Annotated in this window: 201 protein-coding genes and 10 pseudogenes (2 of these 211 cut by a window edge); 96 read left to right on the top strand and 115 right to left on the bottom strand. The window is 67.3% G+C overall.

Annotation, left to right across the window (positions count from 1 at the left end; translation table 11 throughout):
- Nucleotides 1-1781 carry the 5' portion of a PAS domain S-box protein gene (locus tag ACM6JT_RS09760; RefSeq protein WP_407972307.1) on the bottom strand. It extends 334 nt beyond the left edge of the window, so 1781 of the gene's 2115 nt are visible here — the first part of the coding sequence; the start codon lies at nucleotides 1779-1781; its stop codon lies off the left edge, out of view.
- A gap of 320 nt (nucleotides 1782-2101) precedes the next feature.
- On the opposite strand from ACM6JT_RS09760, the gene ACM6JT_RS09755 reads away from it, so the two are divergent.
- From ACM6JT_RS09755 to ACM6JT_RS09740, 4 genes are all read left to right on the top strand, one after another.
- On the top strand, nucleotides 2102-2581 hold the full coding sequence (locus ACM6JT_RS09755) for a universal stress protein (RefSeq protein ID WP_034179557.1): 480 nt from the start codon (nucleotides 2102-2104) through the stop codon (nucleotides 2579-2581).
- Nucleotides 2582-2944: 363 nt separating this feature from the next.
- A complete protein-coding gene (locus ACM6JT_RS09750) occupies nucleotides 2945-3451 on the top strand; it encodes a cupin domain-containing protein (RefSeq protein WP_072436775.1) in 507 nt (168 codons plus the stop codon).
- Nucleotides 3452-3638: 187 nt separating this feature from the next.
- Nucleotides 3639-4664, top strand: coding sequence for a DedA family protein/thiosulfate sulfurtransferase GlpE (locus ACM6JT_RS09745; RefSeq protein ID WP_034179555.1), 1026 nt, complete (start codon nucleotides 3639-3641; stop codon nucleotides 4662-4664).
- Nucleotides 4665-4911: 247 nt separating this feature from the next.
- Nucleotides 4912-5847, top strand: coding sequence for a universal stress protein (locus ACM6JT_RS09740; RefSeq protein ID WP_034179554.1), 936 nt, complete (start codon nucleotides 4912-4914; stop codon nucleotides 5845-5847).
- A 528-nt stretch (nucleotides 5848-6375) separates the two neighbouring features.
- Here ACM6JT_RS09740 and ACM6JT_RS09735 read toward each other — a convergent pair.
- Entirely contained in the window at nucleotides 6376-6810 is a 435-nt protein-coding gene (locus tag ACM6JT_RS09735) for a hypothetical protein (RefSeq protein WP_105389990.1), read from the bottom strand.
- A 566-nt stretch (nucleotides 6811-7376) separates the two neighbouring features.
- Between ACM6JT_RS09735 and ACM6JT_RS09730 the strand changes: the two genes are divergently transcribed.
- Nucleotides 7377-7631, top strand: a complete 255-nt coding sequence (locus ACM6JT_RS09730) for a DUF3562 domain-containing protein (protein WP_034179552.1) — start codon at nucleotides 7377-7379, stop codon at nucleotides 7629-7631.
- Between the two features lie 344 nt (nucleotides 7632-7975).
- Nucleotides 7976-9775 carry a methyl-accepting chemotaxis protein gene (locus ACM6JT_RS09725; RefSeq protein ID WP_131948395.1) on the top strand — a complete coding sequence of 600 codons (1800 nt, stop codon included), beginning with the start codon at nucleotides 7976-7978 and terminating at the stop codon, nucleotides 9773-9775.
- 30 nt (nucleotides 9776-9805) lie between these two features.
- On the opposite strand, the gene ACM6JT_RS09720 is transcribed toward ACM6JT_RS09725, so the two are convergent.
- Entirely contained in the window at nucleotides 9806-10843 is a 1038-nt protein-coding gene (locus tag ACM6JT_RS09720; protein ID WP_105390016.1) for a sigma-54 interaction domain-containing protein, read from the bottom strand.
- A 388-nt stretch (nucleotides 10844-11231) separates the two neighbouring features.
- On the opposite strand from ACM6JT_RS09720, the gene ACM6JT_RS09715 reads away from it, so the two are divergent.
- Both ACM6JT_RS09715 and ACM6JT_RS09710 read left to right on the top strand, forming a co-directional pair.
- Nucleotides 11232-13223, top strand: coding sequence for an ATP-binding protein (locus ACM6JT_RS09715; protein WP_414856367.1), 1992 nt, complete (start codon nucleotides 11232-11234; stop codon nucleotides 13221-13223).
- A gap of 129 nt (nucleotides 13224-13352) precedes the next feature.
- Entirely contained in the window at nucleotides 13353-13973 is a 621-nt protein-coding gene (locus tag ACM6JT_RS09710) for a DUF4142 domain-containing protein (protein ID WP_414856366.1), read from the top strand.
- 22 nt (nucleotides 13974-13995) lie between these two features.
- Here the strand turns inward: ACM6JT_RS09710 and ACM6JT_RS09705 are convergent, their stop codons facing one another.
- The 3 genes from ACM6JT_RS09705 to ACM6JT_RS09695 all read right to left on the bottom strand — a co-directional run bounded on the left by ACM6JT_RS09705 (nucleotide 13996) and on the right by ACM6JT_RS09695 (nucleotide 15641).
- Nucleotides 13996-14502, bottom strand: a complete 507-nt coding sequence (locus ACM6JT_RS09705; protein ID WP_034179548.1) for a PRC-barrel domain-containing protein — start codon at nucleotides 14500-14502, stop codon at nucleotides 13996-13998.
- 117 nt (nucleotides 14503-14619) lie between these two features.
- On the bottom strand, nucleotides 14620-15051 hold the full coding sequence (locus ACM6JT_RS09700; protein WP_034179547.1) for a CBS domain-containing protein: 432 nt from the start codon (nucleotides 15049-15051) through the stop codon (nucleotides 14620-14622).
- 338 nt (nucleotides 15052-15389) lie between these two features.
- Complete coding sequence (locus ACM6JT_RS09695; protein WP_034179546.1) at nucleotides 15390-15641, bottom strand: hypothetical protein; 252 nt, start codon at nucleotides 15639-15641, stop codon at nucleotides 15390-15392.
- A gap of 142 nt (nucleotides 15642-15783) precedes the next feature.
- Between ACM6JT_RS09695 and ACM6JT_RS09690 the strand changes: the two genes are divergently transcribed.
- From ACM6JT_RS09690 to ACM6JT_RS09670, 5 genes are all read left to right on the top strand, one after another.
- Complete coding sequence (locus ACM6JT_RS09690; protein ID WP_414856365.1) at nucleotides 15784-16083, top strand: hypothetical protein; 300 nt, start codon at nucleotides 15784-15786, stop codon at nucleotides 16081-16083.
- 303 nt (nucleotides 16084-16386) lie between these two features.
- On the top strand, nucleotides 16387-16698 hold the full coding sequence (locus tag ACM6JT_RS09685) for a hypothetical protein (RefSeq protein ID WP_034179544.1): 312 nt from the start codon (nucleotides 16387-16389) through the stop codon (nucleotides 16696-16698).
- Between the two features lie 209 nt (nucleotides 16699-16907).
- Nucleotides 16908-17786, top strand: coding sequence for a MipA/OmpV family protein (locus ACM6JT_RS09680; RefSeq protein WP_034179543.1), 879 nt, complete (start codon nucleotides 16908-16910; stop codon nucleotides 17784-17786).
- Nucleotides 17787-17877: 91 nt separating this feature from the next.
- A complete protein-coding gene (locus ACM6JT_RS09675) occupies nucleotides 17878-19572 on the top strand; it encodes a VRR-NUC domain-containing protein (RefSeq protein WP_414856364.1) in 1695 nt (564 codons plus the stop codon).
- Entirely contained in the window at nucleotides 19569-21869 is a 2301-nt protein-coding gene (locus tag ACM6JT_RS09670; protein ID WP_414856363.1) for an ATP-dependent DNA helicase, read from the top strand. Before ACM6JT_RS09675 ends, ACM6JT_RS09670 begins: the two co-directional genes overlap by 4 nt.
- A 96-nt stretch (nucleotides 21870-21965) precedes the next feature.
- Here the strand turns inward: ACM6JT_RS09670 and ACM6JT_RS09665 are convergent, their stop codons facing one another.
- Nucleotides 21966-22736, bottom strand: coding sequence for an IclR family transcriptional regulator domain-containing protein (locus ACM6JT_RS09665; protein ID WP_072436791.1), 771 nt, complete (start codon nucleotides 22734-22736; stop codon nucleotides 21966-21968).
- A gap of 161 nt (nucleotides 22737-22897) precedes the next feature.
- Between ACM6JT_RS09665 and ACM6JT_RS09660 the strand changes: the two genes are divergently transcribed.
- The 3 genes from ACM6JT_RS09660 to ACM6JT_RS09650 all read left to right on the top strand — a co-directional run bounded on the left by ACM6JT_RS09660 (nucleotide 22898) and on the right by ACM6JT_RS09650 (nucleotide 24308).
- Nucleotides 22898-23131, top strand: a complete 234-nt coding sequence (locus ACM6JT_RS09660; RefSeq protein ID WP_034179540.1) for an AbrB/MazE/SpoVT family DNA-binding domain-containing protein — start codon at nucleotides 22898-22900, stop codon at nucleotides 23129-23131.
- The gene (locus ACM6JT_RS09655) at nucleotides 23118-23531 is read left to right on the top strand and encodes a PIN domain-containing protein (RefSeq protein ID WP_034179539.1); all 414 of its coding nucleotides are present in this window, start codon (nucleotides 23118-23120) and stop codon (nucleotides 23529-23531) included. Before ACM6JT_RS09660 ends, ACM6JT_RS09655 begins: the two co-directional genes overlap by 14 nt.
- A 165-nt stretch (nucleotides 23532-23696) precedes the next feature.
- Nucleotides 23697-24308 carry a hypothetical protein gene (locus ACM6JT_RS09650; protein ID WP_243566480.1) on the top strand — a complete coding sequence of 204 codons (612 nt, stop codon included), beginning with the start codon at nucleotides 23697-23699 and terminating at the stop codon, nucleotides 24306-24308.
- Between the two features lie 128 nt (nucleotides 24309-24436).
- Here ACM6JT_RS09650 and ACM6JT_RS09645 read toward each other — a convergent pair whose 3' ends face one another.
- Both ACM6JT_RS09645 and shiA read right to left on the bottom strand, forming a co-directional pair.
- Complete coding sequence (locus ACM6JT_RS09645; protein WP_034179537.1) at nucleotides 24437-25738, bottom strand: UDP-N-acetylglucosamine 1-carboxyvinyltransferase; 1302 nt, start codon at nucleotides 25736-25738, stop codon at nucleotides 24437-24439.
- 204 nt (nucleotides 25739-25942) lie between these two features.
- The gene (gene shiA / locus ACM6JT_RS09640) at nucleotides 25943-27250 is read right to left on the bottom strand and encodes a shikimate transporter (protein WP_175748412.1); all 1308 of its coding nucleotides are present in this window, start codon (nucleotides 27248-27250) and stop codon (nucleotides 25943-25945) included.
- Between the two features lie 357 nt (nucleotides 27251-27607).
- On the opposite strand from shiA, the gene ACM6JT_RS09635 reads away from it, so the two are divergent.
- On the top strand, nucleotides 27608-28735 hold the full coding sequence (locus ACM6JT_RS09635) for a 4-hydroxyphenylpyruvate dioxygenase family protein (RefSeq protein ID WP_217587128.1): 1128 nt from the start codon (nucleotides 27608-27610) through the stop codon (nucleotides 28733-28735).
- A gap of 24 nt (nucleotides 28736-28759) precedes the next feature.
- Here the strand turns inward: ACM6JT_RS09635 and ACM6JT_RS09630 are convergent, their stop codons facing one another.
- Together ACM6JT_RS09630 and ACM6JT_RS09625 are read right to left on the bottom strand one after the other, a co-directional pair.
- A complete protein-coding gene (locus ACM6JT_RS09630) occupies nucleotides 28760-30100 on the bottom strand; it encodes a type II toxin-antitoxin system HipA family toxin (RefSeq protein ID WP_414856362.1) in 1341 nt (446 codons plus the stop codon).
- Between the two features lie 2 nt (nucleotides 30101-30102).
- Entirely contained in the window at nucleotides 30103-30525 is a 423-nt protein-coding gene (locus ACM6JT_RS09625; RefSeq protein ID WP_414856361.1) for a helix-turn-helix domain-containing protein, read from the bottom strand.
- 190 nt (nucleotides 30526-30715) lie between these two features.
- Here ACM6JT_RS09625 and ACM6JT_RS09620 point away from each other — a divergent pair.
- Nucleotides 30716-30893: pseudogene (locus tag ACM6JT_RS09620) on the top strand (helix-turn-helix transcriptional regulator); the annotation flags it as partial.
- Nucleotides 30894-31108: 215 nt separating this feature from the next.
- Here ACM6JT_RS09620 and ACM6JT_RS09615 read toward each other — a convergent pair.
- From ACM6JT_RS09615 to ACM6JT_RS09595, 5 genes are all read right to left on the bottom strand, one after another.
- Nucleotides 31109-31774 carry a cation diffusion facilitator family transporter gene (locus ACM6JT_RS09615; protein WP_175748408.1) on the bottom strand — a complete coding sequence of 222 codons (666 nt, stop codon included), beginning with the start codon at nucleotides 31772-31774 and terminating at the stop codon, nucleotides 31109-31111.
- A 198-nt stretch (nucleotides 31775-31972) separates the two neighbouring features.
- A complete protein-coding gene (locus ACM6JT_RS09610) occupies nucleotides 31973-32548 on the bottom strand; it encodes a DinB family protein (RefSeq protein ID WP_034179531.1) in 576 nt (191 codons plus the stop codon).
- 177 nt (nucleotides 32549-32725) lie between these two features.
- Entirely contained in the window at nucleotides 32726-33571 is an 846-nt protein-coding gene (locus ACM6JT_RS09605; protein ID WP_414856360.1) for a PhzF family phenazine biosynthesis protein, read from the bottom strand.
- A 54-nt stretch (nucleotides 33572-33625) separates the two neighbouring features.
- Nucleotides 33626-34294, bottom strand: coding sequence for a LysE family translocator (locus ACM6JT_RS09600; RefSeq protein ID WP_235212441.1), 669 nt, complete (start codon nucleotides 34292-34294; stop codon nucleotides 33626-33628).
- Nucleotides 34291-34695, bottom strand: coding sequence for a VOC family protein (locus ACM6JT_RS09595; RefSeq protein ID WP_414856359.1), 405 nt, complete (start codon nucleotides 34693-34695; stop codon nucleotides 34291-34293). The genes ACM6JT_RS09600 and ACM6JT_RS09595 overlap by 4 nt, the downstream gene beginning before the upstream one ends.
- A gap of 133 nt (nucleotides 34696-34828) precedes the next feature.
- On the opposite strand from ACM6JT_RS09595, the gene ACM6JT_RS09590 reads away from it, so the two are divergent.
- The 9 genes from ACM6JT_RS09590 (at nucleotide 34829) to ACM6JT_RS09550 (ending at nucleotide 45539) form a co-directional block, all read left to right on the top strand.
- On the top strand, nucleotides 34829-36175 hold the full coding sequence (locus ACM6JT_RS09590; RefSeq protein ID WP_414856358.1) for a PLP-dependent aminotransferase family protein: 1347 nt from the start codon (nucleotides 34829-34831) through the stop codon (nucleotides 36173-36175).
- Nucleotides 36176-36363: 188 nt separating this feature from the next.
- Complete coding sequence (locus ACM6JT_RS09585) at nucleotides 36364-37383, top strand: DNA-binding protein (RefSeq protein ID WP_414856357.1); 1020 nt, start codon at nucleotides 36364-36366, stop codon at nucleotides 37381-37383.
- A gap of 100 nt (nucleotides 37384-37483) precedes the next feature.
- Nucleotides 37484-38104: a TetR/AcrR family transcriptional regulator gene (locus tag ACM6JT_RS09580; protein WP_034179527.1), complete on the top strand. Its 621-nt coding sequence runs from the start codon at nucleotides 37484-37486 to the stop codon at nucleotides 38102-38104.
- A 234-nt stretch (nucleotides 38105-38338) separates the two neighbouring features.
- The gene (locus tag ACM6JT_RS09575) at nucleotides 38339-39397 is read left to right on the top strand and encodes an NADP-dependent oxidoreductase (protein WP_034179526.1); all 1059 of its coding nucleotides are present in this window, start codon (nucleotides 38339-38341) and stop codon (nucleotides 39395-39397) included.
- Nucleotides 39398-39496: 99 nt separating this feature from the next.
- A complete protein-coding gene (locus tag ACM6JT_RS09570; protein WP_034179525.1) occupies nucleotides 39497-39796 on the top strand; it encodes a putative quinol monooxygenase in 300 nt (99 codons plus the stop codon).
- Between the two features lie 140 nt (nucleotides 39797-39936).
- A complete protein-coding gene (locus tag ACM6JT_RS09565; RefSeq protein ID WP_034179524.1) occupies nucleotides 39937-40392 on the top strand; it encodes a (2Fe-2S)-binding protein in 456 nt (151 codons plus the stop codon).
- Between the two features lies 1 nt (nucleotide 40393).
- The gene (locus ACM6JT_RS09560) at nucleotides 40394-42628 is read left to right on the top strand and encodes a xanthine dehydrogenase family protein molybdopterin-binding subunit (protein ID WP_034179523.1); all 2235 of its coding nucleotides are present in this window, start codon (nucleotides 40394-40396) and stop codon (nucleotides 42626-42628) included.
- 13 nt (nucleotides 42629-42641) lie between these two features.
- The gene (locus ACM6JT_RS09555; RefSeq protein WP_414856356.1) at nucleotides 42642-43940 is read left to right on the top strand and encodes a c-type cytochrome; all 1299 of its coding nucleotides are present in this window, start codon (nucleotides 42642-42644) and stop codon (nucleotides 43938-43940) included.
- Nucleotides 43941-44093: 153 nt separating this feature from the next.
- Nucleotides 44094-45539 (top strand): NAD-dependent succinate-semialdehyde dehydrogenase, encoded by a 1446-nt coding sequence (locus tag ACM6JT_RS09550; RefSeq protein ID WP_414856355.1) that lies wholly within the window; start codon nucleotides 44094-44096, stop codon nucleotides 45537-45539.
- A gap of 81 nt (nucleotides 45540-45620) precedes the next feature.
- Here ACM6JT_RS09550 and ACM6JT_RS09545 read toward each other — a convergent pair whose 3' ends face one another.
- Nucleotides 45621-46670 (bottom strand): hypothetical protein, encoded by a 1050-nt coding sequence (locus ACM6JT_RS09545; protein ID WP_414856354.1) that lies wholly within the window; start codon nucleotides 46668-46670, stop codon nucleotides 45621-45623.
- Nucleotides 46671-47456: 786 nt separating this feature from the next.
- Between ACM6JT_RS09545 and ACM6JT_RS09540 the strand changes: the two genes are divergently transcribed.
- Nucleotides 47457-47723 (top strand): hypothetical protein, encoded by a 267-nt coding sequence (locus ACM6JT_RS09540; protein WP_414856353.1) that lies wholly within the window; start codon nucleotides 47457-47459, stop codon nucleotides 47721-47723.
- Nucleotides 47724-47869: 146 nt separating this feature from the next.
- Nucleotides 47870-48241 carry a DUF4430 domain-containing protein gene (locus ACM6JT_RS09535; protein ID WP_105393402.1) on the top strand — a complete coding sequence of 124 codons (372 nt, stop codon included), beginning with the start codon at nucleotides 47870-47872 and terminating at the stop codon, nucleotides 48239-48241.
- A gap of 43 nt (nucleotides 48242-48284) precedes the next feature.
- Here ACM6JT_RS09535 and tagH read toward each other — a convergent pair whose 3' ends face one another.
- Nucleotides 48285-49748, bottom strand: a complete 1464-nt coding sequence (gene tagH, locus ACM6JT_RS09530) for a type VI secretion system-associated FHA domain protein TagH (protein WP_414856352.1) — start codon at nucleotides 49746-49748, stop codon at nucleotides 48285-48287.
- Nucleotides 49749-49796: 48 nt separating this feature from the next.
- On the bottom strand, nucleotides 49797-50183 hold the full coding sequence (locus ACM6JT_RS09525; RefSeq protein ID WP_034179517.1) for a TssQ family T6SS-associated lipoprotein: 387 nt from the start codon (nucleotides 50181-50183) through the stop codon (nucleotides 49797-49799).
- 637 nt (nucleotides 50184-50820) lie between these two features.
- Between ACM6JT_RS09525 and tssJ the strand changes: the two genes are divergently transcribed.
- The 19 genes from tssJ to ACM6JT_RS09430 all read left to right on the top strand — a co-directional run bounded on the left by tssJ (nucleotide 50821) and on the right by ACM6JT_RS09430 (nucleotide 79923).
- Entirely contained in the window at nucleotides 50821-51336 is a 516-nt protein-coding gene (gene tssJ, locus ACM6JT_RS09520) for a type VI secretion system lipoprotein TssJ (RefSeq protein WP_034179516.1), read from the top strand.
- Complete coding sequence (gene tssK / locus ACM6JT_RS09515; protein WP_414856351.1) at nucleotides 51333-52730, top strand: type VI secretion system baseplate subunit TssK; 1398 nt, start codon at nucleotides 51333-51335, stop codon at nucleotides 52728-52730. Before tssJ ends, tssK begins: the two co-directional genes overlap by 4 nt.
- Nucleotides 52731-52744: 14 nt before the next feature.
- Nucleotides 52745-54079, top strand: coding sequence for a DotU family type VI secretion system protein (locus ACM6JT_RS09510; RefSeq protein ID WP_414856350.1), 1335 nt, complete (start codon nucleotides 52745-52747; stop codon nucleotides 54077-54079).
- A 1-nt stretch (nucleotide 54080) separates the two neighbouring features.
- Nucleotides 54081-57707, top strand: a complete 3627-nt coding sequence (gene tssM, locus ACM6JT_RS09505; RefSeq protein ID WP_414856349.1) for a type VI secretion system membrane subunit TssM — start codon at nucleotides 54081-54083, stop codon at nucleotides 57705-57707.
- Entirely contained in the window at nucleotides 57704-58384 is a 681-nt protein-coding gene (gene tagF / locus ACM6JT_RS09500; RefSeq protein WP_034179512.1) for a type VI secretion system-associated protein TagF, read from the top strand. Before tssM ends, tagF begins: the two co-directional genes overlap by 4 nt.
- 72 nt (nucleotides 58385-58456) lie before the next feature.
- Nucleotides 58457-60814: a serine/threonine protein kinase gene (locus tag ACM6JT_RS09495; protein WP_414856348.1), complete on the top strand. Its 2358-nt coding sequence runs from the start codon at nucleotides 58457-58459 to the stop codon at nucleotides 60812-60814.
- Nucleotides 60801-61916 carry a type VI secretion system protein TssA gene (tssA, locus tag ACM6JT_RS09490; protein WP_414856347.1) on the top strand — a complete coding sequence of 372 codons (1116 nt, stop codon included), beginning with the start codon at nucleotides 60801-60803 and terminating at the stop codon, nucleotides 61914-61916. Before ACM6JT_RS09495 ends, tssA begins: the two co-directional genes overlap by 14 nt.
- Nucleotides 61917-61993: 77 nt before the next feature.
- Nucleotides 61994-62548: a type VI secretion system contractile sheath small subunit gene (gene tssB / locus ACM6JT_RS09485; RefSeq protein WP_034179510.1), complete on the top strand. Its 555-nt coding sequence runs from the start codon at nucleotides 61994-61996 to the stop codon at nucleotides 62546-62548.
- Nucleotides 62541-64049 (top strand): type VI secretion system contractile sheath large subunit, encoded by a 1509-nt coding sequence (tssC, locus tag ACM6JT_RS09480; RefSeq protein WP_414856346.1) that lies wholly within the window; start codon nucleotides 62541-62543, stop codon nucleotides 64047-64049. Before tssB ends, tssC begins: the two co-directional genes overlap by 8 nt.
- A gap of 48 nt (nucleotides 64050-64097) precedes the next feature.
- Entirely contained in the window at nucleotides 64098-64589 is a 492-nt protein-coding gene (locus ACM6JT_RS09475; protein WP_072436815.1) for an Hcp family type VI secretion system effector, read from the top strand.
- Nucleotides 64590-64615: 26 nt separating this feature from the next.
- Nucleotides 64616-65173 (top strand): type VI secretion system baseplate subunit TssE, encoded by a 558-nt coding sequence (tssE, locus tag ACM6JT_RS09470; protein ID WP_414856345.1) that lies wholly within the window; start codon nucleotides 64616-64618, stop codon nucleotides 65171-65173.
- A gap of 4 nt (nucleotides 65174-65177) precedes the next feature.
- Entirely contained in the window at nucleotides 65178-67049 is a 1872-nt protein-coding gene (tssF, locus tag ACM6JT_RS09465; RefSeq protein WP_217587201.1) for a type VI secretion system baseplate subunit TssF, read from the top strand.
- Nucleotides 66974-68152: a type VI secretion system baseplate subunit TssG gene (gene tssG / locus ACM6JT_RS09460; protein WP_414856344.1), complete on the top strand. Its 1179-nt coding sequence runs from the start codon at nucleotides 66974-66976 to the stop codon at nucleotides 68150-68152. The genes tssF and tssG overlap by 76 nt, the downstream gene beginning before the upstream one ends.
- A 12-nt stretch (nucleotides 68153-68164) precedes the next feature.
- Nucleotides 68165-70816 (top strand): type VI secretion system ATPase TssH, encoded by a 2652-nt coding sequence (tssH, locus tag ACM6JT_RS09455; RefSeq protein ID WP_414856343.1) that lies wholly within the window; start codon nucleotides 68165-68167, stop codon nucleotides 70814-70816.
- On the top strand, nucleotides 70813-73017 hold the full coding sequence (gene tssI, locus ACM6JT_RS09450; RefSeq protein WP_414856342.1) for a type VI secretion system tip protein TssI/VgrG: 2205 nt from the start codon (nucleotides 70813-70815) through the stop codon (nucleotides 73015-73017). Before tssH ends, tssI begins: the two co-directional genes overlap by 4 nt.
- A 15-nt stretch (nucleotides 73018-73032) precedes the next feature.
- Nucleotides 73033-74298, top strand: coding sequence for a hypothetical protein (locus ACM6JT_RS09445; RefSeq protein WP_414856341.1), 1266 nt, complete (start codon nucleotides 73033-73035; stop codon nucleotides 74296-74298).
- A gap of 14 nt (nucleotides 74299-74312) precedes the next feature.
- On the top strand, nucleotides 74313-78872 hold the full coding sequence (locus ACM6JT_RS09440; protein WP_414856340.1) for an RHS repeat-associated core domain-containing protein: 4560 nt from the start codon (nucleotides 74313-74315) through the stop codon (nucleotides 78870-78872).
- A gap of 174 nt (nucleotides 78873-79046) precedes the next feature.
- Nucleotides 79047-79409: a hypothetical protein gene (locus ACM6JT_RS09435; protein WP_414856339.1), complete on the top strand. Its 363-nt coding sequence runs from the start codon at nucleotides 79047-79049 to the stop codon at nucleotides 79407-79409.
- A 34-nt stretch (nucleotides 79410-79443) separates the two neighbouring features.
- Nucleotides 79444-79923 carry a hypothetical protein gene (locus tag ACM6JT_RS09430; RefSeq protein WP_414856338.1) on the top strand — a complete coding sequence of 160 codons (480 nt, stop codon included), beginning with the start codon at nucleotides 79444-79446 and terminating at the stop codon, nucleotides 79921-79923.
- A 73-nt stretch (nucleotides 79924-79996) separates the two neighbouring features.
- On the opposite strand, the gene ACM6JT_RS09425 is transcribed toward ACM6JT_RS09430, so the two are convergent.
- The 20 genes from ACM6JT_RS09425 to ACM6JT_RS09330 form a co-directional block, all read right to left on the bottom strand.
- Nucleotides 79997-80203, bottom strand: coding sequence for a hypothetical protein (locus tag ACM6JT_RS09425; RefSeq protein ID WP_034179503.1), 207 nt, complete (start codon nucleotides 80201-80203; stop codon nucleotides 79997-79999).
- Nucleotides 80203-80376, bottom strand: coding sequence for a hypothetical protein (locus ACM6JT_RS09420; protein ID WP_175887923.1), 174 nt, complete (start codon nucleotides 80374-80376; stop codon nucleotides 80203-80205). Before ACM6JT_RS09420 ends, ACM6JT_RS09425 begins: the two co-directional genes overlap by 1 nt.
- 84 nt (nucleotides 80377-80460) lie before the next feature.
- Nucleotides 80461-80844 carry a hypothetical protein gene (locus ACM6JT_RS09415; RefSeq protein WP_414856337.1) on the bottom strand — a complete coding sequence of 128 codons (384 nt, stop codon included), beginning with the start codon at nucleotides 80842-80844 and terminating at the stop codon, nucleotides 80461-80463.
- 4 nt (nucleotides 80845-80848) lie between these two features.
- Nucleotides 80849-81307, bottom strand: coding sequence for a hypothetical protein (locus tag ACM6JT_RS09410; protein WP_414856336.1), 459 nt, complete (start codon nucleotides 81305-81307; stop codon nucleotides 80849-80851).
- Nucleotides 81304-81948, bottom strand: a complete 645-nt coding sequence (locus ACM6JT_RS09405) for a glycoside hydrolase family 104 protein (RefSeq protein ID WP_414856335.1) — start codon at nucleotides 81946-81948, stop codon at nucleotides 81304-81306. Before ACM6JT_RS09405 ends, ACM6JT_RS09410 begins: the two co-directional genes overlap by 4 nt.
- Nucleotides 81948-82694, bottom strand: coding sequence for a hypothetical protein (locus ACM6JT_RS09400; RefSeq protein WP_414856334.1), 747 nt, complete (start codon nucleotides 82692-82694; stop codon nucleotides 81948-81950). The genes ACM6JT_RS09405 and ACM6JT_RS09400 overlap by 1 nt, the downstream gene beginning before the upstream one ends.
- Nucleotides 82691-83200 (bottom strand): hypothetical protein, encoded by a 510-nt coding sequence (locus ACM6JT_RS09395; RefSeq protein ID WP_034179499.1) that lies wholly within the window; start codon nucleotides 83198-83200, stop codon nucleotides 82691-82693. The genes ACM6JT_RS09400 and ACM6JT_RS09395 overlap by 4 nt, the downstream gene beginning before the upstream one ends.
- Entirely contained in the window at nucleotides 83197-83544 is a 348-nt protein-coding gene (locus tag ACM6JT_RS09390) for a hypothetical protein (RefSeq protein WP_235212439.1), read from the bottom strand. The genes ACM6JT_RS09395 and ACM6JT_RS09390 overlap by 4 nt, the downstream gene beginning before the upstream one ends.
- A gap of 56 nt (nucleotides 83545-83600) precedes the next feature.
- Entirely contained in the window at nucleotides 83601-84026 is a 426-nt protein-coding gene (locus tag ACM6JT_RS09385) for a hypothetical protein (protein WP_034179498.1), read from the bottom strand.
- Nucleotides 84026-84379, bottom strand: coding sequence for a hypothetical protein (locus ACM6JT_RS09380; protein WP_034179497.1), 354 nt, complete (start codon nucleotides 84377-84379; stop codon nucleotides 84026-84028). The genes ACM6JT_RS09385 and ACM6JT_RS09380 overlap by 1 nt, the downstream gene beginning before the upstream one ends.
- A 9-nt stretch (nucleotides 84380-84388) precedes the next feature.
- Nucleotides 84389-85210: a major capsid protein P2 gene (locus ACM6JT_RS09375; RefSeq protein WP_414856333.1), complete on the bottom strand. Its 822-nt coding sequence runs from the start codon at nucleotides 85208-85210 to the stop codon at nucleotides 84389-84391.
- A 13-nt stretch (nucleotides 85211-85223) separates the two neighbouring features.
- On the bottom strand, nucleotides 85224-85352 hold the full coding sequence (locus ACM6JT_RS09370) for a hypothetical protein (RefSeq protein WP_263088956.1): 129 nt from the start codon (nucleotides 85350-85352) through the stop codon (nucleotides 85224-85226).
- A 225-nt stretch (nucleotides 85353-85577) separates the two neighbouring features.
- Entirely contained in the window at nucleotides 85578-86219 is a 642-nt protein-coding gene (locus ACM6JT_RS09365) for a hypothetical protein (protein ID WP_175751534.1), read from the bottom strand.
- The gene (locus tag ACM6JT_RS09360) at nucleotides 86219-86704 is read right to left on the bottom strand and encodes a hypothetical protein (RefSeq protein WP_414856332.1); all 486 of its coding nucleotides are present in this window, start codon (nucleotides 86702-86704) and stop codon (nucleotides 86219-86221) included. The genes ACM6JT_RS09365 and ACM6JT_RS09360 overlap by 1 nt, the downstream gene beginning before the upstream one ends.
- Nucleotides 86692-86964 (bottom strand): hypothetical protein, encoded by a 273-nt coding sequence (locus ACM6JT_RS09355; protein ID WP_034179493.1) that lies wholly within the window; start codon nucleotides 86962-86964, stop codon nucleotides 86692-86694. Before ACM6JT_RS09355 ends, ACM6JT_RS09360 begins: the two co-directional genes overlap by 13 nt.
- Before the next feature lie 2 nt (nucleotides 86965-86966).
- Entirely contained in the window at nucleotides 86967-87311 is a 345-nt protein-coding gene (locus tag ACM6JT_RS09350) for a hypothetical protein (protein WP_034179492.1), read from the bottom strand.
- A 47-nt stretch (nucleotides 87312-87358) separates the two neighbouring features.
- On the bottom strand, nucleotides 87359-87529 hold the full coding sequence (locus ACM6JT_RS09345; RefSeq protein ID WP_414856331.1) for a hypothetical protein: 171 nt from the start codon (nucleotides 87527-87529) through the stop codon (nucleotides 87359-87361).
- Complete coding sequence (locus ACM6JT_RS09340) at nucleotides 87507-88601, bottom strand: protein rep (RefSeq protein WP_034179491.1); 1095 nt, start codon at nucleotides 88599-88601, stop codon at nucleotides 87507-87509. The genes ACM6JT_RS09345 and ACM6JT_RS09340 overlap by 23 nt, the downstream gene beginning before the upstream one ends.
- Nucleotides 88602-88831: 230 nt before the next feature.
- Nucleotides 88832-88972, bottom strand: coding sequence for a hypothetical protein (locus ACM6JT_RS09335; protein WP_414856330.1), 141 nt, complete (start codon nucleotides 88970-88972; stop codon nucleotides 88832-88834).
- Complete coding sequence (locus tag ACM6JT_RS09330; RefSeq protein ID WP_175899083.1) at nucleotides 88969-89181, bottom strand: hypothetical protein; 213 nt, start codon at nucleotides 89179-89181, stop codon at nucleotides 88969-88971. Before ACM6JT_RS09330 ends, ACM6JT_RS09335 begins: the two co-directional genes overlap by 4 nt.
- Before the next feature lie 500 nt (nucleotides 89182-89681).
- Between ACM6JT_RS09330 and ACM6JT_RS09325 the strand changes: the two genes are divergently transcribed.
- Nucleotides 89682-90011, top strand: coding sequence for a helix-turn-helix domain-containing protein (locus ACM6JT_RS09325; RefSeq protein WP_175899081.1), 330 nt, complete (start codon nucleotides 89682-89684; stop codon nucleotides 90009-90011).
- A gap of 155 nt (nucleotides 90012-90166) precedes the next feature.
- A pseudogene (locus ACM6JT_RS09320) lies at nucleotides 90167-90817 on the top strand (ISNCY family transposase); the annotation flags it as partial.
- Between the two features lie 500 nt (nucleotides 90818-91317).
- On the opposite strand, the gene ACM6JT_RS09315 reads toward ACM6JT_RS09320, so the two are convergent.
- The 7 genes and pseudogenes from ACM6JT_RS09315 to ACM6JT_RS09285 all read right to left on the bottom strand — a co-directional run.
- Entirely contained in the window at nucleotides 91318-91767 is a 450-nt protein-coding gene (locus ACM6JT_RS09315) for a CBS domain-containing protein (RefSeq protein ID WP_034179488.1), read from the bottom strand.
- Nucleotides 91768-91858: 91 nt separating this feature from the next.
- Nucleotides 91859-92008 (bottom strand): BON domain-containing protein, encoded by a 150-nt coding sequence (locus tag ACM6JT_RS09310; protein WP_235212438.1) that lies wholly within the window; start codon nucleotides 92006-92008, stop codon nucleotides 91859-91861.
- Nucleotides 92009-92021: 13 nt separating this feature from the next.
- A complete protein-coding gene (locus ACM6JT_RS09305; RefSeq protein ID WP_414856329.1) occupies nucleotides 92022-92486 on the bottom strand; it encodes a hypothetical protein in 465 nt (154 codons plus the stop codon).
- Nucleotides 92487-92822: 336 nt separating this feature from the next.
- A pseudogene (locus tag ACM6JT_RS09300) lies at nucleotides 92823-95034 on the bottom strand (exo-beta-N-acetylmuramidase NamZ domain-containing protein).
- Nucleotides 94980-96227 (bottom strand): putative glycoside hydrolase, encoded by a 1248-nt coding sequence (locus tag ACM6JT_RS09295; protein ID WP_414856328.1) that lies wholly within the window; start codon nucleotides 96225-96227, stop codon nucleotides 94980-94982. Before ACM6JT_RS09295 ends, ACM6JT_RS09300 begins: the two are co-directional and overlap by 55 nt.
- Nucleotides 96220-97008: a polysaccharide deacetylase family protein gene (locus tag ACM6JT_RS09290; protein WP_414856327.1), complete on the bottom strand. Its 789-nt coding sequence runs from the start codon at nucleotides 97006-97008 to the stop codon at nucleotides 96220-96222. The genes ACM6JT_RS09295 and ACM6JT_RS09290 overlap by 8 nt, the downstream gene beginning before the upstream one ends.
- A 117-nt stretch (nucleotides 97009-97125) precedes the next feature.
- A pseudogene (locus ACM6JT_RS09285) lies at nucleotides 97126-97230 on the bottom strand (1-phosphofructokinase family hexose kinase); the annotation flags it as partial.
- 115 nt (nucleotides 97231-97345) lie between these two features.
- On the opposite strand from ACM6JT_RS09285, the gene ACM6JT_RS09280 reads away from it, so the two are divergent.
- Complete coding sequence (locus ACM6JT_RS09280; RefSeq protein WP_414856326.1) at nucleotides 97346-99139, top strand: adenosylcobalamin-dependent ribonucleoside-diphosphate reductase; 1794 nt, start codon at nucleotides 97346-97348, stop codon at nucleotides 99137-99139.
- Between the two features lie 56 nt (nucleotides 99140-99195).
- On the opposite strand, the gene ftsH (ACM6JT_RS09275) is transcribed toward ACM6JT_RS09280, so the two are convergent.
- The 4 genes from ftsH (ACM6JT_RS09275) to ACM6JT_RS09260 form a co-directional block, all read right to left on the bottom strand.
- Nucleotides 99196-101103 (bottom strand): ATP-dependent zinc metalloprotease FtsH, encoded by a 1908-nt coding sequence (gene ftsH, locus ACM6JT_RS09275; RefSeq protein WP_414856325.1) that lies wholly within the window; start codon nucleotides 101101-101103, stop codon nucleotides 99196-99198.
- 33 nt (nucleotides 101104-101136) lie between these two features.
- The gene (locus tag ACM6JT_RS09270; RefSeq protein ID WP_414856324.1) at nucleotides 101137-101646 is read right to left on the bottom strand and encodes a BCAM0308 family protein; all 510 of its coding nucleotides are present in this window, start codon (nucleotides 101644-101646) and stop codon (nucleotides 101137-101139) included.
- A gap of 39 nt (nucleotides 101647-101685) precedes the next feature.
- Nucleotides 101686-102333, bottom strand: coding sequence for a BON domain-containing protein (locus ACM6JT_RS09265; protein ID WP_034179482.1), 648 nt, complete (start codon nucleotides 102331-102333; stop codon nucleotides 101686-101688).
- 324 nt (nucleotides 102334-102657) lie between these two features.
- Nucleotides 102658-103080 (bottom strand): hypothetical protein, encoded by a 423-nt coding sequence (locus ACM6JT_RS09260; protein ID WP_243712273.1) that lies wholly within the window; start codon nucleotides 103078-103080, stop codon nucleotides 102658-102660.
- Here ACM6JT_RS09260 and fnr point away from each other — a divergent pair.
- Nucleotides 102965-103720: a fumarate/nitrate reduction transcriptional regulator Fnr gene (gene fnr / locus ACM6JT_RS09255; RefSeq protein WP_414856730.1), complete on the top strand. Its 756-nt coding sequence runs from the start codon at nucleotides 102965-102967 to the stop codon at nucleotides 103718-103720. The two genes, ACM6JT_RS09260 and fnr, sit on opposite strands and share 116 nt — an antisense overlap.
- Before the next feature lie 270 nt (nucleotides 103721-103990).
- Here the strand turns inward: fnr and ACM6JT_RS09250 are convergent, their stop codons facing one another.
- From ACM6JT_RS09250 to ACM6JT_RS09185, 14 genes are all read right to left on the bottom strand, one after another.
- Nucleotides 103991-104998, bottom strand: coding sequence for a GNAT family N-acetyltransferase (locus tag ACM6JT_RS09250; RefSeq protein WP_175750355.1), 1008 nt, complete (start codon nucleotides 104996-104998; stop codon nucleotides 103991-103993).
- A 47-nt stretch (nucleotides 104999-105045) separates the two neighbouring features.
- Nucleotides 105046-105588 carry a glycoside hydrolase family 19 protein gene (locus ACM6JT_RS09245; RefSeq protein ID WP_034179480.1) on the bottom strand — a complete coding sequence of 181 codons (543 nt, stop codon included), beginning with the start codon at nucleotides 105586-105588 and terminating at the stop codon, nucleotides 105046-105048.
- The gene (locus ACM6JT_RS09240) at nucleotides 105575-106534 is read right to left on the bottom strand and encodes a hypothetical protein (protein ID WP_414856323.1); all 960 of its coding nucleotides are present in this window, start codon (nucleotides 106532-106534) and stop codon (nucleotides 105575-105577) included. Before ACM6JT_RS09240 ends, ACM6JT_RS09245 begins: the two co-directional genes overlap by 14 nt.
- Nucleotides 106531-107469 (bottom strand): hypothetical protein, encoded by a 939-nt coding sequence (locus tag ACM6JT_RS09235; RefSeq protein ID WP_243566518.1) that lies wholly within the window; start codon nucleotides 107467-107469, stop codon nucleotides 106531-106533. The genes ACM6JT_RS09240 and ACM6JT_RS09235 overlap by 4 nt, the downstream gene beginning before the upstream one ends.
- A 154-nt stretch (nucleotides 107470-107623) precedes the next feature.
- A complete protein-coding gene (locus tag ACM6JT_RS09230) occupies nucleotides 107624-108283 on the bottom strand; it encodes a hypothetical protein (protein WP_217587287.1) in 660 nt (219 codons plus the stop codon).
- Nucleotides 108284-108384: 101 nt separating this feature from the next.
- Entirely contained in the window at nucleotides 108385-110088 is a 1704-nt protein-coding gene (locus ACM6JT_RS09225; RefSeq protein ID WP_414856322.1) for a S8 family serine peptidase, read from the bottom strand.
- A gap of 163 nt (nucleotides 110089-110251) precedes the next feature.
- On the bottom strand, nucleotides 110252-111493 hold the full coding sequence (locus ACM6JT_RS09220; RefSeq protein ID WP_414856321.1) for a hypothetical protein: 1242 nt from the start codon (nucleotides 111491-111493) through the stop codon (nucleotides 110252-110254).
- Between the two features lie 199 nt (nucleotides 111494-111692).
- Entirely contained in the window at nucleotides 111693-111869 is a 177-nt protein-coding gene (locus ACM6JT_RS09215) for a hypothetical protein (protein ID WP_243712198.1), read from the bottom strand.
- Nucleotides 111870-111886: 17 nt separating this feature from the next.
- Nucleotides 111887-112141, bottom strand: coding sequence for a response regulator transcription factor (locus tag ACM6JT_RS09210; protein WP_414856320.1), 255 nt, complete (start codon nucleotides 112139-112141; stop codon nucleotides 111887-111889).
- 848 nt (nucleotides 112142-112989) lie between these two features.
- Nucleotides 112990-114531, bottom strand: coding sequence for a UxaA family hydrolase (locus tag ACM6JT_RS09205; RefSeq protein ID WP_034179478.1), 1542 nt, complete (start codon nucleotides 114529-114531; stop codon nucleotides 112990-112992).
- A gap of 43 nt (nucleotides 114532-114574) precedes the next feature.
- Nucleotides 114575-115912, bottom strand: coding sequence for an MFS transporter (locus ACM6JT_RS09200; RefSeq protein WP_414856319.1), 1338 nt, complete (start codon nucleotides 115910-115912; stop codon nucleotides 114575-114577).
- A gap of 39 nt (nucleotides 115913-115951) precedes the next feature.
- A complete protein-coding gene (locus ACM6JT_RS09195; protein ID WP_034179476.1) occupies nucleotides 115952-117259 on the bottom strand; it encodes an enolase C-terminal domain-like protein in 1308 nt (435 codons plus the stop codon).
- Between the two features lie 88 nt (nucleotides 117260-117347).
- The gene (locus ACM6JT_RS09190; RefSeq protein ID WP_414856318.1) at nucleotides 117348-118460 is read right to left on the bottom strand and encodes a mannitol dehydrogenase family protein; all 1113 of its coding nucleotides are present in this window, start codon (nucleotides 118458-118460) and stop codon (nucleotides 117348-117350) included.
- Nucleotides 118461-118477: 17 nt separating this feature from the next.
- Nucleotides 118478-119500, bottom strand: coding sequence for a zinc-binding alcohol dehydrogenase family protein (locus ACM6JT_RS09185; RefSeq protein ID WP_414856317.1), 1023 nt, complete (start codon nucleotides 119498-119500; stop codon nucleotides 118478-118480).
- Nucleotides 119501-119867: 367 nt separating this feature from the next.
- Between ACM6JT_RS09185 and ACM6JT_RS09180 the strand changes: the two genes are divergently transcribed.
- Together ACM6JT_RS09180 and ACM6JT_RS09175 are read left to right on the top strand one after the other, a co-directional pair.
- A complete protein-coding gene (locus ACM6JT_RS09180; protein WP_034179474.1) occupies nucleotides 119868-120569 on the top strand; it encodes a FadR/GntR family transcriptional regulator in 702 nt (233 codons plus the stop codon).
- Between the two features lie 171 nt (nucleotides 120570-120740).
- On the top strand, nucleotides 120741-121025 hold the full coding sequence (locus tag ACM6JT_RS09175; RefSeq protein WP_414856316.1) for a helix-turn-helix domain-containing protein: 285 nt from the start codon (nucleotides 120741-120743) through the stop codon (nucleotides 121023-121025).
- 115 nt (nucleotides 121026-121140) lie between these two features.
- Here the strand turns inward: ACM6JT_RS09175 and ACM6JT_RS09170 are convergent, their stop codons facing one another.
- Both ACM6JT_RS09170 and ACM6JT_RS09165 read right to left on the bottom strand, forming a co-directional pair.
- Nucleotides 121141-133494, bottom strand: a complete 12354-nt coding sequence (locus tag ACM6JT_RS09170) for an LWXIA domain-containing protein (protein WP_414856315.1) — start codon at nucleotides 133492-133494, stop codon at nucleotides 121141-121143.
- A 120-nt stretch (nucleotides 133495-133614) separates the two neighbouring features.
- Complete coding sequence (locus ACM6JT_RS09165; RefSeq protein ID WP_131946117.1) at nucleotides 133615-133827, bottom strand: hypothetical protein; 213 nt, start codon at nucleotides 133825-133827, stop codon at nucleotides 133615-133617.
- Nucleotides 133828-133991: 164 nt separating this feature from the next.
- Here ACM6JT_RS09165 and ACM6JT_RS09160 point away from each other — a divergent pair, with 164 nt between their 5' ends.
- Complete coding sequence (locus ACM6JT_RS09160; RefSeq protein ID WP_175750346.1) at nucleotides 133992-135203, top strand: porin; 1212 nt, start codon at nucleotides 133992-133994, stop codon at nucleotides 135201-135203.
- Nucleotides 135204-135610: 407 nt separating this feature from the next.
- The gene (gene pal / locus ACM6JT_RS09155) at nucleotides 135611-136102 is read left to right on the top strand and encodes a peptidoglycan-associated lipoprotein Pal (protein ID WP_131948965.1); all 492 of its coding nucleotides are present in this window, start codon (nucleotides 135611-135613) and stop codon (nucleotides 136100-136102) included.
- 153 nt (nucleotides 136103-136255) lie between these two features.
- On the opposite strand, the gene ACM6JT_RS09150 is transcribed toward pal, so the two are convergent.
- Nucleotides 136256-136729 (bottom strand): hypothetical protein, encoded by a 474-nt coding sequence (locus ACM6JT_RS09150; protein ID WP_414856314.1) that lies wholly within the window; start codon nucleotides 136727-136729, stop codon nucleotides 136256-136258.
- 203 nt (nucleotides 136730-136932) lie between these two features.
- Here ACM6JT_RS09150 and ACM6JT_RS09145 point away from each other — a divergent pair, with 203 nt between their 5' ends.
- A complete protein-coding gene (locus ACM6JT_RS09145) occupies nucleotides 136933-137109 on the top strand; it encodes a hypothetical protein (RefSeq protein ID WP_165948151.1) in 177 nt (58 codons plus the stop codon).
- A gap of 95 nt (nucleotides 137110-137204) precedes the next feature.
- Here ACM6JT_RS09145 and ACM6JT_RS09140 read toward each other — a convergent pair whose 3' ends face one another.
- From ACM6JT_RS09140 to ACM6JT_RS09130, 3 genes are read right to left on the bottom strand one after another with little or no spacing between them, the layout of a single operon-like run.
- Entirely contained in the window at nucleotides 137205-138464 is a 1260-nt protein-coding gene (locus ACM6JT_RS09140; protein WP_414856313.1) for a c-type cytochrome, read from the bottom strand.
- Nucleotides 138461-139147, bottom strand: a complete 687-nt coding sequence (locus ACM6JT_RS09135) for a (2Fe-2S)-binding protein (RefSeq protein WP_175747747.1) — start codon at nucleotides 139145-139147, stop codon at nucleotides 138461-138463. The genes ACM6JT_RS09140 and ACM6JT_RS09135 overlap by 4 nt, the downstream gene beginning before the upstream one ends.
- Nucleotides 139144-142023: a xanthine dehydrogenase family protein molybdopterin-binding subunit gene (locus ACM6JT_RS09130; RefSeq protein WP_414856312.1), complete on the bottom strand. Its 2880-nt coding sequence runs from the start codon at nucleotides 142021-142023 to the stop codon at nucleotides 139144-139146. Before ACM6JT_RS09130 ends, ACM6JT_RS09135 begins: the two co-directional genes overlap by 4 nt.
- A gap of 511 nt (nucleotides 142024-142534) precedes the next feature.
- On the opposite strand from ACM6JT_RS09130, the gene ACM6JT_RS09125 reads away from it, so the two are divergent.
- The 11 genes from ACM6JT_RS09125 to ACM6JT_RS09075 all read left to right on the top strand — a co-directional run bounded on the left by ACM6JT_RS09125 (nucleotide 142535) and on the right by ACM6JT_RS09075 (nucleotide 153903).
- Nucleotides 142535-144085, top strand: coding sequence for a sensor domain-containing diguanylate cyclase (locus ACM6JT_RS09125; RefSeq protein ID WP_034180141.1), 1551 nt, complete (start codon nucleotides 142535-142537; stop codon nucleotides 144083-144085).
- A 257-nt stretch (nucleotides 144086-144342) separates the two neighbouring features.
- A complete protein-coding gene (locus ACM6JT_RS09120) occupies nucleotides 144343-144615 on the top strand; it encodes a hypothetical protein (RefSeq protein WP_034180142.1) in 273 nt (90 codons plus the stop codon).
- A gap of 265 nt (nucleotides 144616-144880) precedes the next feature.
- Nucleotides 144881-145915 carry a succinylglutamate desuccinylase/aspartoacylase family protein gene (locus ACM6JT_RS09115; protein ID WP_034180143.1) on the top strand — a complete coding sequence of 345 codons (1035 nt, stop codon included), beginning with the start codon at nucleotides 144881-144883 and terminating at the stop codon, nucleotides 145913-145915.
- A 108-nt stretch (nucleotides 145916-146023) separates the two neighbouring features.
- Nucleotides 146024-146320 carry a type II toxin-antitoxin system MqsR family toxin gene (locus ACM6JT_RS09110; RefSeq protein WP_034180144.1) on the top strand — a complete coding sequence of 99 codons (297 nt, stop codon included), beginning with the start codon at nucleotides 146024-146026 and terminating at the stop codon, nucleotides 146318-146320.
- Between the two features lie 2 nt (nucleotides 146321-146322).
- A complete protein-coding gene (locus ACM6JT_RS09105; protein ID WP_034180145.1) occupies nucleotides 146323-146724 on the top strand; it encodes a type II toxin-antitoxin system MqsA family antitoxin in 402 nt (133 codons plus the stop codon).
- Nucleotides 146725-147032: 308 nt separating this feature from the next.
- Nucleotides 147033-147593 (top strand): GNAT family N-acetyltransferase, encoded by a 561-nt coding sequence (locus ACM6JT_RS09100; protein WP_175747741.1) that lies wholly within the window; start codon nucleotides 147033-147035, stop codon nucleotides 147591-147593.
- Between the two features lie 53 nt (nucleotides 147594-147646).
- Nucleotides 147647-148588: an ABC transporter substrate-binding protein gene (locus ACM6JT_RS09095; protein WP_349686715.1), complete on the top strand. Its 942-nt coding sequence runs from the start codon at nucleotides 147647-147649 to the stop codon at nucleotides 148586-148588.
- A gap of 53 nt (nucleotides 148589-148641) precedes the next feature.
- A complete protein-coding gene (locus ACM6JT_RS09090; protein WP_414856311.1) occupies nucleotides 148642-149691 on the top strand; it encodes an LLM class flavin-dependent oxidoreductase in 1050 nt (349 codons plus the stop codon).
- 7 nt (nucleotides 149692-149698) lie between these two features.
- Nucleotides 149699-151051 carry an LLM class flavin-dependent oxidoreductase gene (locus ACM6JT_RS09085; RefSeq protein ID WP_414856310.1) on the top strand — a complete coding sequence of 451 codons (1353 nt, stop codon included), beginning with the start codon at nucleotides 149699-149701 and terminating at the stop codon, nucleotides 151049-151051.
- A gap of 88 nt (nucleotides 151052-151139) precedes the next feature.
- A complete protein-coding gene (locus ACM6JT_RS09080; RefSeq protein ID WP_131948951.1) occupies nucleotides 151140-152933 on the top strand; it encodes an amino acid ABC transporter permease/ATP-binding protein in 1794 nt (597 codons plus the stop codon).
- Nucleotides 152934-152967: 34 nt separating this feature from the next.
- Nucleotides 152968-153903 (top strand): ABC transporter substrate-binding protein, encoded by a 936-nt coding sequence (locus ACM6JT_RS09075; protein ID WP_131948949.1) that lies wholly within the window; start codon nucleotides 152968-152970, stop codon nucleotides 153901-153903.
- Between the two features lie 100 nt (nucleotides 153904-154003).
- Here ACM6JT_RS09075 and ACM6JT_RS09070 read toward each other — a convergent pair whose 3' ends face one another.
- Together ACM6JT_RS09070 and ACM6JT_RS09065 are read right to left on the bottom strand one after the other, a co-directional pair.
- Nucleotides 154004-155098, bottom strand: a complete 1095-nt coding sequence (locus ACM6JT_RS09070) for an LLM class flavin-dependent oxidoreductase (protein ID WP_034180151.1) — start codon at nucleotides 155096-155098, stop codon at nucleotides 154004-154006.
- Between the two features lie 52 nt (nucleotides 155099-155150).
- Nucleotides 155151-156119: an ABC transporter substrate-binding protein gene (locus tag ACM6JT_RS09065; protein WP_131948947.1), complete on the bottom strand. Its 969-nt coding sequence runs from the start codon at nucleotides 156117-156119 to the stop codon at nucleotides 155151-155153.
- A gap of 297 nt (nucleotides 156120-156416) precedes the next feature.
- Between ACM6JT_RS09065 and ACM6JT_RS09060 the strand changes: the two genes are divergently transcribed.
- From ACM6JT_RS09060 to ACM6JT_RS09050, 3 genes are all read left to right on the top strand, one after another.
- Nucleotides 156417-157334 carry a serine aminopeptidase domain-containing protein gene (locus tag ACM6JT_RS09060; RefSeq protein ID WP_414856309.1) on the top strand — a complete coding sequence of 306 codons (918 nt, stop codon included), beginning with the start codon at nucleotides 156417-156419 and terminating at the stop codon, nucleotides 157332-157334.
- Nucleotides 157331-157762, top strand: a complete 432-nt coding sequence (locus ACM6JT_RS09055) for a MarR family winged helix-turn-helix transcriptional regulator (RefSeq protein ID WP_034180154.1) — start codon at nucleotides 157331-157333, stop codon at nucleotides 157760-157762. The genes ACM6JT_RS09060 and ACM6JT_RS09055 overlap by 4 nt, the downstream gene beginning before the upstream one ends.
- Before the next feature lie 522 nt (nucleotides 157763-158284).
- A complete protein-coding gene (locus tag ACM6JT_RS09050) occupies nucleotides 158285-159727 on the top strand; it encodes a sialidase family protein (RefSeq protein WP_414856308.1) in 1443 nt (480 codons plus the stop codon).
- A gap of 60 nt (nucleotides 159728-159787) precedes the next feature.
- Here ACM6JT_RS09050 and adhP read toward each other — a convergent pair whose 3' ends face one another.
- A complete protein-coding gene (adhP, locus tag ACM6JT_RS09045; RefSeq protein ID WP_034180156.1) occupies nucleotides 159788-160816 on the bottom strand; it encodes an alcohol dehydrogenase AdhP in 1029 nt (342 codons plus the stop codon).
- A gap of 453 nt (nucleotides 160817-161269) precedes the next feature.
- Here adhP and ACM6JT_RS09040 point away from each other — a divergent pair, with 453 nt between their 5' ends.
- Complete coding sequence (locus ACM6JT_RS09040; RefSeq protein WP_243712444.1) at nucleotides 161270-163348, top strand: TonB-dependent receptor; 2079 nt, start codon at nucleotides 161270-161272, stop codon at nucleotides 163346-163348.
- 309 nt (nucleotides 163349-163657) lie between these two features.
- Nucleotides 163658-165064 (top strand): alpha,alpha-trehalose-phosphate synthase (UDP-forming), encoded by a 1407-nt coding sequence (gene otsA / locus ACM6JT_RS09035; RefSeq protein ID WP_034180159.1) that lies wholly within the window; start codon nucleotides 163658-163660, stop codon nucleotides 165062-165064.
- Between the two features lie 7 nt (nucleotides 165065-165071).
- Here the strand turns inward: otsA and ACM6JT_RS09030 are convergent, their stop codons facing one another.
- Together ACM6JT_RS09030 and ftsH (ACM6JT_RS09025) are read right to left on the bottom strand one after the other, a co-directional pair.
- Nucleotides 165072-165539 (bottom strand): OsmC family protein, encoded by a 468-nt coding sequence (locus ACM6JT_RS09030; protein ID WP_034180160.1) that lies wholly within the window; start codon nucleotides 165537-165539, stop codon nucleotides 165072-165074.
- Nucleotides 165540-165622: 83 nt separating this feature from the next.
- A complete protein-coding gene (gene ftsH, locus ACM6JT_RS09025) occupies nucleotides 165623-167596 on the bottom strand; it encodes an ATP-dependent zinc metalloprotease FtsH (protein ID WP_131948945.1) in 1974 nt (657 codons plus the stop codon).
- A gap of 472 nt (nucleotides 167597-168068) precedes the next feature.
- Here ftsH (ACM6JT_RS09025) and ACM6JT_RS09020 point away from each other — a divergent pair, with 472 nt between their 5' ends.
- Nucleotides 168069-169733 (top strand): acid phosphatase, encoded by a 1665-nt coding sequence (locus tag ACM6JT_RS09020; RefSeq protein WP_414856307.1) that lies wholly within the window; start codon nucleotides 168069-168071, stop codon nucleotides 169731-169733.
- A gap of 292 nt (nucleotides 169734-170025) precedes the next feature.
- On the opposite strand, the gene ACM6JT_RS09015 is transcribed toward ACM6JT_RS09020, so the two are convergent.
- Both ACM6JT_RS09015 and ACM6JT_RS09010 read right to left on the bottom strand, forming a co-directional pair.
- Nucleotides 170026-171888, bottom strand: coding sequence for a phosphoenolpyruvate carboxykinase (GTP) (locus ACM6JT_RS09015; RefSeq protein WP_414856306.1), 1863 nt, complete (start codon nucleotides 171886-171888; stop codon nucleotides 170026-170028).
- A 528-nt stretch (nucleotides 171889-172416) separates the two neighbouring features.
- Nucleotides 172417-172677 (bottom strand): annotated as a pseudogene (locus ACM6JT_RS09010) (SDR family oxidoreductase); the annotation flags it as partial.
- 205 nt (nucleotides 172678-172882) lie between these two features.
- On the opposite strand from ACM6JT_RS09010, the pseudogene ACM6JT_RS09005 reads away from it, so the two are divergent.
- Nucleotides 172883-173206 (top strand): annotated as a pseudogene (locus ACM6JT_RS09005) (hypothetical protein); the annotation flags it as partial.
- 148 nt (nucleotides 173207-173354) lie between these two features.
- Here ACM6JT_RS09005 and ACM6JT_RS09000 read toward each other — a convergent pair.
- Nucleotides 173355-173753: a nuclear transport factor 2 family protein gene (locus ACM6JT_RS09000; protein WP_034180925.1), complete on the bottom strand. Its 399-nt coding sequence runs from the start codon at nucleotides 173751-173753 to the stop codon at nucleotides 173355-173357.
- 81 nt (nucleotides 173754-173834) lie between these two features.
- Here ACM6JT_RS09000 and ACM6JT_RS08995 point away from each other — a divergent pair, with 81 nt between their 5' ends.
- Nucleotides 173835-174776 carry a LysR substrate-binding domain-containing protein gene (locus ACM6JT_RS08995; protein WP_414856305.1) on the top strand — a complete coding sequence of 314 codons (942 nt, stop codon included), beginning with the start codon at nucleotides 173835-173837 and terminating at the stop codon, nucleotides 174774-174776.
- A 284-nt stretch (nucleotides 174777-175060) separates the two neighbouring features.
- Here the strand turns inward: ACM6JT_RS08995 and ACM6JT_RS08990 are convergent, their stop codons facing one another.
- Nucleotides 175061-175249, bottom strand: a complete 189-nt coding sequence (locus tag ACM6JT_RS08990) for a hypothetical protein (RefSeq protein ID WP_034180926.1) — start codon at nucleotides 175247-175249, stop codon at nucleotides 175061-175063.
- Between the two features lie 246 nt (nucleotides 175250-175495).
- Here ACM6JT_RS08990 and ACM6JT_RS08985 point away from each other — a divergent pair, with 246 nt between their 5' ends.
- The 4 genes from ACM6JT_RS08985 (at nucleotide 175496) to ACM6JT_RS08970 (ending at nucleotide 178092) form a co-directional block, all read left to right on the top strand.
- Entirely contained in the window at nucleotides 175496-176011 is a 516-nt protein-coding gene (locus ACM6JT_RS08985) for a YbaK/prolyl-tRNA synthetase associated domain-containing protein (RefSeq protein WP_175747783.1), read from the top strand.
- 50 nt (nucleotides 176012-176061) lie between these two features.
- Entirely contained in the window at nucleotides 176062-176700 is a 639-nt protein-coding gene (locus ACM6JT_RS08980) for a transcriptional regulator (RefSeq protein ID WP_034180166.1), read from the top strand.
- Between the two features lie 51 nt (nucleotides 176701-176751).
- Nucleotides 176752-177726 carry a threo-3-hydroxy-L-aspartate ammonia-lyase gene (locus ACM6JT_RS08975; protein WP_105391926.1) on the top strand — a complete coding sequence of 325 codons (975 nt, stop codon included), beginning with the start codon at nucleotides 176752-176754 and terminating at the stop codon, nucleotides 177724-177726.
- A gap of 117 nt (nucleotides 177727-177843) precedes the next feature.
- A complete protein-coding gene (locus ACM6JT_RS08970) occupies nucleotides 177844-178092 on the top strand; it encodes a hypothetical protein (RefSeq protein ID WP_414856304.1) in 249 nt (82 codons plus the stop codon).
- A gap of 71 nt (nucleotides 178093-178163) precedes the next feature.
- Here the strand turns inward: ACM6JT_RS08970 and ACM6JT_RS08965 are convergent, their stop codons facing one another.
- The gene (locus tag ACM6JT_RS08965) at nucleotides 178164-178796 is read right to left on the bottom strand and encodes a LysE family translocator (protein ID WP_034180169.1); all 633 of its coding nucleotides are present in this window, start codon (nucleotides 178794-178796) and stop codon (nucleotides 178164-178166) included.
- A 115-nt stretch (nucleotides 178797-178911) separates the two neighbouring features.
- Between ACM6JT_RS08965 and ACM6JT_RS08960 the strand changes: the two genes are divergently transcribed.
- Nucleotides 178912-179373 carry an Lrp/AsnC family transcriptional regulator gene (locus ACM6JT_RS08960; protein ID WP_034180170.1) on the top strand — a complete coding sequence of 154 codons (462 nt, stop codon included), beginning with the start codon at nucleotides 178912-178914 and terminating at the stop codon, nucleotides 179371-179373.
- Between the two features lie 370 nt (nucleotides 179374-179743).
- Complete coding sequence (locus tag ACM6JT_RS08955) at nucleotides 179744-180406, top strand: DUF4410 domain-containing protein (RefSeq protein ID WP_034180171.1); 663 nt, start codon at nucleotides 179744-179746, stop codon at nucleotides 180404-180406.
- A 20-nt stretch (nucleotides 180407-180426) separates the two neighbouring features.
- Here the strand turns inward: ACM6JT_RS08955 and ACM6JT_RS08950 are convergent.
- The 7 genes and pseudogenes from ACM6JT_RS08950 to ACM6JT_RS08920 form a co-directional block, all read right to left on the bottom strand.
- Nucleotides 180427-180670: pseudogene (locus ACM6JT_RS08950) on the bottom strand (transposase); the annotation flags it as partial.
- A gap of 9 nt (nucleotides 180671-180679) precedes the next feature.
- A complete protein-coding gene (locus tag ACM6JT_RS08945; protein ID WP_414856303.1) occupies nucleotides 180680-182044 on the bottom strand; it encodes a collagen-like triple helix repeat-containing protein in 1365 nt (454 codons plus the stop codon).
- A 374-nt stretch (nucleotides 182045-182418) separates the two neighbouring features.
- Nucleotides 182419-183210: a DUF2182 domain-containing protein gene (locus tag ACM6JT_RS08940; RefSeq protein ID WP_414856302.1), complete on the bottom strand. Its 792-nt coding sequence runs from the start codon at nucleotides 183208-183210 to the stop codon at nucleotides 182419-182421.
- The gene (locus ACM6JT_RS08935) at nucleotides 183207-183851 is read right to left on the bottom strand and encodes a DUF1326 domain-containing protein (protein WP_034180174.1); all 645 of its coding nucleotides are present in this window, start codon (nucleotides 183849-183851) and stop codon (nucleotides 183207-183209) included. Before ACM6JT_RS08935 ends, ACM6JT_RS08940 begins: the two co-directional genes overlap by 4 nt.
- Before the next feature lie 434 nt (nucleotides 183852-184285).
- The gene (locus ACM6JT_RS08930) at nucleotides 184286-184534 is read right to left on the bottom strand and encodes a hypothetical protein (RefSeq protein ID WP_034180175.1); all 249 of its coding nucleotides are present in this window, start codon (nucleotides 184532-184534) and stop codon (nucleotides 184286-184288) included.
- A 77-nt stretch (nucleotides 184535-184611) separates the two neighbouring features.
- Nucleotides 184612-184902, bottom strand: a pseudogene (locus ACM6JT_RS08925) (phenylacetic acid degradation protein PaaY); the annotation flags it as partial.
- Nucleotides 184903-184904: 2 nt separating this feature from the next.
- Nucleotides 184905-185090: pseudogene (locus ACM6JT_RS08920) on the bottom strand (FAD-binding protein); the annotation flags it as partial.
- A gap of 185 nt (nucleotides 185091-185275) precedes the next feature.
- On the opposite strand from ACM6JT_RS08920, the gene ACM6JT_RS08915 reads away from it, so the two are divergent.
- The gene (locus ACM6JT_RS08915) at nucleotides 185276-186664 is read left to right on the top strand and encodes an MFS transporter (protein ID WP_414856301.1); all 1389 of its coding nucleotides are present in this window, start codon (nucleotides 185276-185278) and stop codon (nucleotides 186662-186664) included.
- Between the two features lie 66 nt (nucleotides 186665-186730).
- Here the strand turns inward: ACM6JT_RS08915 and ACM6JT_RS08910 are convergent, their stop codons facing one another.
- From ACM6JT_RS08910 to ACM6JT_RS08885, 6 genes are all read right to left on the bottom strand, one after another.
- Nucleotides 186731-186979 carry a hypothetical protein gene (locus ACM6JT_RS08910; RefSeq protein WP_105391932.1) on the bottom strand — a complete coding sequence of 83 codons (249 nt, stop codon included), beginning with the start codon at nucleotides 186977-186979 and terminating at the stop codon, nucleotides 186731-186733.
- Nucleotides 186976-188223 (bottom strand): alkaline phosphatase family protein, encoded by a 1248-nt coding sequence (locus ACM6JT_RS08905; RefSeq protein ID WP_034180177.1) that lies wholly within the window; start codon nucleotides 188221-188223, stop codon nucleotides 186976-186978. The genes ACM6JT_RS08910 and ACM6JT_RS08905 overlap by 4 nt, the downstream gene beginning before the upstream one ends.
- A 402-nt stretch (nucleotides 188224-188625) precedes the next feature.
- Nucleotides 188626-188889 (bottom strand): translation initiation factor IF-1, encoded by a 264-nt coding sequence (gene infA, locus ACM6JT_RS08900; protein WP_034180178.1) that lies wholly within the window; start codon nucleotides 188887-188889, stop codon nucleotides 188626-188628.
- Nucleotides 188890-189362: 473 nt separating this feature from the next.
- The gene (locus ACM6JT_RS08895) at nucleotides 189363-189566 is read right to left on the bottom strand and encodes a cold-shock protein (RefSeq protein WP_006483056.1); all 204 of its coding nucleotides are present in this window, start codon (nucleotides 189564-189566) and stop codon (nucleotides 189363-189365) included.
- A gap of 446 nt (nucleotides 189567-190012) precedes the next feature.
- Complete coding sequence (locus ACM6JT_RS08890; RefSeq protein WP_034180179.1) at nucleotides 190013-190594, bottom strand: hemerythrin domain-containing protein; 582 nt, start codon at nucleotides 190592-190594, stop codon at nucleotides 190013-190015.
- Nucleotides 190595-190711: 117 nt separating this feature from the next.
- Nucleotides 190712-191143 carry an SDR family oxidoreductase gene (locus tag ACM6JT_RS08885; RefSeq protein ID WP_254640302.1) on the bottom strand — a complete coding sequence of 144 codons (432 nt, stop codon included), beginning with the start codon at nucleotides 191141-191143 and terminating at the stop codon, nucleotides 190712-190714.
- A gap of 307 nt (nucleotides 191144-191450) precedes the next feature.
- On the opposite strand from ACM6JT_RS08885, the gene ACM6JT_RS08880 reads away from it, so the two are divergent.
- The gene (locus tag ACM6JT_RS08880; RefSeq protein WP_414856300.1) at nucleotides 191451-192839 is read left to right on the top strand and encodes a DHA2 family efflux MFS transporter permease subunit; all 1389 of its coding nucleotides are present in this window, start codon (nucleotides 191451-191453) and stop codon (nucleotides 192837-192839) included.
- A 9-nt stretch (nucleotides 192840-192848) separates the two neighbouring features.
- Here ACM6JT_RS08880 and ACM6JT_RS08875 read toward each other — a convergent pair whose 3' ends face one another.
- The 3 genes from ACM6JT_RS08875 to ACM6JT_RS08865 form a co-directional block, all read right to left on the bottom strand.
- A complete protein-coding gene (locus ACM6JT_RS08875; RefSeq protein WP_414856299.1) occupies nucleotides 192849-193229 on the bottom strand; it encodes a DUF4377 domain-containing protein in 381 nt (126 codons plus the stop codon).
- Nucleotides 193230-193415: 186 nt separating this feature from the next.
- Nucleotides 193416-194027, bottom strand: coding sequence for an OmpA family protein (locus ACM6JT_RS08870; RefSeq protein ID WP_414856729.1), 612 nt, complete (start codon nucleotides 194025-194027; stop codon nucleotides 193416-193418).
- 2 nt (nucleotides 194028-194029) lie between these two features.
- Nucleotides 194030-194530: a hypothetical protein gene (locus tag ACM6JT_RS08865; protein WP_235212459.1), complete on the bottom strand. Its 501-nt coding sequence runs from the start codon at nucleotides 194528-194530 to the stop codon at nucleotides 194030-194032.
- Between the two features lie 533 nt (nucleotides 194531-195063).
- On the opposite strand from ACM6JT_RS08865, the gene ACM6JT_RS08860 reads away from it, so the two are divergent.
- The gene (locus ACM6JT_RS08860) at nucleotides 195064-196257 is read left to right on the top strand and encodes a tyrosine-type recombinase/integrase (RefSeq protein ID WP_243566552.1); all 1194 of its coding nucleotides are present in this window, start codon (nucleotides 195064-195066) and stop codon (nucleotides 196255-196257) included.
- 227 nt (nucleotides 196258-196484) lie between these two features.
- Here ACM6JT_RS08860 and ACM6JT_RS08855 read toward each other — a convergent pair whose 3' ends face one another.
- The 7 genes from ACM6JT_RS08855 to ACM6JT_RS08825 all read right to left on the bottom strand — a co-directional run bounded on the left by ACM6JT_RS08855 (nucleotide 196485) and on the right by ACM6JT_RS08825 (nucleotide 201791).
- A complete protein-coding gene (locus ACM6JT_RS08855; RefSeq protein WP_034180184.1) occupies nucleotides 196485-196703 on the bottom strand; it encodes a YXWGXW repeat-containing protein in 219 nt (72 codons plus the stop codon).
- A 58-nt stretch (nucleotides 196704-196761) separates the two neighbouring features.
- Nucleotides 196762-197919, bottom strand: a complete 1158-nt coding sequence (locus ACM6JT_RS08850) for a DUF1501 domain-containing protein (protein ID WP_414856298.1) — start codon at nucleotides 197917-197919, stop codon at nucleotides 196762-196764.
- 2 nt (nucleotides 197920-197921) lie between these two features.
- Nucleotides 197922-199325: a DUF1800 domain-containing protein gene (locus ACM6JT_RS08845; protein ID WP_414856297.1), complete on the bottom strand. Its 1404-nt coding sequence runs from the start codon at nucleotides 199323-199325 to the stop codon at nucleotides 197922-197924.
- Nucleotides 199326-199568: 243 nt separating this feature from the next.
- Nucleotides 199569-200072: a periplasmic heavy metal sensor gene (locus ACM6JT_RS08840; protein WP_034180187.1), complete on the bottom strand. Its 504-nt coding sequence runs from the start codon at nucleotides 200070-200072 to the stop codon at nucleotides 199569-199571.
- Complete coding sequence (locus tag ACM6JT_RS08835) at nucleotides 200069-200488, bottom strand: hypothetical protein (RefSeq protein WP_131948924.1); 420 nt, start codon at nucleotides 200486-200488, stop codon at nucleotides 200069-200071. The genes ACM6JT_RS08840 and ACM6JT_RS08835 overlap by 4 nt, the downstream gene beginning before the upstream one ends.
- Nucleotides 200485-201270, bottom strand: a complete 786-nt coding sequence (locus tag ACM6JT_RS08830) for an RNA polymerase sigma factor (protein ID WP_414856296.1) — start codon at nucleotides 201268-201270, stop codon at nucleotides 200485-200487. Before ACM6JT_RS08830 ends, ACM6JT_RS08835 begins: the two co-directional genes overlap by 4 nt.
- Nucleotides 201271-201491: 221 nt before the next feature.
- Nucleotides 201492-201791: a YXWGXW repeat-containing protein gene (locus ACM6JT_RS08825; RefSeq protein ID WP_414856295.1), complete on the bottom strand. Its 300-nt coding sequence runs from the start codon at nucleotides 201789-201791 to the stop codon at nucleotides 201492-201494.
- Between the two features lie 323 nt (nucleotides 201792-202114).
- Here ACM6JT_RS08825 and ACM6JT_RS08820 point away from each other — a divergent pair, with 323 nt between their 5' ends.
- From ACM6JT_RS08820 to yddG, 3 genes are all read left to right on the top strand, one after another.
- Nucleotides 202115-203800, top strand: a complete 1686-nt coding sequence (locus tag ACM6JT_RS08820) for a purple acid phosphatase family protein (protein ID WP_414856294.1) — start codon at nucleotides 202115-202117, stop codon at nucleotides 203798-203800.
- 98 nt (nucleotides 203801-203898) lie between these two features.
- Nucleotides 203899-204180: a hypothetical protein gene (locus ACM6JT_RS08815; protein ID WP_414856293.1), complete on the top strand. Its 282-nt coding sequence runs from the start codon at nucleotides 203899-203901 to the stop codon at nucleotides 204178-204180.
- A gap of 240 nt (nucleotides 204181-204420) precedes the next feature.
- Entirely contained in the window at nucleotides 204421-205377 is a 957-nt protein-coding gene (gene yddG, locus ACM6JT_RS08810; RefSeq protein WP_414856292.1) for an aromatic amino acid DMT transporter YddG, read from the top strand.
- A gap of 69 nt (nucleotides 205378-205446) precedes the next feature.
- Here the strand turns inward: yddG and ACM6JT_RS08805 are convergent, their stop codons facing one another.
- Nucleotides 205447-206079 carry a LysE family translocator gene (locus ACM6JT_RS08805; protein ID WP_034180193.1) on the bottom strand — a complete coding sequence of 211 codons (633 nt, stop codon included), beginning with the start codon at nucleotides 206077-206079 and terminating at the stop codon, nucleotides 205447-205449.
- Between the two features lie 126 nt (nucleotides 206080-206205).
- A complete protein-coding gene (locus ACM6JT_RS08800) occupies nucleotides 206206-207102 on the bottom strand; it encodes a LysR family transcriptional regulator (protein WP_131948916.1) in 897 nt (298 codons plus the stop codon).
- A gap of 773 nt (nucleotides 207103-207875) precedes the next feature.
- Between ACM6JT_RS08800 and ACM6JT_RS08795 the strand changes: the two genes are divergently transcribed.
- Nucleotides 207876-208133 carry a hypothetical protein gene (locus tag ACM6JT_RS08795; protein ID WP_006478949.1) on the top strand — a complete coding sequence of 86 codons (258 nt, stop codon included), beginning with the start codon at nucleotides 207876-207878 and terminating at the stop codon, nucleotides 208131-208133.
- A 270-nt stretch (nucleotides 208134-208403) separates the two neighbouring features.
- The gene (locus ACM6JT_RS08790; protein WP_131948915.1) at nucleotides 208404-208706 is read left to right on the top strand and encodes a DUF4148 domain-containing protein; all 303 of its coding nucleotides are present in this window, start codon (nucleotides 208404-208406) and stop codon (nucleotides 208704-208706) included.
- 97 nt (nucleotides 208707-208803) lie between these two features.
- Here the strand turns inward: ACM6JT_RS08790 and ACM6JT_RS08785 are convergent, their stop codons facing one another.
- Together ACM6JT_RS08785 and ACM6JT_RS08780 are read right to left on the bottom strand one after the other, a co-directional pair.
- Entirely contained in the window at nucleotides 208804-210585 is a 1782-nt protein-coding gene (locus ACM6JT_RS08785) for a sensor domain-containing diguanylate cyclase (protein ID WP_034180196.1), read from the bottom strand.
- On the bottom strand, nucleotides 210582-211712 hold the full coding sequence (locus tag ACM6JT_RS08780; protein WP_414856291.1) for an ABC transporter substrate-binding protein: 1131 nt from the start codon (nucleotides 211710-211712) through the stop codon (nucleotides 210582-210584). Before ACM6JT_RS08780 ends, ACM6JT_RS08785 begins: the two co-directional genes overlap by 4 nt.
- A 540-nt stretch (nucleotides 211713-212252) precedes the next feature.
- On the opposite strand from ACM6JT_RS08780, the gene ACM6JT_RS08775 reads away from it, so the two are divergent.
- The 4 genes from ACM6JT_RS08775 to ACM6JT_RS08760 all read left to right on the top strand — a co-directional run bounded on the left by ACM6JT_RS08775 (nucleotide 212253) and on the right by ACM6JT_RS08760 (nucleotide 216618).
- On the top strand, nucleotides 212253-213686 hold the full coding sequence (locus ACM6JT_RS08775; RefSeq protein WP_105391945.1) for a PLP-dependent aminotransferase family protein: 1434 nt from the start codon (nucleotides 212253-212255) through the stop codon (nucleotides 213684-213686).
- A gap of 101 nt (nucleotides 213687-213787) precedes the next feature.
- Nucleotides 213788-214183 carry a hypothetical protein gene (locus tag ACM6JT_RS08770; RefSeq protein WP_414856290.1) on the top strand — a complete coding sequence of 132 codons (396 nt, stop codon included), beginning with the start codon at nucleotides 213788-213790 and terminating at the stop codon, nucleotides 214181-214183.
- A 210-nt stretch (nucleotides 214184-214393) separates the two neighbouring features.
- On the top strand, nucleotides 214394-216178 hold the full coding sequence (locus tag ACM6JT_RS08765; RefSeq protein WP_407972237.1) for a nitrite/sulfite reductase: 1785 nt from the start codon (nucleotides 214394-214396) through the stop codon (nucleotides 216176-216178).
- Nucleotides 216175-216618, top strand: coding sequence for a DUF934 domain-containing protein (locus tag ACM6JT_RS08760; RefSeq protein WP_105391948.1), 444 nt, complete (start codon nucleotides 216175-216177; stop codon nucleotides 216616-216618). Before ACM6JT_RS08765 ends, ACM6JT_RS08760 begins: the two co-directional genes overlap by 4 nt.
- A gap of 79 nt (nucleotides 216619-216697) precedes the next feature.
- Here the strand turns inward: ACM6JT_RS08760 and ACM6JT_RS08755 are convergent, their stop codons facing one another.
- The 7 genes and pseudogenes from ACM6JT_RS08755 to ACM6JT_RS08725 all read right to left on the bottom strand — a co-directional run bounded on the left by ACM6JT_RS08755 (nucleotide 216698) and on the right by ACM6JT_RS08725 (nucleotide 225919).
- Nucleotides 216698-217981, bottom strand: coding sequence for a virulence factor family protein (locus ACM6JT_RS08755; protein ID WP_414856289.1), 1284 nt, complete (start codon nucleotides 217979-217981; stop codon nucleotides 216698-216700).
- Nucleotides 217978-220572: a bifunctional lysylphosphatidylglycerol flippase/synthetase MprF gene (mprF, locus tag ACM6JT_RS08750; RefSeq protein ID WP_105391950.1), complete on the bottom strand. Its 2595-nt coding sequence runs from the start codon at nucleotides 220570-220572 to the stop codon at nucleotides 217978-217980. Before mprF ends, ACM6JT_RS08755 begins: the two co-directional genes overlap by 4 nt.
- Nucleotides 220573-221049: 477 nt before the next feature.
- Nucleotides 221050-221388: a small multidrug resistance protein gene (locus ACM6JT_RS08745; RefSeq protein ID WP_414856288.1), complete on the bottom strand. Its 339-nt coding sequence runs from the start codon at nucleotides 221386-221388 to the stop codon at nucleotides 221050-221052.
- The gene (locus ACM6JT_RS08740; RefSeq protein WP_034180205.1) at nucleotides 221385-222575 is read right to left on the bottom strand and encodes a membrane protein; all 1191 of its coding nucleotides are present in this window, start codon (nucleotides 222573-222575) and stop codon (nucleotides 221385-221387) included. The genes ACM6JT_RS08745 and ACM6JT_RS08740 overlap by 4 nt, the downstream gene beginning before the upstream one ends.
- 14 nt (nucleotides 222576-222589) lie before the next feature.
- Nucleotides 222590-224029: a UbiA family prenyltransferase gene (locus tag ACM6JT_RS08735; protein ID WP_034180206.1), complete on the bottom strand. Its 1440-nt coding sequence runs from the start codon at nucleotides 224027-224029 to the stop codon at nucleotides 222590-222592.
- 520 nt (nucleotides 224030-224549) lie between these two features.
- Nucleotides 224550-224924, bottom strand: a pseudogene (locus ACM6JT_RS08730) (hypothetical protein).
- Between the two features lie 80 nt (nucleotides 224925-225004).
- Nucleotides 225005-225919 carry a LysR family transcriptional regulator gene (locus tag ACM6JT_RS08725; protein ID WP_034180207.1) on the bottom strand — a complete coding sequence of 305 codons (915 nt, stop codon included), beginning with the start codon at nucleotides 225917-225919 and terminating at the stop codon, nucleotides 225005-225007.
- A gap of 95 nt (nucleotides 225920-226014) precedes the next feature.
- Here ACM6JT_RS08725 and ACM6JT_RS08720 point away from each other — a divergent pair, with 95 nt between their 5' ends.
- On the top strand, nucleotides 226015-226452 hold the full coding sequence (locus ACM6JT_RS08720; RefSeq protein ID WP_034180208.1) for a GlcG/HbpS family heme-binding protein: 438 nt from the start codon (nucleotides 226015-226017) through the stop codon (nucleotides 226450-226452).
- Between the two features lie 4 nt (nucleotides 226453-226456).
- Complete coding sequence (locus ACM6JT_RS08715; RefSeq protein ID WP_414856287.1) at nucleotides 226457-227233, top strand: SDR family oxidoreductase; 777 nt, start codon at nucleotides 226457-226459, stop codon at nucleotides 227231-227233.
- Between the two features lie 139 nt (nucleotides 227234-227372).
- On the opposite strand, the gene ACM6JT_RS08710 is transcribed toward ACM6JT_RS08715, so the two are convergent.
- Nucleotides 227373-227444, bottom strand: partial view of a molybdopterin-dependent oxidoreductase gene (locus ACM6JT_RS08710; protein WP_414856286.1) — the final stretch only. It continues 4116 nt past the right edge of the window; only the last 72 of its 4188 coding nucleotides appear in the window; the start codon falls outside the window, past its right edge; it ends in the stop codon at nucleotides 227373-227375.

Genomic DNA, 227444 nt, shown 5'->3' with positions numbered 1-227444 from the left:
CCCGTTTCGATGTGACGCTCGACATCGATCCCGTAGCGGTTCGTGAAATCGTTTGCGAGCCATTCGATCGCGGGCACGAGGCCGAGATCGTCGAGCATCACCGGCCGCAGGTCGGCCGCGATGCGTCGCACCGACGCGACCGTCGCGTCGATCAGCCGCCGCATGCCCTGCAGGTGCGACAGCATGCCTTCGTCCGGCTGCGCGCGGCCGGGTACGCGCAACTGCTGCTCGACCACCGACAGGTCCATCTTCAGCGCGGTGAGCTGCTGGCCGAGGTCGTCGTGCAGCTCGCGCGCGATGCGCGTCTTTTCTTCTTCACGCACGTTCTGCAGGTTCGCCGACAGTTCGCGCAATTCCTCGCGCGATTGCTTCAGCGCATTCTCGGCGCGCAGCCGCTCGGTGATGTCGCGCAGCATCACCGTATAGAGCTTGCCCGACGCGTCGCGAATCTGCGAGATCGACGCCTCGATCGGAAATTCCTCGCCGCTGGCGCGCAGCCCGAACAGCACGCGCTGGCGGCCCATCTGCCGCTCGGAAACGCCCGTCACGCCGAACTGGTCGACATGCCGCGCGTGCGCGGCGCGGAACCGCTCGGGGATGAAGCGCGACAGCGGCGCGCCGATCGCCTCCATCGCGGACACGCCGAACACCTGCTCGGCCATCGGATTGAAGATCACGACCGTCTGCTTTTCGTCGATCGTGATGATCGCTTCCATCGACGAACGGATAATGCCCATCATCCGCGCCTCGTTGAGGATGCCGCGGCTGCTCGCGCCGGAATCGGCCGTGGCGCCGGACCGGCCGCGCATCAGCGCATGGACGAGCGCCGCGAACGCGAACGACGCGATCAGTCCGGCGGCAAGCACGGTGCCGGCCGCGCGCTGCGCGCCGGTTGCGCTCGGGCGGCCGTCAGCGGAATAGGCGAGCGTCAGCACGGTGCCGCCGAAATTCAGCACGTCGGTGCGCCGCAGCAGGTCGGGCGAAGCCGATGCCTCGTCGGTCGTCGCCTCGACGCTGACGATCGCGCGCGGATCGCCGCCGGCGGTCATCCACAGGTCGATCCCGCGTTCCGCGTCGAGCGCGCGCTCGATCAGGCGCCGCGGGCTCAGCGCCGCGAACAGCATCCCGTCGGCGCCGGCTTCGCGCGTGCCGGACGGCGTGGCGGCCGCATGCGGCGAGGTACTCACGGGCAGGAACAGGGTGAGGGTGCGCGCGTCGCGGGACGTGTCGTCGTCGGCCGGGTGAACGCCGAGCGCGATGTCGCCGGTCTGCAGCGCGCGCGCCAGCGGCGCCGCGTCGGACGCGCCGAAGCGCACGACGGGCGAACTCGACGGGGGCGCGCTGAGCGCCGCGGCCGCGAGCGCGCCGCCCGGCATCGGTTTCGAGCCGGCGAGGGCGCCGCGTGTCGCGGGCGGCAGCGGCACATAGCCGATCTGCCGGACCGGCGAGCGGCCGCTGTCGAGATCGAGCGTCTCCGCATACCGGCGCCATTGCTCGGGCGTCATTTCCGGGACGAGGCTGAATGCGCCGCGCGCGCCTTCGAGCACGGCGACGCCGGACTGCAGCTCGTGGCGCAGCATCGCGCTCACGTGCGTCGTGCGGCGCTCGAAGCGCGTACGGACGGCGCCTTGCCACTGCTCGCGCACCAGCAGCGCGACGCCGAGCGACAGCACCGCGCCGGCGCACAGCGCGACGATGCCAGCCGCAAGCGGCTGGCGTAACATGCTCTGGAGGCGCGTGGGCCCTCGGGAATCACGCGTTGGGGTTCCACTGGCGGTCATTCGATGGCCATTCTGTTGTCGGGGCGGCCCGCAGCACTCGGGCAGCGCGGCAAAACCGGGCAAAACTCGCACCGGCTGCGTACAGCGTCTATTTTGAAGATGAAATTGTGCGCGTTTTACACGTTTTATGTAATAGGGTCAGCTGAAAATGCGGCAAACGGCGTGGAGCAGCGGGCGCGCCGGCCGCGCTTGACGCGCGTCAACGAGCGCGTCGGCACGTGGGGCAGACTGTTCGGCAGGCAAGCCGGCACCGGGTTGGCTTGCGGTAACGGGCCGTCGTCGTACAACGCGCGACGCGTGCCCGGTCGGAGGGACGGACCATGTACAAGCGGATTTTCGTCGGGCTCGACGGCGGCCCGAGCGCGCGTCTCGCGCTGAGCGAGGCGATCAGGATCGCGGCGGCGTCCGGCGGCGAGGTCACCTGCGCGTATGTCGTCGAGCATCGGCCGCAGCTCGTCGACGTCGACGCGGGCTTCGCAGCCGAGCGCGACGGCGATGCGGCGGCCACCGCTGCCGCGACGCCGGTGCTCGACGCTGCGAAAGCGGAACTCGCTCAGCAGCACGTGCCGGGCACCGTGCGCGCGCTCGACGCGTACGGCGAGGATGTCGCCACGGTGCTGATGCGCACGGCGGCCGAAACCGACGCCGACCTGATCGTGATGGGCACGAGCGGGCGGCACGGGCTGCGCCGGCTGCTGCTCGGCAGCGTCGCGGAATCGCTGCTGCGCACGGCCGACCGGCCCGTGCTGCTGGTACGGCACAGCGAGCCGGGCACGCGGGGCGCGCCGGCGACCGCGTGACATGCGGTGCGTTGCTGACGCATGAGCGGTTGCGGGCAGGAGACTGCCGCGCGCCTTTGCCGGATGTCGGTTTGATGGAACGCGCGACGCGCAGATCGGCGCAGCGCGCGTGAGTGCGCCTGTCACGTTCGGCTCATGCGTCGTCCGGACGAGGGTGCCCCGGATGTGCGCGCATGGCCGCCGTTCCATGCCCGCGGGTTGCATCCCGACCCGCAGTTCTGGCAGCATCGACCACGTCCGTTTCCTCGCCGCGCGCATGGCTGCGGCGATCGACGCAGCGGTATCCGGCGGCACCCGGTCGCATCCGCGACGAACCGGGCCCTAGCCGGATGCCGGGTTCTCACGTTACCGACGTCATCCGCCATGCCGATTTCCGCCACCGACCTGATCCGCCAGTTCGACCTGCAGCCGCACCCCGAGGGCGGCTATTTCCGCGAAACCTACCGCGCGGCCGATTCGGTCGTGCGTCCGGCCGACGGCGCGCCGCGCGCCGCATCGACCGCGATCTACTACCTGCTGTGCGACGGCGCTTATTCGTCGTGGCACCGGATCCGCTCCGACGAGGTCTGGCATTTCTACGCAGGCGATCCGCTCGAAGTGTGGGTGCTCGACGAGCGCGACGGGCTGACGATCCACCGGCTCGGCAACCCGCTCACGCATCCGGGCACCGTGTTCCAGACGGTTGTGCCGGCCGGGCGCTGGTTCGGCGCGCGCTGCGCGTCGCCGGAGCACGTCGCGCTGGTCGGCTGCACGGTTGCGCCGGGGTTCGAGTTCGCGGAATTCGAGCTGGCCGACGCAGCCGCGCTGGCTGCCGCGTTTCCCGACTACGCGGAGCACGTCGCAAGGCTCGCGCAGCGCCCGGACGCGTGATTGTCAGAGCGGTGCAACCATCGGCCCGAAGCCCGCGCCGATGGCGTGTGTTCCGCGCGATCCCGGCCAAACCCGTTTAGAATGCCCGTGATGCACAAGGTCTGCTGCGGACGTGCCGCGGCGGCCGTTGCGCAGCCGGTCCGACGGCCCCCGTCGCGCGGCCCGCATGTCTTCCAGGAGCGCCGCCGTGTGGCACTTTCCCATTGCAATTCCATCGTCGCTCGGCCCGTGGGCCGTGTTCGCGAGCGTGTTGATCACGCAGCTCGGCGTGCCGGTGCCGGCCGTGCCGATGCTGATTCTCGGCGGCACGATGGCGGCGATGGGGCAGGCGTCCTGGGCCAGCATGTTCGCGGCGGCGATCGGCGCGACGATGCTCGCCGATTCGCTGTGGTTCTTCATGGGCCGCACGCGCGGCCGGCGCCTGCTGAACGGCCTCGTGCGCTTCTCGCTGTCGCTCGACACGACGCTGCGCTTCGCGCGTAACGTATTCGAACGATACGGCGCGCCGCTGCTCGTGCTGTCCAAGTTCCTGCCGGGCCTCGGCCTCGTGTCGGCGCCGCTGCTCGGCACGACCGCGATCGGCGTCGGCGTGTTCCTGTTCTGGGATCTGGCCGGCGCGTCGTTGTGGGCCGCGTTCTGGCTGGTCGGCGGCGCGGCCATTCATGACCAGATCGTCCAGTTCGTGCTGTGGGTGCGCGCGAGCGGCGGCACGATCCTCGACGCGTTCCTCGCGATCTTCATCACGTTCCTGTTGTACCGCTGGGTGCGCCGCGTGCAGTTCCGCCGCTATCTCGCGCAGGTGCGCATCTCGCCGCCGCAGCTCGTCGAGATGATGACGTCGGACGAGCCGCCGCTGATCTTCGACGCGCGGCCGAAAGCGATTCGCGAACGCGAGCCGTACCGGATCGCCGGCGCGGTGCCGGTCGATCTCGATTCGCCGGACCTGCTCGATCCGGAAATGCTGAAACGGCCGATCGTCGTTTATTGCGTGTGCCCGAACGAGGCGACCGCGAAGCGCCTGATCGCGAAGATGCAGCGCAAGAAGATGATCCACAACATCCGGGCGCTGAAGGGCGGCCTCGATGCGTGGGAGAAGCACGGCTATCCGGTCGAGCCACTGCCGGCCGATCTCGATTCGTCGCGCTATTTCGTGCGTCCCGAACACGGCGCGCTCGAAGGCGAATATACGGTGCGCGCGACGTTGTCCAAATAAGTCGCGGCATCGGTGCCGACGAAGTCGCAAGCGGCACGGGCATGGCCTGCGCGATCGTTGATCGCGATCATGCGCGCGTGGGCCGGACGGCCTATGCTGAACGCATTGCTTGTCCGCGCTTCGCGCGGTCACCCGGCGATCCCCGCGACCGCGCCAGCCGTTCGGCCGCCCCGGCCGCTGCACGCCGCTTCCACGCGAAGCTCCCGTCGTCGTTCCGCGACGACGCACACGCACGGAGGCCTTCGCCATGCAGCCTGCTCAGCCTATCCCGACGCTCGCGCGAATCGCGCTGGCCGTCGATCCGACGCCCGAATCGCTGGCCGCCGCGCGCTACGCGCGCACGCTGCTGCGCCCCGGCATGCGACTGCGCATCGTCTGCACGATCGACAACCCGCGCCTCGTATTGCCCGACATCCCGCGCATCGACGCGCTGCTGACGTCGGCGCGCGAGGACATGATCCGCGAGGCGCAAGCCACCAACGCGCGGATCGCGGCGCTGTTCGACGACAGCGGCATCGAGGTCGAGCAGGTCGTCGTCGATACGTCGGTCACGGGCGGCACGGTCGCCGATGCGCTGGTGAACGACACGCTGGCGTGGCGCGCTGACGTGCTCGTGGTCGGCGCGAATCCGCATCACGGGCTGCTGCGGCTCGTCGAAGGCGCGATGTCGGACACGCTGACGACACGCGCGCGCTGCGCGCTGCTGATCGTGCCGGCCGGCTATGCACGTCCGTCGGACGGCACGCTGCAGCGGCTGATGTTCGCGGTCGACGGCAGCGAGCCGTCGCTGCACGCGGTGCGTGTCGGGCTCGGCTTCGCGGCGCCGACGACGTTGCTGTATGCGGCGTACGTGATCGATCGCGCGGTTCGTCTGACGGATTTCGTGCCGGTGCGCGCGCTCGAGGATGCGTACCGTGCGGAGGGCGAGGATGCACTCGCGAAGGTCGGTCCGCTGTTCCATGCGACCGGTAACCCGACCAAGCGCGGTATCGTCGAAACGCGTCCGACCAGCGACGATGTGGCCCATGCGCTGATGCGCGACGCCGTGCACTGGCGCGCGGAACTGCTGGTGGTCGGCTCGCACGGCCGGCGCGGCATCGCCGCCTGGCTGATCGGCAGCGTCGCGCGCCGCGTTGCGCACCTCGCGCAAGTGCCTGTCTTGCTCGTGCGTGGCGCGGAGTGACTGGCGCGGTGTCGCGCACGAAGCGGGTTTCGGTTGATCTGCGTCAGAAACGTCGTGCGCATCGCGTGAGATATTTATGGAGTATCCGCCGACGCAGCAGGTCTGTCGTGCAAATGTAATGACCGTCGCGCATGAACGCGGGCATCGATCGACGGCACGTTGGTCGCCGACCCATCCTTTTCAGGAGCCGCGCCTCGCATTGCATGGCGCATCGTCCGACCAGGGACTCTCTGGCACGAGGGTAGGCAGCCGACCGCTGCCTTGGAGGACGGGCGGGGTGCGAGTCACCCCGTCCGCTTTCCGCATTGCTGGCCCCGTCAGATTTCTTTTCCCCGCAGGAATTGTCGTGAATGCCGCCGTGTGGAACGGCACGCCATCGCACCTAATGGCGCGCAGTCGATGCGGTCCGGCGGACGCTCGCGGCATGCATGGCATCGCCTTACATGGGCGGCATGCCGCAGGCCTCGTAGAAGTTTCTGTCGCGCCAGGCCATCGCACGGCCCCGTGCCGTGCCTGCTGCATGCGCGCTCAGAGGGTGCGAAGCGTCGACCGCAGAGTGTGCCGGCGGCCGGCGCTGCGGCGTACATGCGGGCGTCGGCGCACGGCATGCAGCGGTGCGCACACGCCGCATGTGCGATTGCGCAGCCGGTTCGCATGCGGCCAGCCGGGGCGAGCCTTGCGGCGCGACTCCGAAACGGCCGGCGCGTCGTCCGCGGCCCGCGCGCAGAGTGCCGCGGCGAACCGTTGCAGCGCGAGTACCGACCCCGCGACGCTCTGGTACTTTTCGCGGCCGATCTGCCCGTCGAGCGTGACGAGCAGCCCGGCTTCGCGTGCGAGCGCGAGCAAGGTGTCGAGATCGTCGGACGGACGGATGCCGGCCGACCCGGCCCGGGCGGGCAGGGCGCGCGCATTGCCCGACGCGTGCCGCTGGCCGTCCCGGCCTGCAAAGTTGCGATGTGTCATGGTTGGTCTCCTGCGCCGGACCCCGCATGCCGGCTCGATGGCCGGCTGGGCGATGACCCGGTATGAACGCTTTGTTCATGCCATCAGTATCGGGCGGCGGCAACGCGCTGCCAAGCAGCGGGCGCTGAAGTCGCTGTCAGGCATTGCGCGGTGCGTATCGGAATCCGCTGACACGCGTGGCGGCCGATCGGCGGGTGCGGTGCTATCTGCCGTGATCCGGCGCGTTCGTTCCGACGAATGAGCGGGGGGCCGCAGACGCCGCTTGACGCATGATTTCGGCCGGTCTAAGTTCCCCAACTGCATCGGTATCGCGCGGCGTTCCATCGTCAGCCCGTCGACCGGTGCCGCGCCCCGGGGTGGCGTGGCAGGGCTTCCAGTTTCGTTCGCGGGCGGTTTGCGCCGCGAACCAGGCGCAGCCGGTCCGGAGACGGATCGGCACGGCGGCACGCAACGTGCCGTTGATCGCGCGCAAATATGCTCCGGCGCACCGCACGCCGCGCAGCCGTCCAGTCTCTAAACTTCCAGTACCGTCTTCTTTTCGTTCCTCGACCGTCAGGAGTTCGTCGATGTCCAAGGACAATTTGCTCGATTCACTCAAGGAAGCCGCCCAACAGCGTGCGATCGGCGCAGACCAGTTGCGCGCGATGCTCGACGACGAAGTGCGCGTGCTGTCGTCCGGCGCGCGTGTGCACGACTACATCCACGTGTTTGCGATCCGGCACCTGCGCGAACGGATGCGCCAGCAGGACGATCTCGACCGCGACACGCGGGCCGATACGCCGCCCACTGAATCCGATCCGCGCCCGAGCCATCGGCTATGACGGGCGCTCGCCGCGGCTGACGCCGCGGGCGTGACCCGATCCGTCGCCGGGCCGCGGCCCAATCCCGCTCGACCTTTACGCATGCGGTCGACGGCGAGCCGGCCAACCCGAAACGCCCGGTGATTTCCGCGCACGAGGCCGTCGGCACCGTCGCCGCGTCCGGCGACCTGCGCGCGGGCACCGGTCAGGCACGGCAGTCTCCTGACGATCCGCCGACAGCCGGCGGCGTCTTTCGTCGTACATTTCCCTGAATCGTCACAACGGCCTCAAGTAAGCGGCGCGTTTGCCGTTTACACGGTGAACTGGTCCACCGCGCGTTCGCGCTCCCTTACCGAGTCGTTGCCATGTTCTCGTCCATCCGCGCCCGCATCCTTGCCGCGTGCGTCGCCATCGTCGTATTCGCGCTCGTCGCCACCACGCTGATCAACTACTTCATCGCACGCTCGTACAACGACGACGCGATCGACCGCAACCTGACCTCCGTCGCGAGCGGCCACGTGGTCGGGATCGCCGACTGGGTCGCCACCCGCAGCCGGATGATCGCGTCGCTGCAGGATGCCGCGCTGGCACCCGATCCGCTGCCTGTGTTCAAGCAGATGGCCGCGGCCGGCGGCTTCACGAACGTCTACGCGGGTTATGCCGACAAGACGTTCCGCTTCTCCGATCCGACCGGCATCCCGCCCGACTACGACCCGACCGGCCGCCCGTGGTACAAGCAGGCCGCGCAGGCCGGCAAGCCGGTCGTCACGCCGCCTTACGTCGACGCCGGCACCGGCAACCTGGTCGTCACGTTCGCGGTGCCGATCCTGCGCGACGGTGCGCTGAAGGGCGTGGTCGCCGCGGACGTCGCAATGGACAGCGTGATCGCGAACGTGAAGTCGATCCACCCGACGCCCGCGAGCTTCGGGATGTTGATCGACAGCAGCGGCCACGTCGTCGCGCACCCGAACCCGAAGCTCACGCTGAAGCCGGTCGCCGACGTGTCGCCCGAGCTCGGCGCGACGAGCGCCGCGTCGATCGCGGCCGCGACCGCGCCCGTCGAGGTCGGTGTCGGCGGCGATGCGAAGCTGGTGCGCGCGCGGCCCGTGCCGGGCACCGACTGGTACGCGCTGGTGCTGCTCGACAAGACCGAGGCGACGGCCGGGATGCGCTCGCTGCTGACCGCGTCGCTGATCACGCTGATCGTGATCGTCGGCGTCGCATCGCTGATCATCGGCGCGATCACCGCGACCGCGTTCCGCCGCCTGTCGCTGGTGCGTCAGGCGATGGCCGCGATCGGCTCGGGCGCGGGCGACCTGACGCAGCGCCTGCCGGCCGACGGCCGCGACGAAGTCGCCGACATCGCGCGCTCGTTCAACAGCTTCATCGACAAGCTGAACGACGTGATGCGCCAGATCCGCGACGCGAGCGAATCGGTGCGCACGGCTGCGAACGAAATCGCGGCGGGCAACCAGGACCTGTCGTCGCGCACCGAATCGGCGGCGGCGAGCCTCGAGGAAACGGCCGCTTCGATGGAAGAAATCACGGCCACCGTCGGCCAGTCGGCGGCAGCCGCCGGCCAGGCCGACGAACGCGCGGCAGCCGCGTCGCGGATCGCGTCGCACGGCGGCGTGGTCGTGTCGGACGTCGTCGCGACGATGGGGAAGATCGAGGAAGCGTCGGGCCGGATCGGCGACATCATCGGCGTGATCGACGGGATCGCATTCCAGACCAACATCCTCGCGCTGAACGCGGCCGTCGAAGCGGCGCGCGCGGGCGAGCAGGGCCGCGGCTTCGCGGTCGTCGCGCAGGAAGTGCGCAGCCTCGCGCAACGCAGCGCACAGGCCGCGCGCGAAGTGAAGGTGCTGGTCGAATCGACGGTCGCGAGCGTGTCGGCCGGGTCCGGGCAGGTGCGTCAGGCCGGCGACACGATGCGCGAGATCGTGTCCAACGTGTCGAACGTGACGACGATCATTTCCGAGATCACGCATGCGGCGAACGAGCAGACGCGCGGCATCCAGGAAGTGAATCGCGCGGTCACGCAGCTCGACGAAATGGTGCAGCAGAACGCGGCGCTCGTCGAACAGTCGACGGCGGCTGCAACCGCGCTGCAGTCGCAGGCGAACGCGCTGGCGACGACGGTCGGGCAGTTCAAGGTCGCATGACGCGGCACGCCGGATGCGCGGCCGTGCCGCTCAGGAGCGGCCACGGTCGCGCATCAGCGCGAGCCGGTTGTAGAGCGTCTTCAGGCTGATCCCGAGCGCTTTCGCCGCGCGCGGCTTGTTGCCGTCGAAATGACGCAGTGTCGCCGCGATGAAGCGCTGCTGCGCGTGGTGCAGCGTCGCGCCGAGCGGCAGCGCCATTGCGCTCTCCGACGTGCGGTCGGGCGGCATCGCCTGCTTCGGCAGTGCGACGTCGATGCCGTCGTCCGCCAGGATGTATGCGCGCTCGAGCGTGTTGTGCAGCTCGCGCACGTTGCCGGGCCACGAATACGCGCGCAGCGCCGCGATCGCCGCGTCGGTCAGCCGCTTGTGCGAGCGGTGCCGCGCGTTCAGCGTATCGACGAATTCCAGCGCGATCGTCTCGATGTCGCCGTCGCGCTGGCGCAGCGGCGGCACGTATAACGCGAACGCGGCGAGGCGATAGAACAGGTCCTCGCGCAGCCGGCCGTCGCGCACGGCGTCGGCCGGATTGTGGCGGGTGGCCGACACGATCCGCACGTCGAGCGGAATCGGCTCGGTGCCGCCCACCCGCACGATCGCGTTCGACTCGATTGCCCGCAGCAGCTTCACCTGCAGCGCCGCGGGCATTTCCGCGATCTCGTCGAGCAGCAGCGTGCCGCCGCGTGCGGCTTCGAAAAACCCTTCCCGCTGCGCGATCGCGCCGGTAAAGCTGCCTTTCTCGTGCCCGAACAGTTGCGACTCGGCAATATCGGGCGGAATCGCGCCGCAGTTCACGGGCACGAACGGCCCATCCCGCTGCGCGCTGAGATCGTGCAGCCGGCGCGCGACGATATCCTTGCCGACCCCGCTTTCGCCGGCAATCATCACGCTGGCGCGCGTCGGCGCGATTTTCTCGATGCGGCCGAGCAGCGTGCGCATCGCGGAGGACCGGCCCGACAGCCGGCGGCCGTCTGCGCGCTGCTTCGACCGGTTTGCGGTTTCGACCATCGGCGTTAGCGGGCCGTTTTGAAAATCGGCATCACGTGTTCCGTTCATTGCAATATTTATCATCGACAGCGAAACGGCCGCGAAGGTGCCGCTGAATAGAAATTTCCAATGTGCGCGGCGTGGGCGGAAGGAATCGCCCATCGGTCTTTCCGCGAACCCGTGGAACGATCCACCGGCGCCTTTTTACAGAAACCCGATGAAAAAGCCGGTTGCGATTGCATTCCTCCCGGGCGGACCGCGACTTCGACCGGTGCCGGACCGGCTGCGGCCGAACAGACGGCCGGCATGACGCCGGTCCGACCATCCTCGGTCCGGACACCGCCCCAGGCCCGCATCGGGCATGTTGCTTGCTGATACCACCATGCTCGCTCGGCACGCTCGACGACAATGCCGGATGGCCGACAAGCGGCACGATGCCGCGCGACGGGGGCCGGCGCGATGCAAGGATGCAATGAGGACCCTGAACCGTGAGCTGTTACGGCAGGGTGCATGGATCGTGCTGGCCGTCGGGCTGGCGTCCGCGCTGCAGGCGTGGGCGATTCGCGTCGTCGGCGAGCACGCGCCATTTGCGCCGCTGCCTTTCTATGCGGCCGTTGCGGCTGCCGCGTGGCTGACGTCATTCGGCGGCGGCCTGGCCGCGACCATGACGAGCGTGGCCGTGATCGGCACGCTGTGGTGGCGCGATATGCCGCTGGCCACGTTGCTCGCGCAGGCGGGCACGTTCGTCGCGATCGGCTTCGTCGAGTGCGTGCTCGTGATGGCCGTGAAGCCATTGCTCGCGAACGATCGTCTGCGCGAAATCGATGACGACGGCAGCGGCGACGGCGACGTGCGTTCGCCGCGCCGCGAGCCGGCACCCGCCGCGCGCGCGCCTGACGACAGCCAACTGCGCCATGTGGTCGACGCGTCGCCCGATGCGATCGTCGGGGTCGATGCCGCGCGGCGGATCACGAGCTGGAATCCGGCCGCGTGGCGAATCTTCGGGATCGACGCGGCGCAGGCGAGCGGGCGCGACATCGCTTCGATGATCGCGCCGCGCTGGTTGCAGCGGCATCCGTTGCCCGCATCGTTCGCGAACCTGCATGCGCCTGTCGGGCCGCTCGACGTGCTGTGCGTGCGCCGCGACGGCGGCCGCTTTCGTGCGACCTTTGCCGCGTCGCCGATCGTCGATGCGCAGGGCAACTGCACGGGCCTGTCGATGACGCTGCGCGAAGCGCGCGAACGCCGCCGCGACGAGCGGCGCGACCTGCGTTCGCTGCGCGGCGCGCGCGACGCGCGTGCGCAGGCCGACTCGGCGAACCGGCTGAAGGACGAACTGCTGGCTACGGTGTCGCACGAGCTGCGCACGCCGGTGAACGTGATCTACGGCTGGGTCGAGGTGCTGCGCAGCGTCGACGGGCAGGGCTTCGCGCAACAGGCGATCGACGCGATCGATCGCAGCGCGCGATCGCTGTCGCACATGGTCGGCGATCTGCTCGACGCATCGTCGCTCGCGACGGGCCGGCTGCGCCTCGAACACGTGCCGGTCGATCTCGTGCGGGTCGTGCGCGACGCCACGCGCGAACTGGACGCGACGGCACGGGCGAACGGGCTCGTGCTGTCGACCGAGTACACGATGCCGACCTGCGTGATTCAGGCGGACGGCGAGCGCGTGCGCCAGATCCTGTCGAACCTGCTGTCGAACGCGATCAAGTTCACGCCGCCGGGCGGCCACATCACCGTATCGCTGACGCGAGCGGGCGAGTTCGTGCGGCTGTCGGTCGCCGATACCGGGCAAGGCATTGCGGCGGAATACCTGCCGCACCTGTTCGAGACGTTCAACCGGCCAGAAGGCGTGTCCGCTTCGCCGAAACGCGGCCTCGGGCTCGGCCTGTCGATCGTGCGCGACATCGCGCAACTGCACGGCGGCGGCGTCGTCGCAACGAGTGCGGGCACCGGACAAGGGACGACCGTGACGGTCACGCTGCCGGCCGGCTGGGACGCAGACGATCCGGTCGCACAACCGGTGCGCACGACGGGCCAGCCGGCCGCGGCCGCGCTCGGCGGCCGGCGCGTGCTCGTCGTCGACGACGACGCGACGTCGCGCGCCAGCCTCGCCGCGGCACTCGAAACGATGGGCGCGCAGGTATCGACCGCGCAGTCGGGGCACGATGCGCTCGACGCGGTGGAACGGCATCCGCCGAGCGTCGTGTTGTCGGATCTCGCGATGCCCGACGGCGACGGCTTCTGGCTGCTCGATCACATCCGGCATTTGCCGGGCGGCGGCGGACACTTGCCGGTCGTCGCGGTCACCGCGCACGCCGGCAACGCCGACCGCCACCGCGTGCTGGCCGCCGGCTTCGACGCGTATCTGTGCAAACCGGTCGACATGTCGACGCTGGCGGGCGTGATCGTCGACGTCGCGCCGGACGATTCGCACGACGGGAAAGTGCGCGACCGGTAGCAGCGGACACAGCGGGCGCGTGGAGTGGAGCAACGGCGCATGGACCGGTTTCCTTATGTCGGCCGAGCGTCCCGTGTGACGGAAAACCGCGCGGCCGGCCCGCTCCGTCTCGCATACGGAGGTCCCCGGATGAAAACGAATCGGATGAACCGGGACGAACGCCGGACGGCGGTAGGCGCACTGGCCGCCGCCGGCGCACTGGCGTTCGCGCTCTCGCACGCGCAGGCGCCGCCTGCTTCGTCGGTGCAGGTCGCGCCGGGTGTCGTCAGCCCCGGCCCGACCGCCGACGAGGCCGCCATGACGCAGCGGCCGACCGGCATCGATGCCGAATTCGTCGACAAGGCCGCGATGCTCTGCAAGGTCGAACGACAGGCCAGCCAGCTCGCGCTCGACCGCTCGTCGAACCCGGACGTGAAGGCATTCGCGCGCCGGATGCTCGACGATCTCACGCGCATCGCCGGCGAATTGCGGCAGCTTGGCGCGCAAAAGGGCGTACCGGTCCAGACGCGGATGCTTGTCGATCCGGCGGTGACGGCATTGCGAACCAAGGATGGCCACGCGTTCGACACGGCCTATGTCGCGCTGGCGGGCCCGCGCACGCACGAGGCGGCGATCCGGCTCTACGAAGCCGAGGCGCGCAACGGCCGCGACCCGCAGCTTCGCGCATTCGCGGCCCGTGCGCTGCCGACGCTGAACGCGCATCTGGCCGCCGCGCGGAAGCTCGCGCAGACGGTGGCGGCCGCACACTGAATCGCGTGGCAGCCGGCCGATTTCAACGCTTGCGCCGGCCCTCGTCTTCGGGGCCGCCCGGCGACGCCTCGTACGGCGGCGAGTCGAGCGCCGTTTCGCCTTCCTCGATCAGCCAGTACGGCGCACTGCCGTAGTACGCGTGCAGCGCCTCGGCCCAGGCCGGATCGGCCATGGCCGGCCAGCGGTTCCTGTCGAAGCCGGGTGCTTCGCGCACCTGTTCGGCAGCAACCGGCAGCACGAAGCATTTGCGCTCGACGTCGAGTATCAGCGCGTTCCACGGCACCGCGAGCAGCTTGTCGCCGCTTCCGCTCCCGCCGCGCGACGCGACGACGGCATATGCGATCCGGCCGGAACGCACGTCGAGCATGATGTCGGTGATCTTGCCGATGTCGTCGCCGTCCACCGTCAGCACGCGATCGCCTTCGAGCGTGCGGGCAGCCATCACGTCGGGCCCCGGCCCGCCCGCGTGCGTGCGGCGGCCGGCGCCGACAATGCGCGCGGCGTCGCGCGACGGTTTGTCCGTTGTCATCGAAAACCTCCTGGTCGAAACGGCAACGCGGCGCACGCGCGAAACGCGTGCGTGTGCGTGCGTGTGCGCGTCGCACCCGGGCAGCGGGCCGTCGTGCGGAACGAGGGAGCGTGTGTGTCAGCGCCGACGCGGCAGCGACACGTCCTCGAGCGTATTGGCGAGCTCGTCGCGCTCAGGGCCGCCCGCGCGCGTCGCGATGTCGCCGAGCGACACGATGCCGACGAGCCGCAGGCTGCGGTCGAGCACCGGCAGCCGATGCAACTGCACGTCGGCCATCCGCTGCTGGACGTCGCCGACGCCGTCGTCCTCGACGCACCACTGCACGGGTGCGGATGCGACCGCCAGCACGGGCGTATCGGACGAATGGCCGTGCGACAGCGCCCGCACCGCGAGGTCGCGGTCGGTCACGATCGCGACGAGTTCGGTGCCGTCGCAAACGGGCAGTACGCCGATATCGAAGCGCTGCATCAGTTCGGCCGCATGGCGAATCGTATCGGTCGGCGCGACGCATACCACGTCGCGCGACATGATCTCGTTGACGCGATACATGAAGCCTCCTTCGTGAGCGAATCGATTCGGGAGCAGATACCGTGCCGCGCGCGTTCCGCGCCCGCCGGCCCTGGTCGGCCGGACGACGGAGAAATTTGCCAGCCCGCTTGTACATCTTCCACGGCGGCAGTCGCGAACGGGCGGCAAGCGATGTCAGTGGCCGATGCCGGTCATCGCGACGATCGCGAGCACCACGGCGCTTTCGATCGCCGCCAGCGTCGCGACGCCGGCGGCGCCGCTGATTTCATGCCATCGGCGTTCAAGGATCTTCATCAGATCGCTCCGGATTTCGCCGGCCCGCCGATGCGCCGCAGCGCATCGCGAGCCGGGTGCCGCCGTCAGCCGTGATCGCGGGGCGGGGAAGGGACGTGCGGCGCACGACGTTCGTGCTTGCCGGACGGCTTGGCGGGGTCGATACGCGTCGCACCGCCGACGGCGGGCGGATCGCTGGCCGGGAACGTCTCCTCGAGCCCTTCGTCGATGCGCTCCTCCGTCTTCTTGTCTTCCGACGGCGGGCGGGACGTGGCGAGCCTGAGCAGGCCGGCAGCCGGTGACACGGCGTCGCGGCGGCCGGGGGCGTGAACGTTCATGGTCGAACCTCCTTGTTCGTTGATGCAGGCGCAAGCGCCGTGCCCGCGCGGCATCGGCGGCACGACGCTTGCACGCCGGCGGAAGCCGGCCGTGCGACGGGCATGACCCGCGCGCCGTCGGCGTGGACGAGAGGACATCGTGATGAATGCAACCAAGGAAAGGATACGTTACGACGCGAACGTATGCGGCGGCGATTTCCGCCACGTACGCGAGCGGTTCGCCGCGTGGAAGCGCGAATCGCTGGTCTATCGGCCCGAACGGCGCATGTTCGACGGCAAGGACGAGGTGCGCGAGCTGAACGACATCGTCTACGACGGTCCCGAACGCGCGCAGCGGGCGCTCGTCGCGCAATGCTCGCCGTCCGATCCGTTCGCGCTCGCGGCGCGGCTGATCGCGGAAGGGCGCACGATGTGGCTGGTGATGGCGGCCTACGACGACTGACCGCACGGCAGCGTCCGTCCGGATCGGGCAACGGGCACGCCGCTTGCGCACGGCCGCAGCGCCATCGAGATGCGCGCCGTCGCGCAGGAGTGACATGAAGACGCCATTCACGCTGCATCGCCCCGAACCGACACCCGACGTCGACCCCGATCCGACGCAGCCCGGGCGCGACGATCCCGTCGATCCGCCCGTGCCCGACGGGCTGCCGCACGGCGATCCGCCGTCGCACCCGCCGCCGATGCGGATGCCGGGCGGGCACGGTGCGCCGCAACCGGCCGCACGACCACTGAAAGGAGGACCATCATGGACATTCACGTGCAATCGCCAGACAAGCGCGCGATCGCTCAGGTGCTGGGCCGCTATTTCGAATCGCGCTCGTTGCGTTATCACATCGAGGAGTTGCCCGGCGGCGTGCTGCATATCGGCTTTCGCGCCAGCGGCCGCCCGGTCGCCGTCACCGTATCGTTCGACGATGCTGCATACGATACCTATACGCACTGGGATGCCAGCCAGAAACAGCTCGCGCTCGGGCGGCTCGCGGACGGCTTCTCGAGGATGATGTCGACGCGCAGCCCGGCCGCGCTGGCCGGCGACTATCACGTCGAGCGTTTCTGATCCGGCAACGCTTCCCCCATCCATTCCGGAAGGCAAAGTGCCCGCGTGCAGCGGGCGCTTTGCGTCTGCGCGCGCGTCGCGTAGGATGTCCGTTAATTCAGCGCACGCTACGTTCGCGCCGCCGGCTGCCCTGCCAGCCGCTGCAGCCGAAGAGGCTGCGATGCGCTTTCCCCAAGGTTCGTTTCGCGCAACCGACGGAGACCGCCTTGATGACTGTTGCCCGCCCGTTACTGTCACCCGGCGCACGCCGGTTCGTATCCGGCTTGTCGGCATGCGCGGCGCTCGCCGCGGCCGGCGCCCGCGACGCGTCGGCCCAGACACCTTCGCCGCTCGGCGAGTGGCAATACTCGGCAGGCGTGCCGCTCGAGAAACTGTTCGATCCGACCGTCTCCACCTGGCAGGTCAGCGTCGGCGCCGCGATGACGCTGCAGCCGCGCTATGCGGGCTCCGACCGCTACCGCGTGATGGGTGGCCCGAATCTCGACATCCGCTATCGCGACCTGTTCTTCCTGTCGACGGGCGAGGGCCTGGGCGCGAACGTGCTGCGCGGGCCGAACTGGCGCGTGAGCCTGTCGGTCGGTTATGACCTCGGGCGCCGCTCGGCCGACGATCTCGGCCACCTGAACGGCCTCGACAACATCAACGCGGCGCCGGTGATGAAGCTGTCGGCCGATTACGTGATCTCGAAGGAATTCCCGCTCGTGCTGCGCGCGGATGTCCGCCGCAGCATCGGCGGCTCGAACGGCTGGACCGGCGATTTCTCCGCGTACATGCCGATGCCGGGCAGCAACGAAAACTTCTTCTGGTTCGCGGGGCCGACCGTCTCGTTCGCCGACTCGCGCTACATGAACAGCTGGTTCGGCGTGAGCCAGGGCGCCGCCGCGCGCTCGGGGCTGCCGGCTTATTCGTCGGGCGCGGGGATCAAGTCGGCTGGCCTGGGCGTGACGATGGTCTGGTTCGTGAACAAGCACTGGTTCGTGACGATGGACGGCGCGATCGAGCAGCTCGTCGGCCGCGCGGCGCGCAGCCCGATCACGCAGCAGTCGACCAACGGCGTGTTCGACATGTCGGTGAATTACCAGTTCTGATCCCTGCGTCCTGGCCGGGCGGTGGCGTGCGGCAATTCCCGTCACATTTGATATGATTCCGACCTGTACAAACGTACAGTGATCGATTCCCGTGACGCCTGCTTCGCCGACGCCCCCGGCGTTTTACTACCTGACCAATTTCGAACGCGCGCTGGCCTGGCTCGGCGAGCGTTACGACGACCTGCTCGACCACCAGGAGCAGGCGTTCGTTCGCGATTTCGCGTCGCTGCCGCAGGCGTCGCGCGCGCTGCTCGTGCGGATGCTGATGCGCAGCGGGTCCGACTTCCGCGCAAGCAAGCTCGCGTACGACGAAATCGGCTGCACGCTCGATGCGGCCGCGCCGCTCGTCGAACTCGGCTGGGTCGATCCGGCGCCCGCGCTGACGCTCGACGAGCTGTTCGCGCTGTCGACCAAGGCCGACCTGCTGCGCATCTTCCCGTCGCTCGCCGCGCATGCGGGCGAGCGCAAGCCCGAATGGCTCGAACGGCTGCGGCCCGCGCACGACGCCGCGCAGTCGCTCGACGCGTGGTGCGCGCAGGCCGATGATCGCGTGCTGCGCGTGACGGTCGGTGCGCTGTGCGACCGGCTGCGCCTGATGTTCTTCGGCAATCTGCATCAGGACTGGAGCGAATTCGTGCTCGCCGATCTCGGCGTGTTCCAGTACGAAAGCGTGCCGATCGCACCGTCGTCGCGCGCGTTCCAGCAGCGCGACGACGTCGACGCGTATCTCGCGCTGCAGATGTGTCGCGACGCGCTCGACGCATGGCCCGACGATCTGCCGTTCGACGACCTGCTGCGCGCGATCGACGCGGTGGGCTGTGCGCAGCCGTGGCTCGCGACGCGTCGAGCGAAGCTGCTGTTCGCGCTCGGGCAGACTTGCGAGCGCCGCACCGACTGGGCCGCCGCGCTCGACGCTTACACGCGCAGCGCATGGCCCGGCAGCCGCCATCGGCGCATCCGCGTGCTCGAGCGCTGCGGGCGCGACGACGACGCGCTCGCGCTGGCGCTCGATGCGCGCGGCGGTTTCGAGAGCGACGAGGAGCGCCAGCGCGTCGAGCGCATGCTGCCGCGCCTGCAGCGCCGCGTCGGCCAGCGCGTCGAACGTGCGGCCGCCGCGCCGGACGTGCCGCGCGAGACGCTCGTGCTGGCGCGCCCCGACGCGTTCGTCAGTGTCGAATTCGCGGTGCGCGACCATCTCGCGCAGCCGGCGTCGACGGTCCATTACGTCGAAAACACGCTGATCAATTCGCTGTTCGGGCTGCTGTGCTGGGAGCCCGTGTTCGCCGCCGTGCCCGGCGCATTCTTCCACCCGTTCCAGCGCGGCCCGGCCGACCTGCACGCGCCCGATTTCGCCGCGCGCCGCGCGGACGCGTTCGCTGCCTGTTTCGCGCAGCTCGATTCGGGCGCGTATCGCGACACGATCCGCCGGCATTACTCGACGAAGGCGGGGCTGCAGTCGCCGTTCGTGTTCTGGGGCGTGCTGACGGACGAACTGCTCGACGAGGCGCTCGCGTGCCTGCCGCCCGAGCACCTGCGGCTGTGGTTCGCGCGCCTGCTCGCGGATATCCGCAGCAACCGCTCGGGGCTGCCCGATCTCGTCCGCTTCTGGCCCGGCGAGCGCCGCTACGAGCTGATCGAGGTGAAGGGCCCGGGAGACCGGCTGCAGGACAACCAGACGCGCTGGCTCGCATACTGCGTCGCGCACGGCATGCCGGTGCGCGTCGTCGATGTCGAGTGGGGCGGCGCGGGCGGCGCGCAAGCCGAAGCGGCGAGGCTGTCCGCGTGAGCTACGTCGTCGCGGTGCGGGCAATGTGCGAATTCACCGCGCGGCGCGGCGATCTCGACCTGCGCTTCACGCCCGCGCCGACCGCGCTCGAAGGCATCGCCGGCCACGGCGCGGTCACGTCGAACCGCGGCGCGCGCTACGAAACCGAGATCGCGCTGACGGGCACGTGGGGCACGCTCACCGTGCGCGGCCGCGCGGACGGCTACGATCCCGTGGCGAACCGCATCGAGGAAATCAAGACCTATCGCGGCAGCCTCGACGCGATGCCGGCGAACCACCGCGCGCTGCACTGGGCGCAGGCGAAGGTCTATGCGCACCTGATCTGCGACGCGCGCGGCCTTGAGGAAATCGACGTCGCGCTCGTGTATTTCGACATCGTGTCCGAGCGCGAGACCGTGCTGACGGAAACGCTGGACGCGACCACGCTCGCAGCGTTCTTTGCCGAGCAGTGCGCATGCTTCGTCGGCTGGGCCGAGCGCGAGACGGCCCATCGCGCGGCGCGCGATGCGGCGCTGCGCGCGCTCGCGTTTCCGCATGGGCAGTTCCGCAGCGGCCAGCGCGAGCTGGCGGTCGCCGTCTATCGCGCGGCTCGCGACGAGCGCTGCCTGATGGCGCAGGCGCCGACCGGCATCGGTAAGACGCTCGGTACCGTGTTCCCGCTGCTGAAGGCGTGCGGCGAGGGCGAGCTCGACCATGTGTTCTTCCTCACCGCGAAAACGCCCGGACGCGCGCTCGCGCTCGAAGCGGCGACGACGCTCGGCGCCGGCACGCCGGCGCTGCCGCTGCGCGTGCTGGAGCTCGTCGCGCGCGACAAGGCGTGCGAGCATCCGGACAAGGCGTGTCATGGTGAATCGTGCCCGCTCGCGCAAGGCTTCTACGATCGGCTGCCGGCCGCGCGCGACGCGGCGATCGGCGCCGGGCTGCTGGATCGCGATACCGTGCGCGCGGCCGCGCTCGCGCACGACGTCTGCCCGTACTACCTCGCGCAGGAGCTCGCGCGCTGGTCGGACATGATGATCGGCGACTACAACTACTACTACGACGGCAGCGCGATGCTGCACACGCTCGCGCAGCAGAACCAGTGGCGCGTCGGCGTGCTCGTCGACGAAGCGCACAACCTGCTCGACCGCGCGCGCAAGATGTACAGCGCGTCGCTCGATCCGTTCGCGTTCGCGGCCGCGCGCGAAGCCGCGCCCGCGGCGCTGCGCAAGGCGTTCGACCGGCTCGCCCGCGCATGGGGCACGGTCAATCGCGCGCAGGCCGAACGCTATGCGGCGTATCCGGACATTCCGGGCCCGATCGTATCGGCCGTGCAGAACCTCGTCGCGGCGATCGGCGAACACCTGACCGACGCGCCGCGCGCGAACGGCGACGCGCTGCTGCGCTTTCATTTCGACGCGATCCAGTTCGGCGTGCTCGCCGAAGCCTTCGACAGCGCGTCGATCTTCGACGCGACGCTGCACGGCGAGCCGATGCCGCGCCAGCCGGCGCTCGACGGCGTCGCGTCGGCCGGCCGCCGACGCCGCGTCCAGTCGACGCTGTGCGTGCGCAACGTGATCCCGGCCGGATTTCTCGCGCCGCGCTACGAAGCCGCGCGCGCGACCGTGCTGTTCTCGGGCACGCTGAGCCCGTTCCATTTCTACCGCGACACGCTCGGACTGCCCGGCGATACGGGCTGGCTCGACGTCGACGGGCCGTTCCGCGCCGAGCAACTGACGGTGCGCGTCGCGAGCCATGTATCGACGCGCTGGCGCGACCGCGACCGTTCGCTCGAACCGATCGCCGACCTGATCGCCGCGCAATACGCGGCGAGGCCCGGCAACTACCTCGGCTTCCTGAGCAGCTTCGACTACCTGGGGCGCGTGGTCGCGCTGATGCAGACGCGCCATCCGGACGTGCCGGTGTGGGCGCAGGCGCCCGGCATGGCCGAAAGCGAGCGCGATGCGTTTCTCGCGCGCTTCGATGCGGGCGGGCGCGGCGTCGGCTTCGCGGTGCTGGGCGGTGCGTTCTCGGAAGGCGTGGACCTGGTCGGCGAACGGCTGATCGGTGCGTTCATCGCGACGCTCGGGTTGCCGCAGGTCAACGATGTCAACGAGCAGATGCGGCGCGCGATGGACGCGCGCTTCGGCAACGGCTACGACTACATGTACCTGTATCCGGGCTTGCAGAAGGTCGTGCAGGCGGCCGGGCGCGTGATCCGCACCGAACACGACGAAGGCGTCGTGCATCTGATCGACGATCGTTATCGGCGGCGGGAAGTGCGCGATCTGCTGCCGCGGTGGTGGCGGATCGGGTGAAGGGGAAGATGCCCGGCCGGCAGACTGCCGGTTGCGGCGCGGGAGCACTATCCGTTGCGTAGCGGTGCAGCAGGCGTACCCTGGGCCCGGCGGGCGCTACAGCACGTTCAGCATCGCCAGCGCGGCTTCCTGCAGGTGCGGCAGCACGCGCCGCACGGCGGCGTCGGTCGTCTCCGTGCCGATCGGCATGTTCGTGCTCAGCGCGGCGACGACTTCGCCGTGACGATTCTTCAGCGGCACCGCGATCCCGCGCACGCCGACCTGCAATTGCTGCTCGATCGCCGCAAAACCTGCGTCGCGCGCGTGGTCGACCTGTTCGAGCAGGCGCGCCTTGTTGGTGATCGTGTGCGGCGTGAACGGCGGCAGTTCGGTGTCGTCGAGCCACGCGCGCACGGCCTCGCGATCCGGATGGTGCGCGAGCAGCACGACGCCCGGCGACGTCAGCGGCGCCGGCACGCGCGCGCCGAGCACGAAGCCGGTCGTCATCACGCGCGACACGCCGTTGCGCGCGATGAACACGAGTTCCCAGCCGTCGAGCACGCTCACGTAAGCCGATTCGTTCAACGACGCGCTCAGTTGCTGCAGATACGGCTGGACCGTGCGCGGCAGCCGCGCCGAGTCGAAGTACGACCAGCCGACCCGCAGCACGCGCGGCGTCAGGCCGTACAGCTTGCCGTCGGTGTAGACGTAGCCGAGCGATTCGAGCGTCAGCAGGTAGCGCCGCGCGGCCGTGCGCGTGAGGCCGGTGCGCGCGGCGGCCTGCGTGGGCGTCATGCGCGCGTGCTGGCTGTCGAATGCTTCCAGGATCATCAGGCCTTTTTCGAGGCCGGCAATCCAGTCGCGTCGGTCGAGTTCGGGCTTTTTCATCGTCGGGAAGCGGTGCCGTCATGCGCGGTGATCGCGCGGGAGTGGGCGATTATCGCGCGATTCGACTGGCGGCAGCTTCCAATATGCATGCGTTGTGCGCCGTCTTTGCAGGCAAGATACGGAAGATATACAATCGTCAATGTATATCCAAGGAGGTACGTATGCAGGTCGCAAAGTGGGGCAATAGCCTGGCCGTCCGCCTTCCCGCCACTGTGGTCGAAGCCCTGGAGCTCCGCGAAGGGGACGACATCGAGATCGTGGTCGATAGCCCGCGCGTGTTTGCCGTCAGCCGCAAGCCGAGGGCCGATGAACTGCTGCAACGGTTGCGGCGTTTCAGGGGCAAGCTGCCCGCCGATTTCAAGTTCAGCCGGGACGATGCGAATGAGCGGGATTGAGTCGGCGAAATCATTCGTCGACAGCAATGTCGTGCTTTATCTGCTGTCCGGGGACGAAACCAAGGCGAATCGGGCGGAGGCGCTGTTCCTTCGGCGGCCTACCGTCAGTGTCCAGGTACTGAACGAAGTCGCCAGCGTCTGCAGCCGAAAATTGCGGATGTCGTGGAGCGACGTGGCGCAGTTTCTGGAACCGATCAGGAGCTTGTGCCATGTCGTACCGGTCACGATCGATACGCACGACCTGGCGCGAAGGCTCGCGGAGCGGCATGGCTTGTCCTTCTATGACGCGTGCATCGTCGCCGCCGCGTCGCTCGAGGGCTGTGAGTATCTGTACACCGAGGACATGCACGACGGCCTGCGTGTGGATGGTGGACCGGTGCTGCGAAATCCGTTCGCCTGAACGTCGGGAATTTCGGGCGCGCTGCCGACATGCCCATTGATGGAGCGCTGCGATCAGGCCGGGCGATGCGCGTCGATTTGCTTGTGCTCGTAGCACAGTGCCGCGTCGTTGACGCACCACAGCTCCAGAAAATCGAAGACGCGGTCATCGTTTTTGGAACCCAACATGAAATTTCGTGAATTCGCGGTGGCCTTGCTCGCTGCGGCTGTGCCGGCGCTCGCCGGCGCCAGTCCTGCAAGCGACACCGGGCTGACTCGTCCAACCGTCGACGTGCGTGCATGGCCGCGCATGACGTCGCCGAAATTCGGCTGCTACGTCGAAACGACCTTCGCCTACCGCGACAAGCGCTTCAATTGCGCGCTGAAGAAGTACCGGAACACCGGCGACGCATGCAAGAACACGACCGCGTATTACGAAGGCCCCGCATTCCCCGACCGGCTCGCGGCCCGCGTGCATCCGCTCGCGACGAAAGTCGAGCTCGACTGGGAGCATGGCGACCTGCAGATGGTCACCGTCACGCTGAAGGGAACGTGGAACGAGGCGGACGTGCGCAAGGCGTTCGGATTGCCGCGCGCGGAAGGGCGCAAGCTGACCGAAGTGGAACTGCGCAAGCAGCCGGACAACCTGATGGACACGAGCATCCAGTATCCGTCGAGCCCGACCGACGACAGCCTCGGCAGGCGGCCGAGCGATCCCGCGCACGGGACGACCGCCGTGATGCTTTACGGCTTCGACCACATGGGAGCGGGCGACGTCGAGTGCGGGGAGGGAGAGTAACGCCTGGAAGCGAAGCGGCGATCCTTCAATGCGCGCCGCTTGCCGGGCAGTCTGCCGACGCCGGCCGGGGAAGGAGGGGAGACGGATGCGGCGCCGATTTCACGCGAGCCGCACCCGCCGGAGCGGCATTATTCGCTGCTCGTCCACTCGACGTTCGCGCCGACCGAGCGCAGGTTCTCGACGAAATGCGGATGCGCGCGGCGGATCGGCAGCGCGTTCATGATTTCCGAGCGGCCTTCGATGCTCGCGGCCACCATCAGCAGCGCGATCGCGACGCGGATGATGTACGGGCTCTCGACGCGCGCCGGCGTCAGTTGCAGCCCGCCGAACGTGATCAGCCGATGCGGATCCGACAGCAGCACGTGCGCGCCGAACTTCGACAGTTCGCCGGACCAGCCGAGCGCACCGTCGTAGACCTTGTTCCAGAACATCGCGCTGCCTTCCGCGCGCACGCCGAGCGCGATGAAGATCGGCAGCAGGTCGACCGGCAGGTACGGCCACGGCGCGGCTTCGACCTTGGTCAGGATGTTCTGCGTGAACGGCCGGCGCACGCGCAGCGGGCCGTCGCGTTCCGCGCGCGACCAGCCGTCGCGGTGCGTGACGTTGACGCCGAACTTCGCGAACGTGCGGTCGATCAGCGGGAAATGCTCGGGCGACGAGTTGCGCACGGTGATGTCGCCGCCCGTGATCGCGCCGAGCGCGAGGAACGTCGCGATCTCGTGGAAATCCTCGGCGAAGCGGAATTCGCCGCCGCCGAGCTTGCCGCCGCCCGTCACGCAGAGTCGCGACGTGCCGATGCCTTCGATCGTGACGCCGATCATCGCGAGGAACTGGCAGAACTCCTGCACGTGCGGCTCGGACGCCGCGTTCATCAGCGTCGACGTGCCGTTCGCGGCCGTCGCGCACAGCGCGAAGTTCTCGGTGGTCGTCACCGACGCATAGTCGAACCAGTGATCGTTGGCCGTCAGCGGGCCGTCGGTGCGGACGATCAGCGAATCGGGCGTGCGCTCGATGTGCGCGCCGAAGCGCTCGAACACCTCGACGTGCGGATCGATCTCGCGCACGCCGAGCGTGCAGCCTTTCACGTCGTTCTCGAGGCGCGCGACGCCGAAACGCGCGAGCAGCGGCGGAATCAGCATGATCGACGAGCGCATCGCCTCGGGCAGCCGGTGGACGGCGGGATCGAACTTCGTGTTGCGATGGTGGAGTTCGAGCAGGCCCGTCGTGAAGTCGACCGACACGTCGCTGCCGAGCGTGCGGAAGATGTCGAGGATCTTGCGCACGTCGGTGATGTCCGGCACGCCGACCAGGCGCAGCGGCTGATCGGTCAACAGGGTGGCGCACAGGATCGGCAGGACGGCGTTCTTGTTCGCGGACGGCTTGATGTCCCCGCGCAGCGGAGTGCCGCCGTGGACGATGAGATTCGACATGATATGGGGGCGTATCGGTAACTGACGTAGGCCCATATGATGCCATTGGTCGGTGGGCGGCGTGGAATGTTCGGAAGGGAAAAGGGGGATCGGCGCGCGTGATTGACGGTGTTTGACGTTGGGCGGAGACGTGCCGCCGTTCGGCTGGCGGCCGACGCGGAGAAATGGCCGGCCGCTGGTCGGGCCGGCCACGCGCTCACTTCGTCACTGCGCTGCCCGCATCCGCGCGGCCACCACCAGCGAGATCAGGCAGCCCACCGCGAGATAGCCGGCGACGAGGTGCCACGAGCCGCCGGCCAGGGTGACCAGGCCGACCGCGATGAACGGCGTGAACCCGCCGCCGACGACGCTCGCGAACTGGTAGCCGACACCCGCGCCGCTGTAGCGGTATTCGGCGCCGAACAGCTCGGTGAACAGCGGCTGCTGGACGCTCACGACCATGTCGTGCGCGGCGTTCGCGAGCAGGATCGAGAAGATCACGATCCACACGATCGACCGCGCCTCCAGCGCGATGAAGAACGGCACCGCGGATGCAAGGCCGATCAGCGCGCCGATCAGGTAGATGCGGCGCAGGCCGTAGCGGTCGGCCAGCCACGCGAAGCACGGGATCGTCACGCAGCTCACCGCGCCGACCAGCAGGCCGACGTTCAGGAACAGGTCGCGCGACATGCCGAGGTTCGTCGTCGAATAGCTGAGCGCGAACGCGGTGACGATATACATCGTGAACAGTTCGGCGAGCCGCAGCGCGATGATCAGCAGGAACGCCTTCGGATGGCGCGTCAGCGCTTCCAGCACCGGCAGGCGCAGCTTGCGGTTGCCGTGTTCGACCTTCTCGACGAACTCCTGCGATTCGTCCATGTTCTTGCGCACCCACAGCCCGATCAGCACGAGCACGATGCTGAACACGAACGGCAGGCGCCAGCCCCACGACTTGAACGCGACCTCGCCGAGCGTGTGGCTCAGGATCGACACGATGCCCGTGGCCAGCACGAGCCCGACGCCGTAGCCGACCTGCACGCCGCTGCTGTAGAACGCCTTCTTTTGCTTCGGCGCGCTCTCGACGGCCATCAGCGCCGCGCCGCCCCATTCGCCGCCGACCGCGAAACCCTGGATCGCACGCATCAGCACCAGCAGCACCGGCGCCCACCAGCCGATGGTTGCGAAGGTCGGCAGCAGGCCGATCGCGACCGTCGACAGCCCCATCAGCATCACCGTCAGCACGAGCATCCGCTTGCGGCCGAGCCGGTCGCCGTAGTGGCCGAACACGACGCCGCCGAGCGGCCGGAACAGGAAGCCGACGCCGAACGTCGCGAACGCCGCGAGCGTGCCCATCGTCGGGCTGACTTTCGGGAAGAACTCGGAATTGAATACCAGCGCGGCGACGATCCCGTACAGCAGGAAGTCGTACCAGTCGACGACGGCGCCGACGAAGCTGCCGATCGCGGCCTTGCGCGCCTGGCTGCGCGCGCGGGTGCCTGCGGCGGCGTCGAGGGTGTCGAAGGTTGGGGTCATGGCGGTGTCTCCTGGTACGGCGCATCGTGGAATCGTGGCGGCGCCGCGTCCGATGCTGCATTGAAGTCGATGAGTGAACGGAGAATAGGGTGCGCGCCGCACGGCGGCAATTGGCCAATCGGGCAAAGTGCGCGATTATCGTTCAATATCGTGCGATTATCGAACGCTTTTCGGGTTTGCACTAGGCGGCGCGACGATATCCCGTTCGGCCAGGGTATGCCGCCGTGAACGATCTGGTTAAAATCTGCAGCATGAAAACTCGCCCGCTCGGAGCGGATGCCCGGTCGCCACATCGGCCGCGCATGCCGCCCGCGCCGGGCGCCATCCCCCATCGACCGCATGCCCCCGGAGACTGGAATGCCCGGCAATTCCCACCCCCTGTCCAGCGATACGCCGCCCGTCGTCGATCCGGCCGCCAATCCGCTCGGGATGGCCGGCCTCGAATTCGTCGAATTCGCGGCGCCCGTGCCGGAAGCGCTCGCGCAACGCTTCGAGCAGCTCGGGTTCAAGGCGATCGCGCGGCATGTCAGCAAGAACGTCACGCTGTACCGGCAAGGGCAGATGCATTTCCTGATCAACGCCGAGCCCGATTCGTTCGCCGCGCGCTACGCGGAGGAATACGGGATGGGCGTCTGCGCGATCGGGCTGCGCGTGGCCAGCGCACGGCGTGCGTTCGAGCGTGCGATCGAGCTCGGCGCATGGGCGTTCGAGGGCGAGCGGGTCGGCGTCGGCGAGCTGAAGATCCCGGCGATCCAGGGCATCGGCGATTCGCACCTGTATTTCGTCGATCGCTGGCGCGGGCGAGACGGCCAGCGCGGCGGGGTCGGCGACATCTCGATCTTCGACATCGATTTCCGCCCGATCGACATCGCGACCGCACACACCGATCTCGATTGCGCGGGCGTCGGCCTGCAGCAGGTCGACCATTTCACGCAGACCGTCGGCGCGGGGCGCATGCGGGAGTGGCTGGATTTCTACCACGACCTGCTGCATTTTCGCGAGATCCACGAAATCGACGCGCACTGGCACGTGTCGGAAGAATCGCGCGTGATGGTGTCGCCGTGCGGCGCGGTGCGGATTCCGGTCTACGAGGAAGGCACGCGGCGTACCGAGCTGATGCACGCGTATCTGCCCGACCATCCGGGCGAGGGCGTCCAGCACGTCGCATTGTCGACTGACGACATCCTGTCGTGCGTCGATGCGCTGCGCGCGAACGGCGTCGAATTCATCGAGCCGCCCGCACGCTATTACGACGACGTCGATGCGCGGCTGCCCGGGCATGGCGTCGATCTCGACGCACTGCGCCGCCGCGCGGTGCTGGTCGACGGCGAGATCGGCAGCGACGGCGTGCCGCGCCTGTTCTTCCAGACCTTCGTCAAGCGCCGGCCCGGCGAAATCTTCTTCGAGATCGTGCAGCGCAAGGGGCACCACGGGTTCGGGGAAGGGAACCTCGCGGCACTCGCCCGCGCGCGCGACGCGGGCTGAGCGGCTCGCGGCGCTCGTCAAACCTCACACGGCATCTCCCGCCCCGAGCTTGCGGCTCTGGCGACGCATGCCGTCGAAGATCGCGTCCGCCACATCCGCCGGAAAATCCCCCGGGATCTGCGCGGCGACTTCGGCAATCGCAGTCTCCGTGCGCGCGGCAACGGCCGCCATCGCGGCGCGCACGTCGTCTTCGGTCAGGCCGACGCGCCGCCCCTGCGCGATCCAGTGACGCGGCTGGATCTCGCCGATCACGTAGTGCCGGTTCTTCCCGCACACGGCCATCGCGAGCCGCGCGCGGCGCGGCGGCAACTGGTTGCGGCGTGTGCCGATGATCGGATGCGCGGACAGCACGTCGTACAGCGGCGTGCTGCGGTACGTATTGCCGGGCAGGTGCGCGATGCTGAAGTTCTTCGCATGGCCGTCGATCGCCGCCAGCACCCAGAACACGAGCTGTGCGACGAAGAAATTCATCCTGTCGTGCGCGGCGTCGGTCGAATTCGCGAGGATGCCCATGATCGTCTCGATGCCGGGGCCGCCGTCGGATTCGTATTTCGCGCCGGAAGGCGTGCCGGTCGCCTGGCACATGTCCTCCTGCGGCAGCCGCAGGATCCACGTGCCGTCGCGCGAAGGACGCCGGTCGAAGCGCTCGACGATCAGCGCCTTCTGGTCGTCGAACCGGCCGATCTCGCACGGCGCGACCGGCAGGCCGTATGCGGCGACGAGCTTCGAGCACAGCCATTCGTTTTCGACGGACGTTCGCATGTCGGCCTGCATGTTCCCGACGCGCCCGAGCGGCAGCTTGAAGATGTGCGTCGTCGGCGTGCTGCCCGACGGCCGCAACCAGCGGTTGCCCTGACGCAGCAAGGCGGTCTTTTCCTGCGCGCCGGCGATCGACAGGCGCAGGTCGCCGTCCGGCTCCGCGCGGCCGGGCAGCGGCGCGGCGGTCGCGTGGCGCAGCACGTCGGCAACGGCTGCGTCGTCGAGCGTCACGCCGTCGATCGTCTCGAGGTCAACGGGCATCTCGTCGGGCGGCAGCATCTGGATCGCGCCGACGCAATCGCGGCCGATCGACGCGAGCAGTTCGAACGGCGCCGTCGATCCGAGCCGGTAACGCTGCGCGATGCGGCGGCGGATCGGCTCGCTGTCCGGCAGCAGGTTGTCGAAGTAGTCGGCGACGATCGCGCCCTGGTGCGGCTGGTTGCCGGGCGTGAAGGGCAGCGACAGCGATAGCGGCCGCCCCTGGGGATCGTCGAGCCAGCCCGGCAGGTAGACGAGGCGCTCGACGCCGCGCCGGATTTCCCAATAGCCGACCGGAATGCCGTTCATCCACAGGTCGAGCCGGTCGTGGCGGGCGCGCGGCGCCATCGTCACCAGTCCTCCCGTTTCGAGGTCCGCGGCTTGCCCGGTGCTGCCGTCGCCGGCCGCTTGCGCGCGGCGCCGGACGTGGCTTTGGTTCGGGCTTTTGCTGCCGTTGCGCCGCGCGCCGGGTCCGGGATGCGCTTTTTCGCGGCCGGCTTGCGAGCCGCCGACCCGGCATCAGTATCGGACTGAGGGGATTCCGCCGGATCATCCTGCGCGCCCAGGCCGAGCGTCATACGAACGCCAAGCGTGTTCAGCACCTTGAAAAGCCGTTCGATGCTCACCGCCGACGGATTGGCTTCGAGCTGCGCATAGGATTGCTGCGTGACGCCCAGGCGGGCGGCCAATTGCGCCTGCGTGAGCCCCGCGGATTTCCGGAAACCGACGAGTATCGGGCGCAACTGGGTCAGGGTCTGGACAGGAAAGGCCATCGGGCGCTCCGCTGGATGACAGGCGATCGTTTGTAATCGGAAAATACAGTCTATGGCATGTATTGTCAAAATACAAACCAAAGACTGTATTTCACAAAAACAAACGATAACCTGTTATGCGAAAACCCGACCAACCCTCGTGACGGCGGGTGCCGTGCACGACGCCCGCGCATCTCCCCGCATCGCGCCGCCCGCCGAGACGTCGCTCGCGCTGCTGCAACGGGCTGACGCTCGAGCAAGCGGCGGAGGAGCCGGGGATCAGCAAGAACACGGCGCGCACGCACCTGCGCGCGATCTTCTCGAAGACGGGGGCCACGCGCCAGGCGACGCTCGTACGGATCCTGCTCGGGAGTGTGGTGCCGCTCGGGTCTCGGGTAGCCGATCCATCGGAGTCGGCCGGCATTCGTCTGGCGACACGTCGTCATCGGTCAACGCCTCGCGTGACGCACGGCGATGACGGCATCATGCAAAAGAGGCTCGCTCGTACGACGCGAGCCTTTTTGTCATTCCGCCCAGCCGATAACCGATAGTGCGTATCGGAGGTTTCACGCGTCGGCGCCATGCACGACGACGCCGACCGCGTTCACGAACCGCGCGTCGAGCGATTCGCCCACGCGGCCAACATCGGCCATTGCGCACCGCCGCGCCGGATGAAACCGGCGCCCGTGCGGATCACGAGCGCGCCGATCGCGAGCGCGGCCACGTCGTCGAGACGGCCGAGGCCGACCAGCGCCGCACTCATCGCGAGCGCCGCCAGCAACGCCGACAACGCATCGGTACGCACATGCCAGCCGCTCGCCTCGAGCAGCGCTGAGCCCGTCTCGCGCGCCTTGCGCAGCATCCAGTGCGACAGCACGGCCTTGCCGGCGAGCGTGACGGCGACGAGCGCGAGCGTCGTCGCGCCCGGCTGCACGGCGGGCGGCGTGTCGAACCGGTTGACCGCGTGCCAGATCATCTGCGCGCCCGTCGCGACCAGCAATGCGCCGAGACCCGCGAGTGCGAGCGGCTCGTAGGTCGGGCGCCGCTCCGGCGGCAGGCGCGCGTCGAGCCTGCATGCGACGAGGATCAAGGCATCGGCCGCGAGATCGATCGCCGCGTGCGCGACGTCCGCGAGCAGCCCGGACGAATGCGCGGACCACGCCGCAGCCGTCTCGACGGCGAGCAGCAGCAGGTTGATCGCGAGGCTGACGGCGAGGGCGCGGGACGTGGCCGCATAAACGTGGGGCGTGGCGCGCGACGTGCGCTGCATGGCGGATTCGTCTGTCGATAGCGTGGGTGAGCCCCGAACGCTACCGGTCGACGGTGGCAGATCAATGACAGGCGATGGCCGCGGCGCAACCGGTCGGCGATGCTTGCGTGCCGACGGCAGCAGCGCGGCGAAGCGATCCGCACGCACCGGGCGCGGCCGCGGCCGGCACAGATGCGAGACAAGTGGCCGAACAGGCGCTCACCGATCGTCGCGATAGTGATCCCTGATGAATACGGGAAGATCGTTCGACGGTGGCGCGAAAGGCACCTGATACATCATGTCGCCGACAAAACCGCGGTGATAGGTGCCGTGATTGACGACATGCAACACGATTTGCTCGCGGGTCATGACGCCTTCTCCTCCACCGACAAACTCGAAATGAACGGCTTTCGCAAGATCCACGTCCGACCAGGTGTCGACAAGATCGATGTACCAGCAGTCCATTTCCTGAACCGCTTTCCAAAGATCGGAAACTGCAGGCGTATGGTCGGTGTTGCGCGAGGTATAGGTGTGCTTCTTTCCTTGCAGATGATGTCTGAAAATGTCGTCGACCACATAGACGTGATTCAAGGTATGCACCATGTTTCCGAACCGCGTCGGTCTCTGCCGAAGGGCTTCGCCGGCCGGCAGGTCCATCACGCTCTTGAACGTCAGTCCATTCGCCCAGGACTTGTAGCGCACCAGCATTCTCAGGGTGTCTGCTGCCGAGGCGGGCAGTGCGATGCGATCGGTGGTTACGGATGGAGCAATCCGGTTCTGCGAGGGGGCAGACATGCTGAAACTCCTTGCGTGTTTTCGAGCGTCAGACAACGCTCAGGTTGATCCGGTGCTGTCGCGTCACGCCGGCAAGCAGTCTTGCGAGCAGGCTGTTCGGCGTATGGGGCGACCCGGACAGGCGTCATGTGCGCCAGCTCGCCCGAACATCAGGTTGCCGCTTTCTCGTTTGCCTTTTCAAAAGCCGCGGAGCCGGCCTTCGACATGCGTGCGCGTCTTGCCGCCGACCCAGATTTGGCCAGCCTCGTCGCGGGTCAAATGAATGCGGCCATGGCGGCCGACGCGTGTCCCCTGGGCGGCGACATAGTCGTCCTCAACCACACCTGTCGCGAACAGCCACTGCGCCATTGAAGCATTGAGGCTCCCAGTGACCGGGTCTTCGACGATAGCGCCCAGATGGTCGCTGAAGAAGGCGCGAACCTCGAAGGCTGCGTTGCCGCCTGTTGCATGAGGGCCAATAACGCCGACATCGATCCGGCCGGGCCAGTTGCGGAGCGGATCGAGGGCAAGCACCATCTCCGCCGATACCAGCCTGATGCCCAGCCATCCGGGGCCGTTGTCGATCCAGGCGGCATCAAGGACATCGCCGGATTCGATCCCCAGCAGTCGCCGAGCCCGGTCCAGTTCATCCGGTGCAGGCGCGCCGGAGCGGATCAGCGGCGGGGCGGCGAAGGAAAGCCGCTCGTGATTGCGTCGGATCGGAACCAGCCCGGCTCCGCACTCCTGGACGATTTCCGCTTCGCTCTTCGGCACGCGCCCCGTCGAGAGCCACGCATGACAGCTGCCGAGCGTCGGGTGCCCGGCAAAAGGCATCTCCCTGTCCAGCGTGAAGATCCTGACCCGGTAGTCGGCCTCAGGATGCGTGGGCGGCAAGAGAAAAGCGGTCTCGGACAGGTTGAACCACCGCGTCAGCCGCTGCATGTCATCCGTTGCCAGCGCATCGGCACCGATGACGACCGCCAGCGGATTGCCCGAAAGCGGCCCGGCGCCGAAGACATCGATCATATGGATCGCAAAGGTCATGACATCGCTCTTTCAATTCAGATCGGTTCGTGATGGCGCCGACAAACCGGAATATCAACGTTGCCAGGCAAGCAGATTGACTCCCGCAACGGCGAACACCGCGGATAGCGTGCCTTCAATCCAGCGCCGGAGGCTGGTATACAGGGCAATCATCCGGGCGGTCGAGAAGAGGACCGCATAACCACCAAACACGATGACGCCGAGGAACGCGCAACCACCGATGATCGCCGGCAAGGTGCCGCCGGGGGCGTGCTCCTGAAGCCCAAGGGACATGATTGCCATCCAGGCGAGAACCGCCTTCGGGTTTCCGACATGCATGAGAATGCCCTGGCGATAGAGCCGCCGATAGCGAGGCGTCGAGCGTCCTGGTTCGATCTTCGCGAAGCCGGAGCCCGGTTTCAGCGCCGACCTGCCCGTGCGAAACGCCAGGTAGAGCAGATAGACACCCCCAACCATCTTTATGATGAAAAGCGCCTCGGCATAGGCCGCCAGCACGGCGGAGACGCCGGTCGCGGCCAGGATCGCCCAGAAGAGCGAGCCCGTGATGACGCCGGCAGCCAGAACGAGGGCCGGCAGACGGCCGTCGCGCATCGCTGTTCCCATGATCGCCATGTTGCTCGGCCCGGGGCTGGCGGTGGCGATGAGATAGGTGCCGTAGGCGAGTGCGATCTGACTGGCGATCATTCGAGTTTCTCCAGAGATGCGGGGCGTCTCCAGCGTCATGGCTGGAGGTCTCCGCGATGAACGATATGAACCTTGTTCCCGTCGGGGTCGCGCAGATACGCGCCGAAGTAGCCGTCCCCGTAGTGGGGGCGTAACCCGGGTGCACCGTCGCCCGTCCCACCGTGCTCGAGACCATTCGCGTAGGCCGTGTTCACGGCTTCTTGCGACGGGGCCAGAAAGGCGACCATGCTGCCGTTGCCGGTGGTCGCCGGCTCGCCGTCGTAAGGGATGTAGACATAGAAGCGCGGCAGCGACGCTTGACCGATTACCCAGCAAAGCGCCGGAGGCCCGCCATCGGACATGACGACGCGACGCTTCAGTCCGAGCGGAGCGAGCACCGCGTCATAGAAACGGCCTGCCCGCCCAAGGTCACGCGCCCCAACAGTTACGTGGCTGAACATTTGACTCTCCATGCGCCCGTCATGGCGATCAGGCGCCTCCAGAAATGCATGACTTCATCCAATCACATCGCGCATGTTACTCTTTTCATTTATATAAATAGTGTCACGTGACACTAATATCTAGGCGGCGAACATGCTCCTGCAATCTCCCTGGTCACCACGGCTTGCCGACATCGACGCGAATACCGCCGAGCGGTTGGTCCTCGCGCTGGCCGACGACATCGTCGAGGGGCGGCTGACGGGAGGCGACCGTCTGCCCGCTCATCGCGATCTCGCGTTGAAACTGGGGATCGGCCTTGGCACGGTGACGAAAGCCTATGCCGCGCTTGAACGGCGAGGCCTGACGCGCAGCATCAAGGGTCGGGGAACCTTCGTGGCGATCCGCCAGGCGCATCAGGATCGCCAGATCGACCTTTCGTCCAATGTGCCGCCAGCCATGCTCGACGCTCGCTTGCTGGCGCGAACATTGACGGGGATCGCACGCAAGATCGATGCGGACCATCTCAATCTCTATGCCCCGCCCGCCGGGCATATGGAGCACCGACGTGTGCTGGCTCGCTGGCTCGAAACGCTGGGCCTGATGGTGGAACCGTCGCATCTGGTGCTGACGAGCGGCGCCCGCCAGGCGCTGTCATTGGCCTTCGATCTTGCCTGCGGCTCGCAAGGGCTGCTTCTGACCGAGCGGATCACCTATCCTGGCGCGATCGCGCTGGCTCGGCGCAACGGATATCGGATCCAAGGCGTCGACACCGACGCGCAAGGGATGGCGCCGGGGGCACTGGCGGACGCACTCGACGGCACCGCATCGACCGGCCGCAAGGCGGTCTATCTCACACCGACGCTGCACAACCCGACCACGGCAACGATGGGCGCGGAACGGAGGCAGGTCATCGTGGATATTTGCCGCCGGGCGGGCGCGTGGATCATCGAGGACGGCGTCTATGCGTCGGCAGAGCCGGCTTTGCCGCCGCTTGCGGCGTTGGCGCCCGAGATCACCTTTCATGTGAACGGGCTGTCCAAATCGCTTGGCCCCGGTTTGCAGATCGGCGTGCTCGCGCTGCCGGCCGGACTCGACGACGCAGCGGAAGACGCGCTGCGGGACCTGCCAATGGCGCCGTCGCCGCTCTCTTGCGCAGTGGTTGAGGAATGGCTGGCCACCGGCGTCATCTCTTCGATCCAGCGGGATCTGCACCATGAGGCGCGGCGTCGATCCAATCTGGCCATCTCTCTGCTCGGCGCGAGCGAACTGGTCTCGCATCCCGGCGCCTACAACGCGTGGCTGCCGATGGAGCGTGACACGGCCAATCGTGTCGCATCCGTCGCTGCAGCGATGCGCATCAAGTTGACCCCGCCGGAATCCATGATGGTGAACCCGGAAGATCGGGCGAGCGGGATTCGACTTTGCCTCGGCGGCCCGTCGTTCGAAGATCTGACAGAAGCACTGACGCTTCTGGCGGGGCTGCTGAAGCAGCGCGCTTGACGCCACCGGACGAGCGCCGGAGGTAATTGGCGGCTCAAAACCGTGCAAACGATCTGCTTCGATTCCACGCGCCATGCCCCTCGATTATCTCGACATTATAGAAATAATGTCAAATCATCAGGCAGCGAGAATTGGATATTTAACGGTTTACGTTATATTATTTACGAAATTCCCGACGAAACCCCACCATGTCCGATCTCGCCGCCGACGAACCCCGCCTGACCGCCGAAATCGAGCGCCTCAAGGCCGACTTCCCGAAAACCCGCGAGCTATACCGCGAGGCCTGCGCGCTGCTGTTCTTCCGCTTCGGCATCACGCCTACCGCGAACCGCCTGTACCAGCTCGTCCGCAAGGGCAGCATGAGCACGCCGACGGCTGTCCTCGGCGAGTTCTGGGCCGAGCTGCGGGAAAAGAGTCGCGTGCGGATCGAACATCCCGACCTGCCGACCGATCTGCAGGCGGCAGCCGGCGAGCTGGTCGCGGCATTGTGGAATCGTTCGAGCACCGACGCGGCCGCCGCGCTCGACGCACTGCGTGCGGAAGTCGAAGCCGAACGAACGGCGGCGAACGCGGAAGTCGCGACGCTGCAGGCCGAGCTGGCCCGCACCGAAACCGCGCTCGAACAACGCACGGCCGCGCTGCTGGCCGCGCAGGTGCGCATTCAGGAACTGGAGCAGGCGAGGGCGGCCGACGACGCATCGCGGCGCGCGCTGCAAGCGGAGATCGAGCGCCTGAAAGCCGACAACGCGGAAGGCGACCGCGCACTTGCGCAGGCGCGTGCGGATTTCACGACCCAGCTCGACCGGCTGCGCGACGACGCAGGCCGGGCCGAGGAACGCTTGCGCGCATCGGAGAAGCGCGCGCTTCAGGAGATCGATCGCGAACGGCTCGCCGCCGCCCGGCTGCAAAAGGAACTCGACGCGACGGCATCGCGCGCCGAGCAGCGCGATGCGCAGCAGCGGAAGGATGTCGCCGCGCTGCAGGCGCAACTCGGTGATGCACTGCATCGATGCGGGGTGCTTCAGGGGCAGCTCGACGGCGCGCAGGCGACCGATGCGGCGCGCGTCAAGGAGCTCGATGCGTTGAGGCGGGAGATGACGGTGCTCGCGCGGCGGGCACCGCTGCGCGGCACGAAAACGGCTCCGGCCGCACAGCGAAGCGAGCGGCGGGCGCGCACGAGGAAACGTGCCGACGAAGCGGTGCGCTGACGGCGATCGATTGTCCGGTCGCGATCGGGTAAAGTGCCGCTCAACATGCCGGCCCGGCGTTACTAGACGACCGGTCTAATCGTTGCTACCATACGCCATCATGAATGCATCTTCAGGCGCGGAAGTCCGCCAGCACATCCTGAACATCGCGAAGCCGATCATGCTCCACAAGGGGTTCTCGGCGGTCGGTCTGAACGAGATTCTCGCCGCGGCGGGCATCCCGAAGGGCTCGTTCTATCATTACTTCGGCTCGAAAGAGGCATTCGGCGAAGCGCTGCTCGAAGCGTATTTCGAAGGTTATCTCGCGCATCTCGACAACCTGCTCAAGCATCAGGCCGGCACGGGCGCCGAACGCCTGATGACGTACTGGGGCAACTGGCTGCACACGCAATGCGCGGACGATCCGGAGGGCAAGTGCCTCGCGGTGAAGCTCGGCGCGGAAGTGTCGGACCTGTCGGAAGCGATGCGCGCGGTGCTGCGGCGTGGCACGAGCCAGATCATCGAACGGCTCGCGGGCGGCATCGAGGCCGGGCTGGCCGATGGCTCGCTGAGCGCGGTCGACGATCCGCCGCACACGGCCGCGATCCTTTACGAGCTGTGGCTTGGCGCAACGCTGCTGGAAAAGATTCACCGCAACCGCAAACCGCTCGAAAGGGCGATGGCCGAAACGCGGCGCATGCTGAACCTGCCGCCGGCCGCGCATGACGGAGCGCAGTCGTAACCCGGGCGCGCATCGGCGCGCCTTGTTTTTGCCCCGATTCTAGACGACTGGTCTACTTATCCACGCATGACGAATACCTCGCTCCGCGTTACTCTGTCCCGATTGTTCCAACCGCACGCGTGCAACCACGCCGGCCTGACCGCCGACGCTGCCACGCGTGCGCGCCTTCTGTCGGTCCATCCCTGATCCGATCGTGCCCACGAAGCACGTTTATTCCTGTTGACGGAGACTCACATGCCGCAAAGCAAGACCGCAAACCGCCAGATCATCCTGACGTCGCGCCCGGTCGGCGCGCCGACGCCGGGCAACTTCCGCACCGAATCCGGCGACGTGCCGACGCCCGGCGCCGGCCAGGTGCTGCTGCGCACGGTCTGGTTGTCGCTCGACCCGTACATGCGCGGCCGGATGAGCGACGCGCCGTCCTATGCCGCGCCGGTCGAACTCGGCGACGTGATGGTTGGCGGCACTGTCAGCCGCGTCGTGTCGTCGAACCTGCCGGCGTTCCGCGAAGGCGATCTCGTCGTTGCCGGCGCCGGCTGGCAGGACTATGCGCTGTCCGACGGCCGCGACCTGATTCCGCTCGGCCGCGACTTCGCGCATCCGTCGTACGCGCTCGGCGTGCTCGGCATGCCGGGCTTCACCGCATACACCGGGCTGCTGAAGATCGGCGAACCGAAGGCCGGCGAGACCGTGGTCGTCGCGGCAGCCAGCGGCGCGGTCGGCTCGGTCGTCGGGCAGATCGCGAAGCTGAAGGGCTGCCGCGTGATCGGCGTCGCGGGCGGCGCCGACAAGTGCGCGTACGTGACCGACACGCTCGGCTTCGACGCGTGCGTCGACCACCGCGATCCGGCGTTTGCCGCAAAGCTGAAGGAAGCCTGTCCGAACGGCATCGACGTCTATTTCGAGAACGTCGGCGGGGCCGTGTTCGACGCGGTGTGGCCGCTGCTCAACGACCATGCGCGCGTGCCCGTGTGCGGAATCATTGCGCATTACAACGACGCGGCATACGACGACACCGCAGTGTCGACCGGCCGTGATCGCGTGCCGGCGCTGATGGGTGCGATCCTGCGCAAGCGCATCCGCGTGCAGGGTTTCATCATCCTCGATCACTATGCGACCGGTTATGCGCCGTTCCTGAAGGAGATGAGCGAATGGGTCGCGCAGGGCAAGGTGAAGACGCGGGAAGATGTGGTCCCCGACCTGGCTGACGCACCCGAAGCGCTGATCGGCCTGCTGGCCGGCAAGAACTTCGGCAAGGTCGTCGTGCGCGTGGGCCCGGACGAACTGGCCTGATGCTGCGGCACGGCAACACAAACACACCACGGTTGCACGCTGGCGTCGCGCGACGCCGGCTTGTGGCATGCTCGATTCCGTTTCGAAAGGAGTGACAAGATGGCGCTTCACGTGATTGCTTCGCTGTTCCTGAAACCCGAACACGCGCAGGCCGCCGAGGCCGAACTGCGCAGCATGGTGGTCAAGACGCGTACCGAACCGGGCAACCGGCGCTACGACCTGTTCCGCGAGCAAGACGGCTCGCCGAACCTGCACCTGTACGAGATCTACGACGACCAGGCCGCATTCGACGCACACCTCGCCAGCCCGTATTTCGGCGAATTCCGTACGAAGTCGGCCGACTGGTTCACGGCACCGCCGGTGATCAAGGTGCTGTCGGGCATCGACGTGGCCGAGTAACGACGCAGGACCACCGCCGCGGCCCGTCCCCATCCGGGCCGCGCGGCACCCGTCGCGCACCGCGCGACGGCGATGACAACGACGACCCGCGCGGCGCGCCATGCGCGCCGCTTCCCCAATACAACGGCCCCGGAGGCTGAATGGTCACCCTCAACATCAACGGCGAGAACCGCACGGTCGACGCCCCCGACGACATGCCCTTGCTCTGGGTGCTGCGCGACGTCGTGGGCCTCACCGGCACGAAGTTCGGCTGCGGAATCGCGCAATGCGGCGCGTGCACCGTGCATCTCGACGGCGTCGCCGCGCGCTCGTGCGTGCTGCCGGTCGCGGCCGTCGCGGGCCGCAGGATCACGACGATCGAAGCTGTCGGCGCGACGCCGGCCGGCCACAAGGTCCAGCAGGCGTGGCGCGAGCTCGACGTCGTCCAGTGCGGCTACTGCCAGTCGGGGCAGGTGATGGCGGCCACCGCGCTGATCGCATCGAACCCGAACCCGAGCGACGCCGACATCGACGCGGCGATGGCCGGCAACATCTGCCGCTGCGGCACGTACAACCGGATTCGCGCGGCGGTCAAGCAAGCCGCCAAGGGAGCGTGACATGTCGCGAGGACTGATCGAAGCAGGCAAGGCCGCCGGGCAAGCGGCCGGCGCCGGCGTGTCGCGCCGCGGGTTTCTCAAGCTCGGCATGTCGCTCGGCGCGGCGGCGGGCGGCGGCTTGCTGCTCGGCTTCAGCCTGCCGGCGGCGGGCGACGACACGCGCCGTTCGGTGATCGGCGGCGACGGCGATGAAACCGCGCGCGCCGGCGTGTTCGCGCCGAATGCGTTCGTGCAGATCGACCGCGGCGGCAAGGTCACGCTGGTGATGCCGAAGGTCGAGATGGGGCAGGGCGTCTATACGGCGCTGCCGATGCTGATCGCCGAGGAACTCGAAGTGCCGCTGTCGAGCGTGACGCTCGATCATGCGCCGCCGAACGAGAAGCTGTTCCTCGATCCGCTGCTCGGCGGCCAGCTCACCGGCGGCTCGACGTCGGTGCGCTACGCATGGGAACCGCTGCGCCGCGCGGGCGCAACCGCGCGCACGCTGCTGGTCGCGGCGGCCGCGAAGCAATGGAATGTCGATCCGGCATCCTGTCGCGCCGCGAACGGCGAAGTGCAGCATCCTTCGAGCGGCCGGCGCGCATCGTACGGCCAGTTGGCCGACGCCGCGGCGAAGCTGCCGGTGCCGAAGGACGTCGCGTTGAAGAAGCCGGAGGATTTCAAGCTGATCGGCACGCCCGCGAAGCGGCTCGATTCGCCGGAGAAGGTCGACGGCACCGCGCAGTTCGGGCTCGACGTGCGCCTGCCCGGCATGCTGTACGCGGTGATCGTGAACAGCCCGGTGTTCGGCGGCACGGTTGCAAGCGTCGACGACACGGCCGCGAAGAAGATCCCCGGCGTGCGCCAGGTCGTGCGCGCGGACAACGCGGTCGCGGTAGTCGGCGATCACACGTGGGCCGCGAAGCGCGGCGCGTCGGCGCTCGTCGTGAAGTGGAACGAAGGCGCGGACGCGAAGGTGTCGACGAAGGACATCGTCGCCGATCTCGCGCAGGCCGCCGCGAACGGCAAGGGCGCGGTCGCGCGCAAGGACGGCGACGTCGGCAAGGCGTTCGCGAACGCGAAGACGCGCATCGACGCCGTCTACGAACAGCCGTTCCTGGCGCACGCGACGATGGAGCCCGTGAACTGCACGGTGCACGTGCGCGGCGACGGCTGCGAAATCTGGGTCGGCACGCAGGTGCCGACGCGGGCGCGCGATACGGTGCAGCAGCTCACGGGCCTGCCGCCCGACAAGATCGTCGTGCACAACCACCTGCTCGGCGGCGGCTTCGGCCGGCGTCTCGAGACGGACATGATCGGCCAGGCGGTGAAGATCGCCAAACAGGTCGGCGCGCCGGTGAAGGTGGTCTGGACGCGCGAGGAGGACATCCAGCACGACATGTATCGCCCGTACTACTACGACAAGATCTCGGCGGGCCTCGACGCGAACGGCAAGCCGGTCGCGTGGCAGCACCGGATCGTCGGCTCGTCGATTCTCGCGCGCTTCGCGCCGCCCGCGTTCAAGGACGGCGTCGATCCCGACGCGGTGGAGGTCGCAACCGACCTGCCATACGACCTGCCGAACCAGTTGATCGACTACGTGCGGCAGGAGCCGCGCCACGTGCCGACCGCGTTCTGGCGCGGCGTCGGGCCGACGCGCAGCACCTTCGTCGTCGAAAGCTTCATCGACGAACTGGCCGCGCAGGCCAAGACCGACCCCGTGCAATACCGCCGCTCACTGCTCGGCAAGACGCCGCGCGCGCTCAACGTGCTCGACGTCGCGACCAAGGCGGCCGGCTGGGGGCCGTCGCTGCCGAAGGGGCAAGGGCGCGGCGTGTCGGTGATGCACGCGTTCGGCAGCTTCTTCTCGATCGTCATCGACGTCGCGGTGGACGACGGCGAGGTGCAGGTCAAGCGCGTCGTGTGCGCGGTGGACTGCGGGATGTTCGTCAATCCGAACACGATCGAGGCGCAGGTGCAGGGCGGCATCATCTTCGGGATCACGGGCGCGCTGTACGGCGAGATCACGATCGAGGACGGCCGCGTCGTGCAGAGCAATTTCACCGACTACCGGATGATGCGAATCAACGAGACACCGCCGATCGAAGTCCATCTGGTGAAGAGCGGCGAAGCGCCGGGCGGGATCGGCGAACCGGGCACGGCCGCGACCGCGGCGGCGCTGTCGAACGCGATCTTCGCGGCAACCGGCAAGCGGCTGCGCAAGCTGCCGGTCGGCAACCAGCTGAAGACGGCCTGAGGGGGAGACGAACATGCGAAACCTCACCCTGAACACGCTCGGTGCATCGCTGCTCGCACTGTCCGCGCTGCTGGCCGGCACGGCCGCCTACGCTGCGCAGGCGGCACCGGCCGACAGCGCGCTCGTCGCGCGCGGCGCGTATCTCGCGAAAGCCGGCGATTGCGTCGCATGCCATACCGCGCCGCGCGGCACACCGTTCGCGGGCGGCCTGAAGATGGCCACGCCGATGGGCGCGATCTACACGACCAACATCACGCCCGATCCGGACACGGGCATTGGCGGCTATACGGAAGCCGATTTCGAGAGCGCGTTGCGTAAGGGCGTCGCGAAGGACGGCCGTCACCTGTATCCGGCGATGCCGTATCCGTCGTACGCGAAGCTGAAGGACGACGACGTGAAGGCGCTGTACGCGTACTTCATGCACGGCGTCGAACCGGTGAAGCAGGCGAACCGGCCGTCCGACATCCCGTGGCCGCTCAACATGCGCTGGCCGCTCGCGCTGTGGAACGCGGTGTTCCTCGACACGACGCCATACGCCGACAAGCCGGGCAAGGATGCGGCGTGGAACCGCGGCGCATATCTCGTGCAGGGGCTCGGACACTGCGGGTCGTGCCACACGCCGCGCGGTGTCGGCTTCCAGGAGAAGGCGCTCGACGAAGGCGGCACGGCGTTCCTGTCGGGCGCGGCGATCGACAACTGGTTCGCGTCGAACCTGACCGGCGAGCACAACACGGGGCTCGGCCGCTGGAACGAGGCCGACGTCGCGCAGTTCCTGAAGACCGGCGCGAACCGGCACGCGACCGCGTTCGGCTCGATGGTGAGCGTGATCAACCACAGCACGCAGGCGCTGAGCGACGACGATCTGGCCGCGATTTCCCGCTACCTGAAATCGCTGCCGGCCGCGGGCGGCACGGGCGCGCCGCCATACAGCTACGATCCGAAGCCGACGCAGGTGGTGCTGGGCCGGCCGGCAGCCGACCCGGGCGCGAAGGTGTATAACGCTTACTGCCTGCATTGCCACGGCGCGGACGGGCGCGGTTACGCGCCGCTGCTCGCGCCGCTCGCCGGCAATCCGAACGTGCTCGAAACCGACGCATCGTCACTGATCAACGTGACACTGAACGGCAGCGACACGCTCGTGATCGACGGCGTGCCTTCCGCGTATCCGATGCCGGCGTTCTCGAACCAGTTGAACGATCGGCAGATCGCCGACGTGCTGACGTTCATGCGCGCCGGCTGGAACAACGGCGCGCCGGCCGTGCAGGCGGCGGACGTTGCGAAACTCCGCAAGGCGACGGCGGCCGCGCACTGAGCGCGGCCCCATGCGGGACGACGGCAGGCCGGTGTGCCTGCCGTCTGCACCGCCGGGTGGTTGCCAGCCCCGGCGGCTTTGCTCTTTCTGTCAACCGGCGCGCGGCCGCTCGCGGCAGCGCGCGTTTTATCGACGCAATGTAGGGGTGTCTGGATGGCTAACGTGACTTATACGGATACGCAACTGCTGATCGACGGCGAGTGGGTCGACGCCGCGAGCGGCAAGACGATCGACGTCGTGAACCCGGCGACCGGCAACACGATCGGCAAGGTGGCCCACGCGGGCATCGCCGATCTCGACCGCGCGCTCGCCGCCGCGCAGCGCGGCTTCGAAACGTGGCGCAAGGTGCCCGCGCACGAACGCGCGGCGACGATGCGCAAGGCGGCCGCGCTGGTGCGCGAGCGCGCCGACGCGATCGCTCGGTTGATGACGCAGGAACAGGGCAAGCCGCTCACCGAGGCACGCGTCGAAGTGCTGTCGGCGGCCGACATCATCGAATGGTTCGCGGACGAAGGCCGCCGCGTGTACGGCCGGATCGTGCCGCCGCGCAATCTCGGCGCGCAGCAGACGGTCGTGAAGGAGCCGGTCGGCCCGGTCGCCGCGTTCACGCCGTGGAATTTCCCGGTCAACCAGGTCGTGCGCAAGCTGAGCGCCGCGCTCGCGACCGGCTGCTCGTTCCTCGTGAAGGCGCCGGAGGAAACCCCCGCATCGCCGGCCGCGCTGCTGCGCGCGTTCGTCGACGCAGGCGTGCCGGCCGGCGTGATCGGCCTCGTGTACGGCGATCCGGCTGAAATCTCGTCGTACCTGATCCCGCACCCGGTGATCCGCAAGGTCACGTTCACGGGTTCGACGCCGGTCGGCAAGCAGCTCGCCGCGCTGGCTGGCCAGCACATGAAGCGCGCGACGATGGAGCTGGGCGGGCACGCACCGGTGATCGTCGCCGAGGACGCCGACGTCGCCCTCGCGGTGAAGGCCGCCGGCGGCGCGAAGTTCCGCAACGCGGGGCAGGTGTGCATTTCGCCGACGCGCTTCCTCGTGCACAACAGCATCCGTGACGCGTTCACGCGCGCGCTGGTCAAGCACGCCGAAGGGCTGAAGATCGGCAACGGCCTCGAGGAAGGCACGACGCTCGGCGCGCTCGCGAACCCGCGCCGGCTGACCGCGATGGCGTCGGTGGTCGAGAACGCGCGCAAGGTCGGCGCGAGCATCGAGACGGGCGGCGAGCGGATCGGCTCGGCAGGCAACTTCTTCGCACCGACCGTGATCGCGAACGTGCCGCTCGAAGCGGACGTGTTCAACAACGAGCCGTTCGGCCCGGTCGCGGCGATTCGCGGCTTCGACAAGCTCGAGGACGCGATCGCGGAAGCGAACCGTCTGCCGTTCGGGCTGGCCGGCTACGCGTTCACGCGTTCGTTCGCGAACGTGCACCTGCTCACGCAGCGCCTCGAAGTCGGGATGCTGTGGATCAACCAGCCGGCCACGCCGTGGCCGGAAATGCCGTTCGGCGGCGTGAAGGACTCGGGCTACGGGTCGGAAGGCGGGCCGGAAGCGCTCGAGCCGTATCTCGTGACGAAGTCGGTGACGGTGATGGCGGTCTGACAACCGGTTGAGCGTAGCGAGGCCGCCGCTTCCGCGTATGGGGGCGGCGGCCTTTTCTTGGCGCGTTGAGCGCGGCGAATCTCAGCGGGCCGGCAGAATGCCCTCGAAGACGCCTTTCACTGCGTCCTGCTCGCCGGGGTTCAGATCTCCGTAGGTTCGCGGAACCGCGCCGCATTGGGCGACCTCCGCGCTTGCGACCTTTCCTTTCGCGACTGCCCATTCGGCCGACAGATTGCCTTCGAATATCATGCCGAAGCGGCTATTGGCACCTGCCGCCTGGCCCCAGCCGTTCACCATCATCGCTTCCTGCGCTCCGCCCCACGCGATCGGGTGCTTGCCGTTCTGCGACTCGCCGCGGTTCTGGCAGGACCCGGCATCCGGCACGCAGTGGCCCCCGATGATTTGCTCCGGCGTGGCCTTCTTCACGTCGGCCAGGTCCATCAGCATGTAGTTCTCGAGATTGACCAGATAGTCGCGATTGCTTTCAGCGATCAGGATCGCCGCCATCGCGTTGCCGAGCGCCTGATCGTTCGCGGCGGTTCCGCTCAGGCCGCCCGAGTAAACCGTCTTCATCGCGTTGAGCAGGTCCGCCTGCTTCCTGTCTTTGGTGGCCCTGGCAAACATCGTCGGGTAGTCGCTGGCGAAACACGTGCTCGGGTTCCCGTACGCGCGTCCCCAGAAGTGAATGTAGTTCGAGTATTGCCCGCCGCCGCACTGGCGATAATAAATGGCCTGGTTCATCGAGAAGAACTGACTCTGGCCTCCTGTTCCCGCGCATTGATAGGCTGCGAGACGCAGGAACTTCAACGGGCTCACGACATTGCCGAAGTAGTTGCGGGGGCCGGGACCCTCTGCAGGAAGGTGATCGTTCGCCCCGTCGCAACGTTTCGGGTCGGGCGGGGGCGTTACCGGCGTCAACGACGTATTCCCGGCGGCGGTGACTCGCGCGTTCGCGACCTTGAGCGCGGCGTCGCGCAATACATCCGACGTCACGTAGAGCGGCCCTCCGCGCATGCCGACGGCATAGCAGGCCGTCGCCCCCTGCGCCTGCGTGGCGAAAGAAAGTGCGGCGGCAAACGAACACGCGGCGATCCCCAGGGTGCCGCCGATAAGTTTACGATCGATATCCATGAACGGGCTCCAGTGATTTCGTGGATGGGAGAGGGCCCACGAGCGGGCATGCGTCAACGACAAGCAGGCACACGCAGACGGCCTATGGGCCGAAAGCGCTGCCCGACATCATCGGGCGAAGGACACAGGAGGAAGGGACGTTCGGGGCGAGCGGTTGTGACCTGCACGGGGAGCGGAGGGGCGCTGTGCGTCAGTCACGCCCGAGCGGCATCACGGGCCGCCGGTCCATTGGCTATTCTCTGATCGATACGAGTATCGGGATTTTCACGGACGACAACGCGCGCGTAATGGAGAAATGACGATTGCGCCATAGGCTCTTCAACTGCCTCGCCCACAAAAATGCGGACAGGTTCGAATCCAGATCACGGAGTGATCGTTGCCTCGTCCACGACGATCACGTAGCGACCGCCATCCGAGCAGGTTACGGCGATCGTGCGGGTATCGTGCTTGTCTTCCGGCATGCGGGCGCCAATGACATTCATTCTCGCTTCTTGATTGAGCAGTGAGGAAATTCGTGTAGAACCCGGCACGAGGAACAGGGAAAAATATCGTCCGTAATCCCTGTCGAATGGGGGCGACGGCCCTTCAATAGTAGATTCCAGTTCCCAACGCGCATTCAACACCTGTCTGACGCACTTCCAGCCAATCCGTGCGGAACAACGACCGGCTCGAGTGGGACAATCCTGAACGCGCGACACGGTTTGAAGCCCATCTTTTTAAAGCGACGGGAAATGACTTTTCAGCCATCGCGGGCGAAACCGTGCAGTCGCCACACCGAGCGCGCCGTTGGCACCGATGATCGTCGGGGTTCCTTTGTTTGTCGTGACGAGCAACGTCCGCGGTGAAGCAAACCCGGACCAGTCGAGTGACTGTCATTGCGGGGGGGCGGTCCATCGCCTAATCTCCGATCAGTACGAATATCAGGATTTCACGGACGGCAAAGGCGCCTGTAATAGAAGAACGGAAAATGCGCCATACGAAACGGGGATCATGCTGACAGAACTTGCAACAATCACCGAGCGACGCCATCTGATTGAAACAGTCTGCCTGTGATTCGGCGATCGGCTTGAATTGAGCGATCGGCAAACGATCGATACAGCTTTCAGGCACCCAGGTCAGAACCTGGCACTTTCAACAAACAAAGAAAAAGAGCAGAGGGGCGCAGTTCAGGCATTAACCACCATTACGGAGATATCTTCATGGCCAACTCGATAGCGAATCAATTCGTCGATTGGGGTTCGGAATTTCACAATCCGCCGTGGCAAGCGAACGACAGCATCGCGATTGCCCCCGGCGTGACAACCGTATTCGATCTGCTGACGGCCGACGGCGTGTCGCCCGCTCTCAACCCGCAATCGCAGGGTTCAGGCGCGAGCCTGTTCATTACGGCCTTGGGTGGAGTAGAGGCCAACCAGGGCGGCAACGGCTACTGGTGGGTGTATTTCGTCAACGGCCGGATGCCCGACGTCTCATGTGCGGTCTACACGCTGCAACCCGGCGATAGCGTGGCCTGGGACTACAAGCACTACTCGAGCGGCTTGAAGCAGGCGGTTCATCCGCCGCTGGCTTGACGGTCGTCGCGCGATCCATGCGACGCGGCCGGCATCGGCCCCTTCAATGCCGGCCGCTCCCCCGATAGCTCTCCACTTCCGCGTCGTACGCCGCCAGAAACGCCTTGCCGAACACCGACGCGAAATCGTCCTCGATCGCGAACACCGTATCGCGATGGGTCGCCGCGTAGCGATCCCACATCCGCGCCTTGTACAGCGCGGGCACGCGCTTCTCGTACCAGCGCATCGCATCGTCGCGTTCGCGCAGCCGTTGCGGCGAAAAGCGCGTCAGCAGATCCATCAGCGCGGCTCGCATGCCGGCGACCATGCCGATCTGGTGCGCGTGCAGATCCTGGAACGCATCGCTGACCGCGCTCTGCGGCGACATGAAGCCCGGCAGCGGCAGCCCGAACATCTGCCGCAGCACCGCGCCGCCGTCCGGCAGCAGCTTCAGCGGGTTGTTCTCGCGATCGAGCAGCATCGTCATGTGCGCCTTCACCTCGCGCTTCAGGATGCTGCGCGACGACAGCAGCTCGACCGTGCCGTTCGCGAACAGCGCCAGCAACTGGCCCGCGATGTAGAGCTGTTCGGCCGACCATTGATGCGATTCGGCGGCCGTATCGAGCCCCGCACCTTCGAAGAACGCGTTCAGCAATTCGTCGGGTGTCGGTGGCGCCGGCGCACGCGCGGCCTGCGGCGCCGGTTCGTCGGCCGGACGCACGTCGGCGCGCGCGGCCGCCGGCTGCACGCGCACGTGCTGCGTCCACTCGGGTGCGTGGTCCGCCTGCGTCGCGGACGACGACGCCTCGCGATCCGCATTGCGTCGATCGGCCGACGGCGCCGTGCCCGCCGCGCCGATATCGCCGGACGACTGCGCGAACAGGTCGAGCGGATCGGTCGATAGCTGATCCAGGTCGCGCTGCGACGGCGCGGATGGCATGGCGTGCCGTGCGGCACGGTTCGCCGGCTGCGCCGCATCGGCGCGGGCAGGACCGCCCGGCCCGGCGCCGGCATCCGCCGCCTTGCCGCGCGGGGCGAGACGATCCTGGAGCAGCGCCCACAGCCGGTTGCCGGCGCCTTTCGTGTCGTCGCGCGAGGGCGAGGGGGGCGGCGAAGGCGGCGCCGATCCGGCCGCCTCCGGCGCGCCGCGCCTGTCGACGTGCACGCCGCCGGTATCGGGCGCCATGTCGATGACCGGCGCGTCGCTGCCGTCGTCGCGTTCGGCCCGCAGCACGTACGGCCCGATGCGGATGATGTCGCCGGTGTTGAGCGGGCGTTCCTGCGCATAACCGACCGGCTCGCGATTCACCTCGATCGTCGACACGCTGCTCAGGTTCTTCAGCAGGCACGCGTCGTCGCCGACCTGCAGCAGCGCCTGCAGCCGCGAAATCTGCCGCGTGTCGTCGCGCAGCACCAGATGGTTGTCGCTGGCCCGACCGATGGTGCCGCCCGGCGGGTGAAACACGACGGCTTCGCAGGAGTCGTTTTCGACCGGTTCGCCGGCATGTTCGATCACGATCAGTTGCATGTCATACGTCGCTCGGTGGATGAAGCGCTCGCGTGGAAACCGGTTCGTTCAGGATGACGACGCATGTCTGCGGCGCGCGAACTCGAACGCGGGCCCCCAGACCGGATGCCCCTTCTCGGCGGCGGACAAGTCGAAGCGCGGGTTGAGGTCGAGAATCTTCGAGAATTCGGCGCGGCACTGCGCGACGCGATTCGTCACGCAATAGCTGAACGCGAGGAGCTTGTGCGCGGCGACCTGCGTGTCGGTGTCGGCACCGTCAATCTCCTTCGCGCGGCTCAGCAGCGCGATCGTGCGCCCGTAGTCGCCGGCGGCGTACGCGGCGCGCGCGCTGTCGACCGTCGCATGCGCGGCCGACCGGGTCGGCGACGTGCCGCACCCGCCGGCCCCCAGCAACAAGGCGCCGAGGAAAATAACGAGCAATGAACGGCCTTTCATTTTTGAAATGAAAATTCGGCGTAATTGGAAGATGTGAAAGGTGGCACACAAGCGCTGTTGGATTCTAGTGCCAATCATCGGCATCGATGCCGCTGTTACGTTTTGTTTCAACTGGACGATCCGATTCCATTTAAATCGAAAAATAGACTACGAACTTCAGCACTTGTTAATCCTAAAAAACGACCTATAGTTCGCTGTGTTTTTCGGATTCGTCAGTTGTTTTATCAGCGCTCGGCAATGCACGAAAAACCGGACCGTCCGTTCGGGCGGCACGAACAGCCTGGCACACCATCAGTGTCGCGAGCATCCCTTGCCCGGCGGCCGGCTGGCTTGCGCCCCACGCCCATCCGACAGGTGTCCATGCAATAGAACCGGGCCGCCACGGCGAACCGGTCGGGTAAGTTTTTTCGATTAATAACCAATCTCAATTCAATTACCTTTCACCTCGACAATTCAACTTTCATAAATCCAGGATGATTTGCCCCGGTTTTTACGATAAGAATTTGCCGGAAAAAATTTCAGCGGAAGGATATGCCAAACACATAATTACCGGTCAATTAATTGTCCCTTTTTAATCCGATCAACCGGTTTCGAACTCGGCAACCGGCGGATGGCTATTGGGTGGCGAGGGTGGAATATGCAATGGCGGTCGAGCAGTTTCATCGTATGGGGATGCGTATTGCTGTTTCCGGGGTGCGGCGCGACGGAGCACGCAGCCGCGGTGCCGTATGCGATCACGGTCGACGTTGCGCCGGACGTCAACCCTGACATGAATCGCAAGCCTTCGCCGATCGTGCTGAAGGTGTTCCAGCTTCGCGCGGCGTCGGCGTTCGACAGCGCGGATTTCTTCTCGCTGCAGGACAAGCCCGGGAACGTACTCGGCGCGGATCTGCTCGGCACCGACCGCGTGATCCTGCGGCCGGGCGAATCGCGCACGCTGCACTATCGCGGCAACGTCGAGGCCGGCGCGATCGGTGTCGTCGCCGAATACCGGATGCTCGAAAAGAACCGCTGGCGGCTGACGGTGCCGCTGCCGCGCGCGAAGCAGCTCAACCTCTACAAGTTCTGGCAGACGTCGCCGGGCGAGCTGAAGCTGTCGATCGCGGTCCGGAACGGCGGCATCGCACTGAACGACGCGCAGGGGCGCCCATGACCGAACCGACGATGTCCGCGACGCCGGTCGCGGCCCTCCGCCAGCGCGTGGTATGGACCGAGGGGATGTTCCTGCGGCCGCAGCATTTCCAGCAGCTCGAGCGGCACTGGGAACGCTACGTCGCGCTGCGCTGCCTGCCGCTGCAAGGGTTCTACTGGGGCTTCGATACGCTGGAAATCGATCGCGAGCAGCTCGCGCTCGGCAAGGTCGCGCTGCGCGCCGCGTCGGGCGTGATGCGCGACGGTACGCCGTTCGACCTGTCGCATCCGGACGATCTGCCCGAACCGCTCGACGTACCGGCCGACGCGAAGGATCAGCTCGTCGTGCTTGCGCTGCCGCTGTGGCGCGGCGGCGGCGAGGAGGTGTCGTTCGGTGCGGGTACAGCAAACGGTAGCAATGGCGCAAACGGCAACACCGACGTCTCGCGCTACGTCGTGCGCGAATACGAAGTGGCCGATGCGAACGCGGTCGCGCTCGGCCCCGCGCTGCTGCAGACGGGGCGCCTGAACGTGCGGCTGATGCTCGAAGCCGAGCTGACCGGCGACTGGCACGCGCTCGGCGTCGCACGGGTCGTCGAGCGGCGCACCGACGCGCGGCTGCTCGTCGACGACGGCTACATTCCGCCGCGGCTCGTCGCGCAGCGCGATGCCGTGCTGCTGGCGTATGCGCGCGAGCTGCACGGGCTGCTCACGCAGCGCAGCGAGGCGCTCGCGGAACGGCTGTCGGAGCCGGGGCGCGGCGGCGTGTCGGAAGTCGCGGACTTCCTGCTGCTGCAGCTCGTGAACCGTTATCTCGCACTGACCTGGCATGCGCAGCAGCACGTGTCGACGCATCCGGAAGCGCTGTTCTGCGACTGGCTGAAGCTCGCATGCGACCTGAGCACGTTCACGGCGGCCGGCCGGCGCCCGCAGTCGCTCGCGGTCTACGTGCACGACGACCTGCGCACGAGCTTCGCGGAACTGATGACGGAACTGCGCCGGTCGCTGTCGACGGTGCTCGAACAGAACGCAATCCAGATCGAGCTGCGCGACGCGGGCAACGGCATCCGGGTCGCGACGCTGGCCGACCCGGCGCTGCGCGACACGGCCGGCTTCGTGCTGGCGGTGCGCGCGGACGTGCCGGCCGACAGCCTGCGCGCGCGCTTTCCCGCGCAGGCGAAGCTCGGGCCGGTCGAGCGGATTCGCGATCTGGTGCAGTTGCAACTGCCGGGCATCACGATGCGCCAGTTGCCGGTCGCACCGCGGCAGATCCCGTATCACGCGGGTCATACGTACTTCGAGATCGACAAGGGCAGCGACCTGTGGAAGCAACTGGCGCGCTCCGGCGGTCTCGCATTTCATTTCGCCGGCGAATTCCCTGGGCTCTCGATGGAGTTCTGGGCGATCCGCGGGTGAGGGCGGGCATCGCGATGAATAGTTCTTCCGATTCGATCGCCACCGGCGCAGGCGCGGGCGGCTTTGTGCCGCCGAATCCGGGCGGCATGCATCCGGCCGCCGCCTCCGGTACCTCCGGCGCGGCCGGGCCGACGGCCACGCAGCCGCGGCCCGGCCGCTGGGCCGCGAGCGGCACGAACCCGCTCGTCGCGGCCGCGAACCCGTTGCTCAACCTCGTGCCGCAGATCCGCTCGACCGTCCATCATCCGAACCCGGCGTGGCTGCGCGAGCATCTCGTCGTCGAGATCCGGCAGTTCGAGGCGCGCGCACAGGAAGCCGGCGTGCCGTCCGAGGCGATCATCGGCGCGCGCTACTGCCTGTGCACGGCGCTCGACGAAGCCGCTGCGCTGACGCCGTGGGGCGGCAGCGTATGGTCGTCGCACAGCCTGCTGGTGTCGTTCCACAACGAAACATGGGGCGGCGAGAAGTTCTTCCACCTGCTCGAACGCCTGTCACAGCAGCCGCGCCAGCATCTCGACCTGCTCGAGCTGCTGTATTTCTGTCTCGCGCTCGGCTTCGAGGGCCGCTATCGCGTGCTCGACAACGGCCACGCGCAGCTCGACGGGCTGCGCCGCCAGCTCGCGCAGACGATCCGTTCGGTGCGCGGCGAATTCGATCCCGCGCTGTCGCCGCACTGGCGCGACGTCGTCACGCGCGACGTCGCGCGCCGCTTCGTCGTGCCGCTGTGGGTGTGCGTGGCGCTCGCGCTGCTGATCGGCTTCGGCGTGTTCGTCGGGCTGCGCATCGCGCTTGCCGGGCATTCGGATCAACTGTTCGCGTCGATCGACGCGCTGCACGTGCCGAAGCTGCAGCCCGCGCAGGCGCCGCCGCGTCCGGCGCCCGCGCCGCGCATCGCGAAGTTCCTGGCACCCGAGATCGCGGCCGGCCTCGTGTCGGTGCGCGACGACGCCGATCGCAGCGTGATCGTGCTGCGCGGCGACGGGCTGTTCAAGTCCGGCTCGACGTCGGTGATCGACCGCTACGTGCCGGTGCTCGCGCGCGTCGCCGATGCGCTGAACAAGGTGCCCGGCAACGTGCGCGTGACCGGCTACACCGACGATACGCCCGTGCATACCGCGCGCTTCGCGTCGAACTGGGACCTGTCGCGCGAACGCGCGGAGGCCGTGCGCAGCATGATCGCCTCGCGGCTCGACCATCCGGAACGGCTCGCTGCGGAAGGGTGCGGCACGCTCGATCCGGTCGCGCCGAACGATTCGCCGGCGAACCGCGCGCTGAACCGGCGCGTCGAGATCACGCTGCTGCCGGCGCCCGGCAGCGCCGCCGTCGGCGCGACGCAGGGGGCCAACTAATATGAACCAGGCTGTCGCGCGTTTCGTCCGGCCGTTGCCGTCGCGGGAGATCTGGACCTTCGCCGGTCTCGTCGTGCTCGCGTGCTTCGTGTGGCTCGCGGGCCCGCTGTTCGCGTTCGCCGAGATCCGGCCACTCGAAAGCGGCTGGGCGCGCGGGCTGACGATCGCGGTACTGTTCGCCGCGTGGGGTGCGCGCGTCGCGTGGCGAAGCTGGCGTGCCGGTCGCCTCAATGCGCAGTTGCTGAACCAGCTTCGCGAGGCCGTGCCGCGGCCGGCCACCGCAGACGATCCGGCGAAGGCGCAGCTCGACGAATTGCGCAGTCGCTTCGACGAAGCCGCAACGCTGCTGAAGAAGGTCCGCTTCGGGCAAGCCGATGCCGTGCGCAAGGGCCTGCCGCGCTGGTTCGACCGGATGTCGCGCCAGTATCTGTATCAATTACCGTGGTACGTGTTCATCGGCGCGCCGGGCTCGGGCAAGACGACCGCGCTCGTGAATTCCGGGCTCAGCTTTCCGCTCGCCGAGCAGTTCGGCCGCGCGGCAATTCGCGGCGTGGGCGGCACGCGGCACTGCGACTGGTGGTTCACGAACGACGCGGTGCTGATCGACACGGCCGGCCGCTACACGACGCACGAAGGCAACCGCGCGCTCGACGAAGCCGAGTGGAAAGGCTTCGTCGACCTGCTGAAGAAATACCGCACGCGCCAGCCGCTGAACGGCGCGATGCTGACGATCAGCGTGGCCGACCTGCTCGGCGCGTCGGAAGCGGAACGCACGCAGCACGCGATGGTGCTGCGCAAGCGGCTGCTCGAACTGCGCGCGCAGCTCGGCATCCGTTTTCCCGTGTACCTGCTCGTGACGAAGGCCGACCTGCTCGCGGGTTTCGCCGAGTATTTCGGCAGCTACGGCCGCGCGGAATGCGCTCAAGTGTGGGGCTTCACGTTCCAGCTCGCGCAGAGCGAGGCGCCCGGCTTCGACCTGCGCGCGGCATTCGACCGTGAATACCGGCTGCTGCACCAGCGGCTGAACGACGGGCTGCCCGAACTGCTCGCCGCGCAAACCGATGCGCGCCAGCGCGAGATGACCTACCTGCTGCCGCAGCAGATCGCCGACCTGCAGGACATGCTCGGCCAGTTCGTCGCCGAGGTGTTTTCCGTATCGAGCTTCGAGCCGATGCCGATGCTGCGCGGCGTCTACCTGACGAGCGGCACGCAGGAGGGCACCGCGTTCGATCGCGTGATGAGCGGCATCAAGCGCTTCCTGAAGATCGAGGGCGTGCCGCCGGTCGCGCAGGTCGGCTCGACCGGGCGCAGTTTCTTCCTGAAGTCGCTGCTGCAGGAGCACATCTTCCGCGAAGCCGCGCTCGCCGGCAGCGACCTGCGCTGGCATCAGAAGCGGCGTGTGCTGCGGATAGCCGGCTACGCGCTGCTTGCGCTCGCATGCGTGGCCGTGCTGGTCGCGTGGCTGCGCAGCTATTCGAACAATCGCACGTATCTCGACCAGATCGCCGCGCGCGTACCGGCCGTCGATTCACGGATCGCCGGCGCGAAATTCTCCGACGCGTCCGACATCGCGCGGCTGCTGCCCGTGCTCGACGCGCTCGGCGGGCTCGCGAATGCGGGCGGCGTCGACTTGCAGCATCCGCCGCTCGCATATCGGTGGGGGCTGTTCCAGGGCGAGAAGATCGACGAAGCCGTCGATGCCGTGTACCGGCGCGCGCTCGACGACGTGCTGCTGCCGATCGCCGCGAGCCGGATGGAAGCCGCGCTGCGCGACGCGCGGCCCGACGAAACCGACTACGCGTATGCGGCGCTGAAGGCGTACCTGATGCTGTACGACAGCGCGCACTACGATCCCGCATTCGTGCAGGCCGTCGTCGATCTGGAAATGGAGCGCTCGCTGCCGCCCGATTTCTCGCCGGCCGAACGGTCCGCGCTGCGCGCGCATCTCGCCGCACTGTTCGGCAACCGCGTCGCGGTGTCGCCGTATCCGATGAACGAGCGGCTCGTGGCCGACGTGCGCGACCGGCTGCGACAGGTGCCGTTCTCGCAGCGGCTGTACCGGCAGCTCACGCGCACGCTGCGCCCGGCGACGTCCGCGTTCGACTTCAGCGTCGCGCGTGCGGTCGGCCCCGACGCGTCGCTGGTGTTCCGGCGCCAGAGCGGCAAGCCGCTGTCGGAAGCAGTGCCGGGCCTCTATACGCGCAACGGCTATCGCAACGTGTTCGCGCCGCGCCTGGCCGGCGAGGTCGAAGCATACGGGCGCGAAGAGGTATGGGTGCTGAACCTCGGATTGTCGGAGATCCCCGGGCCGAACGACGCGGCCGCGTGGGCGCGCGACATCCGCCAGCTCTACCTGAACGACTACCTGAAGATCTGGGACGACTATCTTGCCGACATCAAGCTGCAACGCACCGCAACGCTCGCGCAGAGCATCCAGGTGGCGCGTGCGCTGTCGTCGGCCGATTCGCCGCTCACGCGGCTGATGGTCGCGCTCGCGCGCGATACGGCGCTCGGCGATGCGCCGGGCGGCGCGCGCAATCTGGCGGCGCGTGCGCAGGACAAGGTCGACGAGGCGCGCAGTTCGCTGTCGCAGATCTTCGCGGGCCAGGCCAGCGACGCGAATCCGTCCGCGGCGGCGCCCGCGAGCCCCGAGCAGATCGTCGACAGCCACTTCGCCGGCTTGCGCGCGTTCGCGCCGGGCAGCGGCGACCAGGCGCAGGGATTCGACGCGGTGCTGAAGTCGATCGACGCGCTGTACACGTACCTGACGGCCACCGACGATGCGCTGCGCAGCGGTGCGCAACCGCCGCCGTCCGACGCGCCCGCGCGGCTGCGCGCGCAGGCCGGCCGCCTGCCGACGCCGTTCCGCGAAGTGCTCGACGACCTGTCGAACGTCGCGAACGGCAGCGTCGCGACCGTCGAGCAGCGCAGCGTCGCGCTGCGGGCCGGCGCGAATGTCGGCGACTTCTGCCGGCAGGCGATCGCGGGCCGCTATCCGTTCGCGCGCGGATCGTCGCGCGACGTCGCACCGGCGGATTTCGCGCAGATGTTCGCGCCGGGCGGCCTGATGGACGATTTCTTCCAGAAGAACCTGCAGTCGATCGTCGATACGACGTCGCACCCGTGGCGCTTCGCGAACCGCAATGCGGACGCCGACCCGTCGGCGGCCGCGATGCTCGCGTCGTTCGAGAAGGCCGCGGTGATCCGCGACGCGTATTTCGGCGGCGGGGCGCGCACCGCGCAGTTGAAGGTGCAGATCCAGCCGCTCGAAATGGACCCGTCGATCACGGAGATGGTGCTCGACGTCGACGGGCAGATCGTCCGCTACGCGCACGGCCCGCTCGTGCAGAGCGCGGTGGACTGGCCGGGCCCGCGCGGCAGCAACCAGGTGCGGCTGCAGGTGTCGGCGCAGGCCGGCGCGGCCGACGGCTTCACGACCGGCGGGCCGTGGGCGCTGCACCGGCTGTTCGACCGCGCGGCCGTGTCGGCCGGGCGCGGCTCGGACCAGATGATTGCGCGCTTCACGGTCGACGGCAAACCGATCGTGCTGCAGGTGAATGCGGGCAGCGTCCGCAACCCGTTCAGGCTGGCCCAGATGGAGTCCTTTACATGCCCTCCGAAGCCATGAGCCCCACACCGCCGCTCGCGCGCGCCGCCGGCGACGCGCCGGCCTGGTACGGGAAGATTCCCGGCGCCGGCGACTTCGTGAACAGCCGGCTGCCGCATGCGCTCGCGCTGTGGTGGGAACGCTGGCTCCAGCAGGGGATGGCCGCGATGCGCCAGCGCGGCGCGGACGAGATCGAGCGCCATTACACGGTCGCGCCGGTATGGAATTTCCTGATCCCGACGGGCGCCGGCGCGTCGTGCGTGCAGCCGGGCTGCCTCGCGCCGAGCTGCGACCGCGTGGGGCGCTACTACCCGGTGATCGTCACGCTGCCGATGCGCGCGGCCGATTACTGGAACGGGCTGCCGGACACCGCCGACGCGTTCTACTGGCAGGTCGGCCATGCGCTGCTCGACGCGATCCGCCATGCGCGCGCGCCGGGCGATCTCGAACGGACACTGGAACGCGTGCGGCTCGTGCCGGGCGGCGGCAGGCATGCGGAACGCGTCGACGGCATGCCGGCGACGCTGCCGGAGCAGCCGGCGCCGGCCGCGTGGCCGGGGCTGTCCGGCTATTTCGATCCGCACGGCGGCACCAGCTTCTGGTGGACCAACCGCGCCGACGGATCGCCGCTGCGCACGCATGCGCATACGGGCACGCCCGACAACGCGCTGTTCCTGACGCTGTTCGGCGGCGGCTAGCGGCCCGGCCGACGGTCTGCGGGTTGCCGCCGGGAGCGACGGGCAGAAGGCACACGGTTTCAAGAGGTGGACATGAAGGACGCTGGATCGAGAGACAACGAGTACGACACGGCGACACGCGGCGACGCATCCGAATTCACGGTGCGGCCGCTGCCGCTCGGCCATCGCCTCGGTGAGCTGCAGCTCGACGAGGTGCTGGGGATCGGCGGTTTCGGGATCGTCTATCGCGCGTTCGACCGCACGTTGCGGCGCGCGGTCGCGATCAAGGAGTACATGCCGTCGATGCTCGCGACGCGCGGCGGCGACTACACGGTGTCGCTACGTTCCGAGCGGTTCGCGCAGGCGTTCGACGCAGGGCGCGGCGCGTTCCTCAACGAGGCGCGCCTGCTCGCGCAATTCGATCATCCGGGGCTCGTCAAGGTCCTGCACTTCTGGGAAAGCCACGGCACCGCGTACATGGTGATGCCGTTCTACGAGGGGCGCACGCTCAAGCAGCTGCTCGACGGCGGCATGCGGATCAGCGAGACGCAACTGCGCACCATCGTCGGCGCGCTGCTCGGCGCGCTCGACACGCTGCATCGCGCGCAGTGCTTCCATCGCGACGTGGCGCTCGACAACGTGCTGATCCGCCCGAACGGGAGCGCGATCCTGCTCGACTTCGGCGCGGCGCGCAAACGGATCGGCGATCTCGTCGACGACGGCGCGATGATGATCAAGCCCGGCTACGCGCCGATCGAGCAGTACACCGACGATCCGGCGTTCAGCCAGGGGCCATGGACCGATCTCTATGCGCTCGGCGCGGTGATGCACGCGATGATTACCGGCGAACTGCCGCCCGCGGCCGTCGTGCGCAGCATCAAGGACACGTACCGGCCGCTCGCGTCGCGCGAGTTGCCGGCCGGCGAGGTGTACAGCCCGGCGTTTCTCGCGGCCGTCGATCATGCGCTGCAGCTGCGGATTCCGGATCGGCCGGAATCGGTTGCGGCGTTCGCGGCGGAGCTCGGGTTGCGGGACTTCGACCGGACGGGTGCCGGGTATGGCGCGGGGGTCGTGTCGCCGGTGGGGGACGCGGGCAGCGGCGGGGAGGGGAAGGGCGAGGCGTCGGCGGGTGCCGCTGCGTCGGGCATCGCGTCGGCTGCTGCTGGTGCTGCTGCTGCGATCGGCGAGGGCGGGACGGCTTCGGGCAAGGTTGCGTCGGATGTGCAGTCGTCAACGCCTGAGCGTCAGGACGATGTGTCGGCACCGACGAACACCGCATCTGCTTCGCCTGCCGAGTCCGGCGCCAAGCCGGAGGCCGGCGCGCCTTCAGCATCGAAGGCGGCTGCAGAGGGCGCCACGATTGCGGCGACGAGCGCGCTGGCATCGTCGGCCTCGCATGCTTCACAGCCGGCGGAGAAGCCGGTTGAATCCGGTGCGCCGAACGGAAACGCCGAGCGTGCAAAGGAGCCGGCCTCCGCAAGAACCGATACGCACCACGAAGCAGATACACGATCCACGAGTGCCGACGCAGACATCGGCAAGCACAGCGCAGCGGATTCCGGGAACACGAACGGGAACGGGAACACGTACGCGTCTGCCGGCGCCGCCGATACGACCGCACCGCATCCCGCTGCATCGCCATCGAGCCGGGCATCCGCGCCGTCCGGTACCCAACGCAGCCCCTTATTCGCAGGATCGCGCCGCCGCATACCGGCCTACGTCGGCGGAGCGCTCGTCGCACTGATCGCCGTCGGCCTCGCCGCAAACTATCTGTCGCGTCCCGCGCGCGTCGCCGACGAGGCCGCACCGGGCGCGAGCCAGCCGCAGGCCGGCACGTCGTCGCCCGCCAGTACGCCGGACACCACGCTGGCCCAGCACGGACCGACGCCGATCGTCGTGCCGCCGTCGAGCCTGCCGGCCGGATCGTCGGCGCAGGTTCCGCCGCCGCCAGTTGCCGCCGCGCCGGCCAGCACACCGGCCGTCGACGCCGCCGCAACCGCACCGCAGGTCGCGACCACCGTCACGAACCCGGCCCCGTCGCAATCCGGCTCCAGCTCGACCATCGCGCCCGCCGGCAGTCTCGACACGTCGGAGCGCGTCGTCAGCGTGTCGCCGTCGGAAGCGGCCGCATCACCGGCGGCGACGCCCGCCCCGGCGCCGAAGCCGCCGTCGGAAGCCGATACGGCCGTCGCCGCCGTGAACGTGCTGCCTGCCGAGCAGCGCCCGCCGAAGGCGCAGGAAACCGTCCAGGTGCGCTTCAACGTGCGGCCGTGGGGCGACGTGTACGTGAACGGCGCGCGGCGCGGCGCGAGCCCGCCGCTGCGTTCCGTGTCGCTGACGCCGGGCGTCTACCAGATCGAGATCCGCAACGGCTCGCTGCCGCCGTTGCACCGCACCGTGGCGGTCGATTTCGGCAGCAAACCGATCAACATCGACTATGCATTCGAATGACATCAGCCAGGCGGCACTCGCCGCCGCCGTGCTTTCCCCTGGGTCGCCTGTTCTGCCGGCGCCGTCGCCGCGCGCCGACCTGATCGGCCGGCTGCTCGCGGACGTCGCGCCCGATGCGCCGTGCGGCGCGAACCTCGAATACGACGCCGAGTTCCTGCAGTTGCAGGAGCGCGCGACGCCGCGCGCCGAGCAGCAGTACGGCGACACCGTGATCCCGGCCGAGGCGCCCGACTGGGGCGCGGTCGAGCGGCTCGCGCTGGCGCTGTCCGCACGCACGAAGGACCTGCGCGTCGTCGCACACCTCGCGCGCAGCTGGATCGAGCAACACGGCATGCCCGGCTATGCGGACGCGCTCGCGGTCGTCGCGATCCTGCTCGAGCGCCGCTGGGACGATCTGCATCCAAGGCTCGACGCCGACGGCGAACCGGACCCGACACCGCGGATGAACGCGCTCGCCGACGTGGCCGGCGCGCACGACTGCGCACGTGCGGCGCGCCGCCAGCCGCTGTTCGACGGCGGCCCGAGCGTGCGCGATGCCGAACGGCTGCTCGACGGCCGCGACGAAGCCGGTGGCCGCGCGAGCCTGATTGCCGCGCTGTCGGCCGTGCGCGGCGACGGCACGACGCCGCTCGACGCCGCGCGCGCCGCGCTGCAAGCGCTGGACACGATCCGCGCGTGCGTGATCGACAAGCTCGGCCGCGAGTGGGCGCCCGATGCAGGCGATGCGGAGAAGGCGTTGCAACGGATCGTGCGCGAAGTGCCGGTGCCCGAATCGCAACCGGGCGCGCCGGATGGCGCAGGCTCCACGCTGCAGGCCGTATCCGGTGACGCATCGCAGGCCGGCGTCACACCCGTTGCGCCCGCGGCGATGCCGAGCGCACATGCATGGCGCGATGCCGAGCTAACGAGCCGCGACGACGTACGGCTCGGCCTCGACAAGATGTGCCGCTATTTCGAGCTGCACGAGCCGAGCCATCCGGCGCCGCTGCTGCTGCGGCGTGCGCAGCGGCTGCTCGCACTCGACTTCTACGAAATCATCCGCGATCTCGCGCCGGAGAGCCTGCCGAAACTGGACCTGCTGAGCGGCGAGCGAAGCGAATGAAACGAACGAACTAAGGAAGCCGCCGCGCGGGCGGCGGCAACGTACTGAGCAACCTGATCGACGTGAAGGAGTGGACGATGACTGACAGAACCAAGGCAGCGGGCAGCGGACAGAAGTTCATCGCGCGCAATCGGGCGCCGCGCGTGCAGATCGAATACGACGTCGAGACCTACGGCGCCGAGCGCAAGGTGCAGTTGCCGTTCGTGATGGGCGTGATTTCCGACCTGGCTGGCAAGCGCGCCGAGCCGCTGCCGGACCTGCCGGAGCGCAAGTTTCTCGAGATCGACGTCGACAACTTCGACGAGCGGATGAAGTCGGTCGCGCCGCGCGTCGCGTTCCAGGTGCCGAACACGCTGACGGGCGAAGGGATGCTCAACGTCGACATGACGTTCGAGCAGATCGACGATTTCTCGCCGGCCGCGATCGCGCGCAACGTCGACGCGCTGCGCCGGCTGCTGGAAGCGCGCACCGAGCTGTCGAACCTGCTGTCGTACATGGACGGCAAGCACGGCGCCGAACAACTGATCGAGCGCGCGATCAACGATCCCGACCTGCTGAAGACGCTCGTGCGCAATCCGCACGAATCCGCGCAGCGCGGCGATGCGACCCAACCGGAGGCCCGCGATGAATGACCCCGTCCAAACCCGCGCCGACACGCGCGACGCCGCGCAGCCGGCCGTCGCGCACGACGAGTTCGCCGCGCTGCTGCAAAAGGAATTCAAGCCGAAGACGGCCGAGGCGCGCGAATCGGTGGAGCGCGCGGTGCGCACGCTCGCGCAGCAGGCGCTCGAACATACGGTCGGCATGACGACCGACGCGTACGGCAGCGTGAAGCAGATCATCGCGGAGATCGACCGGAAGCTGTCCGACCAGATCAACCAGATCCTGCATCACGACGAGTTCCAGACGCTCGAAGGCGCGTGGCGCGGCCTGCATTATCTCGTCACGCATACCGAGACCGACGAGCTGCTGAAGATCAAGGCGCTGCCGGCGTCGCGCAACGAGGTCGCGCGGATGCTGAAGCGCTACAAGGGCGTCGCGTGGGACCAGAGCCCACTGTTCCGCAAGATCTACGAGGAAGAGTACGGGCAGTTCGGCGGCGAGCCGTTCGGCTGCCTCGTCGGCGATTTCCATTTCAACCACAGCCCGCCCGACGTCGAGATGCTCGGCGAGCTGTCGAAGATCGCGGCGGCCGCGCACGCGCCGTTCATCGCCGGCGCGTCGCCGGAGCTGATGCAGATGGATTCGTGGCAGGAGCTGTCGAACCCGCGCGACCTGACGAAGATCTTCCAGAACACCGAATACGCGGCGTGGCGCAGCCTGCGGCAGTCGGAGGATTCGCGCTACGTCGGCCTCGCGATGCCGCGTTTTCTTGCGCGGCTGCCGTACGGCGCGCGCACCAATCCGGTCGACGAATTCGACTTCGAGGAAGACACCGACGCCGCGAACCACGACCGCTACACGTGGGCAAACTCGGCATACGCGATGGCCGCGAACATCAACCGCTCGTTCAAGCAGTACGGCTGGTGTTCGTCGATCCGCGGCGTCGAATCGGGCGGGGCGGTCGAAGGGCTGCCGAGCCATACGTTTCCGACCGACGACGGCGGCGTCGACCAGAAGTGCCCGACCGAGATCGCGATCAGCGACCGCCGCGAGGCCGAGCTCGCGAAGAACGGCTTCATGCCGTTCGTACACCGGAAGAACTCCGATTTCGCGGCGTTCATCGGCGCGCAGTCGCTGTACCAGCCGGCCGAATACCACGATCCCGACGCGACCGCAAACGCACGGCTGTCCGGCCGCCTGCCGTACCTGTTCGCGTGCTGCCGCTTCGCGCATTACCTGAAGTGCATCGTGCGCGACAAGATCGGCTCGTTCCGCGAGCGCGACGACATGGAGCGCTGGCTGAACGACTGGATCATGAACTACGTCGACGGCGACCCCGTGAACTCGTCGCAGGAAACCAAGGCGCGCAAGCCGCTCGCGGCCGCGCAGGTGGTCGTCGACGAGGTCGAGGACAACCCCGGCTACTACACGTCGAAATTCTTCCTGCGACCGCACTACCAGCTCGAAGGGCTCACCGTGTCGTTGCGGCTGATCTCGCGGCTGCCGACCGCGAAAGCGGCGAACGAATGAGTTGCAACACGGCATTCAACCTGACCTCGAACCGAAACGGAGACGGCAATGGGCGTGGCAATGTTTATGAAAGTGGACGGCGTGACCGGCGAATCGGCGGACGCGCAGCACAAGGGCTGGACCGACATCCAGTCGTTCACGTGGGGCGCGAGCCAGCCGGGCGCGATGGCGAGCGGCAGCGGTGGCAACGCGGGCAAGGCGAGCTTCAACGATCTCGTCGTCGCCGCGTACATGGACAAGGGCGCGCCCGCGATCATCAAAAACTGCGCGAACGGCAAGCATCTGTCGTCGGTCGAGATCTCCGCGTGCAAGACGGGCGGCACGCAGGTCGAGTTCATGCGCGTGACGCTGCAGGAGGTGCTCGTCACGTCCGCGCAGGTCGCGGGCGTCGATCCGGGCGACGTCGCGGACCGGCTGATGATGCATTACGGCTTCCAGGCCGCGAAGGTGAAGAAGCAGTACTGGCAGCAGAACGACAACGGCGGCAAGGGCGCCGAGGTGACGGTCGGCTGGAACATCAAGGAAAACACCGAGATGTGACGGGGCGGGCACGCACGGAGACGACGATGGACGACCCGCGAACCCGCGACGGCCGCGAGGGCCGGGAAGGCAGCCTGCGCGACCGGCTGCAGCCCGCGTTGCTCGACCGGCTCACCGACGACGCGCCGCAGCGCGCGGCCGAAGCGCCCGGCGCGCAATGGATCGGCACCGAGCGGCTGCGCGCCGCCGTGCTGCGCGATCTCGCGTGGCTGCTCAACACGCGCAACGCCGAGGACGGTTTCGTCGACTGGGCCGCGTTCGCGCACGCGCAGGCGTCGGTGCTGAACTACGGGATGCGGCCGCTCGTCGGCAAGCCGATGTCGGGCGTCGAGCGGATGTCGGTCGAGGCGTCGATCCGCGATGCGATCGTCCGCTTCGAGCCGCGCATCGCGCCCGACAGCGTCGAAGTGCGCAGCGTGATCGACGCGCCGGGCGGCCGGGCCGGCGAACGGCGCCACAACGTGCTGCTGTTCGAGATCCGCGGCACGCTGTGGTCGATCCCGCATCCGCTCGAATTCGTGCTGCGCTCCGACCTCGATCTGGAAACGGGCGCGATGTCGCTGCAATCCGCGGCGGGGGCCTGACGCGATGGATACGCGCCTGCTCGACTACTACAACCGCGAACTCGCTTACCTGCGCGAGCTCGGCGGCGAATTCGCGCAGCAGTTCCCGAAGGTCGCCGCGCGGCTGCGGCTGCATGAATCGGGGCCCCCCGACCCGTACGTCGAACGGCTGCTCGAGGGCTTCAGCTTCCTCACCGCGCGCGTGCAGCTGAAGATGGACGCCGAATTCCCGCGCTTCACGCAGGCGCTGCTCGACGCCGTGTATCCCGGCTATATCGCGCCGCTGCCGTCGATGGCGATCGTCCGGTTCGCGCCGCTGATGAACGAAGGCAGCCTCGCACAGGGCTGGCGGCTGCCGGCCGGCACCGCGCTGCGCGCGCGACCGGCCGCGTCCGAGCAGACCGCGTGCGAATTCCGTACCGCGCACGACCTGACGCTGTGGCCGCTCGAACTGACCGATGCGACCGTCACCGGCGCGCCGTCGTGGCTGCCGCGCGGCGCCGTCGCGGCGCGGCAGGACGTGCGCGGCGCGCTGCGCATCCGGCTGAAGGCGCGCGGCGGTGCGAAGCTGTCGCAACTGCCGCTCGACCGGCTGACGTTCCATCTCGCGGGCCCCGAGCGCGACGCGCTGCACCTGCTCGAACTGATCGCCGCGCATGCGCTCGGCGTCGTGTGTCACGACCCGGCGCAGCCGCCGCGCTGGCTGCATACGCTCGACGCCGACGCGATCGTCCACGAGGGTTTCGATCCGGCGCAGGCGATCCTGCCGGACGACGGCCGCAGCTTCCACGGCTACCGGCTGCTGCGCGAGTATTTCGCGTTTCCGGCGCGCTTCCTGTTCTTCAGCATCGGCGGGCTGCGCGCCGCGCTCGCGCGCGCGACCGGCGACGAGTGCGAGCTGACCGTGCTGTTCGATCGCCACGACGCGGCGCTCGAAGCGGCCGTCGACGCGCGCCATCTCGCGCTGAACTGCACGCCGGCCGTGAACCTGTTCGCGCGCCGCGCCGATCGGATTCCGCTGCAGCCGGGCGCGCGCGAGCATCATGTCGTCGTCGACCGCAGCCGGCCGCTCGACTACGAGGTCTATGCGGTGCAGCGGCTCGCAAGCGAGCAGCGCGACGACGGGCAGTCGCGCGAATTCCGACCGTTTCACGCATCGTTCGCCGGCGACGACGGCAACCACGGCGCGTACTACACGGTGCGGCGCGAGCCGCGGCTGGTGTCCGCGCAGGCGCGCGCGAACGGCACGCGCACCGGCTATGTCGGCAGCGAGACCTACGTGTCGCTCGTCGACAGCCAGTGCGCGCCGTACGACGAAACGATGCGCTACCTGTCCGCCGATACGCTGTGCACGAACCGCGATCTCGTGCTGCTGCAGCCGCCCGGCGACGCGAACACGTTCACGCTGCGCGTGTCGGCCCCGGTCGAGCGCATCGTCGCGATCCGCGGCCCGTCGCGGCCGCGCCCGCCGATCGCCGACGCGCAAACCGCGTGGCGATTGATCCGCCATCTCGGCCTGGCACGCCACACGCTGACCGATCTCGACGACGACGAGGGCGCGCATGCGCTGCGCGAACTGCTCGGCCTGCATGCCGACCCGGCCGATGCCGCGATGCGCCGGCAGATCGACGGCGTGCAGCGCGTCGCGTTCTCGCCGGTGTTCCGGCGGCTGCCGGCGCTCGGGCCGCTGATGTTCGGGCGCGGCGTGCAGGTGGACGTGACCGTCGACGACCATGCGTTCTCCGGCGACAGCCCGTTCCTGCTCGGCGCGGTGCTCGAGCAGTTCTTCGCACGCCATGTGTCGATCAACGCATTCGCCGAATGCGTGCTGACCAGCGCGCAGCGCGGCACGCTCGCGCACTGGCCCGCGCGCATCGGCAGGCGGCCTGCGATATGAAACGCGACACGACGCCCGGCGTGCAACCGACCGCCGCCGACGCCCGCCGCGATGCGTGGTGGGCTCGCTTGCGGGCCGCGCCGCACGGCTACGACCTGTTCCAGGCGCTGCGCTGGCTCGACGCGCTGTCGCCCGGCCGCGCGCCGCTCGGCCATGCCGCGCGGCCGCGCGACGAGCCGGTGCGGCTCGGGCAGCAGCCGTCGCTCGCATTCGCGGCGTCGATGCTGGCCGGCGTGCACGAGAACGGCGCCGCGCCGCCGCGCATCGCGATCCACGGTTTCGGGCTGTTCGGCCCAAACGGGCCGCTGCCGACGCACCTGACCGAATACGCGCACGAGCGCGCGGCGCAGCACGACGACCCGACGTTCGCCGCGTTCGCGGACCTGTTCCATCACCGGCTGATCCTGCTGTTCTACCGCGCGTGGGCCGACGCGCAGCCGACGGTGAGCCTCGATCGCCCGGAGCGCGCACGGTTCGACGGCTATATCGCGAGCCTGATCGGGCGCGCGGCGCACGGCGGCAGGCCGGCCGCGCAAGCCGGTGCCTCGGCCACGGCAACCGCCGACACGCTCGCGCCGCATGCACGCTATTTCCATGCCGGCCATCTCGTGCGGCACACACGCAACCCGGAAGGGCTCGTGCAGATCCTGCGCCGGCATTTCGGCGTCGATGCGCGCATCGTCGAGCACATGCCGCAATGGGTCGCGATCGAGCGCTCGCAGCGCTGCACGATCCGCGCGACGCGGCCGACGTTGCGTGTCGGCGCCGTCGCGCTCGGCGTCGCGGTGCGCGATGCGCAGTCGCGTTTCCGGATCGTGCTCGGCCCGCTGTCGCTCGACGCCTACCGCGGTTTTCTGCCGGGCGGCCCGCATGCACGGCAGCTCGCGCAATGGGTGCGCGAATACGTCGGCATCGAGTTCGACTGGGACGTGCAGCTCGAACTGGCGGCCGACGCGGTGCCGGCGATCGCGCTCGGCGCGCGGCAGGGGATCGGCCGCACCGCATGGCTCGGGCAGCGTCTCGAACCGGGCCCCGCGCGCGACCTCGTCGTCCGCTACGACGTGCGGCGTGGCGGTGCCCCCCTTCATCGCGAAACCGCCTAAACGGGAGCCGCCATGTCCGATATCGGCCGCGTCAACCTGTTCGGAAAACTGAATCCGTTCCTCTACGAGACGCTCGAGCAGGCGACCGGGTTCTGCCGGCTGCGCGGCAATCCGTACGTCGAGCTCGCGCACTGGTTCAAGCAGATGCTGCAGCGGCCCGACGGCGACCTGCAGCGCGTGCTGCGCCGCTTCGACATCGACGCAGCCGTGATCGACCGCGCGCTGGTCGCCGCGCTCGACCGGCTGCCGCGCGGCGCTGGCTCGGTGTCGGACCTGTCCGTGCACATCGACGACGCGGTCGAACGCGCGTGGGTCTATGCGACGCTGAAATACGACGCGACACGGATTCGCGGCGCGGTGCTGCTGCTCGCGATCCTGAAGACACCGCAGTTGCGTAACGTGCTGATTGGTATCACGCGTGAATTCGAGCGCATCGTGCCTGATCTGCTCGCCGACGAACTCGAATCGATCGTCGAAGGCTCGCCCGAGGCACAACCGGCCGCGCAGGCTACGAAGGCTGGCAACGCGTTGCGCGCCGCGCCCGCCGACGACTCGGCGCTCGCACGCTTCGCCGTCGACCTGACCGCCCGCGCGCGGGCCGGCGAGATCGATCCCGTCGTCGGCCGCGACGCCGAGATCCGCCAGATCGTCGACATCCTGCTGCGCCGCCGCCAGAACAACCCGCTGCTGGTCGGCGAGGCCGGCGTCGGCAAGACGGCCGTCGCGGAAGGCTTCGCGCTGCGGATCGCTGCCGGCGACGTGCCGCCGTCGCTGCGCGACGTCGCGCTGTACCTGCTCGACATCGGGTTGCTGCAGGCCGGTGCGAGCGTGAAGGGCGAGTTCGAGAGCCGGCTGCGCGGCGTGATCGACGAAGCGATGTCGTCCGAGCGACCGGCGATCCTGTTCATCGACGAAGTGCATACGCTCGTCGGCGCGGGCGGGGCGGCCGGCACCGGCGACGCCGCGAACCTGCTGAAACCCGCGCTCGCGCGCGGCCTGCTGCGCACGATCGGCGCGACCACGTGGTCCGAGTACAAGCAATACATCGAGAAGGACCCCGCGCTGACGCGGCGCTTCCAGCTCGTGCACGTGCACGAACCGGAAGAAGCGGCCGCGCTGACCATGCTGCGCGGCCTCGCCGCGAAGCTCGAGGCCCATCACCGCGTGCTCGTGCTCGACGACGCATTGCAGGCCGCCGTCACGCTTTCGCACCGGTATATCCCCGCCCGGCAGTTGCCGGACAAGGCGATCAGCCTGCTCGATACGGCCTGCGCGCGCGTCGCCGTCAGCCAGCATGCGGTGCCCGCGCCGATCGAGGACGCGCGCCGCCGCATCGACAGCCTGCGTGTCGAGCAGGAGCGGATCGGGCGCGAATGCGCGCTCGGCACCGGCGACGCCGCGCGGCGCGACGCGATCGAGTCGGACATTGCCGCCGCGCAGGCCGCGCTCGACCAGCTCGACGTGCGCTGGCAAACCGAACGCAATGCATTGGCGGCGATCGTCGAATCACGCACCGCGTTGCTCGACGACGATCCGTCGCGCGAACTCGACGCCGCCACGCGCGCCGATATCCAGGCACACCTCGCGACCGCTCAGCAGGCGCTGGCCGACGTGCAGGGCGACGCGCCGCTCGTGCTGCCCGCCGTCGACACGCACGCGGTGGCGGCCGTGGTCGCCGACTGGACCGGCATTCCGCTCGGCCGGATGGTGCGCGACGAGACGCAGGCCGTGCTGAAGCTCGCCGATACGCTCGGCGAACGCGTCGTCGGCCAGCGGCATGCGGTCGAACTGATCGCGCAGCGCATCCAGACCGCGCGCGCGAAGCTCGACGATCCGACGAAACCGCACGGCGTGTTCCTGCTGTGCGGCCCGTCCGGTGTCGGCAAGACCGAGACCGCGCTCGCGCTGGCCGACACGCTGTACGGCGGCGAGCACAACGCGATCACGATCAACATGAGCGAGTTCCAGGAGGCGCATACCGTATCGACGCTGAAGGGCGCGCCGCCCGGTTATGTCGGCTACGGGCAGGGCGGCGTACTCACCGAATCCGTGCGCCGCCGGCCGTACAGCGTCGTGCTGCTCGACGAGATCGAGAAGGCGCACCGCGACGTGCACGAGATTTTCTTCCAGGTGTTCGACAAGGGCTGGATGGAGGACGGCGAGGGACGCGACATCGATTTCCGGCACACCGTGATCCTGCTGACGTCGAACGTCGGCGCCGATCGCGTGATGCAGCTCTGCCGCGACCCCGAGCGCCTGCCCGACGTGCAGACGCTCGCCGATGCGCTGCGCGCGCCGCTGCTCGACGTGTTCCCGGCCGCGCTGCTCGGCCGGCTGACCGTCGTGCCGTATTACCCGCTCACCGATGCGACGCTCGCGCGGATCGTTGCGTTGCAGTTGCGGCGGATCGAGAAGCGGATCGACGCGCATCACGGCATCCGCCTGCGCTGCACCGACGCGGCGACCGCGCTGATCGTCGAGCGCTGCCGGACGATCGAATCCGGCGGCCGGATGGTCGACGCGATCCTCACGCACACCGTGATGCCGCGCATCAGCCGCGCGATCCTGCAGACCATGCTCGAAGGCCGCACGCTGGCGTCGATCGAGGTGAGCGCGGCCGACGGCGAATTCGCTTACCGGTTCGACGAGGAGGCAACGACGTGAATCGCGTATTCACTCTCGACAGCCCGCACGGCGACGACCTGAAATTCCACACGCTCGACGGCAGCGACGAACTCGGCCGGCTGTTCGAGTTCCGGATCGAGGCGCTGGCGGACAGCCACAGCCTGTCGCTGAAGGACATGCTCGGCAAGCCTGTGACCGTCCGGATCGAACAGCAGGACCAGTCGACGCGCTACCTGAACGGGATCGTTGCGCGCGCATCGCTTGCGGGCAGGCGTGCCGAGCGGCACTACGGCTACGAGCTGGTCGTGCGCCCATGGCTGTGGCTCGCGACGCGCCGGTCCGATTGCCGGATCTTCCAGAACAAGACCGTGCCCGAGATCGTGCAGGAGGTGCTGTCGACGTACGGCTTTCCGATCGAGAACCACCTCGCCGAATCGTATGTGCCGCGCGAGTATTGCGTGCAGTACAACGAAACGGATGCCGCGTTCGTGTCGCGGCTGATGGAGTTCGAGGGCATCTATTACTGGTTCCGGCACGCCGAGGACACGCATACGCTGATGCTGAGCGACGCGATGTCGTCGCACGCTGCGCTGTCCGGCTACGAAACGATTCCGTATATCGCGCGCGACCGCACCGCGATTGCCGACGAAGAACATATCGACGGCTGGCTGCCTGCGCAGGAGGTGAGCGTCGGCAAGCACCAGACCACCGACTACGACTATACGAAGCCGCGCGCCGATCTTTCGTCGCAGAAGGTCGATCCGCGCGGCCACGATCACGACAGCTTCGCGTCGTTCGAGTGGCCTGGCGGCTATCGCGACGATGCGCCCGGCGCGCATTACAGCCGCGTGCGGCTCGAGGAACAGCAGGCCGAGCACGAGCGCGCGAGCGCCGATACGGATGTGCGCGGCGCCGCGCCGGGGTATCTGTTCACGCTCGCGCATTGCCCGCGTGCCGACCAGAACCGCGAGTACCTGATCGTGCGGTGCCAGTACCGCTTTCAGGAGAACGCTTATGCGAGCGATCAGGGCGCGGAGGCTGTGGTGCATCAGACAATGATGCTCGTGCAGCCGTCGAGTTTGCCTTTCCGGTCGCCGCGTGAGACGCCGCGGCCGCGGACCAACGGGCCGCAGACGGCGACCGTCGTCGGGCCGCCGGGTGAGGAAATCTGGACCGATCAATACGGGCGCGTGAAGCTGCAGTTCCGGTGGGACAGGTATGGACAGAGCAACCAGGATTCGTCGTGCTGGGTGCGGGTGTCGAGCCCGTGGGCCGGCGGTGGGTTTGGGGGCGTGCAGATTCCGCGTGTGGGCGATGAGGTCGTGGTGGATTTTCTGAACGGCGATCCGGATGAGCCGATCGTGACGGGGCGCGTTTATAACGGCGAAAAGATGCCGCCGTGGGGGCTGCCGGGGAGTGCGACGCAGAGCGGGCTGCTGTCGCGGTCGTCGCCGGGCGGGACGACCGAGCATGCGAATGCGTTCCGCTTCGAGGACAAGAAGGGCGCTGAGCAGCTGTGGATGCATGCGGAACGGAATTTCGACGCGGAGACGGAGGCCGATCATTCGCTTTCTGTCGGGAACAATCATACGCATACGGTCGGCAACGACGAGACGATGCAGGTGAAGAACAACCGGCAACGGAGTGTCGGGCAGAACGAAACGGTGAATATCGGGCAGAACCGGGTTGCACAGATTGGGGCGAACGAGACGCATGGGGTTGTCGGGAATCGAACGCGGACGGTCGGACAAAACGAAACCGTGACGATTGCCGCCAATCGCGATGCGACCATCGGCGGCATTCACAACGAGACGGTTGCGAAGGGCAAGACGGAAACGATCGGCGAAGGCAAGACGCTGAACGTCGGACAGCTTTATCAAACGACATCGCAAGACATGAAGACGCTGGTTGCAGCATCGCATACCGAGGAAATCGGTGCGCGCACGTCGACGATTACGAACGCGCATACGCTCACGGTCGGCGGTGAACACACCGTCAGCGTCGGCGCGAACCATACGACGAGCGTGCGGCATCAGGTGCTCGTCAATGCCGGCGACCAGCTTGCGCTCGTCTGCGGGAAGTCGAGCATCGTGATGATGAGCAATGGCACGATCACGATTCAGGGTGTCAACGTCGCATCGACCGGCACGGACACCCACAGCGTGAACGGCAAGACGGTGACGTCGTCGGCGACGGGCGAGCATACGGTCGAAGGCACGATCCTGAAACTGAATCCGTGACGGAGGTTCGCACGAATGCAGAACTGGCAGCCGACCAATCCGGTGGAGCGCAGGTTCATGGACGCGCATACGGACTGGATGAGTTTCGCGAAGGAACGCGACGCACGATTGATGATCTGGCAGACCGACGAGACGGATGCGCAGCTCGTGCGGCTGTATTTCCAGGTTCAGGATGAGACGTCGTGCGCGGTCAGGACGATGCGTGCGTCGTTCGTCAATGAATCGAGCTATGCGAAGGCGCTGACGGACGAGCTCATTGCGTTCTACGACAGCCGGCGTGAGGCGTCCGATGCGCAAGGCGTGCGAGCCGACTGGCAAGCGCCGTACGACGATGGCAAGAATCCTTTGCTGTATCTGTTCACGGTTGCCGATAGCCTGATGCAGCACCATCCGGATGTTTTTCCGTCGATGGTCTTCGTGCTGGAGCCGGCGAAAGTGCGGGATGACGCCGCATGGGTGCAGTGGATGGATGGCTTGCTGACGATCATTGCGGTCGCTCCGCAGCTTGGCGAGCGCGTGCGCTTTGTGGTGCCGCGTATCGATATCGCGCCGTTTGCAGCGTTGATGCAACGGCACCGGGCTTCGGTGCGCGTCGTGCAGGGCAAGTATTCGATGGCGAGCGTGCCGCGCGAATTGCTGGCGGAATCGGGCGAGCGCGGGCCGAGTGGTGAGTTTAGACGGCATTTCGTGATGCTGACCGAGACGATCGAAGGCGGTAACCCGTCGCGGCTCGAAGAATTGCGTGCGGCTGCGCTGAAGGTCGCGGAACGCGAGCAGTGGTTTGATCAGTGTGTCGTCGTGCATTTGATTGCCGGTGCTGCGTATCTGAAGTGGCGCGATCGGGAGCGCGCGATCGATGCGTATCGGAGCGCGGCCAGCAGCGGGATGCGCGCGGTCGAGGCAGGGCATCCGGCAGGGCACAAGCTTGTTGCAAACGGGTTGTTCGGCGAGGCGAGCGTGCATCTGACGCACAAGGATTACGCGCACTCGGCGTATTGCTATGAGCGTGCGGCGGCATCGACCACGGCTGCGAAGGACGGGCTGATGACGGTCGAGGCGTGGCGCATGAGCGCCGTGTGCTGGGAGCGGGCGGGAGAGCGCGAGCATGCGTTGGAGGCCGGGTTCAATGCGCTCGATGCGGGGTTGATGGTCGACGAACCGATGCGGGCGAATAGCAACCTGCCGCTCGTGGTCGAGTGGATGGTCTCGCAGTTGGGTGCAATGGACCGGCGGCGCAACGCGCTCAGCGAGAAGGTCGCTGCGTTGCGCGGCGGACGCTGAGCGGGGAGGGCGACGTGGGGCTGCTGGCGGTCAAGCATCTGGATCCTGTCGTCGGGATCGATGTCCACTCTGTATTGGTCGCGCCGAGCCCGACGCCCGTGTTCCTGCCGCATCCGCATGTCGGGTTCATGCTCGATCTGCGCGAGTATGTCGAGGCGGCGAAGGGCGTGGTCGGCAGCATCGCGATGGCGATTGTCCAGGAGAAGGTAAGTGAGTATCTCGAGGATCATCCGGACGTCGTAAAAAAGCTCGACGATGCCGCCGAGTTCGCATCGGGGAAACTGACGGATATCCAGGTCAACGCGATCGTTGCGGAGGGGCTGAAACTCGAGCAGCAAGCCGCGGCACTACAGAGCAGCATTGGAAGCGTGCTCGGCGCAGGCGTCGGAATGGGAGGCGCCGCCGGCAGGCCGATATTCGTGAACGGCTTGATGCGGGCCACGGTCGGGACGCATTCGTATCACGTTCCGGGGTTGCATTTTCCGCTCGGGGAGTCGTTTGCACCTCCGCCTGCGCCGGATCCCATCCCTTCGGATGACGCGGAGTCGTACATGGGTAGCCGGACGGTACTGGCCAACAACGATCCGATGTCGTTCATGGCACTGCCGGCGCTGAGCTGCTGGTCGATCGGCATGGAGCCGCCTGATCATAACAGCGCGCATACGGAGCGGACTTATCCGTCCATGCCGAGTTCGGTGATGCTGCCGATTCCGGCAGGGCGTCCGGTGATGGTCGGGGGGCCGCCGGTTTTGAATATGGCTGCGGCGGCGAAGGGGTTGTTCAAGGCGTTTCAAGGGTCGAAGTGGGCGAAGGCGCTGGCGGACAAGCTGAATTTGAAATCGGGATTCTTGCGGTGCAAGGTGCTCGATGCGGAACCCGTCGATTCGACCACCGGCGAGGTGATCGTCCATCAGCACGATTTCACGGTGACAGGGCGCCTGCCGCTCGTCTGGGACCGCTACTACGCGAGTCACGATAAGCATAGTGGCGCCGTCGGGATCGGTTGGCGGACACCCGCCGACATCCGGCTCGAACTGACGCGGAACGGAGATTCGGCCGGGGTCGCTGCGTACTTCCCCGATCACGCAACCGCTTTCGATGCGATGCCGGACGCACCGGGATGGGCAGCGCACGTCCATGACTGGCAATACGGCCATGCCCTGTACCGACGGGATGCGTGGCTCGTCCTGCGCACACGTACCGGAATCGAACATGTATTCGCGTTGCCCGCCGGATGGCAACGCGCGGTGACGGAGCTTGTGGAAAACGCTGCGCTGGCGCTCCCTCTCAACAGAATGACCGACCGCCACGGGAATGCCTGGGCGTACGAGTACGGGCCGGAAAGCAGCCTCGTGCGCGTGGTCGAGTGGAAGGGCGAGGAGGCGAGCGGGCGCGTGATCGAATGCGACACGCACGCAGGCCAACTCGCCGCGCTGACGCTGGTCGACAGCGAGGGGCACGGACATCCGATCGTCCGCTACGAACACGACCGGAACCGCGATCTGGTTTCAGCCCTCGACGCCATGGGCCAGGCGCATCGATTCGCGTATGCCGACGATCATCGGATGGTCCGTCACACGAGCCCCCGCGGAATCTCTTTCAGTTATAGCTATCGCCCGTATCGCGACGGAGTGTGGCGAGTCGAGCGGGCGTGGGGCGAGGATGGACTGTTCGATTACCGCTTTGCCTACGATATCGACCATCGCGAAACGCGGATCACCGATTCGATCGGGAACCTAACGATCCTGCAGACGAACGAGCGCGGTCTGCCCGTCGTGCGGATCGATCCACTTGGAGGGGTAACGAGTTACCGATACGACGCGCACGGGCGCACGAACGGCGTCACCGATCCCGCAGCGCGAACATCCACATGGGAGTATGACGCGTACGGCAATTTGCTTGGCCATACGTTTTCGGACGGGAGCGCTGTGCGTGCCGAGTACGACGCGGACCATCGACCGGTGTGCCTGACCGCCCCGGGCGACAGGCAGTGGCGCTATGCATGGGACGAGCACGGCAAGCTGATCGAGCAAACCACACCCGGGCACGCAAGCTCACGATACGACTACAACCGTCATGGGCAACTTGCATCGCATACGGGGCCGCGAGGAGCGGTGACGCACTTCGACTACGATCGTGATGGCAATCTGGCGGAAATCGCCGACGCGCTCGGCCGGCGCACCCGCTACCTCCATGATGCACGGGCCAATATCATCCAGACCGTCAGTGCAATGGGGCAGGTGAGCTGCTACGAATACGATCGAAACGGTAACCTGACGCGGGCAATCGAGCCGGGTGGACAGGAAATCCGTTGTACTTACGATGCCGACGGAAACCTGACGCACTTTCGCGATCCGAATGGCCAGCTCACGCAACTGGAGTATGGCGCGTTGGGCCAGATCAGCAAGAGGGTGGCGCCTGACGGGGGCGTTGTGGAGTATCGGTGTGACACCGAGCAGCGGCTGATTGGCGTCGCCAACGAACGCGGCGAACTGTATCGGTTCAAACGCGATGCCGTCGGCCGGATCGTCGAGGAGACGGACTACTGGGGGCAGACGCGATGCTACCGGTACGGGATATCAGGTGAACTGCTCCACAGCGTCGATCCGCTGGGACAGGCCATCGAATACCGGTACGACCGATCCGGCCGCCTCGTTCAGAAACGTGCGACGACCCCCGGGCATGATGACGGCGTGCGCACGGACAGCTTCGCGTACGGTCCGCACGGCGATCTGGTACTGGCACGGAATCCGGCCGGCCGCGTCGAATTTTGCTATGACGCGGATGGCTGGGTAATCGAGGAACGTCAGAGCGACGACACGCAGGGCGATATCTTCACGATCGCAAGCACTTATGACGCATCCGGCAACCGGATCGAACGCAAAACCCGACTCGCTGCGGGCGGCGAGGTCGTCGAGCATGTCGTGCGCTACGAGTACGACACATTGAACGCGGTCACGTCGATCCGGATCGACGATGCACCACCGGTCGTCCTCGAACGCGATTCGCTCGGCCGGATCCGTACTGAACATCTGGGCACGGACTTGTGGCGCGAACTGTCGCATGAGGCAGGTGGCCAGCTTGCGTCGCAGACACTGCGGACGGCCACCGACGTGCTGTTCGCATGCGAGTACGTGCATGATGCGAATGGCGAGATGGTTGAAAGGCGGACCGCTCACGACAACGTCGAGCAGTTTCATTACGATCCGATGGGGCGTCTGACAACTCACCTCGATCCCGGGGGGCGTCTGCGCCGATTGCTTCGCGATTCAACGGGCGACCTACTGAAGACGCGTGTTTGCGAACGCCGCACGGCGATCGGCAGCAATGCGACGCAGTGGGTCCGCGAAGGCGAATTCGATGGCCACTATCTGGCCTACGACCGCGTGGGCAACCTGATCCGCCGACATGACGCCACACAGGACCTGACGTTGCGTTGGGACGCTGCGGGTCAACTGGAGGAAACGGTGGCGATACGATCGGCGGCGGCCGACATGGCGGGAACGCAGGCGCGTATCCAAGCACGGTACGAATACGATCCGTTCCAGCGACGCGTGCGCAAAACAGTACATGTCGGGCCGGCCGGCAAGGAAGATCCACTGCAGCCGTTCCGTACCAGTCGCTTCTTCTGGGACGGCAATGCGCTCGTGGGCGAGTACACCACAGGAGATGGCAAGCCTGGCGATCCGGCCGGGCAGACACCGGCACGTGCTTTTGCGCGTGAATGGGTCTACTACCCGGAGACGTTTCGGCCGCTGGCAACGGTGCACTGCGACTGGACGGCAGATGTCGCGTCTGCACGGACATCCGGACATGCATTGCCGCACTCCCGGGCGGCCTATCTCTTCCTGAATGATCCCAACGGGGCACCCGTGCGACTGCATGATCTGCAGGGAGGGCGTGTTTGGGAAACGCGCTACGGCCCGACAGGAGGCGCGGAAGCATGCGTCAGCGCCCAGGCAATGACGCAGCCGCTCAGGTTGCAGGGACAGTATTTCGACGAGGAGTCGCGTCTGCAATACAACCGGTATCGCTACTACGATCCCGCTACCGGAAGCTTTGTCAGCCAGGACCCGATTGGTCTCAAAGGAGGGCAAAACCCATACATGTATGCGCCGAACCCGTATTCATGGATCGATCCGCTTGGCACGGACTGCAAGAGCGATTTCAGAAAATGGGCACTGGAAAAGATCTGGACCGAAGCGAACCATCCGCTGCGGTTCCTTCTCGCGCGCGACGCGCAGGGAAACGAACTCAAGGCATTCACGCGGCCACCTTCACGTAAGCATGAGGACCTGATCAACTGGGCGAACGGTCCGACAATCGAAGCCGGTCACGTTACAAGCAAGCATTCCGGAGAGCCGGAACGCCTCGGGCTGCAAGATGCCTGGGAAAATCAAATGGACAACTGGTTCGGCGAAAAGCATGGTGTCATCGTGACTCGCCACGGCATCATCGAAATCGGCGGGGTTCCAGTCCATACGCGCTCGGCCGAGGAATGGGAATTGTACGGACATTTACCCACTGGCACGGTCGCAAATGCGCCGAAGAGCATCGGCTGGGCGCCGCCGTAATCGTGGGGTTGTGCAGCCTCCGTAATGCACGTCGCCACGACTATAGTAGTTGACATAACGTGAATTATCGAAGTTAAATCGCGATTTTGTACCGACCCCTAAAGTTGTTGTAAGGCCCACGTCGCACCATGCCAAAGCCCGGATCCCCCGGGCTTTTTTTTTCGGACAAAAACAATGAAATACCCAAACCTACGATACGGGAACCCGGCCGAATTCAGCTATTACGCGGCCGGCCGGCCACTCAAGCAACTGGCGCGCGAGTTGCGCCGATCCGAACGCAGCGTGCACGACTGGCTGACCGGCCGCGAGCGCGTCCCGTTCTGGGTGCCGGAGCTGCTGCGCCTGCGCCGGATCGAGCATGCGCAACGCGTGCAGGAAATGACCTGGGCGATACGCAGCGCGAAGATTTCCGCCGCGGCCTGCGCCGCGTTCGCCACGTCGACGCCGTGCGCCGCGAACGACCCCATCATCCAATACCCGGCGCTCGTGCAGCTGGAGCTGATCCCGCCGGCGCCGGCCGTACGCTGGAGCGCATGAGCGATAATCCGCCGGCGACAACACGGAGACCGTCATGAAAAAAATCCTCGCGTTCTTTCTGGTTGCTGGTTGCGGATCTCCGAACGCACAGCAGGTCCACGACTTGACGTACGCGATGCTCACCTGCAACGAATTCACATCCGCCAGCGCGTTCGTGAAGGCCGAGGCCGCGACGCTGAAACACCCTCGCCTTGCCGACCTGACGTACTTCCCGGCAAAGAAAGGGGTCGAATTCAAGGGCCTACCGGTCTACGGCGTTTTTGGATACCAGTCTGACTCCCGACTGTTCGAACGCGGCCCGGGAACGGAGCCGCCGCACATATACGGAATCACGATCGAAGGCACGGTCGCTGGCGGCGAAGTGCTGGTGCGTGGTAGCCGAGCTCGAGTGTCGCCAACACCGTTCGACCTGCGCGGCCATGCGTTCATCGACATTTCCTGCGAACCCGTAGACCGGGAGCCAGAGGCGGAATCGCCCGGGACCACCGGATATGGATTCCACGCGAAGTTCTAAGCGCGCTGCCTGAAAAACGAAACCCGGCCGAAGCCGGGTTTTTTACTTCTTCCGCTTGAAACGGCCCTTGCTGTCACGGGCCGGCGTGCGCCGCTTGCGCGTTGCCATGGTGTTTCCTCCCTTCAAGTTGTCGGTCGATCCGACGATGTGCATCGCGCACGTCGAGCTCGACGCGCCTGATGCGTTCCTTTTGCGCCCGGATGTCCGCGCGGATGCCGGCATAGACGGCCCCCGACGAGCACACCGCCGTGACGATCTGCACCAGTACCGCGCCGTCCATCAGCTACCTGCCTTTTCCGGCACGAACACGGCCACCGCGCCGAGCAGCGCCTGAATCAGCGCCGCAATCGCGCCGACCTTCGACGGGTTCGCGCCGAGCTGCACGGCCGCTCCGGCCAGCACGCCCAAACCCGCCTGCGAGCTCGGTTCCTTCAAACGATCCAGAAACGACATACACCCCTCCCTGTTGACGTAATCGGCGCATCACTTCGGATGCACCACCTTCGGAAAAAACTGATGCGACTGCATGCGGCCTCCCTATAAGCCCATTGGCACACCGTCCCACGCCGATTGCTGGAACGGCATCGCGCTAGGCGTGCGCGTCAAATCGTTCTGCAGGCGCGCGTCCGCGTAGCCCTGCATGCTCTGCCACGTCATGTCCGGCAGGTTCGCGATGAACTGGCGCGTCGCCACGCCAGCCTGATAGCCCCACTGCTCCGGATCGACCGACTGCACGTCGGTGCCGAACAGGCTGTTGAAGCCGCCGAGCACCGAACTCGTCACGGCCGTATCGGCCGCGTTGAACCCCGAGACGGCCGCGTTCACGACGCCGCCCTTCTGCTGAATCTTGTGCGCGGCGAACAGCACCGCGCCAAGACCCAGCGCCGCGACCATCAGCTTGAACTCGGTATCGAGCGTCATGCGATCAACCGTAGTTGTCCGGGTTGTCGAAGTCCGCGTATGCGGCCTGCATCGGGTTCACCTGATCCGGCAGGTAGAACGTCGACTGCGCCCCGCCGACCGAATTCAGCCAGTTCGACGGTCCGGGAATCAGCCCGACCGGCCCTGACAACGTCGGCAGATACTGCGACTGCACAGCGGCGCTCGCGTTGTCGACGGCGTCGATCATGCTGAAGAAGCCGCCAGTCGTGCCGCCCGGCATCGCGCCCGCGACCAGATCGGGCGAATTCGATCCGCCCGTGATCGCGCCGATGACGCGGCCGCTCGGCAGGCCCGTGAAGCCCCACGGCAAGCCGCCGGTCGTGCGCACCGGCCGCGCTGCGCCCTGCGTGCCGGCGACGGCCGTACGCGTACGGCCCATCATGAAGACGGCTGCGAGCGCGAGCCCGCCGATCAGCAGCACGTCGGTGTTTTTCTTGCTCATGCATACACCCCATCGGTAGGCGAGCCGCCGGCCGCGAGCAGCAGCGAGTGCGCGCGCGACAGCGTCAGTGTCGGTTGACCGTACGGCGAGCCCGGCAGGCTCGCCCATTCCTTGTTGCACTTGCGGATCGCGGCATCGAAGCGCCCCGCTTGGGCATCGGCCAGCGCGCCGCGTCGCTGAATCAGCCACACGGCGGCCGCGTCCTGCGAGGCCGGCGAGAAGTCGGTTAGGCCGAGCGCCGCCTTCGCATCGAGCCACGTCCGGTAGAGGATCTGATACGCGCCGGCCGCCGTCGACGTGAGCGTGCCGCGCGTGACCGCGATGTTCGGATGGTCCGCGAACGAATCGAACAGGCCGCCACCAAACAGCGTGCGGTAACCGTTCGGCCCGGTCGTGCCCTCGCCCGTGCGAATCAGCGTCAAGAAGGCCTGCACGTTCGGGTCGGCCTGCGTCGTGTTGTCAATCGTCGTAGTCATGTTGTCCATCGCACTCGAAATGTCATCCATTGCCGTACCCACCGCGTCGACCAGCGACGGATCGTCACCGGTCATCGCTGCCACGTCCTGCGCGACCCGCCACAGGTAGTAGATCGTGCCGCCCGCGATGCCAGCGACGATGACGGTAAAGGCCGTGCGGTCCATTACGCGTTCAATTCCTCATACCACTCGAAGGTCGCCGTCGTGCCGACGTTTGCTGTCGGCGTGACGGCGATCAGCCCATACCCCGGCGGAATGACGATCGGCTCGCGCAGCAATGCCGTCGTCGTCACGTTCGCGGCGAGCGAGTAGCCCCCGAGTGCCGTGTTGGTCGGAGGCGCTACCCCCGTCGCTGCTGCATACACGGCCGCCGCACTCACCGATCCGCCGAGCTTTTTCGCCTGCCCTGCGTCGATCAGCGTCGCCAGCGCGGCTGTGCTCGATTCGAGCAACATCGTGCAGAGCGAGCCGGCATACAGCTGAATCTGTTCGAGCACCAGACGATTCGGGTTCGTCGCCGGATTCCACAGCTGCACCTGCGAGTACTGGCCCGCAACCGCCGCCTGTTGCCCATACGCGATGAAGGCCGAGTTGGAGAGCGTGCGCGACTTGCCGCCGTCGAGCACGTTCACATCGCCGCTGATGCGGAAATTTCGGAAGCCCGCCGTCGACAGCACGACGGTGCCGTTAATCGCCGTCGTGCCCGGGTTCTTCACGAACCAGCGATTCACGACCTGCCCGGCGTCGAAGCCCTGCCCGAGCTTCAACGTCACGTTGCCCTGCTGAAACTCCGGCAGCACCTGAATCGTGTCGAATGCCGATCCCGACGAGAGGAAGTCGAAAATCTGCGCGCCGACTTCCAACAGCTGCGTGCCGCCGGCCGGAATTTGAATGTCGTAGCTCTGGATCAAAGCACTTTCCCCTTCATCGCCGTCACGGCCACGATGCCGGCAATCACCAGCCCGCCCGCGACGAGAAACTTCTGACCGTTGCTGATCTCCTGCGCGTTCGCGTACGCCTGCTGCACGTCCTGCGTCGCCGTGCGGTTCACGTCCTGTGCGGTCTGCATGACGGTCTTGCTCGCGTCGATCAGCTTCGAGAAGCCGTCCATCATGTTCGACGCGTTGATGCCGAACATGGTCTGGTTGCTGTCGACGGTCTTGTTGAACGTCTGGCTCGCCAGCCCGGCCGCCGTCGTCATGTCGTCGTGCGCCGCTTGGATACCAGTCCGCGCGAGGTCCATCGCGCCCGCGATCGCACCTAGGTCGGTCGATACGTTCGTGGTGCTGACGCTGTTCCACACCGAGTTGTTGTCGCCCGAAACGCCGGCGCCGCCGCCGTCGTTCACGAAACGACGGTCGGTGACGTTCGTCGTCGTCGTAGTCGACGGATTGCTTTGGCTGCTGTTGCTTCTCACTGGAAATCCTTTCGAAGAATGATGCCGCGCTCGATGCCGCGCCAGCGTCGATAGCCCGCCGTCTCCAGCTTCTTGATCAGCCCTCGCCGTTTCGTCGTCACGCACACCGCACCGAACGGCTCGCATTGACGCTCGATCACCGGCAACACGGTTGCCACGAGGTCGAGTTCCGCGCGCCCATAGGCTGCAGCGATTTCCGCGACGCCCTCGAACGGTTGCAGCACGTACCATGCGACCGGCTCGCCGTCCGCATACACCCTGAAGAAGGCCCCGCCGATGATCGCGCCGTCTACCGACCCTCCGGTGTTGGTTTTCGCGTGCATGGCCGCGTCGTCCTCGAACACCGCGCGTGCTTCACGCAGGCGCTCACCGTCGAGCGGTTCGACTTTGCAATCGATCCTCACCGCCCTTCCCTCCAGACCGCGACGAGCAGCACGGCCGCGACCAGCACCATCGGATTCATCGCCGTTTGCAGGGCCGATTGCGCGACGTTCTGCGCCGCGCTCGTGAGCGTCGGCACGCTCGACGCCTTCGAGCTGCCGGTTGAAACCGTCCAGGCCGAGCCGTCGAGATGCGAATCGACCATGTTGCGATAGCCGTTCGCGCCCGACGTGATGTTCGGATCGGGGCCGCCGAGCATCGATGTCACCGCCTGCCCGGCCACCATCGCCGCCGCGCTGTACGGGTTCGAATAGGCGAGCGCCGAAGCGCCGCCCAGTGCACCGCCCATCATCGGCCCACCGACGCCCTGCGATGACGCATAGCCGTTCAGCGCACCTGACGATGCGCCGATCAACGCCGCCTGTGCCGGGCTCAGTTGCGCCATTACTTGCGCTCCTCAACGAGCAGCAGCACTGCGCCGAGCGCCATCAACATGAGCAGGCCACGGTTCACGCCGACGACGGCCGCCGGACGACCGTTCATGTTCACGGACACCGTGCCCGGCATCAGCGGCATGTTGTTGTCGGGCGAAAGCGCCTTGATCGTGCCGACGTCGATAGCGCGGGTCAGCCCGTACGCAAGAACGTCGCCCCACGTCCCAGCCGAGGGATTCAACTCGCTGGGACTCGAGACTGCGTTCTGCGTCGAGACTGGATCGGACCACATCGACGCGGGCTGCGTGGTGACGCTGGACGTGTCGGTCCACACGAGGTTGCCGTTTGCGTCGTACGTGTACATGCCGCCCCCTTACGCGTTGTACGGCAGGTCGAGCATTTCGACGTACGTCCCGACCGTGTCGCCGGCCGTCAGGTACGTGTTGCACTCGAAGCTCTTCGCGTCCTGCGTGATCAGCATGCCGGACTGGTTGTTGTCGACGATGAAGTCGGTCACGAAGTGGCCCGCCTGCGGCACCTTGCGATACTCGTTCTGGACGTAGCGACGCACGTGGTCGGCCATGTCCATGATGACGATGCCGTTCTTCTTGATCTCGACACGGTTCACGTTGCCGTCGCCGTTACCCGCCCACGACGAGCCCGCGTAGAAGTGATGGATGCGCTTGATCAGCGCGCCCATCGGGTTGAAGTTGATCGGGAACTTGCCCGCGACCGTCGTGCTCGCCGGGAAATACAGCAGCTTGTGCACGAGCGCACCAGCCTGCCCCTGCGGCGCGGTCAGGAATGCCCAGGCGCCCAGCGTCGGCGCAGTGGCGCCGCTGATCGTGGCTTCGATCTTGATCTGGTCGGGCAGCGCGGACATGTCGTAGCCGCCGATTTCCTTGCCGTCGATCGACGGCGCGTCGCGCTCGGTGAAGTCGATCGTCAGCTGGTTCGCCGCGGCCGCGATGCCCTTGTACTGGTTGATGGTGTCGAGCACCGCACCCGAGCAGTTGTAGACCGTGCGCACGCCGATTTTCACCTTGATGTCGGTGATCATCGCCTTCGTGAAGGTCGTGCCGCCGAGGTCGAGCACGATCCGCGTGAGCGTGTTGGAGTACTTCGGTACGAGCAGCGTAGCGACGCCGTTCGCCTGCACGTTCTGGAACGCCGGAAGCTGTTGAATGATGGCCATGGTCGCGCGCCCCTTACTGTGCGTTCGTGTTGCCGGTCAGCGCGACGCCGACGAGCTGCGAGGTGATCGGCAGCTGCCGAAGGACGAAGATGACGGCGAGCACCATGCCCGTGGTCTTCAGTGCGGTTTTGATCTCGGACATGTCACTGCCCCTTGACGATGCGTTGCACCGACGACGGCAGGTACTTCACGCCGTTGTTGATGACGATCATCGTGATCAGCGTGACGCCGATCGTCTTGATGATTCCCTTCACGTTCACGTGTCTCTCCCTGAGTGTGTGACGCCGCGCCGAAGCGGCACGCAGGGCGAATCGGAACAAAAAAAAAGCCGCCCGGAAATGGGCGGCCGTAACGTTACGAACGACTCTCAGAAGGTCAGTTTTGCGCGGCGCACCGCGCCGGTTTGCATGTTGCGCTCGATGAAGTCGAAGTCGACGGCGTCCGGATCAGCCTTCAGATCCCGCACTTCCTGCACCGGCACGCCGAGCGCGTTCGCCATCACCTTGATATCCGTCTCGTACGACAGGCGCGAGCAGTGCACCATCGAGCTATTGCCGATGAAATCCTTGTCGATGTTCGCCGGCCGCTGCGCCGCGCCGAACACGGTCAAGCCGCGATGCCGGCCCTTGCGCGACAGCACCGACCAGCCGTCCGGCGCCCGGCTCGGTTCCGTCACGTCGCCGAGCTCGTCTACGACGACGCAGGCGTTGCCCGACAGGTACGCGACGCTGCAGAACAGGTCGAACTTGTCGCCGTACGTACTGAACGCCTTGCCCGGGCGGTAGACGAGCCGATAGCCGCCCTCGCCCGCCTCGCGCACCGCCTTCGTCAGCTCGGCCGGGTCAGCGACCTCGCGGCCGAACGCGCCGAACTCTTCCTGCGGGTCCCACACAAGCAATCGGGCCGGGTTGCCGGCGCGGATCTGTTGCTTGATCCACGCCGACTTACCCGACCCCGATGCACCCATCACGGCGATGATTTTCGCCGTGTTCCGCGATCCATCCGCCATCACGCCCCCTGAGGTTGAAGTTGCCCGCCGGTGTCTCGCACCGGCACCACGGCGCGCGCAGGTGCCGGTGCCGGTGCCGGCGCGGCCGCCGGCGCCGCGTCGACGGTGCGCGCTTCCTGCTCGGCCGCCTTGTATGCCTTGTGCGTCTTGTACGTCACGTACGCGAGCGGCGCGACGACGACCAGCAAGCGCAGCTCAGGCCCGAACAGGTCGCCCACGCCGGACAGCGACAGGCCGTATTTGTCGAGCACCGGCACGGTCTTCGCCGCCAGCTCGGCCAGCACCTCATCGCTGTAGATCGCCGGCACGTACGGCAGCAGCGGTGCCAGATAGTCCCGGGCCATCTTGAGCATGTCGAGCAGCTCGTCGGCCGGGTCGATCGGTTCAGGCTCGCCCGGCAGCGGCGCGGCGGCCGCCTCCTGTGCCTGGAACGCCATGGATGCCGCGCGGCGTTCCAGCAGTTCCCATTCGACTACTTCGCCCATACGTCGAAGCCCTCCCCGTCCTGTACGTACGTTACGGGCTGGCCACCTTCCGCCGGCTCCCGTACGTTACGTACGTTGTGTTCGTTGGCGGTAATGAACCGGTCGCGCATCACCTCATCCGCCTCATCGCTGCGCGCGAAAATCTGCACGCCGCACGCGTCGCCCGCGTGCGTGATCGAGACACGGCCGGTCTTCATCAACGACCAGCGCGCCCGACCGCCGCACACCGGGCACACGCAGCTCTTGTCGGGCGCGCTCATGGTCAGGCCGCCGGTTGTTGCGGGGCCGGTGCCGCGAGCGCCGCGCGCACGTCGTGCACGGTCGCCGTCAGGTCGGACAGGTGCGAACCGAGCGCTTCGATCGCTTCGAGCACGGGCGCCGTCGACGGCACCAGCTGCTCGATCGTCGTGCCGAGCGCTGCGATCGCGGTCAGCACCGGATCGGCCACCGGCGCGCCGGCCGTCACTTCGGCTTCGACGGCCGCGCCGTGCGCCGCCGTCAGGCTGTTCACCAGCTGCGCGTGGTACTGGTCGCCGTCGTCGCGCACGTGCGGCTTCAGCAGTTCGATGACGCCGAGCGCGTCGTGCAGGATGTCGGAAAGTTTCATGGTCACACCTCAGGTAGTGCGGCCGAGAACGGCCGGCCGCGTGCCGTCTACAGCGATTCGACGGCCTCAACCAGCCGCCGCACCTTGTCGATCTGTTTCGCCGCGAGCATGCGTTCGACCGGCGTCAGCTTGTCGAACAGCGCGCGCAGCTCGCTCGCCTCGCGCTTCGCGGCCGCGATACGCGCCACGTCGATATCACGCTGCGTTCCGTTGCTCATTGCCTTCTTTCTCCGGGTCGTAAATCTTGCGTGTGCGCGCGCTCCAGTACGGCGCGCTGATCGTGCCGCTGGCCTTGCGCTCGTGCTCGCGCGCGAACGCCATGAAGTCGTCGATATCGGCCTGCGCGGTCGACGGGTCGTAGCAGTACTCCGACACGAACGCGAGGAAGCGGCCGAGCATGTTCCGCGCGGTCAGTACCGACAGGTCTTCGGCCGTGATCGCGCCGACCACCTCTTCTTCGGGCAGCGCCGCGGCCGCGACCTCTTCGTCGGATTCCTCGCGCTCGTGCAGGCCGAGCGCCGCCTTCAGGCCGGGCGTCCACGTCAGCATGCGGCGGCCCGTGAAGGCCGCGACGTACTCACGGAACTGCGCGGCCGCCTGGCCGTCGCCCTTCGCCGCCCATTCGAGCAGCTGGAACGGATGCGCGCCCTTCAGGCCGCCGCCGGTCTTCGCCGCGTTCATCGTCAGCTCGCGCGACAGGCCCCACTTCGTGTCGCGGCCGAACTTCGCGACGTACTCAGCCGCGTACTGGCCGCCGCGCACGTCGAGGCCGTGATCGAGCACGTCGCTCATCTGCGCCGGCGTGCAGAGGCCGACCTTCAGCAGCGCCGCGTACCACGCGCCCTTGAGCTCGTCGATCAGGCGCGACGCCATGCGGCCGTCGTCGCCCTCGCGCACGTCGCCGAACGCATCGGGCGTCGCGAACACTAGCGAGTGCGTGTGCGGGTGCCAGCCGTGCGCGCCGAGCGTGATTTCGAGCGCCTTGATCGAGCCGGCGCGCACGCCCTTGCCGAGGATCCGTTTGTACGTGCGGCAGTTCTGGAACTTCTGCATGGCCTTGGCCTGCAACTCGAGCATTTCCGCGAGCGGGCGCTCGCCGGCTTCGTGCGGGAAGGTGTTGGTCATCAGCCAGACGTAACCGCCGTTGCCGACGTGTGCCTTCATGCCGTCCGCGACCTCGCCTTGCCGCTGCATGCAGACCTTCAGCGAGCAGACCGGGCAGGCCCACACGGAACCGCACGTCGACACGCCCGCGAGGCTCGCGCCCGAGCCGTCGACGTTGCGGCGCACGCCGAGCGTTTCGCCGGGCGCCGTAAGCGCGCGCTGGCACCAGCACGTGCGGTGCTGCGCCTCTTTCGCAGCTTCCGGGTTGTAGATGGTCGCCTGCGAGACGCGCAGCAGTTCGTGCAGTCGGGATTTCGCTTTCGCCCGTGAAACCGCGTCCGTGTTGGGTGTGCGGGGGGCGTGTATGGATTTCGCGTTTATACCAAGAAAACCAGAGGCGGGTTTTGCGGGGTGGGTCACTTGCGGCCCCTCCCCATCCCGAAGGCGCGGCCGAACGCGCCCATACGCGTGATGCGGCCGCAGCGCGGGCAGCGCGCGGCATTGACCCAGCGGCCGCCGCAGCGGCGGCAGATGCCACCCATGGAGATGCGGGTCATCGACCAGCCTCCCGCACCTCAACGTCGCCCGTATACGCGCGGGCCGCCGGCACGCCGAGATCGGCCGCGTACAGGTTGTAGACGGCCAGCGCCGAGCGCAGCCGCTCGTACGCGGCCACGAGCTGCGCGCGCGCGAACGGATCGTCGCCCGGCCGCACGCCCTGATCGGACGGCAGATAGCCCTTCCCTGCGTCGAGGGTCGCGCGCATGCGGCGCAGCGCCGTGGCGGCCGCAGAACGGTCGCCTACGGCCTGATCGTGATGGATTGGGGTGGAATCGCCCCCGCGCGAGCGGCGGGGCGTGGCGGGCTCGGTATAGCCCAAGTCGAGGAAGGCGGCGGATTGGCGCATCAGGCCCCCGCGCGGAAGATTTTTCCAATGAGGCGGCGCAGCCAGCCGGCGCGCCCTGCCCGTACGTACGGGCCTTCGATCGTGTAGCCGCCCAGCGCGGCGCGGCGAGTTTGTAACGGTGTGTTTCGCATGACCTGCCCCCGATCTGACCCATCCGTGTGAGGAATCGCCCGGGTTGAGCCCCCGTCAGGGCTCTCCGATGGGGTCAGGACACCGGTCCGGGCGATGGTCAGGAGAATAGGTTCAATTCGGATGACACGTCAACCCATTCGTAACGGTCCGAAACAGTAACCGTTGCAAAACGGGAACCGTTTCCCTACGCTTGACACCGGGTCAACGATTTATGTAAGGGGTCTGTCATGAAAACCACTGGTGAGTGGCTCGACGCATTGAAGGAACGGCTCAACCTGCCGTCCGACTACGCGCTTGCAAAGGAACTTGGCGTCACGCGTCAGGCAGTGAGCAGCTGGCGGAACGGACACAAGACGTTCACCGAAGAAATGTGCTTGCAGATCGCGGAGAAACTCGACGTGAGCCCGTTTGAAGTGCTCGCGACGGTGAAAATCGAATGGATTAAGGACGCTGATCGCCGCGCAGTCTGGACGCGTGCTTTGGAGAAATTTTCCGAGGGTTTTCGCACGCTGGTGCTTCGCGCTAATGCTTGTGGGGCTTGGTTCCCACAGGTGTAGCACCAGCTGTAATTAGCGATTTAACTTGCCGTGAATTATCGAATTGACTGGTTGTAGTGGCTAGATTGAAATGTCCGCTTTTGGCTACATAGAAATGTCCGCTTTCGGGCCGCGTAAGCTGTTCGGCCGCCGGGTGTTCGGCGCCGGAGGCTGCGATGACTACAACGGAGCGGATCACGATGACGATGCGCGAGCTGGACAGGTTCAAGGTCATTCAGGACGTCGCAGACGGCAAGCTCAAGCCTTGGCGTGCAGCGGAACGGCTGGAATTGACGACGCGGCAGATTCGCCGGCTGGTCGCCCGGCTTCGGGAATACGGCGCGGCGGGTTTGGTATCGGGACACCGATCGAAGCCCGGCAATCGTCGGCTGGACCCAGGAGCCGCCGACCGGGCGCTGTCGATCATCCACTATCGCTACGCCGATTTTGAGCCGACGCTGGCCGGCGAGAAGCTCTGGGAATGTCACGGCATTCGGCTGGCCAAGGAGACGGTCAGGAAACTGATGACGGAGGCAGGTTTATGGGTGCCGCGCCGGCAGCGACCGCCGAAGATTTATCAGCCGCGAGCGCGCCGAGCCTGTCTGGGCGAACTGATCCAGATCGACGGCAGCGACCATCGGTGGTTCGAGGAACGGGCGCCAGCCTGCACGCTGCTGGTGTATGTGGACGACGCGACGAGCCGGCTGATGATGCTGCACTTCACGCAGACGGAATCGACCTTCAGCTACTTCGAAGCGACGCGCGCGTACATCGAACGGCACGGCAAACCTGGGGCGCTCGACAGCGACAAGCACAGCGTGTTTCGCAGCCCGAGCCGCACCACCGCCATTCTCCGTTCATTGCCGCGTGCGGTCCCTGCCGGTTTCCCGGCGCCCATACCCCGCCCTTCACGCTCCGTCACCTCAGCCGACGAACGATCACCGCCGAGACCGCGACGACGGCCGAGATTGCTGCAGATAGCAGCAACACGTATCCGATCAGTCGCCAGAATTCTGCGACGCGCTGCTCCAGTATCCATGCGCGATAAGACGTCACGTTGCTCGCTGCGTCGGCATACGACGCGCGATAAACGAAAAGCGGCATGCACACGTCGTGCTCGGGTATCGGTGAAGTCAGCAATGATCCTGCCCGCAGCTGTCCCACGGACGCGCATTCCGCCGTATTCATTCCGTCAACGATTGCCGTGCTGATCGGGTGGTCGTAAATCGCGCCGATCCACGTAGCGGCACTCGACAGCAGTACGCAAAGACCGATGCCGGCAAGCCAGCGGCGCGGCATCGGAAAGCGGAAAGCGCGCCGGAGCGCGCTACCCACGCTGCTTCTCCTCGAAATACGGCTGACGTGCCGCGACGAGACGCAACTCGTCGAGCAACGCCGCGGCAGCACGCAACAGATCGTCGAGCGTGACGATGCCGACCAGTTGGCCGTCGTCGCCGACGACCGGAAGCCGGCGTATGCCATGCTGCCGCATGCGCTTTGCGAGCAGCCAGACATCTTCGTCGCCGTTTGCGATCGCGACGGGTTCCGACATGATGTCGCCGACGAACAGCGCCCCCGCCTCCGCGTCCGGGCTCACCACGGCGAGCACGATGTCGCGGTCGGTCACCATGCCGACCGGCAGAAGGTGCCCTTCCCGTTCGCGCACCACGACCAGATCGCCAGCGTGCGCATCGCGCATCCGTTCGGCTGCCTCGACGACCGTGATCGTTGCGAAACACGTGGCGACATCGCGAGTGCAGAGCATCGCAGCATTCATGTCATCTCCTGGTTGTCCCGGGCGACGCAAATCGTCACCGCGGCTCGGACATCCTTGACCGTCGATCAACGTCTGTCCTGCTCCTGACCGATCAAGCGATCGACAGTCGATCGACGACTTCGCGCACGCCCGGCGCCTGCCAGGCGGCATCGAACACAAGCTGCCGTTCGCTCAGCGAATCATGATCGTCGGCGCCTTTTCGCATCCGGTAAAACAACGGTAGGCGCAGTACCGCCGGCAAGAATTGATGCAGGTCAGTGTGAAAGCCCGTGCGAGCGCGCGGTAGATGTCGCGACCGGCGTCGCCCGACGCGCGGCCGTTACGGCCTCGCCGCGGCTTTGATCCGTCCGGCCCGGTTCAATGAGGCGCAGGACGATCCTGTGTCCGTGTGTCGACAGGCTGGCGTGCGCTTCCGCTATCGACGTCGTATCCAGCCGAACGAGACCGCGCTCAGCCAGGCAGTGAAGATCGGCAGGGTCGCCCGGTCGGCACGGCGGCTCGCTCGCGAGAACCATCATGATCGCGATTTCATGGGGGCTCAACAGCCTGTCTGCATTCGTATCGGCCGGCCGTTCGCCATGAGGCGCGACAGATCCCGAGGGGGAAATGATCGGGTGATTGGCCGTGTCCTTGAAAGTCGAGGGCATGATGTGATCCGTATTGTGAACGTGAAGACGCAAACGGGACGAAACCGTGTCGACGTCGATCTTGACCGCCACGCACAACGCTCAATGTTCGCGCTTGTCGGCCAATCGTTCTTGATGCAGGTCAGCAATCGATCGAAGGTGATCGGGATGCACCCAAACTCCAGACGAAGCGCCTTCGCACGAACCTGAGTGTCACGTTGATCGCATGGCCCTGCTGGCGAGCAGGTCCGCGTGTCACCGTCGATAAAATCGATAGTACGAATGGAGGTGTTGTCTTACGAAAGCGGACAGCATGCGACGGATCCTGGCGCAGCACCTCGGATTGCCGTTCGCGCCCTATCCGGACACTCGGTTGAATGCACTCGCCCTACGTCGGCGCGTATCAAACGACGTGCCCGCGCGGCGGATTCAGTACAGCAGAAACGCCGCCCGCGCTTGCGCGAACGCCGCCGTCTGCGTGTCGACGACCCGTTCGATGTCGTCGAGCGGCCGCCCCGCTTCCAGCATGTCGGCGACCTCGCGCGAACCGACCGACGCGCGAATCGCGTCGATCCGGAACAGTTCGGGATACCGGCGGTGCAAAACGAGTGCAAGTGCGAGCCCTATTTCGTCGGGTTTTGCCGCGCCGGGCAGTCGCGCAATGCGCACACCGTCGCACGGTACACCGCGATAAGGTCCTTCCGCCGGCACGAAGCGAACCGGCGCGAAGGTCGCGCCGAGCCGCATCGCACGAAGATCGTCGGCGAGTGCAAGGCCGTCGATCCACGGCGCGCCGACCACGCCGAACGGCGTCGCGGTGCCGCGCCCGACACTGAGCGCCGCACCTTCGACGAGCCCCGTCTCGGGATACAGCGACAGCGCGCCGGTATCGCGCAGGTTCGGCGACGGCGGCACCCAGCCCAGCCCGGTGGCGTCGAAGCCCATCGCGCGCGCGTAGTGCGCCATCGGCACCACGGTAAGCGCGGCGCCGATTCGCAGCCGGTCATTGAACAGGCGCGCGAGTTCGCCGATCGTCATCCCGTGCTGAAGCGGCAGCGGGAAATAGCCGGTGAACGTGCGCGGCCCCGGATCCGCCACCGGGCCGCCGACGACATCCGCGCCCAGCGGATTCGGACGGTCCAGCACGAGTACCGGACGATGCGCGGCAGCCGCCGCCTCGAGCGCATAACCAAGCGTGGCCAGGTAAGTGAAGAAGCGTATGCCGGCATCCTGCAGGTCGATCACCAGCACATCGGCATCGGCGAGCAACTCGGGGGCGATCCGGCGGTGGCTGCCGTAGAGGCTGTGAACCGTCACGCCGGTCGCGGCATCGATCGTGTCGCCGAACGTTTCGTCCACGTCGGTGCCGAGCCCGTGCTCGGGCGCGAACAGCGCAACGAGCCGTGCGCCCGGCGCGTGCGCGAGCAGGTCGGCGGTGCGCGTGCCGAACCGGTCGAAGCCGCTGCGATTCGTGATCAGCGCAATGCGCTTGCCGGCCACGGCCGCGAATCCGTCCGCCGCGAGCACGTCGATGCCGGCCAGCACCGGTCCGTGCGATGCCGGCAGCCGGCCGCTACGGGCGACGGCCTCGGCCATCGTCGGTGCGCGCGTGGCGATCTGCGGCAACGTCGAGGGCCCCGCCCCGCTCGATACGATGCCGAGCACCTGCTCGCGCAACGGCGCGGCGGTGCCGGTTTCATCGGGATACAGCCGGCTCGTCAGCACGACCGCGAAGCGGCGCGTCACCGGATCGATCCACAGGGCGGTGCCCGTGTAGCCGAGATGCTGCAGCGCGCCGACCGCGGGCAGCCGGTAGCGGTTCGCGACGAGCGGCGCCGCGACTGCCCAGCCGGTCGTGCGCAGGTCGCCTTCGGCATCGAGCGTGGCCGGCGTCTCGAGCGTCGTGATGCTGGCGCGGCTCAGCACGCGTGCCGAGCCGAGTGTGCCGCCGTTCAGCAGCATGCGTGCGAAGCGCGCGAGATCGTCCGCGCTCGCGAACAGGCCCGCGTTGCCCGCCACGCCGCCCATCGCGGCGGCGATCGGGTCGTGCACCCGGCCCCTGATCAGGCGGCCATCCCGGACGACCGTGGGCGCGACGCGCATCGGGCGCCATCGCGACGATGTCGGCCAGCACCGCCGCGCGGCTGCGCAGCGCGCGAGACGACGACACGCCGGGCGGCAGCCCGGACGTATGCGCGAGCAACTGCCGAAGCGTGATGCCCGCCTTGCCGCGCGCGGCGAACGCAGGCCAGTAGTGTGCGGCCGGAGTATCGAGATCGAGCTCCCCGCGCTCCGCGAGCTGCATGACGGCGACGGCCGTCGCCACGGGCTTCGTCAGCGACGCGAGATCGAAGACGGTATCGGCCGTCATCGCTTCGGCGGCCGTGCCCGTCACACGAAAGCCGCGGGCCACACGTACGGGCACACCGTCCGCATCGCCCGTCACGACGACCGCGCCGGCAAGATGGCGATCGGCGATCTCGGCGGCAATGACTGCGTCGATCGCGGCGGCCGGCGGTAGCGCCGCGGCCGGGTCGACTTCCGCCCGCGCGCAGACGGGCGCCAGCGCGAGCAGCAGCGTGCCGGTCAGCGCGGCAGCGCAGCGGGATCGTAGCGATTGCGCGGATTCCACAGCATCCATCCGTCCGTGCCGGCCGCATCCGCGGCGTCGACCTGCGCGCGAATCTCATCCGCATCGAATTCCCGGTGGTCGAACGCGTAGTCGCGAAACGCCTGCAGCCAGGGCCGAAAGCGCACGCCGGCGAGCCCCGTGCGGTGCATCGCTTCGGTCAGCGAACGTTCGACGATCTCGCCCGGATGATCGGTGGGTTTGCGGCAGCCGGGCAAGCCCCACGTAAAGCCCGACGGGTACAGCATCGGCGAAATGTAGTCGACCACCCCGCCCAATGCGCCAAGCCGTTGCCCGATGTGCGTGTCGTCCTCGTTCCAGCACACGTAGCCGAAGATGTCGGCCGACACATAAACGTTGTACGGCCGCAGCCGCTCGCGCGCCCCCGCCAGGAATCCCGTGATCGCGGCCACGCGGTTCGCTTCCGTATTGGGCTCGCTGAAGCGCAGGTTGTTCGCATCGGGAAAGCGCAGGTAGTCGAACTGGATCTCGTCGAAACCCAGCTTCGCCGCCTCTTCCGCGACGTCGAAGTTGTGTGCCCACGCCGCCTGCACGGTCGGATCGATCCATCGCAAATGCTCGCGATCGCGCCAGATCCCGCCGGCCGCATCGCGCACCGCCCAGTCCGGGCGGGCAGCCGCGAGCGGATCGTCCTTGAACACGACGATGCGGGCGATCAGGTACAACCCGCGCGCATGAAACGTGCGGATCAGGCCCGCCAGGTCGGCGACGCGCGGTGCCGGATCGCTTGCCGCGCCGATCGCTTCGCGTGCCGCGCTGCGATAAGGGGTCATTCCGCGATCGCCCTTCACGTCGATCACGAACGCGTTGACTGCCGTGCGGCCCTGCAGCGCGAGCGCCGCGTCGCGCAGCGTACGGTCCGCGATGCCATAGGCGGACAGGTAGACCGCTTTCGGACGCACGGGTGTCATGCGAATCGTATGCGTGACCCCGGCCGCCGTCAGTTCGACTTCGGTTCGTGCATAGCCCGGCGCACGCACGCTCAAGCGTGTACCGGTCGTCTCGACTTCCAGTGAAAACGCTCCGTCGCCGTCCGCGGTTCGGCTCACGCCGGACGCATAGCCGATCGCACCGGCCAGCGGGTGCCAGTTCGTGGCATCGACGACCGTGATCGTCACCGGTGCCGCCTGCGCGGCGAAACCGGCGAGCAACAGCAGGACGCAGGCGATCAGGCGGTCAATCATGGCTTCCCCCGGCGGTTTGCAGCAATCCGTTCATGCATCGTGCGTCGCATGCATCCGTCATCAGATAACGCGGCAGTGCCATTGCCGGGTCCGTGAGCCGAACGGGACGCGCACCGAGCGTGAAGGCGGCGACATAACCTTCGCGAGCGGCCAGTTGGTCGGTTTCTTCATCGTGGACGCCGAATGGCCAGGCCAGCAGCCGGATCGGCTTGCCGGTTTCGGACTCGAGCCGTTCGCGGGAGCGGCTCAACTGGACGGACACGAAACGCCGGTAGTCGTCCGCGGTGCGCCGGGCGCGTTCGGTGTGAAAATTCGGATGCCAGTACGTATGAGACTCGATGTCGAATCCACCGGATCCGCCAAGCGCGCGCAGCTGTTCCCACGTCATCGCGTAGCTGGCGTTGGAGATTGCCGACGGATAGACGAACAGCGTGACCGGTACCGGGTGCCGGGCCAGCAACGGGCGCAGTATCTCGTAGACGGAACGGTGACCGTCGTCGACCGTGATCGCGACCGCCCGCGCCGGCACCGCATCCGTCTGGCCGCCATGCCAGCGCACCACGTCGGCGAGCGGCACGATGCGATAGCCGCTTGCCTCGATCGCATGCAACTGGTTGCGGAATGTCTCGGTACGCACCGTCATCGAATCCAGGCGCTCCGCTGCAAACCGGTGATAGACGAGAATCAGCACGCGTTGCGGCGCCGGCACGACGGCGTCGGCCGACGCGGCCGGCAGCACGCACGACAGAACGAACAGACAGACGATCAAGCGTAAGACCATGGCGCACCTCGGGGAATCGCTGCCCTATTCTTCCCGATCGCGCCGCGCGCTCGCTGAGCCAGGTCAACAACCGTTCGCACGACGACGATACCGCGCACGTGCCTGGCGGCATCCGCGTCAGGTTGCTTCGGCAACCAGTTCGGCATGAATCCGCTCGACATCGTCGCGTGTGCAAAGCGCCGTGCCGGGATGCTTGACCGAAGCAGCCGATGCCGCCAGCGCGGGCGCAGCGTTGACGGCGGTCAAGCAACGCCGCAAAGGCGCCGGATTGCGCTCGATCAACGACGCGTGCCGGCAGGCCCTTACAGTGAATCATTCGCCGTCGCGGAGCCTCGCCATGGACGAGCAGTCGCTTTGCACCACCGTGTTCGCCGAACGCTATGCGCAGTCCGGCGAAACGTCCCACGCGGCCGTATTCAGGCGCGTCGCCCATGCGCTGTCGCTCGCCGAGCCGGCGGAGCTTCGCATACAGGCCGAGCGCGCGTTCTTTCTGAATCTGATGCGCGGGGCGATCGGCGCCGGCCGCATCCTCGCGAATGCAGGCGCGCAGACGGGCGGAACGATGGTCAACTGCTTCGTCCATCCACTCGAGATTCCAGCCGAGATGCCCGTGCAGGCCGTCGACGCAGCGCTCGAGCGCGCGCTCGACGACGCACGGCACACGCTGCTGATGGGGGGCGGAATCGGCTACGACTTCTCGCCGGTGCCGCCCGCGGACGCTTACCAGCGACGTCTCGCATCCGAACAAGGCGTGTGCGCGGCAATCGACCGCTTCGATGCGATGTGCCGCGCGCTGCCGTTCACCGGTCCGCGCCGGGGCGCGCAAATGGGTGTGCTGCGATGCGATCATCCGGACCTGGTCGCGTTCGTTACGGCCAAGCGCGGACGATCGCGCTGGCCGACGTTCAATCTGTCGGTCGGCATCACGGACGCGTTCATGGAGGCGGTCGCGTACGACCGGCCGTGGGCGCTCGTCCATGATGCGCCGCGCTATTGCTCGTCCGGCGCACCGTCCCGGCAGCCGGACGAGCGTTACCTTTACGCGACGGTTCCGGCCCGTACGCTGTGGCATGAGATCGTCAACGCCGCGCGCGACAGCGCCGAGCCCGGGCTGCTGTTCCTCGATACGATCCGCGATGCGAATCCGCTGCGCGAACACGAGCGGATCGACGCGACGAACCCGTGCGGCGAGCAGCCGCTGCCGTCCCATGGCAGCTGTGTGCTGGGGCCGATCGACCTGTCGCGCTTCGTTCACCACCCGTTCGGTGTCGACGGCAAGCCACGCTTCGACTTCGCGACGCTCGCCGATGCGGTGCGTATCCAGGTACGCATGCTCGACAACGTGCTCGACCTGACCGCTTGGCCACTCGCCGCGCACGAGCGCGAGGCGCACCGGAAGCGGCGCATCGGTGTCGGCGTAACGGGGCTTGGCGATGCGCTGACGATGCTGCGGCTGCGCTATGACAGCGCCGAAGCGCGCGCGTTTGCGCGCGGTATCGCGCTGACGATGCGCGAGCATGCGTTTGCCGCATCGGCCGCGCTTGCCGCCGAGCGCGGCGCGTTTCCGGCCTACGATCCGGCCGCCTATCTGGCCGGCCCCGCAAACCGCATGCTCCTGCCGCTGAAGGTGCATCACGCGATCGCACGGCACGGGCTGCGCAACAGCCATCTGCTGTCGTTCGCGCCGGCCGGCAGCGTGAGTCTCGCGTTTTGCGACAATTGTTCGAACGGGATCGAACCGGCCGTCGGCTGGACGCAGCGTCGAATGGTCCGCACCACGGACGGACGCGTCCGTCCGTTTCGTGTCGAGAATCACGCTTACCGGCTGTTTCGCGAACTGCATGGCGACAATGTCCGGCTGCCCGACTATTTCGTCACCGCGGCGGATATCGCACCGGCCGATCATGTCGCGATGCTCGCTGCGCTGCAGCCCTGCATCGACGCCGGCATCTCGAAGACCGTGACGATGCCCGGCCAGTGTTCGCTTTCCCAGGTCGACGAACTGTTCTTTCTGGCGTGGCGCGAGCGGCTCAAGGGGATCACGGTGTTCCGGCCCGATCCACAGCTCGCGTCGGTCGTCACCGATGACGCCGCGCAACAGCGCGACGGCGCCGTCTGCATCAACTGCTGAACGACACGATTGCCGGCCGGAAGCGTTCGGCAGTTCGGCACGAAGCGGGCAACCGTTCAGACGGGAGCGCCCGTTGTCGCCGCCGATTCTGCTTCCGCGGGCCGGCCCGGCTCGTCGGCATCGTCCGGCCCCGCAATGAGCGCCGTCAGCATGTCGTGATCGATCGACTCGTGCAGCAACAGGCACTGGGCAATCCGTTCGAGCGCGTCGCGGTGCTCGCCGAGCGTTGCCGCGACCCGCACGTGCGCATCCTCGAGCAGCGCGCGCACCTCCTCGTCGATCAGTTGCGCCGTGTGTTCGCTGCAACGGCCGTCGCCCGGCGTCCATGCGCCGGGCACCCGGCCCTGCGATGCAGCGTCGTCGAACGTCGACAGGCCGATCTTGTCGCTCATCCCGTACTGCATGACCATGTGCCGGGCGAGCGCGGTCGCCCGCTCGAGATCGTTCTGCGCGCCGGTCGACACGTCGCCGAACGCGATTTCCTCGGCCACCCGCCCGCCGAGCAATACGTCGAGCCGGTCGAGCAATTCGCTCCTGCGCAGCACGTAGCGATCCTCGGTCGGCACCTGCTGCGTATAGCCGAGTGCCGCGATGCCGCGCGGGATGATCGACACCTTCTTCACCGGATCGCAGTGCGCGCGGCTTTGCGCGACGAGCGCGTGGCCCGACTCGTGGTACGCAATGGTGCGCTTCTCCTGCTCGTTCATCACGCGGCTCTTGCGCTCCATGCCCGTCATCGCGCGATCGATCGCCTCGTCGAAGTCGGCCATCCCGATCGCCGGTTTGCCGAGTTCGGCCGCATGCAGCGCGGCCTCGTTGACGACATTCGCGAGATCGGCACCGACAAATCCCGGCGTGCGCGATGCCAGCTCGGCCAGATCGACTTCGGGGGCAAGCTTCACGCGCTTCGTGTGCACGGCCAGAATCTGCTTGCGTCCGTTCAGGTCCGGCCGGTCGATCGCGATGTGCCGGTCGAAACGTCCGGGGCGCAGCAGCGCGGGATCCAGGATCTCCGGCCGGTTGGTCGCGGCCATGATGATGACGCCGGAATTCGCCTGAAAGCCGTCCATCTCGACGAGCAACTGATTCAGCGTCTGCTCGCGCTCGTCGTTGCCGGACATCAAGCCGACGCCGCGCGCCTTGCCGAGCGCATCGAGTTCGTCGATGAACACGATGCACGGCGCCTTTTGCTGCGCCTGTTCGAACAGATCGCGCACGCGAGCCGCGCCGACGCCGACGAACATCTCGACGAATGCCGAGCCGCTGATCGAGAAAAACGGCACCGCCGCCTCGCCGGCGACCGCGCGCGCGAGCAGTGTCTTGCCGGTGCCGGGCGCGCCGACGATCAGCACGCCCTTCGGAATCTTGCCGCCGAGCCGCTGATAGCGTTCGGGTTCGCGCAGGAACGCGACGATCTGCTGCAACTCGGCCTTCGCCTCGTCGATGCCCGCAATGTCGCTGAACGTGATGCCGGTTTCCTGCTGCACATAGACGCGTGCCCGGCTTTTTCCCATGCCGCTCAGGTCCCTTACCCCGCCCGGCCTGCGCATCATGAAGTTCCACACCAGTACGAAGGCGATCACCGGAAACGCCCACGTTGCAAGCGTCTCGATCCAGCTCGAATCCGGCATCCCGCGATAGCGGATGCCGGCGGCCGTCAGCGTGGCGACCAGGCGGTCGTCGGCTACCCGGCTCGTCGTGAAGCGCCACGGCGGTCCGGCCTTTTTCACGGCAATCGCGTCGGAGGCCGGCAGCATCGGGCCGGCTTCGGGCATGCGCAGTGCGCCCGAGATCGACGACTGACCGATCTCCAGATCGTCGACGAGACGCGCGTCGACCAGGCGGTGAAAGTCGCTGTACGAAATCGACGTCGCCTCCGGCTGACGCATCAGCAATTGAACCGCAATCAGTACGCCGAAGGCGATCGGGATCAGCAGCGCGGAATAGTCGAATGTTTTCTTCATTGCATTGATCCTGCACGACGGGCGCAGGCCAGGTCATGCATCGTCACGTGTCCATTGCGCGCGCAGCATGTCCTCGCTGTCGCGATAGTTGAGCGCGAGATTGCCGTGATGCGCATGCAGCAATGCTTCGCCCAGGCGCCGCACCATATGCATGCCCGTCGTCCGGATGACGAGCGTATCGCGGGATTTCTCGATTTCCATGATGCGTTCGAGCGCATGTTCGCTCGTCTCCAGGTCCGCCTGATGCTCGAGCAGTTCGAGGATCGCCGACCGGTGCGCGCGCACGTAATCGCCATGCAATACCAGTTCGCCCGCCGGTGCGTTTTCCCGCATGCGCTTGCAGGCCGGGCATTCGAGCTGCCGCCGGTCGAGCGGAGTCGCGTACCAGGTCCAGCGGCCCTCGTCGCAGACGGCGCCGCAGCCTTCGCAGATCCTGTCGCCCTTCGGCCGCTTCCGATCGCGATAACTGTCCTTCGTATGCGGCGGCATGCGCTGGTCGCGGCGCAGGTAGTTTCGACCGGGGCCGGAATTTGAACGGTTCATTGCTGTTTCTCCCTGTAGTGGGCAGTACGAGCAAGCCGGTCAGGCAACGGTGAGCCGGTCGACGACTTCGCGAACACCCCTGACCGACCCTGCCGCGCCGCACGCGGCACGCCTTTCCGCCAGCGACGCGACCGTGCCCGTCAAAGTGACGATGCCGTCGACCGCATCGATCGAAATCCCCGCGGATTCACGCTGTGCGCGTCGCGCGAGCGCTTCGGCAATCCGCGCGCCGACGTCCGGCACCGTATGATCGGCACGCACCTGGATGCGGTTCGCCACGCCGACGACGCCGATCATCCGGCTCACCATCGCTTCCGCCGCACGGCTCTGGAACGCGTGATCCACTTCGCCGTCGAGCGTCACGCAGCCGTGATCGACCTCGACGCGAATCTTGTGATCGCGCAACGCGTCCTGCCAGCCGAGCGCGAACGTGATCGCGATCGCCAGCTCCTGATCGGCGCAGGCGTTCTCCGGCGGTGCAACGTTCAGTTCGAGTACCAGCGCGCGCGCGTCCGCGACATGCAGCGCCGTTTTCTGCGCCTCGAGTTTCTGGGCCCAGCTGTCGACCGTGCCGCGCAATGTGACGATCCGGTCGCGGACGTCGACGTCGATCTGGCGCGCATCGATCGCCGGATTCCAGAAAAGCGCCTGCTCGACATCCTGCTTGAGTGCTGCATCGGACTTCATCGCGGTCTCCCGTCGGCCCGTGTCGATCGCGAGTCTTGCAATCGGATCCGTGCCGCACCGCATCCAGCATCGCGCATGGCGGCTCGGGCAGCTTGACGAGGATCAATCAACAGCGGGCGGCGGGCGTGCGACGGCTGAATTTGTCCGTTGATATGGATCGGTGCGCCAAACAATCACGACACCGGATTCCACGAAAGCCGTGGCAACCGGAACGCTTCGCAAATTCCTCTTACGGTATCGGTGTTATCCAAGATGCTGCACGGCATCGCCGCAGGCATTGAGCCAGGTCAACGGGTTCACCGCCGCGCCGCTGTAGGAAACGTCCTACAACCCTTCCGCATCACCTACCTCATCTTCAATGCCGGCTGATTTCCCTGGCGCTGCACGGCATCCATACTTCCCATCAAGAACAACAAACACACGTGCCTCCCGGCGCAAAGGCAGCATCACCGTCGAGACCGGCGCATCGGTCTCCTGGCCCGTCCGGTGGGGTTCTCCCTTCACGAAGGCGGCAGACGCCAAGGCCGCCGGCAATACAGTCAGCGCGATCCTGCCCGACAGCAATTCGCCGCTGCCCCACGAATTGGAGCCGATCATGGAGAGCCATGCCAATGTCTCGACGACCATGCCGTTGCATCCGTTGCATCCGTTACGCCCGTTCATCCCGCTGCGTCCCGTCGAGCCGGCGGACCAGCCGAAGCGCGCCACGTCCCGCTGCTCGACGTGCACGTTGCGTACCGTCTGCATGCCGCCCGATCTTTCGCCTGACGATTTCGCGCGTCTCGACGCAATGATCTGCACGACGCGTCACGTCAGGCGCGGCGAAACGCTGTTTCGCGCGGGCGATGCGTTCAACAGCATCTATGCGGTGAGAACCGGTTCGTTCAAGACCACCATGATGCATCGCGACGGCGACGAGCAGATCACCGGCTTCCCGATCGTCGGCGAATCGCTCGGGCTCGACGGCGTGCACACCGGGCACCACAACGGCGACGCGATCGCACTCGAGGACAGCACGGTCTGCATCATTCCGTTCGGCCAGCTCGAGCAGATGTGCCGCGAAGTACGGTCGATGCAACATCACGTGTACCAGATGATGAGCGGCGAAATCGTCCGCGAATCCGCGCTGATGCTGCTGCTCGGCACGATGACCGCCGAGCAGCGCGTGGCCGAATTCCTGCTGAACCTTTCCACGCGCTTCAAGGCACGCGGCTACTCGGCCGCGGAATTCGTGTTGCGGATGACGCGCGACGAGATCGGAGAATATCTCGGGATGAAGCTCGAAACGGTCAGCCGCATGCTGTCGAAGTTCCAGCACAAGGGGCTCGTCGCGGCGCACGGCAAGCAGATTCGCATCGTCGATTCGGACGGTCTCGGGCAAATATGACCTCGCTGCGGGTGCGTCGCACGCAGGCTCCGGGGGCTCTCGGACCTCTGCACACTGGACATCCGACAGGCTCGCGCATGAGCGTTCCCGTTCAGCCGACGAGCCAGGCTTGGTCGGACCTTGCCCGGATCGCCGACCATGTAAAGCGCTTTCGAGTCAGGTCGATCGGCTGCGTCGTGCGTGCGCCGCCGACGGTCGCACGACGCCACTCGAAGCATGCCGCTACCCGTCGAATGCGGCACATCTTGCGACGACGCAGCCGCCGGAGACTCATTGGCCGTGGCCGCCCAGGTTCCGGATCACCTCCTCATAGCCAATTTCCTCCGAATCGGCGTTGCATCGGTTGGCATGGGCAAAGGCGCCGACCACGAGCGTTCCATTGACATGCGCAGCGTCATCGGAATTTTTGAAACCATCTTCCGAGTCGAACGCGCGTTGTCGCAGCTGTTCATACTCATTTCGATTGCTGCAACCGAACGTCACGCGCCGGCATTGGCCGCCGTCGTTCCAGTCCACGTAATACATCGCATCGCGCCGCTTGATGCGATCACCGGGTTTCAGTGTGCGCTCGTAGACGCGCGCGACGGAATCGCTCGCTTCCTCGTCGCGGCACGTCATGTCGAGCCGGTCGTAGAAGTCGTGCGCCTTCACGTGCGAGGTCAACTGCATGCGAACCTTCTTGTCGTGGCTGACGCCCTCGGTCATGCGCTGCACGGCCTCGTTCAGGATCTCGATTCCCATCCCCTTTTTTCGCGCGTCCGGCGCCACGCACAGCACATGCAGTTCGACTTGCTTGGCGATGTCGGTCGCGTTCTTCCGTGACTCGTCCGTTCCGAAGGTCTCGTAAGCGAATACGCCGACCGGCTTCGCCTTGTCATACGGCGTCGCGCCGTTCGCGCCGGTATCCTTGCAAAGGTATCTGGCCAGATCGGGTTGCGTCGACCTCGATTCGACGAAGAGGCGGGCGCCTTCGCTTTGCCGCGTTTTCGGGTTGCGGTGGAGCGGGTAATAGTTGCCATACAGCCAGTAATCGTCGGCGTAGGCCCAGTACGGCTGGCACATCCTGTTGACGATCGCGTCGACGCCGCCGTTGCTTTCCAGACGATGCAGATTCTTTCCCCATGTGGTGTTCAACTGTTTGCCCGTCTTCACGGCGACAGACTGGCATTCGATTTCCGCCGATGCGTGCCGAGGCATGGCCGCGCTCGCCACTGTCACCGCCACCGCAATCAGCACGCCCTGCATCGATACGCACTTACCCCAGATTCGCGTCTTCATGATGTTGCCCTCCGTTGGTTGGTCAGTCGTTGCGCCATGCCGCACGCTCACAGGCACATCGCCTTCTTAGCGATCGCCCATCGGTGCATCCGGTCTTCGAGTCCATTGACACCGCCGTTGATGCGTCTCGTCAGCGACACGAAATCGCCCGAGTCGGCGATCAGGTTGCAGCCGTGCCGTTCCCACCACCAGGCCGCCGAACGCGCGGCCAGCGGTTCCCGTTCGAGGAGTTCGGGCTGGCGCTCGAGATCGGCACCGAGTGCGTTGCCGCATTCGCGGTAGTTCGCGCGCCCGGTGATCTGAATGAGCCCGCGTCCGAGGAAGCGCCTGCCATCGCCCGCCTGGACGTTGCCGAGTTCGGCGGCCTTGCGCGACGGCGGTTCATAGGCGCGCTGTGCAGTTGTCGGCCCCCACAGCTCGCGCGTGAGCGTGAAGCCGAGCGTCTCGTGGCCGGTTTGCGCGACGAAGGCCGCGATACGCCCGGGGGTCGAGATGCCGAATTCGGCCATCGCGGCGGCAAGTGCCGGATACCAGCGTTGCGCGAGCACGGCGGATACGGCGGCGGCAGACTGGAATTCATCGGATGTCATCGCGTTCTCCTTGCGAGGCATGGGCGAGCGAGGCCGCGGCGGATGCGCTCGGCGGTAATGAAACGGTCGAGGCAGTCAACGCGGCTGCGTCGTCCACCTGCGAGCGCGTCGGGCTGCGCGGCGAAGGCGGAACGTTGCGATGCGCGGCCGGCCCTGTTCGCTGCGCTTGCGCGTCGATCGCGGCGACGATCGCGCGCAGCGGCTCCGGCTTGACGCTGACTTCGCCTGCGAACGGACGATCGACGGCAAGCACGAAGAAGAACGCGAGTCCGAGCGTGAGCGCCCAGCTCGCGACGAGCGCGATGTTGAAGCGCGTGCCCGGAAGGATGTAAAGGAGCAGAAACGACACGACACTCGCGAGCAGCACCACGCCCCACAGCGTGGCCGGCATCGCGACGTCGAGCGTCAGCAGGCGCTGTTCGCGATGCTTTGCCATCTCGTTGACGCGTGCGAGCACCTCGCCGAGCAGCACGCGCTGCCTTTCGCTGCGCGGTTCAATCCGGTTGGCCATGTCGAACAGGCGATCGAAGCGGGCCGCCGTCTGCGCATCCGCACTCGCGTGCTGCTGCATCGTCGGCCACTCGTAACGGACGACACCGTCGAGGTAGGCGCGCAGCGCGCCCGAGGCGGCGTCGGCGACCGGATCGCCGAATGCGGCGAGATCGCGCGACAGCTCGCCGGCCGCGGTCGCTTCCGCGTCGACGGTGCGCTCCGCGCTGTTGTACGCGTCCCACACGCTGATCGCCGAAAACGCGACGAGCAGCGAGTTGATCGTCGTGATGACCGACACCATCGTGAGCGCCATCGCGCGCTGCTCGGGATGCAGGTCGACCGGCGCGATGCGGCGGAACAGCGCGTAGCCGGCCAGTGCGGCCGCGACGGTCGCGGTCACGACGAAGAGCCCCATCAGCCACGACGGCCAGTTGTAAAGAAAGAGCATGGTCATTCCCCGATTGCGTTTGCGCCGTCCTGACGGCCCGTGCGCGGCGCGTCTGCCGACAGCATCGCGCGTGTGAATTCGGCGAGCCGCTGCTTGACCGCATCGGCCGGCATCCCCGTTTCGAGCGATTGCTGAAGCCGCAGCAGATCCGCCGCGAGTTCGCTTTGCCATTGCACGCGCTCGGTCGCCGCATGGGCGCGATGCGCTTCGAAGGTCGCTTGCGCGGCGGCCGCCGTGTCGCCGCGCACGAGCGTCTCGAGCGTTTCGACGAGCCGGTGCAGCAGCCGATGCACGGCGGTCGCCGAGAAACCGCCGAGCATCGCAAGCGCCGGCTTGCCGAAGCTGCGCGTGCTTGCGCCGTCGTACAGGTGCGGCGGCAGCAGCTCGACGAGAATCAGGCCGGCGATCACGCCGAGAATCAGCCGCGCGCCGTACGACGCGTCGTACTTCGGGTCGTATGTCGAATTCGCGACGTAGCGATGAGCCTGGAACAGCGTGGCGAATGACGCGCCGAGCCCGGCGCAGAACATCAGGAACAGCGCATTCCACAGCAGCCGGGTGCCGTGCGAATCGAGAAACCCCTGATCGATGTTCGCGACCGACACTTCCGGCGACAGCGACGTCGCAATCACCGCGACCAGAAACGTCGCGGCGGAGAGCGTCAGCGCGCGGATCAGCGGTACCGGGCCGAGCCACGCGAAGCGCGAACGGACGCGCAGTTCGCCGTCGAGCAGCGTGACCGCCTGCGGCGTCGCGGGCGCGATCGCGACCGCGAGCCGGCGATGAATCGCGGCAAGCGCATACGATGCGCCGTGCACGGACGACGCATCGTCCGCCGCGGATTCAGCCGCGGCGCGCGACGCCGCGACCATCAGCATCGACAACTGCGCGATCAGATCGGGCGCCACCGCGATGCCGTGCTGCAATGCGTAGCGCGCCATCGCATTGCATTCGATTTGCAACTGCCCGATCAGATCGCGCCTCGATGCGGCCGTGTTCGTACCGTCCGCTTCGGGCGGTGCGTCCGCCGTTGTCCGGGACCATGAACGATGCGTGCACATGACGGTTCTCCACGAGGTCGGCGGGCAACGCGCGCTACAGCCGCACTTCGTCGCCGCAATTGCCGCCCGGCGTCAGGACCAGCATGCCGCCCTTGTCGCGATACACGAATACGTCGGACCAGTCGCGCAGCCGGTAGCGCACTTCCGCGAGACGTCCGTCGGGCGTGCACAGGAACTGGACCGCCTTGTCCGCGCCGAGGAAGAAATCGTGCAGTTGCGCGTTCTTCAGCTCGTCGAGCCGCACCACCTTGTTGTCGTGCTCGTTCAGGTAGCGGCCGAGATTCGTGAGGCCCACCGCACGCGCCATCGCGGCAAGCTCGGCGGCGTAGCCGGCGGGCGCGTAACCCGTGCAGCTCCCGTAGCGGTTCCAGTGCTGCTGGAATGCATCGGCACTCGCGGGCGCGATATACGGCGCGGCATCGCCGGGCAACGTGTCGGCCGGAACCGCCGCCGTATCGCAATCGCGCCGCGGCGTATACAGGCCGATCGCCGTGATCCGGATCGGTGTGCCGTCGGCGGCCTGGCGCGCGGACGGCGGCTGGCCGGTCGTGCATGTCTGCGCGCCGTCGCCGCCGACGCACGAGCCGAGCTTCCAGGACAGCGACAGCGTCCAGTCCTGCGCGTGTGCGCCGGCGCAGGTCAGAATCAGGCTGGCGGCGCAGGCCGCCCGGGTGATGCGCAACAGGGTCGACATGTCGAATTTCTCCTTGTGTGTGGTGACGTGCGCCGGCCGACGGAATCGGCCGGCGATCGGCGATCGGCGATCGGCGGTCGGCCGGCGCGGTTCGCGCGCGGTCAGCGGGCCGCCTGCTGCAACAGCTGGCGAAGGTTCTGGATGCGTGGCAGGCCGGCGCCGAAGCGATTCGCGACGTCGTATTGCACGATCGGCGTGCAGATCATCCGGATCAGCTGAAACAGCGCGGCGACGCGCTCCGGCCGGCGCGGCCCGAGATGGCTGACGATCTGCGGATCGCTCAACAGCAGCGCCGCGAGCCCCGTGATGTGCGGCGCCGCCATCGACGTGCCGGATTCGGCATTGAACGCCGACCCCGGCACGGTCGACACGACGCCGACGCCCGGCCCGCACACGCCGATTTGCGGACCGTGGCACGAGAACGTCGGCGCGAAGAGGCCGTCGGGCGTCGCAGCCTGCGCGACGATCTGCGTTTGCTCCCACGTGTTGCCGGGCAGCTCGCGCTGCAGTCCCAGCGCCGATACCGCGAGCACGTACGGCGACGAGGCCGGGTACTGGACCGGGCCGCCCGAATTGCCGGCCGCGACGATGCATGCGACGCCGGATTGCACGGCCTCCATCAGCTTCTGCTCGACGGCGAGCGACGCCTGCGGCGCGCCAAGGCTCAGGTTCACGACGTCGATGTCGTGGTCGATGCAATAGTCGAGCGCCTGGATCAGCGTACTGAACTGGCCGCCGGGAAAGATCTTCAGCACATGGATCTCTGCGTCGGGCACGAAGCCGCGCATCGCCATCTGCGCGTCGGCGGCCTGCGGACTGATTCGCGCGGCGATCACGCCCGCGCAATGCGATCCGTGGCCGATCACGTCGTCCTTCCAGGTATCCGGGTTCTGGTCGTTGGTCAGATCGGCGCCGCGCAGGATATGGTTCAGCAGCGGATGCGACGCGTCCGCCCCCGAATCCACGATCGCGACGCGAACTCCGCGCCCCGTCGCCGTGGCGGGAAGCTCGTCGAGGCCCATCAGGCGCTGCCCCCACCCGAGCGGCGCACGCGGCGGCACGTTCGGGTTCGGCTGGGACAACGGCGTGAGCCGCACCACGTTCGCCTGATCGCTCGACAGCAGCGGCGCCGGCAAATAGACATTCCAGTACGTGTGGGGCGGCCGCACCGCCAGCGACTGGAGCGGACCGGGCGCCATCTGTGCGACGGTCAGCGTCGTTTCGCCTCGCGCGTCGGTGGTGCCACTCACCGGGAAGCCGTCGCCCGCGAGCGTCACCGGCACGCCGGGCTCGGGCTGGTCGTTCGCTCCCAGCACGCGGATCGTCACCGGGCGCAAGATCATCGACGCGATGGCCGCCTGCGGACGAAGCTCGGCGCCGGACTCCTGTTGCGGCTTTTTCCCATAGCCGAGCGGATGATCCTCCTCGACGATCATTCCCGGCGGCGCCGTCGCCTGCAGCACTTGCGCGTTCGCGGGATCCATCTTGACGACATACGTGTCGGTCGCTTCGTCCGGCCTCGCCGACATCATCTGCGCGTTCTTGTGGCTGTTGATCACGCGCACGACCTCGACGCCGGGGAGCCGGCCGACCGCATTGTCGAGGTCGTGAGCCGACATCGGCGTCACGGCCGCCTGGCGTGCGAGCACGCCACGCCGGGGCGCGATCAGGTACTGGCGCTTGCCGCTCGTCACGTGGACCGCTTCGTCGGCCGTATCGGGCGGCGTGACGTCCGATGCGGTATCCGCGCTGTCCGTCGGCATGGCTGCCGCCTTCGCGGCGGCGGGCTTCTTGTCCTTGTCCATCGCAATCTCCTTCGCGGCGCGCCAATCGCGACACGTCGCGGGGTTAGTCGGTCGAAATTGAAGGACGCGCATCCCGACGCGATCGGATCGTTGCGCGACGGGCGTCCGTCGGGTGCGCCACCGCGCGGTCACGCACGGTGGCGCAGGTCTTCAGTTGCAGCGGTCAGTGGAATGCCGGCTGGACAGGCATGACGGAGAACGGCAGAAAGCCGCCGAGTTGTCCGGCGACGGAGCCGACGGTGGGTGCGACCGACTTCAGGATGTCGCCGAACACGCCTTGCGGTGCGAACGCTGCTTGCGGCTGAACGGCAAACGGCAGCAGGCTGCCAAGTTGGCCGAGCAGTTCGCCGATCATCGGCGCCGCGGTGCCGACGATGGCCCCGCCCACGCCCTGCGGCGCGAACGCTGCCTGCGGCTGCACCGAGAACGGTAGCAGGCCGCCGAGTTGTCCAGCGACGGTGCCGACGGTCGGCGCGACCGACTTCAGGATGTCGCCGAATACCCCTTGCGGCGCGAGCGCAGCCTGGGGCTGCGCAGCAAACGGCAGCAGACCGCCGAGTCGGCCGAGCAGTTCGCCGATCATCGGCGCAGCGGTGCCGACGATGGCCCCGCCCACGCCCTGCGGCGCGAACGCTGCCTGCGGCTGCACCGAGAACGGCAGCAGGCCGCCGAGCTGACCGGCGACGGTGCCGACGGTCGGTGCGACCGACTTCAGGATGTCGCCGAACACGCCTTGCGGTGCGAACGCTGCCTGCGGCTGCGCAGCAAACGGCAGCAGACCGCCGAGTCGGCCGAGCAGCTCGCCGATCATCGGCGCCGCGGTGCCGACGATGGCCCCGCCCACGCCTTGGGGCGCGAACGCAGCCTGCGGCTGCGCCGAGAACGGCAGCAGGCCGCCGAGCTGACCGGCGACGGTGCCGACGGTCGGTGCGACCGACTTCAGGATGTCGCCGAATACCCCTTGCGGCGCGAACGCTGCCTGGGGCTGCGCAGCAAACGGCAGCAGACCGCCGAGTCGGCCGAGCAACTCGCCGATCATCGGCGCGGCGGTGCCGACGATGGCCCCGCCCACGCCTTGCGGCGCGAACGCAGCCTGCGGCTGCACCGAGAACGGCAGCAGGCCGCCGAGCTGACCGGCGACGGTGCCGACGGTCGGTGCGACCGACTTCAGAATGTCGCCGAACACCCCTTGCGGTGCGAACGCTGCCTGCGGCTGCGCGGCAAACGGCAGCAGGCCGCCGAGTCGGCCGAGCAGTTCGCCGATCATCGGCGCCGCGGTACCGACGATGGCACCGCCCACGCCCTGCGGCGCGAACGCACCTTGCGCCACGGTCGACGCGTAAGCCGGAATGTGTCCCGTGACCGTGTGCGGTACCCCCGGCAATGCATGGTGTACATGAGTCATTTTCAAGTCCTTGATCGAGAGGAAAGAGACGGCGCACAAGCCGCAGGCGGTGCAGCGTGCGCGCCGTTCACATGCCGGCCGGCGATGCTTCCATCGACTCAGGACGCGTGCGTCGAAGCAAACATCGGAGGAATCGGCAGGTCAATTCTGCGAGGCAGGTCCTGCCGGCTCCATTCGGCAAATGCGGTATGCGTCGTTGTCATTGCGAGCCGGACGGCGGAACGGAAAATGGTTCGGTGAGCCAGCCGGAAAGCACGGCCGTATGGAGCAGCGCGCAGATATTGGTAGAAGCCGTCTTCCCGAGAAGATGCGAGCGATGCTTGCGGGCGGTCTGGTCACTGATGCCCAGCGCACGGGCGACCTGCTTGTCGCTCATGCCGTCCGCAAGCAGTTTCAGTACCTCGCGTTCGCGCGGCGAGAACGGGTCGGCACGACGCGGGGCGCCGTTTTTTTGAGCACGTCAGGAAAGAGAATGAAATAGCAAATGGTCAGCTGCGCGGATTTCCGGAAGCCGAATTTGTTGAGCAGATTTTCGCGATGCTTGCGCGCGGTTGATACGGAAAAGACCAATTCGGCCGCGATTTCACGGTCGGTCAGGCCTTTCGCGACCAGGCCCAACACGACTGTCTCGCGTGTAGTGAGTTTCAAGATGGATTCCCCGTTGACCCTTGAAAGGGCATCCCCTTTTCGTCACGGGAGCGGTGGTCTCCTTTGAATTTTCATGACAACCTCACCGGCGACCGGACTTCTCCCCTTACACACGCGACATGCAAAGGTGGATGCGCTTGAGACTGCAGTGATATTTCCGGTCGACCATTTATGAAACGAATTTGCCGCGAGTATTCATGTCGCTGCGGCGGTCGCAGCAACACTGCTCGGATTATTTGAATTCGGGCGATCGGAACGATGCATCATACGCCCGCCATTCGGCTTTGCATGATGATTGATATTACTGATTGAATTGACTCATCCGGCGTGCATTAAATCCTGAATTCACAGGTGAATTTTTATTTTTGTTTATAATTCACTGAATTCGACACAAACGAGAAATTCTCGGTTATTTAATTACAAAACGACGAAATCGAATTAGATGATCGAAAGCAACCTGGTCGAGGATTTGCGCTGAGCGTCTTCGTCCTTCCGAGCCGATCGTTTTTCGTTCGCAGGGCCCGCGCCCGCCACGGGGGCACCCGGAAGCGGGCGCATCCACGATCAACTTCCCGGAAGAGGTGAAATCATGCGGTCGGCTTGCGATTGCATGCAACGTCGACGCTGCATAGCAGCGTCTCCTGGCAAACCGGGCTGTTGCGCGCCTCGCCCGAGATGATCGCAACAGATTGAGGTGAACTGACGTGCAACAGGCGACCACCCGAGAAACTCGCTATTCCGCGGGCGGTTCACCTGCACTACGCATAGAAATATAAAAGAAACATAGTTTCGTCTCGCAGATTTCCCGACGGAAATCTCGATCGCCACTGCCAACACGCAGTTCCCGGCTACGTCACCACACCCACCTGCCAGGGCACGAACTCGTTCTGCCCATAACCGTGCAACTCGCTTTTCGAATATCCGCCCGATGCGCAGTCGAGCATGCTCCTGAAAATGTCGTCGCCTAGCCGGGCGACCGTCGTCGTGCCGTCGATCACACCGCCGCAATTGATGTCGATGTCCTCTTCCTGACGCTCCCACAGCGCCGTGTTCGTCGCAAGCTTCAGCGACGGCGCCGGCGCGCAGCCGTAGGCGGATCCGCGCCCGGTCGTGAAGCAGATCAGGTTCGCGCCCGACGCAACCTGCCCCGTCGCGGACATCGGATCGTAGCCCGGTGAATCCATGAAGACCAGGCCGTGCGTATCGATTCGCTGCGCGTACTCGAACACGTCGACGAGGTTCGTGGTGCCCGCTTTCGCGATCGCGCCCAGCGATTTCTCGAGGATCGTCGTGAGTCCGCCCGCCTTGTTGCCGGCCGACGGATTATTGTCCAGCGCGGCGCCGTTGCGCGCGCAATAGCCTTCCCACCACGCGATTCGCGCGAGCAGCTTCTCGCCGACCTCGCGGCTGACGGCGCGCCGGGTAAGCAGATGCTCGGCGCCGTAGACTTCCGGCGTCTCGGAGAGTATCGCGGTGCCGCCCTGGCGTACCAGGCGGTCGACCGCCGCACCCAGCGCGGGATTCGCGGAGATGCCCGAGTATCCGTCGGAGCCGCCGCACTGCAGCCCCACCACGAGATGCGATGCCGGCACCGCGACACGCGTCGTGCGGTTCGCTTCCGCGAGCATGTCCGTGACCATCGCGATGCCGCGCTCGATCGTCTTGCGCGTGCCGCCGCTTTCCTGAATCGTGAAATGCTGCAAGCGTGCGGCATCCGCGTGCCCGCCTTCGCGAAGTACATCGCCGATCTGGTTGGTCTCGCATCCCAGGCCGATGAACAACACCGAATGGAAGTTCGGATGCGCGGCGTAGCCGGCCAGCGTTCGGCGAAGAATCGCGATCCCGTCGCCGCGCGAGTCGATTCCGCAGCCGAGCCCGTGCGTGAGCGCGATCACCCCGTCGATGTTCGGATAACCGGCCAGGGCCTGCGGGTGCACATCGCGCCGGAAATGGTCGGCGATCGCGCGGGCTACCGTCGCGGAACAATTCACACTCGTCAGTATGCCGATGTAATTGCGCGTCGCGATCCGTCCGTCAGCCCGGCGAATACCCATGAAGGTCGCCGGTGTATCGTCGAACAGCGTCGGACTCGCGGCCACGCCGAATTCATGCTCGCGCGCGAACTCGGCCATGCCGAGATTGTGCATGTGCACGTGCTGGCCGCGCACGATCGCTTCGCGCGCGACGCCGATGATCTGGTTGTAGCGCCTGATCGGCTCGCCTTTCGCGATGTCGCGCGTCGCGATCTTGTGACCGGGCGGAATCAGGCCGGCGACGACGAGCGCCTCGGATGCGATCCGGGCGCCGGATACGAGCTGGCGCGTCGCGATCACGACATCGTCGTTCGGATGCAGTCGGATCGCGACCTGTTCGGTGGCGGAGGTAGTCATGATGATGATCCTGGATGGGTCGTGGGGGTGGCGCCGGCGAAGGCTATCGATGCGTGCCGACCTGCGCGCCGCCATGCGTGCCTTCGGCCGTCGCGTGCCCCATGCCGCGCAGCGAACGCAGCAGCAGCACGCTGACGAAGCACAACGCGGCGACCACCACGAAGCCGGCGCGCGAATCGTGCGACGCCGCGTCCGCGAACGCCTTGATCTGAGGCGACACGAAGCCGCCGAGATTGCCGATCGACACGATGAACGCGATGCCGCTCGCCGCGCCCGTCCCGCCGAGATAGCGTGTCGGCAGGCACCAGAACACCGGCTGGCATGCGACAAGACCGGGAATCGCGATGCAGAATGCGAGCAGGGTCAGCACCGGCGTATTGATCACGGACAGCGACGCGAACGCGAGGATCCCGACCGTCAGCATGCCGGCCGCGACCTGCAGATGATTGTCGCGACGATCCGCGAAGCGGGTCGCGACGATCATCGCGCCGATCGTGCACAACCAGGGAATCGTCAGCAGCAGGCCGATCTTTCCATCGATCTGGGAGCCCATCGTCGCGGCGAATTTCGACGGCAGGTAGAACGCGAGCGGCGCATTGCCGATCTGGATGCAGAAGTACGCGGCAATGAACGTCAGCACGCGGCGGTCCTTCAGCACGCCGAACACGGCCGTCGACAGATGCCGGGGCTTCGCGCGCTCCTCGGCGACGAGCGTGTCGCTCAGCGCCCGCTTCTCGTCCTCGGTCAGCCAGCGCGCGTCTTTCGGCCGGCTCGTCAGGTAGAAGAACGCGATCACGCCGACCACGGTCGCCATCAGGCCCTCGACCAGGTACATCCATTGCCAGTTCCGCAAGCCGAACATGTCATGCATCTGCAACAGGAAGCCCGACAGCGGATTGCCGATCAGCATCGCGATCGGCACGCCGAAGTAAAAGAGCCCGAGCGCACGGGCGCGCCCCTTTGCCGGAAACCAGTAGGTCAGGTACAGGATGATCCCGGGAAAGAACCCGGCCTCCGCCGCACCGAGCAGGAAACGGATCCAGTAGAACTGCGTCGGCGTGTGGGCAAACATCATCGATGCCGACACGAAGCCCCACGTCACCATGATTCGGCTCATCCATACGCGGGCGCCGATGCGGTTCATGATGAGGTTGCTCGGCACCTCGAACAACGCGTAGCCGATGAAGAAGATACCGGCGCCGAATGCGAACGCCGCATCGCTCAGGCCCGTATCGGCCTGATAGGCGATCTTTGCGAAACCGACGTTCGCGCGGTCGATAAACGCCAGCGCGTACATCAGCGTCAGGAACGGCAGGAGCCGGATCGCGGCCTTCCTGACCGCGCCGGCGAGGTGCTGCGACTGTTGAGGATCATGGTTCATCGTTGTCTCCGGGATTGTTCTCGTCGTGGGGCCGGTCGCTCACGCCCGCCATTCGGGCCCGTTCGGGTAGGCAAATGCATCGAGCGACGCCGCCTTCATCGTGACGCCGTAACCGGGTGCCTCCTGCGGCATGTAGCGCCCGCGGCGAATCACGATCGGCGCGTCGAAATGCTCGTGCAGGTGATCGACGTATTCGAGCACGCGCCGATCCAGCGAGCCCGACACCGCGATGTAGTCGAACAGCACGATGTTCTGCGAGTACTGGCACAGGCCGACGCCCCCGCCGTGCGGGCACACCGGCACCCCGAACTTCGCAGCCATCAGGACGACGGCAAGCACTTCGTTCAACCCGCCGAGCCGTGCGGGATCGAGTTGGCAGAAGTCGAGCGCGCCTGCCTGGAAGAACTGCTTGAACATCACGCGGTTGTGCGCGTGCTCGCCGGTCGCGACGCCGATCGGCCCGATTCGCTGCCGGATCGCCGCGTGACCGAGAATGTCGTCCGGGCTGGTCGGTTCCTCGATCCACCAAGGGTCGAACTGCGCGAGCACGCGCATGTTCGCGACGGCCTCGTCGACGCCCCAGTTCTGGTTCGCATCCATCATCAGCTTGCGCTCCCAGCCGAGCTCCTCGCGCAGGATCCGCGCGCGCCGCACGTCCTGCTCGAGATCCGCGCCGACCTTCTGCTTCAGGTGGGTCCACCCGTCCGCGACCGCCTCGCGCGCGAGCATGCGCATCTTGTCCTCCGGGTAGCCGAGCCAGCCGGCCGCGGTCGTGTAGCCGGGGTAGCCGTGCTCGCGCATCTCCCGTTCGCGCAGCGCCTTGCCCGGCGCCGCCCGGCGCAGCATCGCGACGGCTTCCTCGCGGGTCAGCACGTCGTCGATGTACGTGAAGTCGACGCAACTCACGAGCTGTTCGGGCGTCATGTCGACGAGAAACTTCCAGACCGGTTTGCCGGCCGTTTTCGCCCACAGGTCCCAGATCGCATTGATCAGCGCGGCCGTCGCGAGATGCACCACGCCCTTCTCGGGGCCGACCCAGCGAAGCTGGCAATCGCCCGCGACCATCTCGTGCCAGTACGCGCCGAAGTCCGCCGTGATCTCCTCGAGCGAGCGGCCGATCACGAACAGCTTCGCGAGCGACTTCACCGCATCGACGCACAGTTCGTTGCCGCGGCCGATCGTGAAGGTCAGGCCGTGGCCGTCGATACCGTTCCGCGCATCGGTGACGAGCGTCACATAGGTCGCCGAGTAGTCCGAATTACCGTTCATCGCGTCGGAGCCGTCCATGCTCTTCGACGTCGGAAAGCGAATGTCACGTACCTTCACATCGATAATGCGTGTCGTCATTGCTGCTTGTCTCCTTGTCGTTTCATCTTGTCTTGCCTTGTCGCCGCGCCCGGACGCCCCTGCAACGAGCCCGTGTCGCTGCGGCCGTTCAGCCAAGCGCCGCAATCAGGCGCGGCTGCCCGATCGGCAACTTCAGCGCGCGCGCCATTTCGAGCACCGGGCGCAGGCGTCGCAGCTTCTTCATGTCGTGATTGCCGGCAATGTCGGCCAGCCGGTGCGCGAGGAATGGATTCGCGAACCGGTCACGTACCTCGTCCAGATACGACAGCGCCGCGTCGCGCTCGCCGAGCGCGGCGAACACCGGCATCACCTCGTCGTTCCACACCGCTTCGAGCGGTTCGCGGTATGCGGGATCGTCCATCGCCGCACCGACCGTCATGTCCGCCGCACCGCCGAGCGTGAGCCATTGCTGCGCGAGCATCGTGTGTCCAAGATTGAGCAGCAGCAGTTTCAGGCGCTCGTAGCGCTCGAGATCGTCGGTCACGACGATGTCGGGGTGTTCGCACGGCAGCGTCATCCCGGCCGTGCGCCGAACCGCCCACAGCGCATACGGCTCGGCAATCGCGCCGACCGGATGGATCGGCTCCGACACGATGCGGTCGACGAGGGAATTGACCCACACGCAGCCGCCGATCAGGTAATCGACGAATGCCGCGTCCGCGCGCCAGCCGCGCGCGACGCCGACCACCAGGTCGCGCAGCGTGTCGCCGTTGCGCGCGACGAGTTCGCACGGCAGCAGCGTGACGGGCTCGCCGCCTGCCCGGAAGCGCTCGTGCAGCAGCACCGCAAGCTTCGCCGCGAAGCCGCGCGGCGTGCGGCGCCCGTCGAGCAGGTCCGGGCCGTCGTCGTCGAACTGCGCATAACCGCTGTCGCCGGTGTTCGATACGATCACCCGGACGTCGTGCGCCACGCGCTCTCGCAACAGCGCCCAGTCCTCGCTCGCATGCAACGCTTCCGTGATCGCCACGCAGTCGACCTGCCGGTCGATCGTCTCGCCGTGCCGCCTGCCGCGGATTCTCACCGGATAGCGTCCGGCGGCACGCAGCGCATCGATGCGTGCGCGGCTCTCGGCGCTCGACGTCGTCTGCACGACCGTCACCGCACCGAGCGCGCGGCCGACAGCCAGCGCTTCGGACATGAACAGGTCGACATGCGCCTGCAGGAAGCGGCTGGTACCGAATTGCAGGATCGGATTGCCCATCGGTTTGCCGTCCGCGCTCAGCATTCGACGAGCGCCTTGATCACGCCGGCGTCCGGTTCGAGCAGCTCCGCGAAGCGGTCGGGCAGATCGGCCAGGCTCAGCGCGTGCGTCTTCAGCGCATCGGTCGGAACCTGGCCGGCACGCATTGCTGCGAGCACCGTTTCGAAGTCCACCGGCGTCGCGTTGCGGCTCGCGAGCAGCGTCGTTTCGCGTTTGTGGAATTCCGGGTCCGAGAACGAGATGCGCCCTTTCACGAGCGAGATCAGCACGTACTTGCCGCCGTGCGCGACGAAGTCGAGGCCGCGCTCCATCGCCGCGAGATTGCCGGTGGCATCGAACACGACGTCGAAAAACTCATCGTCGGTGAGCGCTGCGAGACGCCGCGCGTCCGCGCCCTCCCCCGTCGTATCGAGCCGCACGGCGGCGTGCGCACCCAGCGCCGTCTCGCAAACCGCGAGCCGGTCTGCGCGACCGTCGAGCACGCAAACCCGCGCGCCGCGCAGCGTCGCGAAAATCAGCGCAGCCATGCCGATCGGACCGGCGCCGACGACCAGCACGCGCTGCCCGGAGCGGACGTCGGCACGCGCCACGGCGTGCGCGCCGATCGCGAGGAATTCGATCATCGCGGCCTGATCGAGCGTGACGCCGTTCGCGTCGAACACGAATGCCTGCGGGACGGCGAGGTATTCGGCCATGCCGCCGTCCGCGTGCACGCCCAGCACCTGGATTCGCGTGCAGCAGTTCGTCTTGCCGGCCCGGCACGCGATACACGTGCCGCATGACAGGTACGGCATCACGTAGACCTGGTCGCCGGCCTTGACGCGCGCGCCCACCGGGGCGCTCTCGACGATGCCGGCCAGTTCGTGCCCCATCACGCGCGGATAGTCGAGGTACGGCTGGTTGCCTGTGAAAATGTGCATGTCGGTACCGCATACGCCGACCCGCTTCACGCGAATCAGCACATCGTCGGGTCCCGCGGCCGGCATCGGACGCTCGGCAACAACGAGGCGGCCGGGTTCTTCGCAAATGACTGTTCTCATCGGGATCTCGATAACGTATGAAAAGAAGACGGTGTTGATGCAAATTGGCCTGACCAGACGAAGGCTATTGGCCTGACCATTTGTGGTCAAGCCAATTTCGTCAAATCCATGGAAAACACCTAGATCGCGATGTTACCGAGAAAACCCATGACAAGCCTTAATCCACCGTCATATAAGGCAATTACCGGCAAATGCCAAGCAGTGAGCGATGCCGTCTCGGGACATTCTGGTAAGGCCAATTAGAAGCCGAGTGCGAACCACTCCGACACCGCTCTCCCAAATGCTTGACAAATTGGTCAGGCCATCCAAAGTGCAGTAGACTCGTTGCTCCGGAACACATGTGCGCGGTCCGCCGCGAGGGGGAGCATTGCTGGGCCAGTTCAATCAGGTGGATACCCGCCGTCTCTATCAGCGCATCGCCGACCAGATTCGCTCTCTGATCGAGGAAGGGCGCTTTACCGACGGAGAACGCCTGCCGCCCGAGCGGGATCTCGCGCAACAGCTTGGGGTGTCGCGGCCGTCCGTTCGGGAGGCGCTCATTGCGCTGGAGATCGAAGGCATCGTCGAAGTGCGGATGGGGGCCGGCGTGTTTGTGTGTGCCGTCGCGAAGGCCGCGGCCGCGCCGGCGGCATCGCTTGGCGAAAACCCGATCGAGCTGACGAGTGCCCGTGCGGCGCTGGAAGGCAGCGTGATCGAGCTGGCCTGCGCCCGCGCGACGCCCGAACTGCTGGCACCTGTACGTCGCGCCGTGGAAGCGATGCGATCCGCGATTGCGGAAGGCCGTTCTCCGCTTCAGCACGATCGTGAACTTCACGTGGCAATTGCCGCGATGACGGGCAATTCCGTTCTGGTCCGACTGGTGGGCGAGCTCTTCGATGGGCGCCACAGTCCGATCTCGTCACGCGTCAGCGCACGCGCGGAAAGCAGGCAAACGTGGGCCAAGGCATTCGAGGAACATGAATCGATCCTTCACGCGCTCGAGAATGGCGAAGTGCTGATGGCACAGGCAGCCATGCGGACACATCTTTACGCGTCGCAACGACGCTGGCTGGAGCAGGAGCGCAACTGACCCACCCCGGCGCCGGTGAACGATTCGCACTGTCAGGATGGATCCGCTTTCACGTGATGCTGCGCCCCGCGCAGCCCGCGGCGGCGCGGGGCTGACGAAAATACCAACGCCCTGCTGCGACAGTGCTTCCCCAAAGGCACTGACATCAGCGGCGAGACGCTCAACCAGGAAGTGCTGTCGCTGGCCATCGCCGGCGAGGTCGCCGCGCTGGCCTCCGAGCAACACGGCGACACGCCCGCGCCCTTTCCCGACACGCTGCTGGACCTGGTCGACGGCTGGAGCCGGCACACGCGAGGCAGCGGCACATCGTTGCCGGCGCTGGAGCAGCAACTGCTGGAAGATGCAGTGCGGCGCGCCAACGGCAACCTGTCGTCAACGGCGCGCACGCTCGGCATCACCCGCGCGCAACTGGCTTATCGTCTGCAGCGGCGGGCGGGCGAGTCCGCCAAGGGCTGACGTGCCGTCGGCGATCTGCCGGGCGATGCTCCGCCGCCATCACCCGAGCACCACGGACTGATCCGGTGCTTGCCTCCATACTCCGGCAAGCACCGCCCGAACGCGCCGCCATCCATCACCCGACGATCACCTGCTGCCCGGGAGCGATCTCGCCCGGATTGCTCGCCAGATTCCGGTTGAGCTGCAGGATTTCGTTGAGCGCGACGTTGATCCGCTGACCGTCCGACATCCGCTGCTGTTGATCGGCCGGCACGTGGGCCGCGGCCAGCAGCGATCCTTCGTGACGTTCGGCAATCGTCCACAACGAATCGCCCGCGACCACATTCACGGTCAGCGGCGTGGCACTTGGCGAACTCGACGGAGGCTGCGCTGGTTGCGACGGCGTCGCGGATGCGCTCGGCTGGGCAGACGCCGGTGCCGACGGCGTCGCGGAAGCACTCGGCTGGGCCGGCGCCGTCGTCGCGCCGGCCGACGGCGTGGGCGACGCGCCCGGCGTCGGTGTGCCGGCGTTCGGACCGGCCGGCGGCTGGTTCTGCTGGTCCGGCGCCATCGCCGACGTGACGAGATTGATCCCCTGCATGACGCCGAAGATCGCCACCGGCGCCAGCGCGATGCCGGTCGGCAAGCGCTCCAGCCACGGCGTCGCATTCGGGAAATGCGTATGCAGGCGCCCGGCGCCGAGCAGCATGCCGGACATCGTCGTCAGCGTGCCGGTGGTCGGATCGCCCGTCATCGCGGTATGAATGCCGCTCGCGATGCTCATGGCCGAGGTCAGGTAGTCGCCGGTCGCACTCACGGTGCGCGCCAGCTGGCTGCGATTGTCCGCATTCACGCCGCGCAGGCTGCCCTTGTAGACGATGCCGGTATAGAGCCCACTGAAGATGCCGCCCACGGCCTGCCCGCCGGCCAGCCAGTCGCCCTTTGCGATCGCCCGAGCCGCGTTCATCGTGATCGAGCCGCCGTAACCGCCGAGCGCGAGCACGCGGCCGACCCGGCCCACCGAGTGCCGCGGGCTGCCGTGGTGCAGCAGCTTCAGCGACGTGCCGCCCACCACGCCCTGCATCTGCGCGAGCATGTCGGCGGCGATTGCCTTGGTGTGCGTCACCGTGTCGTCGAACGACAGCACGCCGTCATCGTTGAGCGCGCGCAGTTGCGCGGCCTTGGCCTTGCCTTCGTGCGCGATCTGCACGAGTTGCGCGCCGCGCCCATCCACGTCGAAGCCGTTCGCCTTCAGTTGCGTCTGCAACCCGCGCACGAGCCGGTCGACCACCCGGTCGAACACGCGCGGGTCGCCGTTCTTCAGGCTCGCGACCGCGCCATGATGCAGCGCCTGGAACACGCGACCGACCCGCAGCCCCGCATACAGCGAATTCGACGCGGTGCGAAGCGACTCCCTGCCCAGCGTGACGAGCGCGAACGCCCCGGCGCCGCCGGTCGCGGTGGCCACCGCGATGTCGCCGGCAATCCGCTGCGGCGACGGCGGCGGCGTCTGGTTGCCGAGCGGCTCGTCATGCACCCGCAGCGCATGCAGTTCCGCCTGCGCACGCTTCTCGTCGGGAATCTTCACCTTGGCGAGTTGCGCGGCTTCCCGACGGCTCGCGCCGATCGGCTTCGTGCCGTCGTTGATCAGCGCGGGATCGTGCACGACCGCACGCCAGTGGTCGAGCGGGTCCGCCGCGGCCGGCCGCGCGCTGGTGGTCACCCGGTCGGGCACGCCGGCGCCGTACTGTTCCAGCCAGCGCCCGCCGAACGTGCGCGCGCCCCGTTCCGTCTCGTTGCGCGGCGGATTGCCGTCGGCTTCCCATAGCGGCATCGCATGCTCGATCGTCGCCTTGCGCGCCTGGTTCAGCCACACGGTCGTGTTGCCTTCGTAGAGCTGCTGACGCAGCGCGGCCACGTCGGCGGGCGTCATCCCGTGCGCCGCGCCGATCCGCTCGACTTCCGCGAACAGCAGCTGATGCTGGTTCGCCAGCGTCTGCCGGTCGACGCGCTCGAACACGCGCGTCAGCGCGTCGGCACCGTGCAGGCGTCCGATCACGTCGGGCCGGTTGCGGTATTCGACGATCAGCTTCGCGAGCGCGCCGGTGAGATCGTGGTTGCCGATGAAGTCCGCGCCGTGCGTGCCGTACGACAGGCCCATGTGCACCCACTCGAGCCCGTTGCGTTCGAGCACCGCGCGCAGCAGCTTTTCATGGCCGCCGCCCGGCACCGACTCCGGCACCGCGTCCCAGCCGTGGAACGTGACCATCACGTTCGGCGCCGCGACGCCCGGATTCGCGTTGGCCCAGCGTTCGAGCGCCGTAAACATCCGCACATAGTCGTGATAGGTGTCGTTGGTGCCCGACTGGAACCGGTAGTCGGCGCCGGATACGAGCGCGCGCGACGGCGCGGTCTCGAGCCGGATCGCGAAACCCGAGCGCGCGGCCTCGTCGAGCCAGCGATGCAGATGCGCGAGATCGTCGAGCGGGAGCGCCTTGCCGTCCGTGCCGGGCGCGGGATGGATCATTCCGTTCTCGCCGTCGAACACGGCGTTTTTCTGGTCGCCGAGCGCATCCACCGCGCGCAGGAAATCCGGATCGTGCGCCTTGCCGAGCGCCGCCGCGAGCGAATGCGGATCGACCACGAGCGTGACGACCGGCATCACGCCGCCGTGCCGCTCGACCTGCTTCGTCATCAGCGCCGGATCGTCGCTCAGCGAGAACGAACGCGCCATCGGCACCATGCGGTCCTGCAACTGCGCGTTCGAGCGCGTGAAGATCTGCCGGATGCGCTTGTCGGCGACCGTCGCCGCGCCGAACCGGCGCGTGTGCTGTCTGCCCGGCACCGGCAGGAAGCGCGACGACGACGTCGACACGTCGCGTGCGACATACAGCTTGTTGAGCAGCGTCCGCCACATGCCCACGTCGACCATCACGGCCTGCGGCTCGCCCTTCAGCACCAGATCCTCCGTGTTGCCGGCGCGCTGCGCCTGCTTGTTGAAGGCCTCGACCTGCTCGTGCGTGGGGAAGTACTGCTCGGGTTTGGCCGCGCCGTTGCGCAAGTTGAACTCGACGACCGTGGTCGACGACAGCCCCGGCTGGTACGGCTCGATCGCCAGCGTCTCCAGCGCCGCGCCGTTGCGGGAGAAGCCGCTCCGCCGCAGGCGCTGCAATTCGCCGCGCACTTCGTTGTAGCCGAGCCGCGTGCGCGCCGCGAGCGCGCGGAACGGCGCGGACTGGCGGCCGCGCGCCTCCGCGTCACGCAGTTGCCCGAGCAGCGCCTGCTCGCGCGCCTCGAGCGCCGCGACGCGCGTCGGCCGCGCGGCCTTCAGGAATTCGCGCGGCGACAGTTGCGTGAGCAGGAAATGCATGTCCGCGCCGAACCGGTCGGTGCCGATCGGCATTTCGTCGAGCGCGACACCGTTGCGGCTCGCGTTGTTCGCGTCGCGGACGTTGTCGAACCAGCGCATCTCGCCGTTGCGCTCGGCGATCACGCCGCGCGGGTCGCCGAGCGCTTCCGCCACCGGGCCGTCGGTCTCGAACACGTAGATCACGTGCTGGCTGCCGCTCACCGAGCCGTTCCGGATCGCGGTCAGCAGGTGCGGCACGCTGTTGCCGCTGAAGTCGACCGCGTTGAACGCGGACTGGTCGGACGGCAACAGATGCGGATCGACGAGCGGCGAGCGCGACGCGGTGTCGCCCCCGCCCTGCTCCGCGTCCGCGCGCACCAGCGGCCGGCGGGTCGGCACGATCGACTGGAACGTGTCGCCCGCCGTGCGGCGCGGCTTCGTGTCGGTATCGGGCTCCTTCGCCGGCCGAAAGCCGCCGATCCGGTCGACGGTCTCGGGCTTGACGTCGCTGGCCACGAAGCGGATGCCGCGCCGAGGCGAGCGTCCGACCGGAATGCCGCCCCTGCGCCGCCGCCGGAACACCGCGCGCAGATCCTGTTCGGGAATCTCGGTGTCGGCGAGCGGCGCCTTCTCGTAGTACTTCCATTCGTGAGCCGCGTTGCGCTCCGCGTAGCCGAGCACTTTGCCCGTCTCGTCGTCGATCACGTGGATCCAGCGACGGTCGCCTTCGACCGCGCGCACGGCCTGACGCGGCCGCTTGAAGCGCGGCGCGTCCTGCAGCTTCGCGATGTCGGCGGCCAGCTCGCCATCGACTTGTCGGTTCGATGCCGCCACCGGCCACGACGATTTGCCGTCCGGCGTCTTGATCGTCGACGGGCCGCCGAAGTGCATCAGTTCGTCGTGCGCAACCGGCGACACATAGAAGTCGTAGCTGCGGCGCGTATTGCGCCCCTTGCTGCCGGCATTCGTCAGCGCCTTCTTGAGCGCGTTCGGCACGCGCTTGCCGTCCAGCATCCGCACCGGACCGAGCGCACCGTTCGCGTCGGTCTCGAGCACCGCGACGACGGTCGGCGGCGCATGTTCGGCGTCCGCGGCGGGCCGCGCGGCATGCACGGCGACCAGCACGTGCGCGTTGGGGCCGAGCCGGCGCGCGAGTCCGTCGAGGGTCGGCGCATGCGCGCCGTCGACGCGCGTCAGCGTGCGCCGCTCCAGGCTGTCGAGCCATGCGGCGGCGCTTGCCTGGACTTCGGCCGCCGCGGCCACCGTGGCGCCCTCCGGCACGGCGGGCGCGCCCGCATGACCGGCTGCCGCGGCTGGCGTCGGCGCGCCGGACGGATCGCCGGCAGGCCCCGTGAGCCGGCTGGCCGCCGGCCCCGCCGGTCCGATCATCGGCCAGGTCGGGCTGCCGTCGGCCGCGCCGACCGCGCGCGTTCCGCCGGCATGCACGGCCGCATAGCCTTCCGGCAATCCGGAGCGATCCACGCCGACGAGCCGGTACGACACGTCGCCGGTTGCCGCGTCGCGGGTCCGCACGACATACATGTCGACGCCGGCCGGTTTGAACAGCTCGCCGCCGGGCGTGGTGACGCGCAGCGCGCTTGCCGGATCGTGGCCGAGCGTCGACAGCAGCACGACATCGGCCGGTGCGGCAGCGTCGACCGCGGCCAGATTCGCCGTCGCGCTGGCCGCGACGCGTTCCTGCGCGGTCAGGTCGCCGCGTGCGAACGCGGTTTCGTCGGGCAGCGCGTCGACCGGCACGTACGCGTAGTCGCTTGCCGCGCCGCGCGCCGCATCGAGTGCGCGCCCCAGTTCGTCGTGCCCGACGAGCCGCGTACCTTCAGCCAACGCAGGCCGCGCTTCGCTTCCCGCGTGGCTCGACGCATGCGCGGCACCTGCCGCCGCGTCGGGCACCGTGCCGCTGAAACGGAACCAGCCGTCCTCGGGATCGAGCGCACCGAAATCGGTGCCTTCGCCGAGCACGACGCTGCCGTCGCGCGTCACGAACTCGACGCGCAGGTTCGTCAGCCCGGCCTCGTCGAACGCCTGCATCACGCCGTCGATCACGCGGGTGGGCTCAGGTCCGTCGAGGAAACCGCTCGGCCAGTGCTGGCTCACGGTGCCGCCGGCGCGCGTCACGCGCGCGGCGTCGCCGATCACGCCCGGCCGGTCGGCCAGCGCGCCGCGGAACGCATGATCGAGCGTGACCGATTCGAACGTATCGTCCGGAATCGGCGTGAAATCGTAGTCCGGATCGGCGAACGTCGGATCGGGGACGCGCGGCACGGTCGGGCGCACCGGTCCGTCGGCCATCGGCCGCGCCGCCGTACGTGCCGTTGCCGGCGACGGCGCCGCGTCCGGCGCGGCGGGCAATGCCGGGCGGCCCGCGCGTGCGGGCTCGCCGCGGAACACCCGCATCGCGAGACGATCCTTGTCGACCTGGCCGGTCGGCCGCGTCCCGCGCACGGTGGCGGAACCGTCGCGCTCGACGAGCAGGATGTCCGGCGGCGCCCAGACCGACGTCGGCCGCCCGGTCAGCTCGGACAGGCGCTGCGCGAGCGCCTGGGCGAACGTCGCGCTCGCGGCCCGCACCTGACCGGGCGCGATGCGCAGCGGATCGTGCTTGCTCGAGCCACCGTAGCAGGAATACAGCGTCACGTCCTGGTCCGGCTCGAGAAGCGGCGCGACGCGCTCGGCCACCTCGTCCGGCGTGAGATGCCGCCCGTCCGGGCCCAGCATCGCGTCGGCGGAAATCCCGTGGCCGAACACCACGTGATGGCCGGGCGGCGACATCAGTCCGCGCGCGCCGATCGCATGCAGCGGATCGTCGGCAGGCATCAGCAGCGTGTCGGCCGGGCGCAGGAATTCGGGATGCTGTGTCGCGTCGACGCCGGTCACGTCTTCGAAGCCGGGCTGCAGCACCGTCTGGCCATGAACCGTCGTCGTGACGACGCCGTCGTTGACGACCTTGCGGTCCGTATAGACGCGGCTGTTCTTCGGATAAATCTTCTGCGGGATGCCGGACAGGCCGTCGTCCGCGTCGGCTTCGGCGGCCTGCTCGGTGCGCGCGGCCCATTCGTCGGCGGTGAAAATCTGTCCCGGCCCGACCTCGACGAGCGGGGTCGGCACATAAACGGGCGGCTCGCCCGCGTCCGGTTCGGGCGCAAGACGCGGATGCGCGGGCCCGCGCGGCGTCGGCCCAGGCGCGGGCCGCCCGGCCTCCTCCGGCGTGCCGGCGTTGCCGCGCCGCCCGCTGTCCGCTTCCGGATCGATCTGCGCTTCGATCGGGCGCACCGGTTCGACCGGTGCGTCGCCGGGCGTGGCCGCGCCCCGCACAGGCTCGCCCCGCCGCGCGAACACCATCGGCGGGTCGGTCGCATCGGGCGTCTCCGGGATATGCAGATAGAGCCGCGTCGACACGTCGGGATCGTGTGCCGGCACGACGATGTCGTCGCTGTTCGGATGCAGGAACAGCGCCCCGGTGCCGCGCACCGAGTTGGACGCGATCGACGCGATCACGGGCACCTGCAGTTCGTATGCGAGCTCCTGCGCGAACGGGTAGCCGCCGGAACCGAGATAGCAGCCCGTCAGCAGCACGCCGTTGCCCTCCGTATAGGCGGGATCCTCAAGTAGCTTGCGGGCGAATTCCCGCGGCGACATCGTGCTGCCGCCTTGCGTGACGGCGGCCGAGCTTTCCCAGCTCACGTCGCGCGGCTTCGTGCCGTGCGATTCGGCGATGTCGAAACCCGACACCTTCAGGAACTGCCGCGCGGTCGCGTGGCCGAGCAGGTTCACGACGCTCGAGCCCGGCACCGGCCGCAGTTCCAGCGGATTGATGCGCACCGGCTGCGCGCGGCCCGGCGAGAACTTGCCGTTCACGTCGGGTTCGATCTGGAAGCGCGCGAGCCGGCGGTTCGGGTTGGGGATCGCGCGCCGCCACCCGGCCGCGTCGTCGTCGCCGAGCCGGCCGAATACCGGTGCCTGGATCAGGTCCGCGAATTCCTGCAGCAACTGGGGATCGGCGCCGCTGTGCGGCCCCTCCAGCGCGACCGGCACGCCCGGCGTATAGCCTTTCCACGCCAGATCCTCCAGCGCGTGCGTCATCTCGAGCGCGCTCGCCGAGCGGCCGCTGCGCGGATTGACGATCGCCCCGCGCCGCGTCAGCACGCGCCACACGTACACGCCGAGCGGCACGCGCACGTCACCCGAGCTATCGCCGCCGCCCCAGCCGTTCGACACCGGGCGCAGCGCCACGTTGCTCCAGTTGACCGGATGCGCGCCCTGGTCGATGACCGCCAAGGCCGGCGAGAAACGGTAGGTGCGCGGCGCATGCTGCACCGAATGGTCGGGCACCCCCGCATAGTTGGGCGCGCCGGGCTCCACCACGATGCCGCCCGCATAGCCCGAGGCGGGGCTGCCGTCGTTGCGATAGCGCGGCGATCGCCACGCGACGAAGCCGCTCGCGCCGTAGACGTCCACCCCCAGCACGTTCGCCAGCAATTGCGCGAGCGAAGTCACCCGCGTGCCCGCGCCGCATGCATAAAGGATCACCGGCGATTTGCCGTCCCAGCCGCTCTGACGCACCATTTCCGCGAGATCGTCGGCGCTCATCGCCTTGCCGGTCGCGCTCGCGAACGCATCGGCCCACGCGTGCGCATACACCGCGAAATAGCCGGGCGGCACCGGCATCAGCGGCCGTTCACCGGCCGGCAGCTGGTTCTCGGGCTGCTGCGGATGGTCCGAATAGATCGCGAGATCGGCTTCGCGGCGCGGATACGCGCCCCACTGCGTTTCTCTCAGTCCGTGCGGCGCGTTGATCACGTCGATGCGCCGGCCGTCCTCGCTGCGGATCAGCGGCTTGGCCGGATCGAACCCGCGCGGATACACCACCTGCAGCGTACGGTCGTACGCGTCGTTCATCGACAGCACGAACGCATTGCCGGCGTCGTTGAGCCCGACGTGGCCGACGACCGCCTCGGGCGGCACCGTGCCGTCCGCGGCGAGCGCGCTGCTGTCGACCAGCGCGATCCGGTAGCGGCCGGCCGCCACGCCTTCGCCGCCGACCATCAGCGCGTCGTAATAGGCCGTATAGCGGGTCACGCCGATCGTGCCTTCGTCGTCGGGCGACGCGGCCGCGCGGGCCGCCGCATCGTCGGCCGCGCGGGCGCGGCGCGCATCCGCCTTCGCCACTTGCATGTCGTCCCACAGATTGCCCCGTTCGGTGGCGGGCAGCCCGTCTTCCTCCGGCACGCGCACGTTGCCTGCCGCGTCCTCCAGCGCGTATACGTAGTACTCGACATGCTCGAGACGGTTGCCGCTCTCGAGGATCGACCCGACCACGCTGCTCAGGATCTCCGGATCGGCGGCGACATGCGCGGGAATCGCCCACGACGTGGGGCGCGCCACCGTCCCCGGCGCACCGGCCTCGGTCGGCGCCGCCTCATCGCCCGCCAGCGCGCCGGCGACCGCCGGCGTCACCGCGCCGTCGCCCGCTTCGGCGTCGGGCGCGAGCCGCAGCAGCGTCACGTCGCCGTCTTCCGGCGTGCCCTGGGTGCGGCGCGCGCGCAGCCACGCGGAGAATCTGGACCGCAAGCCGGTTTCGGCCGGCGCGACCGGCTCGCCGTTGTCGGCCGGTTCGCCGAAACTGCGTGCCTGCTGCTCGGCGTGCTGCCACGGGTTGCCGATCTCGCCCACCGCGAGACGCTGGTTCACCAGTCCGCTGGTGAGCATCGTGTGCACGACGTCGATCGTCGTCGGCCGCGGCGCCGGCGGCGCGGGCGTCTTCGTGATCGCGCGAATCGGCCGTTCCATCAGCGCGTGTGAACCGAGGCCCATCTGCGCGACGCCGATGCCGAGGTTCAGCAGCTGTTGCGCACGATCGGAATCGGACATCGCGTCCCAGTTCTTGATCAGCGACGCGCCCTGGTCGACCATCTGGTAGCCGCCGATCGCGCCGCCCGAGAGGTTGAACACCTGCGACGTGCGGCCCGTCGTCTGCGCAAGCGACTGGAACGCGTCGGCTTCCTGCGCGAAGCGGCCCAGGCCGGCCGTTTCGACCGTGGCGCCCTCGCCGCGCGACGCAATCGTGAGGATGTCCGACATCTTCCCGGTCGTGCGCAGCAGCGACGACGCCTCCGCGAGCGACTTCGCCGCCACGCCGAGCCCGCCGCCTGCGATGCCCGCGCCGCTGCCGATCAGGCTGATCCAGTCGCCGCGCGCCTGCGCATTGCCGAAGCCGGTCGACTGGCCGTGATCGCTCAGGTTCTTCAGGTCGCCGATCGCAGCCGGCACGCCGACCGCCATCCCCGCGCCGACCGCGGTCCAGGCCGCGCCGAGCAGCACGCCGCCGACCGGCGCGCCGATTCCGCTCGCGACCAGCACGACGCCGCCGGCCGCCGCGAGAATGCCGGTGCCGATCTCGAGAATGTGTTCGGCGTGCTGGTACCACTCCGTCTTGTGCGCGTCGATCGGTTCGTATTGCCCGAGATCGACGGGCGACCCATCGAGCTTCAGGTTCTTCGGCACGTACAGCTTGCCGTCGTCGGACAGCGCATTGTTGTGCTGGTAGTCGTCGACGGTGTCGTACTTCCAGCCGCGATCGTCGATCAGCTTGTACTGGTCCGGATGCCCGTCGACCTGCACCTTGAACAGCGCGCTCGGCGCGGTGCCCGTGCTCTTCGACACGTAGTAGATCGGCACCAGCGACACGACCGCGTGATCGCCGCCGACTTTCCGGATCTGGTCGACGACGGTCTGGATCATCTTCGTCGCGGCCGAATTCTGCGCGTACAGCGACTTGCTGTTCACCGCCGTGCCGTTCAGCAACTGCCCGTTGCCGACGATCATCTGCTCGAGCAGCGCCATCGACGGCACGTCTTTCGCGTCGGTCGGCACCGCGCCCGGGTCGTCGGGCTGTATCCCGAGCCCCGCGCCGACGAAGTTCGTGAGCTGGTCGGAACCGACCGTGAACGTCCGGGACTGGCCGTCGAAGTTCTTCTGGAAGTCGTTGAAGTACGCCTTCAGCTGCTTGTCCGGATCGGACTTGAACAGGTTGTAGCTGGCCGTCGCGGCCTGCTTGTTCTGGTTGCTCTGCGCGTGCTCGGTGCCTTGCTGGTAGCGGAGCTGGAAGTCGTTCGCGAAACCCGAGCGGAACCGGTCGTCGTTCTGCATCTTCGACAGCAGCGCCTTCGACAGCGAAGGATCGACGCCGGACGAAAGCGCCTGGCGCACGCCGTCGAACCCGTATCCCGTGTCGCTGCCGCGCAGCGTGTAGATCATCGTCTTCGCGTTGCCGTTGGCGTCGAGCAGCCAGCTCGCGACGTCGTCCTCGCGATGCACGGGCTCGCCGTTCGCGGTCGGCTGCTGGTCGGCCAGCCCGACCGCCTTGCTGAGCCCCTTGTAGAACTCGGTGCCGTCCCCGTAAGGCTGCGGCGTGCCCGTGTTCGACTGCGTCCACTTGTTGCCGAAATCCTTCTTCACGGTGTCGAGCACGACGCCCGCGAATTCGGGCGGCGCATTGGCGAGGATGTCCTGCATCCATTTGCCGGCCTTGTCGGCATTCATCCGGCCGTCGTAACGCGCCTGCATGCTCGCCTGGTCCGTCGCCTTCGAATCGGGCTTCTGCATCAGCGGATCGATCTGCGAATGGATGAAGTTCGCGTCGAAATGCGGCTGGCCGGCCTGCGTCCACAGCGTCTGGCGCTCGTCCAGCGAGAACGATGCGTCCATGTTGGTCTTCAGCACCTGGAGCGCGGCGCCGGGGTTGCTGCCCGGGTTCTGCATCAGCTGCGAGACCTGCTGCTTCGTGTACTGCAGCCGCACGTCGGGCGCCGCCGCGAGCAGCAACTGGATCTTCTGGTACCCGGGCCCCGGCGACTTCGGGTCGACCTTCCCCATCGCATACTGGAACACGCCCTGCTGGTCGATCTGATCCTTCAGCGTCTTGGCCGCGGCCGGATCCTTCACGTTTTCCGGGTTCACCTCGATGCCCGTCAGCTTGACGAACGCCTCCGCGAGCGGATTCCGCTTCGCCAGGTCCTTCTCCTGGGTCGACAGCTTCGGGTCGTTCGGATCGACGGTCTGGCCCGTGTCCTGCAGCAGCGCAAAGGTGACCGGATCGGACTGCGCGAGCTGCTTCATCTGCGGCGACAGCGACGGATCGTCGGGATTGATCGTCGCGATCGTGCGTTGGAGCTGGCTTTGCTCGCCGAATGCGTCGACGAGGCCGGTGTACCACATGCCGTCGTGGTTCTGCTTCACGGACGCGACGGCCTGTTTCTGCTCGTCGGCCGTCACGTAGGTCAGCGCGGTGTCGTCGCCGCCCGTCACCACCTTGTCGTACTGGCTCTGTGCCTGCGACATCTCCCGCGTGATGTCGGCTTCGTCGGCACGGCGCAATCCGCCCGGCTCCTTCTGCCACGCCGCGTAGTCTGCCTTCGCGCCGTTCAGGCGCAGCGTCGCGGCCGACACGCTGTATTCGTGGCGCAGTGCGGTCGTCAGCGCCGTGTAGGCGGTGTCGCTGTTCGCATCGGCCGCGCTGGCCGCCTGACGCAACTGCGCACCGGTTTCGGGGTCGGCGCGCCGGACGCCGCCCGGCAGCGCGTTGTACTGCTTCACGTCGGCATACGCGTCCTGGTCGTGCTGCACCGCCAGCGCGAACTGGAATGCCTTCTCGTTGGTCGCCCGCTGGGGCGCCGATTCCGCCGTGACCGCCTTCTGCGCGTCGTCGAGCACCTCGCCGAGCACGGGATCCTTCGGCGACGCGTTGCGCAGATCCGATGCGACGCCCGCGATCGCCTTGTTCGTGTCGCCGCCGCCGTCCGCGGCAACGCGCATCTGGTTCTCGACGGCCGCCTGCACCGCGCCCCAAGCGCTTTCGGCCTTCTTGACCTGGTTGTCGAGGTCGGCTTGCGACGCGCCCTGGTCGTTCAGGCGCTTGAGCGCCGCCATCTCCGCCTGCGCCAGCTGGAGCAGGCGCTGGGTCTCGGCCTGCGCCGCGGCGAGGGCCTTCTGTTCGGGGGTCTGGGCCGGAGGAGCGCCGGCGGCGCCGTTGTTGTTCGTCCCGTTATCGTTCGTCGGGTTGTTGTCGTTCTGCGGCTGCGGCACGTCGACCGGTCCGCCCCCTCCCACTGCCATCAACACCATGTCCGTTCTCCCGCGGCATGCGTGACGTACCGGGCAAGCGGCAGGCCGCCACGCGCAATGGTCCATTGTGCCGAACCGACAACGCGCAAAAAGTCGCGAATTACGTAGTCGCCGGCCCGGTTACGCCGGCACCGGGAAACGTGCGCTACGAATGTGGCGCGGGCAACGGCCGTTGCTTGCCGATACCGGATCGGCGCAGCACGAACGGTAAATTTTTCCGTTGCCTCCGGCCGTGTCGTCCAGCCAATACTCATTGGCCTGGCGAAAGCCGCGGCGGCCGCACTGAAACCGAAACGCGCCGCCGACGCCGCGACGCACTTCCTCCTGCACCACACGCGCCCCGCTCCCGACTGAATCCCCGACGCCGACGCGCCGCGATTCCGCTCGATTTCGCAGAGGACCTTTCCTGTGCAACGCCTTAATCGACCGTCGCACGATCTCCAATAATGGCCGCTCGATCCGCCGGCCACCGTGCCGGGCAAACGATAAAAACTCCTATGCATTCCTACCAGATGAACAAGCATGCCGGCGCGCGCGTCGCGGGGACCGTGATCGCCGCATGCGTGACCAGCTTCGCGCCGGCCATCGTGCACGCACAGAGCAGCGTGACGCTGTACGGCCTGATCGACACGTCGATCACCTACTCGACCAACCAGCGCACGCAGGGCGCCGGCTCGCCCGGCAGCGGCAGCGTCGCGATGACGAGCGGCGCACTGAACGCGTCGCGCTGGGGGCTGCGCGGCCGCGAGGATCTCGGCGGCGGCATGGCCGCGGTCTTCACGCTCGAAAACGGCTTCTCGGGCACCACCGGCAAGCTGTCGCAGAAAGGCGTCGACATGTTCGGCCGCCAGGCATGGCTCGGCGTGAGCTCGAAGACGGCCGGCACGCTGACGTTCGGCCGCCAGTACGACCTGATCCTCGACTTCGTGACGCCGCTCGGCGCGTCCGGCCCCGGCTGGGGCGGCAACCTCGCGGTCCATCCGTACGACAACGACGATTCGAACCGCAACCTTCGCATCAACAACGCGGTGAAATACACGAGCCCGACGTACCGCGGGCTGACGTTCGGCGCGATGTTCGGCTTCTCGAACACGGCCGGCCAGTTCTCCAACAACGCGGCATGGAGCGCGGGGCTGTCGTATGCGAACGGGCCGCTGAAGCTCGGCGCCGGCTACCTGAAGATCAGCCGCGACCGCAATTCGCCGAACCCGGACGGTGCGCTGAGCACGGTCGACGGGTCGGCGACGATCACGGGCGGCAACCAGCAGATCTGGGCCGCGGCCGGCCGTTATGCGTTCGGGCCGCATTCGGTCGGCGCCGCGTGGTCGCACTCGACCACCGACGGCGTGACGGGCGTGCTCCAGGGCAGCAATATCGCGCCGCTGAAAGGCGAATCGCTCGTGTTCGACAACTTCACGGTCGACGGGCGCTTCTTCGTCACGCGCGCGTTGAGCCTCGCCGCCGCGTACACGTACACGATGGGCCGCTTCGACACGCGCACGGGCCAGACGCGCCCGAAATGGAACCAGGTCGTCGCGCAGGCCGACTATGCGCTGTCGAAGCGCACGGATGCGTATCTCGAAGGCGTGTACCAGAGCGTGAGCGGCGGCAATGGCAATCCCGCGTTCAACGCGACCGTCTGGACGCTGACGCCTTCGGCGAACAGCAACCAGGTCGTCGTCGCGCTGGGGCTGCGGCACAAGTTCTGACGACGGCGCTTCGCCGCTGCACTGCCCGGTCGATTGCGTACGGCACGCGTTTCGAGCCCCGCTCGATCATGGTGACCGGTGCAGAAAGGGCCGCGCCCGCGCGCGGCCTTTTCGCTGTGTCAGCGCGTACCGCGTGGCGCCGGCGGGAGCAAGAATGCGTCCCCGACTGTCGCGTCCGCGCAAAAAATGCGGAGAAACTGGTCGCGTTGTGACATTTTTCCTACTCTGTTTGCAGCGACGCCGTGATTCGGTGTTCCGGTCGCAACACTCTTTCATATGGCGCACCACCGGCTTACGGACATGCATCGCGTCGACGGAGCCGGACCTTTCGCGCCGTTGCAGCCGGATACGTACGTGCCGATGGCACGCACCACGCTTTCAACGCAGTCAACCGCTGGAGACGAACGATGAGCAAAACGAACCGATTTGCGGTCCTGGCCGCCGTCGCACTGCTGGCCGGTTGCCACCACGCGGCGAAAACACCCGAGAATGCCGGCATGGCGCCGACGCCCTCGAGCGAAACCGTCGCAACGGTGACGGCCGACGATCTCGACAATCCGAACAGCCCGCTCGCGAAACGCAGCATCTATTTCGATTTCGACGCGTATTCCGTGAAGCCTGAATTCCAGTCGCTGCTGCAGGCGCACGCCGACTACCTGCGCGGCCATCCGGCCCGGCGCGTGCTGATCCAGGGCAACACCGACGAACGCGGGACGTCCGAATACAACCTCGCGCTCGGCCAGCGCCGCTCGCAAGCCGTGTTGAGCGCGCTGGAAACGCTCGGCGTGCCGGGCACGCAACTCGAGGCCGTCAGCCTCGGCAAGGAAAAGCCGGTCGCGCTCGGCCACGACGAGGATTCGTGGGCGCAGAACCGCCGCGCCGATCTCGTCTATCGTTGACCGGACGCCGCCGCGACGGCGGCATCCGCGTAAAGGAACGCGTGGCAGGCCGCCGGCCGCGGACGCGGGCGCGGGCGCGGCCGAGCGGTGCCGCTCGGCTCGCCGGGTTCATGCGCGTCACCGGTCACGCACACGATACGCGGCGCTTCGCGCTCAACGCCGGCGTTCGAGCCGCCGATGCAGCCAGTGCGACATCACGGCCGACGTGACGAACGAATCGAGTATGGCGATCATGTTGATGCCGCCGATTTCATCGTCGTTCAGCAGGCGGCTCTGTAGCAGCACATAACTGATCATCGAACAGGTGCCCACGACGATCCCCAGCAATACGAACCAGCGCCGCCGGATCCGCGTGCCGATCGCGCCCATGATGCCGCCCGCGACCGTCGCCGGCAGGAAATAGCCGAACAGGAACGACGCGAAGAAGATCATCGGCACCATGCCGGCGCTGACTTTCAGCACGTCCCATGACGGGCCGTCGATCAACGTCCACGCGATCAGCATCACGCCCGGCCAGACGAGCGCCGCGACCAGCGGGCCGCCGACGGCAAATGACAGGCAGCCGAGCACGATGGGCCGGGACGGACGCGACGGTTCACGCGGCGGGCTCTCGAGAGTTGCATTCATGGTTTTTGTATTCGGAATCGGAATGGCGGCGTGCCGGAGTGTACCAACGCATCGCGCAGCGGATTCGATCCGGCACCATCGCGCGCGACGATACGCAAAAAGCATGGAATAAACGGCCCGCCCGAGACGTTTCGTCATCGCGCAGACGCGCGGTTCACGCGAACCGGCCTGTCCTGCGGCCTGCGCGCTGCAAGGAGATTGCAATGAAATCGACAACGTTGGCCGCGGCGTTGATCGCGGCGCTGATGCTTTTGCTGTCGGCGGGATGTACGCAGCCGGGCAGCGGCACTTCGCAAGGACCGGGCATGAGCCGGTACGGCGGCGGCGGCTCGGGAGGCAGCGGTGGCGGAGGCGGTGGTGGAGGTGGCGGCGGCTACTGAAGAACCGCCTCGAAAAGTCGGACGATGCATCGCACGCGAGGACCGGAAACCGGCCGCATCGCGCGCGACGCCCCGCCCTGCGGCGTGACCCGGACTTAACGCATCGCCTTCACGTCGGCCGGCGTGACGCTCGCGGGCTGACCGCCCCACGTCGCGCGCAGGTAGTTCGCGAGCTGGGCGAGTTCGTCATCGCTCAGCGTGCGCGCGAAACCCGGCATCGGCTGCAGGTTTTCGAAGCCGGCAAATTTCTGCTCGTCGATGCCGTCGAGCATCGCGACCAGCAGGTTGCGCGGATCGCCCTGGCGCACCGTCGAGTTGCCGTTCATCGGCACTGCAACGTGCGGCTTGCCTTCGCCGTTGAAGCCGTGACAGCCCGCGCACACCGCGAGATACACCGAGCGGCCGGCCGCGAGCTGCGCGGCGTCGGCCGACACCGGCTTCACGGGCTGCGGCGCGGGCGGCGTATCGCCGAGCAGATACACGGACAGCGCGCGCAGGTCATCCTTCGTCAGGTATTGCGTGCTCAGGTGCACGACCGGATACATCTCGCCGAACGCCGAGCCTTGCGGCGCGATGCCGACGCCGAAGAACGCCTGCAGGTCGGTACCCGTCCAGCCGCGCGCGGCGAGGCCGGCCGGCGTGATGTCCGGCGCGGCCACGCGGCCGAGCGCGGCGCCCGCGAACGGCTTCGCGCCGTCGAGCTGGCCCGTGAACGTGCGCGGCGTGTGGCATTCCGCGCAGTGGCCGAGCGCGCCCGCGAGATAACGGCCGCGCTGCCAGTCGGCGGATTGCCCGGCCGACGCGTCCGGCAGGCTGTCCTTCAGGAACAACAGATCCCACACGGCCATGCCGAAGCGCAGGTTGTACGGGAACTTCAGCTCGTGCGCGCGGTTCTCCTGCGCGACCGGCCTGACCGTCATCAGGTACGCGTACATCGCGTCGGTATCGGCACGCGTGAGCTGCCGGTACGACGTGTACGGCATCGACGGATACAGCCGCTTGGACGGCGCCTTGCCGTCGTGCAGCGCGGCGTAAAAGTCGTCCGCGCTCCAGCTGCCGATCCCGTGATCCTTGTCGGGCGTAATGTTCGAGCCATAGAACGTGCCGTACGGCGAATCGAGCTTCGCGCCGCCGGCGAACGGCGCGCCGTCCTTCGCGGTGTGGCACGCCGCGCAGTCGGCGGCCTTGACGAGATAACGGCCGCGCGCGACCGGGTCGGCACCGGGCGCACCGGTAGCCGCGTTCGAGGCCGGCGCGTCATGGCTGCCGCAGGCGGCGAGCAGCAGCGCGCAGGCCGCCGCGAGCGCGGGCAGGCCCGCGGCCCGCGCGACACGATGGGCGAATGTGCGTTTCATGCGGCGTCCTTCACGAGTCCCGGCGTCGTCAGCACCACGTCCTTCACGGCTTCGTAGTAGCGGACGTAGCCCGTGCAGCGGCAGATGTGCGCGTCGAGCGCGTCGGTGATCGTGCGTTCGACGTCGGCCTTCGCGACCGGCTCGCGCTTCAGGCGCTCGATCAGCACGGTTGCCGCGTTGACGAAGCCCGGCGTGCAGTAGCCGCACTGGAAGCTGAAGTGCTCGAGGAACTTCTGCTGGATCGGCGACAGCTCGACCACTTCGCCCGCGTCGTTGCGCTTCGCGTGGCCTTCGATCGTGCGGATCGAGCGGCCGTGGAAGAAGTGCGCGCCGGTAATGCAGGTGCGCATTTCCTCGCTCGTGCCGTCCGGCTTGTCGACGATCACGACGCATGCGTGGCAGATGCCCTGCCCGCAACCGAGCCGCGAACCGGTGAGGCCTGCATACTCGTGCAGGAACTCGATCATCATCAGCCCTTCGGGCACCTGCATCGGGCCGACGGACTTGCCGTTGATGTTGACCGACAGCGGCTTCTGCTGGAACCGGACGAGCGGACGCTCGACGGCGGCCGGAGCTGCGGCCGGCGCGGATGCCGGCACGGCCGAAGCCGCGCTCGGCGCGGACGCGCCAGTCGCAGCCGCGCTGGCGCTCGCGGCCGAAGCCGCGGTTTGGGCGGTCGTCATGCGAGCACCTCCTGAATCTTTTGCGGGGTCACCGGCAGGTCGGTGAAACGATGGCCGATCGCGTGCGCGATGCCGTTCACGATCGCGCCGACGACGGGGATCATCACCACTTCGGCGACGCCCTTCGGCGGATCGGTCTCGGACAGCGGCGGCAGGATGTCGCCCGTCTGCGACCACACGGCGACGTCGGATGCGCGCGGCAACGGGTAGCGGTTGAAGTTCCACGTGCCGTTGCCGGGGCCGTCCTCGTAGAGCGGCAGGTATTCATGCAGCGCATGGCCGATGCCCATCGCAAGGCCGCCCTGCAACCGGCCCGACACGAGCTGCGGCGAAATCTGGTTGCCGCATTCCATGATCGAGTGGTGCGTGAGCAGTTCGACCTTGCCGGTCGCTTCGTGCACGGCCAGCTCGACGAGCGTGCCGACGGCCGTGTAGTACGTGACGGCCGCGTTGTTGCGGCTCGTCGGCGGGATGAACACGCGCTTGCGGTCCAGCACGCGGTAGCCGTTCGCGGTCGGCGGCAGCGTGCCGTGCATCGCGGTCGCGCCGGCCGGTGCGGCGGTGCCCGGCACCGGGCCGCTGCCGTCGCCCGTCTTCGGCGCACCGACGCGCAGCGACAGCCCGTCGATCGGCAAACGTTCGACCGTGCCGCCCACTTCGAACTCGGCGTCGGTCCATTGCCAGCGGTTGAACACGTGCACGACGGCGCCGGTCGGCAGGCCGAGCGCATGCGCCTGCTTCGCGAGCTGCTCGAACGTCAGCGGCTCGAGGCCGTCGGCGGTCAGCTTGCCGTCGACCCAGCGCGCGTCCTCGATGCGGATCGTGTACGGCGCGGCCTGGCCGCCGCCGAGGCCGCGTGTCCAGATCGACATCGCGGCCGGCCACAGCCCGTAGCGGAACACCGCGCGCGCGGCTTCGCGTGTGCTGTGCGTGAAGTAGTACGCCGAGTTCGTCGCGCTCGACGGCGACGCGTAGTTCGGCGACCAGCGCGGGTTCGCGCTCAGCCGATCCTGATCGGCCTGCGACATGATGTACGGATCGCCGCTCGTCTCGACCGGCAGGTCCGGCCACTCGGTCACGGCAACGCGCACGTCGGTCGCCGGACGGCCGAGCCATTTCGCGACCGCGACGGCCTGCGACGTCGACATGCCCGTGCCGATCTCGGCAGCCGTATGCTGCAGCGACACCTTGCCGTGCTCGTCGAACTCGACCTTCGCGAACGACGCTTCCGCGCCCGTGCCGAAATCCTTCTGCACGCATGCGAAGCCGACGCCGTAGCGCTTGCCCGGGTTCGCGGCCTCGAATTCCGCCTTGCGCGCGGCGCGGCGCGTCCACAGCGGATGCTGCTTCGCACGCTCCAGCACTTCGTCGACGCGCAGCGCGCCGGCCGGAATCGCACCCTGCGTGTTCTTCATCCCCGAACGCAGCGCGTTGCGCAGCCGGAAATCGATCGGGTCGAGGTTCAGTTGCGCGGCGATCTCGTCGACCGCCATCTCGGTCGCGGCCATGCTCTGCAGCGTGCCGTAGCCGCGCGCGGAACCGGCGTCGATCGCGCGCGACGCGATCGCCACGGCCGCGAGGTCGCTCTTCGGGAAGTAGTAGATCGATTGCGCGGCCGTCGCGCCGACCATCGCCACCGACGGCGAGAAGTTCGAGCGCCCGCCGCCGTTCGCCTCGAAGTCGCCCTTGAACGACTGCAGCAGGCCGGTGTTGCGGTCGACCGCGATCCGGTAGTGCATCCTGAACGCGTGACGCTTCAGCGACGTCTGGAACTGCTCGTAGCGGTCGTTCGCGAAACGCACCGGGCGGCCGTCCGCGTACAGCGCGCAGACGAGCCCGTAGAACGGCACGTTGAAGTGATCCTTCGAACCGTAGCCGACCGTGTAGCACGGATGCACGAACAGCTTCTTCACCGGGAAGCGGGTTTTCGCGACCATCGCGGCCGCGTTCTCCGCCACTTCGAGCGGCGATTGCGTCGGCACGACGAGATGCAGCGACTGCGTCGCGGCGTCGTACCAGCAGTTCGCGTTGTCGGGTTCGAGCGCGGCCGTGTCGACCGACTGCGTGTTGTACTCGCGATCGAACACGAGCCAGTCGGCCGTCGGATGGTCGAGCTCGGCGGCGATCTGCGCGGCGAGGAACATGCCCTGCTCGTCGAGCTTGCCGTGCTCCTTGCCGTCCGGCCATACCGGCAGGTGCTTGCGCATCATGCTCGGGAAGATCGGTGCATCCTTCAGGCTCGAATAGACGTCGTCGTCGTAGGCCGTCTTGCCGCCCACGCGCACATAGCGGAAGGTGCCCCACGGATCGCGCTCGAGCGGGCCCGTGACCGCGCCGTAGCGGATCACGTCGTCGCGGAACTTGAGCGCGTTCTTCGCGAAGCGGAAGCGCGCGAAGTCGTGATAGATCAGGATCGCGACCGCATGGCCGAGATACGCGGGCGTCTTGCCGGCCGGCAACAGCATGTCGTCCCCATAGAACACCGGGAACGCAACGCCGTCGCGCGCGAGATCGTCGGCCGTGACCACGCGGTCCGGTTTCAGGTCGTCGCCGAGCAGCGACAGGTCGAAGCCTTCGTAGGTGCGGTCGGCCTGCGTGACACGCAGGATCAGCGCATGCGACTGCTGCTGCGGCCAGTGCGGCATGTCGGCCGCGCGGACGTCGCGGGCGAACACTTTCGAGCCCGTGACCTTCGCGATGCCGTCGATGCGGAATTGGGGGATGCCGGTGACGCTATCCCATTTGACGGGGGTGAGGAGTTTTTCTTCGAAGAGCGCCGCGAATGCGCGGCTGCCCAGCGGCGCGACATACACTGCGACGCCCGCCAGCACGCTGGCTTTCAGAAAACCCCGCCGTGACAGGCCGTGGTTTTTCATGTGGGGAGAACCTCCTGATGCGGCTCGATCGGCGATCGGGTGTCGCGGCGTTCGGAGCGGCGCGCATTCTGGCATTGTTTTTGATATATCGCCTATAGTATTTCCCGCATGAAATACTTATTGGATTTCTTATAACGGGATTCGGCCGAGGTGCGGCGCGTGGTCGCGGGGTGCGTTTGCATGCCGCGCATCTGCTTCGGCCAGCATCGATACCGGCCGGCAGGCAAGCTCGCCACGCATCGCGGCCGGTCTCCGGCCGACCGCCGGATATCGTTTCGTCGGCAACGATGCCGCCTCCGTGCCGTCGAATGCGCAGGGCTTTCGCACGCGTGGCTTGCGACTGGCCGCCGCCGCGGTGTCCGGTGCCGGCGATGTGCTCCTGCCATGCGCCAGGACGCTCCGCGCCGCGCATGTTTCATGGTAATGTCGCGCGTATCCGGCTTGCCGGTGCCTCCGCCACGTGCCGTGCGGGCGCCGCCAGCCATCGCGACTCGTGTCGAGGTCAAAAACCATGGCAGTCAGGGCATCCATCCTGAACTCCGTTCTCGCCACACCCTCCTCCGGCAACCACCATGTCACGGCGGCGTTGCGCCCGTCGATGCTGGTCACGCTGTTCGAAGATATTCGCCCGATGGCGATGTCCGGGCTCGCGAGCGGCTTCGTCGCGGTCGTCGCGCTGATCCGGCTGCAGCAGCTCTGGTGCCTCGCGTGGCTGATCATCGACGTCGGCCTGCTCGCCGCCCGGCTCGCGATCGCGCGTGCCTACACGGTGCGCCGCGACGCCGGCGACGATCGCGCCGAATACTGGGCGAGGCGCTATGCGCCCGTGTCGCTCGCCGCATGCTTCGTGCTCGGCCTCGGCGTGATGGGTTGCGTGGACGCCGTCGACGTCGAGCTCGGCACGTTGTCGGTGATGGTCGCGGGCGGCGTGTTCGGCGGGATCGCATCGCGCAATTCGGCGCTGCCGCGGCTCGCGATGACACAGGTCACGCTCGGCGTGCTGCCGATCGCCCTCGGCGCGATGCTGGCGGACCGGCCGGGCGCGTGGCTGCTGCTGCCGCCGCTCGCGATCTATCTCGCGGCCATGCGCACGGTCGTCCAGCGCCATTACCGCGTGCTCGTCGCGCTGATCGCCGCGCGCCAGCGCAACGCCGAACTCGTCGCGCACTTCGACGCCGCACTCACCTACATGCCGCACGGCCTGTGCATGATCGACAGCGAGACCCGCGTGATCGTCGCGAACCGCCGCACCGCGCAGCTGTTCGGCTCGCCGCGCGAGATCATGCTCGATACGCCGCTGGCCGACGTCGTCGCGGCGCTCGGCACGAACGCCATGTGCGATCCCGGCGGCGCCGGTCTCGCCGCGCAGTGCGACGTCTGGCTGACCCGCGACGAACCGGAGCCGTTCGACATCGCGCTCGCCGACGGCCGCCAGCTCGAACTGACGCGCCACCGCGTGCCGGACGGCAACGCAGTGGTCATCGTCGAGGACGTCACCACGCGCCGCCAGACCGAGCAGCACATCCGGCATCTCGCGCGGCACGACGCGTTGACGGGTTTGCCGAACCGCCACGAACTGCATGCCCAGCTCAAGCGGATGCTTTCGCACCGGCCGCACATGCCGGGCCCGTCGCTCGCCGTCATGTATCTCGACCTCGACGGCTTCAAGGCGATCAACGACCGCTTCGGCCATCAGGCCGGCGACGAGGTGCTGACGCAGGTCGCCGAGCGGCTCGGCAAGACCCTGCCGCCCGGCGAGCTTGCGGCGCGCATCGGCGGCGACGAATTCGTCGTCGCGATCGACGACACGACGATGCACGCGTGCTCGCTCCTCGCCGCGCGCATCATCCGGCAGATCTCAGCACCGTATACGCTGTCGATCGGCAAGATCGTCAGCCTCGGGATCAGCATCGGCATCGCGCTCGACGACGGGCACGGCTCCCCCGACGAACTGATCCGCCAGGCCGACAGCGCGCTGTACGACGCGAAGTCGGCCGGCAAGGGCATCTACCGCTTCTATTCGAACGGCAGCCGCCGCGTGGCGCCGGCCACCGCCAGCTGACCTGACGGCACGCGCGGCCCGCTCATCGTCGTTTCCGCTACCGGCCGCATCCTCCCGGCGATTCAATCTCGAAACACTTTGCGTGGTCGCACGTCGCGCCGCGCGCTCGCGTGTCACGTGACGTGTTCCGTAACATCGCCGCTCGCCACCCGTTACGTTGACCGCAGAAGCCTGCACGATCGATGCAGCGGACGCCATTTCGTGGTTGGCATTCTTATTGCTCCTTGATGGGGAAAGAACATTTCAGGGAGCCCAACATGAATACCGTCGAAGTCCTCGCCAGAACCGAAACGATCGACGAACAAACCGTGATCGACGGCGCGTCCCTGATCCGGCGGCTCGTTTTCGAGCGCCGCACGCCCGCCCGTGAAGCCGCGTGCGTCGACAATCCGCCGCTGACGCTGTACGGCGCGTTTCGCCAGGGCGTCACCGATTACGGCGCGCGGCGCGCGAATCCGTATCGCGCCGGCAGCCGTTTCTGGGCATTGTGGGAAGAAGGACGTCTCGAAGCTGAAACATCGGGTCGCTGAGCCGGCCGCGCGCGCCGGCCCTGCTGCGGCAAGGGATCGGCGCGAAATTTGACGCACGAATGCGGCCGGGCCACGCGGCCGCATGCGTTCACCGATGCAACATCGCGCGCGGTTTCGCGTATCGGCAGGCCGGCTCGCCCATGCGCATCCATGCGCATCCGCTCGCATGCCGGTTGACGGCAGTCGGCGTTGTGCGCTCCCCGCGCGCCGCGTGGCGGTCGTTTCCCGATAAGATGGCAGATTCCGTTCATCGAACGATGCCGCCATGACCGCCTCTTCCTCACAGCGAAACCCCATCCACTGCGAAATCGATCTCGATGCGCAAGGCAAGCACGCGGGCTACCTGCGGCTGCCGCATTCCGTGCACCGCTCGGCGTACGGCTGGCTGCCGATCCCGATCGCGTCGATCCGCAACGGCGACGGCCCGGTCGCGCTCGTGATGGCCGGCAACCACGGCGACGAATACGAAGGCCAGATCATCGTGTCGCAGCTGATGCGCGAGATCGAACCCGAGATGGTCAGCGGGCAGCTGATCCTGCTGCCGATGGCGAATTTCCCCGCGGCAGACGCGGGCCTGCGCGTGTCGCCGCTCGACGAAGGCAACCTGAACCGCAGTTTCCCCGGCGATCCGACCGGCACGCCGACGCAGATGATCGCCCACTACATCGAGCACGCGCTGCTGTCGCGTGCGCAGTATCTGGTCGACCTGCATTCGGGCGGCAGTTCGCTGCTGTACCAGGGCGGCAACATGCTCGCGATCGATCCGCTCGACGCGGACGAAGCCGCGAAGCTCAACGGGCTGCTGGTCGCGTTCGGCTTGCCGAATGCGCTGCTGCACGCGCCGAACCCCGTGCATTCGGCATCGGCCGCGCGCCGCCAAGGCGCGATCTCGATCGTGACCGAACTGGGCGGCGCGGGCATGGCCGATCCGTCGCTGATCCGGCTCGGCCGCCACGGGCTGCTGCACTACCTCGGTTATATCGGCCTGCTGCGCGGCGCGCTCGTGCCCGACGCACCGCCGACCGTCACGCGCTTCTTGCGCGTCGACGGCGACCGCCACTTCGTCTATGCATACGAGCGCGGGCTGTACGAGCCGCTCGTCGAACTCGGCGACCAGGTGAAGGCCGGACAACCGGCCGCGTGGGTGCATTTCCCCGATACGCCGTTGCGCGAACCGATGCTGCACCGGTTCAACGGCGACGGCGAAGTGGTGTGCAAGCGCGTGCCCGCGCAGGTGCGGCGCGGCGATTGCCTGTTTCAGCTGGCGGAGCTGTCGGCTGCGCCGAGCGTTGGCCATTAGGCCAGTTCCGGATTCATCCCCTTTCCGTGCAGTCTGTCATTCATGGCGGACGGCACACGTGCGTCATTAACCAACTTGACAAATTAACCCTTTTGGTTATGATCGCAAATGGAAAAGAATTCGGCTCATTGCAAGCTGTCCCGGATCAAAACGCTCATCGAGAACGGCAAGGTGCGTTTGACCGCGAGCGCGGTATTCGGCGCCCGGCAACTCGGTTTTACGGAACGGGAGGCAGTCGGTGTCGTCATGTCGCTGACAGCCGCCGATTTCTACAAGAGCATGACGACGTATGCCGACCATACGATCTGGCAAGACGTCTATCAACGTCGCACAGTCCATGGCGACGTGTACCTGAAACTGACAGTGATCGACGACGTGCTGATCGTGTCTTTCAAGGAGCGGTGAAAATGAAGTGCCCTGCCTGCGGTGCCGCCAAGCTGGTCCGCGATACACGAGATATCCCCTATACGTACAAGGGTCGATCGACGGTCGTCCGCGATATCACCGGTGATTTCTGCCCGGCCTGCGGAGAGTCGGTCCTCGACCTCGACGAGGCGACCCGTCTCGGCGACGCGATCACCGAGTTCAACAAACAGGTGAACTCGACCATCGTCGACCCGAAGTACATTGCGAAGGTACGCAAGAAGCTGATGCTGGACCAGCGCGAGGCGGCCGAGATATTCGGTGGCGGTGTCAACGCGTTCTCCCGCTACGAAACCGGCAAGACGAACCCGCCGCTCGCCCTTGTGAAACTGTTCAAGATACTGGATCGCCATCCGGATCTGCTTGCCGAAGTGCGGGCCGCATAGGTTCGCGCCATTCGGCATTGCGCATGCGTGAAGCACGAGCTTCAACGCATGCGCTTTCCACCCCCACCCCACTCCCGCTGCAAGCCTTCTGACGCCTGCCGCGAAATCCTTATCGAAATTGCTTCGTTCGCCTTTGCCGGCCGCGCCGCTAACGTGTTCAAAACGGCGGCGGTCCGCCGCATGCATCGCAGGATGCGCATCGGCCGCCGTCATCACGACAACCGCGCCGCGATAACGGAACAGACCGGACGGGCCATGTGCCCGCACCCCGAAAGGAACGTCCGCATCGCGCGCCCTTCGCGATGCCCATGGCCACGAACGACCGCCTCATCGACACGACGCCGCTCGACGTCCGCGCGCAACCGCTGATCGACGCGCTGATCGACGAGTATTCGACCCGTTACGACGCGTACCGCCCCGACAGCCGCGCATCCGCGCGCGACGAACTCGCGCGCTATCCGGCCGAACTGTTCGCGCCGCCCGAAGGCGCGTTCGTGCTGCTGCTGCGCGACGGCGAAACGATCGGCGGCGGCGCGTTCAAGCGCTACGACGCGCAGACCGCCGAGCTCAAACGCATCTGGACCCGCACGGACCTGCGCCGTCAGGGCCTCGCGCGGCTCATCGTCGAAGCGCTCGAGCTGCGCGCCGCGCAGCAGGGCTATCGACGCCTCTACCTGACCACCGGTTTTCGCCAGCCCGAAGCCTGGGCGCTGTACGACCGCACCGGCTATACGCGGCTGTTCGATTCGTCGATCGACCCCGAAGCGTATTTCCACCTGCGGTTCGGCAAGGATCTCGCCGATCCGTCGCGCACGTCGACGCTCGCCGACCTGTGGGCGCCGTTGCCCGAGCCGGCACTGCCGCGCTGAGCCCATCGCTCCCCCCGACTCCGCTCCCTACGACACGACAACAGGACGTTTTCATGCAACGAGCCGTACCGCATTCTTCCCGCGCCATCCGCACGCTGGCCGCCGCGCTGATCGGCCTGACCGCATTCACCGCGGCCGCCGCGACGTTCGACCTGAGCCCCGAGCAGCGCGGCCGCCCGCGCGGCGTGGCCGATGCGGCCGTCGAACGCGCGGTGCCCGCGTCGTTCAAGTTCGCCGAGCCCGGCACGCTGACGATCGGCATCGCGCCGAGCCTGCCGCCGATCAGCTCGTATGCGACCGACGCGCGCACGGTGGTCGGCTTCGACGCCGACGTCGGCCAGCTCGTGTCCGACAGCCTCGGCCGCAAGCTGAAGATCGTCGCGCTCGCGTGGGCCGACTGGCCGCTCGCGCTCGAATCGGGGAAAGTCGATGCGGTGATCTCGAACGTGACCGTCACCGAGGAGCGCAAGCAGAAATTCGATTTCTCGTCGTACCGCCACGATCTGGTCGGCTTCTACGTGCGCAACGACAGCAAGATCCAGGCGATCCGCGAGCCGAAGGACGTCGCGGGGCTGCGCGTCGTGACCGACGCCGGCACCAACCAGGAAAAGATCCTGCTCGCGTGGGACCGCGAAAACGTCGCGCACGGGCTGAAACCCGTGCAGATCCAGTACTACGACGACCAGGCGATGCGCATCGTCGCCGTGCAGTCGGGCCGCGCCGATGCCGTGTTCAGCGTGAACTCGGTGCTCGCGTACCAGAGCGCGCAGCAAGGCAAGACGCGGCTCGTCGGCGCGATCAGCGGCGGCTGGCCGCGCACGGCCGACATCGCGATCGCGACGCGCCGCGGCAGCGGGCTCGCCGAGCCGCTGACCGTCGCGCTGAACGGGCTGATCAAGAACCGCCGCTACCAGCAGGTGCTCGACCGCTGGAACCTCGCGTCCGAAGCGATCGACCAGTCGCGCACGAATCCGCCGGGGCTGCCGAAGAGCTGAGCGCCGCACGCGCCCACCGTCCATCCACGCCATACGCAGGAACGCCGCTCACCATGTCTTATTCGCTTTCGTTGCTGGACAAGAGTCCGATCGCCGACGGCGCGAGCGCCGCCGACGCGCTGCGCTTCACCACGACGCTTGCGCAGCGCGCCGAACAGCTCGGCTACGAGCGCTTCTGGGTCGCCGAGCATCACGGCACGCCGGGTTTCGCGAGTTCCGCGCCGGAGATCGTCGTCGCGCACCTGCTCGCGCACACGTCGCGCATCCGCGTCGGCTCGGGCGGCGTGATGCTGCAGCACTACAGCCCGTTCAAGGTCGCCGAAGCGTTCAAGCTGCTGGCCGCGCTCGCGCCGGGCCGCGTCGATCTCGGCATCGGCAAGGCGCCCGGCGGGCTGCCGCTGACCACGCGCGCGCTGCAGTCGTTCCACGACAAGGCGAAGAAGCCCGACTTCGCGGGCCAGCTCGCGGAGCTCGACGCGTTTCTCGGCTGGGGCGTCGCCGAAGATCATCCGCTCGCCGGCGCGGTCGCGATGCCGGTGCCGCCGCAGCCACCCGAACGCATCCTGCTCGGCGGCTCGCCGGACAGCGGCGCGCTCGCCGCGCGCCACGGCTGGCGCTTCTGCTACGCGGGGCATTTCAACGGCGACGACGCGAATCTCGAACGCTCGCTGGACGCGTACCGCAGCGCGGGCGGCACACGGGCGCTCGTCGCGCTGTACGCGGTGGCCGCGCCGACGCGCGACGAGGCCGAGCAACTGATCGGACCGCTGAAGATCTTCAAGCTGCAGTTCGCGGGCGGGCAGAGTTTCAACCTGGCGAGCGCACAGGCGGCCGCCGAATTCGCGCGGCAAAGCGGCGCGTCCGACTACCGGATCGACGAGCTGCGCCCGACCGTGCTGGCCGATACGCCCGAGCGCGTGCACCGCGCGCTCGATGCGCTGAGCCGGCGGCTCGACGTCGATGCGTTCGTGATCGATTCGCCGGTGACCGACTACGCGGCGCGGCTCGCGTCGGTCGAATGGCTCGGCGGCGCGCTGTCGGCCACGCCGTTGCAAGCGGCCCTCGCGGCCGACCGCTCCCTCTCCCCTGACCAGAACGCGTGACGCTCCCATGACGACCCGACGATCGATCCCCTTCGGCCTGATGCTGCAAGGCGCAGGCAGCCACATGAACGCATGGCGGCACCCGAGCAACCCGCCGGACGCGAGCATCAACCTCGATTTCGCGATCGGCATCGCGCGCAAGGCGGAAGCCGCCGGCATCGCGTTCGCGTTCGTCGCGGACGGCCTCTACATCAACGAGAAGTCGATCCCGCATTTCCTGAACCGCTTCGAGCCGCTGACCGTGCTGTCGGCGCTCGCGGTCGCGACGAAGAAGATCGGGCTCGCGGGAACCATCTCGACGTCGTACAGCGAGCCGTTCACGGTCGCGCGCCAGCTCGCGTCGCTCGACGCGATCAGCGGCGGCCGCGCCGGCTGGAACGTCGTGACGACACCGCTCGAAGGCACCGCGAAGAATTTCGGCAAGGCGCATCCCGATCACGAACTGCGCTACGAGATAGCCGACGAATACCTCGACGTCGTGCAGGGCCTGTGGGACAGCTGGGACGACGACGCGTTCGTGCGCGACCGCGCGACCGGCCGCTTCTTCGATCGCGACAAGCTGCACACGCTCGATCACCACGGCCGCTTCTTCCAGGTCGCGGGCCCGCTCAACATCCAGCGCTCGCCGCAGGGGCAGCCGGTGATCTTCCAGGCCGGCTCGTCCGACACCGGCATCGGGCTCGCGGGAAAGTACGCGGACGCGGTGTTCACGCATTCGCCGTCGCTCGACGAAACAGCCGCGTTCACGCGACGCGTGAAGCAGAGCGCGGTCGAGCACGGGCGGCAAGCCGACGACGTGAAGATCTTCCCCGGCGTCGGGCCGATCGTCGGCCGCACGGCCGCCGAGGCCGAAGACAAATACCAGGCGATCCGCGACCTGCTGACGATCGACGAAGCGCTCGCATATCTCGGCCGCTATTTCGATCACCACGATTTCACGCAATACGCGCTGGATGCGCCGTTCCCGGAACTCGGCGACCTCGGCCGCAACAGCTTCCGCTCGACCACCGACCGGATCAAGGCCGACGCGAAGAGCAAAGGCCTGTCGCTGCGCGAGACGGCGCTCGCGGTCGCGACGCCGCGCCCGAACTTCATCGGCACGGCCGAGCATGTCGCCGACGAGCTGATCCGCTGGCACGACGCAGGCGCCGGCGACGGCTTCATCCTCGGCTTTCCGGTGCAGGCGCAAGGCGTCGACGATTTCGTCGAACTCGTGATTCCGGTGCTCGAGGCGCGCGGCCGCTACAGCCGCGACCTGCCCGGCGCGACGCTGCGCGACCACCTCGGCCTGCCGCGCAAGGCGAGCCGCCACGCGGCACCCGGCGCGGCGCAGGAAACGGCGGCCGAAGCACACGCCTGAGCCACCGCGGCCCGGCCATGTGCCGACCGCCGCGCCGCCCGTGCGCGGCACGACCGACTGACCGACCGATTCGAGGACTTCCAACGACATGAGCGACACGACCCACCTCGGCGGCGCACTGCCGCCGCTCTCTTCCGCCGGCGCGCGCGAGCCCGGCACGCGGTTCCGGATCGTGCCCGCGCGCCACCGGGCGCGCACGGCCGGCACCGTGCTCGCCGTCGTGCTGATCGCGATCGCGCTGCATTCGATCCTCGGCAACCCGCAATGGGGCTGGCCGGTGTTCGCCGAATGGTTCCTGTCGCCGCCGGTGCTGTCGGGGCTCGCGCGCACGCTGGTGCTGACGCTGCTCGGCGCGGTGTTCGGCTTCGTGCTCGGCGCGTTCGTCGCGCTGGCCCGGCTGTCGCGGTCGCGCCTGCTGTCCGCGAGCGCATGGACCTTCGTGTGGCTGTTCCGCTCGATTCCGCTGATCGTACTGCTGCTGATCCTGAACAACCTCGGCTACCTGTACGAGCATGTGCGGCTCGGCGTGCCGTTCACCGGCATCGTGTGGTTCGAAGCGCCGACGACCGACCTGATCAGCCCGTTCCTCGCGGCCGTGCTCGGCCTCACGCTGAACCACGCGGCGTTTTCCGCGGAAGTGATCCGCGGCGGCATTCTCGCGGTCGACCAGGGCCAGCTCGAAGCGGCCGCCGCGCTCGGGCTGCCGCGCGGCCGCCAGACCATGCGAATCGTGCTGCCGCAAGCGATGCGCGCGATCCTGCCGACCGCGTTCAACGACCTGATCACGCTCGCGAAAGGCACGTCGATGGTGTACGTGCTCGCGATGCCTGAGCTGTTCTACACGGTGCAGGTGATCTATCGCCGCAACCTCGAAGTGATTCCGCTGCTGATGGTCGCGACCGTCTGGTACCTGATCATCCTGACGGTGCTGTCGGCGATCCAGGTGCAGGTCGAGCGGCACTATGCGCGCGGCGCGCTGCGCAATCCGCCGCCGTCGGTGCTCACGTTCGCGCTCGCACGCATCGGCGTGCTGTGGCGGCGTGCCGCGTCGCACAATCCGGCGTCGACCTCACAGCAGGCCGAAGGTAATACCGAAACCGTTGCGGCCACCGCGCCGCGCGCCGGCGGCGAAGTGGCCGTGCATGGCGTGTCGAAGCAGTTCGGCATGCAGCGCGTGCTCGACAACGTGTCGTTCGTCGCGCCGCGCGGCAGCGTGACCGCGATCGTCGGGCCGTCAGGCTCGGGCAAGTCGACGCTGCTGCGCACGATCAACCATCTCGAACGCGTCGACGACGGTTTCATCGACATCGACGGCGAACTGATCGGCTATCGGCGCGACGGCGACGTGCTCTACGAGCTGAAGGAGCGCGACGTGCTGAAGCGGCGCACGGCCGTCGGGATGGTGTTCCAGAATTTCAACCTGTTCCCGCACCTGACGGTGCTCGAGAACCTGATCGAGGCGCCGATCGCCGTCGCCGGCGTCACGCGCGATGCGGCCGAGCGCACCGCACGCACGCTGCTCGCGCGCGTCGGTCTTGCGGATAAGGCCGATGCGTACCCGCGCCAATTGTCCGGCGGCCAGCAGCAGCGCGTCGCGATCGCGCGGGCGCTCGCGTTGCGTCCCAAGGTGCTGCTGTTCGACGAGCCGACGTCCGCGCTCGACCCGGAGCTCGTCAACGAGGTGCTCGACGTGATCAAGGAACTCGCGCGCTCGGGCACGACGCTCGTGATCGTCACGCACGAGATCGGCTTCGCGCGCGAGGTCGCGGACAACGTGCTGTTCATGGAGCGCGGACGCATCGTCGAAGCCGGGCCGCCGGCCGTCGTGCTCGACGCGCCGTCGCATCCGCGCACGCGCGCGTTCCTGTCGCGGGTGCTGTGATGCGCATTCCTTCCGATACCCGGGGCGCCACACGATGATTGATCGACGTCAATTCATGACCGCCGCGCTGATCGCGGTATCCGGCAGCCTGCCGTGGCGCATCGCACACGCAGCGGCTGCAACCGCCGACCTCGACCCGCGCCAGGCCGGCCGGATTCGCGCGTCGCGCGACGACGCGGCCATCCGCGAGGCGAGCGGCTACCGCTGGGTGCGCGACGGCGCATTCACGGTTGCGATTTCGCCGCACGCGCCACCCGTATCGACCTACGCGACCGACGCACGCACCGTGGTCGGCGCCGATCCCGACTACGCGCAGCTCGTCGCCGATGCGCTCGGCCGCACGCTCGTACTGGTGCCGATCGCATGGGCCGACTGGCCGCTCGGGCTGACGTCCGGCAAGTACGACGCGGTGATCTCGAACGTCGGCGTGACCGAGAAGCGCAAGGAGAAATACGATTTCACGACCTACCGGCTCGGGCTGCACGGCTTCTATGTGCGCACCGGCAGCCCGATTGCGAAGATCGCCGAGCCGAAGGACATCGCGGGCCTGCGGATCATCACCGGTGCCGGCACGAGCCAGGAGCGCATCCTGCTCGAATGGAGCCGGCGCAACGTCGCTCAAGGATTGAAGGCGACCGAGCTGCTCTATTTCGACGACGATGCGACCGCGCGCGTCGCGCTGCTGTCGGGCCGCGCCGACGCGGAGCTGAACCCGAACGCGTCGCTCGCGTACGAGGCCGCGCGCAGCGGCAAGATCCGCCGCGTCGGCGTCGTCAATGCGGGCTGGCCGAACAATGCCGACGTCGCGATCGCGACGCGTCGCGGCAGCGGCCTCGCGCCCGCGCTGACGCTAGCGACGAATGCGCTGATCGGCAGCGGCCGGTATGGGCAGGCGCTCGCGCGATGGGGTTTGCAGAGCGAGGCGATCGCTCGCGCGGAAACCAATCCGCCGGGGTTGCCGTCGTTCTGAAGGCGTCGATGCGTCGATGCCTGAAATGACATCGCCCCGGCATTCCACGATGGAAATACCGGGGGCAGTCGAAGCAGTACCGTTCGTCGCCTAGCCGAGCCTACGCCGTCACCGCCGCTTGATACCGGTCGAGCTCCGCGACATGCGCATGAATCGCCGGAATCAGGTCGCGCCCGTAGGCCAGCGCATCGTCGAGCGGATCGAACCCGCGAATCAGGAACGTCGACACGCCGAGCCGGTAGTACGCGCCGAGCGCCCGCGCGACCTGTTCGGGCGTGCCGACCAGCGCGGTCGAATTCCAGCGCGCGCCGGTCAGGTTCGCGACACCCATCCACAAGCGCTCGTCGAGCACGTCGCCCTGCGCGGCGGCGGCCATCAACCGTTGCGAGCCCGCATTCTGCGGCGCGTGGCCGGCGATCGGCTGGCCGTTCGCGACCCGCGCCGCGCGTACGCGCTCGCGGATCGCCTCGGCCTTCTCCCACGCGGCGGCCTCGGTATCGGCGACGATCGGCCGAAACGACACGCTGATGCGCGGCGCGCGCCCGAACGGCGCGGCGGCGGCATGCACGCGCGCGATCTGCTCGCGCACCGATGCGAGCGGCTCGCCCCACGTCATGTAGACATCCGCGTGCTCGCCCGCGACCGCGAGCGCGGCCGGCGACGAACCGCCGAAATAGATCGGCACGTGCGGCCGCTGCGCGCCCTTCACGAGCGGCGACGCGCCGCGCAGCCGGTAGAACTCGCCGTCGTGGTCGACCGGCGCGTCGGCCAGCCAGATCCGCTTCAGCACGTCGAGATATTCGCCGGTGCGGCGGTAGCGTGCATCGTGCGGCACGAAATCGCCGTCGCGCTGCAAGTCCGAATCGTCGCCGCCCGACACGACGTTCAGCGCGAGCCGGCCGCCGCTGAACACGTCGAGCGTCGCGATCTGCCGCGCGGCGGCCGACGGCACGATCACGCCCGGCCGGTGCGCGAGCAGGATGCGGATGCGTTCGGTCGCGGCGGCCGCGAACGACGCGACGATGAAACCGTCCGCCGCGTTGCTGAAATGGCCGACCAGGATCTGGTCGAAGCCCGCCGCCTCGTGCGCGTGCGCGAAGCGGCGCACGTAGTCGGGCTGGACGGCCGCGCCGCCCGGTACGTCGACCTCCGCGCCGGGCGTCGCGGTGATCATGCCGATGATGTCGACTGGCATGTCGGGATGTCCTTCTGGTTCTCGATCGGGAATCGTGGATGCGACGACGCGATTACTGCGCGGCGGCCGTCTTTTGCGCAGGCGCCGCGAACGCACCCGCATACGAGCGGTCGAGCAGCTTCGACGTGTCGTACGCGGCCGGAATCACGCCGGCCTTGTGCAGGAAATCGGCCGTGTTCTGCGCGTCCTTCGCGGCCGTGTCGTCGACCGGGCCCACGCGCTGCTTCGCATTGTCGAGCCAGCGATACGCGACATCGGGCTCGAGCTTCGCGCGCTTCGACCATAGGTCCGCGTACTCGCGCGGATGGCTGTCGACCCACTGGCGTGCGGCCACCACGCGCTTCAGGAAATCGGTGATCTCCGCACGCTTGCCCGACGCGGCCTGCTCGTTCGCGGCGACGAAGCTCAGTGCGGGCATCAGCCCCTGCGCGGTGGTAATGGGCCGCGCGCCCTGCCGCAGCGCCAGCGTGCTGACGAACGGCTCCCACAGCGACACGGCATCGACCGAGCCGTTCGCGAGCGCGTTGGTCGCGTCGATCGGCATCAGGTACGCGTACTTGACCGAATCCGCGCGCAGGCCAGCATGTTCGAGCGCGCGCAGCACGAGCTGCTGGCTCCATGCGCCGCGCCACACGGCGACGGTCTTGCCCTGCAGGTCGGCCACGGTACGCACCGGCGAATTCTTCGGCACGAGGATCGCGACGCCGTCGAGGCTCTGCCGCGACACCGCGACGACCTTCACCGGCGCGCCGCGCGCGGCCAGCGTGAGCAGCGCGGAATCGCCGAGGAAGCCGATGTCGATCGCGTTGCCGTTCAGGCTCTCGGCGACCGGCGCGGCGGCCTGGAAGTGCTTCCACTCGATCGTGTAAGGCAGGTCCTTCAGCACGCCGGACGCCTCCATCGACGCCTGGATGTTGAAGTAGTTCTGTTCACCGACGCGCAGCGTGACGGTGTCTTTCGCGATGCCCGGCTGCGCGGCAAGCGCCAGCAAGAGCGCCGTGACGATTCGGCTCAGCAACATGATCTCCCGGGTGGTTGGCGGCCGCCGCACGACGGCGGCGCCTCGTTGTCCGCCTTGCGCGACGGCCGGCGGAACGGATGGATCCGATGAAGATACGGCGATCCTCTTCATGAGACAAACGCAATATTCTTCTATGTAAAGATGCAAATATTTTATGGAACGAGCCGCGTCACGCGACACCGGACGCAGCCCTCCGCCACATATCGTTCGAATGATTCCTCGACAGATATTTCGCGCACGAAATAAATCACGGACTATATTTCGCATACGAAATAACCATCTGGAACGAGGACGGCCATGACCTCCCAACCGATCGAGTTTTCCGCCATCGACGGCTATCCGCTGCGCGGCACGCTGTGGACGCCCGATGCCGAACCGCGCGCGCTGGTGCTGATCCATCCGGCGACGGCCGTGCCGGAGCGGCTGTATGCGGGCTTCGCGCGCTTCCTGACCGAACGCGGCTTCGCGGCATTGACCTACAACTACCGCGGCATCGGCGCGTCGCGGCCCGCGCGCCTGGGCGCGCTGCGAGCCCGCATGCGCGACTGGATGGAGCTCGACGTCGGCGCCGCGACCGCATGGGCACGGCAGGCATACGAAGGATTGCCGCTGCTGGCGGTCGGGCATAGCGTCGGCGGGCACGCGATCGGGCTTTCCGCGAGCACGACGCATCTGCGCGCGGCCGTGCTCGTCGCCGCGCATGCAGGCAGCACGCGACTGATCGCGCAGGCGGCCGAGCGCCTGAAGGTGCGGCTGATCCTGCGCGTGCTGGGCCCGCTGATGTCCGCGCTGCTCGGCTACGTGCCCGGCAAGCGGCTCGGGCTCGGCGAGGACCTGCCGGCCGGCGTGTTCCGCGAATGGAGCCGCTGGACGACGCTGCCGCACTATTTCTTCGACGATCCGACACTCGGCGCGGCCGATCGTTTCTCGAAACAGCGGCTGCCTGTCCTCGCGCTCGGCTTCGACGACGATCCGTGGGCGAACCCGGCCGCGATCGACCTGCTGGTAAGCTATCTGACCGGCGCGGCGGTCGAGCGCCGCCAGATCGATCCGCACGCGGCGGGCAGCGGCCCGGTCGGGCACATGGGCTTCTTCCGCAGCCGGCCCGGCGCCGTGCTGTGGCCCGACCTGGCCGACTGGCTCGCGCAGGCACTCGACACGCCGCGCGCCGCCGGCCGTCCCTCCCTTTCCATTGCAGCCGGGAACCCAGCTTGAGCGAAAACCGACGACTGTTTTTCCTGTTGAACATCGGCCAGCGGCGCGTGCAGCGCTGGGTCGACCGCAAGGCCGAGACCGATACGCGCGCGAGCGCCGCGCAGGCCGGCGTGCTGTTCTGTCTCGCGAAGCAGGACGGCGCGCTGATCGGCGAAGTCGGCGCCGCGCTGCAGCTCGCGCCGTCCGCGATGACGGGGCTCGCCGACCGGATGGCGAAAGCCGGCCTGCTCGCGCGCCACGCCGATTCGGACGACGGCCGCGCGACGCGCCTGTACCTGACCGACGAAGGCCACACGGCGCTCAAGCGCGCGCGCGTGCTGCTGCGCGAGCTGAACGGCAAGCTGTGCGACGGGTTTTCCGACGCGGAACTCGATATCGTCGCGCGCTGGCTGCACGCGTTGCAGGACCGGTTTCCGGCGGAGCGCTGAGCAGCGGCTACGCGGACGCCGCATCGCCTGCCGGCAGCGAATCGATTCGACAAAACCGGCTCGCGCCGGCTGCAATCGAAAGCGATTGCGATTCGCCTTTTCGATTCGATTTCCGCGCACTCGCGACGGCAAATTTTGCGTTCGCGCCGCGCCGCGCCGGCAACGCTTTCCGGCTACGCTCTGTTACAAAAAATTGCCTGCCGCGCCGCATCCGGATCATCTACATTGCAATCCACTTCTACGCATTCTTCGCCTGCCCGAACCGGCGTCCCAGCCGGGCGGCATCAACGACACATCCGTTACAAGCAATAAAACGAATAGGAGTCTTGACCGAAGTGCTGGCGGTATCCAGCGCACGCGGATCGCGGTGGCTGAAGCGGTATCCTGAACGACACGTCCCGGCGGCATGCATCGTGCGCGTCGCCGCGGCGCCCCGATCCGGCGGCCTGTGCCGCCGCGCATCGGCTCGCGCTGCCTCGTTCCGCCGCACCATCGCGGCCGCACGTCAACGAGGAGCAGTCCATGCGACGCACTATCGTGTCCCACCCGCTTTTCACCTGCCTGCCCGCCGTGATGGCGCTGGCCTGTGCCGCCGCGCACGCCGATCCCGTGCTCGTGTCCGGCCCCAGTCCATACGCCGCCTGCACCATAGGCGGGCCCGGCACCGTCTATGTGAATGCCGAGGTCGAACCCTGGCTTTCGGTCAATCCGGCAAACCCGACGAACATGATCGGCGTGTGGCAGCAGGACCGCTGGTCGAACGGCGGCGCGCACGGGCTCGTCGCCGGTTATACGTTCGACGGCGGCGCGACCTGGGCGCGGACGACTCAGCCGTTCAGCGCGTGCGCGCCGGGCGGGCTCAAGTACGAGCGCGCGTCCGACCCATGGGTGTCCTTCGGCCCGGACGGCACCGCGTATTCGGTATCGATCTCGTTCAACCAGTCGAACAACAGCAACGCGGTCGCGGCATCGGTATCGGCCGACGGCGGGCAGACGTGGAGCAGCCCCGCATTGCTGATGGCGGACAACGAACCGACCACGCAGTTCTTCAACGACAAGGAATCGGTGACGGCGAACCCGGTGAAGGCCGGCACCGCATACGCAGTATGGGACCGCCTCGAACTGCCGAACGGCAATCCGTACGCGAACCTGCATATGCAGGCGTTCCGCGGGCCGACGCTGTTCTCGAAGACGACCGACGGCGGCAAGACCTGGAGCAAGGCGAAGGTCATCGTCCACGTGCCGTCGCGCCAGCAGACGATCGGCAACCAGATCGTCGTCGATCCGAAAAGCGGCACGCTGTACGATTTCTTCAACCTGATCCAGCCGCCGTTCAGCAAGGCCGCGGGCAAGGTCGCGTTCATCAAGTCGACCGACGACGGCGCAACCTGGACGCAGCCGCAGGTGATCGCGGGGCTGCAGACGGTCGGCGTGACGGACCCGAACACCGGCGAACCCGTGCGCACCGGCGACATCATTCCCGAGCCCGCGATCGATCCCGCATCGGGCCAGCTTTACGTCGTATGGCAGGACAGCCGCTTCAACGGCGGCAAGTACGACGAGGTCGCGCTATCGACGTCGAAGGACGGCGGCGCGTCCTGGAGCGCGCCGCTGCAGATCAACACGCCGACCGGCCGGCCTGCCTTCAATCCGTCGGTGCGCGTCGACAACGCGGGCGCCGTGATGGTCACCCACTACGACTTCCGCGACCTGCTGGCCGGGAACACGACGACGCTGCCGACGGGCTTCTGGCGCAAAATATCGCATGACGGCGGCGCCACGTTCAGCGACGAGCGGCGCGTCGGCGGACCATTCGACATGAAGCTCGCGCCGAACGCGGAAGGCTTCTTCATCGGCGACTACCAGGGCCTCGACGTCGGCCCGTCGTCGTCGTTCCATCCGTTCTTCGTCCAGACCAGCGCGGGCAACCTGACGAACCGCACGGACGTGTTCTTCGCCCAATGATGTGAACCAGGCTGCACGGCCGCCGTCGCGACGTGATCCGTCGCGCGGCGGCCGCGCGCGTCACTGCATCTCGGTCAGCACGATGCGCCCGTCGACCTTGCCTTCGCGTAACTTCGCGAACACGTCATTGATGTTGCCGAGCCGGTCGCGATGGATATGCGCGCGCACCAGGCCGTCGGCCGCGAAGTCGAGCGATTCCTGCAGATCGCGGCGCGTGCCGACGATCGAGCCGCGCACGGTGATGCCGTTCAGCACCGTCGAGAAGATCGGCAACGGGAAATCGCCGGGCGGCAGCCCGTTGAGCGCGACCGTGCCGCCGCGCCGCACCATCCCGAGCGCCTGCGCGAACGCGCTGCGCGACACCGCCGTGACCAGCACGCCGTGCGCGCCGCCGATCTCCTTCTGGATCACCTTCGCCGGATCGTCGACCGATGCGTCGATCGTCAGTTCCGCGCCGAGCTGCCGCGCGAGCGCGAGCTTGTCGGGCGAAATGTCGATCGCGGCGACGTGCAGGCCCATCGCGCGTGCATATTGCACCGCCACGTGCCCGAGGCCGCCGACGCCGGAGATCGCGAGCCACTGGCCGGGGCGCGTATCGGTGACGCGAATGCCCTTGTAGACGGTCACGCCCGCGCACAGGATCGGCGCGATCTCGTCGAACGCGACCTTCGCCGGCAGATGGCCGACGTAGTCGGGATCGGCGAGCACGTATTCCGCGTAGCTGCCGTTCACCGAATAGCCGGTGTTCTGCTGGTCGTGGCACAGCGTTTCCCAGCCCGTATAGCAGTACTCGCAATGGCCGCAGGCCTTGTAGAGCCACGGCACGCCGACGCGGTCGCCCTCGCGCACGTGCGTGACGCCCGCGCCGACCGCCGCGACGATGCCCACGCCTTCATGCCCCGGAATGAACGGCAGCGACGGCTTCACGGGCCAGTCGCCGTCGGCCGCGTGCAGATCGGTATGGCAGACGCCCGTCGCCTTGATGTTGACGAGGATCTGGCCGGGGCCCGGCGTCGGCACGGGCACTTCCTCGATACGCAACGGTTCGCCGAATGCGTGCACCACGGCCGCTTTCATGGTTTGCGTCATGCGTCGCTCCTGTCTGGTCGATGAGCGATCCAGTATCCGGTTTCGGAATCGGAGGACGTTGATACGTATCAACGCGATGCGCGCCATCCGCAAATCGCGGCTGCTTCATCGCGCCGCACGGCGGCGCGACGCGGTCGGGCGCGCGGCGCTTCGCTCCACGCCGTGCCGGTCGCACTCGCAGGCGATCTTCGGCCGGAACGCCTTCCGCTCGAACCGATATTTCGACGACCAGACGGAAGTCGTACGCTCCGCTGACATCCGGCTTGGAATTTGAAATGATATAACATATCATTTCGCGTGCTCGTCCGCCTGACGCCTTTCCTCCCGGGTGGCCGAGCGTCGCCGAGCCATGTTCCAACGGGTCACCGCGCGTCGTTGACGCAACAATATATCGTATCCAGCCGTGACCCGTATCGCTCGTTATCCGATCCGATTCCAACCGATTCACCGACCATGCGCGACCTCCCTCGTCTACCGCTTCGCCCGCTTTCGCCCCTTTCGCTGATGCTGCTCGCCGCCGCCGCGCACGCGCAGACCGATGCACCCGCCGCGTCGGGCACGCCTTCGGCTACCGCGCTCGCGCCGATCTTCGTGACCGCGAACCCGCTCGGCGATACCGAACTGATCTCGCCGACCGTCCAGCTTTCCGGCGACGCGCTGACGCGCCGCCAGGCCGATTCGCTCGGCGAAACGCTGAACGGGCTGCCCGGCGTGTCGACCACCACCTACGGGCCGATGGTCGGCCGCCCGATCATCCGCGGCATGGACGGCGACCGGATCCGGCTGCTGCAGAACGGCGTCGCGTCCTACGACGCGTCGTCGCTGTCGTACGACCATGCGGTACCGCAGGATCCGCTGTCGATCGAACGCGTCGAGATCGTGCGCGGCCCGGCCGCGCTGCTGTACGGCGGCAACGCGGTGGGCGGCGTCGTCAACACGATCGACAACCGGATTCCGCGCGAAGCGATCGAAGGCGTGACGGGTGCGCTCGACGCGCGCTACGGCGGCGCGAATTCCGTGCGCGCGGGCGCCGCGCAGGTCGAAGGCGGCAACGGCCGCTTCGCGTTCCACGTCGACGCGTTCGACCGCGAAACGAGCAAGCTGCGGATTCCCGGCTACGCACGCAGCAGCGCGCAACGCGCGATCGACGGCCCCGATACGCCGCAGCCGGAAGGCAGCGTGCCGAACAGCGACGGCCGCGTGCACGGCGGCGCGGTGGGCGCGTCGTACACGTGGGCGGACGGCTTCGCGGGCCTGTCGTACAGCGGCTACGAATCGAACTACGGCTCCGTCGCGGAGAGCGACGTGCGGCTGCGGATGCGCCAGGAACGCCTCGCGCTCGCGTCCGAGGTGCGCAACCTGAGCGGGCCGTTCACGAAGCTGAAATTCGACTTCGCGTACACCGACTATCGCCACAAGGAAGTCGACAACGGCGAGACGGCGACCACCTTCCGCAACCGCGGCTACGAGGCGCGCATCGAGGCGCGGCATCGCAGGATCGGCCCGTTCGAAGGCGCGATCGGCGTGCAGTTCGGCCAGAACACGTTTTCCGCGCTCGGCGACGAGACGCTCGTGCCGTCCACCCGCACCAACAGCGTCGCGCTGTTCGGCCTCGAGGAATGGCAGGTCGTCCCGGCGCTGAAGCTGTCTCTCGGCGGCCGCTTCGAGCATGTAAAGGTCGACCCCGATCCGGCCGGCGTCGAGAAATTCGCGGGTGCGCAGCCGCGCGATTTCAATGCGGGCAGCCTGTCGGCCGGCGCGCTGTTTTCGCTGACGCCCGTGTGGTCGGTCGCGGCGAACGTCGCGTACACCGAACGCGCGCCGACCTTCTACGAGCTGTATTCGAACGGCCCGCACGATGCGACCGGCCAGTTCCTGATCGGCAACCCGAACGCGTCGAAGGAAAAGGCCGTGTCGACCGACCTGTCGCTGCGCTATGCGAGCGGCCCGAACCGCGGCAGCGTCGGCGTGTTCTACAACCGCTTCTCGAACTACCTGACCGAGTACAACACCGGCCGCGTCGTGAACGACGACGGCGAGCCCGTCGCGCCCGGCGCCGACGGCTCGCTGAACGAAGCGATCTATCGCGGCGTGCGCGCCGAGTTCTACGGCATCGAGCTGGACGGCAAATGGCGCGCGTTCTCGCGGCGCGGCCATACGGTCGACCTCGAACTGACGGCCGACTACACGCACGCGCGCAACGTCGACACGGGCCAGCCGCTGCCGCGCATCGCGCCGCTGCGCGCGACGCTCGCGGCCGACTACGGTTACGGCCCGTTCGGCGCGCGTGCGCAGGTCACGCACGCGTGGTCGCAGCATCGCGTGCCCGACAACGACTTCTCGACGGACGGCTACACGTCGCTCGGCGTGATGCTGACCTACAAGTTCCGCGTCGGCGCGACGCACTGGCTCGCGTACCTGCGCGGCGACAACCTGACGAACCAGGAAATCCGCTATTCGACTTCGGTCGTGCGCGGCTTCGCGCCCGAAGGCGGCCGCAGCGTGATGGCCGGGTTGCGCACTACGTTCTGAGTGCCGTGCGGCCCGCCGGAACTTGCGCACGCGGCATTCGCCCGCACAAGTTCCGGCCCCGCCCGTCGCGAGATGCAGCGCACATCGCGCGGCATCTCGCCGTTTCCCCTGCGCCGACGCAGACTTTTAAAACTGGCGAATGGCGAGTATCCTAAAAAAAGTACTCCCCGTTCGGACGGCGAATCGCGTGCCCTGATTCCCGTCCGATCGCATTGCGGCCCCATCGCATCGCGCGCAGCGCGCCGATGGCGGCGTCCGCTTCGCGCCCCGGCCGCACGAACCTTCCCCCAACAATCGTCAGGAGAGCTGGTGAGCCGACTCGTCGTCGTATCCAATCGCATCGCAGATCCCCGTAAAGCCGCGGCCGGCGGCCTCGCCGTCGCCGTGAAGGACAGCCTGCAGGAAACCGGCGGCGTCTGGTTCGGCTGGAGCGGCAGGCTACGCGGCGCCGACGATCAGCCCTCGCACGGCGAAGAGGTGCAGATCCAGAACGTCGGCGGGATCCAGCTCGCGACGATCGACCTCGACCCGCAGGACTACGACGCTTACTACCTCGGCTATTCGAACAACGTGCTGTGGCCGGTATTCCACTACCGGCTCGATCTCGCGCAGTTCGACCGGCGCTTCGCCGACGGCTACCGGCGCGTGAACCAGCTGTTCGCGCGCAAGCTGCGCACGCTGCTGCGCCCCGACGACGTCGTCTGGGTGCACGACTACCAGCTGATACCGCTCGCCGCCGAGCTGCGCGCGATGGGCTGCACGAATCCGATCGGCTTCTTCCTGCATATCCCGATGCCGCCGCCGCCGATCATGGCCGCGATCCCCGAACACGAATGGCTGATGCGCTCGCTGTTCGCGTACGACCTCGTCGGCTTCCAGACCGAATCGGATCTGCTCCACTTCGAGCATTACGTCGAAGCGGAAGCCGGCGCCGCGCGGCTGCCGGATGGCCGCCTGCGCGCGTTCGGCCGCACGCTGTCGGCCGGCGCGTTTCCGATCGGCATCAACGTCGACGAGTTCGAGTCGCTCGCCCGCGATCGCGACGGCATCGACATGTTCGACCGGATGCGCGATGAATATTCGCGCCGCCAGTTGCTGGTCGGCGTCGACCGGCTCGACTACACGAAGGGGCTGCCGCAGCGCGTGCATGCGTTCCGCCAGTTGCTCGAGCAGTATCCGGAGAACCGCAACCGCGCGACGCTGATCCAGATCGCCGCGCCGAGCCGCGAGGATCTTGGCGCATACGACGACCTGCGGCGCGAGATGGACAGCCTGTGCGGCGCGATCAACGGCGACTACGGCGAACTCGAATGGATGCCGATGCGCTACATTCACCGCACCGTCGCGCGCAAGCGCTTGCCGGGCCTGTATCGCGCGAGCCGCGTCGCGCTCGTCACGCCGCTGCGCGACGGGATGAACCTCGTCGCGAAGGAGTTCCTCGCCGCGCAGGACGCGGCCGACCCGGGCGTGCTCGTGCTGTCGCGCTTCGCGGGTGCGGCCGAGCAATTGAAGCCGGCGCTGCTCGTCAATCCGTACGACACGCAAGGCACCGCGCAGGCGATCCAGCGCGCGCTCGCGATGCCGCTCGAAGAACGCCGCCAGCGTCACTCCGCGCTGATGGCGATCGTGCGCAAGACCGACGTGCACTGGTGGCGCACGCGTTTTCTCGAAGCGCTCGCCGAAGCGGCCGAAGTCGCGGCGGCCACCGAGCACTGACGCGCACTCACATATCCGTCGCCGCGTATTCGAGCGCCGCGCCGTTCACGTCACACACATCGACCGAGATCGGGATGCCCGCACGTATGCTCTCGGTCACCACGCAATACGCATCGAACTGATCGAGCACGCGCGTCGCCGCCGCGAGATCGGCCCACGTCTTGCCGATCGACAGCCGCACGGCCATCGCGCCCACGCGCACCCTGCCCGCTTCGTTCTGCGCCATGTCGACGTCGATTCGCGCGGTGACCGGCTCCGGATCGACATGCTGCCGGTTCAGCGCGAACAGCAGGCTCGCCGCGAGACAGCTCGCAACCGACGCGGCAAGCAGCCGGATCGGGTTCGGCCCGCGCCCGTCGCCGAGCGGCGGCGGTTCATCGATGAGCACCGGCGACAACGTCGTGCCGGCAAACGTGACTTCGAAGCCGAATCGCGCCTGCTGCGCGACTTCGACCGATACGTGCGCCTCGCTCATGGCGACTCCGTAGCTGGAAAGAGGGATAGGAATTCCGGCGCATCGCCGCATCGACACGCGCCGGCCGCAGGATTGCGGCGCGTTCAGCGCTCGGGTTCGCGCGGCGGCCCGTACGCGACGAAATCGCGCTCGACTGCCGACGCCTGCTCCGGCGCGAGCGCGTCGCCGCGCGGACCGGCTTCATCGCCGGGTGCCGTCGTTGTGGACGACGGTTCGATGCGCCCGGCGATCAGCGCCTGCAGCGCGTCGCGTTCGAGCACTTCGCATTGCAGCAGCCGTCGCGCGATGCGTTCGAGCGCATCGCGACCTTCGTCGAGCGTCGCCGCGACCCGCGCATGCGCGTCGGCCAGCAACGCGTGCACCTCGTCGTCGATCATCCGTGCCGTGTGCTCGCTGCAGCGTCCGGCGCCCGCATGCCATGCGCCGGGCATGCCCTGGCGTGCATCGCCGTCGTCGAACGTCGCGAGCCCGATCCTCTCGCTCATCCCGTACTGCATGACCATGTGGCGCGCCATCGCGGTCGCGCGCTCGAGATCGTTCTGCGCGCCCGTCGACACGTCACCGAACACGAGCTCTTCGGCGACGCGCCCGCCAAGCAGCGCGTCGATCCGGTCGAGCAACTCGCTCCTGCGCAGCACGTAGCGATCCTCGGTCGGCACCTGCTGCGTATAGCCGAGCGCGGCGACGCCGCGCGGAATGATCGACACCTTCTTCACCGGATCGCAGTGTGCGCGGCTTTCCGCGACGAGCGCATGGCCGGCCTCGTGATACGCGATGGTCAGCTTCTCCTGCTCGTTCATCACGCGACTCTTGCGCTCGAGGCCCGTCAATGCGCGATCGATCGCCTCGTCGAAGTCGGCCATGCCGATCGCCGGCTTGCCGAGTTCGGCCGCATGCAGCGCGGCCTCGTTGACGACGTTCGCGAGATCGGCGCCGACGAAGCCCGGCGTGCGCGACGCGAGTTCGCCGAGATCGACCTCGGCCGCGAGCTTCACGTGCTTCACGTGCACGCCGAGGATCTGCCGGCGGCCATTCACGTCGGGCCGGTCGATCGCGATGTGGCGATCGAAGCGGCCCGGCCGCAGCAGCGCGGGATCGAGAATCTCCGGCCGGTTCGTCGCGGCCATGATGATCACGCCGGAGCCGGCCTGGAAGCCGTCCATCTCGACGAGCAGCTGGTTGAGCGTCTGCTCGCGTTCGTCGTTGCCCGACATCGGGCCGACGCCGCGCACCTTGCCGAGCGCATCGAGTTCGTCGACGAACACGATGCACGGCGCCTTCTGCTGGGCCTGCTCGAACAGGTCGCGCACACGCGCGGCGCCGACGCCGACGAACATCTCGACGAACGCCGAGCCGCTGATCGAGAAGAACGGCACCGCCGCCTCGCCGGCCACCGCGCGCGCGAGCAGCGTCTTGCCGGTGCCCGGCGCGCCGACCACGAGCACGCCCTTCGGAATCTTGCCGCCGAGCCGCTGGTAGCGGTCGGGGTTGCGCAGGAACGAGACGAGCTGCTGCAGCTCGGCCTTCGCTTCGTCGATGCCCGCGATGTCGTCGAACGTGATGCCGGTTTCCTGCTGCACGTACACGCGCGCGCGGCTCTTGCCCATCCCGGTGAAATCCTGCAGCCCGCCGCGCCTGCGCAGCATCATGTTCCACACGAACACGAACAGCACGAGCGGCAGCAGCCACGAAGCTAGCGACGCGATCCAGCTCGTGTCGGGCGTGCCGTGATAGCGGATGCCGGCGGCGGTCAGCGTGTCGGTCAGGTGCTCGTCGGTCACGCGATTGGTCGTGAAGCGCCACGGCGCGCCGGCCTGCTGCACGGCCGCGGCTTCGGACGCCGGCAGCATCGTGCCGGCCTGCGGCATCTTCAACGTACCCGTGATCGACGCGGGACCGACCTCGAGATCGTCGACTAGCCGCGCGGCGACAAGCTGGTGGAAATCGCTGTACGCGATCGGCGCCGAAGCCGGGTGCAGCATCAGCAACTGCGCGGCGAACAGCACGAAGAAGCCCGCCGCGATCAGCAATCCCGGGTAGTCGAATTTCTTGTCCATGGCATCGAGCCTGCCGCACGCGCGGTGCGGCGCGCACTCACTCGGACAACCGCACGCGACCGGCGTACGGCATCGGCAGCCATGCGGAAACGGCATCCATCCGAGCCATCGTCGCCTCGCTGTGTCGCCTCGCCTCGTCGCCTCGATGACGCCGCGGCGGCGCCGTCGGCCGGCACCGTCGGGCGATCGTCGCCCGGGCGGCACGCCGCGACGCGCCGCCCCTGAATTCAGTCTAGCTCGCGCGCGGGCGTCGCGCATCGCCCGCCGCACGAGTCGAATCGTCCGACAAACACCTTTCGTCGGCGGCGCCCGCCGCGTTATAGTCGCGTTCATGACATTTGTGTGACAGTTGCATCGCACCTGCTTTTGCGCGACGCCGGCCGTTGCTGTCCGTTTCGCATCGCGGCAGCCCGAGCGACGCGGCCGCGTATCGATCCACACCGCCAACCTGCTCATTCGAGGAGCCCACGACGTGACCGACACCCCCGATCGCCCCGACGACCTTCCCGCCGATCCCGACCGCCGCCGCGTACTCGGCGGCCTCGCCGCGCTCGGTGCCGGTGTCGCGCTCGGCGGCTGTGAAACCACGCCGGGCAGCGCGCCGCGCTCCGCCGCCGACCTGCGCATCGACGAAGCATTGCGCCAGCGCGTGCGCCACATCGTCGTGATCTATGCGGAAAACCGCAGCTTCGCGAACCTGTACGGCGATTTCCCGGGCGTGCGCCATCCGTTGAGCGAGGTGCGGCCCGAGCACGCGCAGCAGTTCGACCGCGACGGCAAGACGCCGCTGCCCGTGCTGCCGAAGATCTGGGGCGGGCTCGTGCCGCAGGCGCAGGAAGTGGACGGCAAGCGCTACGCGATTGCCGAGCGCGACATCGACAAGCTGCCGAATGCGCCGTTCCGGATCGCCGACGCGCAGGGCAAGCCGCTGCCGAACGGCGTGATCACGCGCGACCTGTGGCACCGCTTCTACCAGAACCAGATGCAGATCGCGGCCGGCCGCAACAACCAGTTCGCCGCCTGGGCCGATTCGGGCGGCCTCGTGATGGGCCATTACCGCAATTCGGCCGACACGCTGCGGCTGTGGAATCTCGCGCGCCAGTACACGCTGTGCGACAACTTCTTCATGGCGGCCTTCGGCGGTTCGTGGCTGAACCACATGTTCCTGATTTCCGCGCAGCCGCCGCTGTATCCGGACGCGCACAAGCATCCGCAGGCGGCGAAGCTGCTGTCGAAGGTCGAAGGCGACGATCCGGCCGGCACACGCCTCGCGCTCGCCGCCGATTCGCCGGCATCCGCGCTCGACGGCCCGCCGAAGTTCGCGGGCGACGGCCCGCTGACACCCGACGGCTACGGCGTGAACACGATGGCGCCGCCGTACCAGCCGAGCTATGTGCCGCCGCCCGACCCGGGCAACGCCGCGTATGCCGATCCGGGCGACCATCGCGTGCTGCCGCCGCAGGGCTACGCGACGATCGGCGATCGCCTGTCGGAGAAGAACATCGACTGGGCGTGGTACAGCGGCGCGTGGCAATACGCGCTCGAGCATCGCGACACGGGCACCGTGCCCGATTTCCAGTACCACCACCAGCCGTTCAACTACTTCCGCAACTACGCGCCGGGCACCGCTGCGCGCCAGCGGCACCTGCGTGATGCAGGGCTCGGCGACGATGCGTCGACGAACCGCTTCATCGCCGACATCGATGCGGGGCGCCTGCCGGCCGTCACGTTCTACAAGCCGCAGGGCAACCTGAACATGCACGCGGGTTACGCGGACATCGAATCGGGCGACCGCCACATCGCGACCGTGATCGACCATATCCGGCGCGGGCCGCAATGGGACAACACCGTGATCGTGATGACGCACGACGAGAACGGCGGCTGGTGGGATCACGTCGCGCCGCCGGTCGGCGACCGCTGGGGGCCGGGCTCGCGGATTCCGGCGCTGGTGATCTCGCCGTTCGCGAAGAAGGGCTTCGTCGATCACACGCTGTACGACACGAACTCGATTCTGCGCTTCATCAGCCGCGTACACGGGCTCGCACCGCTCGACGGCGTGGCCGCGCGCAACAACGCGTTCGCCGCGCGCGGCGAGACGCCGCCGGGCGATCTCACGAATGCGCTCGATCTCGGCTGACGGCGGGTTGGTCGCCTAGCCGGTTCACCGTTTCACCGCTTGAAACGACGACGCCCCGGGCAATGCGATCGATTGCCCGGGGCGTCGTTCATTTCAGGCGACGCTACGCGGCGCTGCGTAATGCGTCGCGCGCCGTGTGCGCGGCGCATGTCCGTCGTGGACAGGCCCGCCGCGTCGCATTTCGCGAGATGCGGATGGAGAAACGGCATCGATGCAAAAACGTCCCGCCGCCGGCGATGGAAGCCGGCGGCGGGACGTCAAGGTCGATGCATCGATGGGCCGATGCGGATCGTCAGCCGCCGAGGCGCTGTTCGATTTTCTTCATCGTGTCGGTCATTTCAGCCGGCAAGCGCAGCTTCAGCATGTCGAACAGCGCCGCGTGCAGTTTCAGCTCCTCGCGCCATTCGTCGGCGTTCATCGACGTCACCGCGGCGAACTGCTCGCGCGTGAAATCGAGCCCGTCCCAGTGCAGGTCTTCATAAGCGGGCGACACGCCGAACGCATGTTCGCCGCCGCCGGTGCCTTCGAGACGGTCGAGCATCCACTTCAGCACGCGCATGTTCTCGCCGAAGCCAGGCCATACGAACTTGCCGTTCGCGTCCTTGCGGAACCAGTTCACGCAGTAGATCTTCGGCAACGTGGCGCCCGCGCCTTCGAGCTGCTTGCCGAGCTTCAGCCAGTGCGCGAAATAATCGCTGACGTTATAGCCGCAGAACGGCAGCATCGCGAACGGGTCGCGGCGCACGATGCCCTGCTGGCCGACTGCCGCGGCGGTCGTCTCCGAGCCCATCGTCGCGGCCATATACACGCCTTCGACCCAGTCGCGCGCCTCGGTCACGAGCGGTACCGTCGTCGAGCGGCGGCCGCCGAAGATGAACGCGTCGATCGGCACGCCGGCCGGGTTCTCCCAGTCCGCGTCGATCGACGGGCACTGCGCGGCCGGCGCCGTAAAGCGCGAATTCGGATGCGCGGCCTTGCGGCCCGTTTCCTTGCCGATTTCGGGCGTCCACGGGTTGCCCTGCCAGTCGGTCAGCTTCGCGGGCGGCGTGTCGGTCAGCCCTTCCCACCACACGTCGCCGTCTTCCGTCAGCGCGACGTTCGTGAAGATCACGTTTTCCTTCAGCGTCGAGATCGCGTTCGGGTTGGTCTTCACGCCGGTGCCCGGCGCGACGCCGAAGAAGCCGGCTTCCGGGTTGATCGCATACAGGCGGCCGTCACGGCCCGGTTTCAGCCACGCGATGTCGTCGCCGATCGTCGTGACCTTCCAGCCGTCGAAGCCCTGCGGCGGGATCAGCATCGCGAAGTTGGTCTTGCCGCACGCGGACGGGAACGCGGCCGCGACGTGATACTTCTTGCCGGCCGGCGACGTCACGCCGAGGATCAGCATGTGCTCGGCGAGCCAGCCCTGGTCGCGGCCCATCGTCGACGCGATGCGCAGTGCGAAGCACTTCTTGCCGAGCAGCGCGTTGCCGCCGTAGCCCGAACCGAAGCTCCAGATCTCGCGCGTCTCGGGGAAATGCACGATGTACTTGGCCGGGTTGCACGGCCACCGCACGTCTTGCTCACCCGCTTCGAGCGGATGGCCGACGCTGTGCACGCACGGCACGAACTCGCCGTCCTCGCCCAGCACGTCGTACACGTCGCGGCCCATGCGCGTCATGATCCGCATGTTCACCACGACGTACGGGCTGTCGGACAGTTCGACGCCGACGTGCGCGATCGGCGAGCCGAGCGGGCCCATCGAAAACGGCACCACGTACAGCGTGCGGCCGCGCATCGAGCCGCGGAACAGCTCGTCGAGCGTCTCGCGCATTTCGGCGGGCGCGACCCAGTTGTTGGTCGGGCCGACGTCGTCGCGCGATTCCGCGCAGATGAACGTGCGGTCTTCGACACGTGCAACGTCGGACGGATCGGATTGCGCGAGATACGAGTTCGGGCGCTTCGCCGGGTTCAGGCGCGTAAGCGTGCCCTGGTCGACCATCGCCTGGCACAGCGCGTCGTATTCCTCCTGCGAACCGTCACACCACACGACGCGATCGGGCTCCGTGAGCGCCGCGATGCGCGACACCCAGTCGATCAGCTTGCGATGTTTGACGAAAGCCGGCGGAGCGATCAGCGGGCCGTGCGTTGCTTCGGCCAGATTGTTTTGCGACATGGGGATGTCTCCAGATTATTGGACGGGAATGGGGGATGCGGGGTGAACCCGCCAAGATGGGAAATGCGATCGGAATGCAGGACGCAGCAACGCGCAACGCGGGGCACGCGAGCTGTGCGCGTGTCGATGCCGCGATGCGGGCGAGAGGATGTGATGTCTCGTTAGAAGATGCGAACGCGAGTTTCGCCATGCCAGCAACCTGCCTTACAACTTCCATGCCGGCCAGCATACCATCGCCGTTATCGAGCGGGCGTTGCGTTGCAACAAGAAACAACTGTCACGACGTCCAGGCACATGTGTTGCAGGAAAGTCATTTCGACTGCGTCGACGCGATCGCTGCCGGGGACGAAACGCGGGGAACGTCCGTCGGACAAGCGTTTGGCGAAAGCGGCAAGTTCGGCCCGCCGGTTGCGCGGATGAAAATTGCACATGCGCACCCGGCGAATTCTCGTTTTCGCTACTCAGGCAAACCCTGAATTAGGTTGCGTACACAAACATCGTGCTCCAACGCGTGATGTACGCCACTGCTCAAAACGGCGCCCCCGGCAATCCGGGGTAATACGCGCCCGCCGCCATCCCGCCGTCGACGGCCAGTTCGGCACCGTTGCAATACGACGCTTCGTCGCTCGCGAGGAGCAGCGTCGCGCGTGCGATCTCGTCGGGCAGGCCGACGCGCTGCAGCGGCACGTTCGCATAGTGGTTGTTGATCTCCTCGAGCGGCGCGCCGGCCGGGTTCGACATCGCGGTGTTCGCGCCGCCCGGATGAATCGAATTCACGCGCACGCCCTGCGGGTCCTTGCGGTCGCAGCACGTGAAATAGCGCGCCTTCAGCCGGCGGATCGCATCGGCATCCTCCAGCCTGCGCACGCGCGTTTCCAGCGATTCGACGAGGGTCATCCCGTCTCCTTGTGCCGGCGCGGATCGGACGCCGCGTCGATGCCGCATTACTGCCGCGCGACGCACCGGCTGCGCCCGATCTGTGGAGCCAAACGGTGCGCGCGCAGCTCGCCGACAAGCCGGCTTCTCGCAGCTCGCACTCCTGAAGCGGCCGCCGCGCCTCACGCACGAGGCTTTGCTCGATGTGTAGCACGACCATCACACGCTCGTCGCGATCGATACGCAGGACAACTTCCTTTAAATGCAGAACGTCGTCGTGCGTGCGCTCACGCATGCGGCGCCCGGTTGCAACGCGATCGTCGAGGAATGCTTCCCGGCTGCGGCGATGACCGATCCGCATGCGTTCTTCGATGCGGTCGGCGAAGGCGAAAAGTTTCAGCGCAACGTGGCCGAGATGATGGATAGCCGTGGACGCTCCATCCCGCCTCATCCCAAAACGCTTGCCCCCAGCCGGACATCCGCTGCGAATGTCCGACGTCACGCGGACAAGCTCCCCGCAGACGCCAGCCCTCGATATCGAGCGACATTCGTCGCAGGATGCCGACCGTTACAGCCCCCCATCGCCTCGGCTACGCGTACTTGTCCCCGACCGTACTGCGAATCGGATGCGTGTCGTAGACGATGATCATCCGTTCGATGAGCCCCGCGACGTCGAACTCGAACACGTCGACGCACTCGAAGCGCACCGAGGAACCGTCTTTCAGGCCCCAGTCGTAGATGAAATAACCCGTCGCGCGTCGAGCCCCGGTCGCACTGACGCAGATATCGATTGGTGTAATCTTGCTCTCTCCCGATGCGGCAGCGACCTTCGAAAAGAACGGCTCAGCGTGCATCCAGCCGAGAAACGGCGAGAAAATCAGGGCCTCCGGCGCGAACAACGCACAGATGGCGCCAACATCACCTCGCTCCAGTTCCCGGAGGTAGGCGCGAACCCGTTGCGGGTATGGTGATTCCGGCGTTGAGTTCAAAATTTTCCTCCGATCGTTCGTTGATAACCCGTCCATTCGCAAGAATGGGGCATGCGGTAGACGCACGATAGCGACGCACCGATGACTGAACAATCGAAAAATTCGCAATCCGGGTATGCAGTGCATGCATATCCGCTGGCTGACCTTACGCGCCCCCTGCCGCCGTTGACAGCGTTTCAGTCATTCGTGGCAGCGGCGCAGCTCGGCAGCGTCAGCAAGGCCGCGGACCATCTATGCCGAACGCAAGGCGCAGTGAGCCGCCAGATCCAGCAGCTGGAAGCGCATTATCGGTGCGCACTCTTTGTGCGTCACGCGTCGGGGCTGACGTTGACGGCAGAAGGAAGCGCGCTGCTGACTGTCACGGTGAACGTTCTCACGCAATTGGTTCGGCATGCCGACATCCATGCAGGGACGACCTCGGTACTCACGTTGAGGTTACCGTCCACGTTTGCAATTCGCTGGTTGCTCCCACGGCTGCCTGACATCAATCGCGCGCTGGGCGATACGGAGCTCCGCATCTCGACATCGGCGCACGATACCCCGGATTTCACTGCGACCGACGTCGATGCCATCGTCGTGCGAGGCACGGGGCAGTGGGCCGGTATGGAAGCGATTCCGTTATTCGAGGAGACGCTCACGCCGATGTGCGCGCCCATATTGGCAACATCGCTGCAATCCGTAGCCGACCTTGCGCACGCCAATTTGCTCCATCCCGGCCCCAGTCATGCAGAGTGGCGATGCTGGCTCGATCATGTTGGCTCACCCCGGATCGATGCAGGACGTGGACTCGTATTCGATACCCTCGAATTGACGCTCGCAGCGTCGATGGAAGGACACGGAATTGCAATAGGCGATCCGCGGATGGCAAGAGACCGACTTCGGGAGGGATCTCTGGTGACGCCGTTTCGGGACGTGGTTCGAAACGGCCTTTCCTACTTCCTCGTCTATCCGCCCCAACGGGCGGCACAACCGAAAATTCGTGCCCTCGCCGACATCCTGCTACGTCTTGCGCGAGAAGACTGACCGATAGACGAAAGTCTCGTGGCCGAGCCGACATTCACATGTCCCACCCGAATCACGTGCGAAGGACGGGTTTTGGCCGAACCGGAACGACGCCGCACCGTGCTCGCGAGGCCGCGGCGCCCGCACTGCGGCGGTATTCGGTTGGCCGCATCGTGCGAATCTCGATGCGCAATGTAGCCTGTTCGCAGATGATTTGGGACGCAGCCAACCGGTCACCATATCGCATGGTGCGAGCAAAATTGCTGGCACCCGCCGTCACCGAGCGCCCGGCAACGAACTCCGCGTCAGCGGACGGTGATGTCGACGGTCACGATTTCGTATCCGGGGTCGGCGTTCTCGTTCGCCGCTTTTTTCGCTTCCTCATACGACAGAAAGGACATGGCGTCTTCAATCACCGGTGCCATGCCGATGTCGCCATCCTCACCGGTGCAGAGGAACTGCTCACCGGTCTTCACGACATAGATGGTCGTCATGGTCGTCATGCCTCCCTCCATGGTTTGCATGGGGAACTTCCAGTCTAGCTTCCATGATTCCGTATGCAACCCCGGCAGTCGAATTGATCTGCCATCAAGATTCGTCATCCTCCGTGACCGCAGTTACGCCAAAGGTCATCCGGCGTGCGTCAAAGGACCAGCTCAACGATAGACGCTTGCTTTCATGACAAAACGTCTATAATTGGACAATCCATCGACAAGCCCGCCCGGAACGACATGAGCGACATGAACGACTACCCCGTTTTCGACACGCTTTGCGACCTGCTGACCACGTCCGGCGCCCGTTTCCGCGTGCTGGAACACCCGGCGGAAGGTAAATCCGACATCATCGCCGCGATCCGCGGCACGCGCCCGGAACAGGGCGCAAAAGCGATGCTGTGCACGTTCAAGGACGGCGGCGACACGACCGCGCTCGCCGTGATCCCCGGCCACCTGAAAATCGATTTCCGCAAGGTCGCCGATGCCGTCGGCCGCCGCAAGGCGACGCTCGCGTCACCCGATGTCGCGGCCGCCGTTACCCGCTGCGTGATGGGCGCCGTGCCGCCGTTCGTGTTCGACGGCAACGTGACGCTCGTCGTCGATCCCGCGCTGGTCGAACGCAACGACGAGATCGCGTTCAACGCGGGCCGCCTCGATCGCTCGGTCGTGCTCGATGCGGCCGACTACGTGCGGATCGCGCGCCCGCTGCTGGCCGACATCACGCGACCAGAAACGACAACCGACCAGGAACACGCCGGTTGACCGTTTCCCGAAACCGTCGCATCGATCCGAAACCTGAACGCGAGCCCACCATGACCACCACCCGGAACAAAGCGCAGTCGGAGCAGGCATCGCTGATCGAACAGGTGCAGCGCATCGCCGAAGGGCTCGGCGAGATGTTCGCGCCGTTCACCGAGGTCGTGGTCCACGACCTGCGCACGCCGAAGCACGCGATCCTCGCGATCCACAACAACCTGTCCGGACGCGCGGTCGGCGACCCCGCGACCGAGCTCGGCCTCGCCCGCATCGAGGACGACGATTTCCCGCAGGTGCTCGCGAACTACCCGAACCGCTTCGCCGACGGCCGCACCGCGAAAAGCACGTCGATCGGCATCAAGGATTCGACCGGGCGCTACGTGGCCGCGCTGTGCCTGAACGCCGACGTCACGCTGTTCCGAGGCTTCCAGGGCATGCTGAACCAGTTCTGCAGCACGGACGGCGAGACCGTCGCCGAAACGCTCGACCCGGCCGGCGCGGACGCGATCCGGCAACGCATCGACGCGTTCGCGACGCGCCTCGCGACGACGCCGCGCGAACTGAAGACCGACCAGCGTCGCGAGCTGATGCACACGCTGAAGGCCGACGGCTTTCTCGAGGTGCGCCGCGCGATGGAGATCGTGTCGCAGCACCTCGGCGTATCGCGCGCGACCGTGTACAACGATGCGAAATGAGGCAAGCGCGCTGCTTTCATGTTGATTAAATTTTCCGACCCTCGAACGACCATGAACTCTCCGACTCTCCCCACGTACGACGACGTTGCCGCCGCCGCGGCCCGGCTCGAAGGCCATGCGCACCGCACGCCGGTGATGACGTCGCGGACGATCGACGAGGCGCTCGGCGCGCAGGTGTTCTTCAAGTGCGAGAACCTGCAGCGCATGGGCGCATTCAAGTTCCGCGGCGCGTTCAACGCGCTGTCGCGCTTCGACGCCGAGCAGCGCCGCAACGGCGTCGTCGCATTCTCGTCCGGCAACCATGCGCAGGCGATCGCGCTGTCGGCGCGCATCCTCGGCATCCCGGCGACGATCGTGATGCCGCAGGATGCGCCAGCCGCGAAGATGGCCGCGACGCGCGGCTATGGCGGCAACGTCGTGACCTACGACCGCTACACCGAGGATCGCGAGCAGATCGGGCGCGACCTTGCGGAGAAGCACGGGCTCACGCTGGTCCCGCCCTACGACCATCCGGACGTGATCGCCGGCCAGGGCACGGCGGCGAAGGAACTGTTCGACGAAGTCGGGCCGCTCGACGCGGTATTCACGCCGCTCGGCGGCGGCGGGCTGCTGTCGGGCACCGCGCTGGCCACGCGTGCGCTGTCGCCGCACGCGACGTTGTACGGCGTCGAGCCGGAAGCCGGTAACGACGGCCAGCAATCGTTCCGGTCGGGCGCGATCGTGCATATCGACACGCCGCGCACGATCGCCGACGGCGCGCAGACGCAGCACCTCGGCAACCTGACGTTCCCGATCATCCGCCGCGACGTCGACGACATCCTGACCGCGACGGACGCCGAACTCGTCGACTGCATGCGCTTCTTCGCGACGCGTATGAAGATTGTCGTCGAGCCGACCGGCTGCCTGTCGTTCGCCGCCGTGCGACGAATGAAGGACCAGTTGCAAGGCAAGCGTGTCGGCGTGGTGATCAGCGGCGGCAACGTCGATCTCGAGAACTTCTGCGCGCTGGTATCGACATCGGCATGAACGTCGCGGCGCGCATGAACATCCTGTCATCTGCGCGCCGCCGCTCCTTCACGTCGCGTTAAGTTTCGCGCCCTAGACTGATTACGTTGTCCTGAAGTCAGTCGTGAAGGAGCCACCATGAACACGCACGCGATCGTCGCCGCCGCCCTGGCGGCCGTTTCCCTTTCGGCGTTCGCTCAACCGGGCGTTACGTCAGCCGGTTTTCCCGCCGCATCGACGCACGAAGCAGTCGCGCAGGCGCCCCATCGTGCGCCCGGCGCGCTGCCGGCCGCCGGCTTCGTGCTCGCGAAGATCGATCAGAACAATACGCCGCCCGACCGCGGCGGCGACCCGAGCGGCCGCACGCACGCCGGCACCCGCATGTAACGGCGCGTGCCGGCCGGCGCTGCCGCGCGCGGTCGTCATTGTCGGAACGACGGCAGCGACGGATCGCTCACCTAGATGACGCCGCGCACGCCCGCGACCAACTGGATCGCGCCGAATGCCGCGACGACGACGGCCGACACGCGCGACAGCCCGTGCATGAACGCGAACGACATCTTCGTGCGCAGCGCGGCGGTCGCGCCGCTCAGGCACAGCCACCACGTTGCGGAACCGATGAACACGCCGGCGACCATCAGCGACACGGCCGGCCACATCGCACCTTCCCGCGCGCCCGACAACGGGCCGAGCGCCGCGAAAATCCCGACGAACGACAGGATCGTCATCGGGTTCGACAGCGTGAGGCCGAACGTCGTCAGGAAATCGCGCAGGACAGTCGTGCGCGGCAGGTCGCGTTGCTGCGTCGACGCGGCCGGCGCCTGGCGCGCGATGGTCCACGCCAGCCACACGAGGAACGCGCCGCCGCCGATCTTCAGGCCGACGGTCAGCATCGGGAATGCGGTGACGATGCCCGCGATGCCCAGCGCGCCGAGCAGGCCATAGATCGCGTCGGCGCACGCGGCGCCGACACCCGTCGCGAACCCCGCCTGAAAGCCGCGGCTCAGACTGCGCTGAATGCACAGCATGCCGATCGGGCCGACCGGCACCGCGATCGACAGCCCCATTACGACGGACTTGATGAACAGCATCGCCTGCTCCTTGCGACATGCAACGGGTTGAACAGGCATCGTAGGGAAAGTCCGGTCACCGCTGAATGCTGTTTTTAAGGAAAAATAGCCGTTCTGCCTTAAAAAAACCGCCGCGATGGACGATCTGGACTGGAAGATACTCGCGCTGTTGCAGGCCAACGGCCGCATCAGCTATACGGAGCTGGCCCGCCAGGTTCACCTGTCGGTGCCGGCGGTGACGGAACGCGTGAAGCGCCTTGAAACGGCCGGCGTCATCGAGGGCTACACGGCCCGGATCAACCCGGCCGCAGCCGGCTATCCGGTGAGTGCGCTGATCGGCATCACGGTGCCGCAGCCGGCGAAAGCGAAATTCCTCAAGTTGCTGGAGACGATTCCCGAAGTCGTCGAATGCCATCACGTGACGGGCGCCGACTCGTATGTCATGCGGTTCGTCGCCACCAGCATGACCCACCTCGAGCAACTGATCGAACGCATCAACCTGTACGGCGAAACGCGCACGTCGATCGTGATGTCGACGCCGCTGCCGGCGCGCGGGCTGGCGCGGCCGCCGTCGAAGTTCGATGACGGCCGCAAGTAGCTGGCCGCGTTTTAATGGCCGGCCGGAAGATCCCGGCCGGAACCTTGGGCGGCCGATGACGGTCGGCCGACCAAGAGACGGGTAGCAATGGTCGACAACTCAGCCGATGGCGTCTGGATAGGGCTCAACTTGTCGTCATCAAGACGGGCGAGCGCTGCGAATCGTTGCAGCTCTGCGTTTGAAATAAGAGGGAAAAGAATCCATCCCTCGGTTCCAAGCGCAGATATACCTAATGCTCAATCTTCAAAGTCGTTTACTCAAAACACTTATTGACCTGCTTTCGCAGGGTGTGGGTAATTGCAAGGTTGACGCCCCGTATTCACGCTCATAAGCTGGCCCTCGTTCCAATCTTGAAAAATGGGCGAAAACAATGAGAAAGCTCAATCAGGCAGTTTTTGCCGCGTTCATCATTTGGTTTGCGACGAGTTTCGCGCACGCGCAGCAGCCGGCCGCGAGCGGCTCGGACGTCGCACCTGCCACACCGGTCATGTACGTGCGGGCTTTCCAGGTCGTTCAAGAAAGCAACGGCTCGGGGCGCTTGCTGTCCCGTTCGCGCGCGATCACGCACGGGAGGTCGGCTAGCCAGAATGCAGGTGCGTTGGCGAAGGCCATCGTCCAGCAGCTAAGCAACGCGGGCGTCACCGCGCGTTATCTCGCACCCGGCGAACCATTGCCGATGCACGCATCGGGCTGGCTGATCGGCGGCGTTTTCTATTCACGCGTCCCGAGCGGCCGCATTCAGTCGCTGCTGCAAGGCGGCTCGGACGACGGCAACCCGAACACGGAAGTCTCAGTGACGATCGCCGACGCGGCTGGGGACTCCAACGTGCCGTTTGCGATCATCGGCGTGAAGGATGCGATCAAGGCGCAGGGCACGGTGGCGAGCTGGAATCCGTACATCGTTGCGGCAAAGTTCGTCGTCAAGAAAGTCGAGGGGACGATCGCGGTCGATTCATTGGCGAAGGAAATCGCCAATCAGATCATCGAGCACCTGGAGGCGCTGCAGCAGCATGCGGCGGCACGGCCGCATTAAGGTGAGGCCAAGAGGCGGTTTCATAACGATCGCCGTGAGGTGTTCCAGCAGATCATGCGGCAGCCGGGTTTAAGAAGCGCTTCGTGGATGTCGGCACGTCGCTCGGAACGAATGCGAGGATGCCGGAAATGATGCAAACCAAGCGTGCGTGCGTTCAACGACCCAACGGACCTTCCCGGGACCGCTGCCGTCAGGTTCTCCGCGTCGGGCGATGCTGAAGCCGTCTCCAACGCCATTTGGCCGGTTGCCTCTGTGACGTTCGGCGCCGATCGGTTATTTGCCGACCGCGCCGCCGAGCAGGCCGCCCACCAGCGACGTCACCGGCGCGAGCGGATTGCCGCTACCGCCCAACGGCGTGGTGCCACCCGTGCCGGTCGCGGAACCGTCGTGCACGGGCGCCGGCATGCCGCCGACCACACTCGTCACCAGGCCGGCGATCGGCACCGCGCCATTCGCGCCGCTCGGATTCACGAGCCCGCCCGCATTGGTCACCGTATTGCCGACGGCACGGACGAGGTCACCGACACCGCTGACGACCGGCTGCGGCGACGTAGACGTCACCTTCCATCCGGCGGACGTGATTGCGCTGCCGACCTGCCCGAGCAGGCCGGCGACCGGCTGGCCGAGGCCGGTTGCCGTGCCGACCTGTTGCGTGAGTTGGCCTGCTGTCGTCACGAGCGGGGTGATCGCCGTGCTGAGCGCCTGCGTCGCCTGCTGGACCGGGCCCGACGACAGGGCCGAGCCGAGCATGGTGCCGCCCGACTTCAGACCGCCGGCCACCGTGTCGAGCAAGCCGCCGACCGGCGTCGTGATCGGCGCCAGCGGCGACAGCGGACCGGAGCCGAGCGCCTTCACCGTCTCGCCGAGACCGCTAACCGGATTGCTGGTCGAGCCGACGATGGTGCCGAGGCCGGCGACCGTCGTGCCGACCGGGTTCGGCGTGAAGCCGATCTGGCCAATGCCGTTGCTCACGGCGTTCGACGTATCGCGGACGATCGTGCCGACGCCGGTGACCGTGTCGGCCGGCCCGGCGGTCACGCCCTTGCTGACGCCGCCGGGCAGGCTCGCGCCGCCTATCGTGACGCCCACGTCCGTGACAACGGAGCCGACCGAGCTGACGATGCCGTTGGTGCTGGGCGTGCCGCTGGTTCCGCTGGTGCCTCCGATTCCGCTGGTGCCGCTGCTAGTCCCGCTAGTCCCGCTAGTCCCGCTAGTCCCGCTAGTCCCGCTGGTTCCGCTGGTTCCGCTGGTTCCGCTGGTTCCGCTGGTTCCGCTGGTTCCGCTGGTTCCGCTGGTTCCGCTTGTGCCACTAGTCCCGCTCGTGCCACTGCTCCCGCTCGTGCCGCTGCTCCCGCTCGTGCCGCTGCTCCCGCTCGTGCCGCTGCTCCCGCTCGTGCCGCTGCTCCCGCTCGTGCCGCTGCTCCCGCTCGCGCCACTGGTCCCGCTCGTGCCACTGCTCCCGCTCGTGCCGCTGCTCCCGCTCGTGCCACTGGTCCCGCTCGTGCCACTCGTACTCGTTCCGATGTTGTTACCGGCCAGTTTCGGCGCCGTAACGTCGCTGCCGCCGCACGCGGCCAGCGCACACGCCGCGGCAATGGCGGCGAGCGCAACGTTCGCCTTGATGAAATGATTTTGCATGGAAGTCCCCGTCAGCTATTCAGCGCGAACATTCCAGCAAGCATCTACCGTGCCATCTTCGTCGGCTTCGTTAACAATTTCTCAACCGCGCCGTGGCGGCTTTCCTGACGGCACTTTTCGGCACGACGCATCGCATGCGAGTCCAGCCCTGCGGTTCGATCCGCCCTCGCGTCCCCGCGACGCCGACGTAACACCGGCCCTGCGTTACGTAGCACGAGCGATGAAAAAACGGCCGCGACCGCACCTCGCTTGCCCCCGCCCCGGCACCTCGCGCAAGCCGCCGCTTCATCGAAAATCTCCCGTTACCCCGAAGACGTTTCCGCTGCGTGTGGAAGTCGCGCATCGCGAATGACTTGCGAACCCGGATGCCCCGTTCAAACGATCAACGTCACGCCGGCCCAGGCGATCAGCACGACGCCCAGCACGCGCCCGACAAGGTCTCCACCTGGCAGGATTTTTTCCGCGAACACGAACAGCGACAGCGCGGCAATCCAGACGACATTCATCACGCCGCCGACGAACAGCAGCGCCATCAGCAACCAGCAGCAGCCCACGCAATACATGCCGTGGTGCGCGCCGAGCAGGAAACTGCCGACGACGCCCGGACGCCAGTGCGCGACCAGAAAACCGGCCGGCGCGCGGCATTGCCGAAGGCACGCGCGTTTCAGCGGCGAGAATTGATAGAGCCCGGCCAGCGCGAGGACGACTGCGGAAAGAACAGCGCTCTTCGACCACAGCATCATTGCGGAGATCAGCCCGGCCGGCTGCAGCAGCACCTGAAGCAACGCCGCGCCGATCGAGAACGCGAGCCACGCGGCCAGATAACCGGCCAGCAGCGACACCGACATGAACGCGGCACCCGAGCCGTCCGCGCCGCGATGCCGCAGCACGCGCCGGTACAGCATCACGAGCGGCGCCGCGCTGGGCGTCATCATCGCGATCATCATCACCCACCACATCGCAATCACGGTCGGCAGCGACGGATCCATGCTGCCCATGCCGGCCGCCAGTCGATGCGGAAAGAGCGCGACCGTTGTCATCTCCAGCGCCGACATGCCGGTTCCCGCGCCCGTCCACAGATAGAACCAGCACGCGCCGACGAGCGCGGCCATGCCGAGCAGCGTGACGACGCGCTCGCGCCCGAGCCAGGTGTCGAACGGAGTCATGCCGCAACGCGATGCCGGATCAGCCCGTGGTTGTTCATGTGCAGCCGCGCGAACTGCGCGTAGGTTCCGTCGAGCGTCAACGCGATGTTGCCTTGCGAGCGCCCCGTGCCCGAACCGATCTCGGCAAGCTCGTATTCGAAGCCGTTCGGCAGGTCGATTCGCGCGCGATGCTCGGCGCCCGTCACCGGGTTGAGAATCGGGTCGCCCGCAACGTCGAACACGCCGTCGACATGAATCCGGCCGCGCCGCGCATCGACATCGACGTCGAAATCGATCTTCGTGAAGATCGGCTCGAACGCGTGCTCGAGCGTCGACGCATACACCGAGAACATCGTCGCAAACGGATCGGTATCCTGACCGGTCATGATCTTCAGCACCGCTTCGCGCTGTGCCGGGCTGGCGCGCTCGTCGACGATCGGCTGGCACTTGCCCTTGCCTTCGTGGACCGCCCCCGGCCACTGAAACACGACAGCGATCCTGACGCCGTCGAGCACCACGTCGCCGTAGTGACCGCTGTCGATCGAAATCGCGCCCATCGCTTCGCAATTGCCGTTGGTCGGCAACGCACTGAACTGGCAAGGACAACCGTATGAGCAATTGCAACTGATCAATTCGGTACCCTGAATTTCCCACGGAGTCATGACTCCACCTCGCGCTCGGTGACATATGAACGCTTCGAATCTAGTGCACGGCACTGGGGAAATCAAAGCCGGAATGGAAGGCCGGTTCGACGCGTGAAACCCGTGCGTTCCGGCCTCACGCGTGACGTTCCGAACGACTCGACGAAGGCGGTTCCGGCCACCGTCGTCGCACCCGGATCTCACACGAACAGCGACGCGACGATCGCACACCACGCGGCACTCGCGCCGCGCGGAAACACTCGCCGAGGATCGCCGTGATCTCTTCCGCCGACAGCAGCTCGCGAGTTCATTTCCGGTTCGATTGAATCAAGAGCGGAATCAAGAGCGGCTTCGCCGCCGGCCAGCGAATACGCGTAGTCACGGATTGACAGAGTCGATTCGATCGAGCGTCATGTTGCAGCCGATTCGTCGAACACGAACACGGGTGTCGCCCGTTAACCCGGCTTTCTCGCCGCCTCCGCGACGGCCACCCAGCCCATCACGGCGCCGGCGACCCAGCAGCACGTGACCAGCAGGTCGAGATCCATCCAGCCTTCGAAATTCGCGCTGTTTTCGAAACTGCAGCGATGATGGCCCCTGACCCATATGCAGCCGCTGATGAACTGCTGAATGTGCATGTAGACGTTGAAAACCGCAAAGGCGGAGGTAATGACGGCGACCCGCAGGCGTATGCTCGTTTTCATTGGCGCTGAAGGCGTGGGATGAACTCCTGCCGATCTTAAGCCAACGGCGACGTGTGACGCAATCGATCCGGTATCGGCCCGATCATCGGGTCCGGTTCGAGCGTCGCGTCATGCACGATCGCGCCATGGCCGACGTGGCCGTTGACGCCGAGCCGGCACGGCTCGCCGACCCTTCATGCAGCACGCAGCCGTCCTGCACGTTGCTGCCGTCCGCGACGACGATCGCGCCGAAGTCGCCGCAGGCTCGCATGCGGGCCGATGTAGCAGCGCGCGCCGATCGTCACGTCGCCGACCACGACCGCGCTCGGGTCGACATACGCGGACGGATCGACGCGCGGCCGCATCTCATTGAATTCGAATAGCGGCATCGTCAGAGCGCCGCGACCGCTTCCGGCACGAGCGTGAACAGGTCGCCGACGACACCGTAGTCGACCACGCTGAAGATCGGCGCTTCCGGATCCTTGTTGATCACGACGATCACCTTCGAATCCTTCATGCCGGTGAGATGCTGGATCGCGCCCGAGATGCCGACCGCGATGTACAACTGCGGCGCGGCAGGCATCCATCCGGAAGCGGTGCGAAACGGGGTGGAAGCCCCGTTTTCTTTTGACGGGAGGAAAGAGGCAAACGACCGCGATGCCGGGTACGCCGCTTGCGTGCCGGCTACCCTCGCCTGCTGACGCCACGCTGTCAGCAGGCGGCGCCTAAGCTCGATCGATCGACACCCGAGGAGCATCGCTCGTGACCCGCATCGAACAATTCGCCGAATACGCCAGCCGTGCCGGCAGACGGCGCGGCCTGACCCTGCTGCCCCTCTGCATCGCCGTGCTCGTCGCACAGGTCGACACGGCCGTCGTCAATCTCGCGACGCGCGCGATCGGCGACTATTTCCACGCGGGCGTCGATGCATTGCAATGGGTCGTCGACAGTTACAACCTCAGTTACGCGGTACTGCTGCTGACCGGCGGGCTACTCGCCGATGTCCACGGCCGGCGTCGCATTTTCATCGCCGGCACCGCGCTGTTTACGGTCGCGTCGCTGCTGTGCGCGCTCGCGCCGTCGGTGTCGGTGTTGATCGCCGCACGCGCGCTGGCCGGTGTCGGCGCGGCATTGTTGCTGCCCGCGTCGCTCGCGATCGTGCGTGTCGTGTGGCGCGATCCGGTCGAGCGCGGCCGCGCGCTCGGCATCTGGGCTGCGTGCAACGGCGCGGCAATGGCGATCGGCCCGACGCTCGGCGGCGTGCTGATCCGGCACTTCGGCTGGCGCAGCATCTTCTTCGTCGTCGTGCCGCTGAGCATCGCCGCGATGCTGCTCGCGATCCCGGCCGTGCCCGAGTCGTCCGACCCGCGCGGCCGGCATTTCGACGGCGGCGCGCAAGTTACGGGTGCGCTCGCGCTCGGCGCGCTCGCATATTCGGCGATCGTGTTCCGCGATTCGCCGGCCGCGTGCGCGCTCGCGAGCTGCGTCGCGATTGTGTCGTTCGTCGTATTCACCTCGATCGAACGGCGCCACGGCGCGGCCGCGCTTGTACCGCTCGACCTCTTCCGGATCGGCACGTTTCGCGGCGCGATCGCCGCAACCGCCGGCATGACGTTCGGGATGTACGGCGTGCTGTTCCTGCTGCCGCTGACCTGGCAAAGCATCGGCCGCCTCGACTCGATCGGCGCGGGCCTCGCGCTGCTGCCGATGGCGCTCGCGTTCGTTGTCGTGTCGCCGTGCTCCGGGCCGCTGTCCGAGCGCGTCGGCACGCGCACGACGACGGCCGGCGGCGTCGCGGTGATCGCGAGCGGGCTCGCTGCGATCGGCGTGTCCGCCGGTTCATCGAGCCTGCTCGGCGCTGAAATCGGGCTAGCGTTGACGGGACTCGGAATGGGGATCGCGACAGGGCCGTTGATGACCGTCGCCGTCGGCGCGGTCGAGGCCGCGCGCTCGGGCACCGCGAGTGCGCTCGTCAACGTCGCGCGGATGGCCGGCGCGACGCTCGGAATCGCGGTACTCGGCACGCTGTTCGCGGCCGCGCACGGCGGCGCGACCGGCTTGCGCGCGGCGATGTTTGCCGGCGCGGCCGTTCAGTTGACGGGTGCGGCGGTAGCGGCAGTCCGCGTGCAGCGCGCGCGCCAAGCGGCGTGACGCGTCGCGGCCTCTCTCACGCACGCACCGGCTTCACACCGCCCCACCCGTGCGCCGCCATACCCGTCAGCGATGCTTCCCGCCGTGCCGGCGCCGCCGGTGTTCCGCACGCGCCTGCAGCAGCGTCGGCATCAGTTCCTCGATGTATTGCCGCGCCTGCCCGCGCGTCACGATCTCGCTGAAGCGCAGATGGGCGTTGTCGTGACCGACCAGCGCCGCATGCGCTTTCTTCAGGATGTGCAGATAGGCGATCAGGCTCGTGCCGTCGCGCACGGGCAGCGCGTCACGCGGGTCCAGGGCCGGGGTCGTGCTCATGATCCAATCCTTTGCGGGCAGTCGGTGCGGCAGGTGGTCGTCACGAGCGCCAGCAGGTCGTTGGCGAGGCGGTCGCGATCGGTCAGCGGCGCGAGGCCGAACAGCCGCTCGAGCGTCGCGGCGACCGACGCATGATCGTACGGCGTGTGGTCGACCTTCCCGGCCGCGACCCACGGCGAAATCACGATCGCCGGCACGCGCACGCCATACACGTCGAAGCCGAAGCCGCTCGCATTCAGCGTCGCGGCCGCGCCGTCGTTCGGCGGCGGCGCGGCGCCCGGCCTGACCGAATCGTAGAAGCCGCCGTGCTCGTCGTAGACGATCACGAACAGGCTGCTGTTCCACACCGGCGAATTGCGGATCGCGTTGTACACGCGCGCGGCGAGCTGGTCGCCGCCGGCCAGCCCGTCCATCGGGTGTTGCGAGCTGCCGTTCCGGTAGGTGCCGTGCACGATGTCGCCGTAGCTCGGCTCGATGAACGTGTAGCGTGCCGTGTAGCCGGCCGCGAGATCGGCCTCGAAGTGCGCGAGATCGTCGACGTCGACGAAGCTGATGCCCTTCAGCGACGCGACCTGCGGCACGTGGCCGAGCGGGTCGCCCGACTGATCCTGGTAGATGCGCCAGTTGTCGTCGCCGAGCGCGCCGAAGATCGAACCCTTCGGATAGCGGAAGCCGTCGAACGCCTCCCACCCGCCCATTTCCTCCCTGGTCGGCGAATGGTCGAGCCCGGCCGACGACGCGCCGTGCAGGAAGAAGCGGTTCGGCCAGGTCGGCCCCGGCATCGACGCATGCCACGCGTCGCACAGCACGAACGCATTCGCGAGTGCGTACAGCGACGGCGCGTGCGTCCGCACGTCGGCGCCCTGCATGATCTTGCCCGCGTCGGCCGGCTGAGGCGGCGTGCCTTCGGAATGCGACGTCGCGTAGTTCGACACGAATCCCGAATTATTGACGCCCGGATAAGCCTGCCCTTTCACGAACGGCACGCCCGCGCCGCAGAGCTGTTCGAGCACGTCGGTGAATTCGTGGCACGGGTCGGTCGGCATCCGGTCGGGCGCGCCGCCGCCGAACGGATAGACGGCGCCGCCATACGCATTGCTGTCGCCCGGCGACGCGGCGACGATGTCGGCGATGCCCGACAGCGCGAACAGGTGATCGAACGAGCGGTTCTCGAGCATCAGCACGAACACGTGCTGGATGCGATCCTGAACCGGTGGGGATGCGGGAGCTGCGTCTGCACTCATGGCGCCTCCTGGCGTCGCGCGACGAATGTCCGGCTGGCACGGTCGTTGGCCCGCTGAAAGCGACTGAAGGGATTGAAAGCCACGCGCGGGCCGCGAATTGCCGACGAGTGTACGACCGTGCCGGCATCCGCGTAAAGCGACGCACTGTGCGTGCGCGGCGTGCGTGCTCAACCAGCTGCCGATGTGGCCGGCCGGCGCAATGCGCAGCGAATCAACGAGTACGGGGGAGAAACGACGATCCGAACCGGGCGGTTCGATCGGGATGCGACCTGGGCCGCCACGGCGTGACGACGCCGCCGGCGACCGACGAACGGCACGACCCGTGCCGTCCATCCGGTTCGTCCGGCCGCATGGCCGGACGGGAGTAGATCGGCGCGGTGCTGCGCGCGCGATCCTGGCCGCTTAGCGGCGCGGCCCGCTGTTGCGTTGCGGACGCGGGGAATTCGCGTCCTTGTGACGGAAGTTGATGCGGCCCTTGGTAAGGTCGTACATCGACAGTTCCAGCGTCACGCGGTCACCCGCGAGAATGCGGATGTGGTTCTTGCGCATGCGGCCCGACGCATATGCGCCCACCACCACGCCGTTTTCCAGCGTGACACGGTATTTGCTGTCCGGCAGCACTTCGTCGACGATTCCGTCCAGTTCCAGCAGTTCTTCTTTTGCCAAACCAATTCCTCCAGACAAGGTGATTGACCGCGGCCGCGGCGATCTGCCCGGCGCCGTTTCCCGCAACGGGACGACGGCCGGCAGGCTGCCGGGTATCGGTTCGTTCAGACGGGCCACGGGCCTGTCTTGCGATCGGAGCCCGGCGCGTTGCGGCGTTCGGGCGGTCGGTGGCGGCGGCGCGATGAGCGCCGCGCAAGTAGTCGGGACCGCGCCGGCTGCTATGGCATGGCGTCGGTCTGCTCGGGTTGATGCGTTAAAGCGGTGATGCGCTGGCGAAGCGGCGCTCGCTTCGCGAGGGCGTTATGTCGCACGCGGGTCACGCATGCGATGGGGAGGCGTCACGGCCGATGCATCGTGAATGTCGCGATGCATCGGTCGTGCGCATCGGAACGCGCAGGCCACCGGAACAGCGGCGCCCCGCGCGAAACTCCATCCGGCACCCGCCGCCGATCGGCGGCCGATGCCGACGCGGCTTACTGCGGCGTGATGTTCGACGCTTGCAGACCCTTCGGGCCGCGCTTCACTTCGAAGCTGACCTTCTGGCCTTCGGCCAGGGTCTTGAAGCCCGTGCCGCGAATTTCCGAGAAATGGGCGAACAGATCGTCGCCGCCGTTGTCCGGGGAGATGAAACCAAAGCCCTTGGTTTCGTTGAACCACTTGACGGTACCGGTATCCACAAATACTTCCTTAATACGAATAATTGAACATGCGCCCGCGACGGGCACAGAAAGAATCAAAGAGGGAGAGACCAACGACTGCCGCACACGGAGTGCGGCCAATGATGAGCAATCGAACTTCTTGAAGACTTCGGTCACGGACACTACGCGGTAGCGGCCGCCCCGTCAAGCTCTTTCGGTGCGACGCGCGCGCACGGGCGCCGCGCGCGCCTTATGTGGCGGGTGTTGCCGGCCGACGGAGCATATTTCGATGCGCCCCCGATTTTTGGCCGGGCCGCCGGTTTTTTGCCGCAGCTCGAGCACGTGCTGCAGCGCCGGCGGCGCGTCGCTTTTTTCGCGCGCCTGACCTGCACGCCGATAAAACACTTGCTCGACTGCGCGGCCGCCATTTCGATCCGGGTTTGCGTCATGAGACGGCCCGCACCGAAAGAGCCATCACCGAGCCGCTAACTTTCCGTCTCCGGAATCGTATTGACGATCATCGAAAACAATTTGTCGAGATCGGCTTCGAGCTCGCTCCCGTCGAACGGATCGCGATTGGCTCCGAAGGCGGCGTCCGTCTCGGCCCAGTCTTCCGCCGTCAGCAGGCGTCCGGCGGCGGGCAAAATCAACGTCTCTTCCATACACCGGTGATCGGCGTAGTACTCGGCATATTCGTCCACCTTGGCTTGCAAAGCACGAAGTGCGGGAGCGCCCTTCAGCTCATAGCGCGTCAATGCGTGCTCCAGATTCATCAACTTCAATTCTCCCAACGCGTGTTGAGATTCCAGTTCGTCAATGACACTGTCGAACTCGTTTGTCTTGTCCCGCAGCGGCGCAAACAAGTAACGCTCCTCCTTGGGATGATGCACCTTCTCAGGGTACTCGCGAATGTAATAAAGCATGGCCCGAAACACCATGAGACCCGGAGCGGGCTTGCCAGTCGTCAGAAGATGGACAAACCGCCGCATGCCGTCGATCACGGTAGACAATTGCTCATGCTCGCGGAAAATGATGGCGATGGCCCTACGCGGCCCGTGCGATGACATATCAAGCTCCGCGGCAGTACGTGAAATGCACCGGCGAATCGACCCGCTGCGCCACTCCGGCAGCAAGTACAAGCGCCAGTGTCGACACTTTCAATGTCGTTCATCAGCAGCCCGACATCAAAGCAAGCCGACGCCAAAGCCTTGATGGAAATCAACGATCTGTGCGGACATCGTGGCCCGCGGAGTCAGCGCCCCTCGGCCGGATCCTCGGTCGGTATATTCATAGCATTCTTCGATGCGTTCGAGCGATTTGCGTAGCCGTGCGTGCGCCTTCCCCCAGCGCTTGAGCGCGAGCATCTTCTGCGTCTCGTCGATCCAAGCCTGGTCGAACTGCCCCTGTTCGAGCAGCACCGGAAACATCCCGGCCTCGATCACGCCGACCAGGATCGAATTCGCGCGAACGTTGCAACGCCCCTCCTCGCGCGCCAGCCCCTTGACCAGTGCCTCGTTCGCGGCCTTCGGCGCGACCAACACGCTGCGCGTCGACGAGGACGACGACCTGTATGCGGCGATGGCGCGGGCCGTGAAGGCCGGCGCGTCGGTGCGCATGCCCGTGCGGGCCGCACGAATACCGCGCGGTGCTGGAGGACAAGAACGGCGCGCTGCTCATGATTTCGCAGAAACGGCCGGCATGACGATGCGCGGCGCGCGTGCGGGAATACGGGCGCATCACGCGTGGCAGGTGCGCTACGCCGGACGGGATCGAGCATCACGCATTGCCGATGACAATCGATGTCTCCAGGCAGCTTCCCGATGGCCACAGGAATCGGTACCATCGAGCGCTTGAAGACCGGCAGGCGCCGCGCGTCCGTGCAATGGTGCCGCCCGCGCCCGGTCTTCGCACCGCCATTTCGCCATGTCCCGGGAACCCACACACTCCGCGCTGCTCTGGATCGTCGCCGCTGCGTTCTTCATGCAGTCGCTCGACACGACGATCGTCAACACTGCCCTGCCTTCGATCGCGCAAAGCCTGCACGCGTCGCCGCTCGCGATGCAGCCCGTCGTGGTCGCCTACACGCTGATGATGGCGATGCTCACGCCGGCGTCCGGCTGGCTCGCCGACCGGTTCGGCACGCGCCGCGTGTTCTCGGTCGCCATTCTCGTGTTCGTGCTCGCGTCGATCGGCTGCGCGGCATCGCATACGCTCGGCCAGCTCGTCGTCGCGCGCGCCGTGCAAGGCATCGGCGGCTCGATGCTGCTGCCGATCGGGCGGCTCGCCGTGCTGCGCCGCGTGCCGGGCGAACAGTACGTCGCGGCGATCGCGTTCGTATCGATCGCCGGCCAGCTCGGCCCGATCGTCGGGCCGACGCTCGGCGGCTGGCTCACGCAGGCGATTTCATGGCACTGGGTGTTCATCGTCAACGTGCCGGTCGGCGTGGTCGGCTTCATCGCGGTGCAGCGCTACCTGCCGCACGACCAGGCGAAACAGCCGCCGCCGTTCGACTTCGTCGGCTGTGCGCTGCTGTCGGTCGCGATGATCGCACTGTCGCTCGCGATCGACCCGCCGATGCCCGCGCATCGCGCCGCCTGGTCGGCCGGGCTCGCCGTGCTCGGCCTGGCGAGCGCGCTCGCGTACCTGCCGCATGCGCGGCGGCGCGCGCAGCCGCTGTTCCGGCTCGGGCTGTTTCGCGAGCCGAACTTCGGTTCGGGGCTGCTCGGCAACCTGCTGTGCCGGATCGGCACGAGCGCGGTGCCGTTCATGCTGCCGCTGCTGATGCAGGTGCAACTCGGCTATACACCGCTGCAATCGGGGCTGATGATGCTGCCGGCCGCGATCGCGGGCGTCATCGCGAAACGCTGGATCGCGCCGCTCGTGAAGCGCTTCGGCTACGCGACGTTTCTGGTCGTGAATACGGGGATCGTCGGCTGTGCGATCGCGGGGTTCGCGCTGGTGTCGGCGCGGCCCGCGCCGGTGCTGGAGATCGTGCTGCTGGTCGCGTTCGGCGCCGCGAACTCGATGCAGTTCGCGGCGATGAACGGCGTGACGCTGAAGGGGCTGTCGCATGCCGACGCCGGCAGCGGCAACAGCCTGTTCACGATGATGCAGATGCTGGCGATGGGGCTCGGCGTATCGATCGGCGGCGGGCTAGTGAACCTGTTCGCCGCCTGGTGGGGCTCGATGGGGCGCGGATTCATGCTGTCGTTCGCGTGCATGGGCGCCGTCACGCTGCTGTCGTCCGTCGTGTTCCGGCGGATCGATACGGCCGCGCCGCCGGCCCGTGCGGCGGCGCGATCGTCCGCGTGAGCGCGGACGTCAGTTCGCCTGGCGGCGCTCGACGACGCGCTTGAGCACCCAGCGGATCGCCGAACCGTCGGCCGGCGGCCGCGCGACGCGGTATTCGTCGACTTCGAGCGTGTACAGGTAACCGGGCTGGTACGCAAAGCCCTCGATGCCCGCGTACCACAGGCTCCACGGCTCGCTCGGGCTGCTGCGCACCTGCAGGCATTCCATCGGTGCGACGCCCGTGCAGCGCGCGGATTGCGGCGCGACATAGACGGTCCTGGCCACCGGCCGACTGTCGGCCGGGCGGGCCGCGCTCGCGGCCGTGACGGCCGCGTCGGTCTGGCATCCGGCGAGGAGCGTGCTGCCGGCAATGACGGCCGCGCCGAGCAGCGTTCTGGAATGGCGAAGCATCTGGTGTTCCTCTGGAAGCGTTGGAGGGGCGGTTAGACGATCGGCGCGGCGGGAAAGTTCACAAATGCCTTACAGCCGGCGTTCTCCCCCTCATTCGTGCCATGTCGCCCGCACGCCGACACGTTACCGTGCTCCGGTTCAGCCGCGCGCTTCGCAGCCGACGGTCCGCATGTGCACGCCGGGCGCCTACTTCGCGCGCTTCGCGTCGTTCGGCAACACGAACTCGACACGGCGATTCAGTGCACGGCCGTCCGGATTGTCCGCGCCATTCCTGAGCGTATTGGGCGCGACCGGCCGGCTGCCCCCCAGCCCCTTGACCGACAAACGTGCCTTCTTCATCCCGTGCGACGTGAGCCAGTCGGCCACGGCATTCGCACGACGGAAAGACAGCGTCTTGTTATACGTGGCAGATCCTTTCGAATCGGTATGCCCCTCGATCACGATCGCCCCGGACGGAACGGACGCGGCGAGCCGCAGGATGTCGTCGAGTGTCGGCTCGGCAGACGGCCGGATAGTGGCCTTGTCGAAGTCGAACAGGATGTCGCCCAGCATCGACACCCGCACTGTCGCCTTGTCATCGCGCACGGACAGGCCGTCGTGCCGTGCCGCGAGCCCCGATGCCCTGGCCGACAGATCCGATACGGTGCTGTTCAGATCGGACGAGAAGCCCTTCACGTCCAGGACGGTTGCGTTGAGATCGCGAATGTCGCGATGCGCCGGCGGCGCTTGCGCGAAGGCACCGCCGACGGCGGTCGCCGACAGGATCAGCGCCACGATTGATGTGATCGCTCCGGCCATGGTCAGCGATCGGTAATCTTGATGCCGTCGAGCGCTTCCACACCCGGAATCGACAACGACACCTTGGTGACGTTCTTCGGCGGAGCGGGAAATCTCCCATACCACGTGCCCGCGCTCGGAGAATCCTTCGATGTGCTAAGAACTACGCGAGGGCTGGCCAGCGGCTGGTTGTTGCTGTCCGTCAGCAGCAAGTGCTTCTTGTTGCCTGCGAGCACGTAGATGCCGTTCTCGTAGTCGCTCTTGCTGATCGAGCTATAGAGCACTTCCACCTTGTTTGCGACGAGCGGCTTGAACCGCAGCTTGATCGTCAGGATATCGCCTTCGCGGATCGCCTCGATTGCCTGCGCTTCGGCTACGCCGCTCGAAACGAGCCCGACAGCCAGCGGCGTAGCGGAGGAAGACCCCGCGGGCGCCTGAGCCGACGCGTTATCGGAAAGTGCCGCGGTCGCCAAGAGCGCACCCACGACGGTGCAGATGGTTGCTGCGTTTCTAATTGGTGTCACGGGAACCGTCCTTTTTTAAGGTTATTGGTAGCGTGCGTCAATTACGAAACGAGTTCTCTCGTTGCCATTCCGGCGCTGGAACCCTGGCTGTGTCTCGGATTTTATTTTATGAATTTGTAGGGAGAATACACGCCTTTCGTAAGGATCGACAACCGTCGCGGGCATATTCCCGTGGCGCGATTCGAGCGTAAATATTTCCGACTGTCAGGTGGCTCCTTGAAAAAACAAGGGACTACGCACGGCGTGGACATGCCCGATGCCATCGAATCTGCCATGTCGTGCGGAAAAACCGACCGCACTTCGTGCGCGATCGCGGTCATGGGGGTTTCGAGCACGGAGATACGGCCAGCCTCGCGAGTGAATTTGCAGGATCAGCGGAACGTCAGTGATCCGCATCAACGGACCCTGGTCCGCTTCGGCGTCGAAGCACCGGCATGCGCCGCATGACGATCGTGTACCATCGGCGCTTCCCGATACGCTTTGTCGCGCTGCCTTCGTTCGCCCGCGCGGCCCACACTGCGCCCCCGCTTCGCATGACCTCACCCGTTCCGTCCGGCGCCGCGCTGCGCCCGCTGCCGATCGATACGCTGACCGTGCCGGCCGCACTCGACGGACGCGCGGGCACCAACCGCTCGGGCAGCACGCATCCGCAGATCGCCGCGACCAACGATCTCGACGCCGTGCGCGCATGGCTCGCGCGCTTCGTCGATACGCCGACCACGTTCCAGAACTACCGCAAGGAAGCCGAGCGCCTGCTGCTGTGGGCCGTGATCGCGTGCGGCAAGCCGCTGTCGTCGCTCACGCACGAAGATCTCGTCGTCTACCGGCAGTTCCTGCTCGCGCCCGCACCGACCGACGTATGGTGCGCGAACGGCGGCCGCAAGCATCCGCGCGACGACCCGCGCTGGCGGCCGTTCTACGGGCCGCTGTCGGCGGCCAGCCAGCGGCAGGCGCTGGTGATCCTGAACGTGATGTTCTCGTGGCTCGTGCAGGCCGGCTACCTCGCCGGCAATCCGCTTGCGTTGTCGCGGCAGCGGCAGCGTCGTCCCGCGCCGCGCATCACGCGTCATCTCGGGCAACCGCTGTGGCAGTCGGTCAAGGACGCGATCGTCGCAATGCCGCGCGACGATGCGCGCGCGTGCTTCCATGCGGATCGCGCGCGCTGGTTGTTCACGCTGCTGTATCTCGGCGGGCTGCGCATCACCGAAGCGGCCGACACGACGATGGGCCAGTTCTTCTGCCGGCACGACGCGAACGGGCACGACCGCTGGTGGCTCGACGTGATGGGCAAAGGCGGCCGGCAGCGGCTCGTGCCGGCCACCGACGAGATGATGGCCGAGCTGTCGCGCTACCGGCGCGCGCACGGGCTGCCCGCGCTGCCGTCCGACGGCGAGCCCACGCCGCTCGTGCTGCCGCTCGGCCAGGCGCGCAAGCCGCTCACGCGCGCGGCGCTGCACAGGATCGTGAAGCAGGTGTTCCGGCACGCGGCCGACCGGCTGCGCGCGAACGGCGCGGCCGGCGACGAACAGGCGCGCGTGCTCGAACAGGCGTCCGCGCACTGGCTGCGCCACAGCGCGGGCTCGCATATGGCCGACGGCCGCGTCGACCTGCGGCTCGTGCGTGACAACCTCGGCCACGTGTCGCTCACGACGACGAGCCAGTACCTGCACGCGGACGACGACTGGCGGCATCGCGAGACGGAGGAGAAGCACCGGATCGGGTGGTAGGCGCTGCGTGCGCTGCGTGCGCTGCAGCACGCTGTCGGTGTCGGTGTCGGTGTCGGTGTCGGTGTCGGTGTCGGTGTCGGTGTCGGTGTCGGTGTCGGTGTCGGTGTCGGTGTCGGTGTCGATGTCGATGTCGAGGCCGACTTGCGTTTCGCACCAGTGTTCAGTGAACGAGTTCGAGCCCGCTTCCCGGCACCCTCGCCGCGAACCGCGCGGCACGTCTCACACGGTCAATACACGGCCACCCAGTGCCCGGGCACCCACGCCCAGTGATTGCCGGCCCACCGGTAATGCCCCTTCGCCCAGCGATAGCCGGGTGCCGGTGGCGGCGGCATCACTTCGACGAGCGGCGCCGGCTGCGGCGGCCGCACGGGTTCGACCACGCACGCGGACATCAGCACGGCACTCGCGCTCACCAGCACGGCAAGCGAAACGGATCGGATCTTCATCGTCAATTCTCCCTGTTGTGTAATCGTTTGGCGAGGTCGAACGCGGCAACACCCCGCGTCACGCAGCCCCGTGAATCAGGCCCGTCATCGGCCGCGTCGCACCGCTTTCCGCAAACAGCGCGGACGCGGTGCGGCGAGGATCGAGCCGCAGGCTTTCGGCAGCCGCGCCCGAGATCAGCGCATCGAGCGAGGCGGTCGGCTTCAGGTCGCGGCCTTCATACAGGTCGCCCGGCCGCAGTCCCGGCCAGTCGGCGATCACGCGGCCGCCCGCGACCACGCCGCCCGCCAGCATCGCGACCGACGCCTGCCCGTGATCGGTGCCGCCCGTGCCGTTCGCCGCGGCCGTGCGGCCGAACTCGGTCGCGACCAGCACCGTGGTCTGCTGCCATGCGGGCCCGAGGCCGTCGCGCAGTGCGGCGAGCATCGTGTCGAGCGCCTTCAGTTGATTGGCGAGCCGCGTGTTCTGCGCGCTGTGCGTGTCCCAGCCACCCGTTTCGATCATTGCGATCCGCGGGCCGTCGTCGCGCGCGAGGAACGTCGCGGCAAGCTTGCCGACACCCGCGGGATCCTGCCGCGCATGCGCGTCGCCGGCGAGGCCGCGCGCTTGCATCGCCGATTGCCACAGCGGGCCGAGCTGCGTGTCGGCCTCGTAAAGCGCCGACACGCGCGCGAGCAGGTCGTCCGGCGCGGCCGGCAAACCGGACGGCGCATACGACGCGGCCTGCACGGTGCCGCGCAACGCGAGCGGCACGGTCGGCGCGAACGCGATCGCGCTTTCGCGCGTCGCCGGCAGCAGCGCGGCGAGCCGGTTCAACCAGCCGTCCTTCACCTGATATGGCGCGCGGCCGCCTGTTTCGAGCACGTTCTGCCCGTCGAAATGCGAGCGGTCGCGATACGGCGACGCGATCGCGTGCACGAACAGCGCCTGCCCGTCGCGGTATAGCCGCGCGGTCTGCGTGAGCGACGGATGCAGCGCGAACGTGCCGTCGAGCCGCGTCGCGGCCGCGGTGTCGATCGCGAGCGCGCCGCGCAGCGACGCATACGCGGGCTCCGCATACGGGACGACGATGTTCAGGCCGTCGGCCGCGCCGCGCTGAATCACGAACACGAAGCGCCGGTCGGTCTCGACGTTCGCGAACACGATCCGCGGCGCGACGAGGATCGCGCCTGCGCCGGCGGCGGCAACGCTCAGGAATTGTCGGCGGGACAGTGCCATGTTCACCTCCGTTGGAAATCGGGCGATACGAGCAGCAGCGCGAGCGACGTGGTCGCGCTTTCCGCGCGCGACAGCGCGGTCGCGGTCGGCGCGCTCATCGACCCGGCGAGCAGTGTGTTGCCGAGCGTGCGCGGGTCGAGCCTGTCGCCGGTGCGTGCGGCCAGGCGCTGTGCGATCTCGACGCGGCGCACGAGCGCGTCGGGCGCGGCCCAACTCGCGGCGACGTCGTCGTAGCCCGCCGGCGAGCCCGGCCGCCACACCGGCTGGCCGAGCTGCGCGAGCAGCGGCGCGGCCTTCAGGTCGCCCCGATCATCCATCTCGCGCCAGCCGAGCCCGCGCAGCGACGATACGGCCCACTCCCACGGCGTCTTGAACTTGCGGTTGACCGGCGACCACGCATCGGGCGCATCGACGAGCGCGCGATAGACGGTCGGCAGATCGCCGCCGCTCGCATCGAACGCGCGGGCCAGCCGGTCGGTCAGCGCGGGCGGCGGATTGTCGGCGACGAAATGACGGGCAAGCTGGAACGCGATATGCCGGCCCGTCGCATCCGACCGCGCGAGGTCGTGCAGGATCGCGCGCGCCTGCGCTTCGCCCGGCTGGTCGTAGGTGCGCCCCATCACCGTGCGCGTGCCCGGTTCATGCAGCTTCGGGCGAAACACGAACGCGCCGGGTGCGGCATCGCCCGGCTGCGGCCCGCGTCCGCCCGCGATGCTCCAGCCCGTCAATGCGCGCGCGAACTCCGTCACGTCGGCTTGCGTGTAGCCGGTTCGCACGCCGAGCGTGTGCAGTTCCATGATTTCGCGCGCGAGGTTCTCGTTGAGCCCGCGCTTCGCCGACGGATTGCGTGCTTGCGCGCGCAGCGCGGCCGGGCTGTCCGGGCCGACCGAGCGTGCCTGGTCGAGAAAGACCTGCATCGCGGGATGCTGTTCGACGGCAACGAGCATGTCCTCGAAGCGGCCGAGCACGTGCGGGCGGATCGCGTCGCGTTCGAACGCGCCCGCATACGCGGCCACCTGCCCCTTGTCGACCGACACCGCGAAATGGTTCGCCCAGAAATGCACGAGACGCTCGACGAACGGCGCGGGCGTGTTCAGCGCGCTGTTCAGCCGTGCGGCGACGGCGCTGCGATACGCGTCGTAGCCGTCGCGCCGGATCGATTGCGCGTTCGCGCGCTTCGCGGCCGCGTCGTCGCCTGTCATCGCGTTGCGCGCGTTCGCGAAGCGCGTCGCGAGCGCGATCGCGTCCGGTTCGCCGGCCCACGCGGCGGGCCGCGCGTCGTAACGGTCGAATTGCGCGACGAGCGCCGCCTTCGGGTCGGCAGGCAGCGCTTCGTCGGCCCGCGCGCCGAGACCGAAGCGGTTCAGCGCGATCGCGGCCGGCGTGATGTCGTTCGGGTGGTCCATGACGGGCTCTCTGGCGGTGCGTACCCACGTTTAACGCAGGCATGCAGGGAAATCCGTCGCGGAGCTCGCAAATATTTTCTGGATCGGAGAAACGAGGAACGGGAGAGGCGGCGGAGGTGAGGCACTGCAACGGCGCGAGTCATCGACGCGCAACGGCGCGTGCAATTCATCCCGTGTACGCATTGCGCGTGACCGAATGCGAGTGCCGGCGACACGCGTATCGCGTGTCGCCCTGCCTGATGTTTACTGGCTCGCCGGCGTGTCCGGCTTCTTCTGCAGTCTCGGCGGCAGACGCCAGTTGCCGCTGTGCTGCAACCCGTCGACGAACTTCACGCGCTCTTCGGGCGTCAGCGTCGCCGCGAAATCGACGACACTGCGCTCGACCTGCGCACGCATCGCGGTATCGGCCGCGCGCGTGCGATCAAGTGCGGCGTCGATCGCCGCGCGATCGAGTTGCGGCGCGGCGAGCAGATCCAGCACGGTGATCCGGCCGTCGCGCCCTTCCCGCGCGAAATCGCGGCCGTTCTTGCGCGCGGCCTTCAGCGCGGCGGCAAACTCGCGCTGCCGCGCATCGGGCAATTCGTCCGCCGCGAAACGCAACGCGGTGCGCTGCGCGGGCGCGCCCGCCGCAAGCTGGTCACGATGCGTCGAGAACCACTGATACACGCCGCCGCCGATCGCGCCGAGCATGAACACGTTCAACACGACCGAGCCGACGAGGATGAATTTCCAGCCGCGTTCGCTCATTCATCGCTCCCGTCGATGCTCGGGCCGCCGAACGTCGTCGTCAGATAACCCGGTTCGTGCTGCGACGTCGGCACGCTGCCGAGCATCAGCATCGACACGGCCACCGCGCCCGCCAGCGCACCGGCCAGGCCGACGCCCGCGAACGCCGCGCCCGACCACCACACGTTGCCGCGCCGCCGCGCGCGTTGCGGCGCGGGTGCCGACGCGACGATGCGCTCGACCAGCGCCGGTGCAGGCGGCATGACCGTGTCGTACGAGAGCCATTCATCGAGGTCGGCGGCATCGTCCAGTGCCAGCAGCGCGTCGCGCGGGTTCGCGCGCGCCCACGCCTCGGCGGCCGCGCGCTCGCCGTCCGGCCAGCGCCGCGCGTCCGAGCCGTACGCGGCGACGATGGTGCGAAATCGTTCGGGTGTCATCGCTTGTCCTCGCTAAGTGGGTCGCCGGCCAGTTGCGCGCGCAGGTTGCGCCTCGCGCGGGCGAGCAGGCTTTCCAGCGCATCAACGGTGATGCCCATCAGGTTGGCTGCTTCCACATTCGACATTTCCTGATAGTACTGGAGCACGAGCGCTTCCCGCTGCCGCGGCGGCAACGCGGCAAGCGCCTGCCGCACGCGCGCATCGCGCGAGCGCAGTTCCGCATGCGCGGCCGGCTCCGGTTGCGGATCCGGCACGTCGGGCAACGTATCGACGGGCTCCTCGCGCCGGCCGCGCAACCGGTCGTAGCACAGGTTCAGCACGACGCGATGCAGCCACGTGTCGAAACGCGCCTCGCCTTCGCGCCAGCGCGGCGCCTGATTCCAGATTCGCAAGAACGTCTCCTGTGCGACGTCCTCGGCTTCGCTCCGATCGCCGAGCATGCGCGTCGCCAATGCGAGCAGCCGCGGCAGCTTGCGCGCGACGAGCACGCGCACCGCCGACGAATCGCGCGCGCCGACGCGCGCGACGAGTTCCGCGTCCGGATCGCGGTCGCCGCGATCGTTCAACGCCGCCCGCTCCGTCGCGCAGCGCGATTGCGTCGCGCTGTGCCGGCAGGTGTGCCCGCCGCCCGGCTGAAGCTCATCGTCGTGCTCTCCTTGCATGCGTCGGGCCATCGCCGCGCGGCGCCACGCCGACGGTTCGGCAACGCCGTGCGCATCGCGCGCGGCGTCGCACACGGTGTCGGCCATGTCCGTTTCATCGACATCCGTTTCGCGCGGCATATCGATCCTGTCGGCAACTCACGCGTCGCCCGGTTGCGCAACCGTCGGCCGGCGTGCTCAATATACGACGACCGGCGCGGGCCGGTAATACACCGGACGCGCCGGCACCACGACGCAGCCAGCCAGCACGATGGCCGCGGCCGCCAGTATCACGATGGTTCGAAAAGGCATGGCTTCGACTCATGACATTGCGTGAAGGATCCGCCGCGGCGGCGCGCGCATCAGGCCCAGTGGCCCGGCACCCAGCGCCAGGCCGGGCCGCGCGCGGCCCAGTGCCCGGGCACCCAGTGATAACCGACGCGCACCACTTGCCAGTGACCCGGAATCCAGACGTAGCGCCCCTGCCGCCAGTGCCAGTGGCCCTGGTCCCACACGTAGCCCGCGCGCGGCGCCGGCATCACTTCGACGCGCGGCGCCGGCGGTGCGTAAGGCGCGACGATCACGGCCTGCGCGAATGCGGCGGACGCCGCCAGCACGGCCACGCATCCGGCGGCAAACCGCAATGGAACAGAAAGTTTCATGAAAGACTCCGAAGTAACGGGCATCGACCGGAAGCGGCCGTTCATGCGTTAAACGGAGCGGGCAAGAGAAATCCGTCGCGAGGTTGGCGAATAATTTTCGGTGCGATCGAGCGCGCTTCGGAGCGGGCCGGATGCCACGCGATGCGCGACTCTTCGTATCGGCCGCCACACACGTGGTTGCCGTGCTGTCACAACGCGGCAAAACTGCCCGTCGACAATGCGCGTCACCGGGATCCCGCTCGTTTCCGGCCCACGCCCCGGCCGCGCTCGCGCATGGCCGAGCGGTTCCACTTTTCGCGTCCCCATCAACGAAAACTACGACCATGTCGAACCAGGACAATCTCCCTGATCAGCCGAACGAGCCGGCCGCGTCGGTGTCGCGTCGCGGCTTCCTGAAACTTGCCGGCGTATCCGGCCTTGCGACCGCTGCCGGCGGGCTCGCGGCCGCCCGGGCCGCCGCGCCGAATCCGGACGGCACGCCCGAGCAGGTCCACCTGACGTGGGGCAACGACCCGACGTCCGAAGTCGTGATCTCGTGGGCGTCGCTCGCACCGGCCGTCAATCCGCGCGCGCGCGTCGTCGCCGACGGCGAGCCGCCGCGCACGGTGCACGGCGTCCAGCGCCTGTACACCGACGGCCTGAACGGCGAAACCGTGTTCGCGTACCACGCGCGCGTGCACGGGCTGAAGCCGGATACGCGCTACCGCTACGAGATCACGGCCGACAACGACAGCAACGCCGCGCAGCCGTTCGCCGCGAATTTCTCGACCGCGCCGCGCGGCCGCGCGCCGTTCCGCTTCACGAGCTACGGCGATCTCGCGACGCCGAACGGCGCATGGGTGTTGTCGTCGCCGCAGAGCCGCTTCGCGGTGCAGGCCGTCGAGCAGTTCCAGCCGCTGTTCCACCTGCTGAACGGCGACCTCTGCTACGCGAACCTGAACCCCGCGCACCAGCCCGAGGTGTGGCGCGACTTCGGCAACAACAACCAGACGTCGGCCGCGAATCGCCCGTGGATGCCCTGCCCCGGCAATCACGAGATCGAGTTCAACAACGGTCCGCAAGGGCTCGACTCGTATCTCGCGCGCTATACGCTGCCGGAGAACGGCACGCGTTTCCCGGGCCGCTGGTACAGCTTCCGCGTGAGCTCGGTGCTGTTCGTGTCGCTCGACGCCGACGATGTCGTGTACCAGGACGCCGCCGCGTTCGTCGGCGGCCCCGCGCCGCTCGTGCCGGCCGCGAGCACGGGCCGCCCGCCGATCGAGCCCGGCACGTCGTTCTACGTGCGCGGCTACAGCAACGGCGAGCAGACGCGCTGGCTCGAACACACGCTGCGCCATGCTGCGCATGACGACGACATCGACTGGATCATCGTGCAGATGCACCAGGACGCGCTCAGTTCGTCGAAGACGGGCAACGGTTCCGACAAAGGCATTCGCGAGGCATGGCTGCCGCTGTTCGATCGTTACGGCGTCGACCTCGTGCTGTGCGGCCACGATCACGACTACGAGCGCAGCTACCCGGTGCGCGGCTGCAATCACCGCGCGGGCGTCGACGCGACGACCGGCGAAGTGGTCGAGACGCTGCAGCCGCGTCCGGTCGGCTCGAACGACCCGGACCGCACGACGTTCGACACGAGCCACGGCACGATTCACCTGATCCTCGGCGGCGGCGGCACCAGCGCACCGCTCGACGTGTACGGCGAGAACCCGTCGACCGGCTTTGCGCGGGCGAAGGTGTTCACGAAGCCGAACCGGCCGGTGCCTGGCACCGCGCCGAACACGTTCGTGCGCCAGCCGGCCGATGCGCTCGAGGATGCGATCTGGTCCGCGCGCCGCGATACGGGCACCGGTTACGGGATCGCGGTGTTCGACCACGACCCGGGCAAGCCGGGCGGCCACACGACGATCACGATGCGCTACTACCACGCGCCGGGCGCCGATCAGCACCCGACCGCGCAGTACGAGCTGTTCGAGACGATCGAGCTGAGCAAGAAGCGGCACGAGCGGTGATCGGGCCGGCGCCCGCTGCGGCGGGCGCCGGTTGCATTGGCATCGAGGAATGGGCGTGCCGCGACGCGGGTTAGACTGCGTGCCTCGCACACCGGCCCATGAAGATGAGTTTCGAATACCGCATCCACACGACCCCGTCAGCCGACGCATTCGATGCAATCGCGGATGCGCTGCGGCAAACGCACGGCGACGTCGATTCCGACAGACGACAACTTGAAATTCGCGATGACACCGGCGGCTGGCCGCTGATCGGCCTGTCGACCGACGAACACGGGTTCTTCCTCGTCACGACGCTCGGGCCGACGCGTGACGCCATGCTCGACTCGATCGGACGTGCATTGTCGGCAATCGGAGCGGAATGGCGCATCGACGACGCATGACCGGCTAGCGCGTTCCGCACACACGCCTGAATCCGCCGCATGCACCCGGCTGTTCCCCCACCATCGTCCGCCACTCGGTCGCGCTGGCTCGGCCCCTTTAAACTACGCGTGTCCGGCGCAATCGCCGCATTGCATTGCCGGTTGCAGTCGCAACCGGATTTTTCCGTTCGCGCTGGCAGCACACGCGAGCGCAACCGAATCATCCGAAGTCGAATTTGAATGTCGAAACAAACAGGAAGCATGAAACGCAAGAACAAGAACAAGAACAAGGCAACACTCATCGGGCTCGGCGCGGTGCTGTTGTGGGCCTCGGTGGTCGCCCTCGTTCGCGGGGTCAGCGAAAGCCTCGGTGCGACCGGCGGCGCCGCGATGATCTATACGGTGGCGTCCGTGCTTCTGCTGTTTACGATCGGCTTCCCCGACCTGAGCAAGTTTCCGAAAAGCTACCTGCTGTGGGGCGGGCTGCTGTTCGTCTCGTACGAGCTGTGCCTGGCGCTGTCGATCGGGTATGCGAGCAACGGCCGGCAGGCGATCGAAGTCGCGATGGTCAACTACCTGTGGCCGAGCCTGACGCTGATCGCAGCCATCGTGTTCAACAAGCAGCGTGCCAACCTGCTGGTCGTGCCGGGCGTCCTGCTGTCGATGCTCGGCATCTGCTGGGTGCTCGGCGGCGACCAGAGCCTCGATCCGGCCGGTATGCTGCGCAACGTCGCGGACAATCCGCTGAGCTATGGCCTCGCCTTCTTCGGCGCGCTGATCTGGGCCGGCTATTGCACGGTGACGGCACGCATTGCCGACGGCAAGAACGGCGTCACGCCGTTCTTCATGCTGGTCGCAGCGGCGCTCTGGATCAAGTTCGCGATCGAGGGCGGCGGCGCCATGACGTTCAGCCTTCACGCGATCATCTATATCGTGCTGGCGGCATCGGCGCTCGGGTTCGGCTATGCGGCATGGAACACCGGCATCATGCACGGCAACGTGACGATCATCGTCGGCGCGTCGTACCTGACGCCGGTGCTCGCGGCCGCGCTCGCCGCAACGCTGCTGCATGCGCCTCTGTCAGCCGAATTCTGGCAAGGCGCAGTGATGGTTTGCGGCGGGTCGATCCTGTGCTGGCTCGCGACACGCAGCCGACGCAGTGAAAAGGCAGCGCCCGTTCGGGTCGGGAAGGATGCCGAAGGCAATTGCCCCGGGTGACGATGCGGGATGCTTCCGACGGGACGCAGGGTTGCCGGCTACGGCTGCGCGAACCGCAAGCCGCCCGCTTTAGCGTTGCGATTCCAGCGCGATACGCACCGCCAATCCGGCCAGCACGGTGCCCATCAACCAGCGCTGGACCGACGCCCAAACCGGTCGTCCCGCCAGAAAACCCGCGATGGAACCAGCCAAGCAGGCGATCAGCGCGTTGACGCTGACACTCACCGCGATCTGCACGCAGCCGAGCGCCAGCGATTGCGCGAGCACGCTGCCGTGCCCCGGTGAAATGAACTGCGGCAGCAGCGACAGATACATCACCGCGATCTTCGGATTCGCGAGGTTCGTGACGAAACCCATCGTGAAGAGCCTGACGCGGCTGTCGTGCGGCAACTGCCGGACCTGGAACGCGGAGCGGCCGCCCGGCTTGAGTGCCTGCCACGCCAGGTACGACAGATACAGCGCGCCGGAAAAGCGCAGCACGTCGTACGCATACGGCACGGTCATCACCAGCGCGGTGATGCCCAGCGCCGCGCAAACCATGTAGAAAACGAACCCCAGCGCGACGCCGCCGAGCGACACGAGCCCGGCACGACGGCCCTGGCAGATCGAGCGCGAAACCAGGTAGATCATGTTCGGTCCGGGCGTCAGCACCATGCCGAGCGACACGAGTCCGAACGCAAACAGGGTGGGCAAAGCCGGCACGGCAGGCTCCTTCGCGGCAGGGCAGTCAGGGTGACGAGGTTCGAACACTGTATTGCATCTCGATCATCCTCGGCATGAATAAACTGCAAGGCGCCCATGAGCGTTATTCATCTCGCCGGCCGCGCGCTACCTGCCCTTTTTCGCACGCACGTGGATCGCTTTCGCGGCTTTGACGCGTTGTGCGTCGACGAGCCTCACGAACTCGTCGGTGACCGCGTTGCCGGCCACGTTCCACGACAACCGCACGGAACGATGCAGCCTCGGCGACAGTTCCAGCACGCGGCCGCCGAACGGTGTGTACGTGAGCGTGATGCGCGGCACGATCGATACGCCCATGCCGGCCTCCGCCATCGAAAGAATGGTGCGCATCTCCACCACGTTGAACGCGGCCCGGAGCGGCGCGCCGCCACGCGCGAAGTAATCCGCGATCACCGGCCCGCACCCTGCCTTCGAGAAAATGAACGGCGCCGCGGACAACTGTTTTGCCGACACGCTCTTGCGGCCGCCGAACATGCCGTCCGGCGCCACCGCGACAAAATCCTCGTCGAGCAGCGGCAGAGTGTGTGCGAACGTCTTCGTGCCGGCCACCACGCCGATGTCGGCCGTACCGTCGTCGATCCACCCTTCGACTTCGCTGTCCGTGCCTTCGAGCAGCACCGCCGACACGCCCTGGTGCATCTCCTTCAACGCCTCGAGCGCGGGAACGACGAACGCCAGCGAGACGCTCGGCAGCGACGCAACTACCAGCTTGCCTTCGAGCTTGCCGCGCGACAGGCTGAACTGCTGGCGCAGCAGTTGCGCTTCCCGCACCACGCTCTGGACGTACGGCCACAGGCGTTCGCCCGCCGCCGTCAACACCACCGGCTGCCGGTCCCGCCAGAGCAGCTTGACCTGCGTGATGTCCTCCAGCTCGGTCAATGCATGGCTGATCGCGGATTGACTGCGGCTGAGCCGGTCGGCCGCGGCGGTAAGCGAACCGAGTTCGACTACGGCGGCCAGTGCCTGCAACTGGGCAAGCGTCATCGGGTCTCCTTGTTCCGGGGTATGTATGTTTCACATGAGGCATTGAAGCATCATGAATTATATTGAACCGTTCCGACAGTACCTCAAACGGCACCGCACCCGGCCCCGCGCTGCGCCGCGGTCGAGTCGAACGTCCACGGCAACGCGCAGGCAAGATGCAGGTTCGATCCGCCGCGTCGATTGCACGCGCACCGACCTGCGCTCGAGAATCCATGTTGAACCACGCCACCGCATTGCTCATGCTTGCCGATACGAACTGCCGGCCTGAATCTGGGCCACGCGCCCGCCGGCCGCACACGAATAGCCGGCACGCCGGCAAGAAATAGCGATCAGCCCGCCGCCATCGATCGCGCATGCGTTCTGAAAGCTGCAAAGCGTAGTATTCGCGGACCCGGCGTATCGCTCCGCCCGACAGCGCGACGATACGTGACCGGCTTTGCTGCTCGCACGCTGACGCCGACGTCAGCGCTGCCCCGTTTTCAAAGGCACGAGATGGAAACCTATGTGTTGCTGGGCTGCGGACTCGGCGTTGGCCTGTTGATCGCCATCTGGGGAATCTGGTCGCTCCGGTAAGCCGTTCAAACCCCGTTCGTCCGCAAGGAATCCGTATGGAGACGGATGGGGAATTGTAGTTTCAGGCAGCCCATTTCACCCAATTGCTTCGCAGTCCCATTCAACCGCCCATCGTCGATACGTCCGCGACGGAAGCGCCATGCGTGACCCGTTCGGCCCCGCGCGCTGCCCGGTTCCCCAAGACGCGTTAGACTATTTCGATGGAACAATGCCGTTATTGCCAGAGAATCCGCGATGAATGGGATTGCCACGGGGACGAGTGCCGCCGGGCAATCGCAAAAGCGCTGCGCCGGCAGCGCGCGGGCCTGCCGATGGTGCCCGATCGCATCCGCAACGAACTGCCGTCCGGCGCGCCGACCCAGCAGGTGATCGCCGTTCTGTCGCGCCAGCGCCTGCGCGCGCGCCGCGGCAACGAGGAACGCCGGGAGCGCAAGGAAATCGACGACGACGGCGTCTGAGCCGGCCGCACCGCGGCCCGCCCGCGTCATTTCCACCTCCGCCGTCCTCCGCCAGTCGCCACCGGGCGCCCGCCCGTACCACCGCGCCCTTGCAAATCCGGCAATACTGAATGGGGACAGAAGATATTTGTCCCGGGATTATTGCCTCCGCGACAACGATCTTTCACTGAAATCCACGTTTACCCTGAATCGACCGGCGCCTACGATGTAATCAACCGCTTACGACATGGTGTCGAACGCGGAAAGCCAAGACAAACATCGGAGGTCATCATGAAATCGCTCGTTTCCGCAGTCGTTGCCGCTGTCGCCCTGTCCGCCTCGTTCGGCGCATTCGCCCAAAGCACCGTGACCCGCGCCCAGTTGCGCAACGAACTGGTCCAGCTCGAAAAAGCCGGCTACACGCCGGGCCTGTCGAGCCCGCACTACCCGGCCGACATCCAGGCCGCGCAAGCCCGCGTGCGCGCCGCCGACGACAATACCGGCTACGGTGCGCAACCGGCCGCGACCGTCCAGGGTGGCGCACCGGCCGCCAAGGCGCAAAGCCCGCGCGACTCGGTCTACTTCGGCCACTAAGCCTGCCGCTGCGCGCCCCGCGCGCAGTCCGCACATGCAACGAGCCCGTCCATGACGGGCTCGTTGCGCTTGCATCGCGTGTTTTACCGGCCGGCCGTCACCGGCTGGCGCCCGATGCGACGCGGCCGGCCCCGGCTTCGTCCGGCGCAGCGCCGCCGCCGACCAGGTCCTGATAGCGCACGTACGCGCACTGCGCGGATGCCTTCGCCGCATACATCGCCGCGTCGGCCTTGACGAGCAGTTCCTCGGCCGATGCGCCGTCGGCCGGAAACTCGCTGACGCCGATGCTCGCACCGACGGCCAAGCGCCGGTCGCCGAACTCCAGTTCTTCCGCCATCACGATCTGGATCCGCGACGCGACATCGCCGATCACCGCCGGTGAACGCACGTCCGCAATCAGCACGATGAACTCGTCGCCGCCGAGCCGCGCGACCATGTCACCGTTGCGCAGCACGAGGCTCAACCGCTTCGCGACCGCGACGAGCGTGCGGTCGCCGGCCGAATGCCCGTGCTGGTCGTTGATCTGCTTGAAGCGGTCGAGATCGACGAACATCACGGCCAGCCCTTCGTGCACCGCGGCCGCATGCCGGATCGCGGCATCGAGATGCTCCATGAACAGCAGGCGGTTCGGTAGCTCGGTCAACGGATCGTGGCCGGCGAGGTGCGTGAGCTCCTGCTGCTTCGCGCGCAGCATCGCGACCTGCGTGCGAATCTCGACACGCATGCTGTCGAAACAGCGCGCGAGCACGCCGATCTCGTCGGCACGCCGAACCGGCAGCCGTTCGGCGGCCGGATCGTCGAACACGTGCGTCGCGGCGCGCGCGAGCGCCTGCAGCGGCCGCGTGATCGCGCGCGCGAACAGGATCGCGAGAATCACCGCCATCAGGCTCGATACGAGCACCATCCGGACGATCCGTTCCCCGAGCATGCCGGCCGGCGCCAGCACGTCGGCAAGCGGACGCGCCATCCCGAGCACGACGAAGCGGTTGCCCTCGTCGTGCCCGAACGGCGTGCGCGCGAACGCGAACATCTGCCCCGGCGCGTCGTCTGGCTGCTCGAGGCCATTGAGCGTCACGCTCGTGCGCGTGCTGTCGAACAGCGTACGCGTGACGGCAAAGCGGTCCTGCATCAGCACGCGCAGGCCGCGATCGAAGCCGAACGTCTGCGCCGGGTCGGGGTGCACGAGGAAATCGCCCCACTCGTTCGCGAGATACACCGCATAGTCTTCCGGCAGATCGCGTTCGAGCCGGTCGACCACGCGCGACAGCTCGACATCGACGACCAGCGCGCCGACCGTCTGGCCCGACGTGTCGACGACCGGCGTGCCCACGCGCAGGATCGGCAGCCCTTCGGCCGCGTGCGAACCCGTCTCGTGGTTGATCACGATCGGCGACAGGTAGATATGGCCGGGCTCCGTCGCGAGCGTATCGAATACATAGGAGAACTGTCCTTTCTCCTGGAATTCGCTTTCCGGCAGCACGACGACGCCACGCGCGTCGCGAACGACGCGGATGTGTTCGAGCCCGAAATGCCCGCTCGCGATCAGGCGAATCTGCAGGTATTCCGGATGATTTCTCATGAAGCTGCAATACACCTGCTCGAGCCGCGTGCGTCGCGCGCTGTCCGGATTGTCGCTGCCCGCGACGAGCGCGGACGACGGCAACTGCGCGAGCACGAGCGCATCGGCGGCAACGTCGGACAGCGCGGTCGTGAAGCGCTGCCCGAGCAGCTGGGTCGACATCAGCAGGCTGTGCTGCGCTTCCTGCACGAGCATCGTGCGGTTCGCGTGATACGCGTAATAGCCGGTCGTGCCGGACGCGATCACGCCGATGCACGCGAACAGCACCGACAGCTTCGACGTGAGCCCGAGCCGGATCATTTGTCGAACCGCTCCGGACGATCGCCCGACACGATGCGGCTCCACAGCGATTCGCGCCGCGCGGTGTCCTCGACGGGCTGGAGCCACACGAGATGCTGGTGCCCGGTATCGAGGCCCGGCGGCGGCTCGAGCGTGTTCGCGAGCCCCTGGCGCTCGGTCAGCAGCGCGCCGATCGCCGGTTCGAGCATGTAGTTGATCCACGCGAACGCGAGCTCGGCATGTTGCGCGCCGCGCGTGACGGCCCAGCAGTCGAGCCACGCAAGCGCGCCTTCGTCCGGGATCACGTAGCCGACGTCCGCGCCGGCGCGACGCAGCAACTCGACCTGCTGCGTGCCGTAGTTGCCGAACATCAGCGCCGCGCGATGCTGGACGAACAGCGCGGTCGCCTCTTCGGGGAGCGTGTAGTACGTCAGCAGGTTGCGGCGCAGGTCGATCAGCTTGCGCGCGACGGCGAGCGTCTGCGCGGGCGACAGGCGGAACGGATCGGGATAGCCGAGCGCCAGCGCCGCGAACGAGAAATTGTGCTGCGCACTGTTGAAGGCGAGCACCTTGCCGCGGTAGCGCGGATTCCACAGCTCGCGCATCGAGCGCGGCGCGGCCGAAACCTGCGTGCGGTCGTAGATCAGCCCCATCGACGAATACGTGAACGGGATCGCGTAGGTCGCGCCGTCCTGCACGAGCCCGCCGATCGTCGCGAGTTGCCGGAAGTTCGGCAACTGCCGCTGCCGGTTCGGGATGCGCGCCAGATCGATCGGCGCGAGCAGACGTTCGTGCGCATAGCGCTGGATCTCGGCCGTGTTCGCGGCCAGCACGTCGTACGGCGGCGGCGCCGCGCCGTGCATCCGCGCCCACAGCGCTTCGTCGGAATCGACGAACGTCACTTCGACACGCACATGAAACCGCGCCTCGAATGCGCTGACGACGTCGCGGTCCGCATAGCCGGGCCATGCCAGCACGCGCAGCACGTTGTCGTTGACGGTTTCGGGAGAGTCGGCGAAAGCCGGCAGGCCAGACGCAAGCAAGCCGAGTGTCAGGATGACGAACAACGCGCGCACGGCTCCGCGGGCGCGCGTACGCACGCCGATTCCCCTGATCAAGCGGACCCCGTATGAATCGCTCGGCTGCATTCGACCATCCTTTTTCGAGTCGATGCGATATCCCGCAACAAGACCATAAAAAATATGGGCGCGCAATTGGAAATAGCCGCACGCGGCAGGCGTCGCGCATGCAGACATGCGACATGCCCGGCGCCGCGTCGATCCGGAATCGTTGCGGGCGCACGAACGCGGCAAGCCGGGCGACGAATGATCAGAAGAAAGCGCGTTGCCCGATGCTGACTGGTTCGCATTTCGATGACGATGCGATGACGACGCATTGCATGCGTTGCATACCTGCCTGCGGCCGTCGACGCCGATTGCGTCGGTTCGCCCCACTCGCGGAAATGACCGTCAGCGCGATACCGGCCCGAACTTCGCGATCTGCTTCTTCATCACGCGGCTTCCGAGCTACCTGCTGCAGTTGTACGGCTTCTCGCTCGCGTCGCTCGGCACGTGGGGCATGCCGCCCGCGCTTTTCTTTTCGGGCCGCGCATCGGACAATGACCCGCGCCCGCCGGCGCGGCGCCAATCCGGCCCGCGCGCGGCGACGGCGCCCCCCCGTCCACGCAGATGAAACGCTACGAAACCCTCGCCCACACGATCGCCGACGACATCCGCAACGGCAACCTCGCGGCCGGCACGCGCCTGCCGTCGCTGCGGCAGATCATCGCGCAGCACGGCGTGAGCCAGTCGACGGTGTTTCGCGCGTACTACCAGCTCGAACAGTGGGGGCTGATCCGCGCGCGCGAACGCTCGGGCTACTACGTCGCGCCGGGCGCAACGCCGGAAGCAGGCCCGGCCGCGAAGCGCCGCGCGAGCCGTGCCGGCGCATCGCGCAAGGTCGACATCAGCGACCTCGTGTTCTCCGTACTGGATGCCGCCACGCAGCCCGGCATCGTGCCGCTCGGTTCCGCGTTCCCGGCGCCGCAACTGTTTCCGCTGCCGCGCCTCGCGAAGTCGCTCGCGCAGGCCACACGGCTCGTCAGCCCGTGGAGCACGGTCGTCGACCTGCCGCCCGGCAACGAGGCGCTGCGCCAGCAGATCGCGCGGCGCTATCTCGCGACCGGCGTGTCGCAGCCGATCGACGAGATCGTCGTCACGAACGGCGCGCTCGAAGCGCTGAACCTGTGCCTGATGGCCGTCACGCGGCCCGGCGACGTCGTCGCCGTCGAGGCGCCGGGCTTCTATGCGGCGCTGCAGGCGATCGAGCGGCTCGACCTGCGCGCGGTCGAGATTCCCGTCGATCCGCGCACGGGCCTCGATCTCGATGCGCTCGCGAACGCGCTCGAGCGGCACGACATCCGAGCGTGCTGGTTCATGACCAATTTCCAGAATCCGACCGGCGTCACGCTGTCCGCCGAAAAAAAGCGCGCGCTCGTCGACATGCTCGCGGCGCGCGAAGTGCCGCTGATCGAGGACGACGTCTACGGCGAGCTGCATTTCGGCCCCGACTATCCGCTGCCGGCGCGCGCGTACGACCAACACGGCCTCGTGATGCACTGCAGTTCGTTCTCGAAGACACTCGCGCCCGGCTACCGGATCGGCTGGGCCGCCGCCGGCCGGTTCGCGGAGAAGGTGCAGCGGCTCAAGCTGATGACGACGCTGTCGGCGAGCATTCCCGCGCAGGCCGGCATCGCGAACTATCTCGAGCACGGCGGCTACGACCGCCATCTGCGCAAGCTGCGCGGCGCGCTGCACACGCAGCTCGACCGGATGGACGACGCGCTGCGGCGCTGGCTGCCGGCCGGCGTCGAGTGGGTGCGGCCCGAAGGCGGGTATTTCCTGTGGCTCGCGTTCCCCGACGCGATCGACGCGATGGAACTGCATCGCCAGGCGATCGCGCGCGGGATCAGCTTCGCGCCGGGGCCGCTGTTTTCGGCCGCGCACGGCTTCGAGCGCTGCGTGCGCGTGAACTTCGGCCATCCGTGGAGCCGCGACATCGAGCGCGCGATCCGCGTGCTCGGCGAGCTGGTCGCGCAGCCGTCGGTTCGCAAGGGCGGTTGACCGCACACGGTGTGCACGGTACGCGCCGTCAGCGTCGCGGCCATGCAGCCAATCCGCGCGCGGGTTACATTGCGGATCTCACCGCCCCTTCACGATTTTTCATGAGCCAACTGCCCTACCTCGATCACGACGCGCTGTTGAAACTGGCGGCCGAAGCCGCGCACGTCACCCAGCCGTGCACGTGCACGAAGACCTCGCTCGCCGGATGGACGAGCCTGCCGCTGTCGCTGCAGGACACGCAATTGACCGAAGTGGGCACGCTCGCGCCGCCCGGCGATGCGGAGCCGACCTATGCGGAATATCATCCGGCCGGTACGCGCTACGCGTCGGACGATGCGCCGATCGCGCTGCGCCATTTCCCGTACAACCGCTGCAACGTCAGCCGCTGCCGCGCGTGCGGCCGCCTGTTCCTGCGCTATCAGGAAGGCGGCGGCTACTTCATCGACCAGCGCATCCGCGCGCTCGATCCGGCGCTCGTCGTCGACGCCGACGCATAAACACATCAACCGGCCACGGGCATGCACGACGCATGCCCGGCCCGCCGCGCCGGCGCCGTGCCCGCCATCTGCTGCGCCCTTTTCGTCCCGATCTGCTGCTTGTCCCGCCGCACCGCGTTCCCTACGCTGTCTTCCGTTGCCCGACATCCGTCGCAACGTTCCTCCGAGCCGTGCGCATGCCGCGCCGCGGCTCCTCTCGCGTATCACGTCATGTATCGATATACCGATTTCGACCGGGCGCTCGTGCTGAGCCGCGCCGCCCAGTTTCGCGACCAGCTCGAACGCTGGCAGCACGGCACGCTGAGCGAAGACGCGTTCCGGCCGCTGCGCCTGCAGAACGGCTGGTATGTGCAACGCCACGCGCCGATGCTGCGCGTCGCGGTGCCGTACGGCGAGCTGTCGAGCGCGCAGCTTCGCGTGCTCGCGCGGATCGCGCGCGACTACGACGTGCCCGACGACGCCACCTACCGCGCCGCATGCGACGCGCAGGCATTGCTCGGCACGCTGCGCCTGCCGACCCGCAGCGCGCACTTCACGACGCGCACCAACGTGCAGTTCAACTGGATTCCGCTTGCGAAGGCGGCCGACGTGATGGACCTGCTCGCGACCGTCGACATGCACGGCATCCAGACGAGCGGCAACTGCATCCGTAATATTTCGTGCGACGAGCGCGCCGGCGTCGCGCCTGACGAGATCGCCGATCCGCGCCCGTTCGCCGAAGTGATGCGCCAGTGGACGACGCTGCACCCGGAATTCGCGTTCCTGCCGCGCAAGTTCAAGATCGCGATCACCGGCGCCGCCGAAGACCGCGCGGCGACCGACTGGCACGACGTCGGGCTGAAGCTCGTGCGCGACGATGCGGGCGAGCTCGGCTTTCGCGTGAGCGTCGGCGGCGGGATGGGCCGCACGCCGATGATCGCGACGCTGCTGCGCGCGTTCCTGCCGTGGCGGCACGTGATGAACTACATCGAGGCGATCGTCCGCGTGTACAACCGCTACGGGCGGCGCGACAACAAGTACAAGGCGCGGATCAAGATCCTCGTCAAGACCGAGGGGCAGCGCTACATCGACGACGTCGAGGAGGAGTTCCGCCAGATCGTCGACCATGACGGCGGCCCGCACACGATTGCGCAGGCCGAATTCGATCGCGTCGCCGCATCGTTCGTGCCGCCGCGGCTCAAGCCTCGCACGCTCGACCTGCCCGACGTGAATGCGCACATGTCCGCTCAGGCGAGCCGCCATCCGGCATTCGCGCGCTGGCTCGCGCGCAATGTCGCCGTGCACCGCGATCCGGCGCTGCGCATCGTCACGCTGTCGTTCAAGCGCCGCCTGCAGGCGCCCGGCGACGCGTCGCCCGACCAGCTCGACGCGCTCGCCGATCTCGCCGACCGCTTCTCGGCCGGCGAGGCGCGCGTCACGCACACGCAGAACGTCGTGCTGCCGTGGGTACACGTCGACGACCTGTTCCTGCTGTGGGAGAACGCACGCGCGATCGGGCTCGCCAGCGCGAACGTCGGGCTGCTGACGGACATGATCGCGTGCCCGGGCGGCGACTTCTGCGCGCTCGCGAACGCGCGCTCGATCCCGATCGCCGACGCGATCGCCGAGCGCTTCCAGGATCTCGACCTGCTGCACGACGTCGGCGACATCGACCTGCACATCAGCGGCTGCATCAATTCGTGCGGCCATCATCACAGCGGCCACCTCGGCATCCTCGGCGTCGACAAGGACGGCGCAGAGTGGTACCAGGTGACGCTCGGCGGGTCGGACGGCTCGACCGCGAGCGGCCCTGCGCGGCCGGGCAAGGTGATCGGCCCGTCGTTCTCGGCGGACGAGATCGTCGATGTCGTCGACGCGATCGTCAACGCGTATCTCGACGCGCGGATCGATGCGAACGGCCGCAGCGAGCGATTCATCGACACGGTGCGCCGCATCGGCGCGGAACCGTTCAAGGCCGCCGCGAACGACGTGCGCCACCACGCGGAGCACGCATGAAGCCAGCCAGCGACAATCCAAGCACGAACGCACGCATCCGGCTGCTGACGCCGGCCGAACACGCGGGCGATACGCAGGAACACGACGATTCGACGCTGACGATCGGCAACGACGAGGAACTGCCGCCGCTTGCCGCGCGGATCGCGCAGGCCGCGCGCATCGACCTGCAGTTCCCGTCGTTCACCGACGGCCGTGCGTACAGCCAGGCGTACCTGCTGCGCAAGCGCTTCGGCTTCGCCGGCGACCTGCGCGCGACCGGCGACGTGCTGGTCGACCAGCTGCTGCTGATGGAGCGCACGGGGTTTTCGAGCGCGGTGCTCGGCGACGACACGGACATCGCGGCCGCGCGGCGGCAGCTCGACCGGTTTCCGGGCTTCTATCAGCGCGATGCGAGAACGGCAACGCCACCGCAGGACACGGCGACGCAGTCTTCAAAATGAAACGGGCGGCACGCTGGCCGCCCGTACGATGAACCGGAAGCAATCCGGCCGACGCCCGCCGCGAAGCGGGCACCGGCATTCAGCGCGCCGCCACCGGCTTGCCGAACCCGCCGAGGATCTTCTTCTCGAGCGCGATGTAGTCGCGGCCGAAGTGGTGATCGCCCTGCGTCTTGATCACGTCGGCGCCCGTGTTCGCGAGCGCCGGACACATCGTGTCCGTCTCTTCCGCGCCATAGAAGCACTGCACGAGCTGCGGCGGCACCTTCGCGATTTCCGGCGCGACCTTCAGCGCGTTGTCGCTCGCGGGCATGCCGAGCCAGCCCGTCACGCGGATCTGGAAATCGGCGGACGGCGCGAAGCCGAGCAGCGACATCACCGCGACCTTGTCGCGCAGGTCGGCCGGCAGCCGGTTGTACGCGAACGGCATCACGTCGGCGCCGAACGAATAGCCGACCAGCGCGACGCGGTTCGCATGCCAGCGCGCCGTGTACGTGCGCATCACGCGCGCGAGATCGCGGCTCACCTGCGCGGGCGGCTTCTCGCTCCAGAAATAGCGCAGGCTGTCGATGCCGACCACCGACACGCCATCGCGCTGCAGCGCCTCGGCGATCGTCTTGTCGAGATCGCGCCAGCCGCCGTCGCCCGAGATCACGATCGCGAGCCGGCCGCTGCCGCCCTTGGCCGGCAGCTCGACGAGCGGCAGGTCCGACACGTCGAGTTCGTCGCCGCTGCTGCCGCTGTCATGCAGGTGCGACGTGACCAGCGACACGAGCTTCGTGGAGTCGCCCGCTGCAGCCGTTTCGACGAAACCCGGCATCGCGCGGCGCACGATCGTCGGATCGGGCGGGCACGGCTTGAAGCGCGGATCGAGCTTCGGCGCCGGATTGACCGATACGACGCCGGCGATCGTGTTCTCCGGCGCCATCGCCAGGATCTGCTTCGCGATCGCGCCGCCCCGGCCCACGCCCGCGACGATCGGTGTGAAATAGCGCGACGACTGCGCGAGACGTTCGAGCTGGTGGCTGACCGCCTCGGCGTCGCCGTCGAGGTGATGGCAGGTCTCCTGCTTCGCGGCGAGGTTCGTCGCATAACGCTCGGAATCGACGCCGACCGTCATCGCACCGGCCTTGGCGAGCGCATCGGCGGCCTGCTGATCGGCGGCATTCCAGCCGGCCTCACGCGAGAACAGCACGACGAAGCCGCGCAGCGGCCCGCTCGGTTTGGTCACGGTAACGGGCCCGTAGCGGCCGCCCGACACGGTTTCGGCCTTCACGGCGGCCAGCTGCGCGGCGCACGCGGCGCCGGCCAGCATCATTCCCGCGCAGGCGGCTGCCGCCCGCGCGATACCATTCTTCGACATCATGAACGCCGACCTCCAGCCAGCAATGACAGATCCGCAAGCGTGACGAACACGCCGACCGAGCCCGAGGCCGCGAGGTAACGCGGCTCCCAGTGCGGTTCGAACTTGCTCTTGAATGCGCGCAAGCCGCGGAAGTTGTAGAAGCGGCCGCCGAAGCGCCAGACCATCAGTCCGAGCCGGTGCCACGGCGACGGCATCTTCGCCGCCCCCATCCCCGAGAACGGCGCGATGCCCAGGCTCAGCTTGCGGAAGCCCGCTTCCTTCAGATGCAGCGCGAGCTGCGTAAACAGATACTCCATCGCGTACGGCGACGCGTCCGGCAGATGGCGCATCACACCGACCGTCGCCTCGGTGTTGAGGTCGGTCGTCATGAACGTGACGAACGCGATCGGCTTGTCGGCCTGCCGCACGAGCATCACCGACTGCGTCGCGAGATAGCCGTCGTGGAACGCGGCAACCGAGAAGCTCTTCTCGCGTGCATCGCGGCTGTCGAGCCAGCCGTCGGAGATGTCGCGCAGCGCCGGCAGCGCGACCGGCACATCGCCCGGCGCGATCACCTCGACCGTCAGCGCGTCCTTGTCGCCGCGGCGCAGCGCGTAGCGCAGGTGCGAGCGGTTCGAGCCCTTCAGGTCGAACTGGTCGAGCGCGATATGCGCTTCCTCGCCGAGCTTCATCAGCGTGAGCCCCGCGTCGAGATACAGCGGCAGCGCGTTCGCGCGCACCTGGTAGAACGCCGCGCGGCCGCTGTGCGCGTGCGCGAGCGCGATGAACTTGCCGATCAGCGCCGGCCATTCTTCGCGCGGCCCGACCGGGTCGTGCAGCGCGGCCCACGTACGGCCGTACTTCGCGTACATCAGGAACGCCTGGCGCGATTCCGAGAACAGGAACGACTTGTCGCCCATCAGCGCGAGGCCCGCATCGCTGCATTCCTGCGCGCGGATGATCCGTTCGGCGTCGAACAGATCCTGCGGCGCGGGCTTCACGAAACGGCCGGGCGCCGGGCGCAGCAGTTGCCACAGCGCGAACAGCGCGACGAACACGCCGGCCGCGAGCGTCGCGCGCAGCGCACGCGGCGCACGCGCGTCGAACGAGAAATGCGACCACAGCTCGCGCGTGTACGGCACGTCACGGAACGCGAAGAACAGCACCCACACGGCCAGCATCAGCACCATCGTCACCGACACGAACCAGCTCACCGTGAAGCGCTCGGCGAGCAGCGACGAATGGCGGTTGAAGCGGCGGCGGCTGACGAGCAGCAGCACGAGCAGCGTGCCGAGCACGCCGGCCTCGACGAACGCGAGGCCCTTCGCCAGCGACAGCGCGAGGCTCGCGAGCGTCAACGCGAAGGTCATCCACCATGCGCCGTCGAGGCGGCGCAGCAGCCCGCGCGCGACGAACAGCAGCGCGACGCCGAGCACGCTGCAGATCACCTGCGAGCCTTCGAGCACCCACAGCGGCACGAGGTGGCGCAGGATCGCGATCCGGTGCCAGAACGCGGGCGTCGCGCTCGAGATCACCAGCATGCTGCCGACCGCGAACGTCACGAGGCTCAGGAACAGCGGCGCGAGCAGCGACACGCGCGCGGCCTGCCGCGTCACGAGCCGGCGCCGCAGCGCGCGGCCCTCGAAACCGGCCAGCAGGCCGGCCGACAGCACGAGCGGCACGCCGAAGTAGATCGCGCGATACGCGATCAGCGCGGCGACCATCGCGTGCGCGGGCACTTCGCGGCCGAGCGTGAACACCATCGCGGCTTCGAACACGCCGATCCCGCCCGGCGTATGGCCGATCATCCCGAGCAGCAGCGCGGCCGCGTACACGGTGATGAAGGTCGGGAAGCCGACCGGCGCGGCCGGCAGCAACACCCACAGCGTCAGGCCCGCTGCGACGACGTCGAGCACCGCGTAGACGACCTGCATGACGAGATCGCGCCGTGCCGGCACGTCGAACGACAGCCACTTGAAGCGCGTAACGACCGGGCGCGCGGTGTTGCCGCACATGACGACCAGCGCGGCCAGCACCACGAGCAGCGCCGCGCCGCTCCACGTGAGCACGCCGGGCCCGACGTGCAGCATCGCGGCGAGCGCCTCCGGCACGCAGACCATGCCGACCGCCGTCATCAGCACCATCGCGAGCGCCAGCGTGCCGCTCGTGAACACCGTCATCCGGCCGATCTGCGCGGGCGTGACGCCCGATACGCCGTACACGCGCGCACGCACCGCGCCGCCCGTCAGCGCGCCGAAGCCGGTCGCGTTGCCGAGCGCGGATCCGGCGATCGCGCCGATCCACAGCGCGGCGCGCGGCACCTTCGCGCCGACATAACGCAGGCCGACCGCGTCGCGGGCGACGAGCGCGAGATAGCTGAGGGCCGTCGCGGCCAGCGACGCGCCCCATTCGCCGACGGACATGTGGCGCAACTGGCGGATCACCGACCGGTAGTCGACCGATTCCGACAGGTGCTGGAACACGACGATCAGCAGCAGGCCGATGCCGAACGCGAGCAGCGGCGACAGCACGCGCTCGCTGCGAACCAGCGCCGAGACACGGGCGATCGCCGCCGCGGCACGGCCCGGCGACCCAGGGTGGCGGGAAGACATAGGTTGTTCAGTGGTGGTGCATAGCGAGTCGCGGCGCGGGATGGCCCGGCGGCGATATATCTGGTTGTTCTGCGTGGGCGGTCGGCCGAAGACGGAGGCAGGTGGCGCCTGGATCAGAACTTACGAGTATACGGAATTTATATTACAGAATCTTTCAGGTCCGCATTGTGGGGTTTTGTGGCACGCGGGACGCGTCAACATCGCATCAAAATCGTTCGGCCGATCAACGCAAGGTGCGCATCATACCGGGAACCGGGGCGGTTTTTTCATCTGATGAATAACGGACCGCGCATTTGGGGGAATTTCTCCCGGCCGGGCTGCGCGGGGGAGGACGAAATCACGGGTGGGCGCGGGGTTTTCTGGAACGGGGGCAAATCATGTGATGCGTCATCAATTTCCAGCGGAGCAGAAAAAACGACTCTGCCGGTACGAGTCGAAAGGATCCGCCTTTTGGAAGTTCTTTGGCTCGCTTCCGGATTACGCACCGCGCGTGACCATCCAGACGCCGATCAGAATGACGAGCGCGCCAACCGCCTGCACCGGCCGCAACAGATGCTCGTGCGCCGCCGTGAACGACAGCACGACGAGCATCGAGACCCCCACCATGGTCGGGTACGCAATGCCGAGCGACGTCTTGCGCAGCGCGAACGCGTAAAGCACGAACCCGATGCCGTAAGCGCCGACGGCCGCGCCACGCGCAATCCACGGCAATACGCTCGATTCGCCGAGCGCAATTCCCTTGAGCGCTGCCACCCTGAGCAACACGCTGGCAAGCCCGCCAAAAACACCGCTCGCGATGACGATCAGCCAGTTCATTGTGCGGCCTCCGCCACCATCGCAGCATCGGATCGACGACTTGACGGGATACGGGTTCCATCCGGCACATCCGCATTTCCGCCGAAAATCGCATTGAAGCGGTTCGCACCGTGCAGTGCGATCAATACGATTGCGGGAAAGGTGACCGAGAAGTTTCGCGCCTCGTCCCGATAGCCGAAAAAGAAGAACAGCACCAGCACCGGCACGAACGCCGCGACGAAGTAGGCACGATAACGGGTTGGCGTCGCACGCCATGCCTCCCTGAAGAACACCGCAAGCGGCACGAGCATCAACGGGTTCTCAAGGCTCGGGGTAAAGATGCCTTTGCCGACGAGGTTGTAGAACGACAGATAGGACGCCGGATTCAGCCAGAACCGCACGTTGTCCCATACGTGATATTCGACGAATCCGCCAGCGTTGGCACCATATCCGCTCATGATGAACTGGCGGGTCGCCGCGCAGATGCCCAGTTGCAGCACGAGCCACATCAAGCGCCTGGCCATCGCCGTGTCGCGGTCGTGCAGGAAGAACAACGCGAGCGGAACCAGGAAGAAGGTCTCCTTGTTCAGGGAAAAGACGACGATCATCAGCGTCGATGCCAGCAGCCGCTTCTTCAACAGGAAATAGCACGCACCGAGCACGCCGAGCAATTCGAAGAAATCGTAGTAGTAGCCGCCCTGCTGAAACGTGAGCGGATAGATGAAACTGAACGCTGCGAGAAAGCCGACCGAATGCCCGAAGCTCAGGCCGTGCAGCCTGGCCATCTTGTAAACCAGCAACAGTGCAAACAGCGTCGACAGTACGATCGCGATGTAGGTCAGGTGATAGACGAGTGCCACGACCGGTGTCCAGTACTCGCCCGGCACGCTCGTGAAATAGGCGTTGCGCAGCGAATCATGTCGCGAGATCGATTTGAACAGCTTGTTCCGCGTGGCATCGTCAAGGCGTTCGACCGTCCATTTCGCGGCCTTCGGAAACGCCGAGCGGTAAACGAACGGCTTCGGTGCGTCGCCGTTCATCATCCCGACGAGGCTGTAGCTCGTGGCGAAAGCACCCTTCTGGTCGTCGCGGAACCCCCACTTCAACAGCATGCTGTTGGTGATGTTTCCTGCGCACACGAACAGCAGCACGTAGACGATGGCGAAGCGGCAGAATGCCCGCACCCGGTTTCGGTTCTTTTCCGTCATATGATTTGTGCCGCTTACAGCGCAGGCAGGAAGTGAGCGGCCAGCACCAGCACCACCATCACGCAAAGCATGCCGAAACTACCGCGGTTTTCGAGAATGTGGACAATCGGATCGTCGTGCATCGCACCGCGAACCGTTGCGATCCACAGGCGGCCGAACAGGTAGATCAGACCGATCTGCACAAGCCATAGCAGATGCGGAATCGTGTAACGCGCGGCGGTTTCGGGGGCATTGATGAACAGGCCGAACACGACCACCGCGGCCAGCGACGCACCGATCCCGAACGGCCATAACACTTCGAGGTCCCCCACGCGGTAATCCCTGCCCGCCGATGCATGCTTGTCGTTCTGGCGCAGGAACACGAGTTCGGAGCAGCGCTTCACGAGCGCAAGACTCAGGAAGGCAAGCACGGAAAATGCGAGGAGCCAGCGGCTGACTGCGATGTCCGCGGCAATGGCGCCCGCGACGATCCGGTGCGTGTACAGCAGCGACAACACGACGACATCGAGCAGCACGACCGATTTCAGGCGCCAGCTGTATGCGGTCGTCAGCAGCAGATAGAGCGCAAACATGCCGACAAACTCGACCGACACGGCGAATGCCAGCGCAAACGCCACCAGGAGCAGCACCGCAGCACCACCCAGCCCCTGGGCAATCGACAGCGTCCCGTTCGCGAACGCGCGATTGCGCTTGCGAGGATGGCGCCGATCGTTGTCCAGGTCCCAGAGGTCGTTGCCGATGTAGGTTGCCGATGCGCCCAGCGACATCGACAGAAACGCGAGCACGAGCGTGGCGACCTTGCCTGTGTCGAAGAACGCAAAAGCCGTCAGCAGCGGGACGAACAACAGCAGGTTTTTAAGCCATTGATGGACACGCAGTGCCTTGCACCATGTCGAGAAACCGGCACGCTCGTTCAAGAATTCCCGCTCGACGGGAATACTGCCGCGGACGTCGGCAGCAACACCGGGGGCGACACCAGCCAGAATGGCGCCTTTCGCACCGGCCCAGATCGGCATGTCGGCCTTGCTGTCGCCGGCATAGACGAAATCGTCGCCGACCAGTTCGCGAATGCCGGCGAGTTTGGTTTCGCTTTTCAGGTTTGTGTCGCCGCTGGTCGCGATGACGAGATCGAACAGGCCAAGATGGGCGTCTACCCGCTCGGCGATCGAACGATGGGCGGCCGTCGCCAGCACGATCTGGCGGCCGCCTTTGCGTTCGTGAGCCAGGTAATCGACAAGTGACTCGCGATAAGGAATCGTCTCTGCCCGGAAATCTGCCTGCTCCGCGACCTTGCCCTTGAATGCGGCACGACCGCTGGCGAGCCAGAAAGGCATTCGAAACACATTTGCAGGTTGATGCTTGACGACACGTATCACGGATTCCATCAAGGTATCCGACGTCGTCAGCGTGCCGTCGAGATCGACGACAAGCGGAAGTTTTCTGGTCTCTCGCATTATTCGTGAGCAATTCCGTTTGACATCGATGTCAAATCGGACAATCCGTTATATGCACTACTACAGCTGCCGCGAAGGCAACACCAACGTTCTTTCGACGACTTTCTTTCGTTACCCCGACATCATCGCGCCTCGATCAGCGCGCGCGGATCATACCAGAAAACAGAGCTGATGAAGATGAACATGGGTCGACAAGACGCGTGCCGGACGCGATTTCGCGCCAGAAAGCCACCCTTTCTTCGCAAGGAATCATCAAGAATTGTCAAAAGCAACAACCCTCCCATACGATTTACTCCAGGGACGTCGCTTATTTAAATCATTTCAATTAATCAAAATCAAGAGTCCCCGACTTTAACCGACCCGAATCAATTTCAATTACACCCATTCATTTTTCGATCGAATGCAGGTGTTCTCAATACCAAATCATATTGAGAAAAACGAGCCTCGGCCACAATACGCCCTATCAAGTCATCCAGCCGCTGCCGGCACCATTACGAGACAGAAAGCCCAGACTCGCGCGTCACTTCGCTCGCTCATGCTCCCCCAACCCGATCGCCTTGTAGTCGTAAGTCGGATAGAACTCCGTCCGGTACGCACCCCAGGCCGTATCCTCGAGCACGCGATTGACCTCGCCCAGCCGCGATACCGGCAGCCGCAGCACGACGATTTAACCGATCCCCATCGTCACGGTCCAGCTCACCACCTCGACGCCCGGCGGCGGAAACGCCTTGTAGAACCCCTGCTTCGCAAGCTGCGCGTTCAGCTCGGCGAGCGGTCGCGACTGGTCGTGTTTAAGAAAGACGGTCAGGAGCACCGCGTTGTCGGGTGTCGCGGCGGCCGCCAGCGCGGCGGTGATCGCAAGGGTTCGAATCGGGAAATGCGGGGATACCGGCATGACGCGACTCCGTGGCTTCGTGGGTGGAGCCGCCATCATGCACCTCCGCGCGAATCGCTGCCGGCAGCCGCGCGACAGGATTACGCCACGTCCGCGCCGGCCCGCTCGCGCAGCACGTCGATGAACGCGCGCAACTTGGCCGGCACGTGCTTGCGATTCACGTAATACAGCCACATCGGCGGCAACGTCCGGCACGCACCCGGCAGCACCTCGACGAGCGTGCCGTCGCGCAGGTCCTGCTCGATCCGCTCGCGCATGAACGCAAACGCAATGCCGACACCCGCGCGCGCCGCATCGATCACAGCGTCGGCGTCGTTCGTCACGAACACGCCGTCCGGGTCGAGATCGACGTCGCGGCGCCCGTCGTGCAGCAGCCATTTGTGCAGGCGCCCGCTCTCAGAAAACCGGAAGCGGATGCACGCATGACGCTCGAACTCCGCGATCGACGCTGGCGCGCCGTACCGTGCCAGATAACCGGGCGACGCGACCAGCGCACACGACAGCGCGGGCGCGATCCGTACGCCGATCATGCCCGGCTGCAACCGGTCGGCGAGCCGGATCCCCGCATCGAAGCCGTCCTTCGCGATATCGACCAGCTCGTTCTCGTAGCGGATTTCGAGCCGGACTTTCGGATAGCGCTCGCGGAACACGGCAAGAACCGACGCGATCACGAGCGTGCGCGCCAGCGGCAGAGCAGTGACGCGCAACAGCCCGCTCGGCTCGCTGCGCGCATCCTTCAGGTCGCCGCGCGCCTGCATGACCTGCCGGTACGCAGGCTCCGTCTGCCGCCAGTAGTGCTGCCCGGCTTCCGTCAGGCTCACGCCGCGCGTGCTGCGGTTGAACAGCTTCACGTTCAGCTCGCCCTCGAGCTGCCCGATCGCGAGGCTGACGGCCGCCGGCGTCAGGCCGAGCGCGGCGGCCGCCCGCGTGAAGTTGCCGGCGGTCGCGACGGTCATGAACACGTGCAGCCCGGCCATCGGATCGCGTCTGCCCATCATTAAAAAAACTTGAAGCTCCTACGAGCGGAATGCGGATTCTCCCATATACCGCAACTGCCTACACTGGCCTTGTCGTCCCACCGGAGCCTCGAATGGACCCGCTCACCGCCCCGCTGCCGCTCGCAGCCGCCCGCCGCACGATCGAAGCAGCACTCGCGCATGCCGCGTCGCTGCAGGTCGCCGGCCTCGCCATCGCCATCGTCGATGCCGGCGCGAACCTGCTCGCATTCGTGCGCACCGACGACTGCTTTCTCGGCGCGATCGATCTCGCACAGCGCAAGGCGCTGACGGCGGTGCGCTTCCGCGCATCGACCGGCGCGCTCGGCGCGATGTCGGGCGACGGTCCGTTGCGCGGCATCGAGCACAGTCACGGCGGGCTCGTCACGTTCGGCGGCGGCGAACCGCTCGTCGACGGCAGCGGCCGCTGCATCGGCGCCATCGGCGTCTCGGGCGGCAGTGTTGACGAAGACACCGCGATCGCGCTGCACTGCCGCGACCGCTTTCAGGCAACCCTTCACATCACAAGGTAGGCACATGGCACAGAAACGCATCCTCATTACCGGCGCAGGCACCGGTTTCGGCCGCGAAGTTGCGCTGCGGCTCGCCGAACGCGGTCACGACGTGACGGCAGGCGTGCGCGTCACCGCCGAGATCGACGAACTGACGGCTGCCGCCGCGCAACGCGGCACCGCGCTGCGCGCGATCAAGCTCGACGTCACGTCGGCCCACGACCGCGCCCGCGCGGCCGATCTCGACTTCGACGTGCTCGTGAACAACGCGGGCGTCGGCGAAGCCGGCGCGCTCGTCGACCTGCCGGTCGAAATCGTGCGCGAGCTGTTCGATGTCAACGTGTTCGGGCCGCTCGAACTCACCCAGCACATCGCGCGCGGGATGCTCGCGCGCCGGCACGGCAAGATCGTGTTCGTGTCGTCGATCGCGGGCCTGATCACGGGGCCGTTCACGGGCGCCTATTGCGCGTCGAAGCACGCGGTCGAATCGGTCGCCGAGGCGATGCACGCGGAACTGGCGCCGCACGGCATCCGCGTCGCGGTCGTGAACCCCGGCCCGTACAGGACCGGTTTCAACGACCGGATGATGGAAACGACGCAGCGCTGGCACGATCCGGCCGTCCACACCGTGACGCCCCAGCGGTTGACGTTCCCGCTCGAACAGCACGATCCCGAGGAAATGATCGCGAAGATGGTCGACGTGATCGAACGCGACAGCGGCGCATTCCGCAACCTGCTGCCACAGTCGTCGGAAGCGTTCGTGCGTGCCGAACAGGCGCGCGCGTGGGATCGGCAGCAGTGACGCAAGCTGTTGGCGACCGACGGGTCACACCGCGTCCGTCATCGACCGCCATCCCGACAGCCCGGATCGCCGCCGGCTGACCGGCCACCCTGCCGGGACAGCCAGCCGGCACGGCCGCGTCAAGCCGCCCCGCCTGCGTTCAATACACGTCCCGCATATAGCGCCGCGCCTTCGCGAGCCGCGCGACGTAGTCGTTCGCGTCGTCGTCCGA

The organism is Burkholderia sp. IT-111MI5, from assembly GCF_949752865.1.
GTDB lineage: Bacteria > Pseudomonadota > Gammaproteobacteria > Burkholderiales > Burkholderiaceae > Burkholderia > Burkholderia pyrrocinia_C.
The sequence above is the reverse complement of the archived record's forward strand: the minus strand, read 5'-3'. Positions and strand labels throughout refer to the sequence as shown.

Coding starts and splice junctions, on each gene's coding strand:
- ACM6JT_RS09755 (WP_034179557.1), top strand. CDS start 2,102: ATGTACAAGCGGATTTTCGTCGGGCTCGACGGCGGCCCGAGCGCGCGT.
- ACM6JT_RS09750 (WP_072436775.1), top strand. CDS start 2,945: ATGCCGATTTCCGCCACCGACCTGATCCGCCAGTTCGACCTGCAGCCG.
- ACM6JT_RS09740 (WP_034179554.1), top strand. CDS start 4,912: ATGCAGCCTGCTCAGCCTATCCCGACGCTCGCGCGAATCGCGCTGGCC.
- ACM6JT_RS09735 (WP_105389990.1), bottom strand. CDS start 6,810: ATGACACATCGCAACTTTGCAGGCCGGGACGGCCAGCGGCACGCGTCG.
- ACM6JT_RS09730 (WP_034179552.1), top strand. CDS start 7,377: ATGTCCAAGGACAATTTGCTCGATTCACTCAAGGAAGCCGCCCAACAG.
- ACM6JT_RS09725 (WP_131948395.1), top strand. CDS start 7,976: ATGTTCTCGTCCATCCGCGCCCGCATCCTTGCCGCGTGCGTCGCCATC.
- ACM6JT_RS09720 (WP_105390016.1), bottom strand. CDS start 10,843: ATGATAAATATTGCAATGAACGGAACACGTGATGCCGATTTTCAAAAC.
- ACM6JT_RS09715 (WP_414856367.1), top strand. CDS start 11,232: ATGAGGACCCTGAACCGTGAGCTGTTACGGCAGGGTGCATGGATCGTG.
- ACM6JT_RS09710 (WP_414856366.1), top strand. CDS start 13,353: ATGAAAACGAATCGGATGAACCGGGACGAACGCCGGACGGCGGTAGGC.
- ACM6JT_RS09705 (WP_034179548.1), bottom strand. CDS start 14,502: ATGACAACGGACAAACCGTCGCGCGACGCCGCGCGCATTGTCGGCGCC.
- ACM6JT_RS09700 (WP_034179547.1), bottom strand. CDS start 15,051: ATGTATCGCGTCAACGAGATCATGTCGCGCGACGTGGTATGCGTCGCG.
- ACM6JT_RS09695 (WP_034179546.1), bottom strand. CDS start 15,641: ATGAACGTTCACGCCCCCGGCCGCCGCGACGCCGTGTCACCGGCTGCC.
- ACM6JT_RS09690 (WP_414856365.1), top strand. CDS start 15,784: ATGAATGCAACCAAGGAAAGGATACGTTACGACGCGAACGTATGCGGC.
- ACM6JT_RS09685 (WP_034179544.1), top strand. CDS start 16,387: ATGGACATTCACGTGCAATCGCCAGACAAGCGCGCGATCGCTCAGGTG.
- ACM6JT_RS09680 (WP_034179543.1), top strand. CDS start 16,908: ATGACTGTTGCCCGCCCGTTACTGTCACCCGGCGCACGCCGGTTCGTA.
- ACM6JT_RS09665 (WP_072436791.1), bottom strand. CDS start 22,736: ATGAAAAAGCCCGAACTCGACCGACGCGACTGGATTGCCGGCCTCGAA.
- ACM6JT_RS09660 (WP_034179540.1), top strand. CDS start 22,898: ATGCAGGTCGCAAAGTGGGGCAATAGCCTGGCCGTCCGCCTTCCCGCC.
- ACM6JT_RS09655 (WP_034179539.1), top strand. CDS start 23,118: ATGAGCGGGATTGAGTCGGCGAAATCATTCGTCGACAGCAATGTCGTG.
- ACM6JT_RS09650 (WP_243566480.1), top strand. CDS start 23,697: ATGAAATTTCGTGAATTCGCGGTGGCCTTGCTCGCTGCGGCTGTGCCG.
- ACM6JT_RS09645 (WP_034179537.1), bottom strand. CDS start 25,738: ATGTCGAATCTCATCGTCCACGGCGGCACTCCGCTGCGCGGGGACATC.
- shiA (WP_175748412.1), bottom strand. CDS start 27,250: ATGACCCCAACCTTCGACACCCTCGACGCCGCCGCAGGCACCCGCGCG.
- ACM6JT_RS09635 (WP_217587128.1), top strand. CDS start 27,608: ATGCCCGGCAATTCCCACCCCCTGTCCAGCGATACGCCGCCCGTCGTC.
- ACM6JT_RS09630 (WP_414856362.1), bottom strand. CDS start 30,100: ATGGCGCCGCGCGCCCGCCACGACCGGCTCGACCTGTGGATGAACGGC.
- ACM6JT_RS09625 (WP_414856361.1), bottom strand. CDS start 30,525: ATGGCCTTTCCTGTCCAGACCCTGACCCAGTTGCGCCCGATACTCGTC.
- ACM6JT_RS09615 (WP_175748408.1), bottom strand. CDS start 31,774: ATGCAGCGCACGTCGCGCGCCACGCCCCACGTTTATGCGGCCACGTCC.
- ACM6JT_RS09610 (WP_034179531.1), bottom strand. CDS start 32,548: ATGTCTGCCCCCTCGCAGAACCGGATTGCTCCATCCGTAACCACCGAT.
- ACM6JT_RS09605 (WP_414856360.1), bottom strand. CDS start 33,571: ATGACCTTTGCGATCCATATGATCGATGTCTTCGGCGCCGGGCCGCTT.
- ACM6JT_RS09600 (WP_235212441.1), bottom strand. CDS start 34,294: ATGACGCTGGAGACGCCCCGCATCTCTGGAGAAACTCGAATGATCGCC.
- ACM6JT_RS09595 (WP_414856359.1), bottom strand. CDS start 34,695: ATGTTCAGCCACGTAACTGTTGGGGCGCGTGACCTTGGGCGGGCAGGC.
- ACM6JT_RS09590 (WP_414856358.1), top strand. CDS start 34,829: ATGCTCCTGCAATCTCCCTGGTCACCACGGCTTGCCGACATCGACGCG.
- ACM6JT_RS09585 (WP_414856357.1), top strand. CDS start 36,364: ATGTCCGATCTCGCCGCCGACGAACCCCGCCTGACCGCCGAAATCGAG.
- ACM6JT_RS09580 (WP_034179527.1), top strand. CDS start 37,484: ATGAATGCATCTTCAGGCGCGGAAGTCCGCCAGCACATCCTGAACATC.
- ACM6JT_RS09575 (WP_034179526.1), top strand. CDS start 38,339: ATGCCGCAAAGCAAGACCGCAAACCGCCAGATCATCCTGACGTCGCGC.
- ACM6JT_RS09570 (WP_034179525.1), top strand. CDS start 39,497: ATGGCGCTTCACGTGATTGCTTCGCTGTTCCTGAAACCCGAACACGCG.
- ACM6JT_RS09565 (WP_034179524.1), top strand. CDS start 39,937: ATGGTCACCCTCAACATCAACGGCGAGAACCGCACGGTCGACGCCCCC.
- ACM6JT_RS09560 (WP_034179523.1), top strand. CDS start 40,394: ATGTCGCGAGGACTGATCGAAGCAGGCAAGGCCGCCGGGCAAGCGGCC.
- ACM6JT_RS09555 (WP_414856356.1), top strand. CDS start 42,642: ATGCGAAACCTCACCCTGAACACGCTCGGTGCATCGCTGCTCGCACTG.
- ACM6JT_RS09550 (WP_414856355.1), top strand. CDS start 44,094: ATGGCTAACGTGACTTATACGGATACGCAACTGCTGATCGACGGCGAG.
- ACM6JT_RS09545 (WP_414856354.1), bottom strand. CDS start 46,670: ATGGATATCGATCGTAAACTTATCGGCGGCACCCTGGGGATCGCCGCG.
- ACM6JT_RS09535 (WP_105393402.1), top strand. CDS start 47,870: ATGGCCAACTCGATAGCGAATCAATTCGTCGATTGGGGTTCGGAATTT.
- tagH (WP_414856352.1), bottom strand. CDS start 49,748: ATGCAACTGATCGTGATCGAACATGCCGGCGAACCGGTCGAAAACGAC.
- ACM6JT_RS09525 (WP_034179517.1), bottom strand. CDS start 50,183: ATGAAAGGCCGTTCATTGCTCGTTATTTTCCTCGGCGCCTTGTTGCTG.
- tssJ (WP_034179516.1), top strand. CDS start 50,821: ATGCAATGGCGGTCGAGCAGTTTCATCGTATGGGGATGCGTATTGCTG.
- tssK (WP_414856351.1), top strand. CDS start 51,333: ATGACCGAACCGACGATGTCCGCGACGCCGGTCGCGGCCCTCCGCCAG.
- ACM6JT_RS09510 (WP_414856350.1), top strand. CDS start 52,745: ATGAATAGTTCTTCCGATTCGATCGCCACCGGCGCAGGCGCGGGCGGC.
- tssM (WP_414856349.1), top strand. CDS start 54,081: ATGAACCAGGCTGTCGCGCGTTTCGTCCGGCCGTTGCCGTCGCGGGAG.
- tagF (WP_034179512.1), top strand. CDS start 57,704: ATGAGCCCCACACCGCCGCTCGCGCGCGCCGCCGGCGACGCGCCGGCC.
- ACM6JT_RS09495 (WP_414856348.1), top strand. CDS start 58,457: ATGAAGGACGCTGGATCGAGAGACAACGAGTACGACACGGCGACACGC.
- tssA (WP_414856347.1), top strand. CDS start 60,801: ATGCATTCGAATGACATCAGCCAGGCGGCACTCGCCGCCGCCGTGCTT.
- tssB (WP_034179510.1), top strand. CDS start 61,994: ATGACTGACAGAACCAAGGCAGCGGGCAGCGGACAGAAGTTCATCGCG.
- tssC (WP_414856346.1), top strand. CDS start 62,541: ATGAATGACCCCGTCCAAACCCGCGCCGACACGCGCGACGCCGCGCAG.
- ACM6JT_RS09475 (WP_072436815.1), top strand. CDS start 64,098: ATGGGCGTGGCAATGTTTATGAAAGTGGACGGCGTGACCGGCGAATCG.
- tssE (WP_414856345.1), top strand. CDS start 64,616: ATGGACGACCCGCGAACCCGCGACGGCCGCGAGGGCCGGGAAGGCAGC.
- tssF (WP_217587201.1), top strand. CDS start 65,178: ATGGATACGCGCCTGCTCGACTACTACAACCGCGAACTCGCTTACCTG.
- tssG (WP_414856344.1), top strand. CDS start 66,974: ATGCGTGCTGACCAGCGCGCAGCGCGGCACGCTCGCGCACTGGCCCGC.
- tssH (WP_414856343.1), top strand. CDS start 68,165: ATGTCCGATATCGGCCGCGTCAACCTGTTCGGAAAACTGAATCCGTTC.
- ACM6JT_RS09445 (WP_414856341.1), top strand. CDS start 73,033: ATGCAGAACTGGCAGCCGACCAATCCGGTGGAGCGCAGGTTCATGGAC.
- ACM6JT_RS09435 (WP_414856339.1), top strand. CDS start 79,047: ATGAAATACCCAAACCTACGATACGGGAACCCGGCCGAATTCAGCTAT.
- ACM6JT_RS09430 (WP_414856338.1), top strand. CDS start 79,444: ATGAAAAAAATCCTCGCGTTCTTTCTGGTTGCTGGTTGCGGATCTCCG.
- ACM6JT_RS09425 (WP_034179503.1), bottom strand. CDS start 80,203: ATGGACGGCGCGGTACTGGTGCAGATCGTCACGGCGGTGTGCTCGTCG.
- ACM6JT_RS09420 (WP_175887923.1), bottom strand. CDS start 80,376: ATGTCGTTTCTGGATCGTTTGAAGGAACCGAGCTCGCAGGCGGGTTTG.
- ACM6JT_RS09415 (WP_414856337.1), bottom strand. CDS start 80,844: ATGACGCTCGATACCGAGTTCAAGCTGATGGTCGCGGCGCTGGGTCTT.
- ACM6JT_RS09410 (WP_414856336.1), bottom strand. CDS start 81,307: ATGAGCAAGAAAAACACCGACGTGCTGCTGATCGGCGGGCTCGCGCTC.
- ACM6JT_RS09405 (WP_414856335.1), bottom strand. CDS start 81,948: ATGGACCGCACGGCCTTTACCGTCATCGTCGCTGGCATCGCGGGCGGC.
- ACM6JT_RS09385 (WP_034179498.1), bottom strand. CDS start 84,026: ATGGCGCAACTGAGCCCGGCACAGGCGGCGTTGATCGGCGCATCGTCA.
- ACM6JT_RS09380 (WP_034179497.1), bottom strand. CDS start 84,379: ATGTACACGTACGACGCAAACGGCAACCTCGTGTGGACCGACACGTCC.
- ACM6JT_RS09375 (WP_414856333.1), bottom strand. CDS start 85,210: ATGGCCATCATTCAACAGCTTCCGGCGTTCCAGAACGTGCAGGCGAAC.
- ACM6JT_RS09370 (WP_263088956.1), bottom strand. CDS start 85,352: ATGTCCGAGATCAAAACCGCACTGAAGACCACGGGCATGGTGCTCGCC.
- ACM6JT_RS09365 (WP_175751534.1), bottom strand. CDS start 86,219: ATGGCGGATGGATCGCGGAACACGGCGAAAATCATCGCCGTGATGGGT.
- ACM6JT_RS09360 (WP_414856332.1), bottom strand. CDS start 86,704: ATGGGCGAAGTAGTCGAATGGGAACTGCTGGAACGCCGCGCGGCATCC.
- ACM6JT_RS09355 (WP_034179493.1), bottom strand. CDS start 86,964: ATGAGCGCGCCCGACAAGAGCTGCGTGTGCCCGGTGTGCGGCGGTCGG.
- ACM6JT_RS09350 (WP_034179492.1), bottom strand. CDS start 87,311: ATGAAACTTTCCGACATCCTGCACGACGCGCTCGGCGTCATCGAACTG.
- ACM6JT_RS09345 (WP_414856331.1), bottom strand. CDS start 87,529: ATGAGCAACGGAACGCAGCGTGATATCGACGTGGCGCGTATCGCGGCC.
- ACM6JT_RS09335 (WP_414856330.1), bottom strand. CDS start 88,972: ATGACCCGCATCTCCATGGGTGGCATCTGCCGCCGCTGCGGCGGCCGC.
- ACM6JT_RS09330 (WP_175899083.1), bottom strand. CDS start 89,181: ATGCGCGCGACCCTCGACGCAGGGAAGGGCTATCTGCCGTCCGATCAG.
- ACM6JT_RS09325 (WP_175899081.1), top strand. CDS start 89,682: ATGAAAACCACTGGTGAGTGGCTCGACGCATTGAAGGAACGGCTCAAC.
- ACM6JT_RS09315 (WP_034179488.1), bottom strand. CDS start 91,767: ATGAATGCTGCGATGCTCTGCACTCGCGATGTCGCCACGTGTTTCGCA.
- ACM6JT_RS09295 (WP_414856328.1), bottom strand. CDS start 96,227: ATGATTGACCGCCTGATCGCCTGCGTCCTGCTGTTGCTCGCCGGTTTC.
- ACM6JT_RS09290 (WP_414856327.1), bottom strand. CDS start 97,008: ATGGTCTTACGCTTGATCGTCTGTCTGTTCGTTCTGTCGTGCGTGCTG.
- ACM6JT_RS09280 (WP_414856326.1), top strand. CDS start 97,346: ATGGACGAGCAGTCGCTTTGCACCACCGTGTTCGCCGAACGCTATGCG.
- ftsH (WP_414856325.1), bottom strand. CDS start 101,103: ATGAAGAAAACATTCGACTATTCCGCGCTGCTGATCCCGATCGCCTTC.
- ACM6JT_RS09270 (WP_414856324.1), bottom strand. CDS start 101,646: ATGAACCGTTCAAATTCCGGCCCCGGTCGAAACTACCTGCGCCGCGAC.
- ACM6JT_RS09265 (WP_034179482.1), bottom strand. CDS start 102,333: ATGAAGTCCGATGCAGCACTCAAGCAGGATGTCGAGCAGGCGCTTTTC.
- ACM6JT_RS09260 (WP_243712273.1), bottom strand. CDS start 103,080: ATGCAGACGGTACGCAACGTGCACGTCGAGCAGCGGGACGTGGCGCGC.
- ACM6JT_RS09250 (WP_175750355.1), bottom strand. CDS start 104,998: ATGAAGACGCGAATCTGGGGTAAGTGCGTATCGATGCAGGGCGTGCTG.
- ACM6JT_RS09245 (WP_034179480.1), bottom strand. CDS start 105,588: ATGACATCCGATGAATTCCAGTCTGCCGCCGCCGTATCCGCCGTGCTC.
- ACM6JT_RS09240 (WP_414856323.1), bottom strand. CDS start 106,534: ATGACCATGCTCTTTCTTTACAACTGGCCGTCGTGGCTGATGGGGCTC.
- ACM6JT_RS09235 (WP_243566518.1), bottom strand. CDS start 107,469: ATGGCGCGCTACGCATTGCAGCACGGCATCGCGGTGGCGCCCGATCTG.
- ACM6JT_RS09230 (WP_217587287.1), bottom strand. CDS start 108,283: ATGTCGACCCTGTTGCGCATCACCCGGGCGGCCTGCGCCGCCAGCCTG.
- ACM6JT_RS09225 (WP_414856322.1), bottom strand. CDS start 110,088: ATGGACAAGGACAAGAAGCCCGCCGCCGCGAAGGCGGCAGCCATGCCG.
- ACM6JT_RS09220 (WP_414856321.1), bottom strand. CDS start 111,493: ATGACTCATGTACACCATGCATTGCCGGGGGTACCGCACACGGTCACG.
- ACM6JT_RS09215 (WP_243712198.1), bottom strand. CDS start 111,869: ATGAGCGACAAGCAGGTCGCCCGTGCGCTGGGCATCAGTGACCAGACC.
- ACM6JT_RS09205 (WP_034179478.1), bottom strand. CDS start 114,531: ATGACTACCTCCGCCACCGAACAGGTCGCGATCCGACTGCATCCGAAC.
- ACM6JT_RS09200 (WP_414856319.1), bottom strand. CDS start 115,912: ATGAACCATGATCCTCAACAGTCGCAGCACCTCGCCGGCGCGGTCAGG.
- ACM6JT_RS09195 (WP_034179476.1), bottom strand. CDS start 117,259: ATGACGACACGCATTATCGATGTGAAGGTACGTGACATTCGCTTTCCG.
- ACM6JT_RS09190 (WP_414856318.1), bottom strand. CDS start 118,460: ATGGGCAATCCGATCCTGCAATTCGGTACCAGCCGCTTCCTGCAGGCG.
- ACM6JT_RS09185 (WP_414856317.1), bottom strand. CDS start 119,500: ATGAGAACAGTCATTTGCGAAGAACCCGGCCGCCTCGTTGTTGCCGAG.
- ACM6JT_RS09170 (WP_414856315.1), bottom strand. CDS start 133,494: ATGGTGTTGATGGCAGTGGGAGGGGGCGGACCGGTCGACGTGCCGCAG.
- ACM6JT_RS09160 (WP_175750346.1), top strand. CDS start 133,992: ATGCATTCCTACCAGATGAACAAGCATGCCGGCGCGCGCGTCGCGGGG.
- pal (WP_131948965.1), top strand. CDS start 135,611: ATGAGCAAAACGAACCGATTTGCGGTCCTGGCCGCCGTCGCACTGCTG.
- ACM6JT_RS09150 (WP_414856314.1), bottom strand. CDS start 136,729: ATGAATGCAACTCTCGAGAGCCCGCCGCGTGAACCGTCGCGTCCGTCC.
- ACM6JT_RS09145 (WP_165948151.1), top strand. CDS start 136,933: ATGAAATCGACAACGTTGGCCGCGGCGTTGATCGCGGCGCTGATGCTT.
- ACM6JT_RS09140 (WP_414856313.1), bottom strand. CDS start 138,464: ATGAAACGCACATTCGCCCATCGTGTCGCGCGGGCCGCGGGCCTGCCC.
- ACM6JT_RS09135 (WP_175747747.1), bottom strand. CDS start 139,147: ATGACGACCGCCCAAACCGCGGCTTCGGCCGCGAGCGCCAGCGCGGCT.
- ACM6JT_RS09130 (WP_414856312.1), bottom strand. CDS start 142,023: ATGAAAAACCACGGCCTGTCACGGCGGGGTTTTCTGAAAGCCAGCGTG.
- ACM6JT_RS09125 (WP_034180141.1), top strand. CDS start 142,535: ATGGCAGTCAGGGCATCCATCCTGAACTCCGTTCTCGCCACACCCTCC.
- ACM6JT_RS09120 (WP_034180142.1), top strand. CDS start 144,343: ATGAATACCGTCGAAGTCCTCGCCAGAACCGAAACGATCGACGAACAA.
- ACM6JT_RS09115 (WP_034180143.1), top strand. CDS start 144,881: ATGACCGCCTCTTCCTCACAGCGAAACCCCATCCACTGCGAAATCGAT.
- ACM6JT_RS09110 (WP_034180144.1), top strand. CDS start 146,024: ATGGAAAAGAATTCGGCTCATTGCAAGCTGTCCCGGATCAAAACGCTC.
- ACM6JT_RS09105 (WP_034180145.1), top strand. CDS start 146,323: ATGAAGTGCCCTGCCTGCGGTGCCGCCAAGCTGGTCCGCGATACACGA.
- ACM6JT_RS09100 (WP_175747741.1), top strand. CDS start 147,033: ATGGCCACGAACGACCGCCTCATCGACACGACGCCGCTCGACGTCCGC.
- ACM6JT_RS09095 (WP_349686715.1), top strand. CDS start 147,647: ATGCAACGAGCCGTACCGCATTCTTCCCGCGCCATCCGCACGCTGGCC.
- ACM6JT_RS09090 (WP_414856311.1), top strand. CDS start 148,642: ATGTCTTATTCGCTTTCGTTGCTGGACAAGAGTCCGATCGCCGACGGC.
- ACM6JT_RS09085 (WP_414856310.1), top strand. CDS start 149,699: ATGACGACCCGACGATCGATCCCCTTCGGCCTGATGCTGCAAGGCGCA.
- ACM6JT_RS09080 (WP_131948951.1), top strand. CDS start 151,140: ATGAGCGACACGACCCACCTCGGCGGCGCACTGCCGCCGCTCTCTTCC.
- ACM6JT_RS09075 (WP_131948949.1), top strand. CDS start 152,968: ATGATTGATCGACGTCAATTCATGACCGCCGCGCTGATCGCGGTATCC.
- ACM6JT_RS09070 (WP_034180151.1), bottom strand. CDS start 155,098: ATGCCAGTCGACATCATCGGCATGATCACCGCGACGCCCGGCGCGGAG.
- ACM6JT_RS09065 (WP_131948947.1), bottom strand. CDS start 156,119: ATGTTGCTGAGCCGAATCGTCACGGCGCTCTTGCTGGCGCTTGCCGCG.
- ACM6JT_RS09060 (WP_414856309.1), top strand. CDS start 156,417: ATGACCTCCCAACCGATCGAGTTTTCCGCCATCGACGGCTATCCGCTG.
- ACM6JT_RS09050 (WP_414856308.1), top strand. CDS start 158,285: ATGCGACGCACTATCGTGTCCCACCCGCTTTTCACCTGCCTGCCCGCC.
- adhP (WP_034180156.1), bottom strand. CDS start 160,816: ATGACGCAAACCATGAAAGCGGCCGTGGTGCACGCATTCGGCGAACCG.
- ACM6JT_RS09040 (WP_243712444.1), top strand. CDS start 161,270: ATGCGCGACCTCCCTCGTCTACCGCTTCGCCCGCTTTCGCCCCTTTCG.
- ACM6JT_RS09030 (WP_034180160.1), bottom strand. CDS start 165,539: ATGAGCGAGGCGCACGTATCGGTCGAAGTCGCGCAGCAGGCGCGATTC.
- ftsH (WP_131948945.1), bottom strand. CDS start 167,596: ATGGACAAGAAATTCGACTACCCGGGATTGCTGATCGCGGCGGGCTTC.
- ACM6JT_RS09015 (WP_414856306.1), bottom strand. CDS start 171,888: ATGTCGCAAAACAATCTGGCCGAAGCAACGCACGGCCCGCTGATCGCT.
- ACM6JT_RS08995 (WP_414856305.1), top strand. CDS start 173,835: ATGACTGAACAATCGAAAAATTCGCAATCCGGGTATGCAGTGCATGCA.
- ACM6JT_RS08990 (WP_034180926.1), bottom strand. CDS start 175,249: ATGACGACCATCTATGTCGTGAAGACCGGTGAGCAGTTCCTCTGCACC.
- ACM6JT_RS08985 (WP_175747783.1), top strand. CDS start 175,496: ATGAACGACTACCCCGTTTTCGACACGCTTTGCGACCTGCTGACCACG.
- ACM6JT_RS08980 (WP_034180166.1), top strand. CDS start 176,062: ATGACCACCACCCGGAACAAAGCGCAGTCGGAGCAGGCATCGCTGATC.
- ACM6JT_RS08975 (WP_105391926.1), top strand. CDS start 176,752: ATGAACTCTCCGACTCTCCCCACGTACGACGACGTTGCCGCCGCCGCG.
- ACM6JT_RS08970 (WP_414856304.1), top strand. CDS start 177,844: ATGAACACGCACGCGATCGTCGCCGCCGCCCTGGCGGCCGTTTCCCTT.
- ACM6JT_RS08965 (WP_034180169.1), bottom strand. CDS start 178,796: ATGCTGTTCATCAAGTCCGTCGTAATGGGGCTGTCGATCGCGGTGCCG.
- ACM6JT_RS08960 (WP_034180170.1), top strand. CDS start 178,912: ATGGACGATCTGGACTGGAAGATACTCGCGCTGTTGCAGGCCAACGGC.
- ACM6JT_RS08955 (WP_034180171.1), top strand. CDS start 179,744: ATGAGAAAGCTCAATCAGGCAGTTTTTGCCGCGTTCATCATTTGGTTT.
- ACM6JT_RS08945 (WP_414856303.1), bottom strand. CDS start 182,044: ATGCAAAATCATTTCATCAAGGCGAACGTTGCGCTCGCCGCCATTGCC.
- ACM6JT_RS08940 (WP_414856302.1), bottom strand. CDS start 183,210: ATGACTCCGTTCGACACCTGGCTCGGGCGCGAGCGCGTCGTCACGCTG.
- ACM6JT_RS08935 (WP_034180174.1), bottom strand. CDS start 183,851: ATGACTCCGTGGGAAATTCAGGGTACCGAATTGATCAGTTGCAATTGC.
- ACM6JT_RS08930 (WP_034180175.1), bottom strand. CDS start 184,534: ATGAAAACGAGCATACGCCTGCGGGTCGCCGTCATTACCTCCGCCTTT.
- ACM6JT_RS08910 (WP_105391932.1), bottom strand. CDS start 186,979: ATGAGCACGACCCCGGCCCTGGACCCGCGTGACGCGCTGCCCGTGCGC.
- ACM6JT_RS08905 (WP_034180177.1), bottom strand. CDS start 188,223: ATGAGTGCAGACGCAGCTCCCGCATCCCCACCGGTTCAGGATCGCATC.
- ACM6JT_RS08890 (WP_034180179.1), bottom strand. CDS start 190,594: ATGTCATCGCACGGGCCGCGTAGGGCCATCGCCATCATTTTCCGCGAG.
- ACM6JT_RS08885 (WP_254640302.1), bottom strand. CDS start 191,143: ATGCGCACCGACGCGCCGGCCTTCACGGCCCGCGCCATCGCCGCATAC.
- ACM6JT_RS08880 (WP_414856300.1), top strand. CDS start 191,451: ATGTCCCGGGAACCCACACACTCCGCGCTGCTCTGGATCGTCGCCGCT.
- ACM6JT_RS08875 (WP_414856299.1), bottom strand. CDS start 193,229: ATGCTTCGCCATTCCAGAACGCTGCTCGGCGCGGCCGTCATTGCCGGC.
- ACM6JT_RS08870 (WP_414856729.1), bottom strand. CDS start 194,027: ATGGCCGGAGCGATCACATCAATCGTGGCGCTGATCCTGTCGGCGACC.
- ACM6JT_RS08860 (WP_243566552.1), top strand. CDS start 195,064: ATGACCTCACCCGTTCCGTCCGGCGCCGCGCTGCGCCCGCTGCCGATC.
- ACM6JT_RS08855 (WP_034180184.1), bottom strand. CDS start 196,703: ATGAAGATCCGATCCGTTTCGCTTGCCGTGCTGGTGAGCGCGAGTGCC.
- ACM6JT_RS08850 (WP_414856298.1), bottom strand. CDS start 197,919: ATGGCACTGTCCCGCCGACAATTCCTGAGCGTTGCCGCCGCCGGCGCA.
- ACM6JT_RS08845 (WP_414856297.1), bottom strand. CDS start 199,325: ATGGACCACCCGAACGACATCACGCCGGCCGCGATCGCGCTGAACCGC.
- ACM6JT_RS08840 (WP_034180187.1), bottom strand. CDS start 200,072: ATGAGCGAACGCGGCTGGAAATTCATCCTCGTCGGCTCGGTCGTGTTG.
- ACM6JT_RS08835 (WP_131948924.1), bottom strand. CDS start 200,488: ATGACACCCGAACGATTTCGCACCATCGTCGCCGCGTACGGCTCGGAC.
- ACM6JT_RS08830 (WP_414856296.1), bottom strand. CDS start 201,270: ATGCCGCGCGAAACGGATGTCGATGAAACGGACATGGCCGACACCGTG.
- ACM6JT_RS08825 (WP_414856295.1), bottom strand. CDS start 201,791: ATGAAACTTTCTGTTCCATTGCGGTTTGCCGCCGGATGCGTGGCCGTG.
- ACM6JT_RS08820 (WP_414856294.1), top strand. CDS start 202,115: ATGTCGAACCAGGACAATCTCCCTGATCAGCCGAACGAGCCGGCCGCG.
- ACM6JT_RS08815 (WP_414856293.1), top strand. CDS start 203,899: ATGAAGATGAGTTTCGAATACCGCATCCACACGACCCCGTCAGCCGAC.
- yddG (WP_414856292.1), top strand. CDS start 204,421: ATGAAACGCAAGAACAAGAACAAGAACAAGGCAACACTCATCGGGCTC.
- ACM6JT_RS08800 (WP_131948916.1), bottom strand. CDS start 207,102: ATGACGCTTGCCCAGTTGCAGGCACTGGCCGCCGTAGTCGAACTCGGT.
- ACM6JT_RS08795 (WP_006478949.1), top strand. CDS start 207,876: ATGGAACAATGCCGTTATTGCCAGAGAATCCGCGATGAATGGGATTGC.
- ACM6JT_RS08790 (WP_131948915.1), top strand. CDS start 208,404: ATGAAATCGCTCGTTTCCGCAGTCGTTGCCGCTGTCGCCCTGTCCGCC.
- ACM6JT_RS08785 (WP_034180196.1), bottom strand. CDS start 210,585: ATGATCCGGCTCGGGCTCACGTCGAAGCTGTCGGTGCTGTTCGCGTGC.
- ACM6JT_RS08780 (WP_414856291.1), bottom strand. CDS start 211,712: ATGCAGCCGAGCGATTCATACGGGGTCCGCTTGATCAGGGGAATCGGC.
- ACM6JT_RS08775 (WP_105391945.1), top strand. CDS start 212,253: ATGAAACGCTACGAAACCCTCGCCCACACGATCGCCGACGACATCCGC.
- ACM6JT_RS08770 (WP_414856290.1), top strand. CDS start 213,788: ATGAGCCAACTGCCCTACCTCGATCACGACGCGCTGTTGAAACTGGCG.
- ACM6JT_RS08765 (WP_407972237.1), top strand. CDS start 214,394: ATGTATCGATATACCGATTTCGACCGGGCGCTCGTGCTGAGCCGCGCC.
- ACM6JT_RS08760 (WP_105391948.1), top strand. CDS start 216,175: ATGAAGCCAGCCAGCGACAATCCAAGCACGAACGCACGCATCCGGCTG.
- ACM6JT_RS08755 (WP_414856289.1), bottom strand. CDS start 217,981: ATGATGTCGAAGAATGGTATCGCGCGGGCGGCAGCCGCCTGCGCGGGA.
- mprF (WP_105391950.1), bottom strand. CDS start 220,572: ATGTCTTCCCGCCACCCTGGGTCGCCGGGCCGTGCCGCGGCGGCGATC.
- ACM6JT_RS08745 (WP_414856288.1), bottom strand. CDS start 221,388: ATGAACTGGCTGATCGTCATCGCGAGCGGTGTTTTTGGCGGGCTTGCC.
- ACM6JT_RS08740 (WP_034180205.1), bottom strand. CDS start 222,575: ATGACGGAAAAGAACCGAAACCGGGTGCGGGCATTCTGCCGCTTCGCC.
- ACM6JT_RS08735 (WP_034180206.1), bottom strand. CDS start 224,029: ATGCGAGAGACCAGAAAACTTCCGCTTGTCGTCGATCTCGACGGCACG.
- ACM6JT_RS08725 (WP_034180207.1), bottom strand. CDS start 225,919: ATGGGCAGACGCGATCCGATGGCCGGGCTGCACGTGTTCATGACCGTC.
- ACM6JT_RS08720 (WP_034180208.1), top strand. CDS start 226,015: ATGGACCCGCTCACCGCCCCGCTGCCGCTCGCAGCCGCCCGCCGCACG.
- ACM6JT_RS08715 (WP_414856287.1), top strand. CDS start 226,457: ATGGCACAGAAACGCATCCTCATTACCGGCGCAGGCACCGGTTTCGGC.